Here is a 210,604-nt window from a genome sequence, read left to right as displayed (position 1 = left end):
GAGGAAGGACTCATGCGAGCCCTGCACACCATCGGACTACGCCGCACCACCTGCGACCCCGACAAAACACCCTAACCCCCCACCCCCACCCCCACCAGAACAGGGCGGTGGCGGACCAGACACAGCAGGCAATCCGCACCACACACCCGCCATGCGTAGCACCCGCACGGCAAAGAGGCCTTTCGGGTGCAAAGCCCCCGAAAGGCCCCTCACATCCTGCGAGTGACGGCTCAGGCCGCCATACGACGACGGCCGGTGCCGGCCACCAGCGCCGCGCCCATGGCCAGCGCGACACCCGCGCCCCCGAGTGCCCAGCTGGTGGCCGCGTCGGCTCCGGTGGCCGCGAGCTCACCGCCCGCCTCGGTGGTAGTACCCGTGCCGTCGGCGGTGCCGGTGTCGCTGATCGGCGTGACGGTGCCCCCGTTCGGGCCGGGCCGGTTGCCGGTGTTCGTGTCCGGGGCGGCGGCCAGGATCTTCACCAGGACCGGGCGGCTGTCGCTCCGGATGTGCGAGCCGATCTCGAGGACCGTGCCGGAGGCGCGGAACTGCGCGTAGCCGAGCGGGGTGTCGGCGGTGAACCGGATCCGCAGCTTGACGTCGAAGACCTTGCCCGCGGGGATGGCGCCGCCGGCGAGGTGGTTGACGACGTAGGCGCCGTCGCTGTAGCCGAGTTCCGCGCGCTCCCAGCCGTTCCTGCCGTAGACCTCGACCTCCAGCTGCTCTCCTTCCATCGGAACCCAGTCGGGCCGGGCGAGGCTGAAGTACAGGTGGAAGTCGTCCAGGGCCGGCTTGCCGGAGTTGTCGACGTGAACGGTGAGGTCCTGCCAGGCCCCGCCCACCGCGATGCCGTTCGACAGGCCGCCGATGGTGAGCTCGGGGCCTTCGACCACGACCGGCTGGCCGCTGTCGGGCATCGCTCCCGTGATGCCGGTGTTGTACCAGGCCGAGGGGGAGGCGCTGATCTTGCCGCCGATACGGCTCGTGCCGTGGGAGGTGAGGTCGAAGGCGACGACCGGGGTGTCCGCGGCGAAACTGACCCGCACATCAATGCCGTAGACGGCGTCGACGGCCACGGAAGCGGTCGTGCCCAGCTTGTAGACGAGCCCTGGCCCGAACTGCGGGCCGTGAACCAGCTTCGCCGACTGCCAGGACACCGACCCGTCCCCGGCCGTGACCCGCTGCTCGACCCTGACCTGCGAGGCCTTGATCTTCCCGTCCCACTGCATCACGGAAATCTCAGGCGTGTAATTCGCAACGGCAATATGACCGGTGTTGTCGACCTGCACGGTCAGCGGGGTCCAACTGCCGTCCGCCTTGAACCCGCCCTTCGGGATCCCCCGCACACTGACCTCGGGCCCCATGAGCATCCCGGTGGGCGGCTCCTCGTCCGGATCCTCGGCCGCAGCACCCGCCGCGTCCTTCACCGGCACCTGAACAGCCGGGGCCACAGGCGTTCCGGCGGCCGGCACCTGCCCGGCCGCCGGCGGCGCCACCACGGGCGCCCCGGCCTGCGGCCCGGCCACAGCACCGGCGGTGGGCTCCTCCCCTTCCGCCTTCGTCTGCGGCGTCTGCGCCGCCGGCCCGGCGGCCGGCGCCGTGTCGCCCTTCGGCGCGGCATCCGGCACGGTCACCGCCGGCTGCTGCTGCTCCCCGGCCATCGCGGGCGTGGTCAGCAAAACCGGACCGACGACAGCCGCGGCCGCGACGGCCGCGATGCGTTTGATCTTCACTTCTGAACTCCCCCTCGTTTTGAACATGATCAGATTAGAGAGGCCGGAGGGGCGGGTGTCCGAAAATCGGATCACGGGTCGGACAAGACTTCCGGACGCCCCCGCTCCGAACCACCCACCCCCGAAACCGCCGGACGGCCGTCACGTCCGCCCCCGCCGCACCACCCGGACACCAGGCACCAGCCGCACCCCGGCCGACAGCACCCGGCGGTCCCGCCACGCCCCCGACAGCCGCCGCCACCCAACGCCCAGGCGCGCACGGCACAGCCTCAGGTGGCCGCGGGGGCGGGGGCGACCGAAGCGTCTGCGCGGACGGGGACGGGGACGGGACCGCGACGGCCGGGACCGGGTAGTGCGGCCGTGCCCCGGGGAGGCGGGCCGGGACAGGAGTCCGTCCTCCAAGGTCCATTAGGGTCCATCACGGCGGCCCGGCGCCCGGGCCGCGCGGCGCGGGCCGGCAACGGCCCCGGGGACAGGGGGAACTGATGGAGTCTTTGCGGCCCGGTGACCCGCGGGAGATCGGCGGGTACCGTCTGCTGGCACGGCTCGGGTCGGGGGGCATGGGCGAGGTGTTCCTGGCCCGGACGGCGTCCGGGCGGGCGCTGGCACTGAAGACGGTGCACCGTGAGCTGAGCCTGGACGCGGACTTCGCCCACCGCTTCGACCGCGAGATACGCACCAGCGACCGGGTACGCAGCCCGTGGACGGTGTCGGTGGTCGATTTCAGCGCACCGGGCGCGTCACCACAGTGGCTGGCGACCGAATACGTGCCCGCGCCGTCCCTGGGCGACTGGCTCCGCACGCGGGGACCGCTGGAGGCTCCGGCCGTCCGGAGTCTGGGGCAGCAGCTCTCGGCGGCACTGGTCGGCGTACGGGCGGCAGGGGTGGTCCACCGTGACATCAAACCGGCGAACGTACTGCTGGGCGCCGAACGGCCCTTCCTCATCGACTTCGGCATCGCCCGCACGGTCCGCGACCCCCGGCACACCCGCACCGGCACCGTCATCGGCACCCCCGGCTTCCTGTCGCCCGAACAGGCCACAGGCGAGGTGGCCGGAGCCGAGGCCGACGTGTTCTCCCTCGCCGCGGTACTCGTGTACGCGGCGACCGGCCGCAGTCCCTTCCTCGCCGACGGAGAGGAACTCGACCTGCCGGCTCTGCTCTACCGGATCGTGCACGACGAACCCCGCCTCGATGGTGTACCCCAACCGCTGCACGCCCTGGTGACGGAGTGCCTGGCCAAGGACCCGCAACAACGCCCCCGTGCCGAGGACATAGCAGCACGGCTGGCCGACGGCGGCCCGGAACAAGGCTGGGGGCCTGCCGCACCCCAGGCCCTGACGGCCGAGACCCGACGCCGGGAAACCGAACTCCACCACCTCCTCACCCACCCCCGACCCACTACCCCCAGCACCCCCGCAACTCCCGCAACTCCGAGGGCATATGGAACTCCTGGGGCAGTCGGCACTCCCCCCGCACCCGTGCCCGTACCGCCGTCGGCGGCGCCGTTGCCGGGGGTCCCAGCGGGTGCCGCGACTTCGCCTTACTCCCCCGCACCCCCAAGGCGCGGGCCGGGGCGGGCCGTCCTGCGCTCACGGAGCACCGGCACGGCCGCGGGTGCCGCCGCCGTCACCGCCGCGGCCGTCGCACTCGCCATATGGCTCCCCGGACACCGCGACAACAGCAACGGCGACAGCGACGGCGGCCGTGGGACCGCCTCCCCCGGCACCTCCTCGCCCGCACAGCCGGCCGGCCCGGCAGGCGCGCTGTCGGCCGCGTGGACCGGCACATGGACCGGTGTCGGACCCGGAACACCAGAGGCCGACGGCGTCTCCCGGGCGCGCACCGGCGAATTCTCCGTCACCGTCACACTCAACGGCGGAACCGTCGGCGAACTCGTGGGCCGACAGGTCAGCGACCTCAAAGAGGCAACCACCGGACAGAACCTCGGATGTACCGAAGCCCTCAGACTCCAGCAGATCCGCGAAAACAGCGCGGTGTTCGAGGCCGTGACCAGTCACCCCACCGACCGCACCGCGGTCCTCGAATGCCCCCGGGGCAACCTCTACATCCTGACCATGACAGAACCGAACCACCTCACACTCGAATCGGAGGGTGCGCAGTCGGCAGGAGCCCCCACCACACTGAACCGCCGGCCGTGACCACCGCGCCCCCGCCCCGGGGCCGGGGCAGGCGGGGGGGCGCGCAGCGGAAGGGGCGAGATCATGTGGGGAGGTCCGCGCGCACGCACCACATCCTGGTCCAAGAACCCTCATAGCCATGTCGGCGCTCTCCACCACTGGAATCGGCGTCTTGCCGCCGGGGTCGGAGTGGGCATCGCGGTGGAGGGTCCGGACTCGGATGCGCTCGCGGTCGTAGCCGTATGCCTGGGCACGGTCGCGTTCGTCCGGCGGATCGCGCGGTCGCGCATCGTGCTCGACGAGAAGGTGCTTGTCTGTGGTGAATCCCGTGTTCACCCATGACATTCCCTACCGATGTGTCGCCAGAGTGGCGGCGGACAGCGGTGGGAACCTGATCATCACCACCTCGCAGGCAACCGACATCGGCGCCTTCGGGTTCGCCCGGTCGCTCATCGATCACTTCGTCGGTTCCACCGACCGGACCGTGGCCCAGATCAAGGCCGGACTTGCAAGCAGACGGAACGGCGGTCAGGTCGGCGGGCGAGCCGTACGACGCGGTGGCCATCGCCGAGCAGTGCACGCTGGACCCCGTGCGCGACCTGGGCCGACCGTACTTCCCCGGCCTCACGAAGTGCGTGCGTGCTGTTCGAACTTCCACATCAGCGCGACGAAGCTCCGGCTGTGTAGGGCTCCTCCGTCAGGCGCCCCCGTTCAGGCGCTCGGCACCTGGACCGGCCTGGCCAGCACCTGGTCCAAGACCTCGGTGAAGAACCGCGCCGGATCCGTCACCGGATCCGTGGCGCGCATCGCGACGATCCCGTCCGGACGGACGAGCAGCGCCCCTTCGCCGGAGAGCCACGGGACCGCGACGCGATGGGCGGGGAGTCCGGCGTCCGCCGCGGCGGTGAGCCAGCGGTCGCCGGCGGCGCCTGTCAGCAGGGTCCACCGGGACGCCACCAGGTCGAGTGTGGAGACCCCGTCGATCCATGCGTGGGGCACCCGTGAACCCGGCGACCCGTCCAGCACCAGGTCCACCGTGGAGGGGAGTTCCGGCTGCGGATCGACAACGGCGGCCGAGTCGTACCTCTGGCCGAGGTGCACGACCGGCGCCGCCCACACCCCGGCCGCCGCCCTGGCGGCGTCGGCCTCGGGTCCGCGTCCCCAGTGCAGCTCCGGGTCGGCGAGCCTGCGCATCGCCTGGTCCAGCGTCGCCGCGGCGACCGGTTCACGTTCGTGCGCGTAGGTGTCGAGCAACCCGGCACCGGCCTCGCCGTGGTGGACGGCGGCCAGTTTCCACGCCAGGTTGTGCGCGTCGGCGATCCCGGTGTTGAGGCCGAACGCGCCCAGGGGCGACACGGTGTGCGCGGCGTCGCCCACGAGGAACACGCGGCCGACGGCGAAGCTTTCGGCCGCTGCGCTCCGGGGCCGCCACGAGAGCACGCTGCGCACCTCGACGTCGAGGTCGGGATCGCCGACCGCCAGCCGGACGAGCGCGGCGCAGCGCTCGTGCGTGAAGTCCTCGGGGCGTTCGCCGCCGTCGACGTCGCAGGGGACGTGGAAGACCCAGTTCGTCTCGCCGTCCACGGTGGCCAGCAGGCCGGGCGCCTCCGGCGTGGTGATCGTGCAGGTGGCGAAGGACATTCCTCGCAGGTGCGGTCGGAGGTCGGCGCGGAACAGGATGTTGATCATCGACTTGCCCAGGTCGCCCGGCCCGGAGGTGCCCACCCCGAGCGCGGTCCGCACGGTGCTGTAGGTGCCGTCGGCGGCGACTACGCGTGTGCACCGCAGCGAGTAGCGGCCGTCGGGGCCCTCCAGTTCGACGTCGACCCCGTCGGCGTCCTGCGCGATGCCGACCAGGCGGGTCGACCACCGCAGGTCTGCTCCGCGGCGTGCCAGGTCTGCTGCCACGACGGCGTCGAGCCGGTCCTGGGCGCAGACGCCGCGCAGTCTGAACGGCGTCACGTCCAGTTCGCCGGCGGACGGGGCCGGCATGGGCACGGTCACGACGTCGCCCGCGCCCATCTCGACGACGGTCCGCGCCACCGCCTTGCCCACGGCGCCCCGGAGGTCGACCGCGGCGGCGTCGACGGCGGCGTCGAGGCCGAGTTCGCGCAGGACCTCGACGCTGCGCGGTCCGATGCCGGTGGCACGTGGGTGCACCGACGGTCCGGACCGGCGCTCGACGAGTACCGCGGGTACGCCGTGGTGGGCGAGCAGCGCCGCGGTGAGCAGCCCGACGCTGCCGCCTCCGACCACAAGTACCGGGACTTCTGGATACATTGTCTCCATCATGGCTACACCGTAGCCAGAAGGTAGGATGCGGGTCAACGAGGAAAGGAACCTCCCCCATGACCGAACCCGTCCCCTCGTCGGTGTGGACCCGGCCGCGCCCCGAGCCGCGTCGACGTGCGCCTGGGGTGGACCAGTACGTGGCCGCCGCACTGGCCGTCGCGGACGCGGAGGGATTGGCGGCGGTTTCGATGCGGCGGGTCGCAGGGGATCTCGGTTCCGGGACCGCCTCGCTCTACCGCTACATCACCAACCGCGACGAGCTGGTGGATTTGATGGTCGACGCGGCACAGGGCGAGGATCCGCTGCCCGAGTCCACCGAGGACTGGCGTGCCGATCTGGGGACGGTCGCGCACGCGTTGCGTGCGACGCTGCTGCGGCATCCTTGGCTGGCGGGTGAACTGGCGGGCAGGCCCGCGCTCGGCCCCAACTCGTTGCGGCGGTCCGAGTCCGCGCTGCGCGCCGCCGTCGCGCTCACGCCCGACATCACCCTGGCCTCGCAGGCGCTCGGCGCCGTGCACGCGTACGTGCTGGGTTCGGTCGCCGCGCAGCAAGCCCTGCGACGCGCGGAGCAGCGCACGGGGCTCAGCGAGGAGGAGTGGCAGCGCAGCGTCGGCCCCTACATCAGCGAGGTCCTCGCGGCGGGCGAACACCCGATGCTCGCCCGCCGCGTCCTCGAAGCCGAGGAACCCGACCCCGACGTCGAGTTCAGGTTCGGCCTGGACTGCGTGCTCGACGGGCTCGCCGCCCGGCTGGGTCGCTGAGCGGTCCGTACGCGGAGCGGTTCACGGGCTGCGGCTGAAGGACGAGGCGTACGCGGTCTCGGCCAGGATTCCGGCCGAATCGGCGGCGCGGGTCGGTGCCGTGACCGGCGGCCCCGGCACCGGCCCCGGCACCGACGCCTGCGCCGACCCGGGAACGGGACCCGGCTGCCCGTGGCCTGATCCCGACGGGGTGCTCCCGACCCCGGGACCCGGACCGGGAGCGCCCCGCCCCCGGCCTCAGCCGTCGAGCAGTCCGTCACGCGGCGCGGGCGAGCCGGCCGGCAAGTCCCGGCGCTCAGTGAGGTGCGTGAGCGGCGCCAGGTCGTCCGGAGCGGCCGACGGCGTCACTGCCCGGACGATCCGAGGGCCTGATCGGCTGTCTCGAAGCGGTGCACTGTCGGCTTCAGCTCTTCGTAGAGGTGGCCGAAGTACTCCGTCTCCGCCGTTCCTGCGATGACCGCCAGGAGGAAGGCGAGGCACCCCATGTCATGGGGCTCCCACAGGGGTCCGCGCCCCTCGTTGTAGAGCACGGTCCACTCGTCGGGATGCTGTCCGGGCCGCACCAGCCAGTACAGGAACGCCCCCGTGCCCTCCTCGAACGCCCACGGCACGACCCTCGCCCCCGCCTCCAGCAGCCCGGCCGGCTTCGCCTCGAACTCCCACAGGCCGGTCAGGACCTCGTCCCGTTCCGCCGTCTGCGCGTGGAGGTCGCAGTCGTCGTAGGCGGAGTCGGGAACGAGCAGCCAGATCGTCTCGTCGAAGAGGCCGTCGCCGTACGTCGCGACGAGCTGCTTGTAGTCGGCAGGCAGAGCCGCGCCCAGAGCGCGCTCGGCCTGCGCCCAGTCCACTGCGGGCGGCGGATCTGCGGGCGGCGGGCAGAGGCGGACGAGGGCATCGAGGGCATCGAGGGCATCGAGGGCATCGAGGGCGATCATGGAACGGACGCTACGGGAGCGGCAGCCGGTGCCTGTGGGCGGGTCGGCGGGCCAGCGGGCCCGGCGAGACTCAGGGTACTGCGTCTGTCGGGTCGTCGATGAGCGCGTAACGGTGCACAGCGAGAGGGGCGGCTTGCGCACCGCGTCTAAGTTCTCCACCGTCCGGCGGTGCCGGCAGCGGGCAGCATGACGGACCTGGCCATCCTCCAGCAGCGCCATCCTGCATGTCCGCAGCGCCGCGGACGCCGTGCGCGGGGCGGGACTTACACGATCAAGCCGATCACGGCGGTGACGAGGTTCGCGATCGGTGCGCCGGCGTCACCGACGCAGTCGGCCGTCTTCCGGAGGGAATCGCCGAAGACCTGGAGCACGTTCCGGCGCGGTGTGCCGGACAGCGCCTCGTCCTGGAAGGCGGTGAGGTCCCTGCTCCCTTGCTCGGCCTCCGCGGCGGGCAGCTTGCTCGCCGTCAGTGCGACGGCTTCCGTGAGCTGCTTCGGCAAAGCCTCGGCTTCGTGGGGCAGGTGCGAGCTGTCCAGGCTGTTAAAGCTGCTCGTCAGGACGTTGCCGCCGCCGATGACACCATGGATGTCCTCCGCCTGCGCGGGTGTGGAACTCGTTCACGGTCCCGCCTCTCCCTGCCACCACGATCCGGTTCGCGTCCGCGGTCCGGGTCCGGCGGGTGGACACGGACAGCGCGCGCCTCCACGTCAGCGTCCTGGCTTCGCTACACCGCTGCGACGACGGGCCCCTGCGCGGCCCTGGCGTGCTGCATGGCCGTCAGTCTGCGGACGAAGAGCACCGCGAGGACAGCCGCGGCAACGTCGAGGACGTCACCGACCAGCATGGTCGTGGCCGCGTCACGCACGGCGCCGGGACTCTGGGCACGGCTGTAGGACATGCCCCCGAACCACCCCAGGAGCCGGGACAGGACGAAGGCGCCCCACCAGAGGTTCACCAGGGTCAACGGGAACCGGCGGTAGCCTCCGTCGGCTCCGGAGGGGGTGCTCGACCCCCAGGTCGTGACAGCGATCCGGTAGGGCAGCCAGAGGTTCGCGAGCGGTACGAACCAGGCGCCGATCGCCCAGCCGCGCGCGAGCTTGTCCGCGCCGGGGGCGAAGCCTTCGGCGTTCGTGCGCACCCGGTGGAACCAGACGATGAAGACGATGCCCGTCACGATCACGGCGTTGCCCTGGATCGTGCCGACCAGGCCGGTCAGCCTCTCACCGCGGGCCAGATCGGCGTCGCTGACCGCGGTGGGATCCGCCAGGAGTCTTTCCATGAGCGAGCGGGTGTTCCAGTCGGCGTACACGGCCCAGACGGTGATTCCGATGACCAGCGCGAACAGCGCGGCCAGCGCGATGGCCAGGCCCACGGGCGCGCGCAGCCGTACGCCCTTCACATCGGCCGCGGCGTACGGGGACGGGGCCGGGACTGGTGCCGGCGGACCGACCGGAGCTGCGGACATGCTGAAGACCCCCACGGGTACAGGACACGAAAAGGCGCACCGGACAGGGCGGGCCAAGCAGAACCTACGTCAGCGGGTCCGTCCGCGTCACGCTCGTTTCCCCAGGTCAGGGCGAACGGCAAGGCTGGCGGCCTGCACCGGCCGCGCAGCGGCCGCCGCCGGACGCGCGCTCCCGGGTCCGAGGGGGCCGACGGCGGCCCGGACTCCCGGGACGCGATCGCCATGCGCAGGCCCGCAGACTCCTCGTCAGACGACGAGGCGGTGCCGCGCAGGCCGTCGGCGTCCCGTCGGGGTCCTCCTGCGGATGCACTCCCTGCCGGAACCGGCCGGCGCCCGTCCGACGTCACCAAGGCCGCCATCGCAGCCCTTGTCTGACGGACGCCCAGGACGCGCGGCCACGGCGCGGTCCCGTCCCCGTGCAGGGTCGGGGCCGCGCCGTGGCCGGGCAGCGCAGGCACAGCACGCAGGTGGCCGGCCAGGCCGACGGGCGACCGCGTCGACCGCGTCGACCGCCACCACGTCGTCGAGACTTCGACACCGACGGCCGGGAGCGGAAGCGGGCCTTCCTCCGCAACGGTTCCACCGGGGAGGGCGGCGACGCCGGCGGCGCCTCCTGTCCTGCCTGCCATTTGCTTGCGGCTCTGCAAGGGTGCACACTTGCGCGAATTCCGATCGGGCGCAGCGTCGCACCCTCAAGACGAACGTGCCCGGAACCGACGCCCGGGTCATCAGAAAGCCACACGGGAGCACGTGTTGAGTACACCAGGTACCGCCCGTCAGCAGCATCTTCGAAGCCTCAGCGACGGGGAACTCTGTGCCCTGTTGCGCGGGCACGTCTCGGAGTCGGACGCGGCGGTCAGCGACGTGATGGATGAGGTGTTCGCCCGTCACCATTCCTCGGTGCTCGCCTACGCCCGTACGTGCTGCCGAGACCTGTCCACCGCCCAGGACCTCGCCGCCGAGGCCTTCGCCCGTACCTACCGCGCCATCGCCTGGGGTGCCGGACCGGAGTACGCCTGGCGGCCGTACCTGTTGACCTGCGTGCGCCGTCTGGCGGCAACATGGGCGCGGGACGCCGCCCGTACGCGGCTGTCCGACGATTTCGAGGAATGGGCCGCCCAGCTCTCGGACGGCCAGGACACCGAGGACGCCGTCTTCTCGGCGGAAGAGGGATCGCTGGTCCTGCGTGCCTACCGGACGCTGCCGGAGCGCTGGCAGGCCGTGCTGTGGCACTCCGTCGTCGAACACGAGCCGGCGGCCGAGACCGCAGCACGCCTCGGGATATCGGCGGGCGGCATCGGCTCGCTGGTCTCGCGTGCCCGGGAGGGCTTGCGGGAGGCGTACTTGCGCGCTCACCTGGACCAGAGCGCGAGTGACGAGTGCAAGCACTACGGTGGGCAGATCGCCGCCAGGCTGCGCCGACCGGGCAAGCGCCTCACCCGGGACCTGGGCCGCCACCTTCAGGGGTGCGACGACTGTGCGCGCGCCGAGCGCGACCTGCGCGATGTCAACGGCCGTCTGGGCGTGCTGCTGCTGGGTGGAATCCTGCTGTGGAACCCCGCCTCCTTCCTGTCGGCCCTGGGTGGAGGCGGCGCGCAGCTCGCCTCGGCCACACTGAACGGGACGCAGCTCGCCGGAGCCAAGGCCGGCCCCGTGAAATGGGCCGCTGCGGCAGCCCTGGCGGGAACGGCGGCCACCGTGGTCGTCCTGCTGCCGGCCGACTCCGGGAGCGACAGGCCCGGGCAGGCCGCAGCTCCTGCCAGAACGTCCGCGGCCCTGGCAGGCCCGCTCCCGGAAACCGCACCGATCGTGGCCATCGGTCCGGCGGCTTTCGCCACCGCCCCCGCCACACCGCTCCCTTCCGCCTCCGCGTCCGCCTCGGCCTCTGCCTCCGCTGTGCCGCCTTCCGCGTCACCCTCGACGGATCGCACGGGCCCCGCCCTGGTCAACGTGGCTTCGGGGCTGTGCGTCGGCCTTGGCGGCGACGGTTCCGCCGGCCCGTTGCAGCTCGAGAAGTGCACCGGCAAGGCCAGCCAGGGATGGCAGCGGCTGCCGGCCCGTCAGAACACGTACCAGCTCCGCAACGCGGAGACCGGCACCTGCCTCGACGGAACCACTGGCGGCGGGAATCTCGTCGCGGTCACCCTTCGCCCCTGCCGGACCGGCGCGGACCGCGCAACGCAACTCTGGCGGTTCGAGCCGGACGCACGGCACGGCGCGTTCCGCGTCTGGTTCGTGCCGAAGGTTCCGCACACCGACTACTGCGACCATCTGCTGGGCCCGCGGAACTGGCCGAAGGCCGACCCGCCGCGTCCGGGATCGGAGATGGTGCACCTGCCCAACTACTACAACTCGGTCAACCTGCTCTTCACGCTGAGGTGATCGCCCCGGCGGACAGGGGCGGCTCGCCCGACGGGGCGGCCGTCCCGGCGGCGGCACACCGGCCGGGCTCCTCCCCTGCGGCCAAGCCCGATCCCGGCCTCGGTCCGTACCGCCGTGTCGGCGGCTTCTTCGGTGAGCAGGCCGGTGCGCAGGGCCTGAAGGCGGTCTCCGGCCACGGTGACGGCGTTTCAGGCGGAGTGTGACAGTTGGTAAGGCGCCACTAAGGATCACCACTGAGCTGCGGCCAGCTCGGTGATACTCGCATGGCGTTCTGCCAGGCGGGCGCAAGCTACTCGCGTCCGACAGACGACACTGGACCCATGAGCGAGCACCGCTTCACCCGCGACGACACCAGCGCCGGCATCGCCCCCGCCGCTGTCCGCCCACCCCACTACCGGCACAAACTCCGATACGAAAAGCCGGCGGTGGCGGCCCGGACCAGTCCCGAGGGGCACACCCTGCGCGCTCTGTCCGACCTCACGGTGGTGACCTGTGCCTGCGGCCTCACCACCCCAGCGCTCCCGAACGACGACGCGCGACTCGCCTACGAGGCACACCGCAACGAGATCCGTGACGAGCTCGCCTGACCACCGGCTCGGCAGCCGATCGCGTCGCGGACCGGTCGGCTCCGCTCCGGCCGCGTGATGCGACGGCCGACACCGCTGCGGTCCACGACCCCAAGGGCGGTCGGCCACTGAGAGCAGACTCCATGGGAAGGCGACTGCGCAAACACGCGACCGGCCGCGCCCCAGGTTGACCCGCCGGGCGGCGTGGCGTGCCCCCGGCGGCCGCTGCCCATCATCGAGGGGACCGTCATCCACCCGGTGTGGAGCACCCGTTCCGCCTGTCCAACCGCCCTCCCAGGAACAACAACGGGAAAACGCGACCCCGCCGCACCACAGGGCCACACAGACCACTTCACCCTTATGATCAACGGAACCCCGCCGCCACACAGCACAGCAACAGCCACCAGGCCCGGCGCAGACCACCCGCCAGGCCCGGGAGAGCCCCCGGAGACCACCGGCACGGCACGGCACGACCTGCCGGCTCCCGGCCCCGCACCACTGGCACCACTGGCACCACCCCTGGCACGACCCGGCACGGCACAGCACCTACCGGAACACCAGAGAGGAACCCACGTGGAAACTGCACGAACCGTAACGCTGGTCGCCGCGACCATCGCCGCCGGACTCATCAGCGGCCTCTTCTACGCCTTCACCGTCGCCGTGATGCCCGGCCTCGCCCGCAGCACCGACAGAACCACCGTGGAAACCATGCAGAACATCAACAAAGCCATCCTCAACGGGTGGTTCATACTCGCCTACCTCGGCGCACCCCTCCTGATCACGACCACCCTGATCCTCCACGCCACCGACCCTGACACCCGAGACACCATCCCCCCGCTCGCCGCCGCGCTCGTCACCTGCCTCGCCGCCATGGTCGTCACCGCCCGCATCAACATCCCGCTCAACAACGCCCTGGAGCAGGCCGGACCCCCCGAACACCACACCGACCCCGCCATCCACACCACCCGCACCGCCTACGAAACCCCCTGGAACAAGGCGAACACCTGGCGCACGATCCTCACCACCCTCACCCTCGCCCTCCTCGCCTACACCCTCACCCTCCACTGACCCCCACCGCACACAAACACCAGCAGCCTGAAGCACCGGGAAGCTGCCTGGCCTCGACCCACAGGCGCTCGAACTCCTCCGCGGATACCCCGGCCGCCTGCGGCTGGTCCTGCCAGCCGTCGAGGACAGCCTCGGCCAGGACGCCCCCCGGACGATCCTCCCGGGTGAGCCGGCCAGGCCCTGCATCACTGCGCGGCAGGCCCGCCCGGCTCACCCCAGCGTGGAATGATCGTCGGATCAGATGACGCCCTGGGCCAGCATCGCGTCCGCGACCCGCTCGAAGCCGGCGATGTTCGCACCCGTGACGTAGTCGCCCGGGGCGCCGTACCGCTCCGCGGTCTCGTGCGCGACGGCGTGGATCGAGCGCATGATGGCGGCGAGCTCGTCCTCCACCCGCTGCGCGCTCCAGGCCACCCGGCCGGCGTTCTGGCTCATCTCAAGGGCGCTGACCGCGACGCCGCCCGCGTTGGCGGCCTTGCCGGGCCCGAACGCGACCCCCGCCTCCTGCAGGATCCGTACGGCCTCGGGAGTGGTCGGCATGTTGGCGCCCTCGGAGACCGCCTTGACCCCGCCCGCGACGAGCGTACGGGCGTCCTGGGCATCCAGTTCGTTCTGCGTGGCGGAAGGGAAGGCGACGTCCGCCGGCACCTCCCAGACCCGCCCACCCGGCACGTACCGCGCCGAGGATCCGCGCCGCGCCGCGTAGTCGCTCACGCGCCCGCGCTCGACCTCCTTGACCTGCTTGAGCAGTGCGAGATCGATGCCCTTGTCGTCGACCACGTAGCCGCGGGAGTCCGAGCAGGTCAGCGGATTCGCGCCGAGCTGCTGGAGCTTCTCGATCGTGTACAGCGCGACGTTGCCGGAGCCGGAGACGACCGCTGTCAGTCCGTCCAGCGATTCGCCCCGGACCTTCAGCATCTCGGCGGCGAACAGCACACTGCCGTAGCCGGTCGCCTGCGGCCGGATCGCGGAGCCTCCCCAGCCCTGCCCCTTGCCGGTCAGGACGCCGGCCTCCCAGCGGTTGGTGATGCGCCGGTACTGGCCGAAGAGGTAGCCGATCTCGCGGCCGCCGACCCCGATGTCCCCGGCGGGCACGTCGGTGTGCTCTCCGATGTGCCGGTGCAGTTCGGTCATGAAGGACTGGCAGAACCGCATGACCTCGGCGTCCGACCGGCCGTGCGGGTCGAAGTCGCTGCCCCCCTTGCCGCCGCCGATCCCGAGGCCGGTCAGGGCGTTCTTGAAGATCTGCTCGAAGCCGAGGAACTTCACCACACCGATGTCCACCGACGGGTGGAAGCGCAAACCCCCCTTGTACGGGCCGAGCGCGCTGTTGAATTCGACGCGGTAACCGCGGTTGACATGGACCCGGCCCCGGTCGTCCTGCCACGGGACACGGAAGACGATCTGCCGCTCGGGCTCGGTGAGCCGCTCCACCAGGGCCATGGCCGGGTCGGCGTACTCGGGCCGGGCGGTGAAGACGGGGGCCAGGGTCTCAAGGACCTCCCGTACCGCCTGGTGGAACTCCGGCTGTGCGGGATTGCGGCGCTCGATCTCTGCCCGCAGTGCTTCCAGCCTGTCCTTCGAGTCCTTCACGTGTGTCCCTCCAGGGAGTGCGCGGTGCGCCGACGACGGCAGGTCCATGGTGTCCGCGGGTCCGCGCATACCGGTTGATTTCGGGTGCGGCGCGCTCCGAAGATTCGCTTTCGGAAAAGTTTTTCCGGAGCACACCCCTCTTGCGGAGGCTACCGCGCACGGTGCTGCTCTGGGGAAGGCTTCTGCCCTGCGGACAAAAACGCCTGCGTCATCGGGCCCCGGCGGACGGTCAGGCCGCGGTTGCGCAGTCGTTCCCGAGCCGTCGGGCGAATGCCCGGGCGGCGAGCACGTCGGCCACGGCTTCCGCCACGCGACGGGTGTTGCCGTGGGATACCGACGTGCATACGAGCAGAGTCTTCATCAGTGTTCCTTTCGGCTGTCGTCCCGTAGCGGAGACCGCACGCACACGCCGGATGTGACAACGCCGTCGCGCGTGGCGGTCAGGTGAAGTCGAGGGTCCGGTCGGATCACCGCGCGTGCGCCGCTCCCGGCCGGGCTGCCGGCCGTGGTGGCGTACGGCCCGTGCACGTTCGCTGCCCGATGCGCGTCACGGGGCCGCCGCGTCGAGACGCCCCGACTGCGCAAGTTATCCCATATCTGACGTTTCGTGGGGCAGGCTGGTTCCCGCCAGGAGCATCAGCACGCGGTCGGCCTCGGCCGGCCTTCGACCGGCAGGAGCAGAGCCATGGCGGAGAGCCCCGAGGTGTCCGACAGCCCCACGCAGCCACCCCCGCGCGACTGCGTCAACGAGCCGATCGCCGGGATCATGGCCGAGTTCGTCGGCGAGCGGATGGGAGACCGCGTCGCCCAGGGGCAGGATCCCCTCCTTCGCCCGGTCTTCGTCAAGTTCCACGGAGCGGCCCGCGGCGTGCTGACGGTCGCCCCGGATCTGCCGCCCGAGTTCCGCATCGGTTTCCTCCGGGCCGCGGCGGAACAGGGCGGCCTGACCGCCTGGGTGCGCATCTCCAGCGACACCCAGCCGGAGCGGCCGGACCTGCGCAGGACCGTCGGGTGCGGCATCAAGCTGTTCGGCGTGCCGGGGCCGAAGCTGCTTGCGGACGACACCCGGGCCGACACGCAGGATCTCGTACTCCAGAACCACGACGTCTTCTTCGTCGACACCGCCCGGGACATGTGCGAGTTCCAGCTGGACCAGGCGGCGTACCAGCAGCAGCATCCCCTCACCCGGCAGATCCTGGCGGACATGCGCAAGCCCGTCGAGAGCACGCTCACGTCGACGTACTGGGGCGTGCTGCCGTACTCCTTCGGGCCGGACCGGCACGTGAAGTACAAGCTCGTCCCGGCCGGCTGCGCGGACGGGGACCCCCTGGCGGCCCCGCCGGACGAGGACCCCTCCTTCCTGCGCGGGGACCTGCGACACCGGCTGTCCGCCGGCCCGGCCGTCTTCGACCTGCTGCTCCAGTTCCGGACCGACCCGGACCGCATGCCGCTGGACCGGGCCACCGTGCGCTGGGAGGAGGCCGAGAGCGCGCCCGTGAAGGTGGCGCGGCTGACCCTGCATCAGCAGGACACGACCGCACGGGGGCAGGAGCAGTACGGGGACAACCTCGCCTTCAACCCCTGGCACAGTCTCTCCGAGCACCAGCCCGTCGGCAGCATCGCCGAGGCCCGCAAGGTCGTCTACCACGCGTCGGCGGCGCGGCGGCGCGATGCCAACGGCATTCCGGCGGCGGAGCCCGGTCCCGCGCGGCCGGCGGCCGCCGAACCGCACGGCCGCGACACCCGGATCGTACGGGCCGCCGTGCACCCGGCGATCGGGGTGGCCCGCGTCGGCGACAGCGCGGAGGAGTTCTTCCTCGCCCCGGAGGCCGACGGTGCTCCCCCGCCGGCCACCGGTACGTACAAGGACGCGACGGGCGCGCTCAAGCGGCAGGCCGTCCGGTTCCGGGTGTACGGCTACAACGCCGCCGGTGAGGCGGTGGCCGAGCTGACGGCGGACAACGCCGACCTGCGGTGGACCGTGGAGGTGGCCAACAAGAAGGCCGCCTGGTACCAGTTCCAGCTGGCCCTGGACATCCCCGAGGCGGAACAGGCACCGGCGACCACGCTGCGCAACGTCACCACGGTGCCCGGCGGGGAACGCCACCGGCTGGCCATCACCCCCGGGCCCCGCTCGATCCGGGGCCGCGAACGCGCGGGGAAGCCGGAGTACGCGTTCGACTCGGGCACGTTCCTTGGGAATCCCGTCTACCTGGGCGAGCTGCGCACCGATGGCGCGGGCCGCCTGCTCTTCCTCGGCGGGCGCGGGGTGTCCGCCTCGTACCCCGCCGCCCAGGCGACACACTTCGCCAACAACGACGGCTGGCACGACGACACCTGCGACGGCCCGGTCACCGCGCAGGTCCGCATCGACGGCAGGAGCATCCCGGTCGATCCGGCCTGGGTGGTGGTCGCTCCCCCGAATTTCGCACCGGAGCTGAAGTCCGTGCGCACGATGTACGACCTGATGCGCGACACCTTCGTGGCCGCGGGCATGCTGGCGCCTCCGGTGCGGGTCTCGTTCACCCACGACGTGCTGCCGGTGCTGCGCCGGCTGTGCGATCTGCAGTGGGTCAACCGTGGCATCGCGGCCCTGTTCGGTCACGGTGGGCGTGAGCACTTCCTGGCTCCCGAGCGGCTGGCGGAGCTGGCCGGCCACGGCACCCGGCGCGACGAACTGCGCCGGCAGATCTGGGCGATGATGCGCGATCCCGACCGCGACGGGCTCTCCCCCGTACCCTGGCCGCCGATCTACGGCGACTCGATGAGCGTGCGGCCGGTCTCCGCGCGGCAGCACCTGGCTCTCTCCCCGTTGCAGTACGACATGCTGGCCCGCTGGGCCGCCGGGGACTTCGACGCCGACTACGATCCCCAGGCCACGGCGCCCACGGCGCTCGACGGCCTGCCGCTCGCGCAGCGCCCGGCGGCCCTCGACCGGGCCGCCCTGTCGTACTGCGTGGCCGACGCCTTCCACCCCGGCTGCGAGCTCACCTGGCCGATGCGTCACGCCACCTTGTACTCCGCGCCCTTCCGCGTGCGCCACCGCGACCCCGCCCGGCCCGAAACCGGTTACGGCTCCACGCTCACCCCGCAGGCGGCGCTCGCCGTCGACGGGCCGGTGTACGGCCAGGAGCCGGGCGGTCTGACCCGCTGGATGGCCGTGCCCTGGCAGACCGACACCGCCCGCTGCCGCTCCGGGTACTACCTGGGCTTCGGGCCGCGCTACGACCCGTACCTGCCCACCTTCTGGCCGGCGCGGGTGCCCAACCACGTGTTGACGGAGGAGAACTACCGGACCGCCGTCGACCCCGCCGCCGACCCCGAGGACCGTCGCAGCGCCTTCGAGGACAGGGCGGTGTGGGACAGATGGCTGCCCTCCGACCGCATCGCCCAGATGAACGCCATGGTCAAGGACTTCGGCAAGCTCGGCATCGTCGCACGGCGGGAGGGCCCTGCCGCCGACACCGGTCACGGCTCCGGAACCGGTGACGACCCCGGCTCCGCCTCGGGCGACGTGGTGAGTCTCCCCGCAACGATGCTGGTGGAGTCCGAGGTGAGCTTCCATCCCGAACAGGCTCCGCCCCCGCTGCGGAACCTGGTGTGTCTGCACGTGCCCGAGGCCGCCGATCCCGCGGTGCGGGAGGAAGCGGTGGCCGCCGCCATCGCCGCGGCCGGCCGGCCCGACGAGGAGGTGCTGGCGGGGTACTTCGAGAAGGTCGCCCGCTTCCCGGAGACGCCGTGACCGCCCGGACCGGCCCGGTTCCCCTCGCCGGGCGTTTCGAGGCCGTCGTGGCCGGCGGCGGCCCGGCCGGGGCCGTCGCCGCTCTGGTCCTGGCCCGGGCCGGCCGACGCGTCCTGCTGGTGGACGGGGGCCTGCCGGGCGCGCCCTCCGCCGCCTTCACGATCGGGGAGACCCTGCCGCCCGCGGCCCGGCCACTCCTCGACGACCTGGGGCTCTGGGCCGACTTCACCGCCGACGCGCACCTGAGCTGCCCGGGCACCTACGCGTCCTGGGGATCGGCCCGGCTGCACGGCCACAGCCATCTGCTCGACCCGCACGGCCACGGCTGGCACCTCGACCGCGACCGGTTCGACGCCTTCCTGCGCGAGGCCGCGGTGGCCGCGGGCGCGCTGATCCGGCGGGCCGTCGTGATCGGCCACCGCGGCACGGCCGGGGAGCAGCACCTGCTGGTGCGGGAGCCGGGCGGCGCCGTACGGGAGTTGTGCTCGGGCTGGGTCGTGGACGCGACCGGCCGCCGCGCCCTCATCGGCCGCCGCCTGGCCCGGCGCCGCCGGCAGGACCGGCTCGTGGCCGCGTACACGCTGCTCGGCGGGCACGGGGTGGGCGGCCACGCCGGGGACCTGGAGTTGCGTACCCTCGTCGAGGCGGTGCCCGAGGGCTGGTGGTACACCGCCAGGGTCCCCGCCGGGCGGGTGGTCGCCCATCTCACCGACGCCGACCTCGCCGCGGCCCGGCTGCGCACGGCGGACGGATTCCGGTACGCGGCGTCGCGCACCCGGCACGTACGGGAGCGCCTGAGGGGCTACGGCCCGGCCGACTCCCCCGCGCCGCGCTGGACGGCCGCCCACGGACTGCGGCTGTCCCCGCCGGCCGGCCGCGGGTGGGTCGCCGCCGGGGACGCCGCGATCGCCTTCGACCCCCTGTCCTCCCAGGGCATCCTCACGGCCCTGCACACCGGAGCCCACGCCGGCCGGGCCGTCGACCGGTCTCTGGCCGGCGACACGGGCGCCCTCGCGTCCTACGCCTCGTTCCTGGACGGCGTCGCGGACGCCTACCACCACCATCACGCCCGGTCCTACGCCGAGGAGCAGCGGTGGCCGGATCACCCGTTCTGGCGCCGCCGGAACGGGTGGCCGGACTGACCGGGCGCTGCGGCCGGTTCCGGTGGCGGCCTCGGCGCCTTCACGCTGCGTGCTGGTGAACAATGGGCAGGGCCGTCCGCGGCGGAGGTGACACCATGCGGTGTCATGGCAGACGACAGCACCAGTGCGTTTCAGGCGGGCCGGACGGGGCTCATCGTCCGGATCCCGGAGGCGGAGCCGTCCGTCCGCAGGTGGCGTGAGCGGCTCGACCCCTCAGCCCGGGCCGGGGTTCCGGCTCACGTCGCCGTGCTCTTCCCGTTCCTCGACGAGAGCCGGATGGATGAGCTCGTCCACTCCGCTCTCACGGACGTGCTGGGCGGCCATCGGGCCTTCGGCCTGCGGTTCGAGCGTTGTGGGCGGCTCCCGGAGGTGCTGCATCTCGTCCCCGAGCCGGACACACCGCTGCGGCGGCTGACCGCGGCGATCGCCGATCGTCGGCCTGAGGCTCCTCTCCAGGGTCGCCGCTGACAGGCGATCGATCCCTGCGCCCGACCGGCACGGCCACAACCGCCTACGGGCGCTCGAAGAGCTGCAACACCCCGCCGAACGAGAAGCACAGCGCACCGGTCAGCGTCGCCCAGTTGGCGATGTCGACGTTGACGAGGCTTCCGGTGGCGGGGCGGGTGAAGGCCGCCAGCGCCGAGACCATGAAGAGGATCGAACCGAACTGGTTTACCGCCACGACCCACCACCCGAGGCTGCGGGAGCGGATGCACGGCCAGGGCCGATGGCAGATCTCGGCGAACGCGAGATGCCCCGAGACGAGGAAGAGCACGCACCCGATCACGTCAGGAGTCCAGATCAGCCGGTTGACCTGCCGGACGGTGAGGCCTTCCAGGAAGGAGTCCAGCAGATTGACACCGAACACGAGTGTTCCGGTGAACAGGACGAACGTGCTCAGCCAGTCCAGCCGCATCGGCTCGTACCCCCACCACCGCCAGCCGGCCGTGACCAGGAAACCGCCGCCCTCGGCGTGCCGGGGCGCGTTCAGCACCTGTAGGACCGAGACATAGCCCCCGGTGTTGAAGAACAGACCCCCGACGAGGTACACCCACGCGCTGACGAGCGGATCGCCCGAACCGAACTGCGAGACGGCGGCGCCGGCGGCGAACAGCGCCCCTCCGACGAGGAACGCACCGGAAGCGACGACGTTGAGCCTGCGCAGACGGCGCAATGCCCCGGGATCGGCGGTCGAGACCCGGCCGGCCGTGTCCCCCGGGCCCCGGACCGACAGCGTGCCGCGCTTGCGCGCCGCCCGCGAGTCCCAGACCACGGTCTCCCCTTCGGAACGCCGCCAGGTACGCCGGGTGATGAACGGTCCTGCACCTTCGACGCTCTCCAGAGGCTGTCCCACGAGCCGAGACTAGTGCCGAGTGCGACACCCGACCGTCAGCGAAACGGACCCGCCGCCCACGACCCGCCCCGGCGGGAGGGAGCCGCGTCGCCGTGACCCGGGTGGTGGAATCCCGGGTGCCGGATGCCTGGTGAACACGCACAGTGGGTGCTCAGGGCGATGCGACCGCCCGGAACGGAAGTGCGGCGCATGGCCTCGGGCACAGCTGTGCACCTCGTACGAGTCGGACTCGGGCGGATGGATGGCGGTCCCGTACGTCGTGCCATGGAGCGCCCCGGCGCCGACGCGTGAGGATGCCCGCCATGACCCAGTCCGCCCAGTCCGCCCAGTCCTCCGAGTCCGCCGGGGCGAGCCCGGCCGACCACGTCGTCGTCCTCTTCGGCGCCACGGGAGACCTGGCCCGGCGCAAACTGCTGCCCGGCCTGTTCCATCTCGCCATGGCGGGGCTGATGCCGCGGCGCTACCGCATCGTCGGCTCGGCCCCGGCGGCCGAGGCCCTGAGCGACCAGGATTTCCGTGCCCACGCACGGCAGGCCGTGGAGGAGTTCGGACGCTCGCGCCCCGAGGGTCCCGTATGGCAGGAGTTCGAGTCCGCCCTGTCCTTCGGTTCGGCCGACCCGCAGGCCCCGGAGCCGCTGGTGGAGGCGGTACGCGCGGCCGAGCAGGCCGTCGGCGGCACTCCGCGACGGCTCTTCCACCTCGCCGTCCCGCCCGTCGCGTTCGCCTCGATGGTCGAACTCCTCGGCGCCACGGGCCTCGCCCAGGACGCCCGTGTCATCGTCGAGAAGCCCTTCGGGACCGACCTCGCGTCCGCGCGCGCACTCAACGCGACCATCCACGCCGTGTTCGACGAGTCCCGCGTGTTCCGCATCGACCACTTCCTCGGCAAGGAGGCGGTGGACAACATCCTCGCCCTCCGGTTCGCCAACGGCCTCTTCGAACCCCTCTGGAACCGCGAGCACATCAGCCATGTGCAGATCGACGTGCCCGAGAAGATCGACATCCAGGGCCGCGCGCACTTCTTCGAGGGCACCGGGACCTTCCGCGACATGATCGTCACTCATCTCTTCCAGCTGCTCGGGTTCGTCGCCATGGAGCCGCCGGTCGTCCTCGACGCGCAGTCGCTCCGGGACGAGCAGGTCAAGGTGTTCCGCAGCATGCGGCCGCTGGATCCCGCGCACGTCGTCCGCGGACAGTACACGGGCTACCGCGCCGAGTCCGGGGTCGATCCGGCCTCGGACACCGAGACCTTCGCCGCCCTGCGCGTCGAGATCGACAACTGGCGCTGGTCCGGTGTCCCGTTCATCCTGCGCTCGGGCAAGGCACTGGCCGAGGGCCGGCACGTCGTCACGCTGGGGCTGCGCGAGCCCGTCCTCGGCATGTTCCCCCTGAACGCGCGTGCGGCCGTCGACGGCCGGGGCAACGAACTCGTCATCGACTTCGCCGATCCCGGTTCCCTCACCGCCCGGTTCCTCGTCAAGGAACCCGGGCCCTGGATGCGGTTGGCGGATGCCGACATGGTCTTCGGCTACCAGAGCTCCTTCACCGCCGACAACTCCCTGGAGGGTTACGAGCACCTCCTCCTGGAGGCCATGCTCGGCGACCAGTCCTTCTTCACCCGGTCCGACGGCATCGAACGCCTGTGGGAGATCTCGGCCCCGCTGCTGGACGCGCCCCCGCCCGTGGAGCCGTACGCCCCCGGAACCTGGGGGCCCGACAGCATCGGCGCACTCGTCGCCCCGCACCGCTGGCACCTGCCCGACCGACAGCACTGATGTGCAACGGATGGACCGGTGTGCCGCCTCCGGTCTCTCCGGCAGCGTCTGTGCGTATGCGGAGCTTCTGTTGGGGAGAGTGCACCGACCAGGGATGCGGAGCGGATCCGGAACGAGGTGATCGCCGATGCGCGGGGTACCGGGCGAGGGAACGGTACTGGGGACGCCGCCGGACCTGGCGGCCGAGCCGTTGATCGAGTCGGTGACGCGCATCGCGACCACCGTGCTCCGGCCCGACGCGGAGCGCACCGCCGTCGAAGGCGTCTCCCGCGCCCGGTTGGACGAGCTGGCCCGGAGCGGCGCCCACGGAATCCTCGGGTACGAGCCGACGCGGGGCAGCGGCTGCACGAGGGATCAGGTGGTCCGCGAGGTCCACGAGATCCTTTCCGCCGTCGATCCGTCCACCTGGTTCGTCTACACCCAGCACTTCGCCCTGGTGAAGGCGCTGGCCAAGAGTGCCAACACCGGTCTGCGTGACCGCTGGCTGCCCGACCTGGTCACGGGTGCGAAGCAGGCCACGGCGGGCTTCGCGTACCTGCGCCGTCCGCGGCCGCCCGTGTCCGCGGAGCGCTGCGGGCAGGGGTGGCGGCTGCGTGGCCGTGTGCCCTGGATGACCGGCTGGGGCCTCGCGGACACGGTGATCATCGGTGCCGTCACTGCCGATGACCAGGCCCTGTTCGTGCGCGCCGACTGCCCGCCCCGGCCGGGCGCAGGCCTCGGGATGGACGCTGTCGAGTCGCCGCCGCTGTGGGCGATGGGCGCGACGCACACGACGGCCGTCGAGCTGCGGGATGTCGTCGTGCCGGCGGAGGACGTGATCTCCATCGAGCCCCGGCCGGGCTGGGTCCGAGCCTACGATCTGGAGAACGCGAACGCCAACCCGGCCGTCTTCGGACATCTGCGCGCGGCTGTCGACCTGCTGCTGGCGGCCGCGCCCCGGGCCGGAGCCACGTACGAGACCCTCGCCCGCCGGCTGGCGGAGGAGGCCGCCCGGCTGCGCACCGAGGCGTACGCCATGCGGGACGAGCTGGCCCCCGAGATGGGGGTGCCGGCCCGGACCGAGGTCCGGGCCGCGGCCCTGGACCTCGGGGTGAGGGCCGCCACCGCCTGTGTGGCGGCAACCGGCGGGCGCGCCGTGCAGTACGGGAACACGGCAGGCCGGCTGGCCCGGGAGGCCCTGTTCCATCTGATCCAGGCACAGACCCGGCAGCTGCGGGAAGCCACCGCGGACGTGACGCTCCGGGGCATCTGAGGACCGGTCAGCCGATCCACATCCGCCAGCGGGTACGGGGCGGGTCGCAGCGGCCCGAGTCGACGGCTTGCCGGTAGCCGCGGTCGACGAGTTCCTTGTGCGACCACACGCGGCCGTTCGCGTCAGGCACGCCGTGCCCGTTGCCGTCGGTGAGCTTGGAGAGCGCGTAGACGCAGTCGGGACGCACGGTTTGCGTGGCGTACCAGCCGAGCGCGGCAACGGTCAGACCGATGACCGCGCAGGCGACACGGAGGAGTTGTCGTGGACTGCCGGGGCCGGGAAGGGGCACCGGCACATCGTACGGGTGACAGCACCGCCCTGTCGTGGCGCTGGGGCGCCTGTGGTCAGAGGGGCTGGAGCCGCCTGTGCAGGAGGCAGAATTCGTTGCCCTCCGGGTCGGCGAGGACGTGCCAGTTCTCGGTACGGGTCTGGCCGACGTCGGCGGGCCTGGCGCCGAGGGCGAGGAGCCGCTCCAGCTCGGCGTCCTGGTCGCGGTCGGTGGGGTTGACGTCGATGTGCAGTCGGAGCTTCCCGGTCCGGGGGGTGCTGCCGGGGCTGAGGACGAGGGTGGGCTGCGGGCCGCCGAAGCCGGCGTCGGGCGGCCCGATCTCGATGCTTCCGTCGTCCTCCCGGCCGAGTTCGACGTAGCCGAGGACCTCGCTCCAGAAGGCGGCGAGTCGTGCGGGGTCTGCGGCGTCGATGACCAGTTCACTGATGCGGCATGCCATGCCCGTCAGTCTACGGAGAGAATCCGGGAGTCGGCCGTCGGCGGCGCGCCTGGATCCTCGCCCCGCAGCGAGAACATGACGGTGCGGGGCGGGGATCAGGACCCGCTGCTACAGGGAGGCCGGGGCCACGGGGTGGAAGTTGACGCGCTCGCGGACCACGGGGAAGCCGGCCTTGGCGAAGTTCGCGGCCATGGGGAAGTTGCCCCGGTCCGTGGCTCCGGTGACGGCCTCGGCGCCGTGCTCCACCAGGAAGTGGGTGCACTCCGCGAGGAGGTCGTAGGCGTAGCCGCGGCCGCGGTGTTCCGGAAGGACGCCGATGAAGCCGATGGTCGGTCCGGAGGGGTTGTGCGCCGGGATGTGGATGCCGGCCAGGTCGCCCTCAGGTGTACGGGCGGTCTGCCACCACTCTCGCGGGGACGGGCACCAGTGGAAGAAGTCGAGCTCTTCCTGGGCGGCCTGGTCGAGGCCGCCCTCCGCTATGGCCTTCAGCGCGTGGGCGTCGAGGGTGGCCGAGTGGATGCGGCGCAGTGCGTCGAAGAAGACCGCGTCGTCGGGTTCGGCGCCGAAGACGAGGCGGCCGGGCCGTTCGGGGAGTCCGCGTTCCGGGGTCCAGCGGTAGAGGAAGCGTTCCACCAGGAGCTCGTAGCCGGCCGCCCGGGCGGCGGCGAAGCGCGTCTCGGTGGCGGCGGCCAGGTCGGGGTGGTCCCGCCAGTCGCCGGGGAGGTTGATTTCGAGCTCGACCTGCCAGGGGGCGGAGCGCAGGAGTTCGGCTCCCGCCTCCTCCTCGCCCTCGGCGACGTCGAACCAGTTGACGTTGACGGGTTCCTTGTCATCGGTGCCGCCCCACCAGGCGCCACGGGCGACGACGGTCCCGTCGCGCAGGGCCACCCGCTTCCACTCGGGGCGGTGCGTGGTGCGCTCGTGGGCGGCACGCGCGTTCAGCGGATCGGGGTGTGCGTCGAACAGGTGGGCGTCGCTCTCGTCGAGCGCGCGGATGACCGGATCGGTCATGGATTCCTCCGGGATGTGTACTGCGTGGGGCGCTCCCGGTCTCGGATCAGACGAACCACACCGGGGTAACGGGGAGGGAGCGCTGGATGGTTGTGATCTGCACGGCACTCGCCTCCTTCCGTTCGGTTCGCACGACGTGGTCCGAGCCCGGACGATACTTGATCATCGAGAGGTCCGTCCACGCAATTGCGGAGCCCTTCGGGAAGGCGCACGTCGGGCTGCACCGGGGGGCGAGGATGTGGTGAACGGTCCCGTAGCCGACCTGAGGAGGGGCGAATTGGCCGCTGTGGTGCTCGTTCACGGGCTGTATCACCGTCCTGAGCACTTTGCCGAGGTGGCGGAGCGTTTGCGGGCTTCAGGAGCCGAGGTTGCCGTTCCCGGGCTGCACCGGGGTTCGTTGCCCGCCGATACCGCCGCGGTCCAGGCTGCCGTGGACGCGCTGGCGGAGCCTGCGGTCGTGCTCGGTCACTCCTACGGCGGTTCGGTGATCACCGGGGTGCGCGGAGCAGGACACCTGGTGTACCTGGCGGCCTTCGTGCCGGATGCCGGTGAGAGCGCGGCCGGTCTGGGTGGGGCGTCCGCGCAGCTTCAGGGGGCGATCCGCCCTGAACCCGACGGCTCGACCAGCCTGCGTCCCGACCTGGCTGCCGCCGTCCTCTACGGAGACTGTCCCGAACCGCTCGCCGCCCGGGCGGTCGCCCTGCTGCGGGCCCAAGCCCCCGGCTGCGGGCGCGGAGTTCCGGAGCGCCACAGCTGGAAGGACACGCCCTCCACCTACGTGGTCTGCGCGCAGGACCGGGCCGTCGACCCGGTCCTGCAACGGCGGATGGCTTCGCACTGCACCGACGTGCGCGAGTGGCAGACCGGCCACTCCCCGTTCGTGGGACAGCCCCGGCTCGTCGTCGAACTCCTGCAGGAACTGCTCCTATCCCCTCTCCCGCGCGGTGAGCGCGTGTGAGACCACGGGAGGCACGCGCGATCACTTCCGGAATCCGATGGCCCGTGCCGTACTGACCTGCGACTATCTCCGGATGCCTATCCTTGCCGACGATCTCGGCCACCTTTCCTACACCGTCACCGGCGAAGGTTCGCCCGTGGTGCTCGTGCACGCCGGCGTCGCCGACCACACCATGTGGGACGCGGTCGTGCCCGCCCTCGCAGAGCGGAATACAGTCATCCGGTACGACCTGCGGGGCTTCGGCGAGTCCGCACCCCCGACCGGGCCGTTCAGTGAGACCGATGACCTGTGCCGGCTCCTGGACCACCTCGGTCACGAAAGCGTCCGGCTCATCGGCGCGTCCTGGGGCGGGCGGGTTGCCGTGAACTTCGCTCTCGCCCACCCGGGCCGGGTCCGGTCGCTGACACTGCTCGCCCCGCCGTGGCCCGGCTACGGCTGGTCGGCGGACATGGTGGCCTACGACGAGGCCGAGACGGCGGCCCTGGAGGCGGGTGACCTGGATGCCGCGGTCCGCGTGAACCTGGACATGTGGCTGCGCGGGCCCGGCCGCGGCTGGGAGGACGTCGCTCCGGGGCTGGCCGAACGGCTCCGCACTCCGGTGCGGACGTCACTGGTGAACCAGGACGCGGTCGGGGAACACTCCCTGGGCGGCGCGGCGGGCGACATCGCGACGATCGCCGTTCCCACCCTGGTCGGGATCGGCCTGCTCGACGTCGCCGACTTCCAGGACATCGCGCGCCGGTACGCCGCCGAGATCCCCGGCGCCGCGCTGGTCGAGTTCCCGGCCGCGGCCCACCTGATCGCACTGGACGCGCCCACCGAACTCATCGCGGAGCTCCGGCCGTTCCTCGCCCGCTGACGCGCGTACGTACGGGGGCCGGCGGAAACCCGAGTGCCCCCGTACCCCGGGACGGTGCAGGATCCGTTTATGGACAACAAGGTCATGACACGGCTCGCCCAGGCGGTGTCGTCAGGTGCTCTGGTCCGCGTCCACCGGTCGGCGATCCGGGGCGCTGACCGGCTCGACGGTTTCGTGGTCGGTACGAGCGCGGCGTGGACGCTGATCGCCCTGTGCAGTGATGTCCGGCTCGACGGCTGGGCGGCGGTGCGTACCGCGGACGTCACCAAGGTCGGGTTCCGGGGCGGTGCGGACTGCCTGACCGTCCGGGCGCTGCGCCGGCGTGGGCGCTGGCCGGCCCGGGCGCCCGAGCCGGGGCTCGTCCTGGACGGGTTGGCGGAACTGGCCGAAGGCGCCTCCCGGGCCTTCGGGTTGGTGTCCCTGCACGTCGAGCGGGAGGCGCCGGATGCCTGCTGGATCGGCGAGGTGGCCGCGGTACGGCCGAAGTCACTGCGGCTGCGCGAGGTCGACACCGAGGCGCGGTGGCGCCCGCAGCCGTCGAAGTTCCGGTTCGACGACGTCACCCGGGTGGGCTTCGGCGGGCGCTACGAGCGGACGCTGCTGGAGTTCGCCGGGCCGCAGCGCTGACCGCGGGCTCCTTCAGGCGCCCTCAGGCTGCGCCGGCCGGGGTGTGGGTGCGGTGATCCGGCGGACGGATTCCACCACCGCCGCGCGGTGCTCGGCGAGCCGGTCGGCGGCCCAGCCGGTGCCCGCCGCGCCCGCCGCCGGGCCGCCCACCGCGGCGAACCAGGCCTGCGACAGGCCCATGACCAGCGTCAGCACGTCCGCCGCGGGCACCGCGGGATCGATCCGGCCCGCTTCCTGGGCCCGCCGAACCTCCGCGATCTTGCCGTCGTAGGACGCGGACTCCTCGTCCGTGGACCCCGGGCGCTCCAGTTGCTTCCACAGGACGAGGCGCATCAGTGCCGGCCGCTCGACGAGGTGGTCGAAGACCGCCCCCGCGTAGCCGGGCAGGTCGTCGACGTCGAACGGGACGGACTCCGATCCCGTCGCGAGGGCCCGCTGGAGCACGGCGTCGAAGAGCTGCTCCTTGTTGCCGTAGTAGACGTAGATGAGCCGCTTGTTCGCCTGCGCCGCCTCTGCGATGCGGTCGACGCGCGCACCCGCGATGCCGTACGTCGCGAACTCGGTGAAGGCCGCGTCGAGCAGGCGCGCCTTCGTCGCGTGGGAATCCCGTGCCATGGACCGCAGCCTAGCAAGTAACTATCCAGTTATTGACAAACGAGGCCTGCGCGTCGCAGACTCGAACTATCCAGTTAGTTACTTTCTTGTGAGGAGCACACCATGGAGATCCGCGCACTGGGCGGCCAGGGACTGAAGGTCGGCGCCGAGGGCCTCGGCCTGATGGGTATGAGCGCCCACTACGGCGCCACCGACGAGACCGAGTCGCTCGCCACCATCGACCGCGCCCTGGAGCTGGGCGTCACCCTCCTCGACACCGCCGAGGGCTACGGCCCCTTCCGCAACGAGCAGCTCCTCGGCAAGGCCCTGGCCGGCCGTCGCGAGGCGGCCGTCGTCGCCACCAAGACCGGGGTCGAGTTCACCGACGACGGCGCCTTCGTCGGACACAACGCGACCCCCGAGTACATCCGCCGCTCGGCCGACCGCTCCCTGCGCCACCTGGGCACCGATCACATCGACCTCTACTACCTGCACCGCGTCGACCCGAACGTGCCCGTCGAGGAGAGCGTCGGCGCCCTGGCCGGGCTGGTCGAGGCCGGCAAGGTCCGCCACATCGGCCTGTGCGAGGTCTCCCCCGCCACGATCGCCCGCGCCCACGCCGTGCACCCGCTGGCCGCCGTACAGACCGAGTACAGCCTGTTCGAGCGCGGCATCGAGCACGACGGCGTGCTCGACACCCTGCGCGAACTCGGCATCGGGCTCGTCGCCTACTCCCCGCTCGGACGCGGATTCCTCTCCGGTGCCCTCACCAGCCCGGACGACTTCGCCGCCGACGACTTCCGCCGCACCGACCCCCGGTTCCAGGGCGAGAACTTCCACCGCAACCTCGCCGTGGTGGACCAGGTGCGCCGGCTCGCCGCCGAGAAGGGCGTCACCCCCTCGCAGCTCGCCCTGGCCTGGACCCTCCATCAGGGCGCCGTCCCCATCCCGGGCACCAAGCGCCGCGGCTACCTGGAGGAGAACATCGCCGCCACCTCCGTGACGATCACCCCCGCGGAGCTGGCCGCCATCGACGCCGTGGCGCCGCACGGCGTGGCTTCCGGCGACCGCTACGCACCCGAGCTGATGGCCTCCCTGAACGGCTGATCCTGTCAGGGTGCGGAGACCGGGCCGGGGGCGGCACCACCGGGGAACGGACGGGGAAAGCGATGGCGGGGGCGGCCGGGGCGGCGGACGGGACGTCCCGGAGCGGGCGGACGCCGCGGAGGGCACAGGCGGGTTCACAGCATGACGTGCTTGACCTGGGTGTAGTCCAGGAGGCCCGCCATCGAGAGGTCGCTGCCGTAGCCCGAGTGCTTGACCCCGCCGTGGGGCATCTCGGAGACGGTGGTGCCGTGGGTGTTCACCCAGACGATGCCGGTGTGCAGGGCCCGGGTCGCGCGCATGGCGCGGTCGTGGTCCGTCGTCCACACGCTGGCGGCGAGGCCGTGGCGGACGTCGTTGGCCAGGTACAGGGCCTCCGCCTCGTCCGTGAAGGGCTGCACGGTCACGACAGGGCCGAAGATCTCCTCCTGCACGATCTCGTCGTCCTGGCGCACGCCCGCGATCACCGTGGGTTCGTGGAAGAAGCCGGGCCGTGGGAGGCGGGCCCCGCCGGTGACGATCTCGGCGCGGCGCGGCAGCCGGTCGAGCAGGGACCGTACCGACGTCAGCTGGGCCGCGTTGTTCAGCGGGCCGAAGTCGGCGTCCGGCTCGTCCGGGGCGCCCGTACGCAGGGCGGCCGCCGCGGCCGCGAAGGCCGCGAGGAACGCGTCGTGCACCCGGTGGTGGACCAGCAGCCGGGTGGGCGCGGTGCAGTCCTGGCCCGCGTTGTAGTAGGCCACCGCGGCGAGGGCGGCCGCGGTCGCCTCGACGTCCACGTCGTCGTGGACGAGCACCGGGGCGTTGCCGCCGAGCTCCAGGTGGACCCGTTTGAGGTCGGCGGCCGCGGCGGCGGCGATCTGCCGGCCGGCGCGCACGCTGCCGGTGACCGCGATGAGGGCGACGTCGGGGTGGGCGGTGAGCGCGCGGCCGGTGTCGCGGTCGCCGCAGACCACGTTGAGCACGCCCGGCGGCAGGTGCTCGGCCGCGACGCGGGCCAGCAGCGCCGACGACGAGGGGGTGGTGTCGGCGGGCTTGAGCACGGCCGTGTTGCCCGCGGCGACGGCCGGGGCGATCTTCCACACCGCCATCATCAGCGGGTAGTTCCACGGGGTGATCTGGGCGCAGACCCCGATCGGTTCGCGCCGTAGTACGGAGGTACGGCCTTCGGTGTACTCGGCGGCCGCGAGCCCCGGCAGGTTGCGCGCGGCTCCGGCGAAGAAGCGGAGGGTGTCGACGATCGCGGGCAGTTCCTCGGTCCTGAACTGCCGGGGCGGCTTGCCGGTGTCGCCGGTCTCGGCGGCCACGAAGGCCTCCGCGTGCTCCTCGATGGCGTCGGCGATGCCGAGCAGGGCGCGCTGGCGTACCGCCGGTGTGGTCGTGGACCAGTGCGCGTACGCGGCTGCGGCTGCCGCGCAGGCCGCGTCCGTGTCGGCCCTGCCCGAGCGCGGGGCGTGGCCGTGCACCCGGCCGGTGGCGGGGTCGACCAGCTCCATCGTCTCGCCGGAGGCGGCGGGCCGGCCCACGCCCTCCACATGGTTGAGCACAGGGTCAGCCACGGCGCAGCGCCTCCCTCGCGGCGTCACGTCCGGTGCGTACGGCGCCTTCCATGTAGCCGGCCACCCACTGGTCGGATCCGCAGACGTAGAAGGGTGGTTCGTGGGTGCCGTGGCGGGGGCCGACGGCCATGACGTCGCCGGGGGTCCACTGGGTGACGTACCCCTGGGTCCACGGGTCGGTGCCCCACATCCGGACGTAGGTGGCGAGCGGCCGGTACGCCTCGTCGCCGTAGAGACGGGCGATGTCGGCGAGGAGTTCACGGGTGCGCAGCGGGGCGGGTGTGCCGAGCAGGACGCCGAGCCTCTCGGGTGGTACGAGGGCGGAGAGGATGCCGTCGCTCTGCGGCCAGGTGCTGCCGAGGACCCCTTCGCATTCGGAGAGGCCGCTCCGGCCGAGTGCGCGCCAGAACGGCCGGTCGTACGCGGCGACGAACTTCGCGGCGAGGGCCTGGCGTTGGCGGTGCAGGGAGGCGAGCCGCTCGTCGGGGACGCCCGTGACGGCGACCTGGCGGAGCGGGCCGACGGGCAGGGCGCTGACGACGGCGCCGGCGGTGAGGGTCTCGCCGCCGGCCAGCCGTACCGAGCAGGGGCCGGTCGGGCGGATCGTGACGGCCTCGACGGGCGCGCCGGTGCGGATGCGGCCACCGAGGGCTGCGGCCATGCGCAGGGCCACCGTGGCGGAGCCCTCGGCGACGCGCAGGCCCTCCCATGCCTCGTAGTCGTAGGCGTCGGGGCCGGGGACGGCGGCGTGCTTGCGCAGGGCGGCGAGCAGGGACGTACGCTCGTACGAGCCGTCGGCGAGGGCGAGTTGGCCGATCTCCCAGAGGCGGACGACGGCCGGTGTCGCTCCCTGGGCGCGCAGCCAGTCGCCGACGGAGGACCGGTCGAGGGCCGTGGCGTCGGGGTGGGACCAGGGGTCGGCCGGGTCCACGGCCTGGGCGAGTGCGCAGAAGGCGGCGGTGACCTTCTGGTGGCAGGCGTCGTCGCCGGGGCCGAACCAGTGGGGCGGATCGCCGGCGGAGACCCCTTCGGGGGTGGCACGGGTGAGGGCGCCGGGCTCGGCGACATAGCTGGGGACCAGGGTGAGGCCGAGTTCCTCGGCGAGGGCCAGGTAGGCGGTGTGAGCGCGGCCGACGACCTCTCCGCCGAGCTGGACCAGCCGGCCGTCGGGGAGTTCGGTCTGTTCGACGCGTCCGCCGACCCGGTCCCGGGCCTCGACGACGAGGACGTCGGCTCCGCCGGCGGCGAGGTCGCGCGCTGCGGCGAGGCCGGCCAGGCCGGCGCCGAGCACGATGACGTCGTGGTTCATGGGGGTGTTCCTTCGGTCGGGCGGAGTCGGGGCGGAACCGGGGCGGCTTCGGCTTCGGCTTCGGCTTCAGTCCAGGACGAGGCAGTGTTCGGGCTTCCAGCCGATCTCGACGCGCTCGCCGCCGCTCCAGCGGTCCTCCCTGCGGGAGCGGACGGTGTTCTGCTCCAGCACGGACACCGTGACGCCGGGGGCCAGTTCGATCAGGTACGTGGTGGTCGGGCCGCAGTAGACGGTCTCGCGGACGACCCCGGTGGCGCGGGCCATGTCCGGCTCCAGGTCGGACAGCCAGATCTTCTCGGGGCGGATCGACAGGTTGACCCTGCTGCCTTCGAGGACGGACGCCCGCTGTCCGACGGGCAGCTCGGGGCCGTCGTCGAGGACGACCCGGCCGGAGCGGTAGGTGCCGGGGACGAGGTTGGAGGTGCCCATGAAGGAGGCGGTGAAGCTGCTGGTGGGGCGCTCGTACACGTCCTCGGGCGTTCCGCACTGCTCGACGCGGCCCTCGTTCATGACGGCGAGGCGGTCCGACATGGTCAGGGCCTCGTCCTGGTCGTGGGTGACGAAGACGAAGGTGATGCCGACCTCGCGCTGGATCTGCTTGAGCTCGACCTGCATGTGGCGGCGCAGTTTGAGGTCGAGGGCGGCCAGCGGCTCGTCGAGGAGGAGGACCTGGGGCCGGTTGACGAGGGCGCGGGCGAGGGCGACGCGTTGTTTCTGGCCGCCGGAGAGGGTGGCCGGCTTGCGGTTCGCCAGGTGGCCGAGCTGGACGAGGTCGAGCATGCCGGAGACCCGTTCGCGGATCTCGGCGCGGCCGACACCCTTGCGCTTGAGGCCGAAGGCCACGTTGTCGGCGAGCGAGAGATGGTCGAAGAGGGCGTAGCTCTGGAAGACGGTGTTGACGTTGCGCTTGTCGGGCGGCAGGCCGGTGACGTCCTGGCCGTCGAGGAGGACGCTGCCCGAGGTGGGGTCGGAGAAGCCGCCGATCATCCGCAGGAGGCTGGTCTTGCCGCAGCCGGAGGGGCCGAGGAGGGAGAAGAACTCGCCTGGGGCGATGTCGAGTTCGACGTCGCGTACGGCGTGGGTGCCGCCCGCGCCGGGGTACTGCTTGCCGACCCGGTCGAGCCGGACGGCGGGGGTCGGGTGGACGGGCGTCGGGGTCATGGGGGTCGGGTGCTCGGGTGTCGCGGGCATGGGTGTCACTGGTGTCACTTCCCGGAGAGCAGGTCGAGGCCGCCTCTGCGCCCGAACAGGCGCGGGATGGCGAGAGCGAGGACGATGAGGCCGATGGAGCCGGCCAGCATCAGGGTTCCGACGGCGTTGATGGTGGGCTGCACGCCGAATCTGATCGCCGAGTAGATGCGCACCGACAGCGGTTGCGGGTCGACACCGGTGGTGAAGTAGGCGAGGACGAAGTCGTCGAAGACGAGGGCGAAGATCAGCACCGCGGACGCGAGGATGCTGGGCAGCAGCGCGGGCAGGGTCACCAGGCGCAGTGCCTGCCCGCGGGTGGCCCCGAGGTCCATGGCCGCCTCCTCGACCTCCGGGTTGAGGGCGGCGATGCGGGAGCGGAGGATGACCGTCACGTAGGAGATGGAGAAGGTGATCTCGGCGAGCATCACGGTGGTGGTGGAGAGGGTGATGCCGAGGCCCTTGAAGAGGAGCATCGCCGCGACGCCGGTGACGATCTCCGGGGTGATCAGCGGGACGAGCATGATCAGGCCGGCGAAGGAGCCGAGGCGGCTGCGGCTGCGTACGAGGCCCAGGGCCAGGGCCACCCCGAGGACGAGCGAGCCGGCCATGGCGACCAGGGACACCCGCAGGCTCATGCCGAGCGAGTCGAGGAGTGCCTCGTCGTGGAGGAGGGCCGTGTACCAGCGGAGGCTGACGCCGTCGAGGACGGTGAGGGACTTCTGGGCGTTGAAGGAGAACAGGACGACGACGCCGACGGGGAGGTAGAGGAGCGCGAAGAAGAGGGCGGTGACGGCGATGGCGAAGCGGGGGCGGCGCTCGGCTCCACGCCGGCGGCGCTGCGGGGTGTTCATCGGGCGGCCTCCGCCTCGTCCTTGCGGGTGCGTCGCAGGTAGCCGAGCATCCCGAGGAACAGGACCGCCATCAGCAGCATGGTGAGGGCCGAGCCGAGGGGCCAGTTCTGGCCTTGGAAGAACTTGTCCTGGATCAGGTTGCCGATCATGATCTGGTCGGGGCCTCCCATGAGCTGGGCGCTGACGAAGTCGCCCATGGCGGGCAGGAAGACGAGGACGCAGCCGGCGGCCGCTCCCTGCCGGGTGGCGGGGACGGTGACGAAGAGGAAGGTCCGCAGGGGGCCGCCGTAGAGGTCGCGGCCGGCCTCGATGAGCGAGGTGTCCATGCGCTCCATCGCCGCGTACAGCGGGATGATCATGAAGACGACGAAGCCGTAGACGAGTCCGGCGATCACTCCCACTCCGGTCTGGAGGATCTTGGTGCCGTCGTCGGCGAGGCCGATCGCGCGCAGGGCCTTCAGCAGCGGTCCGTCGTCGGAGAGGACGACGGACCAGCCGTACATCCGGACCAGGTAGTTGGCGAAGAACGGGACGACGATCGCGGCGATCAGCAGGTTCTTGAACCGGCCGCCGCACAGGGCGATGGCGTAGGCGACCGGGTAGGCCACGGCCAGGCAGATGAGGCAGGTGATCAGCGCGTAGCCGAGGGAGCGCAGCAGGACGGTGCTGTAGGCGGGGTCGGCCAGTGCGGTGAGGTTGGCGAAGTTGAGTCCGAAGCGCGGGTTGCCGAGGGGGTCGGTGGTGCCGAGCGCCAGGGTGGCCACGAGGAGGAGGGAGGCGACGAGGAAGCCGGTCATCCAGAGGGTGCCGGGGAGCAGGAGCCAGGTCCACAGGCGTGGGTGCCGCCTCCGGGCGCGGGTGCCCGGTGTGGCTTCGGGCCGTGTCCGGTCCGGGGGCGGCGTTTTCGGCTCGGCCGGGTCCTGGGGCGGCCGGACCGCGGTTCCGGTGCGGTTGCTGCGTGTCGCCATGTCAGCCGGCCTTCACGTCGGTCCAGGCGGCGTCGCGGGCCCGTTCGGTCCCCGCGTCGCCGTTGCGGAAGAAGAGGTCGGCCGCCAGGTCGTCGGCGGTCACCAGGCACTGGGGGAAGGGCTCGACGAGCGCGGCGTAGGTGTCCTCGGTGCCGCGGACCGGCATCGGGTAGCCGATGTACTCGATGTTCTTCTTCACGTTCTCCGGGCGGAGCATGTAGTCGATGAAGAGCATCGCGGTGCCGGGGTGCTGCGCGTTGGCGGGTATGGCGTAGCAGTCGGAGTTGACGGGGGCGCCCTCGCGGGCGACCTCGAAGCCGAAGACGGCCGGATCCTCGGCCTGGGCGAGCATGGCGGCCATGTCGCCGCTCCACGCCTGGGTCATGTCGGCGTTGCCGTTGAGGAGGTTGTTGTAGCTGTCGCTGGAGAAGCCGCGCAGGCGGGGGCGGAGCGAGCGCAGGGTGTCGGTGACGCGGGCGAGGTCACCGTGGTCGCCGGTGGTGAGGTCGAGGCCGAGTTTGAGCGCGCCCAGGCCGAGCACCTCGTCGCGGTCGTCGAGGACGAAGACCTTGCCCTTGGCCTTGTCGTTCCACAGGTCGTCCCAGGAGCCGGTCAGGTCGCCGAGCCGGTCCCGGCGCCAGCCGATGCCCGTCTTGTACATGGTGAACGGGACGGTGTGCGCCGAGCGGGGGTCGTACCAGGGGTCGGCGAAGTAGCCGTAGCCGCCGAACACGGCCTCGGCGCCCCGCAGCCGGGAGTGGTCGATCGTACGGAGGCGGCCGCCGGCGGCGAGGCGCTCGGCCCATTTCGCGGTGGGGAAGATGATGTCGTAGCGGTTGCCGGCGTTGAGTTTGGCGGCCATGCCCTCCATGGAGTCGTAGTTCGACTGGACGACCTTGACGCCGTACTCCTTCTGGAAGCCTTCGAAGACGGTGGGGTCGACGAAGTCCGCCCAGTTGAAGTAGACGAGGTCGCCGTCGACCTTGACGTCGATGGGTGCGTCCGTGGTCGCCTTGCCGGCCGGGTCGTCCGCGGTGGCGAAGCCGCAGCCGGAGGCGGTCAGGGCGAGGGCGGCGGCGGTGCCGGCGCGGAGGAACGAGCGTCTGGTCGGGGGGAGTGCCTCGGGGGACATGGGGTCCTCTCCGTAGGGGCCGCAGGGGGACGGCGGGAACGAGCGGTACGTGGGGGCTCGGTCGTGCGGCGGGCGCGGCGCGGTGGCGGGGGCGGCGCGGTGGCGGGGGCGCTGCGTTGCGTTGCGTTGCAGTGGTGCGGTCGTGCGTTGCAGTGGTGCGGTCGTGCGTTGCGGTGGTCGGCGGGGGCGGGCCTCAGTCGTCGGCGGTGTCGAGGTCGGCCCGGACGCGGCCGGCGAACCAGCCGACCGCCGACTCGCGGCGGGAGAGCGGTCCGGGCTCGAAGCCGGGGGTGGAGAGGCCCTTCTGCACGCGGGCGACCAGCTCGGCGTCCTCGTCGTTGGTGATCCAGCCGATGTGGATGTTCAGGCGCCGGGCGAGGCTGGTGCGCAGGCCGGTACCGCGGCGGGTGTAGAACGCGCCGGGTACGGCCACGCGGTCCACCGCCGTGGGGATCGCGGTCCAGGCCAGTACGTGGTCGGGGTAGAAGTCGATGAGGGTGTTCGGGTAGATGACCGCGTACCGCCAGATCCGGCGGTCGGCCTCGCGGAGGCCCGGCATCGGTGCGGCGATGCGCTGGTAGAGGCGCTCGGCCCAGTTCGAGGAGGGCTTGTCGCGCAGCGGCGAGGCGAAGAGCGCGTAGGACTCCTCGATCTCGCAGGTGTAGCCCTGGTAGTCGAGCAGCCGCATCAGGCCGGGGTGGGCGACCGGAACGTGGTAGCCCTCCAGGTAGTTGTCGACCGCCACCTTCCAGTTGGCCTGCTGGACCTCGGCGGCGGCCAGATCGTGGATACGGGCGCGGCCGATGGGTACCAGGTCGGCTCCGGCGTAGTGGCCGACCGCCTCCGCGAGGCCCGCGCAGCTCTCGGCCAGCGGTACGGCGTCGGGATCGAGGTTGACGAAGACGAAGCCGAGGAAGGACTCGACGCGGGCCGGGAAGAGGCCGAGCTTCGGCTTGTCGAGGCAGGGGATCTGGCGGGCCTCCGGGGCGCCGACCAGGCTTCCGTCGAGGCGGTACGTCCAGCCGTGGTACGGGCAGCGGATCGCCTTGCCGTCCGGTTCGGGGGTGGTGACCAGGCGGGTTCCGCGGTGGCGGCAGACGTTGAGGTGGGCGGCGAGGCCGCCGTCCTCGGTGCGGACCACCAGGACCTCGCGGTCGGCGACCGTCGCGGCGAGCCGCGCTCCCGGGTTCGGCAGGTCGGACTCGTGGCAGACGAGCTGCCACGACTTGCCGAAGACGTGCCGGTTCTCCGCGGCGGCGGTCTCGGGGTCGGTGTAGTAGCGGGCCGGGAGGGCCGGCCCGGGGGCGGCGGCCTCAGGGGCGGGGGGCTCGGGAGCGGGGGGCTCGGGAGCGAAGGCCTCACGGGTGGCGGCGTGGCCCGGCGGCCCGGTCGGGTCGGTCCGGACGGATCGGTCGGACCGGACGGTGGCGTCGGTTCGGACGCTGCGGCCTGTCGGTGTTTCGGCAGCTCTTGAGTGCATCGGTGACTCCTCCGTGCCGGCGTGCGGCGATCGGTGTAGGCGTTCGATGGCAAGGCAGGGCGAGAGAAGGCAAGCCAGGACGAGGCATGGCGATCCAGCGGCGGACAGGCGGTCGGGGCGGGGAAGCCGGAACCAGGCTGACCGATTGGACAGCCAGATTGCTGGCTCATTTCCACCGGGTCAAGACTTGTTCACTGACCGATCGGTCAGCTAGCGTAATTCTTGCCTGACCGATCGGTCAGCAAACGTGCTTTCCTGTCGCCGCACCGGCCCTGCTCCGCACACACCCTGTTCACCGGGGCGGACGCGGCCGTGCGGCCCGCCCGTCCCGTCCGGGCCCGCACCCCCCGATCCCCTCCGATCCCCCGTCCACGGCTCCCGCCGGTCGCCGGACCGGCGGCGGTATCCCACCTCCCGGAGGCACGCATGAGCGGTCGTCGGCGTCTGGACTGGCTCGGGCTCACCCCCGAACCGGAGCGAGAACTCCCCACGGCGGTCGCCGCCCTGCGCGCCTCGTCGCACGGTGCCGCCGCCGGGCCACCACCGCATGACCTGGCCGCCACGGAGCGGCGCCGCGTGGAGCGCCTGATCCTGCGCGGCAGCCGGCACAGCTGGCTCCGCTACCTCGCCGAGGTCACCGACCTGGTGACCGCGGTGGCCACCGGGTCCCGGACGGGCGACCCCGCCGCCGCCCTGCTCGCCGGCGAGGTCGTCCTCGACCACCACCGCATGCTCATCGGCCTCCCGGGACCGGGATACGGCCGCACCGCCCAGGACCGCACCGCGCTGGAGCGCGCCGTACGGACCCTGCGCACCCACACCACGACAGGAGCCGGCCGATGACCACGATCCGCCTCCCGACGGCGCAGCCGCCGGGCACCGTCCTCGGAGCGGCGCCGCAGGTCGCGGAGAGCGCCGACGCCTACCGCGCCACCGGCGGCTACGGCGGAGCCACGGGCCCGGAGGAACTGCTCGCCCACCTCGCCGCCTCCGGGCTGCGGGGCCGCGGCGGGGCGGGATTCCCGGCCGCCGTCAAACTGCGCTCCGTACGGGGCCGCGGCGGCTCCCCCGTCGTCGTGGCCAACGGCGAAGAGGGCGAACCGGGCTCGGCCAAGGACCGCTGGCTGCTGCGGGCCCGGCCGCACCTGGTCCTCGACGGCCTCGCCCGCGCCGCCGCGGTCACCGGCGCCGTACGCGGCTTCGTATACCTCTCCGACCCGGCGGCGGGCGAGAGCGTGCGCCGGGCCCTCGCCGAACACCCGCCGCCGCTGCCCGTCGAGGTCGTCGAGACCGGCCACACCTACGTCGCCGGCGAGGAGACGGCGGTGGTCCGCCGGATCGACGGCGGCCCGGCGCTGCCCACCGCCAAGCCGCCCCGCCCCTTCGAGCGGGGGGTGGGCGGTGCGCCGACCCTGGTGTCCAATGTGGAGACGCTCGCCCGGATCGCCCTCACCGCCACCCGGCCCGGCCTGCGCCGCACCATCGCCCGCAGCACCCTGGTGACCCTGTCCGGCGGCCCCGCCGCACCGGTGCTCACCGAGGTCCCCTACGGAATCCCGCTGCGCACGCTGGCCGCGCGGTACGGGACCCCGGACGCGGCCGGAGCACTGATGGGCGGGCTGTTCGGCGGACTCGTCGACGCCCGCGCCCTGGACCTCCCCCTCGAACCCGGCGCGCTCACCGCCGCCGGCACCGCCCTGGGGTGCGGAGCCATCCGCTTCCTCGCCCCCGGCGGTTGCCCCGTGACCACCGCCGCCGACGCGGCCGCCCACCTCGCGGCCGAGAGCGCACGGCAGTGCGGGGTCTGTGTGTCCGGCACCGCCGCCGTCGGCAAGGCCCTGTCCGGCCTCGCCGGCGGGACCGCCGGCCCGGACACCGCGGACAGCCTGCTCCGCTGGTCGCAGGGCCTGACCGGGCGCGGCGCCTGCGGACTCCTCGACGCCGCGGCGGGGATCGCGGGCAGCCTGCTCCGCTCCTTCCCCGGGCTCGTCCGCTCCCATCTCGCCGCGCCGTGCGCGGTGTGCGCGGACGCGACGCCCGAGGACGGCCGCCGCCGTCTCACCGTGGCCGTGCCGGGGGTCGCCTCCCCGTTCACCGCCGCCTCCGGCACCCCTGTGCCCGCACTGAAAGGAACGCCGTGAAACTCCTGCTGGACTCCACCCGCTGCCAGGGCTACGGACTGTGCCAGGAACCCGCACCCGACCTGGTCGAACTCGACGAATGGGGCTACGCGAACATCATCGCCGTCCTCGTCCCGGCCGGCACCGAGGACGCCGCCCGCGCCTGCGTCGAAAGCTGCCCCAACTCCGCCCTCCGTGTGGAGGGATGACATGGGACGCGACCTGACCGCCCTCTTCGATCCCCGCTCGGTCGCCGTCGTCGGCGCCAGCGACGACCCCGCGAAGTACGGCCACGCGGTGGCCGCCCAGGCCCTGCGTGCCCCCGACCGGCGGCCCGTGCACCTGGTCAACCGGCGCGGCGGCACCGTGCTCGGCCGCACCGCGGCCACCTCCCTGACCGATGTCGGCGAACCCGTCGACCTGGTGGTGATCTCCGTACCCGGTGCCGGCTTCGAGGCCGCCGTCGACGAGGCCCTGGCCTGCGGGGCGAAGGCGATCGTCGCCATCACCGCGGGCTTCGCCGAGGCCGGCCCCTCGGGCCTGGCCCGGCAGCGGTCGGTCGCCGCCCGGGTACGGGCCGCCGGAGCCGTCCTCGTCGGCCCCAACTGCCTGGGCATCGCCGACAACACCACCGAGCTGTACCTCGCCTCGGACCGCTTCGCCCCCGGCGGGGTCGCCCTGCTCAGCCAGAGCGGCAACCTCGCCCTCGAACTCCAGCTCCGCGGTCAGCCGCACGGCCTGGGCTTCTCCCGCTTCGTCTCCCTCGGCAACCAGGCCGACGTCACCCTCGTCGACCTCGTCGAGGACTGCGCCCGTCACGAGGCCACCTCGGCGATCGCGGTGTACGCCGAGGACTTCGGCGACGGCCGGGCCTTCGCGGCGGCCGCCGCCGCGGCGGGCAAGCCGGTGGTGCTGCTCACGGCCGGCCGGGGCACCGCCTCCGCACGCAGCGCCCAGTCGCACACCGGCGCCCTCACCACCTCGGCCGACGTGGTGTCCGCCGCCTGCCGCGACGCGGGGGTCGAACTCGTCCGGACGCCGAGGGAGATGACCGTCGTCCTGGCCGGACTTGCCGCCCTGGGCGCGGGGCCGCGTACGAGGGGCGGGGGCCGGCGTACGGCGGTCTTCACCGACGGCGGCGGCCACGGCGCGGTCGCCGCCGACGCGGCCGAGGACGCCGGGCTCGACGTACCGGAGCTCGGCGGCCCGACGCAGGACAGGCTGCGCACCGTGCTGTGGGAGCAGTCCTCGGTCGGCAACCCCGTCGACCTGGCGGGGATGGGTGAACAGCGGCCCCTCTCGTACGCGGACACGGTCGGGGCGCTGCTCGCCGCCGACGAGGTCGACGCCGTCCTGATGACCGGGTACTTCGGTGGCTACGCCGCCGCCGAGGGCGGTCTGGGCGGCGGTCCGGCAGGTGGCTCCGTACTGGCGGAGGGTGAGGCCCGGGCCGCCAAGGAGATCGTCGCGCACCTCGCCTCCGCGCCGAAGCCGCTGGTCGTGCAGTCGATGTACCCGCAGTCGCCGAGCTGCCGGGTGCTGGCCGAGGCCGGGGTGCCGGTGTTCGCCGCCACCGAGGATGCCGCCCGCGCACTGGCGGCGATGACCGGACGTCGGGCGGCGGACGCGGACCGCCCCGGCGTGCCCGCGCTCCCGCCCGCCGCCGCACCGCCGGCGGACCTGGGCTACCACGGGGTCCGGGCGCTGCTCGACGCCGCCGGCGTGCCGTTTCCGGCGGCCCGCGAGATCACGGACGAGGCCGGACTGCTCGCCGCGGCCGCGGAGTTCGACGGCCCGTACGTGCTCAAGGCCCTGCACGTCCTGCACAAGTCCGACGCCGGCGGTGTGGCGCTGCGGCTGGCCGGCCGGGACGCGCTCCTCGCCGCGTACCGGGAGATGCACGCCCGGCTCGGCGCGCCCGCCTACTCGGTCGAGGCGATGGCCGACCTCACGGACGGCATCGAGCTGATCGTGGGCGTGAACCAGGACCCGCGGTTCGGGCCGATCGCCCTGGTCGGGCTCGGCGGCGTCCTCACCGAGTCGCTGCGCGACGTGGCCTTCGCGCTCGCGCCCGTACCGGCATGGCGGGCCGAGGCCCTGTTGCGCGGTCTGCGCAGTGCGGCGCTGCTCGACGGCGTACGCGGCCGGCCGGCCGTCGACGTGGCCGCGGCGGCGGCCGTCATCGAGCGCATCACCACCGTCGCCGCGGCGCACCCGGACGTCGCCGAGCTGGAGGTCAACCCCCTGCTGGTGCGCCCCGACGGCGCCCTCGCCCTGGACGCGCGGGCCGTCCTGCGCTGACCGCTCCACCCCCACCCCCTGTGCTCTGGAGGACTGACGACCCATGGACTTCCGCTACACACCCGAGCAGGCCGACCTCAAGGCGCGCGCCGCCGCCTACGCGCAGCTCCTGATGACCTACGAGGACCGGTCCGAGGAGGCCGGCGGCCCGCTGCCCGTCGACACGGTCCGCGAGCTGACCCGCGCCGCCGTCGACGCCGGCGTCTACGCGATCAACATGCCCGCCGAATGGGGCGGCGCGGGGCTGTCCCTGCTGGACCAGGTCATCGTCGAGGAGGAGTTCGGCAAGGTCACCAACTGTCTGTGGGACATCCCGTGGCGGCCCGCGAACGTCCTCGCCTACGGGACCGAGGCACAGCGGGAGAAGTACCTGCTGCCGGTGATCCGCGGCGAGCGGTTCGACGCGTTCGCGGTGACCGAGCCCGGTGCCGGCTCCGACCCGGGTTCGGGCACGAGTACCGCGACCCGTACCGACGGCGGCTGGCTGCTGAGCGGTGAGAAGTGGTTCGTGACCTGCGGGGACATCGCGGACTTCCTGCTGGTGCAGGCCGACGCGGGGCCTGAGCGGGCGGCGACCCTGTTCTTCGTGGACAAGCAGGCGGCCGGGGTCGAGATGACCCGGGTCCCCCGCTTCATGCACTCCGCGGTGAACGGGCATCCCGAGTTCACCTTCACCGATGTGTTCGTACCGGACGAGGACGTGCTGGGCGGTGTCGGCAACGGCTACGAGCTGACGAAGGAGTGGTTCACCGACGAGCGGCTGATGATCGCCGCCCGGACCGTCGGCGCCGCCGAGCGGGCCCTGGAGCTCGCCCGGGACTGGGCGGTCGAGCGGCGCCAGTTCGGCTCCCCCATCGCCGACTTCCAGCTGATCCAGGGGATGCTCGCCGACTGCGCCGTCGACATCGCCGTCAACCGCGCCTACACCCACCAGGTGGCCTGGGAGGCCGACCGGCCGGAGACCGACCGCAAGACACTGCACGCGAAGGCCTCGACGGCGAAGCTCGCGGCCAGCGAGGCGGCCGGGCGGGTCATCGACCGGTGTGTGCAGATCTTCGGCGGGCGCGGCTACGACCGTACCTACCCCGTCGAGCGCATGTACCGCGAACTGCGCGTCGACCGGATCTGGGAAGGCACCTCCGAGATCCAGCGCCTGATCATCGCCAACGAACTGATCAAGCGCGGCACCCGGGCCCTCGCCCTTCCCGTCACCTCTCCCGTCACCTCACCCGCCGCCCTTCCCACCTCCTGACGACCGCTCCCCCACCACGACCCAGAGGACAGACAGACATGGACTTCCGCCTCACCGCCCGTCAGGAAGAGCTCCGGAGCACGGCGCGCGCGCTCACCGACTTCATCACCAAGTACGAGCTCGACTGCGAGGAGAACAACGGTCTGCCCCCGCAGGCCCACACCGAGATCCGCGACGCCGTCCTCGACAGCGGGCTGCAGGCCGTCAACATGCCCAAGGAGTGGGGCGGCGCCGGTCTCACCATCCTGGAGCAGGTCACCGTCCAGGCGGAGCTCGGCCGGCTCACCGGGGCCCTGTGGGACATGGTGTGGCGTCCGGCCAACGCCCTGTCCTACTGCACGCCCGAGCAGCGCGAGCGCTACCTCGTCCCGGTGATCCGGGGGCAGCGCCGGGACTGCTACGCGGTGACCGAGCCCGAGGCCGGCTCCGACCCGCAGAGCCTGCGGACCACGGCGACGCGGACCGCCGGAGGCTGGGTGCTGAACGGCGAGAAGTGGTTCGTGACCGTCGGCGACCACGCCGACTTCATGATCGTGCTGGCCGCGGCCGGGGAGGAGCGGGCACCGACGCTCTTCCTCGTCGACAAGGACACGACGGGCATCGAGATGACCCGGGTGCCGCGCTGGATGCACACCTTCGTCTACGAGCACCCGGAGTTCACCTTCACCGAGGTGTTCGTTCCCGACGACGCGGTCCTCGGCGAGGTGGGCCAGGGCTACGACATCACGCGCTCGTGGTTCACCGAGGAGCGGCTGATGATCGCCGCCCGGACGATCGGGGCGGCGGAGCGGGCCCTGGAGCTCGCCCGGGACTGGGCGGTCGAGCGGCGCCAGTTCGGCTCCCCCATCGCCGACTTCCAGCTGATCCAGGGGATGCTCGCCGACAGCGCCGTCGACATCGCCGTCAACCGCGCCTACACGCACCAGGTGGCCTGGGAGGTCGACGAGGGCGTCCTCGACCGCAAGACGCTGCACGCGAAGGCGGCCATCGCCAAGCTGGCGGCGAGCGAGGCATCGGGCCGCGTCGTCGACCGGTGCCTGCAGATCTTCGGCGGGCGCGGCTACGACCGCTCGTACCCGGTCGAGCGGCTCTACCGCGAGCTGCGCGTCGACCGGATCTGGGAGGGCACCTCCGAGATCCAGCGCCTGATCATCGCGGGCGAACTGGTCAAGCGCGGTACGGGCGTTCTGCGGATGCCGTCCGCGCAGTGACGGGCGGAGCGTGACGGGCGGGGCGACCGGGCCGGTGGTCCGGGTCGCCCCGCCCCGTGGACAGCAGGAGCAGCAGAGGCACCAGAGGAGGGAGGACCGATCGATGACCGATGTCGAACGGGTCGGGATCGTGGGCTGCGGACTGATGGGATCCGGTATCGCCGAGGTCTGCGCCCGGGCCGGACGGGAGGTCGTCGTGGTGGAGACGACCCGTACGGCCGCGGCCGCCGGCCGGGAACGGATCACCCGTTCCCTCGAACGCGCCGCGGCGTCCGGCAAGCTGACGGCCGCCGAACGGGACGCCGCCGTCGGCCGGATCGCGGTGACCACCGACGTGGCGCGGCTGGCGGACCGGGACCTCGTCGTCGAGGCGGTGGCGGAGGACGAACGGGCGAAGCTGGAGGTCTTCGCGCTGCTCGACCGGGTGGTGGAGCGCCGGGACGCCGTCCTCGCGACCAACACCTCCTCCATCCCCGTCATCAGGCTGGCCGCGTCCGTCTCACGGCCGGAGCAGGTGGTCGGCCTGCACTTCTTCAACCCGGTACCGGTACTCGCGCTGGTCGAGCTGGTGCCGTCCCTGCTCACGGGCGACGAGACCGTCCGGCGGGCGCACGCGTTCGCCTCCGAGGTGCTGGGCAAGGAGGTCGTCCGGGCCCGGGACCGGGCGGGATTCGTCGTGAACGCGCTCCTCGTGCCGTACCTGCTGGCCGCCGTGCGCATGGCCGAGTACGGCGCCGCGTCGGCCGAGGACATCGACCGGGGCATGACCCTGGGCTGCGCGCACCCGCTGGGACCGCTCGCCCTGGCCGATCTGATCGGCCTGGACACGGTGCAGGCCATCGCGCGGTCGATGTACGCGGAGTACCGGGAGCCGCTGTACGCCCCGCCGCCGCTGCTGGCCCGGATGGTCGACGCGGGCCGGCTGGGCCGCAAGACGGGCAGGGGCTTCCACACCTACGGCGACCGCGGGGGCGGCGCGATGCGCGAGGATGGTGGTGTGGGGGCCACGGCAACCGGGCCCACCCGCCCGGTCCACGGGCGCCGACACGGGGAGCAGCCAACGTGACCAAGGCCGAGCGCGCACTCGAGACGCGTGAGCGAATCCTCACGGCCGCGTGCGAAGTCATCGCCGACATCGGCTTCGAGAACGTCAGCATGCGCAAGGTGGCCGAGCACGCCGGTGTGTCGAAGGCCCTGCTGCACTACCACTTCGACACGCGGGAGAAGCTCTTCGACGAGGCGATGACGCATTCCTTCGCCCAGACCGGTACGGACACCGAGGGCGTCCCCGACTCGGTGCCCTCCTCGGTCGTCCTGGCCCGCATCCTGCGGAGCATGCTGCCGACCGACGCGGAGCTGCGCCAGGACTGGAAGCTCTGGCAGGAGTTGTGGGTGCGGGCCCAGCGTGACACGGCGGCCCGGCATTTGGCCGTCGACCTGTACGACCAGCTCCACGCGTGGGTCGGCGGGGCCGTGGAACGGGGCATCCGCTCGGGGGAGTTCGCCGCCTGCGACGTCGCCGCGCTCGGCACGCTGGTACTGGCCCTGTGCGACGGCCTCGGGATCCGGCTGATGCTCGACGATCCCCGGGTGGACCTCGCGACGGCCCGGGCGACGATCTGGCGGGCCATCGCCCCCACGCTGGGCATCGCCCCGGAGTTCCCGGACGTGTGACCGGGCCGTTCGGCCCGGGCCGGGCGGTCCGGGTCAGCCCGGACCGTGCACGGTCTGGACCTGGCCGGTCCGGTCGACGGTGAGGGCGACGCGCTCCGTCCTGTTCCCCAGGGCCAGCACGATCCACACGACACCCCACAGCAGGCAGGTGAAGATGGTCAGGATCGCGTGCAGCAGGTGGTTGACGTTCCCGCCGCGCACCAGCACCGCCTGCGTCGGGGAGCGCGATTCGACGCGCCATCCGAGGGCGACGTACTGGTTGACCGTCCAGTCGAGGACCGCGGTGCGCCGCGCGTCGTCGAGGGGCTCGCCCGGGGGCGCGTAGAACAGTTCCGGGGGCGGATCCGGAGGCGGCCCCCAGCCCTTCGGTTCGTCGGACTTGGCCATATGTCCTGCCTCCCCACGCTTCGGGGCCGCCGGAGGGCGGTACCGGGGGCGGGACGGTTTCGGTACGGTCCCTCCCGCCTATCCCCAGAGTGCGCCGGACGGGCGGGGGCGGCATTCCGAGCCCGCGGACCAGGCCGCTTATCGAACGTACATTCGAGTACAGGTCTGGCCTTCCGGGCATTGTCAGTGGCTCGCCCTACAGTCGGAGCATTCCCATTCAAGGGTTGAGGCGGGCTGCCTCGCTGCACGATCCCGCCCCACCGGACCCCCTCGGGGGACAGCGACCGGTGGGGTGGCGCGCGGCCCTGCCGGGGGCTCGCAGGCGGCCTGCCCGGGGTCTCAGTCCCAGAACTCGCCGTCGTGCGGCAGGGCGGCGAAATGGTCCGGGTCGTGGGAGAGGAAGACCCGGATCCCGGACCGGGACAGGACGCGCAGGCGCCCGTAGGTCAGCATCTTCTCCTCGGTGTTCCAGTCGCTGAGCATGGGCACGTTGTGCTCCAGCCCCTGCTGGAGGTGCGCCGCGTCGCCCATGAGCGCGATCCGCCCATGGTGGTCGAGGTCGAGGATGATTCCCTGGTGGCCGGGGGTGTGGCCGGCGGTGCGCACAAGGGTGATCGTGCCGTCCCGGAACAGGTCGGTGTCACCGCTCAGTTCGAGGAAGTCGTAGTTGCGGCCTCCCGCGTAGTCCTCGAAGGCGTAGCCCCGGGCCGTCCAGCGGTCCGGCCACCAGGCGTGGCGCAGTTCGTCGTGCTGGGCCACGTGCACGGCGTGCGGGAAGTAGGTCATCCCTCCGGCGTGGTCGAGGTGCAGGTGGGAGTAGAGGACGTACCGGACGTCGGCGAGCCGGTAGCCGAGGCGCTCCAGCTGGGCGTCGACGGCGTGTGCCCGGGTGAACCCCTCGGCGCCGTACGCCGCCCGCAGGCCCGGACCCCAGTGGGCCTCGGCCGCCTCCGGGTCCGCGACGCGGTGGTTGACGCCCGTGTCGAAGAGGATCGGTCCGTGGGTGGCGTGCTCGATGACGGCGACCGTCGAGGGCACGGTGACCGTACCGCTCGCCCCGTACAGGAGGTCGCTCTTCGGCAGGGTGAAGGGTCCCGCGTCCAGTGTGGTCACGCGCAGTCTCGAGGTCACCACGGGGACCTCCCTCCCCACGTGCCGGCGGGCGGATTCCTCCTGTCCAGGCTAGCTCCGGTGCGGCGGGACCACGCGTCGGAGGGCCTCCGCGAGGTCGGGCGGCGAGTCCACGCAGATGTACACGGTCGCCGCCTCCACCGGCCCGGCCGGGCCCAGGTCGAGGCGTACGGGCGGGTCCAGGTGCACGGCCACGTTCAGTGCGCTCTCCACCGAGCAGGCCACCGCGCCCGGTTCGCCGGGTACGGGCCTCGGGCCGCGGCCGGGAACGGTGCGTACCACCGGGGAGGCGGAGCGGACCGCCGAGCGTGGCAGGGTCACGTCGCCGAGGAAGGCGGTCCGCAGGACCACCCGCTCCTCGTCCACCTCGTGCGGGTGCCGGACCAGCGCCGCCACCAGGCCCAGCCCGCCCAGCACCAGCAGGAGCTCCAGTGCCGCGTGCACCGGCCGGACCGCGGGCGGCAACATCGAGGAGAGCAGGAAGGCCACCACGATCTCCGTCGCGGCCAGGACCAGCACCACCTGCCGCGTCCCGGCCGAGTGCCGCGGCCCCGGTGCCGGCGGGCGCCGCAGCACCACCGCCGTCAGCGACCGGGCCCATATCCGTACGATCCCGGCCCGGGTCGGCCGTGGTGTCACGGCCCCCGTCGTCGGTCCCGTCGTCGGTCCCGTCACCGTCATGGCCGCCCCCTGCCCGTCGTCGCATGCTTCTTCCCCTCCCTCAGGCTCGCGCGCTTCCGGCGGGACGGACAGTGACGAATGTCAGGGGTGTGCCGGGGAGAGGCCAGAGGTGCGCGGACGGTACCGCCCGCGGGTCCCCCGAGGCTGGGGAATCGGCGAATCGGGGGCGGTGCCCGGCACCGGTCGGCAGGATGGGGCCATGGACCGTGGGGACATGAGGCCGCGCGGGTCGCGGCCGGTGGTGGTGCGGGTGCCGGTGGAACCGGTGGAAGCCGCAGTGGAAGCCGACGCGCTCGACGCCGTGGCGCGGGCGGGCGATGTGGTGGTGCGCGGCCCGCTGTTCGGGGTGGCGGCGCAGTGCGCCGGGGACGGGCCGCGGTGGCGGGTGGTGCTCGAAGTGACGGCCGGCTGCCCGCAGCAGGCGCGCGACGGGCTGAACTCGCGGCTGTGGTTCCACGCGAAGGACGAGGCGCAGGACCGGGCGGAGCGGCGCGAGCTGCTGGCGGCGGTCGCCCGGCTGGAGAGCGAGCGGGTCGACGAGCTCGTCGTGTCCGGGACCCGGTACCGGGTGGTGCGCGCCGAGGAGTACGCGGCCTCGGGCCCCGGCGGGATGGAGGCGCCGCGCCCGACGGATCCGGAGCCCCTGGTCCGCGACTGGGACCGGGCCGTCCGGGAGCCCGGGATCGATGACGCTCTGGTCGTGGATCCGGACGCGCCGGTCACCCCGACCCAGGCGTTCGAGCAGCTGGCGCTGCGCGGCCTGTGCTACACGGGCGAGCGGTTCCCCGAGGAGGTGCGCGCCGACTCGCGGCGGGCGCTGGACACCCACCCGGACGTTCTGCTGATGCCGCCGACCTTCAGCGTCGTGGAGCGGACCACGGACGGCTGGCGGCCGGTCAGCGGCCCGCACGCGACCCCGCACGCCGCCCGCAAGTCGCTGGACTTCGCGCTGACGTGGATGTGGCCGCGGATGCGCGGTCACATCCCCCACGACGCCGACCCGCGTACCGACGCCCGTACGTGGACGGCCGCGGGCGGCGGGGAGTCCGCGGACCTGCGGGCCGCGAAGCTGGCGGCGTACGCCGGGGCCGCCGACACGCTCCGGGTCGGACGTGTGGACCGGCTGGAGTTCCAGGGCGCCCTGTACCAGATCGTCCGTACCCGCCGCCTGCTGCGCTGGGGGCCCGACGGGCCGGAGGGCCCGCGGCCGTCCGACGTCAACAGCCAGGAGCCCGCGCGGATCCACCTCTCGCTCGACGAGGACGGCCGCGTCCTGCCCGACGACTGACCCCGACCCGCCCGCGGCACGCGTCCGCCCTTCCCGCGGAAGTCGGCGCCTGCCGGGCGTTTCGACGTGCGCCACCGGACCTCATGGGGAACGGTGGACCCGCCCCGCTGTGCGACCCGCTGAAGCCCCGAGGGAGACACCCGTGAACTGGACGCTCGAAGTCGTCCCCGTCCCTGTCACCGACATGGATCGCGCGAAGAGTTTCTACGCCGACCAGGTCGGCTTCGGCGTCGACCTCGACGACGAGGTCGCCCCGGGGGTGCGCATCATCCAGCTGACCCCGCCCGGTTCCCGGTGCTCCATCGCCATGCTCCAGGGGATGCCCGGGGCGCCCGGCGGACAGACCATGGCGCCCGGCACCCTGCACGGTCTTCAGCTGTGCGTCACGGACATCGAGGCGGCCCGCGAGGAGCTGGTGGCCCGGGGCGTGGACGTCTCGCCCGTCCGGAACCTCGGCGCATCGGGCTGGGAGGAGGGCAAGGGCGGCGTCTGGAACTCCTTCATGACCTTCGAGGACCCCGACGGGAACAGCTGGGTGGTCCAGGAGGCCCCCTCGGAGCTGTCCGAGCGCTGACCGGGCCGGCGCCTGCCTGGCCGCGACGGCGGGCAGATGTACCAAGCCCGCCCCCTGCGGGGAGGAATCCCGGCGCGTCCAGCCCGGCCGCTCGCACGCAGGGCCAGTACATTCCCGATTTCAGCCGGTCCGTTCTATTTCGGGGATGTGCCTTGCGTCGTATCGCTGTCGCTCTGACCCTGCTGACCGCCCTCTCCTGCGGCTCCTTCGCGGGTTCCCAGGCCGTCTCGGCCGCGAGTGCGCCGGCAGGCGGTGGCGGTGTCGGCGGCCGGGGCACCAACATCCTGGTCGTGGGCATCGACAGCCGCGCCGGGCTCTCCGCGGCCGAGAAGCGACGCCTGCACGTGGGCGGCAAGGGGTGCAACTGCACCGACGTGATGATGCTCGTCCACCTGTCCCAGAACCGGCGGCGCGCGAGCATCGTCTCCATCCCGCGCGACTCCTACGTCGAGTACGCGGGCACCACCACCCCGGCCCGCGGCAAGATCAACAGCGCGTACGCGCTCGGCGGCGGCCCGCTCACGGTGGCCACCGTCGAGAAGGTCACCGGTCTGCACATCGACCACTACCTGCAGACCGATTTCAGGGGCTTCGAGCAGACGGTGAACAACCTCGGCGGCGCCACCGTGTGCACGGACAGGCCGCTCAAGGACGAGAACTCCGGACTCGACATCGGCGCCGGCCGCCACCTCGCCGACGGGAACGGAGCACTGCGCTACGTCCGGGCCCGGCACGTCAACCTCCGGCCCGGCGACCTCGGCCGGGTCCGCCGCCAGCAGCGCGTGGTCGACGACCTGCTGGCCAGGCTCACCGCGGAGGGCGCCCTGGCCGGCCCCATCAGCACGGCGCGGACCGTGCGCACCCTGCTGAAGACCGTACGCACCGACGAAGGAACGGGCCTGGACGACCTGGTGCGCATCGGCTGGGCGCTCGGTCGCCTCCGGTCGGACCGGACGGAGTTCGCCACCGTTCCCATCCGGCTCTTCGACCACCGCGTACCCGGTTCGGGTTCCACGCTGGTGTGGGACGAGGCCCGCTCCGCCGCTCTGTGGGACGCGCTCGGCGCGGACCGCCCGATCACGGGCGACACCCGGATCCAGCCGGTCGCGGAGAACCCGGCCCCGACCGACCCGGCCCGGATCGCCGTCCGCGTGGACGACGCCGAGGTCGCCACCGCCCTGCGGGCCAACGGGTTCGTCGTCACCGACATCTCGGCGACCGCACCCGCGGTACGCCCGTCCGGGCCCCCGGTCATCCGGTACGCCACCGGCCAGGAGGACGACGCTGCGACCGTCGCGGCCGCCCTGCCCGGCTCCCGCCTGCAAGCCGACCCGGATCTCGACGCGGTCGTCGAGGTCACCGTCGGCGCACGCCCCGTCCAGGTCAGCAGCGTCACCTACGACCGCAACGTGGCCGACGGCGCCCCCGTGACCGCCGACCGCCTCCGCTGCGCCGAAGCCCCGGCGGCGGCCGGGGCCGCGCAGCCGGGGAGCGCCGTGGAGCCATCCGGGCGACGATGAGAGATGTGGACCACGCACAGTCGCAGGGTGCACCGGGTGAGTGGCCGCAGGAGCGGACCGTGGCGCGGCCGCGGAGCCGGGTCGGCGGTGGCGCACGCCGCCCCGGTGAGGCTGTCGCGGCGCGAGGCCGGGGCCGCCCCGGAGGAGCGGGTGCAGGATGCATGAGGAGATGCCGCTCGACGACCTGATCAGCAGCGCCGCCCAGGATGCCGGAGGATGGCTGGGCGCCCTGCCGGTCGCGCTCGTGGCCACCAGCAGCGACGGGATGATCGTGCGCTGGAACCACGGCGCCCAGCAGCTCCTCGGCTACGCCCCGCCCGAGGTGCTGGGGCGGCACATCTCCGATCTCCTGCATCCGGGAGCCGATCGCAGCCTGGGCCGGGCCTTGTGGGAGACGGCCGCCACCGGGCGCGGCGTCATGGGTACGGTCACCGCCTGGCACAGCAAGGGGCACCCGCTGGAGCTGGAGATCTGGGCCTGCCCGGTCCCGGACCGCCGCCACGGCGCCTCGGCCGTGCTGGTCTTCGCGGCGGACGCCCACGCGGCCCGCCGGATCCGCGGGTCCTCGGCCGTCTGGGACGGGCTGTTCGCCCGCTCGCCGGTCGGGATCGGGGTCCTGGACACGGAGCTGCGGTTCCTCCAGGTCAACCCGGCCCTCGAAGCGATGAACGGTCTCGCGGAGTCCGCCCATGTGGGGCGGCGGCTGGCCGAGTTGCTGCCCGAGGTGAACGCCGACGAGATGGAGGAGGCGATGCGCGAGGTCCTGGCCACGGGTGAGCCGGTCCTCGACCGGCGTCGTACCGGCCGGACCCCCGCCGACCCGGATCACGACCATGTGTGGTCGTGCTCGTACGTGCGCGTCGAGGATCCCGGCGGCCGGCCCATCGGCGTGATCGCCTCGCTCCTCGACATCACCCTGCAGCAGCGTGACCACACCGAGGTCGAGGCGGGCCGCCGCCGCCTCGCCCTGCTCAGCGAGGCGAGCTCCCGTATCGGCGCCAGCCTCGACCTGGAGCGGACGGCGCAGGAGCTCGCCGACCTCGCCGTCCCGCACCTCGCGAGCGCCGTCACGGTCGATGTCCTGGATTCCCTCGCCCGCGGCATCGAGCCCGGCACGGGACTGGCCGGAGGCGTCGCCCTGCGCCGTCTGGGCAAGGCGCCGCTGACCGGTTCCGCCGTCACGCAGACGCTGGCGCCCCTGGGCCGGACCCTCATCTTCCCCGCGACCGCCCCGTACACCCAGGCCCTCGCGGCCCGTCAGTCGTTCCTGATCGCCCAGCTCGACGACCGGACCGTCGCCACCGCGGCCCGGCACTCCCCCAAGCCGGCCCAACTCCTGGAGCTGGGCGTGCACTCGTTCATGATGACCCCGCTCATCGCCCGCGACATGGTCCTCGGCGTCGCCACCTTCTACCGCACCGGGCACACCGGTCCCTTCGGGTCCGACGACGTCACCCTTGCCGGTGAGCTGGCCGCCCGCGCCGCCATCAGCATCGACAACGCGCGCCTCTACCACCACGAGCACGAGACCGCGGTCGTCCTCCAGCGCAGCATGCTCCCCCAGCACGTCACCCCGCCGGCCGGCATCGAGATCGCCCACCGCTACCTGCCGGCCAGCGACGTCAACGAGGTGGGCGGTGACTGGTACGACGTCCTGCCCCTCAGCGGGGGCCGGGCCGCGCTCCTCATCGGCGACGTCATGGGCCATGGCATCGCGGCCGCCGCCGTGATGGGGCGGCTCTCCGCGACCGTCCGCGCCCTCGGACGCCTCGACATGCCTCCCACCGCCCTGCTGCACCAGCTCGAAGCCACCCTCGCCGACCTGACCGACCCGATGCTCGCGACCTTCCTCTACGTGGTCTGCGACCCCGCCACCGGCCATTGCACGGTCACGCGCGCCGGACATCCGCCCCCGGCCGTGATCCAGCCCGACGGCACCGTCTACCTCGTCAAGACCCCGCCGGGCGTCCCGCTGGGTGTCGGCGGCATCTCCTTCACCACCACCGACATCGCCCTTCCGCCCGGCAGCACCCTGGTCCTGTACACCGACGGCCTCATCGAGGCGCGCAGCCGTGACATCGACGAACGCCTGGACGAGCTCACCGGTCTGCTGGCCGCGCCCGAGCAGTCCCTCGACCACCTCTGCGACTCCCTCATCGCCCACCTGGTGCCCGCCTCCGCCGACGACGACATCGCCCTCCTCGCGGCCCGTATCGGCGTGCCCGCCCACCAACCACCACCCGTGTGAATCGGGCCATCGGCCCTCCGGTGCTGTCACCGCACACGCCTGTCCCCGTACAGTCCGTGATGCCGACGTACCCCCGGGCACCGTCCCGACAGCCGGACAGGAGAAGAGCCGTGGCCATCGACGCCAGTGGCGGGCCGCCCGCCGCGCAGCGGGCCGGGACGGGGCGACCGCTCCCCGAGGCGGACGCCGGCTGTGTGGAACGGTGGCGCACCCACCAGGGTGAACTGGTCGACCTGTTGACGCAGGTACGGGAACGGCTCGGCGGTGTCGCCTCGTTCCGTCTGGGGCCGCAGCCCACCGTCCTGGTCACCGCGCCCGAGGCCGTGCAGCACGTCCTCGCCCTGCACCCCGACCGGTACGTCAAGCGCTCCCACCGCGCCCGGCTGCTCATCGGCGACGGGGTGCTCGCCGCGACCGGCGAGGCCTGGAAGCGCCAACGGAAGCTGTTGCAGTCGCAGTTCACCGGGAAGGGGATGCGCCGCTACGAGGCGCGGATCACCGGGGCGGCCCGGACCGCGGCCGGACGGTGGGCCGACCACGCGCGCACCGGGCGGACCTTCGACCTCGGCGAGGAGATGCGCCGATTCGCCCTGGACACCATCTGGCGGGCGCTCACCGGGCACCCGCTCGACGACGTCACGGCGCACGAACTGACTTCCGTGGCCACCGTGGTGGCCGCGCTGCCGAGCCTGCCTGCCGACCAGGTGGACGCCCGGGACGCCGTCGCGGGCGACCTGGCCAGGATCGACGAGGTCGCCCGGCGTGCGGTGGCGGCGGCCCGGGACGGCGCTCCGGGACCCGACGGGCCGGGTCTGCTCCAGGTGCTGGTCGACGCCTCGGCCGAGCGCCCCGAGTACACCGACCGGCTGGTGCGGGACGAGCTCGTCACCCTGCTGGTGGCCGGTCACGAAACCACCGCGACCACGCTGACCTGGCTGTACCTGCTCCTCGACCGCCACCCCGCGGCCCGCGAGCAGGCCCTCGCGGCCGGTCGCGAGGGCTCGGCGGAGCGGCGCGAGGCCATCCAGGCCCTGGTCGGCGAGACGCTCCGGCTCTACCCCTCCGCGTGGATCCTGCCCCGGCACGCCGCCGAGGACGAGGTCCTGGCGGGCTACCGCGTCGAGGCGGGCACGGATCTGCTGGTCTGTCCCTATCTCACCCACCGGGATCCCGAACTGTGGCCGGATCCGGAGCACTTCGACCCCCGGCGCTTCACGGTTCCCGGCGGCCGTCCCACCCGGCCCGGCGCCTACCTGCCGTTCGGCATCGGCCCCCGTGCCTGCCTGGGCCAGCAGTTCGCCCTGCGGGAGTCGGTCGCCCTGCTCGAACTCCTGCTGCCCGCCCACGTCCCGGACTTCCAGTCCGTCCCCACCGGGGCGGCGTACAGCATCACCGTCCGCCCCGACGGCCCGACACCCGTCACCCTCACCGGCGGCGGGACCGAACGGCGTGTCATCCAAGATCCGCACGGCTAGGCCGGGGTGGAGCCGGGCTTCGCGGTTCACCGACTGGAGGCGTACGTCCGTACCCGCAGCGCCCCTTACCTGGACGCCTGGTACCAGCGGCTGCGGGACGGCTGCCCGGCCACGAGGGCCGGCCTCGGCATGGGCCCGGGCCTCACCGGCAAGGAGTTCCCGGACGGCATGGCCCGCCGGCACCGGAGCGATCCCGGGGCGGTGGCCGTGCTCGGCGCGATCGAGGCGGCCGCCGAGGGTGGCCTGGCCCTGCTCGGCGAGCAGCCGTGGCCGGTCCCGCAGCGCCCGGCCTGGCGACCCGACATCCGGGCCGCCGTCGCCGCCGTCGCCGCCGTCGCCGCCGGGGATGGTCACGTACGCGGGTAACGGACCACGAGGTGGTTCGAGGACATGCGCGCGGAGCACGGTGCGGACTTCACCGTCGCACACGGCATCGCGACCGGTGGCGGCGAGGGGCCTTGACGCTTCCTCATGTGCCCTCGGATGCGCGGCGGATCGCGTCCAGGGTGCGTGCGACGTCCTCGTCGGTCGTCGACCAGTTGCTCACCGAGATGCGCATGATGCGGCGGCCGTGCCAGGTGGAACCGCTGATCCAGGCCTCGCCCTCGTCGAGGAGGCGGGCCAGTACCCGGTCGGTGCGTTCGTCGCCGCCGAAGTCGGCGCAGACCTGGGTGAAGACCACGTCGTTGAGGACGGTCGCGCCGTCGATGGCGGCGATGCCGGTGGCGAAGGCCCGCGCGTGCCGGCACAGCCGGTCGACGAGGTCGTTCACGCCCTGGCGGCCGAGGGATCTGAGGGCGGCCCATACGGTGAAGGCGCGTCCGCGGCGGGAGAGTTCGGGGACCTTGTCGACGGGGTCGCCCTGTTCGTGCTGGATGAGGTAGTCGCCCCGCTGGCCCATCGCCGACCGGAGGGCGGAGGGGTCGCGGACGATGGCGAGGCCGCAGTCGTAGGGGACGTTCAGGGTCTTGTGGGCGTCCGTGGCCCAGGAATCCGCCTGTGCGCAGCCGTCGGTGAGGTGTGCGTAGGCCGGGGAGGCGGCCGCCCACAGGCCGAAGGCGCCGTCCACGTGCACCCACGCGTCGGCCTCACGGGCGGCACGGACCGCCTCCACGAAGGGGTCGAAGGCGCCGGAGTGGATGTCGCCGGCCTGGAGGACCACGAGGGTGGGGCCGGGACCGCGGCCCGCCAGGGTGCGGCGCAGGGCCTCGGGGTCGATGCGTCCTTGCTCGTCCGCGTCGACGAGCTCGGGCCGGCCGAGCCCGAGGTAGCGCAGGGCCAGGTCGATGGCCATGTGGCGGTCCCGGCCCGCGACCACGCGTACGGGCGGCCCGCCGGCGAGCCCGTCCTGGGCCACGTTCCAGCCGGTGCGCCGCAGCACCGCGTCGCGCCCGGCGCCGAGGCAGGTGAAGTTCGCCATGGTGGCGCCCGTCGCGAAGCCGACGGCGCTGTCGGGCGGGAGGCCGAGCAGGTCGAGCAGCCAGTCGCCGGCGATCTCCTCCACCGCCGAATAGGCGGGCGTGACCGCGTGCATCACGCAGTTCTGGTCCCAGGCGCTGACCAGCCAGTCCGCCGCGAGCGCGGCCGGCTCGGTGCCGCCGATCACGAACCCGTAGAAACGGCCGCTGGGGAAGGCGGTGAGCCCCGGCTCGCAGGCCGTGGCCAGCAGGTCGACGACATCGGCGGGTGTGCTCGGCGCGTCGGGCAGTTCGGGGCCGAGCGCGCCCACGATCTCGTCGACCGAGGCACGTGCGGGAACCGGGCGGTCGGACAGACTGGCCAGCCAGCGGACGGCATGACCGTGCGCCTGTCGGAGCGCCGCCTCGCGCTCGTCCATACCTCGGACTATGGGGCAGGCCCGGCCCGCCCGCAAGCGGCGGGCCGGGGGGCGGGAGGGCGCGAGGTCAGTGGATGACGCTGAAGCTGCGCCAGGGCAGGCTCACGGGGGCCGTGACGTTCGAGAGGGTGGTGGCCACGTAGATCCCGTCGGCCTTGTCGGTCTTCTGGCAGTCCGGCGTCCGGTACAGGACGATGTCGACGAGGGTGTTGTTCTCGACGTGCGTGGCCCCCTTCGGGATGCCGATCTTGTGGCAGCCGACGACCAGCGTGTTGGAGTAGCTCAGCTCGACCGGCGAGTCGTGTCCGCGGAAGGTCAGCATGCCGACGGTGCTCCGGCCCAGGCCCGAGCAGGCGCTGGCCGTCAGCAGCAGTGCTGCGACGCCCACGATGGTGCTGATACGTCGGCTGTGGGACATGGGCTCGGTCCTCGTCTGTGCGGTGGTGACGGTCCTTGTCCACAGCCTGACCCGGCAGGGCGCGACCGGCCTGCGCTGCTCGGCCGACCGGATGAACGCGGACGTGCCGGAACCGTCACCCCGGACCCGGGGACGGCCTACAGGCTCAGCGCGTCCTCCGCGTTGTTCATCCAGGCGGTCACGGAGTTCTTGTCGGGGGAGACGTACAGGCCGGGCGTCGACGCCTTCAGCGGTGTCTGCTTCAGGTCGGACTCGGTGTTCATGGTCAGCGCGATCGAGTTGACGGTCTTGCCCTTGCCGTCTTTGGCGCCGCCCATGAGCCCGGCGTAGGCCGACTGGCCCGGTTCCAGCCGGAGTGCGTCCTCGATGCCGGGGGCCGCGCCCCGCTCCGTGGCCTGGCCGTCCAGGTCGCCGAAGGTGACGATCGGGTGCCCGAGCGCCCTGCACGCCTTGGTGCCCTTGTTGGTGATCTTCAGCAGGTAGCTGCTGGTCGTGGGCTCGGCCAGGGTCGCGGTGAAGGTCACGTCGAACGTGCTGCACGGGAACACGTCGAAGTCGGGGTCGGCCCCGCCCGACTTCGGCGGCTTCGACGGGGTCGCGGTCTTCTTCGGCGCCGCGGACTTCGACGGCGTCGCGCTCGGGCCGGCGCTCGCGCTCCCGCCGGCGCTCGCGGTCGGGCTCGCGCTCGGCGTCCCGGACCCGCCCGCCGCGCCGTCCTCGGTGGGTCCACAGGCCGTCAGGGCCAGTGCGGATACGGCGGCGAGGGCGATGGCGGCCTTGCGTACGGTGCTCATGATGGTGGTCCCCCCTGGGGAATGCGCGGAACGCGCCGGGCTGGGCCGTGCTGGGAGCACCAGCGTCCCGCAGAAGCTTCACAGCTTGGTGACGGTGTGTCGTCGGATCGACCACGGTTGCGGGGGGGGCGGGTCCGGTCCGCGCAGCCCTTAGCATCGGGCTCCATGGGGATATCGGAGGAGAACGGCCGGGCCGGCGCGTGGCGGGTCACGGTGCGGGCGCGGGGGCGCAAGGCCGGTCTGCCGCCGGGCGGTCCGTCGCGTCCCGCGGGCCGGCCGCTCGCCCGGCGGCAGGATCTGCGGATCCACGGCACCGCCGGGAAGATCAGCTGCGTCGACGACTGCGGCCGCACCCGCTGGACCGCGCTCTGTTCCGGCATCCCCAACGCCGCCCACGTGTCCGGCGGCCGGGTCCTGGTCACGACGGACTCCCTCGCGTACACGCCCTGGGGCAACCTCGGCCCGGCCGTGCTGCTCGACCTGGCGGACGGCAGCCGGATCGCCGAGCTGCGCGGCGCGCGCGGCGCGGCCCTGGGCGGGGGCCGGTTCGTACTCGGCCTGGAGGGCTACGACGCCTTCGACACCTGGGCGTACGACCGCGACGGCACCCTGTACGACTCCTGGCGCAGCTACGGCCACTACGTCGTCGGGACCGGGATCCGCGTCGTCGAGACCGACCGCACCATCCCCACCGGCAGCCGGGTGGTCCGGCTGCTGCCCGGTGGCGCCGTCGAACGGGGACCGTCGCTCACCGACCCGCAGGCCCCGGAGCCGCTCGTCCTCGCGGACGGCACCCTCCTGGTGCTCGACGCCGGAGTGCTGCGCGCCGTCGGACGCCGCCTGGAGGACACGGTCCTCGCCGAGCTGCAGGCCATCGACCCCGGGGAAGCCTGGCGTCACCACGGCGCGCTCCACCGCACCGGCGACGAGATCACCGTGACCATCACCGAACAGCACCCCGACCGGCCCGGCAAGCACAGCCACCGGACCTGGACGCTCGCCCTCCACCAGGGCGGATGAGCGCGCGCGGACCCGGGTACCGCGGAGCCGGCCGGGCAGGCCGTCAGTTCGCCACGACGGTCAGGACGGCCGAGACGACGGTGACCGCGGACGCGGCCACCATCCAGTTCCGGGCCCGGCCCGACAGCACCGGGATCCCGTCGGGATCGGCCTCGGCGTCGGCGTCTGCCTCCTCCGATTGCTCTCCCGGCCCCCGCAGACGCGGACACGACCGGCAGGCCGGATCGTGGACCAGTGTGTCGAGCCAGACGACACCGTCGAGCGGCGCCCGAGCGAACAGCATCCCGTCAGTTTCCATAACCGGACAACGCCATGATCCGCATCAGGCCACTGCCGGCGGCCGGACCGAGGCCCAACCGTTGCCGACCAGCCGATCACACAATGAGGTGAACGCACCGGACGTTCGCGGTGCGTGCCGGGGTCAGCGGCCGCGGCGGTTGTCGTAGATGGTGAGGCAGAGCGCCTTCATCGCGGTCTCCGCCCGCTGGCGATCCGCACCATGGTCGATGGCTTCGAGGGCGGCGGCCGCCGACGTGCGTACCGGGTACGGCAGGCCCTCGTAGGCGGAGATGCGATAGGCCATCGTGCGGCGGGCCTCCCGTTCGGCCTCGCTCACCCCGTCGGTGGTGAGCGGAAAGACGGCGGCCTGGTAGGTCGCGATGCAGACGAGCGCGGCGTCGGCGAGCCCCTCGGCGTAGCCGTCGGCCGGGACGGCCTCGTGGCCGGGCTCGAAGAGGGCGAGGACCTGCCGGCGGGAGAAGAACGAGCCCAGCCCGGCGCCGAGTCCGGCCACGGCCGCGAAGACCACGGCCATCAGCCGGCCGGACAGGAGCAGGCCGAGGCAGCCTCCGGCGACCGCACCGCAGGTCACCAGGACGAAGGTGATCATCAGGTGGATGCGCGCGCCGGGCGGGGACTTCATGGCAGCAGTATGCACAGTGCCATTGGCGCCGGGGGAATCCGGCGGCCCGCCCCCGCGCCGGTGGTGTCAGGCACGGCGGTCGGCGGCGTCGAAGCGGGCCAGGGTCAGGGCTCCGGCGTGCAGGCATTCCTCCAGTGCGCGGTACGTGGTCCCGTCCAGGCCGCCCAGCGCCTGCGCCACCTCCTCGGTGGCGTCCCGGGCGATCTCGGTGGCCAGGTCCGCCGGCGGGGTGCGGGGGCCCAGCTTGCTCACGGCCGACGCGGCCCGGGCCGGGGTGAGCAGGCCGGTGCCGTGGGCGAGCAGCCAGCCGGGTACTCCTGCCGCGCCTTCGGCCGGCGCCTGGTAGGGGCGCGAGCCGTCGAACCGCTCGTCCTCGGCGAAGGCGGGCTGCTTGAACTTGGCCATGGGCCGGCCGGGTTCGCGGGATCCGTCGGCGGGCTTGACGACGAGGCCCTCGGCGAGGTTGTCGGGCAGCGCGGGCAGGCCCAGGAGCCCGGGCAGCCGGGTGGGGAAGACCGCCGGCAGTTCCTGGAGGCGCCCGAGCGGGCCTTCGGCGAGCAGCGGGACGCAGAGCAGCCCCGCCTCGGTGGCCGCCGCGCGCAGCGCCCGGTCCCCGGCCCAGCGCGGGCCGTCGTCGTCGGTGACGGTGGCGTCGAAGGGGAGCCAGAGGAGCTCGGGCGCGTACCAGACGCCGGTCTGGACGGGCTCGGCCCCCGGCGTGGCGGGTACGTCGGGGTGGGGGTAGCGGCCGCCGGCGAGTTCGCCGTAGACGGTGACGACCGCGGAGGCCGGGGCTCCACTGTCCTCGCGCAGGCTCTGCGCACAGCGGGTCGCGGCGACCGCCAGCGCGGGCCAGATCCGGCCGACGCCGAAGAAGTCGTCCAGCCCGCCGTCCGCGAGCAGTTCGCGCCGCTTGGCGGGGTGCGCGCCCGACGCGTCGCACACGACGGCGAAGTTGGCGCCGTGGATCTTCTCGTGGGCGACCCAGTTCCGCCCGCGGGCCTCTCCCAGCCGGGTGTTCGCGGGGATCTTCGGATAGGGGGTCCAGGGGCGCGGTTCGGGGTGCACCGGACGATGGTAGCGAGGCCGTAGCCGAAGATCCCCGGGTTTGTTTTCCGCCTGCCCGGCGGGCTCCACGGGACAGCCTTTAGGGTGACCATGAAGATCCACATCCTGATTCGGGAGGAATCCAGTCGTGTTCGCCGTGATCTACCGGTGGCGGCTCCGGCCGGGCATGGAGCAGCAGTTCACCGACGGCTGGCACCGGGTGACGGCCGCCATCCACGCGGGGTGCGGCAGCTACGGGTCCCGGCTGCACCGGGCGGACGACGGTACGTGGGTGGCGTACGCCCGCTGGCCCGACGAGGAGGCACGGGAACGCTGTTCGGGGGCCGACCCGCAGGGGGTCGCGATGATGGTGGAGGCGATCGCGGAGCGACTGCCGCAGACGCGGATGCAGATCGTCGACGACATGCTCGCGGAACCCGCCGGCGGCCCGGTCCCGGCGCCCGAACCGCACGCCGACTGAGGCGAAACCCTCTGGTCACCGGGGTGTTGGCGCTCTAGCATGACGCCTCATGCCTATGAACGAAGAGATCGTCGAACGTGCTCTGGACCGGATCGGTGCGGGCTACGTGTTCCCCGAAAAGGCCGTTGTCATCGAGGCCGCGATACGAGGCCGTCTCGCGGCGGGTGCGTACGAGGGCCTGGACGGCCCTGCGCTCTGCGAGGCGGTGACCGCCGACCTCCAGGAGGTCTGCCCGGACAAGCACCTGCGCCTGCTGTGGACGGACGAGCCGCAGTCGCTGGACCCGGTGGACGAGGACGGCGGGGAGGCCGCGTTCCTGGCCCTGCTCCGGGCGGAGAACCAGGGGATCCAGCGCGTCGAGCGGCTGGAGGGGAACATCGGGCTCATCGAGGTCCGGTGGATCGCGAGCGCCATCGAGGGCGCGAGCGCGATCGGCGCGGCCATGCAGCTGGTCGCGCAGAGCTCCGCCCTCGTGCTGGACCTTCGCGGCTGCCGCGGCGGGGCTCCGGAGGGGGCCGCGATGTGGTGCAGCTACTTCTTCCCCGACGACCAGGTGCACCTGAACGACATCTACGACCGGACCTCGGACACGACCCGCCAGTACTGGACGGTCGGGCACCTTCCCGCTCCGCGTTATCTGGACCGGCCGGTCCACGTCCTCACGAGCGAGTTCACCTTCTCCGGCGGCGAGGACGTGGCGTACACCCTCCAGGCGCAGGGGCGGGCGGTTCTGGCCGGTGCCACGACCCGGGGCGGCGCCCATCCGACGGCCCGGCACGCGGTCGCCGAGCACGTGCTCGTGACGGTGCCGACGGCGCGCACGATCAACACCGTCACGGGCGGCAACTGGGAGGGCGTCGGAGTCGTTCCCGATGTCCGGGTCCCGGCGGACCAGGCCCTTGAGACGGCACTGAAGGCCCTTCGGCCGGCCGTCTGACCCGCGAGGTCTGGGTCAGGCCCGTCAGATCGGGTCCACGTCCAGGAAGGCCACGAGGGCGGCCTCGGTGCCGCCCGCGGCGCCGGGCAGGGCCAGCTCCGCCCAGATGACCTTGCCCTCGGGCGTGTACCGGGTGCCCCAGTGCTCGCTGAGCTGCGCGACCAGGAACAGGCCGCGTCCGCCCTCGTCGGTGGTGGCGGCGTAGCGCAGGTGGGGGGCGGTACTGCTGCCGTCCCACACCTCGCAGGTCAGGTTGTGGTCGTGGAGCAGGCGTACCCGTACGGGCCCGCTGCCGTGCCGCAGGGCGTTGGTGATCAGCTCGCTGAGGATGAGTTCCGTGGCGAAGCCGAGGTCCGTCAGGCCCCACTCGTCGAGTTTTTTCGCCGCGGCGTTGCGCATGGCGCCCACCGCGCTCGGCTGGAACGGTACCTCCCACTGGGCGACCCGGTCAGGGCCGAGCGTCCGGGTCCGGGCGATGAGCAGGGCCACGTCGTCGGTGGGCCGGGGCGGCAGCAGCATGTCGAGCACGGCCCGGCAGCTCTCGTGCGGGTCCCGGTCGGGGTGGCTGAGGGCCGCACGCAGCAGTTCCAGCCCCTCGCTGATGTCCCGGGTCCGCTCCTCGATCAGCCCGTCCGTGTAGAGGACGAGCTGGCTGCCTTCCGCTAGCTCCAGCTCCGCCGTCTCGAAGGGCATGCCGCCCAGTCCCAGCGGGGGTCCGGCCGGCAGCTCCACGATCTCGGTCGTGCCGTCGGGGGCGACCACCAGGGGTGGCAGGTGGCCGGCCCGCGCCATCGTGCAGCGCTGGGACACGGGGTCGTAGACGGCGTACAGGCAGGTCGCGCCCAGTACGCCGCCGTTCACGTCGTCGCCTTCCCCGTCGTGGTCGATGCGCTGTACGAGGTCGTCCAGGCGGGCCAGGATCTCGTCGGGCGGCAGGTCGAGGGAGGAGAAGTTGTGCACGGCCGTCCGCAGGCGCCCCATGGTGGCGGCGGCGTGCAGGCCGTGCCCGACGACGTCTCCGACGACCAGCGCGACGCGGCAGCCCGCCAGCGGGATCACGTCGAACCAGTCCCCGCCGACCCCGGACTGCGCGGGCAGGTAGAAGTGCGCCACGTCCATGGCGCTCTGCTCGGGCAGGGCGCGCGGCAGCAGGCTGCGCTGGAGGGTCACGGCGAGGGCGTGTTCCCGGGTGTAGCGGCGGGCGTTGTCCATGCTGACCGCCGCGCGGGCGACGAGTTCCTCGGCCAGGGACAGCTCGTCCTCGTCGAAGGGCTCCTGCTTCTCCGACCGCCAGAAGTTGACCACGCCGAGTACGACGCCCCGGGCCATGAGCGGGGCCGCGATGAGCGAGTGGATGCCGTAGTCCACGATGGCCTCGGCGCGGGGCGGGTCCTGGGCCTTCCAGCCCGGCGCGTCGGCCAGCTGGGGCACCAGCTCGGCCCTGCCGGTGCCGTAGCCGCGCGCCTGGGGGGTGGAGGGCAGGAAGTCGATCAGCCGGCCGACGGGGTAGAGGGGGTGGTCGGAGCGGATGCCGCTGACCGCGGTGCGCCGCATGTCGGAGCCCGCGCGGGGCTCCTCGCCGTCGATGACCTGGTCCGCCAGGTCGACGGTGACGAAGTCCGCGAAACGGGGGACGGCCACGGCGGCGAGCTCCTCGGCCGTCCGCACCACGTCGAGGCTGGTACCGATGTCGCCGCCCGCGTCGTACAGCAGTTTGAGCCGTCTGCGGGCCGTCTCGGCCCGGCTGGTCAGGACCTGCATCTCGGTGGAGTCGCGGATGGTGATGGCGGCGCCTTCCGGCCGGCCTCGGGGGTGGGTGGGCCGCTGGTTGACCACCAGCAGCCGGTCCCCGCTCTCCAGGACCTCGTCGGTGGCCTCGCGGCCGGAGAGCAGCAGGTCCGCCATCCGGCGGTCCAGGCCCGGTACGTCGGCGATGTGGCGTCCGTCGGCGTCCTCCGGCAGCCCGAGCAGGCGTTTCGCCTCGTCGTTCGCCAGCAGGAGGCGGCCTTCGCCGTCGGTGATCAGGACCCCTTCGCGGACGGCGTGGAGCACCGCGTCGTGGTGCTCGTACATGCGGGTCATCTCCTGCGTGCCGAGCCCGTGGGTCTGGCGGCGCAGGCGTCTGCTGATGAGCGCGGTCCCGACGGTGGCCAGGGCGAGGCCGGTGGCGATGGCCAGGAGGATGACCGGGAGCTGGCGGTCGACGACGCCGGTGACGTTCTTGACGGTGAGGCCTGCCGAGACCAGCGCGTTGACCTTGCCGTCGGGCCCGGTGACCGGCACGATCGCCTGGATCTCCTTGCCGAGCGGGCCGTCCACGCTCTCGGTGTGGACCTGGCCCTTGAGCGAGGGCTCGATGGTGCCGACGAAGCGTTTTCCGATGCGGTCCGGCTGGGGGTGGCTGTACCGGATGCCGTTGGTGTCCATCACCACGATGAAGTCCACCCCGGCGGCCTTGCGCGTGGTCTCGGCGAGGGGCTGGAGCGTCTTGGACGGGTCGGACGTCTTGAGGGTGTCCTGGAGGCCCAGGGAGTGGGCGAAGGTCTGGGCCACGGACACCGACCGGTTGCGTGCCTCGCGTTCGGTGTCGTGCCTCGACTGGAGGACCAGGGCCAGCAGGGCCCCGGCCGCGAGCAACACCACGATCGCCACCTGGAGGACGAATACCTGTCCGGCGACGCTCTTGTTCCGGTTGCCTAGAGGTGACCGCACCGACGTGCCCGGCACGGGTGGCGAGGAATGGTCACGAACCCAGTTGTAGCACTTCCGGGCGCCCACGGCCCCCGACATGCACGGTGAGCGCCCGGATTGTCACACCTGGTCCCTCGGTGACATCAGCCGGCGTGGCGCGGGGCCGCAGCCTGGACGCCGTTCGCGGCGGCGGAGGACGGGGTCTGCGAGGGCCCCGGGGCCTCGGGGGTGGCACCCGGCGTGGCTCCCGGGGTGGCTCCCGGAGAGGCGTCCGGCTGGCCCTCCGGGGTGCAGGTGACCTCGTCGCGCGGCGTGTAGTGGGTCTTGAAGTCCTCGTGCTTGACTTCCTTGCCGCCCTGGACGAAGGTCCGGCCGACGGTGACGTCGAAGCCCTCCAGAGGCGTCTGGACCTCACAGGTCTCGCCGCTGCCGGTGCGCTTCCCGGGCGGCGTGATGTTGGTGCGCGGCCCCTTGGTCGCACGTATCTCGTCGTACTTCTTCGTCCCGAGGAGGGAGATCGTCAGCGAGGTGTCGGTGGACCGGGCCTGGATGTACAGCGGGTGGCCGGAGTCGTTGATCCAGCGCAGGTCGAGGGTGCCCCAGGCGACGGTGGCTTCCCGGCCCTCGGGGTAGCGCTCGATGTAGAAGGAGTGCGCGCCGTGCTCGACGGGCTTGACGCCCGCGAAGAACGCGGCGTTGTACATGGTGGTGGCGACCGCCGAAACACCGCCGCCGGGCGATTTCACGTACTGGCCGTCGTTGATCATGATCCCGTCGACGAAACCGTTCTCGGGGGTGCGCTCACCGACCGTGCGGTTGAAGCTCCACTCCTGCCCCGGCATGACGACGGAGCCGTTGATGAGCTCCACGGCGCGGCCGATGTTGGTGGTGCGGTACGGGGCGGCCGGGAATTCCACGGTGAAGGAGGAGACCTTCTCCTTGATGCCGAGCCGCCGGGCTTCGTCGGCGGTGAGCTCCGGCTGGACCGCGACGGTGGCGACCTCGCCACTGCGGGCCGCACCCGAGCGGGTCAGCAGCGGCAGCACGGCCCGGCCGAGCGCCTCCTGGGTGACCTGTCGTCCCGTACGGCCCTGGTCGGCGATCACCACGCGGCCGTCGGCGGCGAGGCCCGGCGCGGCGTTGCGCGGCGTGCGGGTGACGGCGTCGATCGTGGGCGCGACGGCGGGGTCCTTGAGCAGGCTCTTGGAGTCGAGGGCGGGCACGAGGCGGCCCTGTCCGTCGGCCCGCATCTTCAGGTGCTCGCCGAGGGCGGCGGGGGTTATGGACATGTGCCGGCCGGCGACGGTGAGCGTGACGGGACCGGACATCGCGGGCTCGGCGAACTGCCGCATGGCCCTTCCGGTCTCCTCTGCGCCGACGCGCGGCTCGGTGCGCGTGACCGGCAGGACGAGGGGGCCGGTGGCCGGCCGCAGGTAGGCGTCGCGGAGGGTGTCGAGGGCCTTGTCCTCGACGAGGGAGACACCGGGGAGCGGGGTGACGGCCTTCGCCGTGCCCCGCTCGAACGCGATCGCCCCGTCGCGGACGTGCTGCTCGGCGGTCGCACCGAGGCGGTCCACCGCGGCCCGGGCGGTCTGTTCGTTCATGCTGATCACGGGCGCCACGTCGTGCCTGCCCGAGGCGAAGAGGCTGCCGACGACGGCGACCGGACCGGCTCCGTTCCGGGCGGCGCGGTCGACGGTCGCGTCGGTGTCGAGGGAGAGCCCCAGCGCGGCGGGATCGGTCTTCTCCACCCGGTCGCCGATCTTCACCGTGATCGGCGCCGCGGCGGCGGGCCCGAGCTCGCGGGTCAGCGCCTGGCGCGCCTCGGCCCGGCTCATGCCGCCGAGGTCCACCCCCAGGACCCGGGTGCCCTGGTCGATGTCGCCTCCGACCGCGAGGGCGGTTCCGTAGAGGCCGCCCAGTCCGAGGACGACGGCTCCTGCCGCTGCCACCGGCAGAGCGATCCGTCGGTTGACCGTCCAGCTGCGCACGCGTCCCATATCTCTCCCGTGGCGCCGACCGGTCCCTCAGGCGGCGCGGGCCGCAATGGCAGCCATATACGACAATTACGGGAAATAATGATCCCTGCTGAGCGCTCGATTTGGGGATGAATGTAATCGTTGTCACGATTCCCGCCCGGCCGGGTCTCCTGCGGAGCGGAGGCTCTCAGACCTCCGTCACGGGTGTCCCGCCCACAGCGTCCGTGCCGTCCGGTCCGGCGACGACGAAGACGTCGGACAGCGGGGCCGTGTCGGCTCCGGCGCTGATCAGCAGGTCGTACGTGCCGGCGGGCAGCAGGCCGATGTCGACCCGCTGCCGCCGCCGCGCGACCGTGAGGTCGCGGGTGACCGCCGCCCGGCCGGTGGCCCGGTCGGTCACCGAGAGTCGCGCCGGCACTTCGGGCAGTTCGCTCTCGCTCAGCGCGCTGATGGCACCGACCTCGCACAGGACGGGTTCGTCGGCGAGGTAGAGGTCGTCACCGAGGTAGCTGAACCAGGAGGTCACGGCGGCGCGCAGGTCGTCGATGCGTACGTCGTGCAGGGACTGGAGGATGCCGCCGAGGTGGTCGAGCATCGAGTCCTGGGTCTGCAGGCTCCCGTGCTTCTGCGGGACGAAGGTGCGGGCGTCCTCGGTGCCCGAGAGGGCGGCGGAGAGCTTGGGCACGGTGCCGTCGCCCCCCTCGTCGGCGTCCCCGCGGAGCAGCAGCGTCTCGACCTTGTGGTCGGTGAGCCGGGCCGACTGCCGGGTGGGCTGGTCCATGCCGACGATGGGGTGGTAGACCACCTGGTTGGACTCCCAGGCGGATTCCTGCCGGTTCTCGGTGGCGGCCCTCTCCATCTCCTCGAAGAAGTCGGTGAGGTGGCTGCTCCACTGCGGTTGCCAGCCGGGCAGCCCGGCCTTGGCCGGGGTGGCCGCCTCGCCGTCCGGCCCGTACACGCACTTGTAGACGGGTACGAGCTGGTGCAGGCCGGTGAAGGAGCGCAGGAGCTGTGTGAGGTCCTTCTCGAACGGGCCGATCCGCTTGTGGAAGCCGTTGCAGAGGAACTCGACGGCGTTGAGCGAGCCGTAGTAGGGGGTCCCGAAGGTCACGATGGCCCGGGTGTCCTTCCAGCCGCCCAGCACCTCGACGAAGTAGCGCGAGACGAGCCCGCCCATCGAGTGCCCGATCAGGACGAGCTGGGCCGCGGAGTTGCCGCTCGCCGCACGCCAGTCCCGCAGCCAGGTGGCGCTCTGCTCGGCGAGCCTGCGGGCGGCGGCCCGGTTGTCGCGCCGCCAGTCGTACGGGAACGGGAAGTAGTTCCGGCCCTTCTGCAGGTCGAACCGTGCCAGGAGGAACTTCTCGATCGCCGTGTAGCCGTCGATCTTCCACAGTCCGGGCAGGGTGTGCAGATCGGGCACCAGACGGTCGGCGGTGACGCCGTCGCCGAGATCGTCCACGAGCCAGTCGTCCGCACCGAGCTCCAGGGACTCCAGCGAGCCGCCCAGGCTCGCCAGCGCGCCCAGCACCGCCGAGGCTGAGGGCGCCCACACGTCCTTGCCGTTCCTGGTCAGCACGCTCCCGCTGATACCGGGGAGCAGTACGACGACGTCGGCCATCGGGATCCTGGCCATGAGCGGACCTCCTAGTTGCCCCCTGGTCGGACGAACGGGTCGGCCGCGTCCCCGTAGTGCTGGTAGGCGGCCCAGGAACTCCAGCGCTGCCCGCTCGGCGTGACGTGCGGGCCGTCGGAGCCGTCGGAGCTGCCGGCGCTGCCGGCGCTGTTCGGACCGTCGGCGCTGTTCGGTCCGCCCGGGCTGCCGGGGCCCTGCTCCTGCTGTCCTGCGGCGCGCAACCCGTAGAGGCGCCTGCGCGCCGCGCGGACGGCGCCGCCCACCGTCGGGGTCGCCTCGCCGGACCCGCCTTTGAACAGGTGCGTGTAGAACTGGTCGGCGAAGGAGATTCCCTGGTCGTCGGGGATCCGCCAGGCCGCCCCGATGTAGTGCCCCACGCCCATGCGCAGGAATTCGTCGGCGAGGCTCGGCACCAGCGCGGCCTGCGGGTTCCCCCAGGGGCTGCGGCCGGCGAGGCCGGGCGCCCCGTCCGGGGCGCCGGGGCCGGCGGCGTCGCCGAGGCGGGCCGTGTAGCAGGCGTTGGCGACGACGATCAGGGGCGGGCGTTCGAGCAGGGCGAGTTCCTGGGCGGTCAGCAGGCCGTCCGCGAAGACCCAGCCCGAGCGCCGTCCCGTACCGGAGAGGTCGAAGTCGCTGTGCCCGCAGTAGTGGACGATGTGGTTGCCCCCGCACAGCAGGACCCGCAGCACGTCCAGGCGCCGGGCGGGGTCGACGCCCGGCTGGCGCAGCGCGTTGGCCGCGCCGACGAACAGGCTGACCTTGGCCCCGAGCTCCTTGAGCCGGGAGGCCACCGCGAGGGCCTCCTGGCGGGCTCCCGGCAGGTGGAATCCCTTCTCCGGGTCTCCCGGGTCTCCGATCACCAGGGCGCGCAGCGGTCCGTCCGCCAGGCCCTCGGTCATCACCCGCGAGTAGGTCGTGCGCAGTTGCCTGGACAGCTGGGTGCGGATCGCCAGGGGATCGCGCTTCTCCACGCCGGCCTGCTGGATCTCGGCCAGGAACTCCCAGGGGACGGAGGCCGTGTCGCGGTCCAGTTCCAGCAGCACCGTCGAGTCGTCGGTGAGCAGCCGCTGGAAGTCCGGCGGGACCACGAACCGGGACAGCAGGTCGGGCAGTTCGCACGCGTCCTTGACGCTCGGCTCCGTCAGCCGGTCCACGAGCTCCCGCAGCAGGTCCATGTCCACCGGTACGAGCCGCTCCGGTACGGTGGCCCGCCCGGTCAGCGCCGCCCAGCGCAGGCCTCCGACCCCCGACTGGACGGACATGCGGACGGGCACCGCGTCGTCCTGGGCCTCCGCCGGTCTGCGGACGGTCAGGGACAGCTCGGTGCGTTCCACCGAGGCCAGGTCCGCCAGCTGCTCGCGGATCTTTGCCTGGATGCCGGCGTCGAAGCCGGCCAGCACGGTGTGCAGGACGTCCTCCGGCGGGCCGGGGCCGCCGGGGGTACCGGGGGTGCCGTCACGGGTGACCGCGCCCGCCGGGCCGGCGAGTCCGGTCAGCGCCGACAGGGCGTACACCGCGGCGGAGGGCCCGAACAGCTCGCCGCCGCTCTCCTCGCGCAGCCCGGGGACGATCCGTACCTGCGGGAGCTTCGCGGCGGAGTCCGTGAGTGCGAGGTGGAGCTGCTCCGCGCGCAGCCGGTCGACCTCCATGACGAGTACGTCGGTGAGCCGGGGCGGCGGTGTGGGCGGGCCGAGCGGCGCCAGGGCGTCGGCGAATCCCCGGACGATCGCGCGGGCTGCCTGTTTGACGGTCAGATTGCCCGTGCCCGAGCCGATGAGCACGGTGGCCAGGGTCCCGACGTGACCGAGCCCGAGCGCTTCGCCGAGCAGGGAGGCGTACATCTGGACGGCGCGGCGTTCCGTCAGGGTGCCCATCGGCCCCATGCCGACGACCGCGGCGCACCGCACGGGGCCCTCCTTGCAGGGGAAGTACGTGACTTCGCCCAACTGGGCTTCGATCCAGCCGAGCTTGGTGTGCTCCGTGATGGTGCGGCGGGGGTCGACGGAGATGGCCCGGTCGAGTGCGAGTTCCGCGGCCGCGGGCACTACCGACTGGTAATGACCTGTGACGTGCAGATCGGCCGCGATCTGTGCGATGTCACCCCAGATCACGGTGATGTTGAGCGTTGGACCATCGGTGCGCGGCGGTCGGTCGGGGGCCGGAGCGGGGAACCGTGCGGGCGGGTTCGAGGCCGTCGGTACGCCCTCCAGCAGGTCGGCGATGCGAGCGGCGGCGGGGGTGCTCACCACGCTCCTCCCTTCGAGTCGCCCGAGCTTCTCGATCCGAGTGCGTCACATCTGTCTCCCCCACTGGATTATCCCACTGCTGACGGGGGCGGCCAGTGGGGCCCGGCGGAGGTCCGGAGCCGGGCCAGCAGAGCGATCGCACGGGCCAGTTCGGGACCGGGACGGGGCTGTCGCCGGCGCGTCCGCAGCAGGGCGGTGGCCTGCGCCGCCCGCTCACGGTCGGCGCCGGTGGTACTCGGCCGGGCACCGGCCGAGGCGATGCGGACGGATCGTCCCGGCAGGGGCCCCGGCCGCCGCGCCACGATCGGGCCGCCAGCGGTCCGGTCCGGTCCGGTCCGCTCCGCTCCGGCCCGCACGGTCGGCAGGCCGGCGGCCCCGGCGCAGGACACGCGCGCCTGCGGGGTACGGCCGAACAGGGGCTTCTCACCCGGTCCGAGACCGGCCGACCGACCGCCGAGCGGCGAAGGCGGGGTTCCCGGGGGCGAAAACGGGATCAACTCGGCGTTCAGGGGCCCGCATTGCCGTCTCGGGATCATCAGGGTTAGATTCCTGGAAACTTCTCCAATTCGAGCGGGGCTGACGTGTTAGAGCTGACGGGCAGCGGGGCCGAACCGCTGGAGCCGGGGGATCCGCGCCGGATCGGGTCGATCCCGCTGGCGGGCCGGCTCGGGGCCGGCGGCATGGGGCGCGTCTACCTCGGCATTCGCGAGAGCCGGTACGTCGCCGTCAAGCAACTGCTGTCCTCCGTCGTCGGGGAGGACCAGGACTTCCTGCGCCGTTTCGGGCACGAGTTGGACAACCTCGCCCGGCTGCCCGCGGACGCCACCGCGCCGCTCCTCGACAGCGACCGCACCGCCACTCCCCCGTGGTTCGCCACCGCCTACATCCCCGGGCTCACCCTGAGGGAGGCCGTCGCGCTGCACGGCGGGCCGCTGCCCGCGCGGGCGCTGTGGCTGCTGCTGCGGGAAGCCGCGGCGGGGCTGGCGGCGGTGCACGCTCTGGACATGGTGCACCGGGACCTCAAGCCGTCCAACGTCATGCTGACGCTCGACGGTCTCACCCTCATCGACTTCGGCGTGGCCCGGGCCGCCGAGCAGAGCCAGCTGACCCGGACCGGCATGGTCGTGGGTACGCCCGCCTACATGGCACCCGAACAGGCTTCGGGCCGAAGGCGGTTGAGCGGCGCCACCGATGTGTTCGCGCTGGGCTCCGTACTCGCGTACGCGGCGTGCGGTCAGCCGCCGTTCGGCGACGAGTCGGGGCACGGGGTGCTGTACCGCATCGTCCACGAGGAGCCCGACCTGGAGCCGCTGCGGGAGCTGGAGCCTGACCTCGCCGAGCTCGTCGCGGCCTGCCTCGACAAGGACCCCGAGGGACGTCCCACCGCCGCCGAACTCCTCGAACGCGCCGCCGGGCAGGACCCGTTCACCGCCCCGCTGTGGCCGGAAGCCGTCACCGAGCGCCTGACCGAGCGGGCCGCCTTCGCCGCGAACGTGCGGGAGGCCGACGTACCGACGGTCCCGCTCACCGGCGAGCAGCCGGAACCCGAGCCGGAGCCGGAGACCGAGCCGGAGAAGGCCCCGGTCCCGGTGGCGCCCGCCGCTCCCCCGGTCACGGCCCGTCCGGAACGGGCCGCGCACCGCCGCCGCACCCGCGTCCTCCTCGCCGTCGTGCCCGTCGTCGTGGTCGCGGGCGGTACGACGCTCGCCATCCAGCACCTGCCGTACGTCTCCGCGCCCCAGGCCGGGGCCGGGAACTCCCCGTCTTCCGCCCCGGTCACGGCGCCGGCCGACCCGACGGCATCCGCGGCCGCACCGGGTGCAGCGGATCCGGCGGGCGGCAGCCCGTCGGGTACGGCATCACCCGCGCAGCCGCCCGCACAGGACCCGGGACAGGCCGCGGCCGCCGGGGGCGTGGGCGGAACCGGCCCCGGCACCGGGCCCGGCACCCTCCCCGGCGGCGGGGCACAGCCCGGCTCCGGCAGCGCCGGGAACTCCGGCAACCCCGCGAACGCGGGCGGCTCCGGCAGTACGCGCCCCTCCAACGGCGGGACGTCCACCGCGCCCACGGCCCCGGCACCCCCCGCTTCCGGCACCTACCGCTTCCGCAACGGCAACAACAGCAAGTGCATCACGCAGGTCTTCGGGGCTTCGGACTACGGCGACTGCGCGGACGCGAGCGCCCGGTGGACCGTCCAGAGCGGTCCGGACGGCAGCTTCAAGCTCGTCAACCAGCAGGGCGGCGGCTGCCTGTACGCCAACATGCTCGGCCAGGCGGTCTTCGTCGGCGACTGCTCCCAGGGCACCGCCAGGCTGTGGCGTACGGGGTCGGGCGGCAGCCTCCGCAACGACTTCAGCGGGGGCTGCCTCGACCTGGGCATGAGCAGCGGGCTGGTGACCACGACGTGCGGCGGGGAGGCGTCGCAGCGCTGGACGAAACAGAGCTAGGGGTGTCTTGCCGATCAGGCAAGACACCCTAGGGCCAATTCGGTGGCGGACGGCGGGGTGCTGGGGCAGGCTGGGGCGCATGGTTTCGGTGGTGCAGAATGTGGCGATCGACTGTTCGGACGCGTATGAACTGGCCCGGTTCTGGAGTGAAGTGACCGGTAGTCCGCTGCATCCGGACGCCGAACGAGGTGACCAGGAGATCCCGGTGATGCTTCCGGAGGGCCCGCTCCTGTACTTCAACCAGGTGCCGGAACCGAAGACGGTCAAGAACCGGATCCACCTGTGCCTGCGTCCGACGACCTCACGCGAGGAGGAGGTCGAGCGGCTGTTGCATCTCGGAGCCACCCTGGTCGCCGATCGCCGGCAGCCCGACGGTACGGGCTGGGCGGTCCTCGCCGATCCTGAAGGCAATGAATTCTGCGTCCTGCGCGGCGAGTCCGATCACGCCGCGATGCCTTCCTGAGGCTCGGGCGCTCGGACCGGAGAGCGTCCGGGCCGTGTCACCGTTCGTCCGTGCCCAGCCATTCTGCGAGGGTGTCGCGCAGGCGCTCGACCCGGGCCCGGTGTGCGGCCGCGTCGTCGTCCTCGGCGGGCAACAGCCACGTGGCAGAGATCGACATCGGTCTTCCCTCGGCGGCTCTCGGTTCGCAACCGTCGCAGGCTACGTCAATCCCGGCCACCGGCCTCGTGGGCGCCGAGGGATCGGGCAGGTGGATGATCTAATCTGCGCGCTATGTGGTCTCCTCTCCTCCGCTTCCTCGCCGTTCCCGGCAGGGCGGCGGTCCTGCTGCGGTCCCTCGCAGCCTGTGTGCTCGCAGCCGCGGCCTGGGTGGACGTACGGGCCGGGACGTTCGCCGGACCGGCGTCGCAGGCCCGGCTCACGCTGTCGGCCGCCGTCGTGGGCGCCGTCCTCGTCGCCCTGCCCCTGCTCAAGGAAGCCCGGTCGTACGCCTGTGCCGGGGGCGCCGCCGCCACCGCCTCGCTGGTCTGCTCCGTGGCCCTGCTCCTGAGCCACCCCGCCGCCGGCGTCTCGTCCGCGTACGGGGCGTTCGAGCCGGTCGCCCTCCTGATGGTGCTGGCCTTCGTCGCCCGGCGCGGGCCGGCGGCCCCCGCCGCGCCGATCGCCCTGCTGCTGGCGGCGGCCGTCGTCCTGCGCCCCCTGTCCATCGGCGTGCAGGAGGGAAGCCTGACCGTCGCGTTCGGCCTCACGCTGGTCACGGCCTTGGTGGCGGGGGCGAGTGTGACCGTGCGGATCGTGGAGGCGGACCGGCGGCAGCGCGCACACCGTGTCCGGCTCGAACAGCGGATCGAGCTGGCGAGGGATCTGCACGACCACCTCGCCCACCACGTGACCGGCATCGTGGTACAGGCACAGGGAGCCCGGGCGGTCGCCGCCAGGCGGCCCGACCTGGTCCTGCCAGCCCTGCAGCGCATCGAGGAGACCGGGGCGGAGGCGCTCGCGTCCATGCGGCAGATGGTCGCCGGGCTCGGGGCCGGGGAGAGCGACGCACCGCCGGCCGCGCCGGCCGGAATGGACGACCTGCGGGCCCTGGTGCGGGGGTTCGCCCTGAACGGGGTACCGGCGTACCTCACCGAGGAGGGCCCGGTGGACAGCGTTCCGCCCGAGGTGGCCGCCACCCTGCACCGGGTGACGATGGAGTCCCTGACCAACATCCGCAAGCACGCCCGCCACTGCCGCCACGTCAGCGTCCATGTGCGCGTCCGTCCCCACGAGGCAGCCGTGCGGATATCCAACGACGGGACGGCCCGGCCGGCCTCCCGCCCGGGCTACGGGCTGAAGGTCCTGCGCGAACGCGTCACCCTGGCCGGCGGCACCTTCCGGGCCGAGGCCACCGCCGAGGGCGACTGGCAGGTGCGGGCCCGTATGCCGCTCACCCCCGAGAGGAGCTAGGGCCTGTCTTTCCGCGGCCGCCCTTCGAGCCGCCGTTCGTCGGCGGGTATCCGGGCCTCGCCGGTATCGGGGGCCGGGCCGGGGCCGGCAGGGGCGGCAGGGCCGGCTCGTACAGCCAGGCGGTGAACAGGTCGTCCAGCGGCTCGGCCGCGTAGCGGGCCACGTGGTGGGTGAGGGCCACGGTGGACACCACCCCGTGGCGGTGCACCGTGGCCCAGTCCCGCAGCATGCGGAAGAACGCGCTGTCGCCCAGCGCGCAGCGGATCGCGTGCAGGGTGAGGCCACCGCGCTGGTACAGGCGGTCGTCGAACATCAGCTTGCGGCCGGGGTCGGACAGCCGCAAGTCCCGTGGCTGCGAGGACAGCAGCCTGTGTGCGGCGGTGGCCAGCTCGTGCGCGGTGCGGCCGCCGGAGCGTTCCGACCAGAGCCATTCGGCGTACTTCGCGAATCCCTCGTTCAGCCAGATGTGCCGCCAGTCGGCGATGGTCACGCTGTTGCCGAACCACTGGTGCGCGAGCTCGTGGGCGATGAGGCGTTCCGAGCCGCGGACGCCGTCCACGTGGTTGGCGCCGAAGGTGGACAGGCCCTGTGCCTCCACGGGGACGTCCAGTTCCTCGTCGGCGACGACCACCACGTACTCGCCGAAGGGGTAGGGCCCGAAGAGTTCCTCGAACAAGCGCATCATGGCGGGCTGCCGGGCGAAATCGCGGGAGAACCGCGGCAGCAGGTGCGCCGGCACGTGGGCGCTCTGCGGTACGCCGCCGAGTCCGGGGTCGCCGAGAAGCACCGTCTGGTACATGCCGATGGACAGGCTGACCAGGTAGCTGGAGGTCGGCGCGGACTGCTCGTAGACCCAGGTGGTCGTGCTGGCCTTCGTCGTGCGCGTGAGCAGCCGGCCGCCGGCCACGACCGTGTAGGGGGAGGGCGTGTTGACCGAGATGTGGTACGAGGCCTTGTCGGCGGGCCGGTCGTTGCACGGGTACCAGGAGGGCGCGCCGACGGGCTGGCTGGCCACCAGCGCGCCGTCGGTCAGTTCCTCCCAGCCGATGCCGCCCCAAGGGCTGCGCACCGGCTTGGGGTTGCCCGCCCAGTGCACTTCCACGGTGAAGGCGGATCCGGCGGGCAGGGGCTTGGCCGGGCGGATGCGGAGTTTGCCGCCGCGGTGGGTGTAGTGCGGCGCCCGGCCGTTCACCAGGACGCGGCCTATTCTGAATTCGGCCAGGTTCAGGTGGAACTCGGTGAGCGGCGCCCGCCCGGCGATCGCGCTCAGGCGGGCCGTGCCGGCGAGCCGGTTGGGACCGGGACGGTACTCCAGAGCGAGTTCGTACCGGTGCACTCGGTAACGGGAGTCGCCGTTGGCCGGGAAGTACGGGTCCGATGGCTCTGTTCTCTGGCCGCTCACTGCCGCTTCCGCTCCCTGCGCTGTGCTCGTACGACGTGCTGGTGTGCCGGTGTACCGGGGTGCCGGTGCCGCCCTGCTGCCCGCCGCGGCGCGGACGGCCCGGTCAGGACCGCCACGCCTCGATCGGATTGCCCAGCCAGCGGGTGTCGGCGGGGACGGATTCCCCGGCCATCACGAGGGATGCGGGGCCCAGTGTGCTGCGGGCCCCCACCGTGCTCCCGGGCAGGACGATTCCGCCCGGGCCCAAGGTGGCGCCCTCACGGAGCACCACAGTATCCGTCCTCAAGATCCGGTCGTGGAAGAGGTGTGTCTGCAACACACAGCCGCGGTTCACGCTGACCCCGTCGCCCAGCACGACCAGGTCCGTCTCGGGCAGCCAGTAGCTCTCGCACCACACGCCCCGGCCGATCCGGCCGCCGAGCGCGCGCAGCCACAGGGCCAGCACCGGCGTGCCGGGCACCGATCCGGCCAGCCACGGCACGGCCAGTACCTCCACGAAGGTGTCGGCCAGCTCGTTGCGCCACACGAAGCCGCTCCACAGCGGGTGCTCCCCCGTCCGGTGCCGGCCCACCAGCAGCCATTTGGCGGTCACCGCGACCGCGCAGGCGGCCACTCCGGCGGTGAGCAGGACCGCTCCGGAGAGCAGCGCGGTGCCCCAGATCCCCGGACCGCTCCGCATGATCAGCGCGCAGAGCGCCGCTGAGGTCAGCACGGCCAGGGCGACCGAGCAGAACACCGGGACGAGCCGGCACAGTTCCACCAGGCCGCGCGCCCACAGCAGCCGAGCGGGCGGCTCGTACGTCCGGCTCTGGTCGGCGCCCGCGGTGGACCGGGGAAGCCGGACGGGCGGGAGCCCCAGGTAGGAGCTGCCCTTCTTGGCCTTCTTCGGGGTGGCGGACAGCACGCCGACCAGCCCGTCGTCCGGCACGCTGCGGCCCGGGGCGGTCATGCCGGAGTTCCCGAGGAAGGCGCGGCGGCCGATCTCGGAGTGTCCGATGCGCACCCAGCCGCCGCCGAGCTCGTAGGGGGCGGTCAGGGTGTCGTCGGCGAGGAAGGCGCCTTCGCCGACGGTGGTGAGGCTGGGCAGGGCGAGCACGGTGGACACCTCGGCGCCCCGGCCGATCTTCATGCCGAGCAGCCGCAGCCATACCGGTGTGATCAGCCCGGCGTACAGCGGGAAGAGCGTCTCGCGGGACAGGTCCATCAGCTGGGTGACCGTCCAGGCCTGCCAGCCGACCCTGCTGTGCGTGGGGTGGGTTCCGGTCCGCAGGCCGAGGCTGAGCAGGCGTACGGAGACCAGCAGCAGCGCCGCGTAGGCGAACCCGAAGACGAGTGCCCCGGGCACCACGGCGAGCAGGGCTCCGCGCAGTGCTTCGGTGAGCCCGGCGCCGGCGGGCACGAAGCGGCCGGCCAAGAGCAGGGCGGGCAGCGCGGCGAGCACGGGCAGGGCGGTGAGGCCGAAGCCGGCCGCCCCGTAGGCGGCCCGCCAGGGAAGTCCGCGCGGCGGGCGTTCCCCCGGCCAGTTGTGCTTGGCCTTGCCGAGCTTTCCGGCGGGAGCGCCTGCCCAGCGCTGGCCGGTCGGGATCTGTCCGACGACGGCGGAGCCGGGGGCCACCTCGGCGCGCTTTCCGACCCGCGCGCCGGGGAAGAGGATGCTGCGGGTGCCGACCACCGCGCCCGCGCCGACCTTGATCGCGCCGATCTCCAGGTGGTCCCCGTCCAGCCAGTGGCCGCAGAGGTCCACTTCGGACTCCACGGCGCAGCCGCGGCCGAGTTTGAGCATGCCCGTGACCGGGGGCAGGGAGTGCAGGTCCACCTCGGGGCCGATCTTGGCGCCGAGGGCCCGGCCGTAGCGTTCCAGCCAGGAACCGGTGAGGGACGTGGCGCCGGCGCATTCGGCCAGCCGCTCGGCCGTCCACAGCCGCAGGTGCACGCTTCCGCCGCGCGGGTGGCGTCCGGCCTGCACGCCGCGCAGCAGGAGGCGGGCGCCGCCGGCCGCGATCGCGAGACGGCCCGGCGGGCTGTACAGCAGCAGCGCGCCTGCGGCGACGAGCCACCAGGAGGCGGTCGGCGCCCACGGGAAGGTCCCGAAGCCGTGCAGGACGTTGCCGAGGGCCAGCAGGGCGACCGTCCAGCGCAGGCCCACCAGGGTGAACAGCGGGAGCAGCAGGAGCGACTGCGCCACCTGGGAGCGCAGCGGGACCGGTGCGACGGTACGGGCCGCTCCGTCGCCCTGGGCGGACTTCTCCAGGTGCCGGGCCAGCTTGCGCAGGGTGGGCTGCTGATAGATGTCGAGGACGGCCGCGCTCGGGTAGCGGGTGCGCAGCCGGGTGGTGAGCTGGGCGGCGGCGAGGCTGCCGCCGCCGATCGCGAAGAAGTCGTCGGCGGCGCCGGTGACGGTCACGCCGAGGGTCTCGCTCCACTGTTCGGCGAGCCAGGCCTCGGTCCCGTAGAGCTGCTCGGTGGGGCCGGAGGTCTCCAGGTCGGGCAGTGGCCAGGGCAGCGCGTCGCGGTCGACCTTGCCGGAGGTGCGGGTGGGCAGCTCGGCGACGGGCGCGAGCAGGGGGACGAGGGCGGCGGGCAGCTCGGCGCGCAGCCGGGTGACCGCTGCCGCGTGGTCCCAGCCGTCCTGGGTGACGAGGTAGCCGACGAGCAGCTGGTTGCCGCTGCGCGCGGTGCGGACGGCGGCGGCCGCGCCGGCGACGCCGGGCAGGGCCTGGAGCGCGGCGTCGACCTCGCCGAGCTCGATCCGGCGGCCGCCGAGCTTGATCTGTTCGTCGGCGCGGCCGAGGAAGACCAGGCCTTCCGGTTCGGCGCGCACGAGGTCGCCGCTGCGGTAGGCGCGCTGCCAGCCGAGGGATTCGAGCGGGGCGTACTTCTCGGCGTCCTTGTCGGGGTCGAGGTAGCGGGCGAGGCCGACGCCGCCGATCACGAGCTGGCCGCTGCCGCCCATGGGTACGGGTTCACCGGACTCGTCGACGACGGCCAGTTCCCAGCCGTTCAGCGGGAGGCCGATACGGATCGGCTCCTCGCCGGTCAGGAGGGCGGCGCAGGCGACGACGGTGGCCTCGGTGGGGCCGTAGGTGTTCCAGACCTCGCGGCCTTCGGTGACCAGGCGCTGGGTGAGCTCGGGCGGGCAGGCCTCGCCGCCGAAGATCAGCAGCCGGACCTCGTTGAGCGCGTCGGGCTCCCAGAGGGCGGCCAGGGTGGGCACGGTGGAGACCACGGTGATCTCCTGGTCGACGAGCCAGGGGCCGAGGTCCGCGCCGCTGCGCACCTGGGAGCGGGGTACGGGCACGAGGCAGGCGCCGTGGCGCCAGGCCAGCCACATCTCCTCGCAGGAGGCGTCGAAAGCGACGGACAGTCCGGCCATGACCCGGTCGCCGGGGCCGATCGGCTCCTCGGCGAGGAACAGCGCGGCCTCGGCGTCGACGAAGGCGGCGGCGCTGCGGTGGCTGACGGCGACGCCCTTGGGCTTGCCGGTGGAGCCGGAGGTGAAGATGATCCACGCGTCGTGCTCGGGGCCGGGGCGGGAGGCGGCGGCGCGGGGGCCGGGCTCTGCGGGCCGGCCGGAGTGGATGCGCTGTCCGCCGCCGAGCACCGCCCGGACCCCGGCCTCGCCGAAGACGAGGTCGGCGCGCTCGTCCGGGTCCTCGGCGTCGACGGGTACGTAGGCGGCGCCCGCGGCGAGGACGGCGAGGACGGCCACGTACAGCTCGTTGGTCCCGGACGGTACGCGGACGCCGACGCGGTCTCCGAGGCCTACTCCGGCGGCCGCGAGGGCCCGGCGCCGGCGCTCGACCTCGATGGCGAGCGCCCGGTAGGTCAGTCGGGTGGTTCCGTCGTCGAGGGCGAGCTCGTCGGGGTACGTCCGTACGGTGGCCTCGAAGACGTCGACGAGGGTGCGGGTGGGGGCGGCGGGCCCGGCGGTGAAGCGGGCGGACTTGCCGTACTCCTCCTGCGTCTCCCCGTCGTCGAGCAGAGTGAGTTCACCGCGCTCAGGTGTGACTGCCATCGGCCCTCGCGTCTCGTTCCCGGCATCATCCGGGTCGCGGGCGGAGCCCGGGTCTGCCCAGGTTGTTCCGGCCCAGCGCCAAACAACCCACCAGTCTAGTGCGGTATCAAGGATTTTCTTGTTGAAGCCTTGCGCGTGGCCGGTAAGAGACGGTATTACGACCCCCGAATGCGGGGTGCTCGCGCCTTCCGGGGGTCCGTGCCGACGGCGATCGAGGACTCGCAAACCGTCTGCGGTATGACCGATCATGTCGCGCCCGGGCGGCGCTTTCTCCACGGCGGCGCCGGGACTGCGCGGCTGAGGAGGACCGGGGCGCGGGGCGCCCGCGCCCGCGTACTAGGCCCCGTCGGCGCAGTCCGGGCACAGGCCGCGGTAGGTGACCTCCACCCCGGACACGGTGAAGCCGAAGCGCTCGTCCGCCGGGAGTCCGGCCAGGGGGTCGTCCGTCGGGTGGACGTCGCGGATGAGGCCGCAGGCGGAGCACACGAGGTGCTGGTGCGGATGGTGCGCGTTGGGGTCGTAGCGCTTCGCCCGGCCGTCGGTGGTGACCTCCACGACCTCGCCGAGGGCGACCAGCTCACCCAGGGCGTTGTAGACCGTCGCACGCGAGATCTCCGGCAACCGCCGGGCCGCACGCGCGTGCACCTCGTCCGCCGTGAGGTGCACATGGTCGCCGTCGAGGACCTCCGCGACCACGCGCCGCTGGGACGTCATCCGCCAGCCACGCCCGCGCAATCGCTCCAGCAGGTCACTCATATCGGCCCACCTATTCAGGTTCGACGGGGTGCCCCGAAGTTTATCGGCGGACATCCGGGATCCGGTCGAACGTGGACCTGATGTCCTTCTTGACTTGGATTCCGTCCATCGTAGGATCGGTTCCGTAGATAGCCAAGAGACAGGAAGACTCCAGAGCGGCAGGTGACAAGGACGTGACGGATCACCGCCGAGGAGCTGCCCGGTGCCGGCACGTGTGTACCGGCCGCCGGCGTCCCACTGCGCGCAACCGTCCGGGACGGTGACCCCTCGGCGTCAAGGCGATCGACGAGCGCCGAGCGCCGAGCCCATTCATCTTGGGGCCCTGCGCCCCGGCTGTTCCCTCGCATTCAGTCGCATTCAGTTCCTGAACACCGTGATCCGCCTGGTACGGAAGGATTCCCATGTCTGAGAACCATGATGCAATCGTCACAGATGCCAAGCCGGAGGGTGGGGACGGCTGTCCGGTAGCCCACGGGCGAGCCCCGCACCCGACCCAGGGCGGCGGAAACCGCCAGTGGTGGCCTGAACGGCTCAACCTGAAGATCCTCGCCAAGAACCCCGCCGTCGCGAACCCCCTCGGTGAGGAGTTCGACTACGCCGCGGCCTTCCGGACCCTCGATCTTCCCGCCGTCAAGCGGGACATCGCGGACGTGCTGACCACCTCCCAGGACTGGTGGCCCGCCGACTTCGGCCACTACGGGCCGTTCATGATCCGTATGGCCTGGCACAGCGCGGGCACCTACCGGATCAGCGACGGCCGCGGGGGCGCCGGGGCCGGCCAGCAGCGTTTCGCCCCCCTCAACAGCTGGCCGGACAACGGCAACCTCGACAAGGCCCGCCGTCTGCTGTGGCCGGTCAAGCAGAAGTACGGCCAGAGCCTCTCGTGGGCCGACCTCATGATCCTCACCGGCAACGTGGCCCTGGAGTCGATGGGCTTCGAGACCTTCGGCTTCGGCGGCGGCCGCCCGGACGTCTGGGAGCCCGACGAGGACGTCTACTGGGGCCCCGAGACCACCTGGCTCGACGACGAGCGCTACACCGGCGACCGCGAGCTGGAGAACCCCCTCGGCGCGGTCCAGATGGGCCTCATCTACGTCAATCCGGAGGGCCCGAACGGCAACCCCGACCCGATCGCCGCGGCGCGCGACATCCGTGAGACCTTCCGCCGGATGGCGATGAACGACGAGGAGACGGTGGCCCTGATCGCGGGCGGCCACACCTTCGGCAAGACCCACGGCGCGGGCCCGGCGGAGAGCGTCGGCGCCGACCCCGAGGCCGCCCCGATGGAGGCGCAGGGCCTGGGCTGGGCGAATTCCTTCGGCACCGGCAAGGGTGGCGACGCGATCACCAGCGGTCTGGAGGGCATCTGGACCAACACCCCGATCACCTGGGACAACACCTTCTTCGAGATCCTGTTCGGCTATGAGTGGGAGCTGTTCAAGAGCCCGGCCGGGGCGTTCCAGTGGCGGCCGAAGGACGGCGCCGGGGCGGGCACCGTGCCCGATGCCCACGACCCGTCCAAGACCCACGCCCCGACGATGCTGACGACCGACCTGTCGCTGCGGGTCGACCCGGCCTACGAGCAGATCTCGCGGCGCTTCCTCGCGAACCCCGCCGAGTTCGCCGACGCGTTCGCGCGCGCGTGGTTCAAGCTGACCCACCGCGACATGGGCCCGCTCGTCCGCTACCTCGGCCCGGAGGTCCCGACCGAGACGCTGCTGTGGCAGGACCCGCTCCCCGAGGTGACGCACGAGCTCGTCGACGCCGCCGATGTCGCCGTGCTCAAGCGGCAGGTCCTCGCCTCGGACCTGTCGGTGTCCCAGCTCGTCTCCGTCGCGTGGGCCTCGGCCTCGTCCTTCCGCGGCAGCGACAAGCGCGGCGGCGCCAACGGCGGTCGGATCCGGCTCCAGCCGCAGAGCGGGTGGGAGGTCAACGACCCGGACCAGCTGGCCGGGGTGCTGCGCACCCTGACCGGGATCCAGGAGTCCTTCAACTCCGCCCAGAGCGGCGGCAAGCGGATCTCGCTCGCGGACCTGATCGTGCTGGCCGGCGCGGCCGCCGTCGAACAGGCCGCCAAGGACGGCGGGTTCGCCGTGCAGGTGCCCTTCGCCCCGGGCCGCGCGGACGCCACGCAGGAGCAGACGGACGTGGAGTCGTTCGCCGCGATGGAGCCGGTGGCCGACGGGTTCCGCAACTACCTCGGGAAGGGCAACCGGCTGTCGGCCGAGTACCTGCTGCTCGACCGGGCGAACCTGCTGACCCTCAGCGCGCCCGAGATGACGGTCCTGGTCGGTGGTCTGCGCGTGCTCGGCGCGAACCACCAGCAGTCTCCGCACGGTGTCTTCACCACGACGCCCGGGTCCCTCACCAACGACTTCTTCGTCAACCTGCTCGACCTGGGCACCACGTGGTCGTCGACGTCCGAGGACGCGAACGCGTTCGAGGGCCGCGACTTGGCCACAGGGCGGGTCAAGTGGACCGGCACCCGCGCCGACCTCGTCTTCGGGTCGAACTCGGAGCTGCGCGCCCTCGCGGAGGTCTACGCGAGCGACGACGCGAAGGCGAAGTTCGTGAAGGACTTCGTCGCGGCGTGGCACAAGGTGATGAACCTCGACCGGTTCGACCTGGCCTGAGCCTGACGTCCGGGCCGGCCCCGCCGGCCGGCCCGGACACCCGGCACGCGGCACCCGCGGCCGGTCTACGACTCCGCGTGGACGCGGCCCACGACGAGCCGGACGGCGCTGATCGTCAGGTCGGGATCGTGCACCTGTACGTAGTGATCGCTCCCGGTGGCCAGGAGGTGCGGGGTCTGGGACCCCAGCCCCACCAGCTTCTGCTGGACCTGGGGCCAGGCCCGCTCAAGGGTGTCCAGCAGGTCCTTCGGGCCGCCCGGCGGGGCGGCGAAGGGTTCCGTCTTGCTGAGGACGGCCATGGGGACCGCGGGCAGCGGGTGCGCGGCGGTGACGGAATCGATCGAGCCGTCGATGTCCACCCTCTCGAATGCGGGTTCCGCGTCGAAGGGCGTGCCGGGCCGGTCGAGCAGCGTGCGGTACGCGGCCCACCGCGCGCCGAAGAGGGCGCGGATGTCCGTACCGAAGGCGTCGACGAAGACCAGGCCCGCCGTCTTCCCGGGATGCCGCTGGGCGTACAGCCGGGTGATCATCCCGCCGAAGGAGTGGCCGACCAGCACATAGGGGCCCGGCAGGCGCGCGGATGTCAGCAGCTTGTCGAGATCGTCGGCCATCGCGGTGAGGGAGCGGGTGCCGTCGACCGGTGTGCTGCGGGTGGTGAGCGCCGGCGGGTCGGTGTACCGGACGGTTCCGGGCCGGTCGTAGACGCAGACCCGGGTGAACTCCGCGACGCCGGGAAACACCGCCGGGGATTTCGGTACGGGCGGCCGGGTGTCGGTGAAGGTCCAGGTGTCGGAGGAGTCGTGCAGCCCGGATTCCAGCAGGACGAGGGGGCTGCCGCTGCCCTTGCAGCTGAGATGGATCTTCCGGCCGCCGCCCACCTCGACCTGGCCGGAGAAGTCGCCGGAGGACGGTACGGAGGAGGCCGCGGGCGATGGGCCGCGCAGCGCCGAGGGTCTGCCGCACCCCGCCACGGCGGCCAGTACCGCCAAGGCCACCACGGCGGGCAGGAGCGGAATTCGGTGTCGCATCGGCTCTCCGGGTCCCTCGTCGGTGCCCCTCCCCCGTCTCCCCCGATCATCCGGCACGAGGGGCCGCGCGCCCGGCATTCGCCGAACGGGGAGTCGCGGCCCCTCGCTCCCGGTCTGCCGCTGCGGCCTACGCGCCGGCGCCGGAGGCCACCAGGGCCATCTCCCGTTCCACGGCGTCGAGTTCCTCCTTCCGGTCCATGAGCACCAGCTGCTCCCGGTAGCGGTCCAGCGCCTTGATGAGCAGGAGATCCCTGGCCGGCTCCATGGCGTACACGCGGCGGGCGGCGGCGACGGCCTCGGCCCGCAGGGCCAGTGCGGTCTCGGGCAGGTGCGCGAAGTCCTGGCGGCTGTATTCGTACAACGCCTCGGCGAGCAGCGGCAGATACGCCAGCGGACTCACCTGGACGAGCACGCGGTAGGCGGCGACCTCCTGCCGGGCCGGCAGGGTCTGTGATCCCAGGAGGGCAACTCGGGCTCGGAGTACCGCGTCGTGACTGGCGTGCGCTGAGTAAGTCATGACGGTGATTCTGAAAGCCGCACAGGGGTCCGAACAAGGGCAATCCGCTGTGCCCTTGGTCCTACGAAAACGGCCTCTGACCTGTCATGATTGATACGTGTTCACCCCTGTGACCCACAGGGCGGGTCAGCAGCCGAAGAAGGACAGGCGGACCTGACGCCGGGGATTGTCGCGGTTGGTGTCCACGAGGGTGACGGACTGCCAGGTTCCGAGCTCCAGCAATCCGTCGATCACGGGCAGCGTCGCGTGGGGCGGGACGATCGCGGGCAGTACGTGGTCCCGGCCGTGGCCGGGGGAACCGTGCCGGTGCCGCCAGCGGTCATCGGCCGGCAGCAGGGAGGCCAGGGCCTTCAGGAGGTCGTCGTCGCTGCCCGCTCCCGTCTCGATGACGGCGAGTCCGGCGGTCGCATGCGGCGTGAAGATGTTGAGCAGTCCGCTCCGGCCCCGCGCCACCTCTCCGAGGAAGGACGCGCAGGCGTCGGTCAGGTCATGGACGGTCTCCCGGTCGCCGGTCGTCACGTCGATGGTGCGTGAGGCAAAGATGTCGGCCATGACTGCATCCTTGCGCCCGGCCTGCCCGCCGGCCCGCAACCTCGGCCGGTGTCGGCCGACCGGCCAGGCTTACGATGATCGCAGGGGGCGCGATCCGTCCCCGCTCACGCTCCGGGGGGATTCGTGACCGAGGTGACCGGCCGGCCCGTACGCCGTCCACCGCTCGTCCAGGACGAGGAATGACGGAGGGGGAGATCAGGGCCTTGGCGCAGGAGCTCGTCGCGCTCGACGTGGCGGCCGGGGCGCGGTGGGCGGTGGGGAGGGCGCTGGGGGCCGTACGTACGGTCGGCCGGAGTCGGCCGCTGCCGCAGGACGGCGCGGAGCGGGCGGCGCGTGCCGAGCTGTACCAGGTCGCCGCGTGGATCGCCTTCGACGCCGAACGGCACGGCGTCTCGCGGCGGCTCCATCTGCGGGCCCTGGAGCTGGCCCGGAGCGACCGGGCGGAACGACCGGACGCCGCCGTGGAGCCGCTGATCCTCGCGGTGCTGGCGATGCAGGAGGAGCACCTGGGGCGGCCCGAGAGCTCCTTGCGGATCGCCTCGTCCGTGCTGGCCCGCGAGGAGCCTCCCGGCCGGGTCGCGGCGATCTTCCACGTACGGGCGGCGCGCGCACTGGCCCGCATGGGGAACGGGCCGCGAGCCCTGCGGGCCCTCGGGACCGCCGCCGAGCTCCTCGCCGACCCGCCCACGGGCCGGGATCCGGCCTGGGCCTGGTGGTTCGACCGGCACGAACTGGACGGCCACCACGGCCTGGCGCGGGCAGCGCTCGGCGACCTGGGCGCGGCGGCTGCCCTCCTCCACGACGCGGCGCACGCCGGCGGCGACGGTGGCCCCGCCTACCGGGTGCTGTTCGCCGCGGAACTCGCCCGGGTGCAGGCCCTGGCGGGTGACTGGCGCGGGGCCGACACGGCCATGGCCGCCCTGATGGACGGGGTGCCCGCCGTCGGGTCCGTGCGCGCGCTGCGGGTCATGGGCCGGACCGCCCGGCTCGTCGAGGACGGCCGTCGCGTCCCGCGCCGTACCCGTGACACGGCCCGCCACCTCGCCCTGGCCCTGCGCGACACCAGAACCGGCGCCGGATGAACGGGTCAGTCCACACCCAGCAGTCGTCGGCGGTCGCCCGGACTCGATGCGAACTCGGCGCAGGCCGCCCGGTGGACGATGCTCCCCTTCTGCATGACGGCGACGTGCCCGGCGACGGAGAGGGCGAGCCCGAGGTTCTGTTCGACCAGGACGACCGTCATGCCCTCGGCGCTCACCTCCCGGATCACCTCCCCCACCTGGGCGACGATCGCGGGCGCCAGGCCGTCGGACGGTTCGTCGAGGAGCAGCAGGCGCGGATTGCCCAGCAGGGCCCGGGCGATCGCCAGCATCTGCTGTTCGCCTCCGGAGAGTTCGTCGCCCCGGTGCCCGAGCCGCTCCCCCAGTCGCGGCAGCAGGTCGAGGATCCGCGCCCGGGTCCACGGCCCGCGCGCGGGGCGGCGCCGTGCGGCGATCGCGAGGTGCTCCGCCACGGTCAGCGGGGCGAACACCCGGCGTCCCTGGGGTACGACGCCCACTCCGGCCCGGGCGATGACGTCGACGCGGGCCCCGGCGAGCTCCCGGCCGTCGAGGGTGACGCTGCCTTCGTAGGGCCGGACGAATCCCATGACGGTCGAGATGAGGGTGGTCTTCCCGACCCCGTTGCGCCCGAGGACGGCAATGATCCCGCCCTCCTCGGCATCGAGGTCGACGCCGCCGAGGACCACTCCCCCGGCGTAGCCGGAGCGCAGGCCGCGTACGCGGAGGAACGGCTTCACGAGGTGACCTCCGTGGTGCCCAGGTAGGCCTGCTGGACCTCGGCGGAGGCCCGCACGTGATCGGGTGTGCCGGTGGTGAGGTGTCGGCCGAGGTGCATGACGGTGACGGTGTCGGCGAGCTCGAAGACCATGTCGAGGTCGTGTTCGATGAGCAGGACGGTCACCTCTTCGGGCAGTGCGGCGATCAGCTCGGTGAGCCGCTCCGTCTCCGCCTGGGACATGCCGGCGGCGGGTTCGTCCAGGAGCAGCAGCCGGGGTTCGGTCGCCAGGGCGACGGCGACCTCCAGTTGCCGCCGTTCGCCGTGTGAGAGGGCGCCCACCACGAGGTCGTGCCGATCGGGCAGGCCCACGCGTTCCAGCAGCGTGCGCGCCCGGGCGAGATCCGCGGCCCTGGCACTCACCCTCCGCCATCCGCCGAGCCCTGTGCCGGTGCGGAGCAGTGCGGCGAGCAGGACGTTCTCCAGCACGGTCTCCCGCATGAAGAGGCTGGAGTGCTGGAAGGTCGCGGCCGTGCCCAGTCCCACCCTGCGGTGCACGGGCAGCCGGGTCACGTCCCGCCCGTCCAGGAGGATGGTTCCGGGGCCGGCCGCCAGAGTGCCGGAGATGAGGCCGAACAGGGTCGACTTTCCGGCACCGTTGGGTCCGATGATCGCGTGCCGCGCGCCGGGGCGCACGGTGAGGGACACCTCGTCGACGGCGGTGAAGGACCCGAAGTGCTTGGACACCCGGCGCAGTTCCAGTAGGTCGAGATCGCTCACGCCGTCCTCTTCCGGCTCGGCTGGTGCGGGAGCCGTACGCCGGCCAGTCCGCGGGGCAGGGTGTACACGGCGGCGACGAAGAGCAGTCCGAGCAGCAAGGGGCCGTGTCCGGCGACGGCTTCGAGGTTGCCGAGGTAGTCGCGGGTGAGCCAGATGAGCGCGGCCGCGGCGCAGGCCCCCCAAATCGAGCCCGCGCCGCCGATGACCACGGCCAGCAGCGCGAGGGCGGCGATCTCGAAGCCTGCGTCGCCTGGTGAGACGAAGCGCTGCACCGAGACCCACAGCGAACCGGCGGCGCCGGCGAGCGCCGCGGCGCCGCAGTAGACGGTGAGCGCGTAGCGCCGGGTGGGGTAGCCGATCGCCTTCATACGGGGCTCGTTGTCGCGGATTCCGCGCAGGGCGAGGGCGAAGGGGGTCGAGCCCAGGCGGGTGACGGCCGCGAGCAGGAGCAGGAAGACGGCCAGTACGTAGAAGTAGACCAGCCCGTCGAGCTCCAGCGCGGGGGTGCCGGGCAGTGGCACCACGGGCGGGACACCGGATATCCCGTCGGTGCCGCCCGTCACCGGTTTCCAGTTGACGGCGGCGCTGTAGACGATCTCGCCGATGGCCAGCGTCAGCATGAGGAACACCACGCCGCGGGCCCGGACGGCGAGCCACCCGGTCGGCACGGCCACCAGCGCGGAAGCCGCCGCGGCGATGAGGAGTTGGAGCGGTCCGACGTCGGTGAGGCTCTTGGCGGTGATCGCCGCGGCGTAGGCGCCGACACCGAAGTAGGCGGACTGGCCGAGGGTCGGCAGCCCGGTCAGCCCGGTGAGCAGGTTCACGCTCAGCGCGAGCAGGGCGAACACCAGGATCCGCGACAGGGTGGCGACGGCGTACGGGCCGAGCAGGAAGGGGGCCAGGGTGAGCCCGAGGAGTACGGCGGTGCCGATCGCCCGGGATGTCATGGGTGTGCTCATGTGCGTACCGCCGGGGCGACCAGGCCGTGCGGGCGGACCACGAGCACCGCCAGCATGGTGCCGAAGAGGAGGAAGGGCGCGTACTGCGGGAGCAGTGCCACCCCGAGCGTCTGGACCTGACCGATGAGCAGTGCCCCGGCGAGGGCGCCGCGCACGGATCCGAGGCCCCCGACGACCACGACGACGAGCGAGAGGACGAGCACGCTCTCGTCGACGCCCGGCCCGGGGCCCAGGATCGGCGCACCGAGGACGCCGCCGACCGCTGCCAGGGCGGCGCCGAGCGCGAAGACCCCGTAGAGCACCTTGCGGATGTCGACGCCCTGGGCGCGGACCATGTCCCGGTCGGCGACGGTGGCCCGGACGAGGGCTCCGAGCGAGCTGCGCTCGAAGACCAGGTGAACGAGGACGGCGAGGCAGGCCGCGACGGCGATGAACACCAGCCGGTACACCGGATAGGTGTGGCCGAGCAGGTCCACCGTCCCGCGCAGCGGTGCCGGCGGGTCCGTGGGCAGCACCTCCCCGCCGAAGGCCGCCGCGAGGAGGTCGGCGACGATGAAGGTGATGCCCAGGGTGAGCACAGCCTGGTCCAGGTGCCCGCGCCGGGCCAGCGGCCGGGTGAGCCAGGTCAGGGCCGCTCCCCCGAGGGCGCCCAGCAGCGCGCCGGCCGTGAGGGCGAGGAGCAGGCCCGGAAGGGTTCCGTCGGAGAGTGCGTAGGCGGTGTAGGCCCCGCCGAGGTAGAGGGTGCCGTGCGCCAGGTTGAGGACGTCCATCATGCCGAAGACCAGGGAGAGGCCGACCGCGATCGTGAACAGCAGCAGTCCGAAGGCGATCCCGTCGACGACGCTGACGAGGTTGCCGTCCAGCCATCCGGCCATGTCAGCCGCCCAGTCGGCCGAGGTCGCCGGCGACGGTGTTGGCGCCCAGCTTCACCTCGCGCAGGTACCAGGGCTGGATCGGCGTGCCGCCGCTGTTGAACCGCCAGGTGCCCCGCGGGCTGTCGATGTCCCCCACCGTGGAGATGGCGGCGTTGACGGTCTCCGGGGTCACGGTTCCACCGGCTGCCTCGATCGCCTTGTCGAGCACCTGCGCCGCGTCCCATGAGGCCATCGCGTAGGTGGTCGGGTCCGTGCCGTGGGCGGCCCGGTAGGCGGGTGCGAACTGCCGGTTGGCGGTGTTGTCCAGGTCGGCGCTGTAGTTGAGGGCCGTGAGGATGCCTTCGGCCGCGTCCCCCTGTCCCTTGAGCACGCCGCCCTCGGTGAGGAAGCCGGGTGCGTAGAGCGGGATCTTTCCGGCCAGTCCGAAGTCGCGGTACTGCTTCACGAAGTCGACGGCCGCGCCGCCTGCGTAGAAGCAGAAGACCGCCTTCGCCCCGGAGTTCTCGATCTGGGAGAGGTAGGGCTGGAAGTTCTTGGTGCCCGGGAACGGCGTGTACACCTCCTCCCCCGCGATCTTGCCGCCGGCGGGCAGGAAGGTGGACTTGAAGCCCTCGATCTCGTCCTTGCCGGCCTGGTAGCCCGCGGCGACGAGGAAGACCGGGCCCCCGGCCCGCTCGGCGACGTGCTTGCCGAGCGCCTTGCCCGGCTCGTCGTTGACGTACGAGGTGCGCCAGATGTATTTGGTTCCGGTCAGGGTGGTGGGCGAGGCGTTCGAGCCGACGAGCGGGATCCGGCTGCTCTCGAACAGGTCCTTGACCCCGTTGACGGTGGCCGAGCTCACCACTCCGCTGACCGCCAGGACCCGGTCCTGCTTGACGAGTTTCTCCGCCGCCGCCTTGCCCGAGTCGGCCGTCTCTCCCTCGTCCGCGATCACGATCTGCACCTCGCGGCCGCCGAGCCTGCCGCCGTGCTGCCGGAGGTAGAGCTCGAAGCCCTGCTTCATGTCGTCGCCGAGTGCCTTGTAGGTCCCGGACTGCGGGACGAGGAGCCCGATCTTCACGGGCCCGGTCTGCTTGTTGTCGTCACCCGTGCCCAGGCTCGCACCGCCGCATCCCGTGGCCAGCAAGAGGCCTGTGGTGACGGTGATCAGAACCAGGGGGCGAAACCGACCTGCCATGGAGACTCCGTACGTTGTCAACCGGTCTTCGCGGACCGGATGGTGCTCCTGAGGTGACACGTGTCTATCGCGTAATTGCGACGCTCGTCAAGACTTCTCAAGATAGACGCCGGAGAGTCGCCGGAGAGTCGCCGCACCCCTTGACCCGAGCCGCGCGCATGCCGTAACACTAGCCATCGTCAATTTTGCGCCATACCACTTCGGTGGGCGAATCCACGATCCGTCAGGGAGTGAAGCACCATGACCGACGATCCATCACGGCGCAGAATCCTCCGGAACACCGGGGTGCTGACCGGCGCCGCACTGCTCACCGGCATCCCCGGCGGACCGGCCGGCACGGCACAGGCCGCACCGCCCGCGGGCGGGTCCTCGCCCGTCGTCGAGCTGCCCGCGGGGCGGCTCCGCGGAGCCGTCGAGGGCGGGCTCACCGTGTTCAAGGGCGTGCCCTACGCGGCGCCCCCGGTCGGAGCCCTGCGGTGGCGCCCCGCCCAGCCCCATCCCGGCTGGGCGGGGACGCGTGACGCGACCGCCTTCGGGCCGAGCGCCCCGCAGCTCTACCGGGAGGGCGGCGACGCGGTGCTCGGCACTCACGGCGCTCCCCCCTTCAGCGAGGACTGCCTGACGCTCAACGTATGGACGCCCGGAGCCGACGACGCCCGGCGGCCGGTGATGGTCTGGATCCACGGCGGCGGCTTCATCTCCGGATCGGGCTCCCTGCCCAACTACTCCGGCGAGACCTTCGCCCGCGACGGCGACCTCGTCGTCGTGACCCTCAACTACCGGCTCGGCCCGCTGGGATACCTCTACTTTGGTGAGGACGGCGCAGGCGGGAACTTCTGGTTCACCGACCAGCTCGCCGCACTGCGCTGGGTACGGGACAACATCGCCGCGTTCGGCGGCGACCCGGACAACATCACCCTCGCCGGACAGTCCGGCGGAGCACTGTCGGTGGCCGCGCTCGCCGGGGCCCGGCCCGCCGGCCGCCCGCTGTTCCGGCGCGCCATCCTGCAGAGCCCGCCGCTCGGCCTGCAGATCCCCACCCGCGCGGAGTCACTGCAGCGCAGCGCCACCTACCTCGACATCCTCGGTGCCAGGAACGTGGCGGAACTGCGGGCGCTCCCCTGGCCCCAGCTGATCGGTGCCACGATCGAGATGTTCCGGAGGACCGGACGCTGGGGGTACTGGTCGACGCCGTTCCTGCCGGTGCTCGACGAGGTGACGCTGACCCGCGGCCCGGCCGATCTGCTGCTCAGCGGCCCCGGGGCGGACATCGACCTCCTCATCGGGTGGACCAGGGAAGAGGCCGCCTTCGCCTTCGCGCTGAGCGAGCCGTACGCCGCCGCCACCAAGGAACAGGTGCTCGCCAGAGCGCGGGACACCTTCGGGGCCCGGGCGGCGGAGGCCTACACCGCGTACGAGGAGGCCCGGCCGGGGGCCCGCCCGGTCGACGTGCTCATGGACCTGATCGGCGACGATCTGTTCCGCATGCCCGGCATCGACCTGGCCGAGCGGCGGGCGGCCCGCGGCCGGCCGGTCTGGGCGTACCAGTTCGACCTCCCGACGCCCGCGCACGGCGGCCAGCTGGGCGCGGCGCACTGCCTGGAGCTGCCGTTCGTGTTCGACAACTTCGACAAGTGGTCCCAGGCTCCGTTCCTGGCGGGGCTGAATCCCCGGATCCGTGACGGACTCGCCAAAGCCGTGCACGCGTCGTGGATCTCCTTCATCCGGACCGGCGATCCCAACCACCGTCCGATGCCGAACTGGCCACGCTACGAACGCGGTTCCCGGACAACGATGAGCCTGGACTCGGTCACCGGCACCGTCGACGACCTCGCCGGGTACTGGCGGCGCCTGCACCGTCCGACGGCGCGGTAGTCCGTCGCTTGCGGTCAGGCCTCGGCCAGGCCGGTGACCTCCTGCACGTGGCGCAGGCTGGGCGGGGCGAGCACCTCGTTCAGCTGCTGGAAGATCTGCCGCGCGGCCACCGCGTTCCAGTCTTCGGGGAGCAGCTCGGCGGGCAGCCCGGGGTCGAGGTAGGGCAGGCGGCGCCAGTGGGTGAGCATCGGGACGTAGTGGCGGAAGGCCTCGGCGCCGTCGATGGCGGGCCGCTCGGTCAGGCTCGCGGCGACGGGGCCGTAGGCCTCGGTGAATCCGGCGTACTGCTCCTCGATCGCCGGGAAGTCCCACCACGAGCTGACCGTGCCGGGCAGGTCGCTGAAGGCCGCGTATTCGGCGGCGAACAGGTGGACGTAGTCGCTGAGCCCGAGCCGGACGAGCATGTCGCGGGCGTCGCCGAGGAGACGGCCGGGCGCCAGCCACACGCCCGGGGCGATGTTCCCGAAGCCGAGCCAGGTCAGCCGGGTGCGCAGCTGGTAGCGGTAGGAGCGCTCGGATTCCGGTACGGAGAAGACGGCCATGGCCCAGCCGTCGCTCAGCTTCGCCGGTTCCAGGCTGCCGAAGATGCGCCGGTCGCCCTCGTCGAAGACGGGCTGCGCGCCCGGGCTGAGCCGGTAGCCGGTGGCCCCCCGGCGCTCCGGTTCGAGGACGCCCTTCTTCTTCAGCCGGGAGATCGCCGAGCGCGCCGCCGGACCGTCCACGTCCAGCTCGGACAGCAAGGTGATCAGGTCGGCGACCGAGATCCAGCCGCCGAGGCGGCGCAGGAACGCCCCGTAGACCGTGTTGATCAACGAGCTGGGCCTGAGGGGACTGTCCGCCATGATCGCCTTCCGTCGTATGCGGTGGTGATCCTATCGACCGGGGCGAACGCGGCGCCGCCCAGGTCACGGTCCCGGGCGGCGGGGTCAGAGGCGGGCGGCGTCAGAGGCGGACGGGGTCAGAGGCGGATGGGGTCAGAGGCGGGCGGCCCGCTTCAGCCGGCCCAGGTCCACGAACTTGAAGTCGGTGTCCGTACGGGCCTCCCCGTCGGGTCCCGTGGTGGCGGGGGTGTTGTGGCCGTCCTGGACGACCAACAGTCCGTTCGGGAACTTCTTGCCCAGCGGCGCGCTGGTGACGGCGGCGCCGTCGCACTCCTGCGATCCGTCCGGCGAGCCGGGCGTCGCACCGTCGCCGATGCGGAAGCCGCGGACGTACGCGTTGCCGTGCTCGCGGTCGAAGACGGCGAAGGTGTCGTCGCCCTGGCTGGACGCGAGCAGGTAGCCGCCGTGGCCGGGGTGCTCCGGGTCGCGCCAGATGGTCAGGCCTTCCACGTCGGCGGAGACGTGCCTGCCGCCGAAGCCGGGGTCCGCGCCCGCGTCGCACTCCTGCGTCCCGGGGTTCCAGGTGCCGGGCACGCCGAAGGAGCGGACCTTCTCGATGAGGCGGGCGGGCGAGCGCAGGTCGGCGTCGAGCTTCCAGATGCCGACGTCCTCCTGACCGGCGTAGAGGTCACCGGTGTCGGGATCGACGACCATGCCCTCGACCTGGGGCCGCTCGCCCGGTTCGCCGCACGGCGTCCAGCTCTTCCCGTTCGGCAGGGTGAAGGAGGCGGGCAGCGAGGTGGTGCGGACGGTGCGGTAGCCGACCTTGCCCTGGGCGTTGGGCAGCAGTTCGGCCAATGCGAGATCGGTGGCGTGGCGCCGGCTGGTGACCGCGTACGAGCGGCCGCTGCGGCGGTCGGTGTAGGCGGCCAGGCCGTAGGCGGTCCGCTGGTCGTTGACCTCGTCCTGGCCGCCGGAGAAGACCTGCGGGGCGGCGGCCTCGTCGGTGACGTCGACCAGCGGGGCGGCGGGCCGCTTCGGGTCGATCCGGTAGACGCGCAGCTGGTCGCGGCCGCGGTCGGAGACGACGGCCACGTCGTGGCGGCCGTCCGGGAAGCGGAGTCCGGTGATCAGGTCGACGTTGTTGAAGCGTCCGGGCTTGTCGCCGTCCCTCGGCGGCGCGGGCGCGGGCAGGGCCTGCACCTGGCGTCCGTCCAGGTCGTAGACGCGCAGACCGCCTTCCTTGGCGGTGGCGATGACCAGACTGGCGTCAGGGTTCTTGGCATTGCGCCAGATCGCCGGGTCGTCGGCGTTCGCGTTGCCGCCGGCCTCGTCATCGAAGAGGGAGGGCGTCTCGACGGAGGCCGCCACCCGGGGCAGCGACGGTGCGGTGCCGCCGTGGGCCGCCTCGGCGTGCGCCGGTCCGGCGATCACGCCCAGGGCCACCATGGCCGCCGCGGCCACGGCCACGGCCGGGGTCCGCCTGCTCGGGATCACGCGCATCTTGCCTCCTGTTGGGGGGTACGGGGTGGGGCCGGCCGCGTGCTGGCCGGGGTCTTCCGGCGTTCGGCGGCGGGCCGCCCCCACCGTGGGCCACGTGCGGGTGACGACCATGGAGCAGGCATGACGTGCGCATGACTGAACGGTGAAATCCGGCGGCCCCGGGGCTTTCCCAGGAGCTTTCTTAGCGGAACGTTAGATCTGCGTGGCGGACCTTGTCCCGGTACGGCGGCCGCCGCATGCTCTGGACACTCCCCCATCGCCGGGGCAGTTCTACCGCCCCCCAGTCCCCCATCAGGGAACTTCCTTCTGGAGCCGCCATGTCCCCGTCCGTCGTCATGCCCGCGCCGCCGCCCGGGGACGAGCGCAGGAAGCGCCGTCTCGCCCTGGTCGGCGGCTCGCTCGGCAATCTCGTCGAGTGGTACGACTGGTTCGTCTACGCGAGCTTCGCGATCTACTTCGCCGACTCCTTCTTCCCCGGCGAGAACCCGACCACCCAGCTGATGAACACGGCGGGGATCTTCGCCGTCGGCTTCCTGATGCGGCCCGTCGGCGGGTGGATCCTGGGCCGTGCCGCCGACCGGCACGGGCGCAAGAGCGCGCTCACCCTCACCGTCACCATGATGTCGGTGGCCGCCCTGCTGATCGCCGTCGCCCCGACCTACGGCCAGGCCGGGTACTTCGGCGCCCTGGTGCTGCTGCTCGCCCGGCTGCTCCAGGGGATGAGCATCGGCGGCGAATACGCGGCCAGCGCCACGTACCTGACGGAGGCGTCGGCCCGGAACCGGCGCGGGCTGGGCTCGTCCTTCCAGTACGTGTCCATGACCTGCGGCCAGCTGCTCGGACTGGGCATTCTGATCACCCTTCAGCACACCCTGACCACGGCCCAGTTGCAGAGCTGGGGCTGGCGGCTCCCCTTCCTCCTCGGGGCGTTGTTCGCGGTGGTCGTCTTCTGGCTGCGGCGCCGCCTGCAGGAGACCGACGCGTTCAAGGAGGAGTCGGCGGCGCCGGGCGAGGACGCCCACGACGACAGCACGCGCGGCACGCTGAAGGCCCTGTGGCAGTACCGGCGGCAGGCGGGGCTGGTCATGGCGCTCACCCTCGGCGGCACCGTGGCCTACTACACCTACACCACCTACCTCACCAAGTACCTGGTCGGCAGCGCGGGCATGGAGAAGACCACCGCCACGCTCGTCAGCTTCACCGCGCTGACCCTCTTCGCCGTGCTGCAGCCCTTCGCCGGCATGCTGTCCGACCGGATCGGCCGCCGGCCCCTGCTGATCACCTTCGCGGTGGGCTGCACCGTCGGCACGTACCCGATCATGACCGCGCTCGGATCGGCGTCCTCGTACTGGTCCGCGCTCGGGCTGTCCCTGCTGGCCCTGGTCATCATCACCGGCTACACGTCCATCAACGCGGCGGTCAAGGCCGAGCTGTTCCCGACCCGGGTGCGCGCGCTGGGCGTGGCGCTGCCGTACGCGATCGCCAACGCGCTGTTCGGCGGCACGGCGGAGTACGTGGCGCTCTGGTTCAAGAACAGTGGGCACGAGACCATGTTCTTCTGGTACGTCTCCGGATGCGCGCTGATCTCCCTCGTGACGTACGTGCTCATGCCGGACACCCGCAATGCCGCGCTGAGCCGTGCCGAGGCCGACGGCGAGACCGAGCGGGAGCGGCCTGCGCCGGCTCCCGCCGAGGCGGCACGCTGATCCGACCCCGTGGCGCGGTGCGTCGGCTCCCGTAAGCTGCTGCGCCGGGTCACGGGAATCCGGACACGGAGGCTCCGGTCATGGGGCCTCCGTCATGAGGCCTCCGTCATCGGGGCTCCGGTCACAGGTCGCGAGGGACTGTCTATGCACGCGCTTCTCGTCGAGGACGACGATCGCATGGCCCAGGCCCTTGGCACGGCCCTCGCCCAGCGCGGGCACTCCGTCCGCCGGGTGGGGCGCGCCCTGGACGCCCTGCGGCACGTCCGCGAGGCCGAGTTCGTCCTGCTGGACCTGGGCCTTCCCGACCTCGACGGGCTGGAGCTGCTGCGGCGGCTGCGTACCGTCTGCGACGCGCCGCTGATCGTGGTGACCGCGCGCTGCGAGGAGCGCGACATCGTCCAGGGGCTGCGGGCGGGGGCCGACGACTACGTGGTCAAGCCGTTCCGGATGGCCGAGCTCATGGCGCGGATCGACTCCGTACGGCGCCGGACGGACCCGCACCCGGGCCGTCCGGAGCCCGCCCCGACCGGGTCCCGGCCGGTGCGCGCCGGCGATGTCGAGGTGGACCTCGCGGGTCGCACCGTCACGGTGGCGGGCGCCGGTGTACGCCTCACCCGACGCGAGTTCGACGTGCTCGCCTTCCTGGCCGCCCGCCCGGACGAGGTGCATTCCCGCGAGGTGATCCTGGACCGGATCTGGGGTGACGCCTTCCTCGCGGCTTCCCGCTCCCTGGACGTCCATGTGGCGGGCATCCGCGCCAAGACCGGCCGCTCCGGCCTGGTGCGTACGGTCCGGGGGTTCGGCTACCAGCTCGGCTTCCCGGCCCCCGCACCCGGTCCGGACCCGGACACGGCACCGGACGCGCGGGGCGGTGAGCGGTGAGGCGCAGGCTGCTGGCGGTGCTGATGGTGCTCATGGGGGCGGCGGCGCTGCTGCTCTGCATCCCCCTGGCCGATGCCTACGCACGCGGGCGCACCGAGCACCTCCTCCTGCAACGGCGCTCGGAGGCCGTACGCTTCGCCGACCTCGCCGACCGGATGCGCACAGCCGCCGACCGGGCGGAGCTCTCGGCCGAGATCGGCCGCTACGCCCAGCTGTACGGAGCCGGGGTGGCCGTGGTCGACTCCGCGGGGGCGACGGTGGCCCGGGCCGGGACCGGACCTGCGGCGGAGGCCGCCACGGACGCGGCCACCGACGCCGCCACGGACGCCGGTTCCGCCGCGGGCGGCTCCTCCGAGGGGGCGGAAGCCCGTCGCCGTGCCCTCACCGGCCGCTCGACCGACCGGCTGCCCACCCTGCGCCCGTGGGGACCGCGCACCGTCGTGCTGGCCGAACCGGTGGGCCGGGACGAGCGGGTGAGCGGGGCCGTCCTGATGGCCGTGCCCACCGAGGCCGCGCGCCGGGACGTGACCGTCCGCTGGTCGCTCATCGCCACCGGCGCGTTCGGCGCCTTCTCGGCAGCCGCCCTGGTCGCGGCCGGGATCACACGCTGGCTGATGCGCCCGGTACTGGACCTGGACCGGGCGGTCGGGCGACTGACCGCCGGCAGCCTGCAGGCCAGGGCTGTGTCCGACACCGGTCCGCCGGAGCTGCGCCGTCTGCGCCGGCACTTCAACACCATGGCGGAGGCGATGGCCGACTCCATCGGCCGCCAGCGCGACTTCGTCGCCGATGCCTCCCACCAGCTGCGCAATCCGCTGGCCACGCTGGTGCTGCAGCTGGAGAACGTCGAGCCGCACATCGCACCCGGGCCGGGCCTGGCCGAGCACGGCCGCGCACTGGACGAGGCGGAGCGCCTGGAGGAGCTGCTCGACGGCCTCCTGGCACTGGCCCGTGTGGAGTCGGGCACCGCGGAGCTGGGCGACGAGGACGTGTCGCGGGCGGTACGGGACCGGGTGACGGCCTGGACCCCGGTCTTCCGGGCCGCGGGAGTGGAACTGGTGGCCACCGGCCTCGCGCAGGGCCTGCGGGCGCGCGCCCTGCCCGACGCGGCGGGCCGGATCCTCGACGCGCTCCTCGACAACGCCGTGAAGTTCGTCCCGCGCGGCGGCCGCGTCGAGGTGCGCGCCACGCACGCGGCCGGCGCGAGCGGCGTCGCCGTCGTACGGGTCGCGGACGACGGCGCGGGCGTGCCGGAGGAGCAGCTGCCCTTGCTGCTACGCCGCTTCGCGCGCTCCCCGGAGCACCAGAACGTGCCCGGCAGCGGCCTGGGGCTGGCCATCGCCGACGAGATCGCCCGGATCAGCGGCGGCCGGCTCGTCGTCCGCGGCAATGAGCCGCACGGCCTGGTCGTGGAGTTCCGGCTGCCGTCCTCTCCCCCTGAGTGAGGTCTCAGCCGTACACCGACCGGTAGTGGGCGACCGCGCCCGGGTGGAGCGGCACCTCGCCGGTCGAGATGGCGAAGCGGGGCTCCAGCCGGGCCCCCGCCGTCACCTCCCGCAGCAGGTCGCGCCACCGCTCGAACACCACCTGCAGCAGGTCACGCACCGCGCCCTGCGGTACGTCGGCCCGGGCCAGGAGGTAGTTGCCGACCCCGATGGTGCCCACCGGCTCCGTCAGCCCGTACACGCCTGCCGGCAGCGTGACCGCGGTGTAGACGGGGCCGTAGCGCTCCCTCAGCGCGCCGACGTGGGCGTCGAGCGGCAGGAAACGCAGCGGCCGCTCGCGCGCCAGGTCCGCCAGGGCCGGGGTGGGCACCCCTCCGGACCAGAACAGCGCGTCGACCGAGCCCTCGCGCAGGGCGCTCACCGAGGCGGCGAGGCCCAGCTGCCGCTCGTCCGCCGCCGACGGCGGTGCGGGTGCCGGTGCGGGTGCGGGTGCCGGTGCGCCGCTCAGCCCGGCCGCCCGCAGGGCGCGTTCCGCCACCACCTGTACCCCCGAGCCCGCCGCGCCCGCCGCGACCGGACGCCCGGCGAGATCCCGCACCGAGCGCACCGGCCCGTCCGCCGGGACGAGCAGGTGCGTGTAGTTCACGTAGACCCTGGCCAGGGCCGTCGCGGCGGTCGGCCGGGGGAACGGCTCCCGCCCCAGCACCGCGTCCTCGGCCACGTCCGCCATGGCCAGAGCCAGCTCGACGCTGCCGTCGTCCAGCTTCCGCAGGTTGTCCACGCTGGCCGCGGTGCTCACCGGGACGATCTCGATCCGGCGTCCGCTCGCGGCCACGGCCTGCGCGAGGGCCTGCCCGAACGCGTTGTACGGCCCGCCCTCGGGGCCCGTGGCGAGCCGTAGCCGACGTACCGGTCCGGAATCCCCCGAGCAGCCGGCCGACACCCCCGCCAGGACCCCGAGGCCGAGGCCCATCACCCGCCGTCTGGTCACTTCTGCGCTGGTCACGGCGGAAGCCTAGGCCGGATGTCAAGCCCCGGGATTTCGGGTCGTGACGTGTTCTTTTCCGTCCATTTCCCTGGGAGGGGGAATTCCTCGATCGAATGGGAGAAACTCATGCACATTGCGACGATCCTCGCCGCCGCCATCGCGGCATTCGCCGGCATCATCAACATCCGGCATCTCTCGAAAATCGGCTGCCGAGACCGATACATCCTCCCGACACTCCTCGACCACGGAACCGTTCCATTCTGGATCGAACTCTCCTACGGGTTCGCGTTGGGCGTGAGCCTGGTCGTGCTCAACAACGTGCTGCCGCTGTGGGCGAGTCTCGCCGTACTCTTGGCGGCGGTAGTGCCTCCCACGGAACTGGTACGCGGCCGCCACAACCACCGGGTCGAAACGTCACCACCTCGGCCGGTCGGAAAGACAGCAGCCCTTAAGCCCGCCCGGCCCGGTGTCGCCACGTCACGAGAAGGGGACCGATGACGGTGACGGCATTCGACACGTCCGAGCGTCGCGCGTGGGCCGCGCAGGCCGATGCCTATGCGGGCAGCTTCGGCAAGCTCTGCGCATATCCGGTGCCCCGCTTGCTCGACGCCGCCGGGATCGAGGCGGGTACGCGTGTGCTCGACGTGGGGACCGGCACGGGGACCGCCGCCGCGGCCGCGTGCGGGCGAGGGGCGAAGGTGGCGGCGGTGGACGCCGAACCGAGCATGGTCGCCGTTGCCGGCCGGAATGCGCCGACGGCCGATGTGCGCCTCGCCGCTCTGCCGGAACTGCCCTTCGCCGACGGCGAGTTCGACGCGGTGATCGGAAACTTCGTCCTGAACCACGTCGGACAACCCCGTTCAGCCCTGCGGGAGTTGCGCCGGGTGACACGGCCGGGCGGCCGGATGGCCTTTACCATCTGGGCGGTCCCTGCGGCCGCCGGACAGACCTTGCTGGGGCGAGCGGTCCAGGCGGCGGGTGTCGGCCGCCCCGCCCATCTGCCCGCGCCGGCTCCCGGCGATGATTTTTCCCGCGACGAGCAGGGCTTCGCCGCGCTGCCGGCCGGAGCCGGCCTGCGGGATGCCGGCTGCGAGACCCTGGTGTGGGAGCACCGGACGACTCCCGAGGAGTGGTGGAGCGGCCCCGCCGCCGGCATCGCGACGATCGGGCAGATCGTGCGGAGCCGGCCGCCCGAGGTCGTCGAGACCATCAAGGCGCAGTTCGAAGCGATGTGCGCGGAGTTCACCGACCGTGACGGTGTGCTCGTGCTCCCGCACGCCGCCCTGATGGCGTACGGCCGCGCGTAGAGCGGGACGGCCCGCTGCCCCACGGAGCTTACGGAGCACTTGTGTTACCGGGGGAGCGACCACAAGTGAGCGGGGCCAGAGCGGTGTTCGGGAACCGGACGGATTCCGGCGGCGCCGCTGCTGGTCTGGTCGCTCCTCGCCTTCCAGGTCTTCAGCGGCCCCGACGTCGCCGCGCCCCCGGAGGTGCTCTCCACCTTCATGCTCGGCGGCCCGCTGTCGGTGACCGCGCTCTCGGCCTGGCAGGTACGGCGCCTGCGCAGCCACCGCGGGATCACCCTGGCCTCCGCGCTGGGCCGGCGACCGCCCCACGGACACGGTCTGCCGGGCGGCCCCCGGTAGCGTCGCCCCCATGCGCTACCACCACGTCGACGTCTTCACCGACCGCCCCTACAGCGGCAACAGCCTCGCGGTGTTCCCCGACGCCGATCCGCTGACCGGCGCCCAGATGCGGACGATCACCCGGGAACTGCGGCACTTCGAGTCCGTCTTCCTCATGCGCGACGGCTCACCCGGGCGGCCGCGCACGTGGCGGGCGCGCGTCTTCGACCTCGCGGGGGAGCTGGACTTCGCCGGGCACCCCCTCATCGGCGCGGCCGCGGTGCTGCACGCCCTCCACGGCGCGGCGGACCACGAGGCCTGGACCCTGCGCCTGCCCGACCGCCCGGTGGAGGTCACCACCGAACGGCGGGGCCCCGGCCGGTACGCGAGCCTCCTCGACCAGGGCGCGGCCGCCTTCCTCGGCCGCCCCGCCCCCGAACGCCTGGCCGCCCTCTTCGCCCTCGACCCCGGAGACCTGGACCCCGGTCTGCCTCCGGAGGTGGTCTCCACGGGCCTGCGCTACCTGGTGCTCCCCGTACGCGGAGACGCGCTCGCCCGTGCCCGTGTCACGGCACCGCTCGATGCGCCACTGGCCCGCCTCGGCGCCGAGTTCGCCTACCTTCTCGACGCCTCGGCCATGGAGGGGAGGCACTGGAACAACGACGGGATCCTGGAGGACGTCGCCACCGGCAGCGGTGCGGGGTGTGCCGCCGCCTATCTGCGCAGCCACGGCCGGATCGGCGCCGGGGAGCGTTGCCTGCTGCGCCAGGGCCGCTTCACCGGGCGCCCCAGCGCGATGACCGTCAGCGCCGACGGCCACGGCCGGGACATCCGCCCCGTGTGCGTCGGCGGTGGTGTCGCCCTCGTCGGGGAGGGACGCCTGCGCGAGCTCCCGCCGCCCTGAGGTCCCCGGCGGCGGACGGCTCACCTCGCGACCGGGGGCGCGGGGACCTAGCCTGATGGTGTTGCCCGGGGCCCTCGGACGGCAGGAGACCATGCCGTGAAGCCAACCCATCTCCGGCTGCGCCGGGCCTGCGCGGCCGCCGCCGCGACAGGAGTGCTCATCGCCGCGGCCGCCGCGGGCTCCGCGTCCGGGGCGTCCGGGGCCGGGCGGTCGACTCCCGCCTCCGCGGCCGCCGCCACCCCCACCCCCACCGCCCCGACGCCTTCCCCGGATGCCGATACGGGTTTCACGCCCCTCACACCGGCCGTCGCGGCGCAACTCGACGCGGCCGTGCGCCGGGTCATGCGCGAGGCGCAGGTGCCGGGCGTGACGGTCGGGCTGTGGGCCCCCGGCAAGGGGAGCTACGTACGGTCCTTCGGTGTGGCGGACAAGGCGACCGGTGCGCCGATGGCTCCCGACCTCCACGTGCGCATCGGCAGTGAGACCAAGACGTTCACCGTCACCGCCCTCCTCCAGCTGGTCGACCAGGGGAAGGTGGGTCTGGACGACCACATCGGCGCCTACGTCACAGGAGTTCCGAACGGTGACCGCATCACCCTGCGGGAACTGGCGGGCATGCGCAGCGGACTCTTCAACTACAGCATGGACGGGGACTTCATCACGCGGCTTGAGGCCGATCCGGAGAAGTACGTCTCACCGCGGCAGTTGCTCGACTACTCCTTCAAGCACCCCGTGCAGTTCGAGCCGGGCGCGGAGTTCGACTACAGCAACACCAACCTGATCCTGCTCGGCCTGGTGGTGGAGAAGATCACCGGCCGGCCGCTCCACGAGGTCATCACCAAGGACGTCCTGGGACCGGCCGGGCTCCGCAGCACGGTCTTCCCGACGAGCCCGGCCCTGCCGGTGCCCTATGCGCACGGGTACACCGACCAGACGGCCTCGGGCAAGGTCGTGGACTCGACCCGCTGGAATCCCTCCTGGGCCTGGGCCGCCGGAGAGATGGTCTCCGACCTGCAGGACCTCCGCAGCTGGGCCCGTACCCTCGCCACCGGCACGCTGCTGAAGCCGGCGACCCAGGCCGAGCGTCTGAAGACCACCCCGATGGACATTCCGGGTGCCGGCTACGGACTGGGCATCTTCGACGTCCAGGGCTGGATCGGCCACAACGGCTCGATCCCCGGATACGAGGTCCTGCCCGTCTACCTGCCGTCGGCACAGGCGACGATGGTCATCCTCCTGAACACCGACAGCCAGTACAAGGGCCAGGAGCCCAGCACGCTCTTCGGGGAGGCGGTCACGACCATCGTCACCCCCGATCACGTGTATCCCGGCCACAAACCGGTCGCGCCCAAGACCGGCTGACGGCCGGCGCCGCCAACGACCCACGGAGACCTGATGCCGGCCGACGACCGGCGACCGGCGACCGGCGACCGGCGACCGGCGACCGGCGACCGGCGACCGGCGACCGGCGACCGGCAACGACCTGAGGACAGGAGCGGCCGTGAGCGTGGTCATCGGTACGTGGAACCTGGAGAACCTCTGCCGCCCCCTGCCCCCGGGCGGCCCGCCCTCCAACCGCTGCGCCGCCCGGGACGAGGCCACCTACCAGGCGAAGCTGGAGGGTCTCGCGGCCACGATCGCCCATCTCGCGCCCGATCTCCTCGGCGTCCAGGAAGTGGGCAGTCACGAGGCGCTGACCGATCTCGTCGACCGGCTCGACGGAGACTGGCACATCGCCCTGTCGACGCACCCCGACCGCCGCGGCATCCGGGTGGGCTTCCTCAGCCGCCGGCCGCTCACCGTGGTCGAGGACCGCACGGCCTTCCCGGACCACCTCCCGCCCGTCCGGGTCGAGGACGACGGGACCATGGTCAAGAGGATGGGCCGCGGCGGCCTGGTCGTGCGCTGGAGTCCCGTGCCCGGCCACACGGTCGGGGTGGCCGTGTGCCACCTCAAGTCGAAACTGCTGACCTTCCCCGGAAACCGTCACAGCACGGACGACGAGCAACTGCGCGCCCGCTACGCCGCGTACGCCCTGTACCGCCGGGCCGCCGAGGCCGTCACCATGCGCTTCGTGGCCGACCAGCTCCTGCAGGGCGACGGCCGCACGCACGAGGTGATCGTGATGGGCGACCTCAACGACGAGTTCAAGGCGGCCACCACGCAGATCCTGTACGGCCCGCCGGGCTCGCAGATCGGTACCGGCGGCTTCCAGGACGGCGACCTCGGCGACCCGCGGCGGCTCTGGAACCTCGCCCCGCGCATCCTCGAACAGGGCGGGTTCTCCCGCGTCTTCGAGGGCCAGAAGGAGCTCATCGATCACATCCTGGTGAGCCGGGCGCTGCTGCCCCGGCTGGAGCGGGTCTTCACCGGCCCGGAGAAGCTGCCGACGGTGGACGGCTCGCACCCGGCCGCGCCGCACGACAGCCCCTCCGACCATGCGCCGGTCCTCGCCGTACTCGACTACTGAACCGGGCTCCCTTTTCCCCGCGGTTCACCACCGGCCCGCCCGGCCGGGCGGCCCGTCCGGAAAAGCCCGTATCCCGAGCGGAGCTTGATGGCCCGTCACCGTCGACTCTCGGCCAGAACGTTCCGGGAAGAATTCCGGTCGGCCGAACGATTTCTCACCGGTGGCCGCCCCGGAAACACCCGGTAAAGACGGGGCCGACAGGCCACCACCAGGGCCGGATCGGCCACGTTCGAAAGGTGCCCGGGTCAACTGTGTTGTCCGACAGATGAGTTACCACCCAGAAGACATGGAACGTCGCTCACAGTTCGGGTAGCTTTCCATCACGTCGCCGCCACACCCGGGGCACAGGGCCCCATGGGACTAGCGGCACAAAGGACCCGACCCCTGTTGACGACAGCAACCGAAGTCTTCACAGTCCGGCCGTACACCCCGCATTGCCAGGTGATCAGCACCGAAGGCGATCATGCCGTCATAGGTATTTCCCCGGGGAACAGTTACTTCTCGGCCCAACGTGTCAATGACCTTGCCCACTGGGGCCTGCGCAACTTCGAGCAGGTCGACCTCATCTACACCGACATGCACGTGGCCGAGATGTACGAGGCTCTCGGCTACGGCGAGGACGAAGCGCGCCGGAAGGCGGTGAAGAACCTGCGCGGCGTCCGCGCCAAGGTGAACAACGCCGCCGCGGAGGCCGACCCCACCGGCACCCGCCTCCGCGCCCGCCCGATGTCCTCCCTCACCGACATCCCGGCCTACCGGGCGCTCCACAGTCACCTGACCACCCTGCTGGACACCGACCCGGAGTTCCGCAAGACCAGCAACTCGCTGGTCGACGCGTTCCTCTCGTCCAAGGTCCTGAACGGGAAGGCCGCCACCACGCGGCAGCGCGACGTGTGCCTGGAGTACGTCTGCGCCGAAATGCCGCTCTTCCTCGACACGCCGGCCATCCTCGGCGTGCCGTCCTCCCTCAATTGCTACCACCAGCTCCTGCCCATGGCGGAACTGCTCTACTCACGCGGCTCGGGCCTGCGCGCCTCGCGCAACCAGGGTCACGCCATCATCACCCCCGCCGAAGGAGCTCCCGATGTCCACTGAGACCCTGCTCGACTTCCCCTTCTCCGCGCGCGGCGACCAGCTCCCGACCGAGATCGAGGAGCTGCGCGCCGAACCGGTGAAGCGGGTCCGCACGATAGCCGGGGACGAAGCCTGGCTCGTCTCCTCCTATCCGCTGGCCAAGCAGGTTCTTGAGGATCCCCGGTTCAGCCTGAAGGACACCTCGGCCCCCGGTGTGCCCCGCCAGTACGCGCTGACGATCCCGCCCGAGGTCGTCAACAACATGGGCAACATCACCGGCGCGGGACTGCGCAAGGCCGTCCTCAGGGCGATCAACCCGAAGACCGACGGGCTCACCGACTGGATGCGCGCCCAGGCCACCAGCCTGGTCGACAGCCTCCTGAGCCACGGGGCGCCGGTCGACCTGCGCGGCCAGTTCACCAACCCGTACTCCGAGAACCTGCACTGCCGCATCCTCGGCATTCCCGAGTCCGACGCGCCGCGCCTGGCGGCCAGCCTCGACATCGCGTTCATGAACTCGGCCTGCCCGGTCACCGGCGCCAAGCTCAACTGGGACCGCGACATCGCCTACATGGTGGAGCGCCTCGACGATCCCACCACCACCGGCCTGATCGCCGAGCTCGCCGCCCTGCGCAACGACCCGGACTACGACCACCTGACGGACGAGATGCTCGCCACCGTGGGCGTCACGCTGTTCGGCGCGGGGGTCATCTCCACCATGGGCTTCCTGACCATGGCCCTCTTCTCCCTCCTCCAGAACCCCGAGATGTGGGAGCGGCTGCGCAAGGAGCCGGAGAAGATCCCGGCCGCGGTGGACGAACTCCTGCGCATCAACCTGTCGATCGCCGACGGCCTGCCCCGGCTCGCGCTGGAGGACCTCACCCTCGGCGACGTCGCGGTGAAGAAGGGCGAGCTGATGCTCGTCCTGGTCGAGGCCGCCAACACCGACGCGGACGTGTACCCCGACCCGCACGTCGCGGACATCGACCGGCCGAACGCCGGTACGCACCTCTCCTTCGGCGGCGGACAGCACTACTGCCCGGCCACCGCGCTCGGCAAGCGGCACACGGAGATCGCCATCGAGGTGCTCCTGGAGAAGATGCCCCACCTCGCTCTCGCCGTGCCGGTCGACCAGCTCGTGTGGCGTACCCGCTTCATGAAGCGCATCCCGGAGCGCCTGCCCGTGCTCTGGTGATCGCGCAGGCGCGCGGGACGACGCGCCTGCCCGGTGATGGCCCCGGCCGGGGGGAATCCGGCCGGGGCCATCGCCCTGCCTGCACCGCCCCGTGCCCGTGCCCGTGCGCGGGCGCGGGCGCGGGCGCGCGCCCGGGCTCCGTAGAGGTCGCTACGCCAGGAACGCCGCGACGGTCGCCACGAACCGGTCGGCGTCGTCGAGCCAGGGGTAGTGGCCCGCTCCCCGCAGTACGAGGAACGTGGCGCCCGGGATCAGCTCGGCGAACTCGGCCACCGATCGAGGGGGGCTGTTCAGGTCGAACTCCCCCGCGAGCAGCAGCGCGGGGCTCCTCCAGGTGGCGAGCGCTGCGCGCGTGGCCCGTGGGTCGAAGGCGCCGTCGGCCGCGAAGAGGGTGACGGCCTCCGTGTTGTCCGGGCGGGCCGCCGCCTGGTGCCGCCGGGCCGCGTCGTCCCACCGGCCGTGGAAGAAGGGGCTGATGGCATCCCAGTCGCTGCCGGTGCCCTCGGTGATCGCCTCCAGTGCCGCGAACGCCTCGGGGAACCACGGCTCGTCCTTCCGCAGCCGCGCGAGCTCCCGCCGGCTCTCCCCGGTGATGATCACGCCGACGGCGCGGGTGCCGGGGGTGATCAGGACGAGCCCGCGGACACGGTCCGGGTACCGGGCCGCGTACTGCGTGGCGAGGTTCGCCCCGGCCGAGTGGGCGAGCAGGTCGACCGCAGGGAGGCCGAGGTGCTCGCGCAGGGCCTCGATGTCCCCGACGAGGCGGTCGCAGCGGTAGGAGGAGGTGTCCTCGGGGACCGCGGACCGGCCGGTGCCGCGCAGGTCCGGGACGATCAGCCGGCGGTGCGCGGACAGACCCCCGAGGTCGCCGAGGTAGCCGGAGTCCGCGGGGCCTCCGGGGATGCAGACGACCGGGTCGCCGCTCCCCAGCATGCGGTAGGCGAGCCGGGTGCCGTCAGGTGCGGTGAATGTGGGCATGCCGCGGATCCTGACAGCCATAACCAGGTTGTACAACCAGGTTATGGCGAAGGGGGTGCCGCAGTGTATAACCGAGTTGTGGCAGACCGAGAGAGTACGCATCGGACATCCGGCACGCTGACCGAGGAACAGGCCGTGCGGATGCTCGCCGGTATGAACGAGGTCATCCGCGCGGGTGAGGAGATGCGGAGGCTGCGCGCCGAGATGATCCAGCTGTTCGCCGGCTTCGGCTGGACCCAGGACACGATCGCCCGGATCACCGACATGAGTCAGCCCGCCGTGTCCAAGCAGGTGGCGAAGTACGCGGTCGACACCGCCGCGCCACCGATGGGGTTCGCCCTCGACCAGTACGACACCCCATGGCTCGAAGGACGCCTGTGGGGGCTGGCGGAAGCGGTCGCCGAGAGCCTCGACGCCGCGCGCTGCACCCGCTGCGTCGACGCACTCGCCCGGGGCCGGAAGCGCTTCACGCCCCGGACCGTCGACGAGCTGCGGCGCCTCCTCGAAGACGACCTGACGCTCCATCGCGCGGAGCTGCCCGCGGGCTTCCGGGCCGCCTACGACGAGATCAGCCGCGGTCTCGACGTCCCGCCGAAGGCGACGGCCGGCGCGCCGGTGACGGTTTCGGCCTCGGTACGCCGCACCCTCGCCCACCAGTTGCAGCGCGACCGGCTCCAGGACGAGCGGCTCGCGGGCGGGCACTGATCCCTCCACCTGCGCCGATCGGACGATGCGCCCGGCGCGGCCGGGCGCGCGCACCACGCGCTGCGGGGGCGGCCGACTGACCCGTACCGGACAGATGCCCCCTTCGGCCTGCGGGGGCCCGACCCCCGCTGCTGAAGTGTGTGTGGTCAGCACTCCGATCCGGAGAAGGGGAAGATCCTCATGCGCAGTCGACTCCGCGGCACCCTCGCCACCGGCTTCGTCGGCACCACGGCGGCCCTCGTCGCCCTGCTCGTTCCCGGCACCGCCCACGCCGCCCCGGCGAAGCTCAGCCACGCGTCGGCCGTGAGCCAACTGAACGCGACGGGCGGCATCGGCCTGTCCTCCAGCGGTGGCTGCAGCAACCGGAACAACGCCACCTGCACCTCGCTGGAGCAGGTCAACGCCGCAACCATCAGCGACGTCCGCACCCTGCGCAACGCGAGCCACTGCGCCCTCACCATCACGGGCGGCACCGAGGTGGGACACTCCTCGGGTACCTACAGTCACTGGAACGGCTACAAGATCGACTTCAGTCCGACCAGCTGTGTCGGCAACTACGTCACCGGCAGCTTCACCCGGATCGCCGACCGCGGCGACGGCGCCGCCCGCTACCGGTCCGCCGCGGGCAACGTCTACGCCCGGGAGGGCAACCACTGGGACGTCACCTTCTGCGGCGGCAGCGCGGCCTGCACCTCCGCGGCCAGCTCCTGAGCGCACCCGGCCGCCGGACGGCGGGCCCGGGCCCGGCGCACTCCCCGGCCGGGCCCGGCGCGCATCTCGACCGGGCCGGCCGGGCCTCACCGCAGGTCCTCTCCCAGCACCTCGCGGATCACGTGCCGGGCGTTGGCCGCCATCACCGGGTTCGTCGTGCGGTAGTAGGGCAGCGCGTTCAGCGCCTGCGAGAGCGTCCGCCCCCGGCCGCGGCGCCAGGTCGCGTCGTCCACCCCGAGCCGCTCGCGGAAGACCGCCCTCGCGCCGGCCGGCAGCAGGTTCCATGCCGGGAACAGATCGCAGGCGGGATCTCCCACCCCCATGCACCCGAAGTCGATGACCGAGGTCAGCCTGCCCCCGTCCACCAGCAGGTTGCCCGGCGTCAGATCGGAGTGCAGCCACACCGGCGGCCCGTCCCACTCCGGGGCCCGCAGCGCGTCCTCCCATACCGCGGTCACGGCATCGCAGTCGACGCCCTCCTCCGGGATCCCTCGCAGTTGCCCGATCGCTGCCCGGGTCGGCGCGTCGAGCAAGGCGAGCGGTCCCCCGCGGTAGGCCTCCGGCGCCCCCGGCAGGGTGATGCCCCGCATCGCCGCCACGAAGGCGGCCAGGTCACGGGCCAGCGCCACGGGCTCGTGCAGCGCCCCGGCCTCGGGGTTCTCCCCCGCCAGCCACCGGTACACCGACCACGACCACGGATACCCCTGCGCGGGCTCCCCGGCCCCGAGGACTTCGGGGACGGCCGTGGGCAGCCGCCGTGCGAGGCGCGGCAGCCATTCCCGCTCCATCGCCACGTCCTCGGCCCCGCCCGCCAGCATCGGCAGCCGTACGACCATGCCGTCGCCGAGCCGGTACATCTCGTTGACCGTGCCGCCCGACGGCAGCCGTTCCACGGTCAGCCCGGCCCACCGGGGGAACTGACCGGCGATCAGACGGCGTACGAGGTCCTCGTCGACGGGGTGCGCGCCTGGATGCATCATCTGTGCGGTGCTCATGGAGCGCCATCCGATCGCCGACCGTCCACGGGGTCAAACCCTTTTCCCGCACACCCGCGCGCGGCCCCGTTGCCCGACCGGGGTCGTGATCGTTTGCGTGGCTGACGGGACATCCGGGGCAGTCATCGACGGACAGGGCGAGTGGTCGAGGTGCGAGTTGCGCGAAGGACCGTTCTGCAGGCGGCTTCGGCGGGCGCCCTGACGGCGCTGCTCGGCCGCGCGTCCGCGGCGGCGGCCGTCCCGGGCGGCGCCGCCGGGGACCTGGTCAGGCTGCGCTTCACCCGGGCGACCAACGGAGCGGCCACCGCCACCGCCACCGGCGACCGGGTCGTCGCCGAGGTTCAGGGCGTTCTCTGGTCGCTGCCTCCGGACGGTTCGCCCGCGACGGCGCTGACCCCGCCCGACCTCGAACCCGGCCGCCCGGTGTTCTCCCCCGACGGCCGCCAGGTGGCGATGAGCGCCTACCGCGGCGGCGGCTTCCACATCTGGGTGATGAACGCGGACGGCTCCGGCCTGCGCCCGCTCACCGACGGGCCGTTCGACCACCGCGCGCCCGCCTGGTCGCCCGACGGCCGCACCCTCGCTTTCTGTTCCGAGCGCGGCGGTGATCCGGTGGCCGGGAGTCCGTACCGGATCTGGACCGTCGCCGTGACCGGCGGCCGCCCGCGCCGGCTGACGGGTCTGCCCGGGCAGGACGGCCCCGGCCAGGACGGGGAGTGGGAGGACTTCGACCCGGTCTGGTCGCCGGACGGCTCGCGCGTCCTGTTCGTACGCGGCACGCCGACCGGCGAAACCCTGACCGCCCGGACGGTCGCCTCCGTGGCCACGGACCCCGGTGCCGGCGGCCCGGTGCGGGCCGAGCACACCGTCACCGACGGCAGGCTGCTGGCCCCCGCGCTCTCCCCGTCCGGACGCACCGCCTGGCTGTGCGCGACCCCGGGCCCCCGCAAGGCCGAGAACCTCTCCCTCTTCGCCGACGGCCGTCCGGTCCCCCTCGACGGTGATCTCGCGCCCGCTCCCCCGCGCTGGATCGGCGACGACCGGCTGCTGATCACCCTCGACGGCCGGTTCCGGGTGATCCGCCCCCACCGGGACGACGGCGGCGCCGGCCGCGAGATCCCCCTCGACGCCACCCTCGAAGTGGCCCGACCCCGCTACCGGGTCAAGGAGTACGTACTGGAGGCCGAACGGAGCCTTCCGGTCCGGGGTATCCACCTGCCGGCCCTCTCCCCCGACGGCCGCCGCGTCGCGTTCGCCGCGCTGAACGCGCTGTGGATCGCACCCGTCACCGGCGGCGCGCCCCGCAAGATCGTCCAGGCTCCCGTGACGGCGTACGTCCAGGGTCCGGTGTGGAGCCCGGACGGCCGCGCGCTGGTCTACACCGACGACCGCGACGGCCTGAACACCGTGCGCCGCCGGGAGCTCGACAGCGGCCGGGAGAGCGTCCTCGCCCCGGGCGGCCGCGTCTACGGGGTGCTGTCGCCGGACGGCACGAGGCTCGCCGCCCTCGATCTCGCCGGGCGGCTCCTCGTGCGTGACCTCGCGACCGGGACCGAGACCCCGCTGGTCGCGGCCCTCGGCGGCGGCGGTCTGCCGGGCCCGCCCAGCTGGTCGCCCGACGGCCGCCATCTCGCCCTCTGCGACCGCAACCGGCTCAGCCGGCGCTTCCGCGAGGGCTACAACCTCATCCGGATCGTCGACACCGCCACCGGCGCCGCCCGCCTGCACGCCCTCGCCCCGCACGCCTCGCTCGCGGACCGCTACGCCTCCGGCCCGGTCTGGTCCCCCGACGGCCGCTTCCTGGCCTGCGTCGGCGAGTCGGCCCTCTGGCTGCTACCCGTCGGCCCCGACGGCGCCCCGACCGGCCCGGCCCGCCGCCTGACCGACGAGCCCGCCGACCACCCTTCGTGGTCCGCCGATTCCCGCACCCTGCTCTACCAGTCCTGTGCCCGGTTGCGCCTGCTCTCCCTCGACGGAGCCGGAGCACCGGCCGCAGCGCCCCGGACCGTATCCGTCTCCCTGAACTACCGGCGCCCCGCACCCGTCGACACCGTCGTGCACGCGGGACTGCTGTGGGACGCCACCGGCTCCGCTCCCCGCGCCGACGTCGACGTCCTGATCGGCGGCGGGCGGATCACCGCCGTCGAGCCGCACCGGCCGGGCCGCCGCGCCGCCCGCACCGTGGACTGCTCCGACGGCACGGTCCTGCCCGGCCTGTGGGACGCGCACGTCCATCCGTACCCCTACACGTATGGGGCGCGCCAGGGTGCGCTGCACCTCGCGTACGGGGTCACGACCGTGGTCTCGCTCGGCGGTTCCGCCTATGAACAGGCCCGGCTGCGCGAGGACATCCGGGCCGGGCTGCTCGCCGCTCCCCGCCTGCTGGCGGGCGGGGAGCTCCTCGACGGCTCGCGGGTCGCCTACAGCATGGGGCGCGCCCATCGCACGCGCGCCGGGTTCGCCCGCTCGCTGGCCCGGGCCGCGGCGCTGGACTGGGACTTCGTCAAGACGTACGTACGAGCCCCCTACGAGCAGATGGCCGAGGCGGCCCGCTTCGCGCACGAGCGGCTCGGTGTCCTGGCCGGCTCCCACCTGTGCGCCCCCGGCATCCGGTCCGGCCAGGACCTGACCACGCACCTGGTGGCGACCGAGCGTGCCGAGTGCGGGCACGGTGCGACCCCGCGGGGGCACACGTACCAGGACACCCTGGAGGTCTACACGCACGGCGGTTTCGATCTGATCGCCACCCCTTTCACGGCCCTCCCGCTGATCGGCGCCGATCCGGCGCTCGCCGACGATCCGCGGGTGACGTCGCTGATGCCGCCGTGGGACGTGGCGGCCGTCCGGGCCGCGGCCGCCGCGCCGCCGAGCGCGGAGCAGAGCGCGGCGCTGGAGCGGGAGGTCGGCGTCTACCGCCGTGTCGTCGAAGGCGGCGGGCGCCTCGCGCTGGGCACGGACGCGCCGCTCACCCCGGTCGGTCTCCATCTCCACCTCGCGCTGCGGGCCCTGCACCGGTACGGACTGACGCCCGCGGAGGCCCTGACCACGGTGACCCTGACCCCGGCCCGGATGTTCGGCGTCGCGGACCGGCTCGGCACGGTCGAGCCCGGCCGGATCGCCGACCTCACCCTGGTCGACGGCGATCCGTTCGCCGACTTCGACGACCTGGTCCGGGTACGGGCGACCGTCCGCGGCGGAAACCTGCGTGAACGCCCCGCCCTGGAACGTGCCTTCACCCGTCCGTCCGCCGAGCCACCGGTCCCGTCCCCGGACCCGGCCGGCTGGCGCGCGGTACTGGACCAGATGCTGCGCGACGGCTGCTGCACCCCGCACGGCTAGGGCGTGTCTTTCGGATCTTGCCGGTCAAGCCCGTGTCGTCTGGCGCCAGGAGTCTCGGATACGCCCGTTGCCCTTCGAGCACGAGCCCGATGACAAGCCGCCGACCGCGCTGTTCCGGCGATCCGCCGCCGAGGTCACCGGCGTCCGTGCCGCGCCGACCGGGCCGTCCCCGAGTCGTTCCACCGGAGCGAGCTGTCCGTCGCCCCCGGATGGAAGGTCGGCGGCCGGCCCCAGTGGGGCTTGACCGACCCCGTCGCCCGCATGTGTGCCGCCTGCGGCGCCGGGATGGACCCCCTGCTGGCCATCGCCTCGAATGTGCCCGGAGTCCCCGGAGCATCCGCACACCGACCTGATCCAGTGAGCCACGGCCCTGTCGGTGGCGGCGCCTACAGTCGCCGCATGACGGTGAACGACCTGACGGCGGCGGCAGGGCCCGGCCGCGCCGCCCTCGACCATCTCCTGCGGCTGATCGCGGAATCCACGTGGGGCGGCGACCTGGTCCTGCGCGGCAGCATGGTCATGCCCGCGTGGGTCGGTGGCCGGGCCCGGCCGCCGGGTGACCTCGACTTCGTCGTGCCGCCGCCGTCGCCGGTGCCCGTCGACCGGCGGCACCCCCACCCGTACGTCCCGGCGTACGACACCGTGCAGCAGTGGCCGGAGGCCGCCGACGGTGCCGCCCGCTACGAGATCTGGGCGGACGGGGAGGCGGAGTTCGAGACGCGGGGGCTGCGCGCGAACGTCCCTCCGGAGGGCCTGGTCTGGCAACCGGAGCCGGAGCCGGCGGATTTCCCGCCGTACGAGGATCTGCTGGAACGGGTCCGCGCCTGCCCGCGGGCCGCCGCGGGCGTCCTGCTGGACGCGGACGGGGCGCGCCGGGACGGTACGTGGGCCTACGCGTACACGGACGGCGAGGACGGGCCCGGCGGAATCAGGATCCTGATCCCGTGGCGAGCGGACTCAGGCCCGGAGGGGGTGGCGCAGCTGGACTTCTCCCGCGACGAGCGGCTGCCCGAGCCCCCCGTCTGGACGGCGGTGCCGCGAGGCGACGGCGGGGTCACGGTGGTCCGCACGGCGAGCCGCCGGCTGTCGCTGGCCTGGAAGCTGCGGTGGCTGGTGGCGGACGCCGCGGCCGAGGACGGCCCGCAGTGCAAGGATCTGTACGACGCCGTGCTGCTGGCGGAGGCCTGCCGGGAGCGGCCCCTCCCGGAGCCGCCGCGCCTGGCCGGCGTACGGGTGGACGAACGGGCCTGGCAGCGCTTCTGCGCGGCCCACCCGGGTGTGCGGGGCTCGGCCGCCGACCGGCTCGCCCGACTCCGCACCGCGCTGGCCCCGGCCTCGGCGGCCCGCTAGGGGGTGTCAGGCAACGGCGCGAAGTCCCGTGCCCGGGGCGCCGGTTGCTCCTCGTCGCCGCCCGGACCTTTCGGGACGGGACGGTCCTCGTAGAGCAGCCGGCGCGCCTGCGGGGACGGGAGCGAGCCTGCCCTGTGCACTGCGGACTCGACGGGCCGGGCGTCCGGCGGACCGAGAACTCCTACGCGCACCATGATGGGCTTCATCCGCCTGGGGCCGGTGGGCCGGGGCGGCAGCGGCCGGGCGTGATCAGGGCCGGTCGTACCAGGCGAAGGCCGCGATCCGCCAGCCGTCCGCGGTGCGGACGAACTGGATGGTCTTGGTCCCGGCCCCCTCGAACGGCTTGCCGTCCAGGTGCCCGGACTTGCGGTACTCGCCGAACCGCGAGGCGATGTCGCCCGCGATCTCGGTCCGTTCGGAGGTTTCCCACTCGGAGAACTCGGCCAGGCGCCCGCCGGCGGCCAGCAACAGGCGGCGCGGCTCGATGAACTCCTCCACGCTCCAGACCGTGAACTGCGGGCCGGTCATGGTGATCACTCCGCCCGGCAGGACCAGCCGCCGGATCCGGTCCAGATCGGCTGCCTTGCCGCCTCGGTTGTCGAAGGCGCCGAAGAACTCGGCGGTCACCACGTCTATTTCGGCCTTGGACGACATGGCGCGACATTAACACCGAGGACCTGTCCAGGGCCTGCCGGTGAAGGTGATCGTGCAGCGCATCAGCCATTACCTCGGCTCAAGCCGCGAGCGCTGTCGTGATCACCAGGGGCGGTCCCGCCCGCTCCGCCGGCCACGCGCGGCCGGCCGCGAAGTCCACGTCGGCCACGGTCAGTGCCTCGTCGACAGTGGGCCGGTGCTGGACGACGTCCCGGAATCCCGCACGCTCCAGCAGGGCCGGGAGGACTCCGACGGGCCACGCGTGGTTGCGTACCTCCTGCCAGGACCCGTCCGTGCGCCGGAGCCGTACGGTCAGCTCGTCACCCGGCCCGTACACCTCGCCCGGTTCGCCGATCCGCAGCGAGGCGTACTCGGTGCCGCCGCACGCGGGATCGGTGGCCAGCAACACGAACGGGGCGCCCGTCCGCAGGAGCCGGCGGATCTCGGTGAACACGCCGAGCACCGCCTCCTCGGTCGGCAGCGACGCCAGTACGTGGTTGCACATCACCGCGTCCGCGCAGCCGTCCGGCAGGCCGGTCACGCGTCCGTCCTCGACCAGGTGGTACTCGGCCACCGCGGTCGCCGAACCGCGGGCCAGCGCCAGCATCTCCGCGGACGTGTCCACCCCCAGCACCCGCGCCCCCAGCCGCCGGGCCGCCTCGTCGGCCACCTTGCCCGGCCCGCACCCGTAGTCCACCAGGACCTCGCCGGCGCCGATGCGGCGAGCCAGGGCCCGGAAGACGAACGGGTACCCGAGCAGCCAGTCCGTGGCCGCCTCCACCGCCGCGAATGCGCGCGCCCCTTCACGTCCGGACCACGCGGTGCCGTCTTCGGCACCACCGGGCCCGGGTCCCTCCGGCCTGTCGCTCACCCTCCCACTATCGACCCACCGGGGCCGTACGGCCGTGGTACGACACGGGGCTCCTCCACGGCCTCATGGCAGCGCGGGGGAAACGATCCCGCCCTGGCTGTCGGGGGCGTGCTCGCCCCGTCGGCCGGCAAGATCCGCAAGAGACGGCCTAGAGGTCGATCCAGTAGCGCCGCTTGGGGCCGATCAGGGTTCCGCGGACGTCCTCCAGCACCCCGCCGTTGCCCTCGATCGTGCGGATGGACGCCTCGTTGTCCGGGTCGCAGGTCAGCAGGACCCGGTCCATGCCCAGGACGCGCGCCTCGTGCAGGACGGCCCCCAGGGCCCAGGTGGCCAGGCCTCGGCGACGTGCCGAGGGCCTGACGCTGTAGCCGATGTGGCCGCCCGCGTCGAGGAGGAAGCCGTTCAGGTAGTGCCGCAGGTCGATCGCACCCAGGTACGTGTCGCCCTCGGCGATCCACCAGTACGTCGCGTGGACCCGGCCGTGGTCGGCCGGCAGGGTGCGGTCCGAGTACCGGCGCAGCCGCTCCACCCAGGCCGCGAAGCCCTCCGGGGTGTCCACTTCGTCGTCGGAGCCGAGCCCGCCGCCGTCGATGTGGGCGTCCGGTCCCCCTTCGCGCTGCGCGGCGAGCCAGGAAGTGTGCAGGTGGGGGGTCGGGGTTATGAGCTCAGGCATACCTCGGACGATAACAGTCGGCCGGTCCGGGCTCATCCGGCAAGCGACCCCCTAGGCGGAGCCCGTCGGCAGGGATCGTGCGCGGGCGATGACCAGGGCGACGTCGTCGTGGTCGTCCGTGCGGCGCAGGGAGTCCAGGAGGCGGTCGCAGGTCTCCTCCAGTGGACGTCCGGTGTCGGCGAGCAGGGTCAGCAGGAGGTCCAGGCGTTCGTCGATGGGCTGGTCGCGGGTTTCGACCAGGCCGTCGGTGTAGAGGACGAGTTGGTCGCCGGGGTCCATGGCGATGGTGGTGGACTCGAAGGGGATGCCGCCCACGCCGAGCGGGGCGCCGGTGGGCAGGTCGAGGAGTCGGGGCCGGCGGCCGGAGCGGATGAGGACGGGCGGCAGGTGTCCGGCGAGGGCGACCCGGCACTGGGCGGCGTGCGGGTCGTAGACGACGTAGACGCACGTGGCGATGGTCTCCTCCAGTGCGGCGGTGGTGTGGTCCAGCTGGTGGAGCACCTGGGGCGGGTCGAGGGCGAGTTCGGCGAGGGTGCGGGTCGCCGTACGCAGCTGTCCCATGCTGGCGGCGGCGTTGATGCCGCTGCCCATGACGTCTCCGACCACGAGGACCGTGGTGTCGTCCGGTCCGGCGATGGCGTCGAACCAGTCGCCCCCGATCTCGCTGCTGGCCGCGGCGGGCCGGTAGCGGTAGGCGACTTCCAGGCCGGGTGTGGGCGGCGGGTGGTGCGGCAGGAGGTGGTGCTGGAGGGCGAGGGCGGTGTGGTGCGCGTTGCGGTACCAGCGGGCGTTGTCGATGCACACGGCGGCGCGGGCGGCGAGTTCGCCGGCCAGCACGATGTCGTCGTCGTTGAACGGCAGCGGGTTGCGGGTGCGTTTGAGGTCGAGGGCGCCGAGGACCTCGCCGCGGGCGATGAGCGGAACGGCCAGGTAGGAGCGGAGCCCGGCGCGGCTCAGGAGGTCGGCGGCGGTGCTGTCGCGGGCGATGCGCGAGATGTCCTGGGCCTGTACGTGGGCGACGAGGACCGGGTGGCCGGTCGTCACGGACTGGGTGACGAGCCGGTCCGCGGCGTAACGGGCGATGTCGCCGGGCGGGTCGGCGGCGCGGACGGCGTCGCTGGGGTAGGCGGCGGCGAGGGCGAGGGCCCGGAACACGGCGGGCTCGTGGGCGGAGGACCGCAGGGTCGGCCGGCCTTCGAGGACGGAGTCGAGGATGTCGACGGCGGCGATGTCCGCGAGCTCGGGCACGACGACGTCGGCGAGCTCGCGGGCGGTCTGGTCGAGGTCGAGGGTGGTGCCGATGCGGACGGTGGCGTCCGCGATGAGCGCGAGCCGGCGGCGGCTGCGGGCGATCTCGATGGCCGCCCGGTGACTCTGAGTGACGTCCACCACGGAGGTGGCGAGGCCCAGTACCCGGCCGGTGGCGTCCTCCAGCCGGTAGTACGACACCGACCAGGCGTGTTCGGTGCGGTCCCCGCCGTGGGTGCGGCCGGCCGTGAACTGTTCGAGCAGCGGCGTTCCGGTGGCCAGGACCTGGCGCATCGCCGACTCGGCGGCCTCCGCGTCGTCGAGGAAGGCCAGGGCCTCGCGGACGCCCCGGCCGATGTGATCTTCGGCGGGCAGCCCGTTGATCCGCTCCAGCGTCGGGTTGACGAGCACGTACCGCAGCTCGGTGTCCAGGACCGCGAGGCCGATCGGGGACTGGGCCACCAGGCGCGCGGACAGGGCGAGGTCCCGCTCCAGCTGGCGCAGCCGGGTGCGGTCGGTCGCGATGCCCAGGGCGAACATCTCGCCGTGCTCGTCGAGCAGCCGCATGTTGCGGAACTCCACCAGGCGCGTGGTGCCGTCCCGGCGCCGCACCGGGAAGGCCCCCGCCCAGTCCCCCGCGCCGCCCATGACGCGCGCGAACAGCTCCGTGACCAGGCCTACGTGCTCCTTGGCGGCCAGCAGCCGGGCGGCGGGGCGGCCGAGTGCCTCCGCCGCCGTCCAGCCGAACAGCTGCTCGGCCTGCGGGCTCCACAGCGCGACCCGTCCTTCGGAGTCGAGGACGACCGCCGCGACGTTCAGGACGTCGAGCAAACCGCTCGGCGGGGAGACCCCGGCCATGCCGGGTCTGATCCCACCGGTCCCCGACGCGTCGATCCCACCCATCGGCGACGCTCCTTCCGGCATCGTCGGCCCGGCGCCGCCCGCCGCCACCCGCCCTGGGGCGGTCCGAAGCGCACGGCTTCCTCTCATCGTGCCCCCGAACCTGTCCGGCAGCGTCCGGAGCGTCCCCGTCAGGACCGCCGCGCATGCGGCAGGCGCTTTCCAGGCACGGAACGGCGGACGTCGCAACCCTGACGTTCGCCGGGGGCCGGGCCGGCCGTTCGGCCGGGGCGCGCGGGCCCCGGCGTTCCTACGGTCGGACCCCATGGAATCGAACACCCGATACGGATGGGCCCGACGGCTGCCGCTGGCCGGCGCGACGGCCGGGGCGGGCGCCGCGGCCGTCGCCTGGGCGGCGCCCGGCGGCGCGCTGGGCACGAACGAGCCGGTACACGTCACGGAGGGCGTCTCCGCGACGGCCTACCGGTCACTCGCCCGGAGCGTGGCGGGCGACTGGCCGGCCTGGGCCGGGACGGCGCTGGAGGCGGCGAGCGAGGGCACGCTGCTGCTCCTGGCCCTGCTGCTGCTCTCGGTGGGCGTGTGCGCCCTGCGGTGCCGTGACGTGCCGGGCCTGGCCGGGGTGGCATTGGCGGCCGCCGGGACCGTGGCCGCCTACGCGCTCAGCGAGGGGCTGAAACTCCTGGTCGACGAGGAACGGCCGTGCCGGGCCGTGGCGGGGGCCCTGGCGGTCGCGCCGTGTCCCGCGCCGGGCGACTGGTCGTTCCCGAGCAATCACGCCGCCCTCGCTGCCGCGTCGGCGGTCGGCGTGACGCTCGTACGTCCCCGGCTCGCGGCCCTGGCCCTGCCGGTGGCCGCGGCCGCCGCCCTGCTGCGGGTCCTGGTCGGCGTGCACTATCCGCACGACGTCATGGCGGGCGCGGCGCTCGGGGCGAGCGCCGTGCTGACCGTACGGATCCTCCTCCTGCCCGCCGCCGGACGTGCGGCGTCAGCGCTCCTCGGGCGCCGCCCCGCCGCCGGGCGGCGCCGGGACCGCTCCGGCCTCATGGGCGACCACCGCCGCCGCGGCCCGGTTGTCGACGCCGAGGCGAGCGAGGATCGAGCTGACGTGGGCCTTCACCGTCCCTTCGGACAGGTGCAGGCGGCGCGCGATCTGCCCGTTGGACAGTCCGCCGCCGAGGAAGCCGAGTACGTCCCGTTCGCGGGCGGTCAGGGCGTCGACGCGGGCGCGGGCCGCGGAGCGGCGGCCCGCCCGGGCACCGGCGCCGTCGGCCGCGAGATGGGCGACGACCCGAGCCGCGACCTTCGGTGACAGGTAGGCGGCGCCGTCGGCGACCGCCCGCACCCCGGCCTGCAGCTCCTCCGGATCACCGGACTTGATCAGGAAGCCGGTGGCGCCCTCGCCGAGGGCGCGCAGGATGTAGTCGTCCTCGCCGAAGGTCGTCAGCATCACGACCCCCGTCGCCGGTACGGTCCTTCGTATCTCGGCGGCGGCCGCGATGCCGTCCGTACCCGGCATCCGGATGTCCAGTACGGCCACGTCCGGGCGGTGGTGCTGCACGAGCCGCACCGCCTCGTGGCCGTCGGCGGCCTCGGCGACGACGGTGATGCCGGGATCGGTGGCGAGGACGGCGCGGACGCCCGCGCGGATCATCGGCTCGTCGTCGGCGATCAGGATCCGGATCATCGGACTTCCCTCCCGGTGAAGGTGTCGGTGGAGACGAGCCGGCCGGCCCGGAAGCAGAGCCGGTGGATGTCCCCCGAGCGGTCGTCGAAGGGGTCGGCGGTCTGTACGTAGAACTCGCAGGCCGCACCGTCCGGTGCAGGGGTGGGGGCGACCGGCCGGCGGGTCGTCTGCCGTCGCGGCAGGTACGGCGCGACCTCGGCGCGAGGCTGCCCGACGCTCAGCCGGGCGTGGTCCTGTGGGGCGAGGACCGACTGCCGGGCCGTCACGGTGTCCCAGGCCCGCACCCCGAGGACGAGCACGGCCGCGGTACACAGCGGCACCAGCACGGCCGCGACGGCGGTACGGCGCAGCCGGCGGCGGGCGCTGCGGTGTTCCGGGGGCAGGACGCCGCCCTGGCGGGCCGGATCGGCGGGGGGCGGCGGGGCCGCGCCGGGCCGGTGCGGGAGCACGGCGCGGACGGCGAAGCCGTCGCCCTCGGGGCCCGCGGTGAAGGAGCCGCCGGCCAGCCGGACCCGTTCGTCCAGGCCGATGAGGCCGAGTCGGTGGGGCTCGCGGGGGACGCCCGGGACCTGGGAGGCGGTCTCCCGGCCGCGGACCGGCCCGTTCGTCACGGCGATCTCGGTCCGGCCGCCCGGATCCGCCGTGTCAGCCGTGTCAGCCATGTGCCGGACGACGACGGTGGCCCGGGAGGCGGGCGCGTGCTTGGCGACGTTCGTCAGCGCCTCCTGGACGACGCGGTACGCGGCCCGGTCGACGGCCCGCGGCAGCGCGGTGGCCGTCGGTTCCCCCTCCAGCCGCAGCCGGACGTCGAGTCCCGCCTCGGCGGCCCGGTCCACCAGGCCCCCGATCCCGGCGAGCCCGTTCACCGGACCGCTGTCCGGCCCGGGCTCCGGGTCTGAGGGTTCGCGCAGCAGGCCGATCACCTCGCCGAGCCGGTCCACGGCGGCTCCCGCCCTGGACCGGATGTCCCGCGCGGCGGTGCGGTGGGCCTCGGGAAGGCCGGGGGCCAGCTGCAGCGCTCCTGCCGACAGGGCGACGAGGCTGAGTTCGTGGCCGAGGAGGTCGTGCATGTCCTGCGCGATCCTGGTCCGTTCGCGCAGTCGGGCCTGTTCGGCGAGCAGGCGCTGTTCCCGCTCCAGCCGCGCGGCCCGCTCCCACCCGGCGCGCACCAGTTCGCGGTACTGGCGCAGGAACCGGCCCGCGAACCAGGGAAGCACCGCCGCGGCGAGCAGCGTCAGTGCGAACCGGGTCGTCCATGCGAGCCATTCGGGTACCAGGATCACCACAGGCACGGCTGCCACGAGTACCACGGCCAGGGCCACCGCCGCGCTCCGCCCCGGCCCCGGTCCGCTGCCGGCGACATACGCGCTGACCGCCGCCGGTATCCCCCACCACGGATAGGCCACGCTCGCTCCGACGGCGGCGAGCGCTGCGATGAACAGCCCTGTGGACACGACCGGTTGCGGGACCCGGGGCTCGATGATCATTGATCTCACGCACCTGACCCTACGGAACTCCCCCGGGCCGGCGGCACTGCCGAAAGTCCACCTTCGGCCTCGGTCGGATCCCCGGACCCGTCAGACCGTGCCCATGAATCCCGGGTCGATCCCGTCGAACTGCTGCCCGGTTTCCCGGGCGAAGCCCAGCAGCTGCCCCATGGGGACGGCGCGACGGCTGGTCGCCGCCAAGCCGCCGCGGCCCTCGGCGGACCACAGGGGAGGGTACAGCGACAGTCCCCGGCCGCCGTTCAGTTCCGCGACCTCCGCACGCCACCCGGGCCAGCGCAGGTCGGCGTAGAACCGGTCGAGGGCTCCGGACAGCAGCCAGGACAGCCAGGCCGCATACCCGGCCCCGAGAGCCTCCCAGCGCAGCGCGTCGGGGGCGAAGTAGACGATCTCGCCCGGCCCTCCGGGGCGGCCGCTGTCGGCGGGTCGCGCGCCGTTCAGGGCGAAGACCCCGCCCAGCGCGTCGTACGCCACGACCAGCCCGGCATCCGGGCACCAGCCGGGGTCGAACACGGAGGGGAAGGCGTTGGCCTGTGCGAGTCCGGGCAGTCCCCGGGAGCCGTCGGCGGCGGGGCTGCCGAGGACGCGCAGCCAGCCGTCGTCCAGGAGCAGGCCGCCGCAGTGCAGCACCACCGCGCCCAGGTACGACCGCGCGGTGACCTGCAGCTGGAGGAGCGACGCCCGGGCGAGGGCGGGATCGGCCGGCAGGACCTCCACCGGAACGGCTCCCGCGCCGAGTTCCCCGCTCAGTTCAAGCCAGGCGGGACCGTCGACGTCGATCAGTTCGTTCAGCGGGCGCATCCGGGCATCATCGCACCGGTCTCGGGCGTACCGGCGGGCAGGGCCGCAGGCCGGCCCGCCGGGCCGTACCGGCGCCGGGGTCCCGACCGCGTACGCTCGGCGGATGGCGAAATACTTCGACGTACACCCCGAGAATCCCCAGCGGCGCACCATCGACAGTGTGGTCGACATGATCCGCGGCGGGAAGCTCATCGCATACCCGACCGACTCCTGTTTCGCGCTGGGCTGCCAGCTGGGCAACCGCGACGGCATCAGCCGGATCCGGTCGATCCGGAATCTGGACGACCGTCACCACTTCACCCTCGTGTGCCAGAACTTCGCGCAGCTGGGCCGGTTCGTACAGATCGACAACGACGTGTTCCGTGCCATCAAGGCGGCGACCCCGGGCAGTTACACGTTCATCCTCCCCGCGACCTCGGAGGTGCCGCGCCAGCTGCTGCACCCGAAGAAGAAGACGGTCGGAGTCCGGATTCCCGACCACGTCGTCACGCAGGCCCTGCTCGCCGAGCTCGGCGAGCCGCTGCTCTCCAGCACCCTGCTGCTGCCCGACGAGCCCGAGCCGTTGACTCAGGGCTGGGAGATCAAGGAGCGCCTCGACCACGAGGTGGACGCCGTGCTGGACTCGGGTGACTGCGGTACCGAACCGACCACCGTCATCGACTTCTCCGGTGGCGAGGTCGAGATCGTGCGCCGGGGCGCGGGCGACACCGCTCGCTTCGAGTAGCCGCCGCCGGAGCCCGGAGGCCCCCCCGTTCACCGCCCGGACCCGGGGCGCACCTTCGAGTAGATGCCCAGGTACCGGTACGCGCCGGATTCGACCTGGTAGAGGTGGGCGGTACCGGCTCTGGTCAGCACGTGCGTGTTGGAGTCGAAGGACAGCGGTTTGGCCAGGCCCTCGTAGGCTGTCCGGAAGGTCCGGCGGGTCACTCCCGCCCGGTCCCGCCCCTCCTCCGCCAGGCCGGTCAGGGTCGCCGCGAGCAGCCCCACGGCGTCGTAGGCCTCGGTGGCCCAGCGGGCGGGTGCGGTCCCGTAGGCGGCGCGGTGGGCAGCGACGAACTCGGCGGCGGCGGGGACGGCCAGCGGGTCGGTGAAGAGGGAGGCGAACACCCAGCCGTCGGCGGCCGGACCTGCGGCCGTGAGGAAAGCCGGTTCCATGGCGTGCTGGAGGCCCATCCGCCGGCCCTGGAATCCTCCCTCGGTCAGGGCTCGGGCCAGCTGGGCCGCGCGCTGCGGTGAGGTGCCGGCGTAGACGACGGCCTCGGCCCCGGCCTCGGTCAGCGCGCGTACGGCGCCGGCGAAGTCGGAGCTGCCCGCAGGGATCCGGTGGACGCTGAGCGTGCCCTGTGACGGCGGTGACTGCTGCAGGTGCTGGACGACCGGGTAGACGGGCTCGCTGCCCTCGACGTCCTCCACCAGGCCCGTGCGGTGGACCGGCCGGATCCGGCTGAAGTAGTCGATCACCGGGAGGGCGAGCTGGTCGCCGGCCGGGCGAGTGGCGACCACCGTGCGCCATTCCGGCCGGGTGAGGGCGCTCTCGGGGCTGTCGGCGGATACCAGCAGCAGGGCGAGATCGGCCGCGCCGCAGGCGACGGCCAGTTCGGGCACGGGGGCGTCCCAGGTGGGGCCGGTGAGTGCGACCACCGCGGGGTCGGCGGCCAGTTCCTTGACCACCTGCGCGGCGCGCGTGGCGTCCCCGCCGTCGTCGGCGACGCGCAGGGCCAGCCGGAACGCGGCGTCCGACCGGCTGTTGTGCCGTTCCACGGCGAGTTTCATGCCGCGCTCGTGGGCCTGGCCGATCTCCTTGCCGGGCCCGGTCAGATCGGCCTGGAGGGCGAGGGTGTGGGTGGCGAGTTCACGTGCGGGCGGGGGTGTCCTGCCGCGGGCCCTGCCGCGGGTGGTGAACCAGGCGACCGGCGCGCCGATGACGGCCAGGCCCGCGCCGGCCCCGAGCAGCCGTCTGCGCGTGAGGCCCCGGACGGCCGCCTCCGGCACGTCGATCCGGGTCGGTTCCGGGACGGGCAGGTCCAGGGCCCTGGTGGAGCGTTCGGCGATGAGGCGGGGCAGCGGGGGCGGCAGCCAGTCCTCGCCGTCCGGGCCGGGGAGGCCGTCCCCGAGTACGGCGCCCAGCTCGTCCGGAGTCGGCCGGGCCGCCGGGTCCTTCGCGAGACAGGCCAGCACGGTGTCGAGCAGCTCCGGGGGCAGTCCGGAGAGTTCGGGCTCGTCGTGCACCGTACGGTAGACCACCGCGGCCGCGTGGCCGCCGCCGAAGGGACCGTGCCCGGTCGCCGCGTACGCCAGGACGCAGCCGAGGGAGAACACATCGCTCGGGGCGCCCGCCACGGCGCCGTCCGTGCGGGCCTGTTCCGGTGCCAGGTATCCCGGGGTGCCGAGGACGGCGTCCACGGCGGTCAGCGTGACCGCGCCCTCGGCCCGCGCGATCCCGAAGTCGATCAGCCGGGGCCCGTCCGGGGCGAGCAGGATGTTGCCCGGTTTGACGTCACGGTGGACCAGCCCGGCGGCGTGCACCTGGGCCAGCGCCTCGGCGAGCCGCGCGCCCAGGGTGCGTACCGCCCGGGCGGGCAGCGGACCGTACCCTCCCACGGCCTCGGCCAGGGAGGGTCCGGGGACGAAGGGGGTGGCCAGCCAGGGCTCGCGCGCCTGCGGGTCGGCGGCCACCACCGGGACCACCCAGCGCCCGGTCAGCTGCCCGGCGGCCTCCACCTCGCGCCGGAACCGGGCTCGGAAGTCCGGGTTCGCGGCGTGGTCGGCGCGGATGACCTTGACCGCGACCAGGGTGCCGGCGGCGGAGCGGGCGAGGTACACGGTGCCCATGCCGCCCGAACCGAGGCGTCCCAGCAGCCGGTTGCCGCCGATCGCGGCCGGATCGGCGGGGGTGAGGGGGCGCATCCGGGCTACCCCGCCGCGGGCTGGACGGCCGGGCCGACGTAGCGCATCCGGCCCCCCTCCACCTTGTGCATGAAGTAGATGTTGCCCTTGACCTGGCGCCGGTCGTCGAAGGTGTATTCCTTGGTCAGCCCGCGGAAGGTGCCCTGGGTGAGCGCGGTCAGCAGCCCGGCACGGGTCGGGCGCTGACCGCCCGCCGCGGTGGTGACCAGCCGGTCGATGATCAGGCGCGTGGCGTCGAACGCCTCCGCGGTCCAGATGTCGGGGGCGGATCCGTACGCCGCCCGGTGCGCGCGGGTCATCTCCGCGACTTCGGGGGCCTCCGGGCCGGTGTACGGGGTGAAGAACTGCCAGCCTTCGGCCGCCTGGCCGGCCGCGCCGAGGAACTCGGGGCCGGCGATGGTGTAGTCGGCCGCCCGGGGGCCCTGGAAACCGGCGGCGGCCAGCAGCCCGGCGACCTTGGCCCCGCCGGCCGGGGTGCCGGTGTAGAAGAAGCCGTCGATGCCGTGCGCGAGCAGGTCGGTGACCACCGGGGTCAGATCGCCGGCTCCGCGGGGGACGACGCGCCCGTAGTAGGTGGCCTCGGGTGCGAAGTAGCCGATGGTGCGGCCCATGAGCAGGGCCGCCTGCCAGGTGTCGGTGTCCCCGGCGCGGTCGCTGAGGATGCCCAGCCGCCGGACGCCCTGCTTCCCGGCGAGTTGCAGGTTGACCGCGGCGGCCTGGGCCGAGGAGATCGGGCAGCTCTGGAAGAAGCTGCGCCGGTCGGTGATGCTGAAGGTCGTCGCCAGGGCGGACACGGTCACCAGGGGGACGGAGCTCTCGCCGTAGAGTTCCAGGCAGGGGATCACGGAGTCGTTGCCGGTCGGGCCGACCACGGCGAACAGGTCGCGGTTGGCGATGAGTCCGGTGGCGGCGGCCGCCGAGCGGTCCGCCTTCCCGGCGTCGTCGGCGGTGGCGACGGTGAGCGTGAAGGGCTTGTCCTTGCGGGAGTTGAAGGCGTCGACGGCGAGGCGCACCCCGCGCTCCTGGGCCTGTCCGGCGGCCTTCTGCGGGCCGGAGAGGTCGGCGTGCACACCGATCACCCACTGCCGCGGGGCGTCCGCGGCCGGGTTCCCGGGCTTGTCCTGGTCGCGCAGCGCCAGCCAGGCGGCCAGGCCGCCGCCGGCCGCGAGGACGGCGCCGCCGGAGGCGAGGGCGAGGAACCGCCTGCGGGAGGGCGCCGGCGCGGCCGCGCCGGGTGCGGGGGCGGCGTCCGGGTCGGCGACGGTCTCGTCGATGCCGGGCAGGGCGAGCAGCGCGGCGGCGCGCGCGGCGATGGTGGCGACGACCGGGTCGGGCAGCCAGTCGGTGCCCTCCCCGGGGGTGTCCTCGGTCAGTGCCGCGTCCAGCTCGCGCGCGCCGGGGCGGATGTCGGGGTGTTTGGCGACGCAGGTGCGCAGCAGCGCGGTGAGTTCGGGGTCGGCGAGGACCTCGGGGCCGAATTCGGGCTCGTCGTGGACCGTGCGGTAGAGCACCGCGTCGGCGGTGCCGGTGCCGAAGGGCAGCCGTCCGGTGGCGGCGTACGCGAGGAGGCAGCCGAGCGAGAAGACGTCGCCGGCCGGTTCGGCGGGGCGGCCCTCGGCCTGCTCGGGCGGGAGGAAGCCGGGGGTGCCGAGTACGGCGTCGGCGGAGGTCAGGGCGGTGTGCTCGCCGCCGCGGGCGATCCCGAAGTCGATCAGGCGGGGCCGGTCCATGCCGAGGAGGACGTTCCCGGGCTTCACGTCGCGGTGTACGAGGCCCTGCTCGTGCATCACCGCGAGGGCCTGGGCCAGGGCCTTGCCGAGGATCCGTACGGCGCGCAGCGGGAGCGGGCCGTGGGCCGCGACGGCCTCGGCGAGGGAGGGTCCGGCGACGAAGGAGGTGGCGAGCCACGGTTCGGCGGCGTCCGGGTCGGCGCCGGTGACGCGGACGGCCCACGGGCTGTCCACCTCGGCGGCGATCTCGGCCTCGCGGCGGAAACGGGCCCGGAAGTCGGCCTCTTCGGCGTACTCCGCGCGGATCACCTTGACCGCGGCGAGCGCGCCGTCGTCGGTCCGGCCGAGGTAGACGACGCCCATGCCGCCGGCGCCGAGGCGTCCGAGGAGCCGGTGTCCGCCGATCCGGGACGGGTCAGAGGGATGGAGCGGCTCCATCAGCCCGCCGCCTTTCCGAGCTCCTGCTTGGCCTGGATCATCATCTGGCCGGTGCCCTTGGCCACGTAGGCGGTCAGGTCGTCGTTGGTGACGCCCTGCGCGCCCTTGGCCGCGATGGCCACGGTGACGGGTCCGAACTGGGCCTGGGACCAGGTGTAGTCGTAGGGCCCGCCGTCCTGGGCGCTGACGTACTTGCCGGTTTCGGTGAAGGCGTCCTCGGTCCAGGTGTTCATCTGTTCGCCGAGGTAGAAGGAGCCGCCCCACAGGGTCTTGAGGTCCTCGCCCTCACGCAGCTTCTGGTCCGGGCACCGCAGGACCTCTTCCATGGCGCGGGCGGTCTCCCAGCCCGATTCCTCGCGGTTGTGGTGGACGGTGACCGTGGCGTTGATCTGTACGCGGCCACGGCCGTCCTTGGCCGGGATGTGGAAGTGGCGGGTGCTCGTGGCGAGCACGTCGGCCGGCAGCCCCTCGGTCTGCCAGACGCAGCCCTCGTCGAGCACGGGCCAGCGGCCGGGATCGCTCTCGAACGGGGTGTTGCGCACGACCTCGGGCCCGAGGTCCTGCTCGGCGATGATGATCCGGCGGAGCAGGCCGCGGGCCTCGGCGACCGTCTTCGGCTGCTTGGACTCGTCGACCGGGGGCATCGGGATCGAGGCGGAACTGCTGGGCCGGGCGGCCGGGGTGCCGCTCGCGCCGGTGCTGCCCGGACCCGAACCTCCCGCTCCCGCACCGCCCGTGCCGGACGGCGTGGCCGACGTGCCCGGGGTGCCGCTCGCCGTGCCGCCCTTCGGCGTGCCGTCGGCCGTGCACCCGGCGATCAGGAACAGACCCGCCACCGCGCAGCCACACGCGCGCAGGACGGCCTTCCCTCTGCTCTGTCCTACCAGTCCCCCCACGGCACGGATCGTACCCCGCCGTGGACGCACTTAACTGGCTTACAGGAAACGCATGTTGAGGCCCATCGTCCTCTTACCGCAGACAGTCCAGGGCCCAGGCGCACTCGTGCCGGTCGGCCGCCACAAAGACAAACCGGTCCACCGGTATGTATTGCATCGCGGACGGGCATGCTGCAGGAGCGTCCATTCATGGGGAAGGAGCCGCTCGTGCTCACTCAGGTTCTCACTTGGCTCCGACGGCTCACGGGACGCTTCACCGGTACCCCCGACAGTGGGGCCGCACCGCTGAGCGCCCGGGCCCCGGTCTTCACCGCGGACTTCGGATCGACCTCCCAGTGGATCGCCGGACGGTCCTGGGCCTATCCGAACGGCGGCCCCACCAACACCGGCGACAACAAACTCGACTACCTCGTGGCCGACCCCTCCTACAGCCGCACCGGCACGTTCCGGGCCACCCGCCGCCCGGACGGCAAGTGGAACGCGGGCCTGCTGACCACCGAGGGCAGCGGCGAGGGGTTCATGGTGCGGACCGGCGACGTACTGGAGTCCCGGGTGCGGCTGCCCTCCGAGATCGGGGCCTGGCCGGCGATCTGGACCTGGCGGGACGGCGGCAACGAGATCGACGTCTTCGAGTACCACCCCGACAACCCCGACCTGCTCGAACTCTCCAACCACGTCAAGGGCGGCTCGCGTTACCACCGGGACTCCTCCATCGCCCCCGGCGGCTGGGTGGACCTCAAGGTCGAGTTCGGATCGCGCTCGGTCGTGTGGTGGGTCAACGGCACCCGGGTCTTCGCCGACCGCCGGGGCGTCGGACGCAACTGGCGGGCGTACCTCATCGTCAACCTGTCCGTGTGCGCCGGCCGCTACCACCCGGCGCCCGAGCCGGGCACCTCGCAGATGTCCTACGAGGTGGAGTACCTACGCGTCCACCGACCCTAGGGCCTGTCTTTCGGATCAGGCCGGATCAGCCCGCGGCGTCTGGTGCCGTGCATCGCAAGGCCGAGGAGGGAGTCCATGCGGAGCATCGACGACCGACGAGAACGCAGCGAGGTGCGGTGCCAGACGTCGCGGGCCCGGCATGATCCGAAAGACAGGCCCTAGTGCCGTGACCGGAAGGGTGCGCCGGGTTGCGGCGTCCGGCGCATGGGGTCTCCCCGGCCCCGCAGGGCCTGGGGGAAGCATCGCAAGGCGGAGGACCGCGGCTCGTACGGGACGTACTTGCGCGGTCCGACAACACGGCAAGGTGCCGTACCGGGCATCGCACCCCGGGTGAACCCTGCCGGTCACAGCACTGGCGAGCCGCAGGCCTGGTGACCCCACCGGCTGCCGTTCTTGGTGATCAGGTCACCGGCCGCGTAGGGCTTCCCGCAGGCACAACTGCCCGGGAACTTCGCCTTGATGGCCCGGGATCCGCCGCCGCCCCCGGTCGCGGTGCCCGCGGACGTACGCTTCCCCGGCGCGGCCGCCTTTCTGCGCGCGGGGGACGCCGCGGCCGGAGCCGGAACCGGCATCTCCGGGCTGCCGAGGGCCGTACCGGCGGCCTCCTGCCTGATCGCCGCGTCGCTGGCGGCCTGGTCGGCGATCGCGTTCAGACGGTCGCCGTCCTCACGGTGTGCCGGAACGTACTGGAAGGTGACGTCACGGTCGGCCAGCAGCCGGTCGATCGCCTCGACGAGTTCGCGGTTGGCGACCGGCTGGCCGGAGGCGGTCTTCCACCCGTTGCGCTTCCAGCCCGGCAGCCACTGGGTCACGGCCTTCATCGCGTACTGGGAGTCCATCCGCACCTCGACGGACGTCCCCGGGTCCACCGCCTCCAGCAGCCGCTGGAGGGCGGTCAGCTCCCCGATGTTGTTGGTGGCCCGCCCCAGCGGACCGGCCTCCCAGCGCTCGGGGCGGCCCTGGGAGTCGGCGATGACCCAACCCCAGCCGGCGGGCCCGGGATTGCCTTTGGCCGCTCCGTCACAGGCGGCGATGATGCGATCAGACATCCCCCGATCATGCCTCATCCCGCGGGGCTCCCCGATCGCTCAGCCCGCCAGCATGTCCTTGGCCGCCAGGCGGCAGGGCTTTGACCAGGGCCTTGAGCAGGGCCGGCTTCCCGGGTCAGGAGCCGGGTCCTTCGGCGGCGAGCAGTGCGCACTTCTCGAAGTTCATGCATCCGCAGGCCAGGCAGTCGGCGACGGCGTCCCGCAGGATCTGCGTCTGCTCGATGAACCGGTCCAGTTCGGGGAGCTTGCTCTCGGCGAGGGCACGCCACTGCCGGGTGGCGCCGCGCTCGGTGTCGCCGTCGAGCAGGCCGCGGATCTCGGCGAGGGTGAATCCGGCCCGCTGGGCCATCTTGATCAGCGCGAGCCGCCGCACGGTGCCGGCCGGGTAGATGCGCCGGCCCGCTGCCCGTTCGGCAGGCGGCAGCAGGCCGACGCTCTCGTAGTAGCGCAGCGCCGAGGGTTGCATCCCCACCTGCCGAGCGAGCTCACCGATCCCGAGCTGTCGCACCCGTCACTCCCCCTTGACTTCAAGTGCGCTTGAACCATGAGTCTGACCTGGTGACTCCCGTACAGACAACTCGTCTCCTCCCCCGCACCTATCGGCCCCTGTTCGCCCATGCCGACTTCCGACGGCTGCTGCCCGCGCTGGCAGCCTCCGATCTCGGTGACGGGATGAGCGTGGTCGCCGTGGCGTGGCTGGCCATCGAGATCGCTCCCCCGGGCCGATCCGGTCTGCTCCTGGGTGCCGCGCTCGCCGCGTACGCGCTTCCGGGGGCCGCCGGAGCGCTGCTCTTCGGGCGGTGGCTGCGCCGGCTTCCGGCCGGGCGGCTGCTGGCGGCCGACAGCCGGATCCGCGCGGTGCTCCTCGGCTGTGTGCCGCTGGCCTGGGCCGCGGGGGTGCTGCACCCGGTGCTGTACGTGGCCCTGCTCGCGGGCTCGTCCGTCCTCCATGCCTGGGGGAACGCGGGCAGGTACTCCCTGCTCGCGCAGATACTTCCGCCCGACCAGCGGCTGGCCGCCAACGCGCTGGTCAGTTCCAGCGTCTCGGCCTCCATCGTCGTCGGCCCGGCGCTCGCCGGGTTCCTGGCGGCGGTGATCAGTCCTGCCTGGCTCATCGGACTCGACGCACTGTCCTTCGCCGTGCTCGCCGCCCAGGTCGGGCGGCTGCGGGGCACGGCGGCCGGACAGGACGGGAGGGACGGGAGGGACGGGAAGGAGGCTACGGCCGCGCCGGTCGACGCCGACCGGTCGGCGGCCGGCCTGCGCCTGCTGCGCAAGCAGCCCGAGCTCCTCGGCGTCCTGGCCCTGACCTGGTTCTTCAACTTCCTCTACGGGCCGGCGGAGGTCGCGCTCCCGTTGCACGTCACCGACGACCTGCATGCCGGGGCGGGCCTGCTCGGGCTGTACTGGACGCTGTTCGGAGCGGGCGCCGTGCTGGGCGGCCTGGCCGCGGGCGCCCTGCGGCGGTTCCCGCTCTGGCCGGTCACGCTGGGGATCGTCGCGGGCTGGGGGCTGGCGCTCGTACCCTTCGGTCTCGGCGCGCCCGCGGCCGTCACCCTGGCCTGCTTCACCCTCGGCGGCCTGATCTACGGACCGTTCACGGCGCTGTCCTACACCCTCTTCCAGGAACGCACCCCGGCCGCCTCGCTGACCACGGTCCTCGCCGCCCGCAGCGCCGCCCTCCTGACCGCCGGGCCGGTGGGGACCGCGCTCGGCGGCCCGCTGATCGCGCTCCTCGGGCCCCGGCAGGTGCTGGCCGCGTCGGGGATCGCGACCGTCGCACTCGCCGTGATCGGGGCCGCGGTCCGGGTCCGGGGGCTGCGGCGCGTCAGGACCCCCGCGCCCCTGTGACGGCTGACCTGATCTCGTCCGCCAGCGTCCGGGCGGCGGTGTCGGCCGCGCCGCCCACCAGGCGGGTCCGGGTGAGGCTGAAGGACAGGCCGCGGGCGCGGTCGGCGAAGGCGATGCTGCCGCCGCTTCCGTGGTGGCCGAAGGCCGTGCGTTCGCCTGCCATCTGGGGCAGGCCGACGAAGTAGCCGAGCCCCTTGGCGTACCTGCCGAGGAGCATGAGGTCCTTGCCCTCGACCGCCACCTCCGCCGCCAGGGCCACCCGTTGCGGGGACATCAGCCGCACGCCCTGGACCTCACCGGTCAGGGCGGCGTACAGCCGGGCGGCGGCCCGCGCGGTCGTGGTGCCGCACGCGGGCAGGTCGGCCAGCAGGTAGGCGCGGCGGTTGGCGAGTTCGGCGACGGTCCACACGGTGCGGTTCGGGGCGACGTACCGGCGGAAGGGCGCGGAGGCGGGAAGGGCTTCGAGCCCGGCCGCCCAGTTGCCCTCCACCAGCGGCGCCGTACGGGCGAGCTCGCTCTCGGGCAGGCCGAAGTAGAGCTCGTCGGCCACCCCGAGCGGCTCGCTCACGTACGTGCGCAGGGCCTCGGCCGGGGTCAGGCCGGTGATGCGGCGCACGGTCTCGCCGAGGATCCAGCCGAAGGTCCAGCCGTGGTACCCGCTGGCGGAGCCCGGCTCCCACAGGGGCTCCGCCGCCGCGACGGTCGCGCACATGGTGTCCCAGTCGCAGAGCTCCTCCGGCGTGAGGGCGGAGGGGAGCTGTGGTACTCCGACGGCGTGCGTCAGGGCGTGCCGTACGGTGGCCCGCTCCTTGCCGTGCGCGCCGAACTCCGGCCAGTAGTGGGCGATGGGTGTGTCGTAGTCGATCAGTCCGCGCTCGGCGAGCACGTGCACGAGGGTCGCGGTGAAACCCTTGCCGGTGGAGAAGCTGTGAATCAGCGTGTCGGAACGGACCGGGCGCCCGGCGGGCCGGTCGATCCAGCCCGCGTGGGCGTCGACGATCGGCTCGCCGTCCAGGTAGGCCGCCACCTGGAGGCCGCTCTCCTGACCGGAGTCGACGAGCCGTTGGAGGATCCCGCCGACCCGCGCCTGCGCATCCGTGCTCAGCCTGTGATCCACCCGGGCATCATGGCACCGCGCGGAGCCGGGGAGACGGATCAGGGCCGTGCGGCGAGGCCGCACGGCCCTGATCTTTCCCCGTGGCCCGTTCAGCGAAGGGGCGGGACGGGGAAACGGTTCTCCGGAGCCCGGTGGTCAGACCGGGCCGTCGTCCGGGATTAGGCGGGGGTGATGTTCTCCGCCTGCGGGCCCTTCTGGCCCTGCGTGATGTCGAAGGTCACGGCCTGACCCTCCTGGAGCTCACGGTAGCCAGAGGCGTTGATCGCCGAGTAGTGGGCGAAGACGTCCGGGCCGCCGCCGTCCTGGGCGATGAAGCCGAAGCCCTTTTCCGAGTTGAACCACTTCACAGTTCCCGTAGCCATGTTCATGCCTTCCCGTTGACGTACGTCTTCCACACGGCGTGGAAGACGGAGGTGATCGCCCTGGTCCTACGGCACAACACAGCAAAACTGCCCACACCAAACGGCACGGGCAAGGCACTTGGAACCACGACAGCTACCCGTGAAGGTACACGCCTGCACGCACTGTCACCAGGGGGAATGATCTCGCCTTCGGGGCGAGATTCAGCCCTTTCGCCCACACTCCGGGCGCGGCCGCCCGTAAATGCGTCGAGGAGCGCCTCGTGGATGCCGTAGTGTGAGGTCTACCGACGCGGGGTGGAGCAGCTCGGTAGCTCGCTGGGCTCATAACCCAGAGGTCGCAGGTTCAAATCCTGTCCCCGCTACTGCTCGGAAGGGCCCGGATCCTCATGGATCCGGGCCCTTCTGCTGTGCCGGGCCCTTCTCCCTCGCGCGGCGCGACCCGACCGCGCGGATCCGGGGCCGGGTTGGGGGGGCGCCGGGGTCGAGGTCGGGGTCGGGCTCGGGTCGGGCTCCAGGGCCGGGCGCCGGGGCCGGGCGTCGGGGCCGGGCGTCGGGGCTGCGTCACCCGGTGGCCCGTGGCGCCGCCACTGCGCCTCGCCGTGGCCGCCGCGACGATGAGCACCCCACCCACCGTGTGACGGCACTCACACAACGATCTGTCGTCCGGTGTCGACCGGATGGGGTGCGGCGGGCGTATGCCCGGTGAGAGGGACACATGGATTCGGGAGCGATTTTTTGACCATCGAGGAGTTCGAGGAGTTCTACGCGCAAGCGGCAGGACGGCTCACAGGACAGCTCTACGTGATGCTCGGCGACCACCACGAGGCACAGGACGTGGTGCAGGAGGCCTTCGTCAGGGGGTGGGGCCGCCGGCGTCAGCTGGACCGTGACGGCCGGCCCGAGGCGTGGATCCGCACCGTCGCGTGGCGGCTCGCCGTCAGCCGCTGGCGCGGGCGGCGGCGCACCGCCGACGCCTGGCAGCGCACCGCACCCGCCGGTCACGTGGAGGGGCCGGGGCCGGAGGCGGTGGCGCTGGTCGAAGCACTGCGGCAACTGCCCCTGAAACAGCGCCGGACCATGGCGCTGCACTACGTGTGCGATCTGACCGTCGAGCAGATCGCCGCCGAGACCTCACTGTCCGCGAGCACGGTCAAGACCCACCTGTCCCGGGGCAGGACCACGCTCTCCCGCCATCTGCAGGACCCCCGCATTGAGGAGGCTCCCGATGCCTGACTCCCACGACCCGCTGCGGTCCCTGTTCCGGGAAGCGGCCTCCGCCGGACAGTCCGCGAGCACGGCCCCGCCCGTCGCCGTCATCGAGCGGCGCGGTGAACGGCACCGCCGGCGCCGGATCGTCGGTGTCGCCGCCGCCTGCTTCCTCGTCCTCGCAGGATCCGGCGCGGCCCTGTCGGCGTTCCTCCCGGGGGACCCGGGCCCGACCCTTCCCGCGACCACTCCCCCGCCCGCGGCCCCGTCCCCGACGTCGGCACCGCCCCCGCCGCCCCACTCCATGACGCCGACGCTCAACTCCATGACTCCGCCGCGCAACACGACGCCTCCGCCGCCGCTCAGCAGCACGATGCCGCCGCAGAGCACGACGACGCCGCCGCTCGATCCCACCGGGACCGTCACAGCGAGCATGTCGCCCACGCCGCCCCAGCGGCTCCGGTAGCCCCTGCCCTTCCCGCTTCTCTCCCCCTCTCCCCGCAGCACACCGCCCGCGGACACCGGCCTGAACCAGGGCCGGTGACTCCGTACGCCTTCAGACGGTCAGGAGATCCCGATATGCCCGTTTCAACCCCCCGCCGGCCGGTCGAGCTTCCCGGCTCGCCCACCACCTGGCCGCCCGTCCGCGAGCGCGTTCGCCGCCCCCGCCGCGCCCTGCCGGCGTTCCTGCGGCTCGGTCCGGGCGAGCGTGAGGTGATGTGGCTGTACCTGCTGACCCGCGTCGGCATCTGGGCCACCGCGGGTGCCGTCAGCTGGCTGTTCCCCGCCGACGGCGAGGCCCGCCGACCCGCTTCGCCGCTCTCGACCTGGCAGCAATGGGACTGGTGGCACTACCTCCACATAGCCCAGGACGGCTACTTCCCCGCCCAGGCCGGGCCCTGGACGGCGGGCTGGGACAACCGGGAGGCCTTTCTGCCCGGGTTCCCCCTCGCCCTGCGCGCCGTTCACACCGTGGTTCCCGACTGGGCCGCGGCCGGAGCGCTGATCTCGTTCCTCTCGGGGGGCGTCGCCGTCCTGGCTCTCGCCCGGATCGCCCGCCATCACCTGGCCGACCTCGAAACGGGCCGCCGCGCGGTGGTGTTCCTGCTGCTCTCGCCGTGCGCCGTGTTCCTCGCCGCGGGCTACACCGAGGCGCTCTTCCTCGCCCTGGCCCTGCCCGCCTGGCTGGCGGCGCAGCGTCAGAACTGGCCGGCGGCCGCGGTACTGGCCTGCCTCGCCTGCTCGGTCCGCATCACAGGTCTGTTCCTCGCGGCCGCCCTCGCACTCCACTTCGTCCTGACCGCCCGCGGCCGCACCGCCTGGCGCGCTGCCCCGTGGCTCCTCCTCCCGGCCCTCGCACCGGCCCTCTACAGCTGGTTCCTGCAGACCCGGACCGGGGACTGGATGGCCTGGAAGCACGCCCAGGAACGCGGCTGGTACCGGGACTTCCACGCACCGTGGGAAGCATGGTCGAACACCTGGGAAGCCGCCTTCCACCACACCCACCCCACCGGGTACGCACTGATGTGGCAGGCCGAACTCCTGGCCATGGTGGTCGGTGTCCTGCTCCTGGTCCTGCTGGTACGGGGCCGCCGCTGGCCCGAGGCCCTGTACATCGGCCTCACCCTGTGGGCCCTGGGCACCTCCTACTGGTACACGTCCGTGCCCCGCTCCACCCTCCTGTGGTGGCCGCTGTGGATCGGCCTGGCCTCCTGGAGCCTGAAGCGCCCCCGGATCCAGACCGCCTACCTCTACGTCGTGGCTCCCCTGTCCACCGCGGTCGCCATCACCTTCCTCACGGGCCGCTGGGCCGGCTAGGCCGGCTCGTTCGGATCTCGGCCGGACGCCGCCGGTCCGGCCGTCGCCGGCGTTGCGCCGACTGGCCCATCTCGCACGGTGGGCGTTCCATCGAAGGGTGGGCCTTGTCCCGAGGGGCTCTTCGCGGCAGGAGATCGCCATGACCGCAGTGGGGACCGCGCTCCCGGGCCGCGCCCGGACGGCGCTGCTGTGCGCCACCGCGCTGCTCGGCACGGTCCTGCCGGCCGGCGGCGCGTGGGCGGCGACCGGGGCGGGGTCCGCGCCGGCGTCGTGCGTGGCGTCCCCCGCGCCCTCGGGCGGCGAGGCGAAGCAGATCATGGACATCGCCAAGGCGGCGCAGAAGGAGCTGGACCTGAACGCCGTCGTACTGCGGGTCACGCGCGACGGGCAAGAGGTCGTCACGGGCGCACTCGGCGAGTCGATGACGGGTGTCCCGGCCACGGCGGACATGCACTTCCGGGCCGGTTCGGTGGCCATCGTCTACATGGGCATCGCCATGCTGCAACTGGTCGAGGACGGCAAGGCCGGCCTGGACGATCCGATCTCGCGCTGGCTCCCCGACGCGCCGCACGCCGACGAGATCACCCTGCGCATGCTCGGCGCCTCCACCTCGGGGCTGCGCGACTACGTGCCCGACCCGAAGTTCCTCGCGGCCCTGTACGCCGACCCGTTCCGCCAGTGGACCCCCGACGAGCTCGTGGGCATCTCCGCCGCCCACCCCCTGCTGTACGAGCCGGGAACGAGCTGGAGCTACTCCCACGCGAACTTCGTGCTCCTCGGGCAGGCCCTGGAGAAGATCTCCGGCATGCCGCTGGCCAAGGTGATGGAGCAGCAGATCACGGGGCCCGCCGGGCTGGGCAACACCCTCAACAGCTTCACGCCCCAGATCGAGGAGCCCGTCCTGCACTCCTTCGACGCGGAGCGCGGCAGGTACGAGGAGTCCACCTACTGGAACCCCTCCTGGACCACCGCCCCCGGCGCGGTCCTGAACACCCACATCTGCGACCTGGCCCGCTCGGCCGAGGTCGTGGGTACGGGTGAGCTGCTCTCGCCGCAGAGTTTCAAGGTGCAGCTCGACCCGGGCACGGTGGGCCTCGGCGGCAACACCCCCGGCTGTGCGCCCAAGGACTGCTTCCGCCAGCTTCCGGCCCGGCACTTCGGCTACGGCGTGATCGTCCAGAACGGCTGGATCCAGTCGAACCCGTCCTTCGCGGGCTACGCGGCCATCCAGGCGTACCTGCCGAGCGAGCACCTGGCCATCGCGGTGTCCACCACGGTCGGCCCCAAAGCCCCCGAGAACAACACGGCGCAGACCATCGCCGCCCGGATCGCGGCAGCCCTGGCCCCGGGGAACTCCCTGGCGGGATGACGGCGGCGGCCCCGCACGGACGCATCGGACCGGCCCCCGGTCAGTCGCCCGAGAAGGCGATCCTCAGGTCCGTCTCCCGACGGCATCGCAGGCCCCAGGTCAGCAGCGTGGCCATGATCTCGCGTTCCGCGCCGTGCAGGCGGGCGAGGTCCGAGGCCTCCAGCTCCCGCACCATCCGGGCCACGGCTTCACCGCGGAGCACGGTGTCCCCGTACAGGTCCACGCCGGCAAGGGTGGACAGCCCGGAGCGCCCGAGCCGCTCGATCGCCGCCCAAAGCGCGTCATCGACGATGATCCGCTCCAGCATCCCTGCCGCCGGACGCGGCCCGGGCTTCCGGCGCGTCCGGGCCGTGGACACCCCACGCCGAAGTTCGATGACGAGCGTCACGGAGCAGCCCCTTCCCCGATGCGCAGGTGTGACGAGACCGTCTCGTCCCAGCACAGGCGCAGTTGTTCCCGCAGGTCCGGAACGGATCCTGCCGCGCAGGACATGACGAGCACGAGCCTGCTGAGGTCAAGGCCGTCGGACCGCCGCGGCCCGGCCCATCGCCGGCCTGCCTGCAGAAGGGTCCTGAAGAGCAGTCGCCGTGCGGCGGCATCCTCCCGCAGCGCCTCGTCCGCGGCCTCGACGACGAGTACGCAGCGGTCCGCGGGCGGCAGCCGGTCCGGATCGCGCAGGCAGTCGAGGAGGGCGTGCCAGTTCCACCCGAAGTGGTCCGGCAGCTTCAGCTTGTCGTAGAACTGCAGGAAGACCGCGTCCGTGTCCCGCATCTGACGGCCGTCGAGGCGTACTGCGTACGTGCTGCCGGTCGTGGGGAGCAACAGATCGACAGGCAGGGCGCCTTGCTCCGGAACGACGTGCACCCAGGGCACGGTGCGCACACCGCCACCTCCCCCTCCGACGGTTCGGACCTCCACCACCGTCAGAGCAGGGACGGCCGCGACCCGCAGTCTAGTGCTGTGGCCGGGAGGGTTTGCCGGGTCGCGGCGTCCGGTGCATGGGGTCTCCCCAGGCCCGCAGGGCCTGGGGGAAGCGTCGCAAGGCGGAGGGCCGCGGCTTCCCGGTGAACCCTGCCGGTCACAGCACTAGATCCGAAAGCGAAACGGTTGTGCGGCATGATCTGGATCATGACGCATCCCTCCTTGCCGACCACCGAGTCGGCCGTCGCGGCGATTCGGGCCATCGCGGCCGAGTACCGGCTGGCCATGTCCGTCACCGACGACATCGGCGCCGACCAGACGTCGCGGCGGACCTCGGCGCCCCTGTTCGCCGTCGTCGACCCCGACGGATCGCTGCCCCACGAGGCCTTCGTGGAACTGGGCGGCAGCCCGGCCGTCAGCGTGCGGATCTTCCCCGAGGACGACGCGAAGATCACCGTCGACGGGGTGGAGTTCGACGACGTCCCCCGGGACTCCGTCCCCGCGTTCCTGAGGTCCGTCTACGGCGGACTGGCCTTCGTGAAGGGACGGTTCTTCCCGCCGGGCTACTGGCTGTCCGTCCCCCTGCCCGGCGACGAGACGTACCGGGAGAGCGTCGGGGGCCCCTCGCTCACGCCCTGGCTCTCCGGACGCGTCCGCGCCTGAGGCCGTACCTTCCGTCGCGGGTGGGCGGTCAAGGGCACGCTCGACGCCCTCCCGCCGATCCGCAGGAGCGGTGATGTCCACGGGGAGACGGCCGAGGGCTCCGGGCGCGGCGATGTGCACCGTCAGCACCGGATCACCGGCGGAACCCGCGCCCACGGCCTGGCCACGGCACGGTGCCGCGCCGCCGGCGAGCCGTACGGTGCCTGCGGCGGCGCCCGGGACCGGCACGGTCAACACCTGCGCCCTGTGAGCCCGCCGGACCGCCGCCGGTCCTGCGCCGAACGGGCCCCCGCCCGGTCACCGGGCGCGCATACTCGGAGCATGGCCGACACCACCACCGTCGAGGTCGACACCGATGTGCACGACCGCCTCGCCGTACTCGCCGCGGACCGCGGACTGAGCCTGCGCGCGTACCTCGCCGAACTCGCCACCGCCCAGGAGAACGAGGCCGCGCTCACCCGGGCCGCGCTCGCCTTCGAGCGGGCGCTGGAGCGGCCCGGGTTCCGCGAGGGCTTCGCGCGCGACTTCGGCCGCCTGTCGTCGCGCGACTGAAGCGGCGGGCGCCCGTGGGGCCGCCGACGGGCCGGGTCCGCGAAACGTACCTATGCTCGGAGAAGGGGCTGCCCCGAGCCCTGGAGGACGGCTGTCATGACCGAGGCGAGCGATGCGGCCCAGGCGGACCGCACTCTGAAGGCCCGGCACCGCGCGATGTGGGCGCTGGGCGACTACCAGTCGGTGGCCTCCCACGTCATTCCGGAGCTGGGGGCCGTACTCGTGAAGGAGTGCGGCGTCCAGCGCGGCGACCGGGTGCTCGACGTCGCGGCGGGCTCGGGCAACGCCGCCATACCGGCCGCCCTGGCCGGGGCCGACGTGGTGGCGTCCGATCTCACCCCCGAGCTGCTGGAGATCGGCCGGCACCTGGCCTCCGTACGCGGGGCCACCCTGGAGTGGCGGGAGGCGGACGCCGAGCACCTGCCCTTCGCCGACGGCGAGTTCGATGTCGTGATGTCCTGCGTCGGCATCATGTTCGCCCCGCACCACCGGCCCGCCGCCGAGGAGATGCTGCGCGTCTGCCGGGCCGGCGGCACGGTCGGGCTGGTCAACTGGACCCCGCAGGGCTTCGTGGGCCGGATGTTCGCCACGATGAAGCCGTACGCTCCCCCGCCCCCGCCCGGGGCCCAGCCGCCCCCGCTGTGGGGGGACGAGGAACACGTGCACGAGCTGCTCGGCGACGCGGTCACCGACGTGGACGCGCGCCGCCGGACGGTTCGCGTGGACCGCTTCACGGGTCCCACGGACTTCCGGGAGTTCTTCAAGGCCTGCTACGGGCCCACCGTGGCCGTCTACCGCGCCGTCGCCGACGAGCCGGACCGGGTCGCCGAGCTGGACGCGGCGCTGGACGCCCTCGCCGCCGAGCACACGGTGGACGGGGTCATGGAGTGGGAGTACCTGCTGCTGACGGCCCACCGCCGGAGCTGACCCCTGCCCGGCCCCGCACCACACCGCACCACACCGCGCCGCCCCGCGCCGCCCCGCGCCCGGTCCGCGACGCCCCGCCGGTCAGTCGAGGGCCGGATGCACCTCGGGGTGGGCGTCCCACCACTCCTTGTGGAAGGGGTTGTTGTCCACATTGGCCAGGTAGGCGCGGGCCGCCGCCCGGTAGAGCAGTTCCGCCTGCCCGGCCGAGAGCGCGGCGCGGCTCCACGCGAGGCGGATGCGGCCGATGATGGGGGTGCCGACGAGCGGGCGCATCACCGTGCCCTCGCCGGACGGGGCCGTCGGCTGGCTGAGCGCGACCGCGCGTCCCGCGGCGATCAGGTCGTGCTGCATCTTGCGGTCGGTGATCCGGTAGCGCAGTGAGGGGCTGAATCCGGCCTTCGCGCAGGCGGTGACGAGTGCCTCGGGGCCGCCGTCGTCGTCCTCCACCAGGGTCATCCACGACTCCCCGGCCAGGTCGGCCAGTTCGATGCGGTCCAGACCCGCGAGGGGGTGCCCGGCGGACAGCCGGATGCAGAACGGCTCCTTCGGGATCAGCGTCCTGGCCAGGGTTCCCTCCGGCAGCGGCACCTCGTGGCCGTTGACCTCCCCGTACACGATGGCGTCGTAGCGTCCGGCGCCGAGCATCCGCGCCAGCACGGTGACCGAATCCTCCAGGTCCACGGCTATCTCCCGGCCTGACATGGACAGGTCAGTCTGGGCGAGGAGGCTGTCGAGCAGGACGAGCATGATGCAGCCCAGCCGCAGCGGGCCGCCGGTCGACATGGCGCGCGCCTGGGCTCCCAGGGCGTCCATCTCGCTGAGTACGCGACGCGCCTTGGCCAGCACGAACTGGCCCAGTGCCGTGGGTTCCACCCCGCTGCGGCCCCGTACGAAGAGCTCGCCCCCGGTGACCCGTTCGATGCGGCGCAACTGGGCGGAAAGTGCGGGCTGGGACACTCCGAGCCGCCGCGCCGCGCCCCCCAGGCTGCCCGCCTCCGCTATCCGGCAGACGGCTTGCAGATGCCTCAACTCCAGCTGCATCCGGGCAGCGTACGAGCCGGGCCGCCACGGCACCATAACGCGGACCTTATGCCCCCCGAGATGTCCCAATCTCGTCATGTTCACGCTCATACTCGGCCGCGAACGGCACTCATCCCCGACCCCCCACGATCGGAGTGGACGTTGCATCCCAGCAGATGGACGGCGGCCGTGGCAGCGATGGCGCTGACCGCGAGCCTTGCCGGCGCTCTGGCCGGGACGGCATCGGCTGCGCAGCAGGCGCAGCCCTCCCCGTCCCAGAAGGACACACCGGCCGCACGTGCGGTCGCGGCCGCCGACCAGGCCGTCGACAGCGGCCTGGACTCCCTGGTCAACTCCTCCCAGGAACAGTACGAACGGCGTCTCGTCACCCCCTGGGTGAAGGACCTCTACTCCGTCTCGTACGAGCGCAGTTACCGCGGCCTGCCGGTCGTCGGCGGCGACGCGGTCGTGCTCGCGGACGGCACCGGCAAGGTGCGCGCCCTCCAGTCCGCCTCCTCCGTGCGCATCGACGTCTCCACCCGGGCGTCGGTCTCCGCGAAGGACGCCGAGTCCGCCTCGCGGGCGAAGCTGGCCTCGGTCGACAAGGTCGAGAGCAGCCGGCTCGTGGTCCGCCTCAAGGACGACAGGCCGGTGCTGGCCTGGGAGACCGTGCTGAGCGGCCGTACGAAGACCGCGCCCAGCAGGCTCCACGTGTTCGTGGACGCACGGACCGGCGCCTTCGTCGACAGCTACGACGAGGTGGTCGCGGGCACCGGCAACAGCAAGTGGAACGGGCCGGGCCCGGTCACCATCGACACCACCAACTCGGGCTCCACGTACACGCTGCGCGACCCGAACCGGACCGGCCTGAGCTGTGCGGACTACAGCACCGGCACGGTCTTCACGAAGTCCTCCGACTCCTGGGGCACGGGCAACCCCACGAGCAAGGAGACCGGCTGCGTCGACCTGATGTTCGCGGCGCAGAAGCAGTGGGACATGCTCTCCCAGTGGCTGGGCCGCAACGGCGTCAGCGGCAACGGGCGCAGCTTCCCCGCCAAGGTGGGCCTGAGCGACCTCAACGCCTACTGGGACGGCAGCTCGGTCACCATCGGGCGCAACAGCGCCAACGAGTGGATCGCGGGCATCGACGTGGTGGCCCACGAGTACGGGCACGCCATCGACTCCAACACCCCGGGCGGCACCAGCGGCCAGGAGTCCGGGCTCGGCGAGGCCACCGGTGACATCTTCGGCGCGCTGACCGAGGCCTTCGCCAACGAGCCGGCCCCGTACGACACTCCGGACTACACGGTCGGCGAGGTCATCAACCTCCAGGGCCGGGGCCCGATCCGGAACATGTACAACCCGCCGGCCGTCAACAACGACCCGGCCTGCTACAGCTCCGCGATACCCGGCACCGAGGTGCACGCGGCGGCCGGTCCCCTGAACCACTGGTTCTACCTGCTGGCCGAGGGCACCAGCCCCGGCGGCGGCAAGCCCAGCAGCAGCACCTGCAACGGCTCCACCCTGACGGGTGTGGGCGTGCAGAACGCCGGCAAGATCTTCTACGGCGGCATGCTGCTCAAGACCAGCAGCATGTCCTACAAGAAGTACCGTACGGCGACGCTGAGTTCCGCCAAGTCGCTCGACACCACCTGTGACCTCTTCAACAAGACCAAGGGGGCCTGGGACGCGATCAGCGTGCCCGCCCAGAGCGCCGACCCGACCTGTACCCCGAGCGGCCAGAACAACGACTTCTCCATGTCGCTGAGCCCCTCCTCGGGCACCGTCCAGCAGGGCGGTTCCGTCACCACCACGGTCGGCACCGCGGTCACCACGGGCAACGCCCAGTCGGTGACGCTGACCGCCTCCGGCCTCCCGGCCGGCGTGAGCGCCTCCTTCAACCCGGCCACCGTGCAGTCCGGCCAGTCCTCGGTGCTCACCCTGACCGCGACGGCCAACGCGGCTCCCGGTGCGTCCACGGTCGTCGTCAAGGGCCAGGGCGCAGCGCTCTCCCACACGGTCGACTACTCGCTGAACGTGGGCGGGACCCAGCCCGGCAACGACCCGCCGGACATCGACGTCGCCAACGTGCAGGCGCACCTGACCCAGTTCAACACCATCGCGAGCCAGAACGGCGGCCACCGCCGTGCGGGCAGCGCCGGCTACACCCAGTCGCTGGCGTACGTGAAGGGCAAGCTGCAGGCGGCCGGTTACACCGTCACCGAGCAGAACTGCACCTCCTGCACCTACCCGTCGAACAACCTGATCGCCGACTGGCCCGGCGGCCCCGCCGACCAGACCGTCATGTTCGGCGCGCACCTCGACAGCGTCTCGGCCGGCCCCGGCATCAACGACAACGGCTCGGGCTCCGCGACCCTGCTGGAGAACGCCCTCGTCCTCGCCCAGAAGAACCCGACGATGACCAAGCACGTGCGCTTCGCCTGGTGGACCGACGAGGAGCAGGGCCTCAACGGCTCCGAGTTCTACGTCAACCAGCTGAGCAGCGCCCAGCGCAGCGCCATCAAGGGCTACTACAACTTCGACATGGTCGGCTCCACCAACGGCGGCTACTTCATCAACAACGTCAACTCCACCACCGCCGCCCCGCTGAAGGCGTACTGGACCTCGCTGAACCTGGCGCCCGAGGAGAACACCGAGGGCCAGGGCCGCAGCGACGACTACTCCTTCCAGCAGGCCGGTATCCCCACCTCCGGCTACGCGGCCGGCGCCAGCGCCCGCAAGACCTCGGCGCAGGCCACGAAGTGGGGCGGCACGGCCAACGCCGCCTACGACCCCTGCTACCACAGCTCCTGCGACACCACGAACAACATCAACGCCACGGTGCTGAACCGCAGCGCCGACGGTGTCGCCTACGCCGTCTGGAAGCAGGCGGTCGGCGGTGAGACCCCCGCGCAGGACTTCTCCATCGGCGTCAGCCCGTCCGCGGGCAGCGCGGCCCCCGGCGGTTCGGCTTCCGCCACGGTCAACACCGCCACCGTGAGCGGCGCCGCCCAGACCGTCGCGCTCTCCGTCTCCGGCGCGCCGGCCGGTGTCACCGCGACGCTCAGCCCGACGTCCGTCCAGTCCGGCAGCTCCTCGGCGCTGTCCGTCCAGGTCGGCGCGAGCACCGCGCCCGGCACCTACACCCTGACGATCACCGGCTCCGGCACCGTCAGCCACACCACCACCTACACGCTCACCGTCACCGGTGGCGGTACCTGCACACCGCGCCAGCTCGTGGCCAACGGCGGCTTCGAGAGCGGCTCCAGCCCGTGGACCGCGACCGCCGGTGTCATCACCAACCAGTCCGGCCAGACCCCGCACGGCGGCAGCTACAAGGCATGGCTGAACGGGTACGGGTCCACCCACACGGACAGCGCCGCCCAGACGCTGACCATCCCGTCGGGCTGCTCCACGTACCGGCTCGGCTTCTTCCTCCACATCGACACGGACGAGGACGAGAACGTCGTCTACGACCGGTTCACCGTCTCGGTGGCCGGCCAGACCCTGGAGACCCTCTCCAACCTGAACGCGAACTCCGGCTACGTGGAGAAGTCCTACAACCTCTCGCAGTTCGCCGGCCAGACCGTCACCCTGAAGTTCAACGGCACGGAGGACCAGTCCCTGCAGACCTCCTTCGTGGTGGACGACGTCACCCTCCAGGTGAGCTGACGCCCACCTGAGCTCCCGACCGGAACGAGCCCGGCCCGGCCCCGCACCACGGGGCCGGGCCGGGCCCGTGGTGCGGACTAGCGCGCCCGCCTGCCCCGCGTAGCCCCTGCCGCGGCCACGGACCAGCCCGCCACCCAGAGCCCGCCGACCACCAGCGCCGCGACGGCCGTCGCCATGCGGGGAGGCGGGTCCCCCAGGCCCGGGGCCAGACCGGCCGCCCGGGCGCCGAAGCCGATGACCCCGGCCCCGACCATCACGACGCCCAGCCAGGAGACGCCGACCGCGGACCGTCGCAGCCAGTGGGCGGCCGGCGGGCGGACCAGCAGCAGGGACACGACCGCCATGAGCAGGCCGAGGCCGGCATTGCCCAGCTGGGCGGCCGTGACGTCGGCGACCTGGGCGTAGGCCTCGGGCGGGGCGGGGAAGCCCGGCATGCCCAGCTCGCCGTCCCGCGCGAGGTCCACCTTGCTCACGGTGTAGGCGAGCGCTCCGGCACAGGCGGTGAGTGCGGCGACCAGTTGCTTTCTCGGTGTTCGGGTCATGGCCTCATCCTGCTGGCCGGGACGCCGCCGCCACCTCCTCCCCGCGTACCGTCCGCCTCCCCCGCCCGGGGGAGGCGGGGCACCCCCTAGGGCATCAGCTGGTACTCGGGGAAGTTGCCCGGCAGCCGTTCGCCGTCCCGGCCGTCGGTGACGGCGTGCACGAGCAGTTCACCGCCGACGAACGCACCGCGCCAGGAGCCGCCGAACCCCCCGAAGAGCTCCTCGCGGTCGCCGCGCGAGCGGGGCTTGCCGTGGCCGAGCTTGAAGGCCCGGATCTGTGGGGCGAGCCGGGCGAAGGTGGCCGGATCGTCGGTGGACAGGGTCGCGACGAGGGCGCCGCCCGAGGCGTTCATCGCGGCGAGCAGCTCCGCCTCGGTGTCGACGAGGACGATGGTGTCGACGGGCCCGAAGGGTTCGGCGTGGTAGAGCGGGGAGGAGGCCGGCGGGCTGAGCAGCGTGAGCGGGGCCATGTACGCGGAGGTGTCCTGGCCCTCCAGGAAGCGGGCCGGCTCCAGCGTGCCGCGGTAGAGCGGTACGGCGCCCCGCTCGATCGCCTCGGCGGCGTGGTCGGTGAGCTCCTTGGCCTTGGCGGCGTTGATGAGGGGGCCGAAGTCCAGCTCGGGCAGGGGGTCTTCGGGGTGCGCGACGGCGAGCGGGTGGCCGGTCCGGATGGCGGAGACGGCCGGCAGGTAGGCGGCGAGGAAGGCGTCGAAGGCGGTGCGCTGGACGACGAAGCGCGGGTAGGCGGTGCAGCGCTGCTTGCCGTAGTCGAAGAGTTTGGGGATGACCGCCGTCAGGGCGGACCAGTCGGTGTGCTCCCAGATGCCCCAGGTGTTGAGGCCCTCCTGCTCCAGGATGTGGCGCTTGCCGAGGTCGGTGACGGCGGTGGCGATCCGTGCTCCGGTGTCGCGGCCGCCGACGAAGGAGACGCACCCGATCTCCGGGGAGCGTACGAGGGCTCCGGACAGTTCGGCTCCGCTGCCGCTGACCAGGGTGACCGGGATGCCCTCGCGGCGGATCAGCGCGCCGGCGAGGGTGAGGCAGGCGAGCCCTCCGTCGGTGGGGGTCTTCGCGATGACCGCGTTGCCCGCGAGGGCCTGTACGAGCATGGCGTGGACCAGTACGGACATGGGGTAGTTCCAGCTCGCGATGTTGGAGACGGGCCCGGCGAGCGGGGACCGGCCCTCGGCCATGGTCTCGATGTGCTCCACGTACCAGCGGACGCCGTCGACGGCCCGGTCCACATCGGCCTGGGCGAGGTGCCAGGGCTTGCCGATCTCCCAGACGAGCAGGAGCGAGAGCAGTTCCCGGTGCTCGGTGAGGGCGTCGAGGGCGGCGGTGACCCGGGCCCGGCGTTCGGGCAGCGGGACGTGCCGCCAGGCGCGGTGCTCGTCGAGGCAGGCCCGTACGGCCGCACCGGCGGTCTCGGGGTCGAGCCGCGGCGGGCCCGCGACGGGGCTGCCGTCGACCGGGCTGGTGGCGGGCAGGCTGCGGCCGTCGGGCTGCCAGGAGCCGCCCCAGAGGTTGAGGACGCGTTCGTCACGGAAGGCCTCGGGGGCGGCGGCCAGGGACCGCCGCCACGCGTCGGACCAGGCGGTACCGGGCTTGAGGGCGAGGGTGGGTGCCATCTGTGGTTCTCCGCTCAGAGGGTGGGCGGGGCAGGGAGGTGGCTCGCGTACGGCGGCCCTTCGCACGGGGGCGGCCGCACTTCGAGGCTACGGGGGCAGCGCCGCCACCGTGCGCAGCGTGGGGGCGAAATGGCCGGTGCCGGCTCGGAGCGGCGAGTCGCCCGGACCTCCTCGCGAGGTCCGGATCCCGCGCCTGGGCGGACACTCCTTCAGCGCTTGCCGCGGCCCCGCTCGGGGGCGACCATGGCGACCAGCCCGTAGTCCAGCTCCGCACCGTCGACCAGCAGGGCCTCGACCGTGCGCGTGCTCGGGTCGATGTCGGCCTCCACGCCCTGCCCGCGGTAGCGGGGGTAGCCCGAGGCGCCCGTCTCACCGGTCGCCTCGACCGTGGCGGACCGCAAGGCCCGGTCCGCGGGGGACTCGCCGCGCAGGTTCTCGATGTGCTCGGGCACCAGCAGGATCTCAAAGCTCTGCGGCTCTGTGCTCATGGACCGAAGCTACCGGATGAGGTGCCCCGGAGCGGGTGTGCACACGCCCCGCCTCGTAGGCTCTGCGGGACCCCCCACGCGGATGAAGAGGAACGACATGAGCGGCGACACCCCGAGCAGGATCCTCCTCGTGGCGAAGGAGACCACCCTCCGGGGCCTGCTGGAGCGCCTCCTCGTGGCCCGGGGGTTCACCGTGGTCGACGGGGGTACCGGGGTGGACACCGTCTCCCTGCTGGGCAGCGCCGGCCCGATCGGCCTGGTGATCTGTGAGCGCACCGGGCCGGGCCTGGACGAGGTGGCGCTGTTCGAGGAGATCCGCCGGCACCCCGATCACGGGCGGGTGCCGATCCTCGCGCTGCCGCCCGCGGATCCGGAGTGCACGGTGCGCGCGCTGGAGGCCGGTGTGAGCGACTGTCTCGCGAAGCCGTTCCATCCGGCGGAGTTCGTGGCCCGCGTCGAGCGGCTGGCCCGGCCGGCAGCGGCCTGATTCCGCTCTTCGGCCCCCGGCCGGTCGTCCGGATCCGGCCGGTCCGGGCCGGGCGGCGCGATTGGCCGGACATCGCCCTGGTCCGGGCCGCCCGGGGTTCCTACGATTCGGGCACCCGGTCTTCACCGATCGGGAATTGTCAGGGACATGCCCAGATTCCCCTTCCTGGGCCTGCCCCCGTTCCACCCTGCACACCGGTCTGTGACGACCCGGCCCCGCTCTGGCCGGCCGCACCCCCCACCCACCGGCACCCAGGCATGCCCGCCTGCGCGCCGCCCGGTACCGAAAGCAGTGGATCGGAGAAACATGTCCGGTGGATTCCTCGTGAGCGGCGCGATCGGCGCCCTGCTCACCGCCACCCTGCCCACGCACGCCACCCCCTCCACGATCGTGAACCCGCCGCCCGACCGCATCGTGATCGAAGTCGCCACGGTCAACGGATCCGGGTGTCCCAAGGACACCGCGCAGGTCGCCGTGTCCCAGGACAACACCGCCTTCACGGTGACCTACAGCGAGTACCTGGCCCAGGTCGGAGGCGGCGCCCCGCCCACCGCGGCGCGCAAGAACTGCCAGCTCAGCCTGATCGTGCACGTGCCCCACGGCTTCACCTACGCGATCGCCAGTGCCGACTACCGCGGCTACGCCTCGCTCGCGCCGGGCGCCAAGGCCACCGAGAAGGCCTCGTACTACTTCCAGGGCTCACCGGACACCGCGGCGCGCACCCACAACTTCAGCGGGCCGCAGGAGGACAACTGGCAGGCCACCGACGTGACCGACTGGGCCCAACTGGTCTGGGCGCCGTGCGGGGTGCAGCGGAACTTCAACATCAACACCGAGCTCCGCGTGACCAGAGGCACCTCGTCCCCCTCGTCGACCAGCTACATGACGATGGACTCCACCGACGGCAGCATCAACACCATCTATCACCTGGCCTGGAAGGAGTGCCCCGGCAAGTGATCCACCCCGCTCCCGGCCGTCTCCCGCTGCGCGTGCGCGCGCAGCGGGGGGCGGTACCCGCGTTCGCGGACCAGCCGCGCGGTGAGCTCGGTGAAGGCGCGGGCCGCGGCGCTCTCGTACGCGCTCTCCCTGCGCAGCAGGGTGACCGTTCGGGCCGGCAGGGCGGGGTCGAGCGGTACGGGGCGCAGGTAAGGGTGGTCGTGGGTGACGGCGTCGGGCAGGACGGTGGCCAGCGTGGTGCGCCGGACGATCTCGGTGAGGGCCTGCACGGAGTTCGCCTCGACCGCGATGTGCGGCCGTACGCCGTGGGCCGCGAGGTAGGCGTCGACGTGCTCGCGGGTGGCGAAGTCCCCGCTGAGCAGGGCCAGTCGGCGCGTCGCGAGGTCGCTCACGGGCAGCGGTCCGGGATCCTCGCCGACGGCGGTGACCAGGCCCAGGGTCTCCGTGAACAGCGGGGTCGCCGCGATCCCGGGCAGGTGCGGCCCCTCGAAGGCGAGTCCGAGCTCGTGCTCGTCGGCGAGCAGCCCGGCTTCGATCCGGTCCTGGGGCATTTCCCGGATCTCCAGGGTGATGCCGGGGTGCGCGCTGTGGAGCCCGGCGACGAGCGGGCCGACGAGGTACGCGGTGAAGGTGGGGGTCAGCGCGAGGCGCAGGTGGCCGCGGGAGAGGTCGGCCAGGTCCAGGACGGCGCGCTCGGCCGCGGCCAGGTCACGTAGGGCGCCGCGCGCGTAGTGGACGTACGTCGCGCCGGCGTCGGTGAGCCGCACGGCGCGCCCGGTCCGGTCCAACAGCTGGACGCCGACGGTGCGTTCGAGCTGCTTCACCTGCTGGGACAGGGTGGGCTGGGAGATCCGCAGCTCTTCGGCGGCGCGGGTGAAGCTGCCGTGTTCGGCGACGGCGATCAAGTAGCGCAGGTGACGCAGTTCCAGAGCCATGGACTCGACTATAGATGGCATCGATGACAGACATGGATATTGCGTCTTGGACACAATAGATGCAGGTCATGCATGGTGGAACACGTCAAGCCCCGTACGGGGCGCATCCCCGGAGGGAGTGACCATGCAGACCTTGCGGACCATGCCCGGACCGCACGACCTCGCGGACGGCGTCGCGCGTTTCCAGCGCGAGGTGTTTCCGGCCAAGGCGGACCTCTTCGCCCACCTGGCCGAGGTGCACCGGCCGACGACCCTGTTCATCGGCTGTTCGGACGCCCGCGTCGTGCCGGAGCTGATCACCCAGAGCGAGCCCGGCGAGTTGTTCGTCGTCCGTACCGCCGGAAATCTCGTCCCCGCCCACGCACCGGGCGCGGACGGGGTGGCGGCCAGTATCGAGTACGCCGTCGCGGTCCTCGGGGTCACCGGCATCGTCGTGTGCGGGCACTCCGCCTGCGGGGCGATGACCGCCCTGGCCGAGGGCGCCGACCTGAGCGCCGCCGCCTCCGTCGCGGGGTGGCTGCGGCATGCGGACGCCTCGCTGGCCCGTACGGCGGGCGCCGCCGGCCCCGACCGGCTGTCCGCCCTGGTCCGCGAGAACGTACGCGCCCAGCTCGCGAACCTGGCCACCCACCCCTCGGTCGCCCGCGCACGGGCCGCGGGGACCCTGACGCTGCACGGCTGGGTCTACGACATCCGCTCCGGCGGTGTCACGGACGTCGGCGCCGCAGCGGCCGGCTGACCCCGCGCCCCCTCTTTCACCCCGCTCCCACCCCACTCCCCCTCTTCTCCCCTCTTCTCCGAAGGACACCTTGATGCAGCACGCCCAGTTCGACCCCACCGCCCGCCAGGCGCTGGCCGTCACCGCCGTCGACGCCAAGACCCGCAAGGACCTGTCCTGGCAGCAGCTCGCGGACGCGGCCGGCCTGTCGGTCGCCTTCGTCACCGCCGCCCTGCTGGGCCAGCACGCCCTGCCCGAGGCCGCCGCGAAGGCGGTCGGCGGACTGCTGGACCTGGACGAGGACGCGGTGCGGCTCCTGCAGACGATCCCGACCCGTGGTTCCCTCCCCGGAGGCATCCCGACCGATCCGACGATCTACCGCTTCCACGAGATGCTGCAGGTCTACGGGACCACGCTGAAGGCGCTGGTCCACGAGCAGTTCGGGGACGGCATCATCAGCGCGATCAACTTCAAGCTGGACGTCAGGAAGGTCGCCGACCCCGAGGGTGGTGAGCGCGCCGTCATCACCCTGGACGGCAAGTACCTCCCGACCCGCCCCTTCTGACGATCATTCAGGCACGCTCGCCCGCGCCGCGCTGCTGACCGAGCTGCCAGAAGAGCCGGTTGTCCAGGCACTCGGCCAGGTAAGGGACACCCGCGGTGTAACCCGAACCGCGGGACCCGCCGAGCATGCGCGCGGCGAGGCTCCGGTGGGTGGACTTCCAGTGCTGGTGCCGCTCCTCCAGGGCGCCGAGCGCGCTGCGGAAGCGGTTCCACTCGGCCTCGCCGAGACGGGCCGTGCGGCGCAGGTCGAGGTAGGCCCGGACCACCGTGTCGTGGGCTTCGCCCTCGGCCTCGGCCCGTACGGAGGGGACGTTGGTGAAGGCTTCCGACCCCAGCCGCGGGGCGGTCGGGAGGCCGCACAGGATCTCGAAGCGCTTGTACTGTTCGGACTGGATGGCACTGGCGCCCTGGGTGAACTGCCGGAACGCGGAGAAGTGTCCGGGCCGCATCGTGGCCACCATCCGGAACAGCGCCGAGGCCCGGTCGAAGAGACCGGCCGCGCGGTCCACATGGTCGGCCGCCGTGTCCAGCCGGCCGGCGCGCAGCGCCCCGATCGCCGCCCGGACGTCCGCCGCGATCGCCGTGAAGATCATTTCGTGGGCCTGGAGGGCCCGGATGAAGAAGTACTCGTCGTGCAGCACGTACACGGGCTGGACCGTCACGTCGAACCAGTGGCCGGCCCCTGTGGCCGTGGGCCGGGGAAGGAGCTCGGCGACGTCCGCCCAGCGGGACCACGGCGCGTGGGCCGCCCGGGAGGTCAGGTCAGCGGCGTCCGGGACGTCGAGGTCGTGTGCCACGAATCGCAGTGCGTGGCGCAGCCGCTTGCGCAGGGTCACCGGGTCCGGCGGATCCCGGTCCACGGAGTCCCGCGACTCCCGCGACTGCCGCGGTTCCCGCGCCGGGGCCTCCGACTGGATCTCGAAGCGTATGACGTCGGATATGAGCAGCGTGGCCATGCGGTTCGGGTCCGGCGCGTCATCCGTGTCGCCCAGGAGGAGCTCCAGCAGCGGCAGGGAGAGGTAGGTCCGGTTCCAGTAGCGCCCTTCGTGCTTGTCGAGCATGCAGTCGAGGAACGCCTGGAGATGGGGCGGGCCGTGCACGGCGTGGCGGTTGCGGATCTCGCTGAGCCTCAGCAGGAGGGGCTGCGGCAGGAAATGCTTCCCGGTCCGCCGGACCTCTTGTGTGACGGTACGCGCCAGGTGGATTCCGTCCGGCTCTCCGTCCTCCCCTTTCGCGTGGCCGATGGCCGCCCAGCGGTCCTCCTCTGCGCATTCCGGATTCATCGCCACTCGCCTCCTGGACCTGGTGGGCCTCACGCCGTCCGGGTGAAGCAGGAGATTCCAGTGGGCATGATCGGAACGCTGCCCGTCATGTCTCGAACATTCGTGTCTTGACAAGGGCGGAAGGGCACGCGCAGAGCCTCCGGCCCGGTCGGGCAGGAGGCTCTGTGACGTACGGTTCGGTGCCCACCCTGGCGGCCGGTCGGCCGCCGCGCGCCGGTGGAGGAGGCGGATCCGGGGAACCGTGGATCCGGGTGGAACAAGCCGGGGCCCCGTGGGCACTCGCGCAGGCGTCGGAGGCCCCGGCTCGCACAAGGGGACTGCGTCAGCTGCCGGCCGAGACGTTGCCCGACAGGACCGGGATGTTGTCCAGGATGTGGGAGAGCGGCTCGTCGCCCTTGGCCTGGGTGGAGTTCTCGGTGCACTGCTGGTTCTGCGGGTTCGACAGGACGTTGATGTCCTGGACACCGACGTTGGCGAGGACGGCGAGCAGGGACTGGGCGTTGACCTTGACGGGCAGGCCGATGCAGGGCTTGTTCAGGGTTCCCTGGATCACGCCGAGCTGCGGGCTCAGGTCGCCGCGGGTCTCCTGGTTGCCGTAGATCTGCTGGGCGTTGTTGCCGTTGACGGTGTTGATCCCGTTGTCGTTGCCGATGGCCATGGCCGGGGCGGCCACGGCCGCGCCCGCGCCGACGATCGACGCGGTGACGGCGGCGGTGGCCATGAACTTCTTGATCATCAGTGGTCCTTCTGTCGCACGAGTGCACGGTGATAAGCACCTTGATCAACGGCCGCGGGTGGGCGCAGGTTGCGACACTTCACCCGAACAGCCCCTACCGCGTCTCGCGCCCCCGGACGGCCACGCTCAGCTCGACGACGTAGTGCTCCTCCACCCATCCGTCTTGGAACCGGTCCATGAGGAGGGCCCGTTCGTCCTCCAGGAAGGCATCCGTGCCGGGCTCGCCGACGAGGAACAGGGAGTGGGTGGACAGCTTGGCCAGATGCGTGTCGACCGGGACGCGGCGCGACCACGCGAGCCGGCGGTCGGTGAAGCGCAGCCCCTCCTGGGAGAGGGCGCGCTCGTTGATGTACCAGCCCGGGCCGAACCGCTCCTCGATCCGGTTCTGCTGATCGGCGATCCAGCCGACCCCGGTGTCCGGGTCGTTCTGCCACACCGCCAGGGCCCCGCCGGGGCGCAGCACGCGCAGGGCCTCGGGGACGGCGTGCGCCGGGTCCGTCCAGTGCCAGGACTGCGCGTACGTCAGCAGGTCCAGGCAGCCGCAGGCCAGCGGCAGCCGGTTGCCGTCCGCGCGGACCAGCGGGGTGCCGGGGTTGCGGCGCCGGAACTCCTGCGCCATGCCCTCGCCCGGCTCCACCCCGACCACCAGGGCCCCGCGGGCCTCCAGGAGGGCGGTGGCGATCCCCGTTCCCGCTCCGACGTCGGCGACCCGCGCTCCGGCCAGCGGAAAGCCGGCCATCTCGGCCAGCGTGTCGAAGAGCGCGGGCGGGTACGCGGGGCGATGGGCGGCGTAGCGTGCGGCCGCGGAGCTGAAGGAACGAGCACGGGATTCGTTCGTCATGGCGTCCATGATGCCGGTGTCCCGGAGCGGCGCGGAGAGGCAGTCCCCCATGGTGGCCGCGCGGTATGTCACGTCGCTGGTAGGGGCGTTGGAGCGGTACGGCGGACGGCCCGCGCTCGGCGCCGGCCCGGTCGTCCTCGGATTCCAGGAGGTGCTCGACGGAGCCTGCCGGCTGGCCCGAGTGCTCTCCGGGGCGGGGATCGGGCGCGGCTCGGGACTGGCCTGCGTCACGGGTTCGAACCGGCCGGAGGTGCTGCTGGTACGGATCGCGGCGCACCTGCTGGGCGCCCGGCTGACCCAGGTGCTCGCCGGACCCGCCCTGTACGGGCTCGACTTCGTGCTGCGGGACTGCCGGCCGGACCTGGTCGTGCACGATGTGCCGGTGCCCGCGACCGCGGCGCCCCGGCTCGGACTGGCCGAGCTGCTGCGCCGGGCCGGCCGGACGGAGCCCGGAGCGGTGCCGGTACGGGCGCGGGAGGAGGACGTGGCGCGGGTGACGTACACGGGCGGGACCACGGGGCGGCCCAAGGGGGTGGCCTTCACCTTCGGGGCGATGGCCGCGCGGAACGCCGTACGGCCGGCGGCCTGGGCGGATTCGGTGTACCTGTCGGTGACCTCGCTGGCGCAGCGGTCGGGCGGGCGGTGCCTGGAGCAGTGGCGGGCCGGGGGCCGGGTGGAGATCCTCGAACCGTTCGCGCCCGCGGAGTTCGCGGCGGCGTGCCTCCGCCTGGGGCCCGTGGCCACGTACCTGACGACCTCGATGGTGTACCGGCTGCTGGACGACCCGGCGACCGCCCACGGTGTACCGGGGCTGGCGGCGGTCTCCTACGGCGATTCGCCCGTCCACCCCGAGCGGCTGCGCGAGGCGGTGACCCGCTGGGGCGGCCGGTGGCGGCAGGGCTACGGCACCAACGAGGCGGCGGTGATCTGCCGGCTCTCCCCCGCCGATCACGATGCGGCGGTGGGCGGGCGGCCGGAGCTGCTGGCGTCGGTGGGGCGGCCCGTCGCGGGGGTGGCGGTGGAGGTGCGCGACGGGCGGGGCACGGCGGTGGCGGCCGGCCGCACGGGCGAGGTGTGGATGCGGTCGGGGGCGATGATGAGCGGGTACTGGGGCCGGCCCGGGCTGTCGGCCGGGGTACTGCGGGACGGATGGCTGCGGACGGGGGACCTCGGGCACTTCGGGGCGGACGGCTACCTGTACCTGGACGACCGGATCCACGACGTGGTGATGGTCCACGGGGACAACGTGTACTGCGTGCCCGTGGAGGCCGCGCTCGCCCGGCATCCCGCGGTCGCGCAGGCCGCGGTGGTGGGGCGGCACAGCGACGTCACCGGCGAGGAGGTGTGCGCCTTCCTGGTGCCGGCGGCGGGGTACGAGCCGGGCGCCGGGCTCGCCGCCGAGGCCTGTGACCTGGTGGAGAAGGAGCTGGCCCCGGCCCACCGGCCCACCGCGGTGTTCTGGGAACGGGCGCTCCCGCTGACGGCGCGGGGCAAGCCGGACAAGCGCCGGCTGCGGGAACGGGCGGCGGGGGCAGGCGGGCGTAGGGGCGGTGGGGCGGGCGGGGCTGGCGGGGCGGTCTGGGACCGGTCGGGTGGTCAGGGACGGGTGGCGGCGTAGGTCCAGAACTCCCGCATCACCTCGGGCGAGGCGGGGCCGGCCAGCTCCCGCTGGGTGAGGAGCAGGGTGAGCGTCCCGGTCGCGGGGACGATGTGGGCGGCGGTGCCGGTGCCGCCGATCCAGCCGTACCGGCCCGGTACGTTCCACGGGTCGAGGCGGGCCACGTCGACCGATCCGCCGAAACCCCAGCCCTGGCCCTCCAGGAACACGGCGCCCGCCGCGCGCTGGGGCGCGGTGAGGTGATCGGTGGTCATCTGCCGTACCGAGTCCGCCGAGAGCAGCCGCCGGCCACCCCCGTACGCGCCGCCCGCGAGCAGCATCCGGCCGAAGGCGTACAGGTCGTCGACGGTGGAGACGAGGCCGCCCGCCCCGGACGGGAAGGCGGGGAGGGTGCTCCACTCGCCGTCGGGCGCGTCCACGAGCTCCAGGGCTCCGCCGTCGGGGGCGGCCCGGTAGTAGCCGGTGAACCGGTGGAGCTGCCCCCGCGGTACGGCGAACGCGGTGTCCCGCATGCCGAGCGGCGCGAAGACGCGCTCGGCGAGCACGTCCTGGAACGGCTGTCCGGTCGCTCGGGCGATCAGCACCCCCAGGATGTCGGAGCACGTGTTGTAGAGCCATGCCTCGCCGGGCTGGTGCAGGAGCGGAATCCGTCCCAGGGCCGCCATCCACACGTCCGGCTCCGCCACCTCCTGCGGCCTGGGCGGCCCCTGTTTCAGTCCGTCGAACAGCGGGGCGACGGCGGGCAGCGAGAAGTCGGCGGGGAAGCCGTACCCGGCGCGGAAGGTGAGGAGGTCGGCGACGGTGATCGGACGGTCGGCGGGCACCACGTCGTCGAGCGGTGCGGACGGGGTACGGACCACCGTCGGCGCCGCGAGTTCCGGCAGCCAGCGGGCCACGGGGACCTCAAGGGCCAGCAGTCCGTCCTCGACCAGCATCATGGTGGCCGCGGCGGTCACGGGCTTGGTGACGGAGGCGATCCGGAAGAGGGAGTCCCGGGCCATGGGTGCGGTGCCGGCCGTGTCGAGGGAGCCGACGGCCGCGGCCTCGACGTCATCGCCGTGTGCCACCAGGGCCACCGCGCCGGGCAGTGATCCGTCGCCGACGTGGGTCTCCAGGAGACTGCGCAGGTCGCTCATGGTCCACCTTCTCGTACGTGCGGATGCTCGTAGGGAAGACTGCCGCCGGGCGCCGGATTCATCGGTCCGACACGACCGGGCACGGTCGGGACCGCTATGCGGCCGGGACCACCGACGCGCGTATCGCCGAGGCCCACTCGCCCAGCAGGGCGGCGTGGCGGATCCGCTCCGCGTCGGAGAGGCGGCCCTCGGCGCGTGCGAAGAGGCAGCGGATGTCGGCGTTGATCTCGGCGAGGGAACGGTCGGGGGCGGGGTGATCGTCAAAGGTCGGGCTCACGTGATCAAGAGTAGGCGGCGCCTCTGACAACGGTGGACCATGTCCGTCATGCGGACGCCCGGAGCGGGGTTCCGCCCGCTCATTCCGCGAGCCGGGCGGCCCGGAACCGGAGGTAGCGGCGCTCCGGCACGCTGAGCGTGAGACCGGCGGCCTTCGCGTAGGCGGCCCGTGCCGCCGCCCGCTCGCCCGCCATCTCCAACAGGTGGGCCCGTACGCCTTCCAGGCGGTGGTGGCCGGCCAGGCGCTCGTCCCCGTCCAGCTCCGCGAGCAGGGCCAGGGCCCGCCGCGGCCCGTGCACCATGGCCACCGCGACCGCGTGGCCCAGCCGCTCCACGGGGCCGGGGACCAGGCGGATCAGCAGCTCGTACAGGGCGAGGATCTCCGCCCAGTCGGTGTCCTCGTCGCCCGCCGCCTCGTCGTGCACGGCCGCGATGGCGGCACGCAGCTGGTACGGCCCCAGCGGCGCGTGGGTGAGGGCGTCGCTGACCAGGGCGACCCCTTCGGCGATGGCGGCGTGGTCCCAGCGCGTGCGGTCCTGCTCGGCGAGGGGGATCAGGTCGCCGTCGGGCGTGGTGCGGGCGGTACGGCGGGCGTCCGTGAGCAGCATCAGGGCCAGCAGGCCGGCCACCTCGCCGTCGGCGGGGAGCTGCGCGTGGACGGCGCGGGTGAGGCGGATCGCCTCGGCGGCGAGGTCGGCGCGCTGCAGATCGCTGCCCGAGGTGGCGGTGTAGCCCTCGTTGAAGATCAGGTAGAGCACGTGGAGCACGTCGGCGAGCCGGGCGGCACGGCCTTCGGCCGCTTCCGGGCCGGTCCCGTCGGCGCCACGGGTCCCGTCAGCGCGATCGGTGCCGGCGGTGCCGTCGGGCCTGATGCCGAACGGGGCCTCGGAGGCCTTGATGCGCCGTTTCGCCCGGCTGATCCGCTGGGCCATCGTGGCCTCGGGCACCAGGAGGGCGCGGGCGATCTCCGCGGTGGTCAGGCCGCCGACAGCCCGCAGGGTGAGGGCGATCCGGCCGGCGGGGGGCAGTTCGGCCCGGCAGCAGAGGAAGAGCAGGGCGAGCGTGTCGTCCTCGGAGGGGGCCCGACCCTCCCCCGGCGGCGGAGCCACGAACTCGTCGCGCGGGGTCAGCGCGGCGGCCGTCTCCTCGCGGCGCCTGCGCGCGTCCTCGCTGCGCAGCTGGTCGGTGAGCCGGCGGGAAGCGACACGGATCAGCCAGCCGCGCGGGTTGGCCGGACGGCCCTGCTCGGGCCACTGCCGGGCGGCGGCGAGCAGGGCCTCCTGCACGGCGTCCTCGGCCGCGTCGAAGTGCCCGTAGCGGCGGACGAGCGCTCCGAGGACCTGCGGCGCCAGCCGGCGCAGCAGGTCCTCGCTCGCGGGTGCGGGCTCGGGTTCGGGGCCGGTCAGCACATCTCGGTCCCCGAGCGGCTGTCGACGGGGTGGACGACGACCGGGTAGCTGGGTGCGCCTTCCGGCACCGGGCAGGCGTAGGCGCGGGCGGCGATCTCGGCGGCGCGGTCGAAGTCCGCGACGTCGACGATCCAGTACCCGGCGAGCACCTCCTTGGCCTCCCCGTACGGCCCGTCGGAGATCACGGGGGTGCCGTCGGCGGCCGCGGTGACCAGGCGGGCGTGGCGGGGGTCGGCCAGGCCCTGCCCGTCGACCCATTCACCCGACTCGGCGAGGTCGTCGTTGAGGGCGCCCATGTAGTCGAACATCGCCTTGAGGTCGGCTTCGGACCATCCGGGGCCGTCGCTGTTCGCGGCGCCGCCCATGGCGTCGTAGTCGGCCTGCTTCCCGAGAACCATCAGCATGTACTTCATGGGGTGCCACTCCTTCAGTGCTGCGTGCGCGGCGGCTCCGGGACCGGGATCGGGAGCCTTTCACAGGGGACGTCGGAGCCGTCCCTCCCATTTCGACACGTCGGCCGCGGCCGCGCGCGACGGCCGCGGCCCAGGGCGGTCCCGTACGGCCCAGTAGGCTCGTCGTATGAAGATCATCGACCTTGAGCCCGGCGATCCGCGACTCACCGCCGACCTGCTTCCCGTGCTGCTCGAACTGCGCCCCCACCTCACCGAGGAAGTGTTCCTCAGGATCCTCACGGAGGGGCACGGCCAGGGGCTGCGCTTCTCCGCCGCCTACGACGCGGACGGCCGGTGCGTGGGCGCGGCCGGCTGGCGGATCGTCGTCAACACCTCGGCGGTCCGCTCGCTCTACGTCGACGACCTGGTCACCGCCGCCACCGCCCGTTCCACCGGCGTGGGCCACGAGCTGCTCGCGCACCTGGAGCAGCACGCCGTGGCCGCCGGCTGCACCGCCCTCACGCTGGAATCCGGCACCCAGCGGACCGACGCGCACCGCTTCTACTTCCGCGAGCGGATGGCCGTCACCGCCTTCGGCTTCGAGAAGCCGCTGGGCTGACGCGCTCGCCCGCGGGGAAGTCGTGGACGCCGGGCGGGTGTGGGTGTGGTGCCCGCCCGTCCCGCGGCCGTCCTGGCACCATGGCGGCATGGAACGTGTGCTTGGAATCGGCGGGTACTTCATGCGGGCGGCCGACCCGGCGGCCCTCGGTGCGTGGTACCGCGACTGCCTGGGCCTGGACGCCGACGAGCACGGTCTGTGGCAGCAGGGCGCCGGCCCGACGGTGTTCGCGCCGTTCGAGTCCGAGACCGACTACTTCGGCTCCCGAACCCAGCAGACCATGCTCAACTTCCGGGTCCGCGACCTGGACGCGATGCTCGCGCAACTGCGCGCCAAGGGCGCGGACGTGGACGAGGAGACGCAGGACATGGAAGGCGTCGGCCGCTTCGGCTGGGTCACGGATCCTGCGGGCAACCGGGTCGAACTGTGGCAGCCCGCCTGACCGTCCCCCTGGACTTCCCGGCCTCCCCCGGAACCGATGCTCCGGTATCCGAGGGTCTCGCCGATGCCGGGGGGGATCCGGCCCGAGGCCGCCGTACGGCCCTTCGGCCCGGCCTCGGGGTCACCGTCCTGGAGGCCACGCTCCCCGTCTGGCCGGCCCCGGGGGAACCGTGACCGAACCGTCGCCGCCTCGAAGCGTGATCGACCTCGTCGGCAGGGGCGCCGCCTTGCTAGCTTCCTGGCGAAGCCGACCCCTGGAGGACCGATCCCATGCCAGTTTCCCGAGGCCCCCGCGGCGCACTGGGCGCGGCGGCCGTGGCCGCCGTGCTGCTGGCGGGCACCACCGGGTGCGGGGACAAGAACGGCACGGCGCCGGCCGCGGCCTCGGTTTCGACCTCCGCCGAGGTGTCGGCGTCGGTGTCCGCCCCGGTGTCGGCTTCCGCCTCGCCGTCGATCCCCGCCTCCTCGCCGCCCGGGCCCTCCGCGTCGGCAACCCCGACCGCGGCCGTGACCAGGCCCGTGACGCCTCCCCCGGCTCCGACCCGGCTCACGGTCGCGGTCGACACCCGGGGCGGTCGGCTCGCCCTCGTACGGGGCGGCGCCCCGCAGGAGTTCACCGTCACCCTGCGCAACGGCAACTCCGCCGAGTACCGGCATGTGGTGGTCGCCTTCCAGATGGAGATGCTGGTCGGCGAAGGCGGTGCCGGGGCGGGCAGCGGGCCGGGGTTCCTGCTGGAGCGATTCGACCCGGCCTCGGGCAGCTGGCGGCCCGCCGACTTCCGTATCGCCAACGACGCCAAGCCGCCGGCCCTGTTCTCGGGTGGCGGCCCGCTCGTCCGCGACGCCGTCCGCACCGAGCGCTACCGGCTGCGCGCCACGGCGGGCGGACCCACGGGCAGCAGCCCGGTGGTGGTGTCCTTCATCGACACGGACGCCGACGGTGAGGTCGCGGCCCATGTGGTGCTCGGGCACAGCACCCGCTGAGCGCCGTGGCCAGTGCTGTGGCCGGGAAGGTTTGGCGGGGGGGCTCGTACGGGACGTACTTGCGCGGTCCGACAACCTGGGGTCCCCCCGGACGGAGTCTGGGGGATGAGGTGCCGTACCGGGCGTCGCAACCCGGTGAACCTTGCCGGTCACAGCACTAGCGCGGGATCGACCAGGTGAACTTGCCGCCACTGACCCAGTGGACCACTTCGAGGTCGTCGAGGTCGTGGATCGTGATCCCGGCCTCCGCGGCGATCAGGAGCACGTCGGTCATCGACGTCGCCCTGCCGACGAACTCGCCGTCGACCTCCACGATGCGGAAGGGCGGGTTTCCGGGTTGCACCCCCCGTACGGTGATCCGCGCCGGGGAGATGTGTGGTGTCGAGCCTTCGGTCATGCGGAGACGGTCGCATGCCGTGACCGGTGACGGGCTCGGCGACACGCGAGGGGCCGATCGGCTTCCTCCGCGACAGCGTGCGCTTCCACGGCGCAGCTGTGCGGGACGGGCCTCAGACCGTCTCCCGGCCCGCTTCCCCGAGGGCGGACGCCGCGGTTCGCCAGGCGGCCGTGACCGCTTGACGGGCCCGGTCCGTGGCCTCCGGCACCCGGTCGGGCAGGTGCAGCGGCGAGCCGATGTGGACGTGGAAGCAGGGCCTGCGCAGCGGGGCGGTGACGACGCCGGCGAGCTGCTTGGCGCCGCTGCCCGAGCAGAGGCGGCGGGCACCCGCCTGGCCGATGGGCACGACCGGGGCGCCCGTCGCGGCGGCGAGCCGGGCCAGGCCGCTACGGAAGGGGCCGGGGGCCGTCTCCCCCGCGTCGCGGCGTCCGGGCAGCCCGCCTTCGCCGTAGAGCAGCACGCTGCGGCCCGAGGCAAGGGCGACGGCCGCCGCGTCGAGGGAATCGGCCGCTCGGGCGGTGCCGCGGTGGACGGCGATATGGCCCTCGCGGCGGAGCGCGGAGCCGAGCAGCGGGACCCGCCAGAGGCCACTGGTGGCCAGGATGACCGGCTCGATCCCGTGCCGGCGCAGCGCGGCGACCACGACGGCCGGGTCGGCGAGGGAGGTGTGGTTGGCGACGAGGATGGCGCCGGGAGCAGGGCGGTCCCCGGGGTCGGCGGTGACGGTCAGCCGCCCGAAGGCGGGTACGAGGGCGGCGGCGATTCGGCTGAGCATGGACGACCCCGTTCGGATGGTGAGGTGGTGGTGCGGTGCGATGTGTCCCATGGTCGGCCGGTGGGGCGGGCGGGGGCATGAGTAGGCGTACTCAGCGAATATGACCGAACGGTCACAAGATCCAGCGGAGGGAACGGGCGGAGATCCGGGGACATCTGGCAGTGCGGCGAGGTCCCGCGGGGCCTCGCCGGTCGTATCGGCATGATGTGAGCAGCAAGGCGGGGCTGGGATGAAGGCGGTAACGGTGGCGGGCGGTTCCTCTGACGACCCGGAGATCGAGGCAGAGACCACCGTCCTGGAGGGGGAGCCCAAGACGACGGCCGAGAGCGAGGGCCGGGCGGAGCCGGAGGCCGACGCCGTGGCCGAGGCGGACGCGGAACCCGAGGGCGAAGCCGTCCCTCAGGCCGAGCCGAAGGACGGGCTCGACGCCGAGCCCGAAGCCGACTCCGCATCCCCGGGCGAGGCCGGGTCCTCCGAGGCGGAGGCCGCAGCCGAGGCCGACCGTGCGGGCGAAGCGGACGCCGACCTCCCGGGCGAAGCCCGCACCGAGACGGACGCCGACCCCGAGGGCGAAGACGAGCCCAAGCCCGGTCCCGAGGCGGAGGCCGATCCCGGGGCCGATTCCGAATCCGAGCGCGCGGGCGAGGCTGACGCCGGACTCCCCGGCGAAGCCCGCACCGAGACGGAGGCCGAAGCCGAGGCAGAAGCCGACCACAAGGCCGGGTCCGAGGCCGGGTCCTCCACGGCGGAGGCCGCAGCCGAGTCCGAGCGCGCGGGCGAGGCTGACGCCGGACTCCCCGGCGAAGCCCGCACCGAGACGGACGCCGACCCCGAGGCGGAAGCCGACCACAAGGCCGGGTCCGAGGCCGGGTCCTCCACGGCGGAGGCCGCAGCCGAGTCCGAGCACGCAGGCGAAGCCGACACCGAACTCCCCGGCGAAGCCCGCACCGAGACGGACGCCGACCCCGAGGCGGAAGCCGACCACAAGGCCGGGTCCGAGGCCGGGTCCTCCGAGGCGGAGGCGGAGCCGAAGCGCCCGGGCGAAGCCGACGCCGAACTCCCGGGCGCGGCCCGCACCGAGACGGACGCCGAGGCCGAGACCGAACCTGACGTCACGGACCGCTCCGAGGCGGAGGCGCAAACGGAAGCGGAGGCCGACTCCGACGACCGGTCCGAGGCGGACACCGACGGCGACGACGGAGACGGCGAACCCGTCGTCCAGGACGGGGCCGACGAGCGGCGGCCCGATGACGAAGCCGGGTCGAAGGCGCCCGAGGCCGGGACCGGGGGCGAAGACGCGTCCGACGAGACCATGCTCATCGCCCTGCCCAAGCAGAAGCCCGCCGAGCCGGACGCCCCGCGGAAGGCTCCCGCCTGGGCTCGGGAGACGGAGCCGGACCCCGAGCGGACGAGCCAGTTCGTCGCGCTGAAGGACGTGGACCTGCCCGCGCCCGTCGCGCCGCGGGCTCAGCCGCAGCCCACCGAAGCCAAGGTCGCCGCGCCGGCCCCGGCCGCGCCGCTGCCTCCGCTCGATCTGCTGGCCGAGCTCACCAACACCCCTGCCCCGGCGGAGACCCCGCGCCGGACCGCGCTGCGCCGCGTCAAGATATGGACGCCGATCCTGCTCCTCCTCGCGGGGGCCGGCGTCGGGGCCCAGCTGCTGCGCCCCCTGCCCACCCCGCAGCTCGTCGCCGCCGAGGCCGACCGCACCATCGACGGTCAGTTCTCCGTCCCCTGGCCCGCCAAGGGCCAGGGCGCCGTTCGCATCTCCGGCTCCGGCGACGTCGGCACCTTCGGTGAGCAGAAGCCCGTCCCGACGGCCAGCGTCGCCAAGGTGATGACGGCCTACGTGATCCTCAAGGGCCACCCGCTGGGCAAGAACGACCCGGGTCCGGACATCACGGTCGACGCGAAGACCGTGGCGGACGGCAACTCGGAGAACGAGTCCCGCATCTCGGGCCTGACCGCCGGGCAGAAGTTCAGCCAGCAGGACATGCTCAAGATGCTCATGATCCCCTCGGGCAACAACGTCGCCCGCCTGCTGGCCCGCTGGGACGCCGGCGCCGACTCCGAAGCCGCGTTCGTCGTGAAGATGAACGCCGCCGCCAAGGAGCTCGGGATGAACGACACCACGTACACGGACCCCAGCGGTCTGGACGCGGGCACCGTCAGCACGGCCACCGATCAGCTGAAGCTCGCCGAAGCCGTCATGAAGGACGAGGTGTTCCGCTCGATCGTCGCGCTGCCGAACGCCACCATCAAGGGGCTGCCCCAGCGGCTCGAGAACAACAACATCCTGCTCACCGCCCAGGGTCTCAGCATCCGGGGCATCAAGACCGGTTCCAGCACGCCCGCCGGCGGGACACTGATGTGGGCGGCGTACAAGTCGATCGGTGACGAGACGCCGTTGATCCTCGGCACGTTGATGGACCAGCGGGTGGACGGGCCGGACCTGAACGCCGAGAGCAGCCTGAAGCTGGTGCTGGCGAACAGCAAGAAGATCATCGAGGCGGTACGAACGGCGCTCGCGTCGGTCCCGGTGGTCCGCAAGGGCGACGTCGTGGGCCATGTGGACGACGGGCTCGGCGGCCGTACCCCGCTGGTGGCGACCAAGGACCTGAACGTGATCGGCGTCCCGGGCCAGCAGCTGAAGCTGTCCCTCGCGATCGGTGCCGGTGCCGGTGCGGGTGCCGGACCGCTGCCGCACACCGCGAAGGCCGGTTCCGAGGTGGCCGTGCTGACGGTGGGCAGCGGGGAGGGAGCCCGGAGCGTGCCGGTGGCGGTCAAGGGGGCCCTGGCCGAGCCCTCGTTCGGGACCCGGCTGACCCGCGGCCGCTGAATCGCGGACACGTGAGGGGAGGCCGTGGCCTGCGGGCCACGGCCTCCCCGTTTTTCAGGCGCCCGGCGGGATCCTGGACGGGCGGCCCGTACCGCGCGTCAGGGAGTACCCGAGGATGCCCGCGAGGGCGGCCAGCACGCCGCCCGCGGCGGTCCAGATCCAGCGGTCCGTCCACCAGCCGCCCGACCAGCCGTCTTCCGGCTCGCGCAGGGTCGCGGTCACGGTGCCCGCGACCAGCGGGGTGGAGAGGGCGCCGTCCACCGCCTGGACGCCGCCGGTCTCCTTCACCTCGGCCTCGACGGCCGCGCGCACCGGCAGGCCCTTGTCCTCGTCCGGCTGGTCGACGACCGTCAGGCGTACGTAGTAGCTGCCCGGCAGCGGATCGTTGGCCCACGGCTCGGCGCCGGCGCGTACGGTGCGCAGGGTGCAGGACAGTTCGACCGTGGCGGCTTCCTTCGCCGCGGCCGCGGTCTGCGTGCCGTAGGTGCAGGCCTGCCGGCGGCGCAGTCCGTCGTACACGTCGAGCTGCCAGGTCGTGGCGCCGTGCCGGGACGCCGCATCGGGCAGGGTGACGGCGGCCTTCACCGTGGCGCGCTGCTGCGCGTCGATCGGCACGACCCAGTAGAGGTAGTCGCCGCTGGACGCGCCGGCCGTGGCCTTCTGGCCCGGGCGGAACGCCGCTGCGGTGCGGAAGCTGGTGCCGGCCTCGGTCGGGGCGGATTCGGCCTTGCCACCGCCCGGGCTCGCGCTGGCGCTGGCGCTCGGCGAGGGCGTGTCCGCGACGGCCGTACCCACGGCCGTACCCGCCACCGTGAGGGCGGCGGCCGCGGCCAGCAGGGACGCGGTCAGTGTGCCTACTCTACGCATCAGTTGGTCCTCCAGACGGAGATGCGCCAGCGGGAGATCCATCCCCACACCAGACCGGCCAGCAGCCCGGCGAGCGCCAGCACGGCCAGCAGCCACCAGCCCCGGCCGAGGCCGAACGCGGCGACGTCGGAGGCCTCGTCGGGTCCGTCCACCAGGTCGATGGTCAGCTCGACGGGCATGCCCGGGGTCGTCTTGACGGAGGCGGGAGCGGAGAAGGAGTTGCTGACCTGGAGGCAGACGGTCTCCGGCACGGGCTTGGCGTCCGAGTCCTGGCCGTCGATCTCGGCCTTCGGGTAGCGCAGGCCGGTCGAGAGGACGTCGGTACGCCCGTCACCCGCCTCCGAGCCGCGCACGATCTCGCGCCCGTGGACGGTGGTGGCGCGCAGCAGGACGCCGTAGTCGTTGTTGACGGCGCGGTCGGCGCCGATGCTGACCGAGGCGCGCAGTTCCTGCCCCGGAAGGACGTCGACCCGGTACCAGCGGTGTTCGCCGAAGGTCTCGCGGTCGCTGTAGAGGCCGGCCTTCAGCTGCGGGGCGCCCTCGCACTGCTTCGCGCCCTCGGTCGCCACCGGGTTGACGATCGGGTCAGCGGCCCGGTCGACGAGTTGTTTCACTCTGCTGGAGAGGTCCGCCTTGTGCTGCACCGAGGTGTAGGTGCCGCCGGTGGCCTCGGCGATGCAGGTCAGCTGGGCCCGGGTCTTGGCGTCCGGTACCAGGCCGAGGGTGTCGATGACCAGGTGGATGCCCTTGGCGGCGATGTCGCGCGCCACTTCGCACGGGTCGAGCGGGGCGCAGGTGTCCTCGCCGTCCGTGATGAGCACGATCCGCTTGGAGCCGTTGCCGCCCTCCAGGTCCTGGGCCGCGCCGAGCAGGGCCGGTCCGATCGGCGTCCAGCCGGTGGGGGCGAGGGTCGCCACCGCGGTCTTCGCCTCGGTCCGGTCGAGGGGGCCGACCGCGTAGAGCTGCTTGGTGTCCTTGCAGCCGAGGGCCCGGTCGTCCCCCGGGTAGTTGGCCCCCAGGGTCCGTATGCCGAGGCGCACCTCGGCCGGGACCGCGTCGATGACCTCGTTGAAGGCCTGCTTGGCCGCGGCCATGCGGGTCTGTCCGTCGATGTCGTTGGCCCGCATGGAGCCGCTCACGTCGAGGACGAGGTCGACCTTGGGGGGTTCCTTCGCCGTCGGTTCGTCGGCGGCGGTGGCGCTCGCCGGGAAGAGCCCGACGGCCAGGGCGGCGAGCAGGCCGCACGCCCCGACCGCAAGCCGTTTTCTTGTGATCATCGCCGGATCGTATTGAGGATCGTCCGGCAATCCAAAACGGGCTCCCGGCCGGGGCTTTCGGGGTGTCCGTGCGGTGTACGCGGCCCTGCGCGGCCCTGTGCGGCCGTCCGCGGGGTGGCGGGCGGGGCGGACCGGCGGATATCCGGATGCAGGGGACGCGGTGCCCGATCTAGGCTCCGGGGATGAGTGCTACCCGTACCTTCCGTATCACCGTCCGCGGCTCGTTCGACGGTCTGACCGACGAGCAGACGGCCGAGCTGCTCGCCGCCGCGCCCGAGCACGACATGCTGCGCGCGGAGTTCACCGCCGAGGGGCATCTCACGTACGACCTCGCGGCTCGCCCCTTCTTCACCTTCCGCTTCGTGGACACGGGTGAGGCCGAGGAGGACATCCTCGACGCGACGGCCCGGGCGGAACTGGCGGCGGAGAGCTGGCTGGACGAGCGCGGGTACGGCTTCAAGCAGCTGAGGTCCCAGGCCCAGGACATGTCGCTGGCCCCGCTGGGCAAGCGGCAGCGCCGCGAGGCCGCCCGGGCCTGACGGATCAGTTCGGCGGGGGCGCGGCGAAGACGGCCGCGAGGTGGGCGGCCAGCGGACGCGGGTCGGGCGGGGAGAGCGGGAGCCGGGCGCCGAGGTATCCGTCCGGGCGGATCACGAAGGCCGTGGGCTCCTCGGCCGCGTAGAGCCGGGCGAACTCGCCCCGGGTGTCGGCGTAGACCGGCAGGGTCGTGCCGTCGGCCTCGACGATGGCATGCGCGTCGGCGCCGGCGGCGGCCTCCGCCGCGAGCACCAGGCAGACCTCCATCCGGCCGCCCGAGGATTCCCGGGCCGTCCGGACGAGTGCGTCGAGGCCCGAGCCGGTCGCGGACCCGGGCCCGAACGCGGCTCCGTAGAGCAGCAGTACGTGGTCCCGCTCGCGCAGGACGTCGTACAGGCGCAGCGGGTAGGCGGTGCCGGGCCCGGTGAGGCCCGCGCAGTCGGGTGCCCGGTCGCCGGGCCGGGGGCCCCGGCCCTCGCCGGCCGGGTCCACGGTCGGGCTTCCCCGGTAGCCGACGAGGAGTTGGGCCTCGCGCATCATCACCGTGGCCGGGTCGTCGGGGTCGTTCTCCATTCCCTCGACGGCGTGCCGTACGGTGCGGCCGACGACTTCCTCGCCGACGGGCCGGCGCTCGGCGTCGTAGCCGGCGAGCAGGCCGGGGTGGGCCGCGCCCGCGCAGGCCAGGGCGAGCTTCCAGGCCAGGTTCCAGGCGTCCTGGATGCCGGTGTTCATGCCCTGGGCGCCGGTCGGCGGGTGGATGTGGGCCGCGTCCCCGGCGACGAAGACCCGGCCGTCGCCGTAGTGGTCCACGATCCGGTGGCTGATGCGGAACACCGAGGTCCAGCGGATGTCGAAGGCGGTGGTCGGCTGCGGTGAGAGCCGGTCCAGGACGGCCTGGATGTCGGCCAGTGCGGGGCCCCGGACGTTCTGCAGGCCATGCGTGATGCCGTCGGATGCGGCCGCGTCCTGCCGTGCGGTGGAGAGTTCGGGCGGCACCATCATCGACATCCGGTACCGGCCCCGGCCGGGCAGCGGGATGCAGACGAGCACGTCGTCGACCGCCCGGTCGTCGTTGAGGTGCATGGCGCGCAGGTTGTACCCGGGCGGCAGGTCCCAGTCGACGCGTACGTCGGCGAGCATGTACTCCTCGGCGAAGGCCCCGCCTTCGAAAGTGAGGCCGAGCCCTTTGCGGACGATGCTGTGCGCGCCGTCGCAGCCCACCAGGTACCGGGTGCGCAGCTCTTCCTCCGCCCCGGACGGGGTGTGCAGCCGGCAGGTCACCCCGTCGGCGTCCTGGGTGAACGACACGAGTTCGGTGCCTCGTTCGACGCTCGTTCCGAAGCGGCCCAGGAACTCGTCCAGGATGCGCTCGGTCTCGTACTGCGGCAGCGCCGCGAATCCGTAGGGCACCTCGGGCGGGACGGAGAGCTCGGTGCGGGCCTTCTCGACGCCGTTGACGTAGAGGAACTGCCCCCGCATCGGGACGGCCGCCTCCAGTGCGGCGCGGACCACCCCCATGCGGTCCCACACCTCCAGCGTGCGCGGCTGGATGCCCACGGCTTTCGCGAACGGCAGCCCGGCCGGCAGCCGGTCGACGATCCGGCAGGTGACACGCCGTCTGCGGAGCTCTGCGGCGGCGGTCAGCCCGACCGGGCCGGCGCCGACGACCAGGACGTCCGTTGCGTAGGTGTGCGCCACTGACGCCTCCTGGCGTGCGGCCCCCGGGGAAGTGAATGCCCTTCCATGGTGGCCGCCCGCCAGGTGTCCGGCATCTTTACTCGATCACGAGGTCCACGTCGATGTTGCCGCGGGTGGCGCGGGAGTACGGGCAGACCTCGTGGGCCTGCTTGACCAGCAGGGCGCCCGTCTCGCCGGCCAGGGAGTCCGGGAGCTCGACGCGCAGGGTGGCGCGCAGGCCGAAGCCGGCGCCCTCCTTGATGATGGAGACCTCCGCGGTGACCGAGGCCTCGCTGGTGTCCACCTTGGCCTGGCGGCCGACCAGGCCGAGCGCGCTGGCGAAGCAGGCGGCGTAGCCGGCGGCGAAGAGCTGCTCGGGGTTGGTGCCCTGCCCGTTGCCGCCCAGCGCCGGGGGCATGGCCAGGGCGAGGTCGATCTGGCCGTCGGAGCTGACGGCGCGGCCCTCGCGGCCGTTGGCGGTGGCGACAGCGGTGTAGAGCGCGTCCATGAGAGGTCCTCTCGCAGAAATGAACCGTGGCGGCGGCCGGTGGTCGGCCGCGCTCCACTACTAGAGCACACAATTCAGTTGTGCACAATTCAATGCCTCGCAAGTCTGTCCCGGGTACACTGGGCGTCATGACCGAGCAGCCCACCGCGACCCATGCCGACCAGGACTTCCTGCGCCTCGACGGCCAGATCTGCTTCGCGCTGAACGCGGCGAGCCGCGCCTTCGGCGGCCTCTACCGCGTCGTCCTCAAGGACCTGGGGCTCACCTACCCCCAGTACCTGGTGATGCTGGTGCTGTGGGAGCACGGCGAGATGCCGGTCAAGGAGATCGGGCAGCACCTGCGGCTTGACTCCGGAACGCTGTCCCCGCTGCTCAAGCGGCTGGAGGCGGCCGGACTGGTCCGCCGCGAGCGCAGCACCGAGGACGAGCGGTCCGTGCACGCCCACCTGACCGAGGAGGGCGCCGCGCTGCGCGTCCGCGCGGTGGAGGTGCCCCGGCGGATCGCGGCCGCGACCGGTTTCGAGCTCACCGAGGTCCTCGACCTCCAGGCCCGGCTGAACCGCCTCACCGCCGCCCTCGACGCCGCCGTGCCCCGGGAGGCCGGAGAGGCGTAGCGGCCTCCCGCACCGGACACTGGGTCCGGAAGGCGGGTGGCGGGGCGGTGGGGGCAGCGGGCAGGAGGTACGCGATGGACCCGGTTGCGGCGCTGGACCGGATCGCCTTCCTGCTGGAGCGTGCGCAGGCCCCCACCTACCGGGTACGCGCCTTCCGGTCCGCGGCGGCCGCGGTGACGCGGATGGGCGAGAGCGAGGCGGCCGAGCGGGTCGCCGCCGGTTCCCTGGAGGCCGTGAAGGGCATCGGCCCCAAAACGGCCCAGGTCGTACGGGAGGCACTCGGCGGCGCCGTCCCGGCCTATCTGCAGGCGCTGGAGGACGAGATCGCCGCGCTCCCCGAAGGGCCGCCGGCCACGCCCGCCGCCACCGCGATGCGGGCGGCCCTCCGCGGGGACTGCCATGTGCACTCCGACTGGTCCGACGGCGGCAGTCCGATCGAGGCGATGGGGCGGGCGGCGGCCGCGCTGGGCCATGAGTGGGCCGTGCTGACCGACCACTCGCCACGCCTGACGGTGGCGCGGGGGCTCTCCCCCGAGCGGCTGCGCGAGCAGCTGCGGGTGGTGGCCGAGCTCAACGCCACCTGGGCACCTTTCCGGCTGCTCACCGGAATCGAGTGCGACATCCTCGACGACGGGGCCCTGGACCAGGAGCCGGAGCTGCTGGAACGGCTCGACCTGGTCGTCGGCTCGGTGCATTCGAAGCTGCGGATGGACTCGCCGGCGATGACCCGGCGGCTGCTGGCGGCCGTGCGCAACCCGCTGATGGACGTCCTGGGCCACTGCACGGGACGACTGGTCACCGGCCGGACCCGGCCGGAGTCGCGGTTCGACGCGGAGGCGGTCTTCGCGGCCTGCGCGCAGAGCGGCACCGCCGTGGAGATCAACAGCCGGCCCGAGCGGCTGGACCCGCCCCGGCGGCTGCTGCGCCTCGCCGTGGCGGCCGGCACCTTCTTCGCGATCGACACGGACGCGCACGCCCCGGGCCAGCTGGACTGGCAGATCGTCGGCTGCGAGAGGGCCGTGGAGTGCACGGTTCCGGCCGGGCGCGTCATCAACACCTGGCCGGCGGACGCGCTCCTGGCCTGGACCCGCACCCGACGCGCCCCATGAGGTCCGCACGCCGGATTCCGCCAGGGCGACGCCGGACGGCGGCCCCGGCAACGACGCCTGTGTCCACCCGGGCACCGGACCCGGCTGCCCGTGACCACCGGCACCGGCCGGTGTCCTCACACGAGCAGCGCTCCGATCCTCTCGGGCGCGAAGAAGTCCGCGGGCGAGGTGACGCCCGCCGCCACCCTGGCGAAGCCGTCCATGGCCGGGCCGCTGCGCGACACGGCGCCGAGCACCCGGAGCATCTCCGGTGGCGGCGGATCCAGGGTGGCGAGCTCGGTGGTGAACTCGTACATCGGCAGGACCTGCCCGTCCCGGCTCTCCTGGTACTCCTTCATGGCCGCGTCGAAGGTCCGGCCGCCGGTGAACGTCCGGTCGAGGGCCCGCACGCACAGTTCCGCGTCGCGGAAGGCGTCCTGGATGCCCTGGGCCGTGATGAAATCCTTGAGGTACCCCGCGTCGCCGACGAGCGCCCAGCCCGGACCGTACGGCCGGCGCAGGAAGTTCGGAACCGCCGTACCGACGAGGCGGTCCACGCGGCGGGCCGACGCGACCCGCTCGGCGAAAGACGGAACCAGAGCCAGGGTGGCCAGGTAACCGGCCTCGACGTCCGCCCGGTTGGCCCGGAAATCGCGCATCGGCACCCCGCAGATCACCACGGTCAGGCCGTCGTTGGTGGGCCAGGCGGCGAAGGCACGGTCCGGCCGGACGTAGGTCTCGAAGCGGCCGTCCATCGGCAGGCCCGTCCAGTACGCGTAGTAACTGCACTGGAGTTTCGGCTTCTCCTCATAGGCGGCCGCACCGACGGAGCGCGCCACCAGGGAGTGGGCCCCGTCCGCGCCGACGACGACGCGGGCGTACTCCGTGACGCGCTTCCCGCCCGCCCCGTGGCCCCTGATCCCCGTGACCGCATCGCCCTCGACGACGAGTTCCTCGACGGTGAATCCCTCCCGCACCTCGACGCCCGCCCGGTCGGCGGCGTCGACGAGGATCTTGTCCAGGACCGTACGACGCGGCGCGTACGCGGCGGCGAACCCACAGCCCGCCGGCGACCCTTCGATCGTGAAGGGCCCGAAGTCGAACGAGTAGGTGGCGATCGGCGGGCAGCCGCTCGCGATGACCTGGGGCAACAGCCCCCAGCGGTCCAGGGCGGCGAGGCCCGGCGGGTGGACGAGGTGGGTGGAGACCGTATCGCTCGGGAATGAGGCCCGGTCGGCCAGGAGCACCCGGTAGCCCTTACGGGCGAGCAGCATCGCCGTGGGTGCGCCGGCGCACCGTGCGCCGACGACCACGGCGTCGTAGATCTGGTTCGACATGACGTCACCCACCGTCGGTCGGTCCCGGAGGGTGCGCGAGCACCGCATCGGGTTCGTACGGTCCACACGCTAGGCGGCGGACCGGGTCGTCCGCGTCGGCAGAACCTCCCCTCCCGGGTGTGGGCCATTGTGCCCACGAGCAGGTGCGGGAGATGGTCAGACCAGGCCGTGCCGGTGTGCGTACGCCGTCGCCGCCGAGCGCGAGGACACCCCGAGCTTGGTGAAGATGTTGCTGATGTGCCGGGCGACCGTCTTCTCGCTCAGGAACAGGTCGTCCGCGACGGCCCGGTTCGACTTCCCCACCGCGACGTGCCGCAGTACCTCCCGCTCCCGGACCGTGAGCAGGCCGGCCGCCCTGTTCGCGGCCTTGAGCACGAGCTCCTCGGCGCGGAGCAGGTCCGGTACGGCCCCCAGCTCGCGGAAGACGGCCGTGGCGGCCTCGATCTCCAGCCGTGCGGTGATGTCGTCGCCGCTCTCCCGGCAGGACAGCCCGATGAGCAGGCGGGTCCGCGCGGCCTCGTACGGTGCGTCCAGGTCCCGGAACGTCGCCACCGCGTGGCCGAGCACGGCCCGGGCGCCACGCGCGTCGCCGGACGCCAGGAGGACGGCACCCCGTGCCTGTCCGCCGATGGCGCTCAGCAGCGGGGAGGCGACGGTCTCGGCCGTCACGGCCAGCTCCTCCGCCGCGGCGCGGGCCTCCTCCGGCTCGCCCGCCGCCAGCATGACCTCCACGTACGCCGGGAGGATCCGGCAGCGCGCGCCCCCGTCGGCGGACGCGTCGAGCGCGGTGCGGATCGAGCGGGCGGCCGCTCCCGTGTCCCCGGCCGCGAGCAGGGACAGCGCGAGTCCCGGCTGTGCACTGTGCCCGAGCCTGCTGGCCTCGCGGTACGCCTCCTGCGCGCGTGCGGTTTCGCCGCGCAGCCGGTGGAGCTCGCCGAGCTGGTAGTACGCGGCGTCGGCGGAGCCGGCCGTCGGCGTCGACCGCAGCCACCGGCAGGCACGGTCCGCCTCGTCCAGGGCGTCGTCCCAGTCCCCGTGCAGCCGCATGACCTCGACGCGGTGGGCCAGACAGATGCCCCGGTAGGGCACCAGTTCCTGCTGCGCGGCGCACCAGCGGGACAGCTCGGCCGTCCATTCCCGGGCCCGGCGCAGATCGAAGGCGTCGTGGCAGGCCGCGATCACCGCGCAGTACGCCAGTCCGGACACGATCGGGGACACCTCGCCCGCCGTCACCCCGACCATGGCCTCGTCGAGGAGGCGGATGCCCTCCTGGGCGCGGCCGAGCCTGATCAGGGTCTCTCCGATGCAGACCAGGGCGAAGTTCGTGAGGTCGGGGTCCGCGAACCGCCTCGCGAGGGCCAGGGCTCGTTCGGAGACGGCCAGGGTGTGCTCCGTGTCCCCGGCGAAGTAGCCGCGTAGCGCCTCCAGTGCCAGCAGGTAGCCCTCCTCGACGGTGTCCGGGTGCCCGTCGTCGAGCAGCCGCCGGGCCCGCGCGGTCCAGCCGGCACAGCGGGACCACTCCCCGCTCAGCACCAGGTCGAGCCCGAGCCAGAACACGCAGTGGACGGCGCGCGGGACGTCACCGCGGGTCAGCCACGCATGGTGAGCGCGCGTCCACAGGTCGTCGCTCTCGGTGTTCCGGCCGGTCAGGTGCGCGGCGAGGGCGAGCCGCTCCAGATCCTCGGGATCGAGCGGGTGCTGCCGGTCGGCCTCCGAGAGGATCGCGAACACCTCACCCCACGCGTGCCGCGACCACGCCGCTTCGGCGGACCGCTGCGCTGCGGCTGGCTCCATGGCCCCATTCTCTCCGAGGTCCCGCCGGAAGGACGGTGGCTCACGGGCGGAGTTCGACGACCAGCAGGATGACGTCGGCTCCGGCCACCGCCATCGTGGCCAGGAACGGGAGCCTTCCGGCGGGCCTGCGGGCCGCGAGGAGCAGCGCCGTCGCGGTCGCGGCGAGCAGCGTCCAGCCGTACGCCGTCACCCGCCCCGGTGGTCCGACGACCAGGGTGGCGGTCGAGCCGAGGACGAGCAGCCCGGCGAGGGCGGCAGAGAACCGCAGGCCCAGCCGCTGCGGCAGCCCCGTCACTCCGGTGGCGAGGTCGTCCTCGATGTCGGGCAGCACGTTGGCGAAGTGCGCGCCCGCGCCGAGGAGGGCCGCGGCGGCCGTGAGCCAGGGGGGCGGCCAGGGGGCGCCGGGCAGGCCCAGGGTGACGAAGGCGGGCAGCAGGCCGAAGGCCAGGGCGTACGGGAGCCAGGAGGCGGCCGTGCTCTTCAGCCGGAGGTTGTAGGCCCAGGCGGCCGCCACGCCGACGAGGTGTGCGGTGCCGGCGAGCGGTCCGCAGGCCAGGGACAGCGGGACGCAGAGCAGCAGCGAGACGGCCGCCGCCCGGGTCACGGCCGCGGCCGTGACCCGGCCGGCGACGAGCGGTTTGTCCTGTCGGCCCGTGGCCAGGTCGCGCCGCAGGTCGGCCCGGTCGTTGCACCAGCCCACCGACAGCTGTCCGGCGGCCACCGCGCCCACGGTGACGGCCGCCCGCGCCGGGCCCTGCCCCGCGGCGGCCGTCAGGGCGGCGGCGAAGAGGGTCACGGCGGCCGCGGGCAGCGGGTGGCACGCGGCGGCCAGGCCGCGTACGACGCCGGGGCCGGGGCCGCGCGCTGCGGTCCCGGTGACTGCGGTGTTCTCGCGGGTCTTCGTGGTTCGCGCGGGCACGGCGACACGCTACGCGGCGCCGCGCCCGGTTCGCCTGATTCATAACGATGTGTCAGTTATTTTCTATGGTGAACGAATGACACGTGTTCTGGCAGTGCGCAGCGTGTTCCCGCCTCATCGCCACCCCCAGTCCGAGATCACGGAAGCGCTCGCCCGCTTCCTTCCACCGGGCTCCGACACCGCCCTGCTGCGCCGCGTCCACGGCTCGGTGCGCGTGGACGGCCGACATCTCGCGCTGCCGCTGGAGCGGTACGGTCCGGGGAACGACTTCGGCGCGACGAACGCCCTCTTCATCGAGACGGCTCTGGAGCTCGGCACCCAGGCCCTCGAACTCGCCCTCTCCGACGCCGGCCTGGCGGCCCAGGAGGTCGATCTGGTCATGTCGACCACGGTGACCGGGCTCGCGACGCCCTCGCTGGAGGCCCGTCTCGCCACCCGCGCGGGCCTGCGTCCCGACGTACGGCGGGTACCGCTCTTCGGCCTCGGCTGCGCGGCCGGCGCCGCCGGAGTGGGCCATGTCCACGACCATCTGACGGGCCGCAGCGGCCACGCGGCCCTGCTGCTGTCCACCGAGCTCTGTTCGCTCACCCTGCAGTCCACCGACGCCTCGATGGCGAACCTGGTGGCCGGAGCCCTGTTCGGCGACGGCGCGGGCGCCCTGGTGGCGGTGGGCCGCGACCACCCCCTGCACGCCACCGGCGCCGGACCCGAGGTGGTGGCCGCCCGCAGCCGCCTGTACCCGAACACCGAGCACCTCCTCGGCTGGGACATCGGCCACTGGGGGATGCGCATGGTGCTGGGCCGCGAACTCCCGGACCTGGTCAGGCTGCACGTGGCCGAGGAGGTCGAGTCCTTCCTGGCCGCGCACGACCTCAAGCCCGCGGACGTCGACGCGTGGATCTGCCATCCCGGCGGCCCGAAGATCCTCGACACGCTCTCGGACGCCCTCGCGCTGCCGGAATCGGCCTTCGCGGCGAGCCGGCGCTCGCTCGCGGCCGTGGGCAACCTCTCCTCCGCCTCGGTCCTGCACATCCTGGACGGCGTCCAGAGCGCGGGACCGCCCCCGCCCGGATCGGTCGGGCTGATGCTCGCCTTCGGTCCGGGCTTCGCCTCCGAACTCGTCCTCCTGCGCTGGTGAGCCCGATGATCTCGATCCCCGCCATGACCGCCCCCACCTCCCTGACCCCGTACCTGCTGCTGATCGGGCTCGTCGCCGCCGAGCGGCTCGCCGAGCTGATCACGGCCCGCCGCCACACCGCGTGGAGCCTGGCCCGCGGCGGCCGCGAGTACGGCCGCGGCCACTACCCGGCCATGGTCGCCCTGCACACCGCGCTGCTCGTGGGCTGCGTGGTGGAACCCTGGGTGACCGGACGGCCGTTCGTCCCCCTGCTCGGCTGGTCGGCCCTCGCCTGTGCCGTGGCCGCCCAGGGCCTTCGCTGGTGGTGCATCGCCACCCTCGGGAAGCGCTGGAACACCCGGGTGCTGGTCGTTCCCGGGCTGCCACTGGTGGAAGCGGGACCGTACCGGCTGCTGCGCCACCCCAACTACGTGGCCGTGGTCGCGGAGGGGGTCGCGCTGCCGCTGGTGCACGGCGCGTGGATGACGGCGCTCGGCTTCACCGTGCTCAACCTGGTGCTGCTGCGCGTACGGATCGGCTGCGAGGACGCCGCCCTGACCGACGGCGGCCGGCTGCGGGCGCCCGCCTCCGTCCACTCGGCCGGCGCCGCCTCGTGATCGACCTGCTGATCGCGGGCGGCGGCCCGGCCGGACTGGCCACCGCCATCCACGGCGCGCTCGCCGGCATGGAGGTCGTGGTCGTGGAGCCGAGGCCCACCCCCATCGACAAGGCCTGCGGGGAGGGCCTGATGCCGGGCGGCGTTCGCCGCCTCCGGGAGCTGGGCGTCACCGTGGCCGGGCAGCCGTTCCGCGGCATCCGCTACGTGGACGGCGTGAGCGGCCGCCGCGCCGAAGGGCTCTTCCGGTCCGGCCCGGGGCTCGGCGCGCGGCGCACGGAACTGCAGGCCGCCCTGGCCGAGCGCGCCGCGCAGCTCGGCGTACGGGTGCTCCCCGGGCGCGTCGACCAGGTGCGCCAGGACGTCCACCAGGTCGGCGCGGCCGGGCTCACCGCCCGCTACCTGGTGGCCGCGGACGGCCTGCACTCCCCCGTCCGGCGCGGACTCGGCCTGTCGGCGCCGCCCGCGCCCCGCCGCCCGGCACGCTACGGGCTGCGGCGCCACTACGCCGTCGAACCGTGGAGCGACCTCGTCGAGGTGCACTGGTCGGCGCGGTGCGAGGCGTACGTCACCCCGCTGGCGCCCGACCGGATCGGCGTGGCCGTCCTGACGTCCGATCAGGCCCCGTTCGACGTACAGCTGGCCCGCTTCCCGGTGCTGTCGGCGCGCCTGGCCGCGGCGGCGGGAACGCCGGTGCGCGGGGCCGGGCCGCTGCGCCAGGGGGCCCGCGTACGGGTGGCGGGGCGCGTGCTGTTCGTGGGGGACGCGGCCGGGTACGTGGACGCGCTGACCGGTGAGGGACTCACCCTGGCCGTGACGGCGGCGGGCGAGCTGGTGCGGTGCGTCCGGGCGGGTCGTCCGCAGGCCTACGAGCAGGCCTGGCGGGACCTGTCGCGCAGCTACCGCACGCTCACCGCGTCCCTGCTGTGGGCCCGTCACCAGCCGCGGCTCGCCCCACGGATCGTCCCGCTGGCCGCCCGGCTCCCCCGCGTGTTCACCCGGGCGGTGAACCTGCTCGCGTGACCGCGCCGACCGCGAACGGCGGCGAACGGCGGCGACCGGCAGCGGAGGACCGCGCCCGACCGCGAACGGAGCGGCACCCCGCGCACGGGGCGCGGGGTGCCGCTGCGGTGGAGCCTGCGGCGGGTCAGGCCGAGGGCTCCCGGCGGTTCCTGAGGGCCAGGCCGGCGAGGACCGCACCGAACGCCGCGCACAGCACGACGGTGACACCGGCCCAGGCCAGGGTGCCGCCCACCGCGCCCGCCAGCGGGTCGTACCGCAGCGATCCGCCCAGCACGTGCAGGGCGACCACGCCGAGAGCGGTGGCCGCGCCCGCCCGCCACACGGCCGTGGTGTCGCGGAGCGCCACCAGCGCGCCGCTCACCAGGCAGAGCACGGTGACGAGGAGGGGCAGGTAGTCGACGGGGGCCGCGTACTGCAGGGCCGTCAGGTCGTTCGGCAGGTGCAGGGCTCCGCTGACCAGCAGGGCGATCGCCACGGGCCAGCGCAGGACGCGCCGCAGCGCCCGCGCGCGGGACGCGGCGGGCGGGTCCACGGGAGCGGTGCGCCGGGGCGGCTCCTGGTACGGGGCGTCGGACAGCTCCGGGTAGCGCGGCTGCGGCTCGTACGGCTCCTCGTACCTCTCCTCAAAGGGCTCCGCGCACGGCTCGGCGGAGGGCTCCGCTTGCGGGCCGGACGGGGCGGCGTACGGGTCGGCCGGACCTGCGGGCCCGGCGCGGCCCCGGCGCTCCGCCTCGGCCGCGTCCTCCTTGCCGAGGATGGTCACCAGCAGGGCGACGTCCTCGATGGACCGTCCGACGGCGGCGGCGCGCAGCGTGAGATCCGCCTCGGCCACCTCGTGCGGCGACTCGCCCAGGAGGGCGACCATCCGTCGTACGTCCTGCACCGGTCGGGTCACGGCGGCCGTGCGCAGCGCGTCGTGTCCGGCGTCGGGCAGCGGGCCGCCCTCCTTGAGGAGGCTCACGAGTGCGGTGACCTCCTCGACCGGACGGCAGGTGGCCGCCGTCTCCAGCAGGGTCCGCATGGGCGGCGTGCTCGGCTCGTCCGGTGCGATGGGGTCGGGGGTCCCGTGGCGGTCTTCGTACTGTTTCGCCGCGAGGGTGATGGGGTCATTCATGGAAAGCTCCGTTCGCCGACGCGCGGGTCTACGCAATCGCGCGCCGGTCATCGTGCGTCATGGGAAGCGCACGCTTTGTTACATTGAGTGTCACTTCCGCTCACTGCGCCATTCGGGGCGGGCAAACGGGGGTCTCCACCCGGGGCCCGAAGGGGAAAGGGCGTCGGCCGTGACCGACTTTCGCCAGTTCCGTCGCCGGTGGGCCCTGCTGCTGCCCGTCGTGTTGCTCCTGCTGGGCGCCGCGCCCGGTCCGGACCGGCCCGTCGTGGACACCGACCGGGGTCCGGTGCGGGGCCTCGGGCACGGCGCGTACGACACTTTCGAGGGGATCCCCTTCGCCGCTCCCCCGACCGGTCCGCTGCGCTGGCGGCTGCCGGAGCCGGCGCCGCGCTGGGAGGGCGTACGCGATGCCGGGGCGCCCGGTTCGCGCTGTGTGCAGCTGCCCGCGAGTTGGCCCGGCGGGCCGAGCGGCTCGGAGGACTGCCTGTACCTCAACGTCACCGCTCCGGCGGGCCGGGCCACCGCCGGGAGGGGGAGCGGGAGCGGGGGCGGTCGGGGGCGGCCCGTCATGGTCTGGTTCCACGGCGGCGGCTTCTTCAGCGGCGCGGGCGACGCGTACCGGCCCGACCGGCTGGCCACGCAGGGCGGCGTCGTGGTCGTGACCGTGAACTACCGGCTCGGCGTCTTCGGCCTGTTCGGCCATCCGGAGCTCGGCGGGGCGCCCGGTTTCGCCCTCGCGGACCAGCGGGCGGCGCTGCGCTGGGTGCGGGCGAACGCGGCGCGCTTCGGCGCGGACGCGGACAACGTCACCGTCTTCGGCGAATCGGCGGGGGCCCTCAGCGTCTGCGCGCACCTCACCTCCCCGGCTTCGGCGGGCCTGTTCCACCGGGCGATCGTGCAGAGCGGATCGTGCTCGACCACGGCGCCGCCGTGGTCCCTGCTGCCCGGCCTCGGCACGTACGAGCCCTTCGTGCCGGAGCGGCGCACGGTCGCGGACGGCGCCCTGGCGGCGGCCCGGCTCGGCTGCGACCGGCCCGGCGCGGTGCTGGACTGCCTGCGCGGACTGGACACCGACGTGCTGGCGACCGCCGACCTGATGCAGCGCTTCTCGCTGGTCTCCTACGGAAACAGCGTGCTGCCGACGGAGCCCCGGCGGGCGCTGGAGGCCGGCCGGTTCCACCGGGTGCCGGTCCTCCAGGGCAGCACCCAGGACGAGATGCGCCTCTTCCTCGCGCAGACCCTGGCGGCGTATCCGATCCCCGACGAGGCCGCCTACCGGGCCCGGCTGGAGCTGTCCTTCGACGCGCCGACCGCCCGTGCGGTGGAGGCCGGCTATCCGGTGTCCGCCTTCGCGACCCCGGCGGTGGCGTGGGCCACCGTACTGACCGATGCGTCGTTCGCCTGCCCGACGCTGCGGGACGGCACGGCGCTGGGCCGGCACGTGCCGGTGTACGCGTACCGGTTCGGCGACCGGGGCGCGCCGAATTTCACGGGGCAGCCGGAGCCGGCGGACCTGCCGTACGGCGCGGCCCACGGCTTCGAACTGCCCTATCTGTTCACGATCGCGCCGCTGACCGGACCGCAGCGGCAGCTCGCGGACCGGATGACCGGCTACTGGACCGGATTCGCCCGCACGGGCGTTCCTGCGGCGCCGGGAGCACCTCGGTGGCCGCGCGACCGGACTTCGGCCTCGGTGCTGTCGCTGGCGCCGGGGGCGGGCGGGATCCGTACGGTGGACGCCCGGGCGGAGCACCACTGCGCGCTCTGGGACGCGCGGTGGCCCGGGGTCACCAGGGCTCGGTGACGTTCAGCCGCGGCCCCGTCGAGGTCTGGAGCGTCGCCGTGCCCGTGTCCCCGTAGACCTCGTGCCGCCAGGCGGCGAACACCTTGGCGATCGCGCGTGCGGCATCGCCCCGCCCCTTGCCCACTTCCTTGGTGGTGAAGGTGATCCTCGCCTCGCCGACCGTGCGTACCTTGCGGACGCGGACCTCCTTGATCACCTCGGAGTCCGCGCACCCGTCGTCGGCCTGGTGCTTCACGTAGTAGGCGGTGAAGTCGCGGGTCATGTCGAACCAGTCCGCCGGGCCGCAGGGGCCACCACCGTTGGCCATCTGACCGTCGGTCGGCGGGCCCACGTAGGCACCGGTCTCCTGATCGGTGGGCGGACCGGCATACCCGCCGGTCTCCTCGTCCGTGGGCGGACCCGCGTACCCGCCCGTCTCCTCATCCGTCGGCGGACCCGCGTACCCGCCCGTCTCCTCATCCGTCGGCGGACCCGCGTACCCGCCCGTCTCCTCGTCCGTCGGCACGTCGAGATCGCACTCCGCCGTTGCGAGCGTGGGTACGCCCGCGGGTGGCGCGGCCTGTCCCGCCCGTGTGGTCCCGCACGCCGCCAGGGCGGCGCACAGGAGCCCCGCCACCACCAGCCGACCGGTCACGGACACCGCTGTCTTCGTCATGTCCATCCCCCCTTCGGCCAGCAAGAGGCGATCGCGGCGGTCCGGGTTCCACCTCGCGGTCGCGAGCCGCCCGGCACCGGCCCACCGCACGCCGTCTCGGGACGTCCCAGGAGCCTCCGGGCCTGTGCCTGTTCCCCGCCCGGTAGCGGCCGAGGCCGGCCGGGCTCGGGTCCGGGACCGTACGGTCGTGCCCGGGCCCGGGCCGGGGACGCGCGCGCAGCCGGCGCTCTCAGCCGAGCACGACGCGGTCCCCCACCCGGGCCGTTCCCGGTGTGACGATCCTGGCGAGCGCGTCGAGCCGGTTGTCGTGCGCCCTGGCGATCGTCCTCAGGATCAGCGGCGAGTGCGGCAGGTCCTGCTGGGCCTGGTTGGTCATCACGCACCGCTCGCTGGAGCGCAGGAACGCGATACGGAGGGTGTCCCCCACGGTGGCCTCGCGCCCGATCCACTCGTCCTCGACGAAGGGCGGGGTGCCGGGCGGGGTACGCACGAGGATGTTCGGGCGGAACCGGCGCTCGTCGACCGGAACGCCCGGCACCGCGTGGCGGATCCAGTCGAGGGTGGCCGTCGTGAGGATGCTGAGCGGCAGTTGGTCGAAGTGCGAGACCTCCCCCTCGCGGGCGAGCTCCACATCGTCGCGGCCGAGGTGGGTGCGCAGGTACGCCGTGGGGTCGGCCACCACCTTCCCGTGCGGGTCGAGCAGTTCAGGGGGACCGGGCTCCGGGGTGTTGCGCGGGTAGCGGGAGCTCAGCCGGAGCAGGCCGTCCATCCGCCTGAAGCGCCGGGTGTTCTTGCCCGAGCCGAACCTGCCTTCCGCGTCGCGTACGGCGAACAGCCGGTCGCCCACCAGGCCCCGCTCGTCGACGTCCACGCTGTGCAGGCGTTCGCCGCCGGTCGACTTGATCGGGTACCGCCACAGCCGCTCGATCACGCCCACGTTCCCCGCCACCGCCGCCGCCCCGACGCCCCACCCATCAAGATCATTCTCCATGTACAGGAGGACTACCCTGGCCCCATGACCGGTTCCACCAGCCCCGTGCTGCTGTACCTCGATGTCGACGGGCCGCTCATCCCCTTCGGGGCCGGCCCGTACCCGTCCGGCGCGGACGACGAGGCCCATCCCCTGCTCTCCCGGGTCGATCCGACGCTCGGGCCCCGGCTGGCGGCGCTGCCCTGCGAACCGGTGTGGGCCACGACCTGGATGGCGGACGCCAACGCCTGCGTCGCGCCCCGGCTCGGCCTGCCGGAACTGCCCGTGGTGCTCTGGCCGGAGCCCTCCGAGGAGGACGGGCGGGGCGGGGTCCACTGGAAGACACCCGCGCTCGTCGGCCACGCCGCCGGGCGGCCCTTCATCTGGGTCGACGACGAGATCACCGGCGCCGACCGGGCCTGGGTGGCCGCCCGCCACCCCGGCCGGGCGCTCCTGCACCGGGTCGATCCGGGGCGGGGCCTGACCGAGGCCGACCTCGGCGTGCTGCGGGCCTGGTTGGGCTCGGAGTAGCCGCTGGAGCTCCCCCCGCGCCTCGCCGCGCCGCGCCAGGAGATCACCGCCTGGGTCGCCGAGGTCCGGGCCGCTACCATCGACGGCGCCCTCGCCACGGCGCTGGCCGGTCCCGACGGAACCGCCCCGGACCCGGACACCTTCCGCGAGGTCACGTCGGCGCTGGACCTTCTGGCCCGCGTGCTGACCCCCGCCGTCACCGCCCGCTGACCGGGACGGCCCCCGGGGTCGCCGCCCAGGACGCGGCGATCAGGCAGCGTTCCGCCGCCGCCAGGTGGGTGGCCGCGGCCAGCCAGGCCCAGGCGTAGCCGTCGGGCGAGGGGTCGGCCAGCCGGCCGAAGACATCGCGGGGACGGCGGTCGGCCTCGGCGGCCAGCGCGGCGGCCAGGTCCGCCGCCCCGGTGAGCCCGGCCCGGCGCAGCGGGCCGTACGAGGCGGCGGCCAGGGATGCCGTGCCGCGGGCCGCCTCGGCGACGGCGCGGCGGCCACCGGCGACCCCGGTCTCCAGGAGACGGCGCACCCGCCACAGCGGGGAGTCGGCCAGCGGGTCCGGGCCCTCGGCCGCCGGCAGCGGTACGGGGGCGGCGGCTCCCTGCGGGAAGTGCGCACCCTGGAGGCGGTCGTAGCCGAGGTCGGCCCGGCCCAGCCATTCCTCGGGCAGCCGCAGCGTGTACTCCGCGCCCGGCACCGGGCCCACGGCCAGGGGGCGCAGCGTGGCGGTGCGGTCCAGGTCGGGGCGGCCCAGGACGCGCAGCAGCAGCCCGGGGTACGAGGCGATGCGGCGCAGGTTCTCCGTGTGCGCCAGCTCCGGGTGCGGATGCGCGGGCAGCAGCCGCAGCAGGGGCGCGTCCGGGCGCGTCTCGCGCACGAGGAGGTGTTCGCCGGCCGCGCCGACGACGGTGACGTCGCAGCCGAGCAGCGCGGACTCGGCCGCGTCCGGGACGGCGAGCAGCTCGGCGACGGCCTCGGCGGCCGGCCGGGCGAAGAGCGGCGCGGCGGGCTGTTCGGTCCAGGCGATGCCGGGCAGCGGGGTCGCCCTGACCCCGCGTCCGGCACCGAGCCGGCCTTCCGGGGAGACGGTCGCGCCGACGATACGCAGGCCACCGCGGGCGAGGCCGGCATGGTCGAGGGCGGCGCCGCCGAGGGCCACGGAGGCCGACCCGGCGCCCCGGGCGCGGGCCAGGCCGCCGGGCCGGACGTCGGAGACCGAGTAGGGGGTGCCGTCCGGGGCCAGCAGGTGGGTGACCACACCGCCGTATCCGGTGGCGGAGAGGACGGGTTCCCGGCACAGGCCGTGCACCTGGAGGCTGCCGCCGGGCGCGTAGGCGCGGCGGGCGGTACCCGTCAGCGCGGGGTCTGCCGCGCCGGAGGCCAGCATCCCGGCGGTGTGGAGGAGCTCGCGGAAGGCCCCGGTGAGGTCGCCGAGCCGCTGGCCGGCCCGGCGTTCACGGGCGGCGCGCAGGCCGCGTACGACCCGTAGGGCGGCCGCTTCGGCGCGCGGCAGCCCGGCGAGGCGGGCGGTGTGGGCGGCGCGCAGCAGCTCGGCCTGGACCACCGCTCCCCCGGCGGTGACCCCGGCGGCGAGGGCTTCGGCGGCCACGTGCCAGAGGGCGCCGGCGGCGCGCAGTTGGGCCGCGGTGAGTTCCGGAGCGGGTGCGGTGGTCCCGACGGGCCGGACCGGTTCCGCGGGCCCGGTGGGATCGGCGGGCTCTGCGGTCCCGGCGGAAGCGGCCGCCGACCCGGCGGGAGCGGCTGACTCGGCGGGAGCGGCCGACGTGGTCGGCTCCGGCGGGATGTCCGCGAGCGGGGCCGCGCCCAGGGCGGCGGCCCGGTGCAGGCAGCGGGGTGCCAGCAGGCAGCTGCACGTGGCCTGTTCCGCCGTGGTGATCGTGCCCGCCGGACCGGGACTCAGGGTGACCAGGGCGTCCTCGCCGAAGCGGAGGGTGACGGTTCCGTCGGCCGCGAGGACGGCGCCCGCCGCGCAGCCCTCGGTGGCGGCGTCCAGCTTCTTGCGCAGGCGGGGGGTGAGGTGCTCGACGGCTTCGGCGAGCACCTCGGGGGCGACGGGCGGCAGTTCGGTGCTCAACGGGACTCTCCACGGAGGCGGTCGCCCACCCAGCGGGCGAGGGCGAGGGGACTGAGGGCGGCCACGGGCATACCGGCCGCCACGAGTTGCCGGGCGACCGGGACCGAGTACCGGGGTGTCCCCTCGTCGTCGAGCGCGGCGCAGCCCAGCAGGTGGGCGCCGGAGGCGGCCAGCGCGCGGACCTCGCCGAGGAGCCCGCCGATCGGCGCGCCCTCCTCGAAGTCGCTGACCACGACCACCAGGGTGCGGCTCGGGACGGTGATCAGGGAGCGGGCGTGCGCGAGACCGGCGGCGATGTGCGTGCCGCCGCCGACCCGGACCTCCAGCAGCAGGGAGAGCGGGTCCTCGACCCGGTCGGTGAGGTCCACGACCTGGGTGGAGAACGCGAGGAAGTGGGTGGACAGGGTCGGTACGCCGCCCAGCACGGCCGCGGTCAGGGCCGACCAGATGACGGAGGCCTCCATGGAGCCGGAGACGTCGACGACCAGGATCAGCCGCCAGTCGGCCTCGCGGCTCGCCCGCGTGCTGAAGACGGGCCGCTCCGGGACCACGACCACGCTGCCGTCGGCCCTGCGCCGGGTGTGCGCGAGGTTGGCGCGCAGGGTGCGGGCCAGGTCGAGCTTGCCGCCGGGCCGCCGGGTGGGGCGCGGCGTGGCGAGGCCGGAGAGGGCCGGGCGCAGCCGGGTGGCGAGCTCCTTGGCGAGTTCGTCGACGAGCCGCCTGACCAGGGGGCGCAGCCGGGCGAGTTGAGCCTCCGGCAGCCCGCCGGCGAGGGACAGTACGGAGCTCAGCAGTTCCACCGAGGGCCGTACGGCCGCCGGATCGAGCTGGGTGAGGACGTCGGTGCGGCCCGCTTCGGCCGCTCCCGCCAGCACCTCCTCCCGTACGTCGGCGCCGAACAGTGCCTCCAGCTCCTGCGACCACTCCCGGGCGGTGGGGAAGGAGGCCTCCTGGCCACCGCCCTGGCCGCGCCCCTGGCCGAGGTCGAGGTCGGAGGCGCCTTCGCCGCGCCCCGCTCCGTACAGCTCGTCCAGCGCGTGGGCGTAGCGGCGGGCGCCGGCGGGGAGCCGGTCCCGCTCGCGGCCGAGCAGCAGCCGCCAGCGGTCGGCGGGGGCGAGCCGCGGGCCGTCGGCCCGGGGGGACGGCGCGGGCGGGGCCTCAAGCGCCTCGGCGGCCGGAACCGGCGTCGGCTCTTGTGTCCCGGGCAGCGGGAGGGCCTTGAGGGCGGCGAGTCCGGCCGCGTCGGCCGCGGCCCAGAGGGCGAGCAGGGCGGGTGACGCGTCGAGCGCGAGGTCGATCCGGTCGCCGAGCCGCTCGGTGACGGTGTCGAGCAGCCGGTCCCGGGCGGCCGGTGACAGGACGTCGAAGCCACCGCGCAGTGCCGGGAGGCGGTCGAGGAAGTCCTGGTCGGCGAGATGCTCGACGCGGTCGAGGAGCGGGGTGAGGGCGGCGGGCGAGGACTGCAGGAGGGGCCCGGCGGCGGTGAGCAGTCCGCCGAGCCGCCGGGTCAGGGCGCGCCGGCTGTCGGCGGTGCCCGCGCCGTCGATCCATCCGGCGGCGCGGCCGCCGAGCTCGGCGGCCGCGTCGAGGTCGAGCAGGACCCGTACGGCCAGGGCCGCGCCCTGCATCATCGGCGACGCGGTGGCGGCCAGGTCGGCGAGGGCGTCGTCCGTGCGCAGGCCCAGGTGGTGGGCGGCGGCCCGGTCGGCGAGAGCCACGAGGGCGGCCGCGTCGGCGGGGTCCTCGCTCCCGGCGAGGCCGGGCAGACAGCGCACGGCCGCTTCGAGGAGGTCCCCGGCGAGGTCCGCGGCTGCGGCCCGGGCCGCAGCGGAGGTGCCGGGCAGATGACCGCGGTGGAGGGCCTCCAGCAGGTCGAGGGCGTCGAGGAGTTCGGGCAGGGTGGCGGTCTGCGGCAGGGCGGTGGCCGCCTCGTGGAGGCGTACGTCGACCAGCTCGGGCAGGTCGCACCGCGCGGCGGCGGCCAGCCCGGCGAGGATCTGCGCCGGGGTCGGCCCGCCGTCGGCGGCGGCGCGGCGGGCGGTGTCCCGCAGCGTGCCCGCGGCCGCCTGGGCGGCGGTGACTCCGCGCACCCCGGCGAGATCCAGCCGGGCCGGGACGGAAGGCGTCCAGGACAGCCGCCACTTGGTGCCGAGGGCGGTGCCGTCGCCGGTGGCGGCGACGGTCAGGGGCTCCCCGTAGGAGGCGCCGCACACGAGGAGCCGCTGCAGCAGGACCTCGCGGCGGCCGTCGAGGGCGGAGCGGAGCGGGTCGAGGCGGATCTCGCGGGGCGCCGGGTCCTCGGGGGACGGCAGCCGCAGCGCGGCGAGTTCGGCTTCGACCGAGGGGCCGAGGCCGGAGCGGGGGGCGTGCGGGGTGATCCTGCCGCGGGCGGTGCCGACGAGCACGGCCTCCAGGGCGCGGGCCAGCGCCCGGCCGCGGCCGAGCGGTTCGCCCTGGCCGAGGACGGTGGTGACGGCTTCGAGGAGCTCGCCGCGGCCGGGCGCGGGCAGCGCGCGCAGGGTGGCGAGGTCGCAGGCGAGCCGCAGGGTCTCGGCGGCCTCGCCGGTGCCGGCGGTGTGCCCGGCGCGGCGCAGCTCCCGGCAGAGCCCGGTGACGGCGACGGAGGCGGCCTCGCGGACCCGGTCGGGATCCCCGCCGGCTTCGAGGACGGCCTGCTGCCAGCGGGGGTCCCGGATTCCGGCGGGGTACCCGGAACGGGAGTCGAGCAGGTCGAAGGAGTACGGCACGAAGGAGGTGACGGCCGGTGCCGTGTCCGCGCCCGGCGCCCCGGAAGCGGTGGTCCTGCCGTGCCGGGGCCCCGGCACGACCGGGTTCGGCCCGAGGGCCGTGACGGCGTCGGAGCGGGAACCGGATCCGGATCCGGAACCGGCGCCGGCGCGATGGGCGGAGCCTGAGCCGGCGCTGGACCCGAAGTCGGAGCCGTGGCCGGATCCCGAACCGGTGCCGGTGCCGGTGCCAGTGCCGGAGGCGGAGGCCGTGCCGGAGGCGGAAGCCGTGCCGGAGGCGGAGCCCGTGCCGGAGGCGGAGCCCGTGCCGGAGCCGGAGCCCGTGCCGGAGCCGGAGCCCGTGCCGGAGGCGGAGGCCGTGCCGGTGCCGGAGGCGGTGCCGGAGGCGGTGCCGGAGGCGGTGCCGGAGGCGGTGCCGGAGCCGGAAGCGGAACCGTGGGCGGAGCCGGGCCCATGGCCGGAGTTCACGTCGGAAGCCTGACCGGAGCCGCAGCCGGGGTCGGAGCCGACCGCGTCGCCCGAGCCGGAACCGGTGTCGGAGCCGCCACCGGGGCCGGAGGCGGAGCGGGAGTCGGCGCCGAGGCCGGAATCGGCGGTGGAGCCGGAGCCGGAGTCGACGCCAGAGCCGTGTTCGGCCGGCGAGCCGTCGGCGGCCGTGCCCGGGAGGACCGGGGCGTGGAACGCCCCGATCACCGCTGCCACGCGGTGGCCCGCGGCGACCTGGCCCGCGATCACGCTGCGCATGTGCGCCTCGCGGGCCAGGTCCGTCGCCGGGACGGCGCCCGTGTCCGCGCGCAGCGCCCAGCCGACGCCGAGCGCCGCACGGCGTACGGCCTCCGGGGAGCACCCCGGTGCGAGGACCTCGACGGCCCGGTCCCACAGGTCGTCACCGTCGCGGCCCGTACCGGCTGCGGTCAGAGCGTCCGCGAAGGACCCACTGGCAGGGTCCGTGCCCCGGTCCAGGGCCGTGGCCGGGCGCGGACCCTGCCCGGATCCCTGGTCCGGGAGCGCGTTCCGGACCCCGGCCGGGTCCGTGGCCCGGGGCGAACCGGGGCCCGGGCCCGAGTCCGGAGCCGTGGCGGAGACCGGGGCCTGGGCGTGGGCCGAGCCCTGCCCGGAGCCCTGGCCCGGGATCGGGTCCGTGCCCGCGGCCGGCGCCGCGACGGAGTCCGGGGCCAGAATCCGGTCCGGCGCCCCGGCGGGGTCCGGCCGGGTCCAGCCGCGGTCCGCCAGCGGGAGGTCGCAGCAGATGACGGCCGCGCCGACCGCACGGGCCCAGCGGATCGCGGCCAGTTCCGGGGAGAAGTCCGCGAACGGGTAGAACGCCAGGCGGCCGTCCTCCCCCGTGCCCGCGAGGGCGACCGGGGCGACGGTCTCGGGGTCGGCGAGGTGCTCCAGCCAGGACTGGAAGTCCGCCGGGAGCTCGACGCAGACCACGTCGGCGCCCGAGGCGTCCAGCAGGGCCGGTACCACCGCGGCCAGCGCGGGGCTGTGGTGGCGCACCCCGATGAGGTACGGCTCACGGGCCGCGGCGAGGGCCTCGACCGCGGCCCGCGGGTCGGTGTGCGTCAACGCAGGCTCCCGCGCAGGTCCCAGAGGCGGCGCCACATCGGCGAACCGTCCTCGGCGCGGCGACGGACCGGGCCGTCCCAGTACCCCAGCAGGCGTCCGTGGTCGGCCGGGTCGTCCTTGCGTACGACGCCCAGCAGGTGCCCCGGCAGCAGGTCCAGCACGTCCCCGCCCGGCAGGTACGCGGCGGCGACCCCGAGCGAGGCCGCCACCTGGACGGCTTCGGCGGTGGACATGACCGTGCCGGGGCGTTCCACGTCCCAGCCCTCGGCGGAGCGGCCGGAGCGCAGGTCGCGGAAGACGGTGACGAGTGCGTCGAGCACGGCGTCGTCGACGCCGAAGGCGGCGCCGGCCCGCTGGACGGCGGCCACCGCCTGGCGGCGGATCAAGGTGGCCTCCGCGTCCGCGTCGGCGATCGGGGCGACGGTCTCGAAGTTGAAGCGGCGCTTGAGGGCGGCGGACATCTCCGAGACGCCGCGGTCGCGCAGGTTGGCGGTGGCGATGACGGTGAAGCCGGGCGCCGCGGAGACCACCGCGTCCTCGGTGGCCGTCAGTTCGGGCACGCTGAGCCGCCGGTCGGACAGGATCGACACCAGCGCGTCCTGCACCTCGGGCAGGCAGCGGGTGATCTCCTCGACGCGGACGACGCGCCCGGTGCGCATGGCGGAGAGCACCGGGGAGTCGACCAGGGCCTGCGACGTGGGGCCCTGGGCGAGCAGCAGCGCGTAGTTCCAGCCGTAGCGGAAGGCGTCCTCGGTGGTGCCGGCCGTGCCCTGGACGGTGAGGGCGCTGGTGCCGCTGACGGCGGCCGCCAGCAGCTCGGACAGCATCGACTTGGCGGTGCCGGGCTCGCCGGTGAGGAGCAGGCCGCGCTCACCGGCCAGGGTGACGACGCAGCGCTCCACGAGGGCGCGTTCGCCGACGAACTTGGGGGCGATGGCCAGCTTGGCGGGGAGTCCGGCGCGGCGCCCCGGCAGGGTCAGCGCGGCCCCGTCGCTGCCGCAGACGAAGGTGACGACGGCGCGCGGGGTCAGGGCCCAGCCGGGCGGGCGGGGGCCGGGGTCCTGGGCGGCGAGGAAGGCGAGCTCGGCGGCGTGGCGCTCCTCGGCGGGCAGCACCTGCCGGGCGGCGGGGGCGGTTTCTTCGGTGACGGTCATCGGGTCCTCTGGAAGGTGTGGCGGGAGGGCGGTGCGGGGGCGCGGCGCACCTGCGGGCAGGCGCGCCGCGCCGTACGGGGGTCCCGGGCGGCCCGGGACGGCCGGTTCAGCGGCGGCGGGCGCGGGTGCGCTTCACCTTGAGCTCCTCGAAGCGCGGCAGGTCGCCCTCCTGGACCCGCTGCCAGGCACGGCGGTAGAGCTCGGCAGCCGGTTCGGCCGGGACCAGCACGCCCAGCGGGGGCCGGCCACCGGCGCTCAGGCCGTACATCGCGAGCTTCCACTGCTCCACCGGCAGTGTCGGGGAGGGCAGGTCGGCCCAGCCGCCCGGCAGGAACAGCGAGCGCCCGGCCCGGCTGCGGCCGGCCGTCACCACCAGGTCGGTGGCGCCCAGTTCGGCGCGGGCCGCCTTGAGCCGGGCCGGCTTCCAGCCGGTCCACCGCGCGGTGTTGCGGTCGGTGGGGTCGGGCATCGCGAGCAGCATGAGGTAGAGGGTGGCCGCGTCGGCGCCCAGGCCGTGCCGGGCGCTCGCCTCCTCCACCAGCTCCGGAACGGAGCGGCCGGGGTCCTGCGGCCACCAGGTGCCGTCCGCGGCCACGGCGCCGGCCGCCGGGGCGCCCGGGTCGGCGAGCAGCGCGGCGAACCGCGGGTCGTGGACGGCACGCAGCGCGGCCTCGGCGGCGGAGGGCCGCTGGTCGTCACCGCGCAGCACCGGCAGGTACGGGTCGGAGCCGGTGGAGTCGAGCAGTGCCGGGCGCAGTGCGGGCTTGGGCTGGTCGTCATGGGTGGCCATGACGACGGCTCCGTACCGCTCGTAGCCCTCGCCGGTCTCGGTCGGCGTTCCGGCCGCCGAGCGGAAGGCGGGCAGGCTGGTGTAGTGCCCGATCTCCAGGAGCAGTTCGGGCGCGGCGAGCCGCTGCCGTACGGCGGTCAGGACGGGCGGCAGGACCGCTCGTACGGCATCACCCGCGGGCAGCCGGTGGGCCAGCCAGGAGGCCATGGCCAGGGTTCCGGTGAGGACGGACCCGGTGAAGGGATCGGTGGCCGGCTCGGCGGGCTCCACGTGGTCGCCCTTCACCGTCCAGGCGACGTCGACGGAGAGCTCGCGCGAGGCGGCCGGGTCGAGCAGCGCGGCCAGGGCGCGGTGCGCGGGCCAGGTGCCGCCCACGGCGCGCGCGGCTTCGGTGGCCAGCCAGTCGGGGACGGGGGTACGGCGGCCCACGCGCCGGTTCCAGAGCTCCGCGGCGGCGGCGACGTCGGGTCCCTCGCTCCACAGCTGCGCCGGATCGGCGGGGAGCAGGGCCCCGACGACGGCACGCCGCAGCTCGGTGTCGAGGGTCTTGAGCTCGTCGCGGGCGTGCGCGGCGTCGGTGGCCTTGACCCCGAGGGCGGTGCGCAGTTCGGGGGTCAGGAAGCTGCGTTCGGAGCTGTCGACGCCCGGGAGTCCGGCGACCACCAGGCGGGCGAGGGCGCCGGAGACTCCGGTGAGCCGGGAGAACTCCTCCGCGGCTTCGGGGCGGAAGGGCGCGGGCCCGTGCTCGGCGGCCGCGCCGAGGAACGCGGTCAGCCAGCCGGCGCCGCGTTCGCGGTCGCCGAGCGGGGCGGCGCCGCGCACGGTGTAGGGGCCGGGGACGGTGAACCGGCCCGTGGGGTCGTACAGCAAGGCGCCGAACTCGTGGCCTTCGGGCACGGATTCGGTGTGCTCGGTCAGCGCGAGGACGGCTCCGCCGCCCAGCGGCAGCAGGCTGCGGTGGTAGACGTTGCGTTCGCCGTCCGGGGTGAGCAGGTGCTGCCGGTCGAGGCGGAGCAGGACGCGGCGCCAGCGGTCCGCGGAGCCTTCGGCCGAGGCCAGGCCGAGGGCGTCGACCGTGCCGAGCAGGGTGAGCAGCCCTTCGCGCTGCTCGTCGGTGGGCGCGACGGTGACGGCGCGGTAGGCGACGGCCGCGGGCTGGTCCAGCAGCGGGGTCCACGTGAAGCACCAGTGCGGCAGCGCGGGTGTGTCGAAGTGCAGCAGGCCGGGCGCGGGGGTCGCGTCGGTCCGGGTGCGGGCGGCGGCGAGTTCGGTCAGCGTGTAGTGGGCGGCGTCGTTCTCGCCGCCCCAGCGGTAGTAGGAGTCGATGAGACCGCTGAGCCCGTCGGCGATCAGCCGGTCGCCGGGGCCCTGCTCGCGTTCCTCCACGGGGGTGTTGTCGGGGTGGAGCCGGGCGGCTATCTCGTCCAGGGCCTTCTGCTGGGTGAGGGTGAAGCGGAGGACTTCGACGATGCCGCCGATGATCTTGGGGGCGGTGATCCGCGGCAGGGCCGCGCCGACCAGGTCGGGCAGGTCGGCGGCCTTGTCGGCGGCGGCGGCCGCCTTGAGCAGTGCGGCCACGGTCTCCCGGTCGGCGGCGCGCAGGACGGCCGAGCCCTCGGTGTCGCGGGGGCGCAGGGCGTACCAGTGCGACAGCGGCGGAAGGTCCACGCTGCCCGTGCCGAAGGCGGAGCGCCGGCGGTGGCCGTCGCGCGACGTGGCGGTGACCACACCGTCCGGGTCGGTGATGCTCAGCTCCTGCCAGTGCTGGGACAGGGACCGGGGCCGGTTGTCGCCGGGGAAGGTGAGGGCGGCGACGGGCACCTCGCGGCCCTCGGGCACGGCGACGGTGCGGCCGCCGGTGTCGGTGCCCTGCCAGCCGTTGCCGGGGAGGCGTACGGTGCGCCAGCCGAGCAGGCCGTCGGCGGGCTCACCGAGAACCGAACCGTCCACGGTGGGCGCGGGCCGCAGCCAGGTGTAGTGCCCGGTGCGCAGGGCCGCGTCCCCGTCGGCACGCAGCGCGTCGGTGAAGAACGCGGGCAGCGAGTACCGTCCGTGGGTCCCGCCGGCGGGGTCGTACTCGACCCAGCCGTGGCCGGTCTCCTCGTCGCGGCGCTGCCACACCCAGTACGAGGTGCCGTCGGACAGCAGGGGCCGCTCGTCCGGCAGCTTCGTGTCGCCGCGGTGCAGGACGCCGCCGCCGGTGGCGCGCCCGCCGCCGGGGAGCGGCAGGGAGAGGTGGTCGCTGCGCAGCGACCAGTGGCTGCGGTCGGTGTCCAGGGTGAGGACGGTGCCGGGCGAGTGGTGCCAGTAGCCCTCGGTCCCGTTGCTGCTCCAGGAGGACCAGAAGACGAGCAGTTCACCGTCGACGTAGTGGAAGCCGTGGTTGTACGAGGTCCCGGTCGGCACGCGCAGGTCGTGCGTGAGGACGGTGGAGTCGGCGTCGATGACCCGGACCTGGGTCTGGTTGGCGACGATCAGGTACGGCCAGGCCTCCACCACGGTGAGGGCCTCCCGGCCCTGGCCGGGGCTCAGTTCGGCGAGGGCCTCCTCCCAGGAGGGCCAGGCCAGTTCCTCGAAGAGGCCGCCGCGCAGGGTCCGGGCGAGGGTTTCGGCGAGGTCCGCGGCCGCGGCGGCGGCCACTTCCTCGGGGGCGAGTTCCAGGGCTTCGGTGGGCAGCCACCCCAGCCGCGCGATGGCCTCGGGCACTCCGGGCAGGCCGGCGGCGGTGGAGGCGAGAGCGATGTCGCGCATCCACTCGGCCAGCAGCGGGCGGCCTCCGGGCGAGGCGGCGAGGGACCGGACGACATCGGCGTGGCCGGCGCCGAAGGCGTCCAGGGCGCGCCGGAAGGCGGGGTGGAAGCGCTGGTCGGCGGCGAGGGCGAGCAGGTCGCGGCGCTGGTCGCCGTCGGCCCACTCGGACAGGTTCAGGTGGTCGTGCCGGTGCCGGCGGTGCTCGCTCTCGGCCTCGGGGTCGGCGACCGGGACGTCCAGGGCGAGCAGCAGGTCGAGGAGGTCGGCGTCCTCGACGCCGATCCGCAGGCCCGCTTCCCGTTCGGGCCGGGCGAGTTCGGTGCGCAGCTGCTCGGCACCCCGTTCGACGAGGTCGAGGAGGAGCGGGAGCGTGGGGCGGCTGCCCCAGCCGGAGTGGCGGGCGGCGTGGAAGCGCTCCAGCCAGCCGGCCGTGCCGTCGGCGCAGCACTGCTCGGCGGGCAGGTCCCCGTCGACGAGGCCGGCGGTGGCGCCGGACTCCTCCAGGATCTCCAGCCACAGGGTGGTGAACTCGCCGCCGTCGCCGCTGGGCGGGGTCAGTCCGAGGAGCGTGCCGCGGACGGCGGGCACGCGGCGGGCGAGCGCCACGAGGGCGCCGCGGTGTGCCTTCCACCAGCCGAGCGCGGCGCGCAGGGTGGCGGGCAGGGGCAGCAGTTCGGCGAGGTAGTCCTGCTCGGGTTCGGTGCCGGTCAGGCCCGCGGCGCGGGCGAGGCGGCGCAGTTCGGCGGCGGCCTGGGCGGAGGGCGCCAGCCCGCCGGCGGTGCGGCGTACGCACAGGCGGCGGAAGCGCTCGTAGGCCTCGGCGGGGGTGACGCGGCCGGCCAGGGCCTTTCCGTAGCCGGTGAGCACCTTCACCGGCAGGGCGCCGACGAGGGCGAATTCGAGGAATACGGCGTCGAGGCGGTCCTCGTCGATGCCCAGCCCGTGCTGGGCCTCGGCGTCACGGGCCCGCCCGAACAGCTGGGCGGCGTAGGTGGTGTTCTCGACGGCGAGGAAGAGCCGCGCGGCCTGCTCGTGGAAGAGGGGCAGGAAGTGCGGGACGGACGCGGCGAGGCGGCCGGCCAGTTCGAGGCAGGCGTCGAGGGCGGCCTTGGGCTTGGTCTTGGCCTGCCGGGCGATCCGGTCCAGTTCGGGGACGACGGCGAGGGCGTGGTGGCCGTCCTCGGGGTGGTGCACGAGGACCCATTCGGGGAAGCCGAGCGCCTGGCGCCGGCTCAGGCCGACGACGGGCGGCTCGCCCTCGTCCCGTACGAGTCCCAGGAAGCCTGCGGCGAGGTCCTCGGCCGCGCCCAGTTCGCCGGGGGCGAGCCGGACGACGACGCGGTCGTCGCCGAGGCCGGGGTGGCGGTAGGCGCGCGCGGTCAGTTCCACGACGTCGCTACCGGCGCCGGTGGTGTCCCGCGGCAGTACGGCACCGGCCTTGAGCAGCAGTTCGGCGTTGTTCATCTCGGTGTCTTCCTGGTGGGTGCTCACGCGTCCCCGCCCTCCTCGATCTTGCGCCCGGCGTAGAGCGCCGCGGCCATCCGCATGCCTTCGGACCAGGCCACCGGTCCGACCTCCGTCAGGCGCACCGCCCGGCCGTCCTCGTCGTGCCAGCTCAGCGCGCCGGTGGTCATCTCGTCCTCGTAGTAGGGTTCGCCGATCCACACGGCGGCCTCCGTCCCGGTGCCCGAGTCCCGGACCTTGCAGGTGGCGTAGCCGCCGGAGACCCGGTAGCCGAGGCTCGTGGCGCGGGCCGCGAGGCTGAAGCGGGTGGGGAAGACCCCGCCCGCGTAGTCGCGGACCTCGGTGGCGGTGGCGGCGATCTCGGCGGGCTTGCGCCAGGTGGCCCGGTGGATCTGCTCGACCCGCTGCACGATGCCCAGCTCGGCCGCGAAGTCCCGTACGTCGTCCAGGTCGGGCAGCAGCACCGGGTGCGGCAGGGTCACCGTGCGCGGGGAGAGCCGGACGGTCTCGCCGTCGAGGTTGACCACCTTCAGCTCACCCGAGGCGGTGGCGTCCCGCAGGAAGCCCACCTCGTCCGGGTCGTCGCCGACGACGGCCACATCGCGCAGGGCGCTCTGCCAGGCCTCGTCCGGCCAGACCCGGGCGAGCAGTTCGGTCGGCACGGGCAGCGAGGAGACCATCCAGCTGTCGACCTGGGCGGCGCAGACCGCCTCGTGCCGGTCGAGCCATTCGGCCAGCCTGCGCAGCCGGTCCACCTCGGGATGGTCCTTCAGGGCCTTGGGCAGTGTCTTCAACTGCCGTCCCGCCGTCCGCCCGGCGGCGGACCTCGCCGCCACCCGTCCCTCCACCAGGGCGATCTCGTACCCCTCGCCCGCCGCCAGCCATGCCATCAGACCGTGCCCCTCCGCCTGTCCTGTCCGGTTCCGCGCAGCCCTGACAGGGGGGAGCCGACCCCCCTGAGCTGCGGTATGTCCGGAGACTAGCGAGAGCCACTGACAACGCCCGCCGGAGGGCCCTTGGTAGGTTGATTGTCCGGTTCTGGGTAGTGTCTCCGGGACAGCGTGCGGAGCGGTACCGGCTCGGGGTGGGGTTATGGGACGTCAGATACGTGTGCCGGGTGCGGTGCTGGCGCTGCTGCTGGCCGCCGCCACCGGGTGCTCCGACCCGGCCGCGCCGGGCGCCGGGGATCCCAAGGCGTCGGCGCCCGCGGGTTCGCCGTCCACCGCGGCGCCGAAGTCCCCGAAGTCGCCGGACTCACCGGGGGGCGACGCCAAACCGGCCGGTGGGGACGTACTGCCCGGTATGGTCACCACCGCTGTGGCGCGGACCCAGTTGGCGGCGCTCAAGGTGGCGCCGGTGGGCACGATGGCGGGCTACAGCAGGGACAAGTTCACGCACTGGGCGCAGCAGGGCAACAAGTGCGACACGCGTGAGGTGGTCCTGAAGCGCGACGGAACCGAGGTCAACCAGGACGCCGAGTGCAAGGCCGTGTCCGGCAACTGGAAGAGCCTCTACGACGGGGTGGTCGTCACGGACGCGGGAAAGATGGACATCGACCACATGGTGCCGCTCGCCGAGGGCTGGCGCTCCGGCGCGGCCGGCTGGGACTCCGCGCGGCGCAAGGCCTTCGCCAACGATCTGACCCATCCTCAGCTGCTCGCCGTGACGGCGGCCTCGAACCGTTCCAAGGGCGACCAGAGCCCCGACCTGTGGCAGCCGCCGGACAAGGCGAGCTGGTGCCCGTACGGGCGGGCCTGGACCACCGTGAAATCCACGTACGGACTGACCGTGACCGAACCGGAGAAGAACATGCTCACCACGATGCTGGACACCTGCGCCTCATGACGCGGCCGCACCGGTGGCAGGACGAGGTGCTCGCCGGGCCGGGCGGCGCCATGACCGACGAGGTCGGCGTGATCACCGGTCCCCTCACGCTGCGCACCACGGCGTCGGCCGGGGACCCGGTCCGGTTCGAGGTCCAGTACAAGGACGCCGACGAGTGGTACACGCTCACCGGGAGCCCTCGGACCCGCCGAGGCGCCCCGGCCGCCCTGCACGCCGCGGCCCTCGCGGCGATCCGCGCGGGCGGCGGGGCGCAGGCTCCCGGCTGAGATGCCTGCTCGGAGGACGGCTCCGAGGACAGCTTCGAGGACAGCTCCGTGGACGGGTCGGAGGACGGCTCTGAGGACGGCTCAGAGAGCCGCTCAGAGGACGGCGATGCCCAGGGGCCGGGCGCCCGCCGCGAGTCGGCGGGTGGCTCCGGTGTCGAGGTCGACGACCGTGATGCCGTTCCAGTAGCCGTCCCGGGTGTAGCCGCCCGTGACGTAGGCGGTCCGGCCGTCGCGGGAGACGGCCACGTCCTCGTGCGGGCCCTGGAGCGGGTACACCCGCTCGGCGCCGTCCGGGGAACGGACCGTCAGCGAGGGGCCCCTGCCGTCGCCCGGCCGCACCGCGCCCGTGCCGACCACCAGGAGCCGGCCGTCGGGCATGACGGCCGCGCCGTGCTGGTGGGTGTCGGCGGTCATCGGCTCGATCCGGGTCTGCCCGGTCCGCGGGTCGACCACGGCGAGCCGCTCGCCCTCGAAGGGGAGCAGCAGTTTTCCGTCGGAGGGCCGTACGACGGCGTAGTGCGGCTTGAGCCAGGAGGCGAGTCCGCCCTCGGTTCCGTAGGGGGCGACCTCGATCCGGCGGGGCCGGAGTTCTCCGGCCGAGACGGCGGTGACGTCGAAGGAGTCGTGGCCGGTGACGTAGACCTCGGCGCCGTCCGGTGACACGTCGACGTCGAAGGGCCGCCGGCCCACCGGTACGACGGCGGTGACCTCGCTCTTCGCCGTGTCGAGGACCTCCAGGACCCCGCCGGTGCCGGGGACGTTGACCCCGGCGTAGGCGTGCGCGCCGTCGGGCGAGAGCGCGATGCCCATGCCGCCGCCGCGGTACTCGCCGTCGGTGGCCGGGCCGGTCGCGGTGCGGTACGGGATCAGGGCCAGCCGTACGCGGGTGCGCGTGTCGACGACGGCCACGCCCTCGGCGGTGGCGACCCACGCCCGGCCGTCGGTGCCCACGGCCAGTCCGTACGGGGCCCTGCCCACGGTGACCGAGGCGACCGCGCCGCGTTCCGGATCCACGAAGGTCACGGTGTCGGCCTCGAAGTCGGCGGTCAGCAGGAGCCCCTGCGGGGTGGGGGCGGTGGCGGGCAGCGGGGAGGCGGCGGAGGGCGCCGGGGCCGGCGGCGCGGGCGCCGTGTTCTGGGCGCAGGCTCCGAGCAGCAGGGTCGCGGCCATCGCCGCGAGGGCGCCACGGGTACGGGTACGGGTGCCGGTGCGGTTACGCGGACGCGTACGGCGGTTCATCGGCCGGTCCCGGCTTCCGCCGCGCCGGCCGCCGCCTTCAGGGTCCGCGCCATGCCGTCGAAGCCCCGGCGGACGGCGTGCTCGTACGGGGTCACCCCCTCGTGGTCGGGCAGCAGCGGATCCGCGCCCGCCCCGAGCAGGACCGCGACGATCTCCTCGTGGCGCGGGCCGCCGTCGCCGAGGATCACCGCCTCCAGGAGGGCGGTCCAGCCGAGCCGGTTGACGTGGTCGACGTCGGTGTCCGTCGCGTCGAGCACGGCGCGCACGTACGCGGTGTGCCCGCGCTCGGCGGCCGGGATGAGGGAGATCCCGCCGAACCGGTTGCGCTGCTTCAGGTCGGGTCCGGCGGGCAGCAGCAGGCGCATCATGCGTACGCTGCCGGTGACGCCGGTGACCAGCCAGGGGCTGTCCTCCCGGGAGTCCGGGGCGTTCGGGTCGGCTCCGGCGGCGACCAGCAGTTCGGCCACGGCCACGTGGCCGCCGAGCGCGGCGAGCAGCAGTGGCGTGCGCAGCTCCTCGTCGCGGGCCTCCACGGCGGCGCCCGCGGCGAGCGCCGCGCCCACCGCCGCCGCGTCGCCGCGGCGGGCCCCGTCGAGGAGGAGTCGGTCGTGCGCGTTCATGGTGTCCCTCTCGGCTCCGGGCGGGGAGGGCCGGTTACGTCCTCCCGCTCCCCCGGTCCATGCTCTCCGCGCCGGAGCCCCCGGCGGGTCCGACCGGCGGACGGAGCGTGCGGGCGGTCCGGAGGATCCCGGGGTCGGCCGATCGGATGATGCGGCCGTGCGGGGATCGTGGGACGGCCCTCAGGCCTCTCAGGCCCCTCAGGCCTCGTACTCGGTGAGGTCGATGCCGTGGACCCGTACGGAGGTCCCGTAGCGGGGGTCGGTGGTGTCGCGTTCCATCACCATGCCCAGTTTGCGGATCACGTTCTCGGAATCGGTGTTGCTCATCCGGTTGATCGCGACGACCCGGTCCAGGCCGCGGTCCTGGAGTGCGAACTCCAAGGTGGCGTGGGCGGCCTCGGAGGCATAGCCCTGGCCCCAGTACTGGCGGCCGAGCCGCCAGCTGATCTGCACGTCCGCCCGGGCGTCCGGCAGGTTCTCGAGGACCGAGAGGCCGACGGCACCGATCAGCTCGCCGGAGCCGAGGAGCTCGACGGCGAAGAGCCCGAAGCCCTCCTCGTCCCACTCCTCCTCCCAGCGCTCGATCTCCCCGGCCGTCTCGTCCAGATCGAGGGTCTCGCCCTCGCCGATCCAGCGCATGACCTCCGGGTCGGCGTTGATCTCCGAAAGGGGGACGAGGTCGTCGTCGGTCCAGCGGCGGAGGATGAGTCGGGGGGTAAGGATCTCGGTCATGCCCACATCCTGCCGAAATTCCGCCGACCAGCGGTAATCGGCCGTTGCGGCAGTGTTGCGGGTTCATGGACATCACCGTGGGAAGGTTCCCGCCGCCCGCCCCGGGCCCCTACGGTCCGTGGGAACCGCGACCAAGGAGTGCTCCTGCCATGCCCCTCGACCTGTCGGACGAGAGCCGGTACGACCGCACGCGCCTGCGGCAGTGGGTGCACGGCCGTGCCCGCTCCGCCGGAGTGGACCGCCGTGATCTGCTGAAGCTGCTCGCGGTGGGGGCCGCCGCCGGATCGCTGGGTGTGGCCGCGGGAAGCGGCACGGCCTCGGCCGCTCCGGGCCTGCCCGTCGCCGATCCGGTGCCGCGCACCGTCAAGCCGCTGCCGCCCGAGCTGTTCACCCTGCGCGGTACGAACGCGGAGACGAACTTCGCGGCGCTGCGCGGCACGGGCCCGCTCACCCCGATCGACCGGTTCTTCGTGCGCAATCACACCTCCACCCCGCGGGTCGATGCGGCCGCATGGCGGCTGAAGGTGTGGGGCGAGGGGCTGGCGGGCGGCCCGCTGGAGCTGTCGTACGAGCGGCTGCGGGCCCTGCGGCCGGTGGAGCGGACGCTGTTCATCGAGTGCGCGGGCAACGGCCGGAGCTTCTACACCACCCAGCAGGGCCAGCCGGTCACCGGTACCGCCTGGACCCTGGGCGCGATCGGTGTCGCGCGCTGGCGCGGAGCGCGGCTGTCGGACGTACTGCGCCTGGCGGGCGTGACCCGGGGCGCCGTGGACGTCCTGCCGCGCGGGCTGGACGACGAGGTGGTGGCGAACGGGGTGAACCTGGGCCGGGTACGGCGTCCGCTGCCGGTCTCCAAGGCGCTGGACGACGTACTGCTGGCCTACGAGATGAACGGGCAGCCGCTGCCGCCCGACCACGGCGGGCCGGTCCGTCTCGTGGTTCCGGACTGGGTCGGGATCTCGTCGATCAAGTGGGTCGGGGACATCGAGGTGAGCGGGGAGCCCCTGTACTCGCCCTGGAACACGGACATGTACCGGCTGTTCGGGCCCGAGCACCCGGCGCAGGGCAGTGCCCCGCTGACCCGGCAGACCCTCAAGAGCGCCTTCGAACTGGAGCTGGGGGCCACTGTTCCCGTGCACCGGACCCGGCTGCTGACCGGCCGTTCCTGGTCTGCGGCGGCGCCGGTCACCCGGATCGACGTCAGCACGGACGGCGGCGTCCGCTGGCGGCGGGCCCGGCTGCACGACACCCCGCGCCGGGGTGGCTGGGTGCGCTGGTCGGTGCCGTGGACCCCGCGGGCCACGGGCGCGACCTCGCTGCTGGCGCGGGCGACCGACGCGACCGGGCGGACGCAGCCCGACCGGTCGGTCCACAACACGCAGGGTTACCTCTTCGACGCGGTGGTCCGCCACCCGGTGACGGTGGTCTGACCGGGCCCCTCGCCCACCGGGTCAGGGGGTGTGGAAGCGGACCTCCGGCGCATCGGGGGACGGGCCGTCGAGCACGCGCTGCGGGCGGCCTCCCAGGTGCTGGTCGAAGAAGGCGGCGACGTAGCGGCGGGTCAGTTCCACGGAGCGGGCGCCGGGCAGCGGGGCCTCCTCGTCGGGCAGGCCCAGCTGCTCGCCGATCGCCGGGAAGTCGGTGAAGGTGAAGTGGCCGGAGTCGGCGAAGGTGATCCAGCGCTTCCAGCCGTCGAGCAGCGGCCAGTCGCGGTCCCAGCTGGCGTTGCCGCCGGGGCCGCGCTCCTGCGCGCCGAGCAGCATGAAGGGGCGCCCGCCGAGTCCGGCCCCGGGGACCGGTGTGGAGAATCCGCCGTCCATGTTGATCCCGGCCCGGATCCTGCCGTCGGCCGCCATTGCGGCGGCGGTCGAGGCGCCGCCGATGGAGTGGCCGGCCATCGCGATGCGGCCCTTGTCGATGAGTCCGGCGTGGCGCCAGGCGGGGCTGCGTCCTGTGAGACGGTCCAGGAGGAAGGACACGTCACGGGCCCGGGTGTCGCTGACGGTCCGGTACCCGGCCTCGTCCTTGACCTTCTCGCAGGCCAGGCACGTGAGCACGCGCCCGCCGGGGAAGGCGGTCCCCACGCTCTCGTACGCGTGGTCCACCGCGGCGACGACGTAGCCCCGGGAGGCCAGGTCCTCGGCGAGCGCGGTGAGCGTGGACCGGTGGACGGTGAAGCCCGGGGAGAGCACGATCAGCGGGTACCGGCCGGCGGCCGGGCGGGCGCCCGTCCTGCCGTGGGTCCGGGTGCCGGTCAGGGTGTCGACCGGGATCACCTGGTCCAGCCCGCGGTCGACGAGCAGCAGGCGGGCCTCCTCGGGGGTGAGGTAGCGGGTGGTCCGGCCGCTGTCCTGCCGCGCCGGGTAGCGCAGGGTGACCATCAGCTCGCGCGGACCGGAACCGGCCCAGGGGTCGGTGCGGCTGCGGTCCACCAGGTGCAGGTCCTCCCGGCCGACCGCGAAACGGCCGGTGGGGCGAGGGAGTTCCACCGTGGTGCGGCGGTCGTCGGTCCCCACCGGGCCGGCACTGACGGAGGTGTCCGCGGCGACCGAGCTGCCGGCGGTGGCGAGCGGGAGGGGCAGGAGGATCGCGGCCAGGGTCAGGGCGGCGGCGGTTCTGCGGTTCTTCATGAACGTCACGCTATGCGGGCGGTTCTGGCGGATCGTCAGCCTGTGAGGCGGATCTGCCGTCAGCCCCCGGAGGGAGGTCAGGGCGCCGGGTCACTCCTGAGTCGTAGCCACGCTGATGGCGTCGAGTTTGCCCCGCAGGTACGTGTGGGAGTCGACGGGGTCGTGCACCACCCGGCCGACGGGGGCGGGCAGGGACTCCACCCGGGTGTGCGGATCGCATTCGTAGAAGTAGACGAGGGAGATCAGCTCCTCGGCGGGTGTGTCGGCGGGCGGCGGCAGTACGCGGTGGCGGCCCGCGCGCCAGCGGTCGCCCGTCCAGCGGGCCATCAGGTCGCCGATGTTGACGGTGAGCGCCGCGGGGTCGAAGGGCGCGTCCTGCCAGCCGTCGGCGTCGGTGTGGATCTGGAGCCCGCCCGCGCCGAGCTGCCGGTCGAGGACCGTGACCGTACCGAAGTCGGTGTGCGCCCCGATGCGGAACTGGCCGGGCAGGGGCGGGCCGACGATCTCGGTGCCCGGGTACCAGTTGAGGTTGAACCCCCAGGTGGGGTGTGAGGTGTGGCGGGTGAAGTGGTCCTCGGCCAGGCCCAGCGCGACGGCGAGGAGTTCCAGCAGTTCGTCGGAGAGCGTCCGCATCAGGCGCAGGTACTCCGTCACCAGCGGCCTCAGCTGCGGCACTTCGGCGGGCCAGGCGTTGGGAGCGAACCATTCGGCGTCCACGGAGGGGATCCCGGTGGGGTCCTCGGCCGCGAAGGACCACGATTCCTTGAGGTCGGGCGGCGAGGCCGTGCCCTCGGCGTAGCTGTTGGCCTCCGCCCCGGGGCCGAGCCAGCCCCGGCCGCCGACGGTGACGGCGTACGGCTCCATCGCGCGCGCGGGCAGCCGGAAGAACTCACCCGCCGCCTCCCGGATCCGCGCGGGCAGCGAGGGGTCCACGCCGTGCCCGGTCACCAGCAGGAAGCCGGCCGCGCGCAGGGCCTCGTCGACGCGGGCGGCCGTACGGGCGCGCGCCTCGGGTCCGCCGGACCGCCACGGCCCGAGATCGATCACGGGAATCTGGGATCCGGCCATGGGAGACCTGCCTTCCGGGGCTGCGGGCGCGTCCGGGACCGAGGCTATCGCCGCGTGCCACCGGACGGGATCGCCACGGAGCGTGATTCTTGGACACCTTCTGTACGCATTCGCCGCCGTGGAGCGCGAAGATCGTCATGAAAAGCACCAGAATAGGAGGGGCAGCGGTGGCTCACCAGAGACGGAGCGAACGGTGGAGATTTCGACGAAGGAAGTCTTCGGGGCCCCGTGCTGGGTGAGCCTGATGACGCGCGACCTCGGTACGGCCCAGCATTTCTACGGTGCGGTCGTGGGCTGGAGGTTCCGCCCGACCCGTCTCGGCGAGGCGTTCTCGGTGGCCTTCCAGGGCCGGGTCCCGGTCGCGGGCATCGGGGCGCTGGCCGCTGACCTGGGGGTCGCGGCGGCCTGGACCCCGTACTTCGCCGTCGACGACGCCGACGTGGCGGTGGACCGGATCCGGGAGCGGACGGGCACGATCGCGGTCGGCCCGGTCTCCTTCGAGTCCGGCGGCCGCGCCGCGCTCGTCGCCGACCCGGACGGCGCCGTCTTCGGGATCTGGGAGGGCAACGTGGAGGCGGGCTGGCGGGTGGGCAGGGGCCCGTCACCCGCCTGGCTGGAACTGCGCACCAGGAACGCGCTGGACGCGGCGATGTTCTACGGCGCGGTGCTGGAGTGGGCGACCGGCCGGGCGGGCTGCTGCGAGGTCTCGTACGAGGAGGACCAGGTCGTGCTGCGGCAGGACGGCGAACCCGTCGCCCGCCTGAACAGCGGTCCCGTGGAGATCGCCTCCTACTCCCCGCACACCCGGCCCCGCTGGCACGTCCACTTCCGGGTGCCGAAGCTCCGTCCGGCGGTGGAGGCCGCCGTCTCGCTGGGCGGGCGGGCCGTCTCGGACGTCACCTCGAACGCCGCGGAGCGGTGGGTGACGCTCCGCGACCCGGACGGGGCCCTGTTCACCCTCACCACCGCCCTCGGGTCGGACACGGACTGACCGCCCCGTCCGTCGCAGGCATGGGGGGCGGCTCACACTCGGTGACCCTTCGAGATGCGAGGGCACGGCAGGACTGGTTCGCTGAATCCGCCCGCTCTCCCCACAGATCCAAGGAGCGATCATGAGCGTTTCAGGTGAGTCCCGCGGCCGGTCCCAGCAGATGCGCGCCAAGGCCAAGGAGCTGAACGACGCGGCCGAGCGGTCCACCGACCCGGAAGAGCGCCGCCGGCTGAAGGAGAAGGCCCGCCGCCTCCAGGAGCAGAGCGAGCAGGAGGGCCGTATGGACGACCGGGGCATGGACCCCATGTAGCCCGTACGCCTCCCCCGCGCACCCCACCGGCCGGTGTCCGCCGCGATCCCCGTCGCCGCGGCCACCGGCCGGTGCCGGTGCCGGCTCGGACGCGGGGATCGTGGATCCAAGGGCCGACGACGCGCTGTGGGCGGTGCGCGCGCTGGGCCGGGGAGGACGACCGCACCCCTGTGATCGGAGCCGGTGGAAGGTAAATGCGTCGACAGCGTCCCTCGGTACCCGGCAAAGTGGCCGCCCGTGACGAGCAGTGAGCTGTGGACC

183 protein-coding genes, 1 tRNA gene and 1 pseudogene are annotated in these 210,604 nt (G+C 73.3%); 87 read left to right on the top strand and 98 right to left on the bottom strand.

Translation table 11 applies throughout. From position 1 onward, the window contains the following. Positions 1-230: 230 nt before the first annotated feature. On the bottom strand, positions 231-1,730 hold the full coding sequence (locus tag ACFY0D_RS23805) for a hypothetical protein (RefSeq protein ID WP_390800074.1): 1,500 nt from the start codon (positions 1,728-1,730) through the stop codon (positions 231-233). Between the two features lie 485 nt (positions 1,731-2,215). Between ACFY0D_RS23805 and ACFY0D_RS23800 the strand changes: the two genes are divergently transcribed. After that, positions 2,216-3,892 (top strand): serine/threonine-protein kinase, encoded by a 1,677-nt coding sequence (locus ACFY0D_RS23800; protein WP_390800073.1) that lies wholly within the window; start codon positions 2,216-2,218, stop codon positions 3,890-3,892. A gap of 690 nt (positions 3,893-4,582) precedes the next feature. On the opposite strand, the gene ACFY0D_RS23795 is transcribed toward ACFY0D_RS23800, so the two are convergent. Beyond that, on the bottom strand, positions 4,583-6,163 hold the full coding sequence (locus ACFY0D_RS23795) for an FAD-dependent monooxygenase (protein ID WP_390800072.1): 1,581 nt from the start codon (positions 6,161-6,163) through the stop codon (positions 4,583-4,585). A 56-nt stretch (positions 6,164-6,219) separates the two neighbouring features. Here ACFY0D_RS23795 and ACFY0D_RS23790 point away from each other — a divergent pair, with 56 nt between their 5' ends. Then, positions 6,220-6,924, top strand: coding sequence for a TetR/AcrR family transcriptional regulator C-terminal domain-containing protein (locus tag ACFY0D_RS23790; protein WP_390800071.1), 705 nt, complete (start codon positions 6,220-6,222; stop codon positions 6,922-6,924). A gap of 344 nt (positions 6,925-7,268) precedes the next feature. Here the strand turns inward: ACFY0D_RS23790 and ACFY0D_RS23785 are convergent, their stop codons facing one another. The 3 genes from ACFY0D_RS23785 to ACFY0D_RS23775 all read right to left on the bottom strand — a co-directional run bounded on the left by ACFY0D_RS23785 (position 7,269) and on the right by ACFY0D_RS23775 (position 9,324). Beyond that, on the bottom strand, positions 7,269-7,859 hold the full coding sequence (locus ACFY0D_RS23785) for a hypothetical protein (protein WP_390800070.1): 591 nt from the start codon (positions 7,857-7,859) through the stop codon (positions 7,269-7,271). Between the two features lie 263 nt (positions 7,860-8,122). After that, entirely contained in the window at positions 8,123-8,359 is a 237-nt protein-coding gene (locus ACFY0D_RS23780) for a hypothetical protein (RefSeq protein WP_390800069.1), read from the bottom strand. A 224-nt stretch (positions 8,360-8,583) separates the two neighbouring features. Further along, complete coding sequence (locus ACFY0D_RS23775) at positions 8,584-9,324, bottom strand: DUF4328 domain-containing protein (RefSeq protein ID WP_390800068.1); 741 nt, start codon at positions 9,322-9,324, stop codon at positions 8,584-8,586. A gap of 822 nt (positions 9,325-10,146) precedes the next feature. Between ACFY0D_RS23775 and ACFY0D_RS23770 the strand changes: the two genes are divergently transcribed. The 3 genes from ACFY0D_RS23770 (at position 10,147) to ACFY0D_RS23760 (ending at position 13,340) form a co-directional block, all read left to right on the top strand. Beyond that, positions 10,147-11,706, top strand: coding sequence for a sigma-70 family RNA polymerase sigma factor (locus tag ACFY0D_RS23770; RefSeq protein WP_390800067.1), 1,560 nt, complete (start codon positions 10,147-10,149; stop codon positions 11,704-11,706). Positions 11,707-12,026: 320 nt separating this feature from the next. Then, complete coding sequence (locus tag ACFY0D_RS23765) at positions 12,027-12,293, top strand: hypothetical protein (protein ID WP_390800066.1); 267 nt, start codon at positions 12,027-12,029, stop codon at positions 12,291-12,293. Between the two features lie 552 nt (positions 12,294-12,845). After that, positions 12,846-13,340, top strand: coding sequence for a DUF1772 domain-containing protein (locus ACFY0D_RS23760; protein WP_390800065.1), 495 nt, complete (start codon positions 12,846-12,848; stop codon positions 13,338-13,340). A gap of 237 nt (positions 13,341-13,577) precedes the next feature. Here ACFY0D_RS23760 and gdhA read toward each other — a convergent pair whose 3' ends face one another. After that, positions 13,578-14,981: an NADP-specific glutamate dehydrogenase gene (gdhA, locus tag ACFY0D_RS23755; protein WP_390800087.1), complete on the bottom strand. Its 1,404-nt coding sequence runs from the start codon at positions 14,979-14,981 to the stop codon at positions 13,578-13,580. A 181-nt stretch (positions 14,982-15,162) separates the two neighbouring features. Next, complete coding sequence (locus ACFY0D_RS23750; protein WP_390800064.1) at positions 15,163-15,294, bottom strand: hypothetical protein; 132 nt, start codon at positions 15,292-15,294, stop codon at positions 15,163-15,165. Between the two features lie 324 nt (positions 15,295-15,618). On the opposite strand from ACFY0D_RS23750, the gene ACFY0D_RS23745 reads away from it, so the two are divergent. The 3 genes from ACFY0D_RS23745 to ACFY0D_RS23735 all read left to right on the top strand — a co-directional run bounded on the left by ACFY0D_RS23745 (position 15,619) and on the right by ACFY0D_RS23735 (position 20,285). Continuing rightward, a complete protein-coding gene (locus ACFY0D_RS23745; protein ID WP_390800063.1) occupies positions 15,619-18,675 on the top strand; it encodes a LodA/GoxA family CTQ-dependent oxidase in 3,057 nt (1,018 codons plus the stop codon). Then, entirely contained in the window at positions 18,672-19,817 is a 1,146-nt protein-coding gene (locus ACFY0D_RS23740; RefSeq protein WP_390800062.1) for a tryptophan 7-halogenase, read from the top strand. Before ACFY0D_RS23745 ends, ACFY0D_RS23740 begins: the two co-directional genes overlap by 4 nt. A 105-nt stretch (positions 19,818-19,922) precedes the next feature. Further along, the gene (locus ACFY0D_RS23735; protein WP_390800061.1) at positions 19,923-20,285 is read left to right on the top strand and encodes a 2'-5' RNA ligase family protein; all 363 of its coding nucleotides are present in this window, start codon (positions 19,923-19,925) and stop codon (positions 20,283-20,285) included. 43 nt (positions 20,286-20,328) lie between these two features. Here ACFY0D_RS23735 and ACFY0D_RS23730 read toward each other — a convergent pair whose 3' ends face one another. Next, positions 20,329-21,171: a hypothetical protein gene (locus tag ACFY0D_RS23730; protein ID WP_390800060.1), complete on the bottom strand. Its 843-nt coding sequence runs from the start codon at positions 21,169-21,171 to the stop codon at positions 20,329-20,331. A gap of 302 nt (positions 21,172-21,473) precedes the next feature. On the opposite strand from ACFY0D_RS23730, the gene zwf reads away from it, so the two are divergent. After that, positions 21,474-22,946 (top strand): glucose-6-phosphate dehydrogenase, encoded by a 1,473-nt coding sequence (zwf, locus tag ACFY0D_RS23725; protein WP_390800059.1) that lies wholly within the window; start codon positions 21,474-21,476, stop codon positions 22,944-22,946. Between the two features lie 127 nt (positions 22,947-23,073). After that, the gene (locus ACFY0D_RS23720) at positions 23,074-24,198 is read left to right on the top strand and encodes an acyl-CoA dehydrogenase family protein (protein WP_390800058.1); all 1,125 of its coding nucleotides are present in this window, start codon (positions 23,074-23,076) and stop codon (positions 24,196-24,198) included. A gap of 7 nt (positions 24,199-24,205) precedes the next feature. On the opposite strand, the gene ACFY0D_RS23715 is transcribed toward ACFY0D_RS23720, so the two are convergent. The 3 genes from ACFY0D_RS23715 to ACFY0D_RS23705 form a co-directional block, all read right to left on the bottom strand. Continuing rightward, entirely contained in the window at positions 24,206-24,487 is a 282-nt protein-coding gene (locus ACFY0D_RS23715; protein ID WP_390800057.1) for a hypothetical protein, read from the bottom strand. 55 nt (positions 24,488-24,542) lie between these two features. Beyond that, a complete protein-coding gene (locus ACFY0D_RS23710) occupies positions 24,543-24,926 on the bottom strand; it encodes a VOC family protein (protein ID WP_390800056.1) in 384 nt (127 codons plus the stop codon). Between the two features lie 108 nt (positions 24,927-25,034). Continuing rightward, positions 25,035-25,937, bottom strand: a complete 903-nt coding sequence (locus ACFY0D_RS23705; RefSeq protein WP_390800055.1) for a GNAT family N-acetyltransferase — start codon at positions 25,935-25,937, stop codon at positions 25,035-25,037. A gap of 277 nt (positions 25,938-26,214) precedes the next feature. On the opposite strand from ACFY0D_RS23705, the gene ACFY0D_RS23700 reads away from it, so the two are divergent. The 3 genes from ACFY0D_RS23700 (at position 26,215) to ACFY0D_RS23690 (ending at position 28,381) form a co-directional block, all read left to right on the top strand. Next, positions 26,215-26,895 carry an alpha/beta hydrolase gene (locus tag ACFY0D_RS23700; RefSeq protein ID WP_390800054.1) on the top strand — a complete coding sequence of 227 codons (681 nt, stop codon included), beginning with the start codon at positions 26,215-26,217 and terminating at the stop codon, positions 26,893-26,895. A 73-nt stretch (positions 26,896-26,968) separates the two neighbouring features. Next, positions 26,969-27,754 (top strand): alpha/beta fold hydrolase, encoded by a 786-nt coding sequence (locus ACFY0D_RS23695; protein WP_390800053.1) that lies wholly within the window; start codon positions 26,969-26,971, stop codon positions 27,752-27,754. Between the two features lie 69 nt (positions 27,755-27,823). After that, the gene (locus ACFY0D_RS23690; RefSeq protein ID WP_390800052.1) at positions 27,824-28,381 is read left to right on the top strand and encodes a hypothetical protein; all 558 of its coding nucleotides are present in this window, start codon (positions 27,824-27,826) and stop codon (positions 28,379-28,381) included. A 12-nt stretch (positions 28,382-28,393) separates the two neighbouring features. Here ACFY0D_RS23690 and ACFY0D_RS23685 read toward each other — a convergent pair whose 3' ends face one another. Continuing rightward, positions 28,394-28,996: a TetR family transcriptional regulator gene (locus ACFY0D_RS23685; RefSeq protein WP_390800051.1), complete on the bottom strand. Its 603-nt coding sequence runs from the start codon at positions 28,994-28,996 to the stop codon at positions 28,394-28,396. A 102-nt stretch (positions 28,997-29,098) separates the two neighbouring features. On the opposite strand from ACFY0D_RS23685, the gene ACFY0D_RS23680 reads away from it, so the two are divergent. Beyond that, the gene (locus ACFY0D_RS23680) at positions 29,099-30,082 is read left to right on the top strand and encodes an aldo/keto reductase (RefSeq protein WP_390800050.1); all 984 of its coding nucleotides are present in this window, start codon (positions 29,099-29,101) and stop codon (positions 30,080-30,082) included. Between the two features lie 134 nt (positions 30,083-30,216). Here the strand turns inward: ACFY0D_RS23680 and ACFY0D_RS23675 are convergent, their stop codons facing one another. The 7 genes from ACFY0D_RS23675 to ACFY0D_RS23645 all read right to left on the bottom strand — a co-directional run bounded on the left by ACFY0D_RS23675 (position 30,217) and on the right by ACFY0D_RS23645 (position 38,566). Next, positions 30,217-31,635, bottom strand: a complete 1,419-nt coding sequence (locus ACFY0D_RS23675; RefSeq protein ID WP_390800049.1) for an aminobutyraldehyde dehydrogenase — start codon at positions 31,633-31,635, stop codon at positions 30,217-30,219. After that, entirely contained in the window at positions 31,628-32,944 is a 1,317-nt protein-coding gene (locus ACFY0D_RS23670) for a flavin monoamine oxidase family protein (RefSeq protein WP_390800048.1), read from the bottom strand. The genes ACFY0D_RS23675 and ACFY0D_RS23670 overlap by 8 nt, the downstream gene beginning before the upstream one ends. Positions 32,945-33,010: 66 nt before the next feature. Further along, positions 33,011-34,105: an ABC transporter ATP-binding protein gene (locus ACFY0D_RS23665; protein ID WP_390800086.1), complete on the bottom strand. Its 1,095-nt coding sequence runs from the start codon at positions 34,103-34,105 to the stop codon at positions 33,011-33,013. A gap of 44 nt (positions 34,106-34,149) precedes the next feature. Next, positions 34,150-34,986, bottom strand: coding sequence for an ABC transporter permease (locus tag ACFY0D_RS23660; protein WP_390800047.1), 837 nt, complete (start codon positions 34,984-34,986; stop codon positions 34,150-34,152). After that, complete coding sequence (locus ACFY0D_RS23655; RefSeq protein ID WP_390800046.1) at positions 34,983-35,954, bottom strand: ABC transporter permease; 972 nt, start codon at positions 35,952-35,954, stop codon at positions 34,983-34,985. The genes ACFY0D_RS23660 and ACFY0D_RS23655 overlap by 4 nt, the downstream gene beginning before the upstream one ends. Before the next feature lies 1 nt (position 35,955). Continuing rightward, on the bottom strand, positions 35,956-37,086 hold the full coding sequence (locus tag ACFY0D_RS23650) for a spermidine/putrescine ABC transporter substrate-binding protein (protein ID WP_390800045.1): 1,131 nt from the start codon (positions 37,084-37,086) through the stop codon (positions 35,956-35,958). 193 nt (positions 37,087-37,279) lie between these two features. After that, positions 37,280-38,566: an aromatic ring-hydroxylating dioxygenase subunit alpha gene (locus tag ACFY0D_RS23645; protein WP_390800044.1), complete on the bottom strand. Its 1,287-nt coding sequence runs from the start codon at positions 38,564-38,566 to the stop codon at positions 37,280-37,282. Between the two features lie 426 nt (positions 38,567-38,992). Between ACFY0D_RS23645 and ACFY0D_RS23640 the strand changes: the two genes are divergently transcribed. The 8 genes from ACFY0D_RS23640 (at position 38,993) to ACFY0D_RS23605 (ending at position 47,124) form a co-directional block, all read left to right on the top strand. Continuing rightward, the gene (locus ACFY0D_RS23640; RefSeq protein ID WP_390800043.1) at positions 38,993-39,409 is read left to right on the top strand and encodes a hypothetical protein; all 417 of its coding nucleotides are present in this window, start codon (positions 38,993-38,995) and stop codon (positions 39,407-39,409) included. Next, a complete protein-coding gene (locus ACFY0D_RS23635; RefSeq protein WP_390800042.1) occupies positions 39,406-40,707 on the top strand; it encodes an NADH-ubiquinone oxidoreductase-F iron-sulfur binding region domain-containing protein in 1,302 nt (433 codons plus the stop codon). Before ACFY0D_RS23640 ends, ACFY0D_RS23635 begins: the two co-directional genes overlap by 4 nt. Next, entirely contained in the window at positions 40,704-40,895 is a 192-nt protein-coding gene (locus tag ACFY0D_RS23630) for a ferredoxin (RefSeq protein WP_390800041.1), read from the top strand. Before ACFY0D_RS23635 ends, ACFY0D_RS23630 begins: the two co-directional genes overlap by 4 nt. A 1-nt stretch (position 40,896) precedes the next feature. Next, complete coding sequence (locus ACFY0D_RS23625; RefSeq protein ID WP_390800040.1) at positions 40,897-42,987, top strand: acetate--CoA ligase family protein; 2,091 nt, start codon at positions 40,897-40,899, stop codon at positions 42,985-42,987. A 43-nt stretch (positions 42,988-43,030) separates the two neighbouring features. Then, positions 43,031-44,239, top strand: coding sequence for an acyl-CoA dehydrogenase family protein (locus ACFY0D_RS23620; RefSeq protein WP_390800039.1), 1,209 nt, complete (start codon positions 43,031-43,033; stop codon positions 44,237-44,239). A gap of 38 nt (positions 44,240-44,277) precedes the next feature. Further along, positions 44,278-45,450 (top strand): acyl-CoA dehydrogenase family protein, encoded by a 1,173-nt coding sequence (locus ACFY0D_RS23615; protein WP_390800038.1) that lies wholly within the window; start codon positions 44,278-44,280, stop codon positions 45,448-45,450. Positions 45,451-45,553: 103 nt separating this feature from the next. Next, complete coding sequence (locus ACFY0D_RS23610; RefSeq protein ID WP_390800037.1) at positions 45,554-46,516, top strand: 3-hydroxybutyryl-CoA dehydrogenase; 963 nt, start codon at positions 45,554-45,556, stop codon at positions 46,514-46,516. After that, a complete protein-coding gene (locus tag ACFY0D_RS23605; protein WP_390800036.1) occupies positions 46,513-47,124 on the top strand; it encodes a TetR/AcrR family transcriptional regulator in 612 nt (203 codons plus the stop codon). Before ACFY0D_RS23610 ends, ACFY0D_RS23605 begins: the two co-directional genes overlap by 4 nt. Positions 47,125-47,157: 33 nt before the next feature. Here the strand turns inward: ACFY0D_RS23605 and ACFY0D_RS23600 are convergent, their stop codons facing one another. From ACFY0D_RS23600 to ACFY0D_RS23590, 3 genes are all read right to left on the bottom strand, one after another. Continuing rightward, complete coding sequence (locus tag ACFY0D_RS23600; protein ID WP_390800035.1) at positions 47,158-47,511, bottom strand: hypothetical protein; 354 nt, start codon at positions 47,509-47,511, stop codon at positions 47,158-47,160. A 339-nt stretch (positions 47,512-47,850) separates the two neighbouring features. Continuing rightward, entirely contained in the window at positions 47,851-48,645 is a 795-nt protein-coding gene (locus ACFY0D_RS23595) for an N-acyl homoserine lactonase family protein (RefSeq protein WP_390800034.1), read from the bottom strand. A gap of 48 nt (positions 48,646-48,693) precedes the next feature. Further along, entirely contained in the window at positions 48,694-49,281 is a 588-nt protein-coding gene (locus ACFY0D_RS23590) for a hypothetical protein (protein WP_390800033.1), read from the bottom strand. A gap of 256 nt (positions 49,282-49,537) precedes the next feature. Here ACFY0D_RS23590 and ACFY0D_RS23585 point away from each other — a divergent pair, with 256 nt between their 5' ends. From ACFY0D_RS23585 to ACFY0D_RS23560, 6 genes are all read left to right on the top strand, one after another. Then, positions 49,538-50,611 (top strand): DUF5954 family protein, encoded by a 1,074-nt coding sequence (locus ACFY0D_RS23585; RefSeq protein ID WP_390800032.1) that lies wholly within the window; start codon positions 49,538-49,540, stop codon positions 50,609-50,611. Between the two features lie 142 nt (positions 50,612-50,753). Next, entirely contained in the window at positions 50,754-51,185 is a 432-nt protein-coding gene (locus tag ACFY0D_RS23580) for a VOC family protein (RefSeq protein ID WP_301363708.1), read from the top strand. Between the two features lie 152 nt (positions 51,186-51,337). Beyond that, complete coding sequence (locus ACFY0D_RS23575; protein ID WP_390800031.1) at positions 51,338-52,705, top strand: LCP family protein; 1,368 nt, start codon at positions 51,338-51,340, stop codon at positions 52,703-52,705. A 157-nt stretch (positions 52,706-52,862) separates the two neighbouring features. Further along, positions 52,863-54,953: a SpoIIE family protein phosphatase gene (locus ACFY0D_RS23570; protein ID WP_390800030.1), complete on the top strand. Its 2,091-nt coding sequence runs from the start codon at positions 52,863-52,865 to the stop codon at positions 54,951-54,953. Positions 54,954-55,069: 116 nt separating this feature from the next. After that, the gene (locus ACFY0D_RS23565) at positions 55,070-56,428 is read left to right on the top strand and encodes a cytochrome P450 (RefSeq protein WP_390800085.1); all 1,359 of its coding nucleotides are present in this window, start codon (positions 55,070-55,072) and stop codon (positions 56,426-56,428) included. A 6-nt stretch (positions 56,429-56,434) separates the two neighbouring features. Then, positions 56,435-56,794 carry a hypothetical protein gene (locus tag ACFY0D_RS23560; RefSeq protein ID WP_390800029.1) on the top strand — a complete coding sequence of 120 codons (360 nt, stop codon included), beginning with the start codon at positions 56,435-56,437 and terminating at the stop codon, positions 56,792-56,794. Between the two features lie 103 nt (positions 56,795-56,897). Here the strand turns inward: ACFY0D_RS23560 and ACFY0D_RS23555 are convergent, their stop codons facing one another. The 3 genes from ACFY0D_RS23555 to ACFY0D_RS23545 all read right to left on the bottom strand — a co-directional run bounded on the left by ACFY0D_RS23555 (position 56,898) and on the right by ACFY0D_RS23545 (position 59,477). Further along, the gene (locus tag ACFY0D_RS23555) at positions 56,898-58,265 is read right to left on the bottom strand and encodes a pyridoxal phosphate-dependent decarboxylase family protein (protein ID WP_390800028.1); all 1,368 of its coding nucleotides are present in this window, start codon (positions 58,263-58,265) and stop codon (positions 56,898-56,900) included. A 67-nt stretch (positions 58,266-58,332) separates the two neighbouring features. Further along, a complete protein-coding gene (locus ACFY0D_RS23550; RefSeq protein ID WP_202197609.1) occupies positions 58,333-58,683 on the bottom strand; it encodes a hypothetical protein in 351 nt (116 codons plus the stop codon). A gap of 137 nt (positions 58,684-58,820) precedes the next feature. Continuing rightward, on the bottom strand, positions 58,821-59,477 hold the full coding sequence (locus ACFY0D_RS23545; protein WP_390800027.1) for a DUF4232 domain-containing protein: 657 nt from the start codon (positions 59,475-59,477) through the stop codon (positions 58,821-58,823). A gap of 165 nt (positions 59,478-59,642) precedes the next feature. Here ACFY0D_RS23545 and ACFY0D_RS23540 point away from each other — a divergent pair, with 165 nt between their 5' ends. Beyond that, complete coding sequence (locus tag ACFY0D_RS23540; protein ID WP_390800026.1) at positions 59,643-60,497, top strand: hypothetical protein; 855 nt, start codon at positions 59,643-59,645, stop codon at positions 60,495-60,497. 43 nt (positions 60,498-60,540) lie between these two features. On the opposite strand, the gene ACFY0D_RS23535 is transcribed toward ACFY0D_RS23540, so the two are convergent. From ACFY0D_RS23535 to ACFY0D_RS23525, 3 genes are all read right to left on the bottom strand, one after another. Beyond that, positions 60,541-60,780 (bottom strand): hypothetical protein, encoded by a 240-nt coding sequence (locus tag ACFY0D_RS23535; RefSeq protein WP_390800025.1) that lies wholly within the window; start codon positions 60,778-60,780, stop codon positions 60,541-60,543. Positions 60,781-60,918: 138 nt separating this feature from the next. Further along, a complete protein-coding gene (locus ACFY0D_RS23530) occupies positions 60,919-61,419 on the bottom strand; it encodes a hypothetical protein (protein ID WP_390800024.1) in 501 nt (166 codons plus the stop codon). 66 nt (positions 61,420-61,485) lie between these two features. Next, positions 61,486-62,487, bottom strand: coding sequence for an RNA ligase family protein (locus tag ACFY0D_RS23525; RefSeq protein ID WP_390800023.1), 1,002 nt, complete (start codon positions 62,485-62,487; stop codon positions 61,486-61,488). Between the two features lie 127 nt (positions 62,488-62,614). Here ACFY0D_RS23525 and ACFY0D_RS23520 point away from each other — a divergent pair, with 127 nt between their 5' ends. Next, the gene (locus ACFY0D_RS23520) at positions 62,615-62,947 is read left to right on the top strand and encodes a putative quinol monooxygenase (RefSeq protein WP_390800022.1); all 333 of its coding nucleotides are present in this window, start codon (positions 62,615-62,617) and stop codon (positions 62,945-62,947) included. 49 nt (positions 62,948-62,996) lie between these two features. Continuing rightward, the gene (locus tag ACFY0D_RS23515) at positions 62,997-63,884 is read left to right on the top strand and encodes a S41 family peptidase (RefSeq protein WP_390800021.1); all 888 of its coding nucleotides are present in this window, start codon (positions 62,997-62,999) and stop codon (positions 63,882-63,884) included. 24 nt (positions 63,885-63,908) lie between these two features. On the opposite strand, the gene ACFY0D_RS23510 is transcribed toward ACFY0D_RS23515, so the two are convergent. The 4 genes from ACFY0D_RS23510 to ACFY0D_RS23495 form a co-directional block, all read right to left on the bottom strand. After that, complete coding sequence (locus ACFY0D_RS23510) at positions 63,909-66,536, bottom strand: SpoIIE family protein phosphatase (RefSeq protein ID WP_390800084.1); 2,628 nt, start codon at positions 66,534-66,536, stop codon at positions 63,909-63,911. Between the two features lie 182 nt (positions 66,537-66,718). After that, on the bottom strand, positions 66,719-68,527 hold the full coding sequence (locus ACFY0D_RS23505; protein WP_390800020.1) for a VanW family protein: 1,809 nt from the start codon (positions 68,525-68,527) through the stop codon (positions 66,719-66,721). Positions 68,528-68,741: 214 nt separating this feature from the next. After that, on the bottom strand, positions 68,742-70,187 hold the full coding sequence (locus ACFY0D_RS23500; protein WP_390800019.1) for a hypothetical protein: 1,446 nt from the start codon (positions 70,185-70,187) through the stop codon (positions 68,742-68,744). Positions 70,188-70,198: 11 nt separating this feature from the next. Beyond that, positions 70,199-72,433, bottom strand: a complete 2,235-nt coding sequence (locus ACFY0D_RS23495; RefSeq protein ID WP_390800018.1) for a CHAT domain-containing protein — start codon at positions 72,431-72,433, stop codon at positions 70,199-70,201. A 581-nt stretch (positions 72,434-73,014) separates the two neighbouring features. Between ACFY0D_RS23495 and ACFY0D_RS23490 the strand changes: the two genes are divergently transcribed. From ACFY0D_RS23490 to ACFY0D_RS23480, 3 genes are all read left to right on the top strand, one after another. Next, complete coding sequence (locus tag ACFY0D_RS23490; RefSeq protein WP_390800017.1) at positions 73,015-74,880, top strand: protein kinase; 1,866 nt, start codon at positions 73,015-73,017, stop codon at positions 74,878-74,880. Between the two features lie 79 nt (positions 74,881-74,959). Continuing rightward, entirely contained in the window at positions 74,960-75,343 is a 384-nt protein-coding gene (locus tag ACFY0D_RS23485; RefSeq protein ID WP_390800016.1) for a VOC family protein, read from the top strand. Positions 75,344-75,613: 270 nt separating this feature from the next. Beyond that, positions 75,614-76,792, top strand: a complete 1,179-nt coding sequence (locus ACFY0D_RS23480; protein ID WP_390800015.1) for a sensor histidine kinase — start codon at positions 75,614-75,616, stop codon at positions 76,790-76,792. Here the strand turns inward: ACFY0D_RS23480 and ACFY0D_RS23475 are convergent. The 3 genes from ACFY0D_RS23475 to ACFY0D_RS23465 all read right to left on the bottom strand — a co-directional run bounded on the left by ACFY0D_RS23475 (position 76,773) and on the right by ACFY0D_RS23465 (position 82,965). After that, the gene (locus ACFY0D_RS23475; protein WP_390800014.1) at positions 76,773-78,194 is read right to left on the bottom strand and encodes a M1 family metallopeptidase; all 1,422 of its coding nucleotides are present in this window, start codon (positions 78,192-78,194) and stop codon (positions 76,773-76,775) included. The two genes, ACFY0D_RS23480 and ACFY0D_RS23475, sit on opposite strands and share 20 nt — an antisense overlap. A gap of 103 nt (positions 78,195-78,297) precedes the next feature. After that, positions 78,298-82,209 (bottom strand): Pls/PosA family non-ribosomal peptide synthetase, encoded by a 3,912-nt coding sequence (locus tag ACFY0D_RS23470; protein WP_390800013.1) that lies wholly within the window; start codon positions 82,207-82,209, stop codon positions 78,298-78,300. A gap of 336 nt (positions 82,210-82,545) precedes the next feature. Beyond that, positions 82,546-82,965 (bottom strand): Fur family transcriptional regulator, encoded by a 420-nt coding sequence (locus ACFY0D_RS23465; RefSeq protein ID WP_390800012.1) that lies wholly within the window; start codon positions 82,963-82,965, stop codon positions 82,546-82,548. A 401-nt stretch (positions 82,966-83,366) separates the two neighbouring features. Between ACFY0D_RS23465 and katG the strand changes: the two genes are divergently transcribed. Next, positions 83,367-85,598 carry a catalase/peroxidase HPI gene (katG, locus tag ACFY0D_RS23460; protein ID WP_390800011.1) on the top strand — a complete coding sequence of 744 codons (2,232 nt, stop codon included), beginning with the start codon at positions 83,367-83,369 and terminating at the stop codon, positions 85,596-85,598. A 65-nt stretch (positions 85,599-85,663) separates the two neighbouring features. On the opposite strand, the gene ACFY0D_RS23455 is transcribed toward katG, so the two are convergent. The 3 genes from ACFY0D_RS23455 to ACFY0D_RS23445 form a co-directional block, all read right to left on the bottom strand. Continuing rightward, a complete protein-coding gene (locus ACFY0D_RS23455; protein ID WP_390800010.1) occupies positions 85,664-86,626 on the bottom strand; it encodes an alpha/beta fold hydrolase in 963 nt (320 codons plus the stop codon). A gap of 127 nt (positions 86,627-86,753) precedes the next feature. Then, positions 86,754-87,143, bottom strand: coding sequence for a hypothetical protein (locus ACFY0D_RS23450; RefSeq protein ID WP_390800009.1), 390 nt, complete (start codon positions 87,141-87,143; stop codon positions 86,754-86,756). A 126-nt stretch (positions 87,144-87,269) separates the two neighbouring features. Continuing rightward, a complete protein-coding gene (locus tag ACFY0D_RS23445; RefSeq protein ID WP_301363732.1) occupies positions 87,270-87,695 on the bottom strand; it encodes a secondary thiamine-phosphate synthase enzyme YjbQ in 426 nt (141 codons plus the stop codon). Positions 87,696-87,874: 179 nt separating this feature from the next. On the opposite strand from ACFY0D_RS23445, the gene ACFY0D_RS23440 reads away from it, so the two are divergent. Beyond that, positions 87,875-88,777 (top strand): hypothetical protein, encoded by a 903-nt coding sequence (locus ACFY0D_RS23440; RefSeq protein ID WP_390800008.1) that lies wholly within the window; start codon positions 87,875-87,877, stop codon positions 88,775-88,777. A gap of 5 nt (positions 88,778-88,782) precedes the next feature. Here the strand turns inward: ACFY0D_RS23440 and ACFY0D_RS23435 are convergent, their stop codons facing one another. From ACFY0D_RS23435 to ACFY0D_RS23415, 5 genes are read right to left on the bottom strand one after another with little or no spacing between them, the layout of a single operon-like run. Beyond that, positions 88,783-89,493 (bottom strand): ABC transporter ATP-binding protein, encoded by a 711-nt coding sequence (locus tag ACFY0D_RS23435; RefSeq protein WP_390800007.1) that lies wholly within the window; start codon positions 89,491-89,493, stop codon positions 88,783-88,785. Beyond that, complete coding sequence (locus tag ACFY0D_RS23430; protein ID WP_390800006.1) at positions 89,490-90,251, bottom strand: ABC transporter ATP-binding protein; 762 nt, start codon at positions 90,249-90,251, stop codon at positions 89,490-89,492. Before ACFY0D_RS23430 ends, ACFY0D_RS23435 begins: the two co-directional genes overlap by 4 nt. Beyond that, positions 90,248-91,198 (bottom strand): branched-chain amino acid ABC transporter permease, encoded by a 951-nt coding sequence (locus tag ACFY0D_RS23425; RefSeq protein ID WP_390800005.1) that lies wholly within the window; start codon positions 91,196-91,198, stop codon positions 90,248-90,250. The genes ACFY0D_RS23430 and ACFY0D_RS23425 overlap by 4 nt, the downstream gene beginning before the upstream one ends. A gap of 8 nt (positions 91,199-91,206) precedes the next feature. After that, positions 91,207-92,085 (bottom strand): branched-chain amino acid ABC transporter permease, encoded by an 879-nt coding sequence (locus ACFY0D_RS23420; protein ID WP_390800004.1) that lies wholly within the window; start codon positions 92,083-92,085, stop codon positions 91,207-91,209. 1 nt (position 92,086) lies between these two features. Further along, a complete protein-coding gene (locus tag ACFY0D_RS23415) occupies positions 92,087-93,262 on the bottom strand; it encodes an ABC transporter substrate-binding protein (protein ID WP_390800003.1) in 1,176 nt (391 codons plus the stop codon). Positions 93,263-93,502: 240 nt separating this feature from the next. On the opposite strand from ACFY0D_RS23415, the gene ACFY0D_RS23410 reads away from it, so the two are divergent. After that, positions 93,503-95,137, top strand: coding sequence for a carboxylesterase/lipase family protein (locus ACFY0D_RS23410; RefSeq protein ID WP_390800002.1), 1,635 nt, complete (start codon positions 93,503-93,505; stop codon positions 95,135-95,137). A gap of 14 nt (positions 95,138-95,151) precedes the next feature. Here ACFY0D_RS23410 and ACFY0D_RS23405 read toward each other — a convergent pair whose 3' ends face one another. Together ACFY0D_RS23405 and ACFY0D_RS23400 are read right to left on the bottom strand one after the other, a co-directional pair. Further along, complete coding sequence (locus tag ACFY0D_RS23405; protein WP_390800001.1) at positions 95,152-95,979, bottom strand: PaaX family transcriptional regulator C-terminal domain-containing protein; 828 nt, start codon at positions 95,977-95,979, stop codon at positions 95,152-95,154. Positions 95,980-96,111: 132 nt separating this feature from the next. Next, complete coding sequence (locus ACFY0D_RS23400) at positions 96,112-97,461, bottom strand: phytase (RefSeq protein WP_390800000.1); 1,350 nt, start codon at positions 97,459-97,461, stop codon at positions 96,112-96,114. 335 nt (positions 97,462-97,796) lie between these two features. Between ACFY0D_RS23400 and ACFY0D_RS23395 the strand changes: the two genes are divergently transcribed. From ACFY0D_RS23395 to ACFY0D_RS23385, 3 genes are all read left to right on the top strand, one after another. Beyond that, positions 97,797-99,167 carry an MFS transporter gene (locus ACFY0D_RS23395; protein ID WP_390800083.1) on the top strand — a complete coding sequence of 457 codons (1,371 nt, stop codon included), beginning with the start codon at positions 97,797-97,799 and terminating at the stop codon, positions 99,165-99,167. A gap of 144 nt (positions 99,168-99,311) precedes the next feature. Continuing rightward, complete coding sequence (locus tag ACFY0D_RS23390) at positions 99,312-100,049, top strand: response regulator transcription factor (RefSeq protein ID WP_390799999.1); 738 nt, start codon at positions 99,312-99,314, stop codon at positions 100,047-100,049. After that, on the top strand, positions 100,046-101,494 hold the full coding sequence (locus tag ACFY0D_RS23385) for an ATP-binding protein (RefSeq protein ID WP_390799998.1): 1,449 nt from the start codon (positions 100,046-100,048) through the stop codon (positions 101,492-101,494). The genes ACFY0D_RS23390 and ACFY0D_RS23385 overlap by 4 nt, the downstream gene beginning before the upstream one ends. 4 nt (positions 101,495-101,498) lie before the next feature. On the opposite strand, the gene ACFY0D_RS23380 is transcribed toward ACFY0D_RS23385, so the two are convergent. Beyond that, positions 101,499-102,500 (bottom strand): TAXI family TRAP transporter solute-binding subunit, encoded by a 1,002-nt coding sequence (locus tag ACFY0D_RS23380; protein WP_390799997.1) that lies wholly within the window; start codon positions 102,498-102,500, stop codon positions 101,499-101,501. A gap of 48 nt (positions 102,501-102,548) precedes the next feature. On the opposite strand from ACFY0D_RS23380, the gene ACFY0D_RS23375 reads away from it, so the two are divergent. The 8 genes from ACFY0D_RS23375 (at position 102,549) to ACFY0D_RS23340 (ending at position 109,750) form a co-directional block, all read left to right on the top strand. Beyond that, complete coding sequence (locus tag ACFY0D_RS23375) at positions 102,549-102,980, top strand: hypothetical protein (protein WP_390799996.1); 432 nt, start codon at positions 102,549-102,551, stop codon at positions 102,978-102,980. Positions 102,981-102,982: 2 nt separating this feature from the next. After that, complete coding sequence (locus ACFY0D_RS23370) at positions 102,983-103,789, top strand: class I SAM-dependent methyltransferase (RefSeq protein ID WP_390800082.1); 807 nt, start codon at positions 102,983-102,985, stop codon at positions 103,787-103,789. Between the two features lie 183 nt (positions 103,790-103,972). Next, positions 103,973-104,128: a hypothetical protein gene (locus tag ACFY0D_RS23365; protein WP_390799995.1), complete on the top strand. Its 156-nt coding sequence runs from the start codon at positions 103,973-103,975 to the stop codon at positions 104,126-104,128. Between the two features lie 10 nt (positions 104,129-104,138). Beyond that, positions 104,139-105,011: a PhzF family phenazine biosynthesis protein gene (locus ACFY0D_RS23360; protein ID WP_390799994.1), complete on the top strand. Its 873-nt coding sequence runs from the start codon at positions 104,139-104,141 to the stop codon at positions 105,009-105,011. Between the two features lie 96 nt (positions 105,012-105,107). Beyond that, positions 105,108-106,373 carry a serine hydrolase domain-containing protein gene (locus ACFY0D_RS23355; protein ID WP_390799993.1) on the top strand — a complete coding sequence of 422 codons (1,266 nt, stop codon included), beginning with the start codon at positions 105,108-105,110 and terminating at the stop codon, positions 106,371-106,373. Positions 106,374-106,518: 145 nt separating this feature from the next. Beyond that, complete coding sequence (locus tag ACFY0D_RS23350; RefSeq protein ID WP_390800081.1) at positions 106,519-107,481, top strand: endonuclease/exonuclease/phosphatase family protein; 963 nt, start codon at positions 106,519-106,521, stop codon at positions 107,479-107,481. Positions 107,482-107,835: 354 nt separating this feature from the next. Then, on the top strand, positions 107,836-108,576 hold the full coding sequence (locus ACFY0D_RS23345; protein ID WP_301363748.1) for a tRNA-dependent cyclodipeptide synthase: 741 nt from the start codon (positions 107,836-107,838) through the stop codon (positions 108,574-108,576). Next, on the top strand, positions 108,566-109,750 hold the full coding sequence (locus ACFY0D_RS23340; protein ID WP_390799992.1) for a cytochrome P450: 1,185 nt from the start codon (positions 108,566-108,568) through the stop codon (positions 109,748-109,750). Before ACFY0D_RS23345 ends, ACFY0D_RS23340 begins: the two co-directional genes overlap by 11 nt. A gap of 150 nt (positions 109,751-109,900) precedes the next feature. On the opposite strand, the gene ACFY0D_RS23335 is transcribed toward ACFY0D_RS23340, so the two are convergent. Then, positions 109,901-110,728, bottom strand: a complete 828-nt coding sequence (locus ACFY0D_RS23335; RefSeq protein ID WP_390799991.1) for an alpha/beta fold hydrolase — start codon at positions 110,726-110,728, stop codon at positions 109,901-109,903. Positions 110,729-110,806: 78 nt separating this feature from the next. On the opposite strand from ACFY0D_RS23335, the gene ACFY0D_RS23330 reads away from it, so the two are divergent. After that, positions 110,807-111,433 carry a sigma-70 family RNA polymerase sigma factor gene (locus ACFY0D_RS23330; protein WP_390799990.1) on the top strand — a complete coding sequence of 209 codons (627 nt, stop codon included), beginning with the start codon at positions 110,807-110,809 and terminating at the stop codon, positions 111,431-111,433. A gap of 174 nt (positions 111,434-111,607) precedes the next feature. Further along, entirely contained in the window at positions 111,608-112,144 is a 537-nt protein-coding gene (locus ACFY0D_RS23325; protein WP_390800080.1) for a hypothetical protein, read from the top strand. A gap of 86 nt (positions 112,145-112,230) precedes the next feature. On the opposite strand, the gene ACFY0D_RS23320 is transcribed toward ACFY0D_RS23325, so the two are convergent. Beyond that, the gene (locus tag ACFY0D_RS23320; RefSeq protein ID WP_390799989.1) at positions 112,231-113,139 is read right to left on the bottom strand and encodes an aminoglycoside phosphotransferase family protein; all 909 of its coding nucleotides are present in this window, start codon (positions 113,137-113,139) and stop codon (positions 112,231-112,233) included. Between the two features lie 150 nt (positions 113,140-113,289). Here ACFY0D_RS23320 and ACFY0D_RS23315 point away from each other — a divergent pair, with 150 nt between their 5' ends. Further along, positions 113,290-116,478: an amidohydrolase family protein gene (locus ACFY0D_RS23315; RefSeq protein WP_390799988.1), complete on the top strand. Its 3,189-nt coding sequence runs from the start codon at positions 113,290-113,292 to the stop codon at positions 116,476-116,478. Between the two features lie 399 nt (positions 116,479-116,877). Then, positions 116,878-117,828 carry a nucleotidyl transferase AbiEii/AbiGii toxin family protein gene (locus ACFY0D_RS23310; RefSeq protein WP_390799987.1) on the top strand — a complete coding sequence of 317 codons (951 nt, stop codon included), beginning with the start codon at positions 116,878-116,880 and terminating at the stop codon, positions 117,826-117,828. A 249-nt stretch (positions 117,829-118,077) separates the two neighbouring features. Here ACFY0D_RS23310 and ACFY0D_RS23305 read toward each other — a convergent pair whose 3' ends face one another. From ACFY0D_RS23305 to ACFY0D_RS23290, 4 genes are all read right to left on the bottom strand, one after another. Then, positions 118,078-118,482: a DUF4440 domain-containing protein gene (locus ACFY0D_RS23305; protein ID WP_390799986.1), complete on the bottom strand. Its 405-nt coding sequence runs from the start codon at positions 118,480-118,482 to the stop codon at positions 118,078-118,080. A gap of 79 nt (positions 118,483-118,561) precedes the next feature. Beyond that, positions 118,562-119,353, bottom strand: a complete 792-nt coding sequence (locus ACFY0D_RS23300) for a class I SAM-dependent methyltransferase (RefSeq protein WP_390799985.1) — start codon at positions 119,351-119,353, stop codon at positions 118,562-118,564. A gap of 148 nt (positions 119,354-119,501) precedes the next feature. Further along, entirely contained in the window at positions 119,502-120,026 is a 525-nt protein-coding gene (locus ACFY0D_RS23295; RefSeq protein ID WP_390799984.1) for a GNAT family N-acetyltransferase, read from the bottom strand. Positions 120,027-120,077: 51 nt separating this feature from the next. Next, positions 120,078-122,177 carry a SpoIIE family protein phosphatase gene (locus ACFY0D_RS23290; RefSeq protein ID WP_390799983.1) on the bottom strand — a complete coding sequence of 700 codons (2,100 nt, stop codon included), beginning with the start codon at positions 122,175-122,177 and terminating at the stop codon, positions 120,078-120,080. On the opposite strand from ACFY0D_RS23290, the pseudogene ACFY0D_RS23285 reads away from it, so the two are divergent. Then, positions 122,131-123,072: pseudogene (locus tag ACFY0D_RS23285) on the top strand (phosphatase PAP2 family protein); the annotation flags it as partial. The gene ACFY0D_RS23290 and the pseudogene ACFY0D_RS23285 sit on opposite strands and share 47 nt — an antisense overlap. A 48-nt stretch (positions 123,073-123,120) precedes the next feature. On the opposite strand, the gene ACFY0D_RS23280 reads toward ACFY0D_RS23285, so the two are convergent. The 3 genes from ACFY0D_RS23280 to ACFY0D_RS23270 all read right to left on the bottom strand — a co-directional run bounded on the left by ACFY0D_RS23280 (position 123,121) and on the right by ACFY0D_RS23270 (position 126,125). After that, positions 123,121-123,819, bottom strand: a complete 699-nt coding sequence (locus ACFY0D_RS23280) for a response regulator (RefSeq protein ID WP_390799982.1) — start codon at positions 123,817-123,819, stop codon at positions 123,121-123,123. Next, complete coding sequence (locus ACFY0D_RS23275; protein WP_390800079.1) at positions 123,816-125,306, bottom strand: sensor histidine kinase; 1,491 nt, start codon at positions 125,304-125,306, stop codon at positions 123,816-123,818. The genes ACFY0D_RS23280 and ACFY0D_RS23275 overlap by 4 nt, the downstream gene beginning before the upstream one ends. Before the next feature lie 90 nt (positions 125,307-125,396). Then, positions 125,397-126,125, bottom strand: a complete 729-nt coding sequence (locus ACFY0D_RS23270; protein ID WP_390799981.1) for a DUF2625 domain-containing protein — start codon at positions 126,123-126,125, stop codon at positions 125,397-125,399. Positions 126,126-126,228: 103 nt separating this feature from the next. Between ACFY0D_RS23270 and ACFY0D_RS23265 the strand changes: the two genes are divergently transcribed. After that, a complete protein-coding gene (locus ACFY0D_RS23265; protein ID WP_390799980.1) occupies positions 126,229-126,849 on the top strand; it encodes an L-threonylcarbamoyladenylate synthase in 621 nt (206 codons plus the stop codon). 29 nt (positions 126,850-126,878) lie between these two features. Here the strand turns inward: ACFY0D_RS23265 and ACFY0D_RS23260 are convergent, their stop codons facing one another. Genes ACFY0D_RS23260 through ACFY0D_RS23250 form a run of 3 tightly spaced genes read right to left on the bottom strand, consistent with a single transcriptional unit; the run spans position 126,879 to position 132,096 of the window. Further along, positions 126,879-129,032 carry a bifunctional serine/threonine-protein kinase/ABC transporter substrate-binding protein gene (locus tag ACFY0D_RS23260; protein WP_390799979.1) on the bottom strand — a complete coding sequence of 718 codons (2,154 nt, stop codon included), beginning with the start codon at positions 129,030-129,032 and terminating at the stop codon, positions 126,879-126,881. A 5-nt stretch (positions 129,033-129,037) separates the two neighbouring features. Then, positions 129,038-131,200, bottom strand: coding sequence for a bifunctional serine/threonine-protein kinase/ABC transporter substrate-binding protein (locus ACFY0D_RS23255; protein ID WP_390799978.1), 2,163 nt, complete (start codon positions 131,198-131,200; stop codon positions 129,038-129,040). Next, the gene (locus tag ACFY0D_RS23250) at positions 131,200-132,096 is read right to left on the bottom strand and encodes a hypothetical protein (protein ID WP_390799977.1); all 897 of its coding nucleotides are present in this window, start codon (positions 132,094-132,096) and stop codon (positions 131,200-131,202) included. The genes ACFY0D_RS23255 and ACFY0D_RS23250 overlap by 1 nt, the downstream gene beginning before the upstream one ends. Positions 132,097-132,381: 285 nt before the next feature. Here ACFY0D_RS23250 and ACFY0D_RS23245 point away from each other — a divergent pair, with 285 nt between their 5' ends. Next, a complete protein-coding gene (locus tag ACFY0D_RS23245) occupies positions 132,382-133,038 on the top strand; it encodes a beta-glucanase (protein WP_390800078.1) in 657 nt (218 codons plus the stop codon). 344 nt (positions 133,039-133,382) lie between these two features. On the opposite strand, the gene ACFY0D_RS23240 is transcribed toward ACFY0D_RS23245, so the two are convergent. After that, positions 133,383-134,087, bottom strand: a complete 705-nt coding sequence (locus ACFY0D_RS23240; RefSeq protein ID WP_390799976.1) for a ribonuclease H — start codon at positions 134,085-134,087, stop codon at positions 133,383-133,385. Between the two features lie 115 nt (positions 134,088-134,202). Next, positions 134,203-134,595, bottom strand: a complete 393-nt coding sequence (locus ACFY0D_RS23235; protein WP_390799975.1) for a MerR family transcriptional regulator — start codon at positions 134,593-134,595, stop codon at positions 134,203-134,205. Positions 134,596-134,645: 50 nt separating this feature from the next. Between ACFY0D_RS23235 and ACFY0D_RS23230 the strand changes: the two genes are divergently transcribed. Next, a complete protein-coding gene (locus tag ACFY0D_RS23230) occupies positions 134,646-135,938 on the top strand; it encodes an MFS transporter (protein WP_390799974.1) in 1,293 nt (430 codons plus the stop codon). On the opposite strand, the gene ACFY0D_RS23225 is transcribed toward ACFY0D_RS23230, so the two are convergent. Together ACFY0D_RS23225 and ACFY0D_RS23220 are read right to left on the bottom strand one after the other, a co-directional pair. Further along, complete coding sequence (locus tag ACFY0D_RS23225) at positions 135,916-137,055, bottom strand: serine hydrolase domain-containing protein (protein WP_390799973.1); 1,140 nt, start codon at positions 137,053-137,055, stop codon at positions 135,916-135,918. The genes ACFY0D_RS23230 and ACFY0D_RS23225 overlap by 23 nt on opposite strands. A gap of 158 nt (positions 137,056-137,213) precedes the next feature. Next, a complete protein-coding gene (locus ACFY0D_RS23220) occupies positions 137,214-137,417 on the bottom strand; it encodes a cold-shock protein (protein WP_030384970.1) in 204 nt (67 codons plus the stop codon). A 288-nt stretch (positions 137,418-137,705) separates the two neighbouring features. Here ACFY0D_RS23220 and ACFY0D_RS23215 point away from each other — a divergent pair. From ACFY0D_RS23215 to ACFY0D_RS23195, 5 genes are all read left to right on the top strand, one after another. Further along, a tRNA-Met gene (locus ACFY0D_RS23215) sits at positions 137,706-137,779 on the top strand. A 373-nt stretch (positions 137,780-138,152) separates the two neighbouring features. After that, positions 138,153-138,650: a SigE family RNA polymerase sigma factor gene (locus ACFY0D_RS23210; protein WP_351157301.1), complete on the top strand. Its 498-nt coding sequence runs from the start codon at positions 138,153-138,155 to the stop codon at positions 138,648-138,650. Next, positions 138,643-139,089 (top strand): hypothetical protein, encoded by a 447-nt coding sequence (locus tag ACFY0D_RS23205; protein WP_390799972.1) that lies wholly within the window; start codon positions 138,643-138,645, stop codon positions 139,087-139,089. Before ACFY0D_RS23210 ends, ACFY0D_RS23205 begins: the two co-directional genes overlap by 8 nt. 113 nt (positions 139,090-139,202) lie before the next feature. After that, positions 139,203-140,441 carry a mannosyltransferase family protein gene (locus ACFY0D_RS23200; protein ID WP_390799971.1) on the top strand — a complete coding sequence of 413 codons (1,239 nt, stop codon included), beginning with the start codon at positions 139,203-139,205 and terminating at the stop codon, positions 140,439-140,441. 139 nt (positions 140,442-140,580) lie between these two features. Continuing rightward, the gene (locus ACFY0D_RS23195; RefSeq protein ID WP_390799970.1) at positions 140,581-141,810 is read left to right on the top strand and encodes a serine hydrolase domain-containing protein; all 1,230 of its coding nucleotides are present in this window, start codon (positions 140,581-140,583) and stop codon (positions 141,808-141,810) included. Positions 141,811-141,850: 40 nt separating this feature from the next. Here the strand turns inward: ACFY0D_RS23195 and ACFY0D_RS23190 are convergent, their stop codons facing one another. Together ACFY0D_RS23190 and ACFY0D_RS23185 are read right to left on the bottom strand one after the other, a co-directional pair. Beyond that, entirely contained in the window at positions 141,851-142,198 is a 348-nt protein-coding gene (locus tag ACFY0D_RS23190) for a hypothetical protein (RefSeq protein WP_390799969.1), read from the bottom strand. Next, positions 142,195-142,692, bottom strand: coding sequence for a barstar family protein (locus tag ACFY0D_RS23185; RefSeq protein ID WP_390799968.1), 498 nt, complete (start codon positions 142,690-142,692; stop codon positions 142,195-142,197). The genes ACFY0D_RS23190 and ACFY0D_RS23185 overlap by 4 nt, the downstream gene beginning before the upstream one ends. Positions 142,693-142,938: 246 nt before the next feature. On the opposite strand from ACFY0D_RS23185, the gene ACFY0D_RS23180 reads away from it, so the two are divergent. The 3 genes from ACFY0D_RS23180 to ACFY0D_RS23170 all read left to right on the top strand — a co-directional run bounded on the left by ACFY0D_RS23180 (position 142,939) and on the right by ACFY0D_RS23170 (position 144,873). Beyond that, positions 142,939-143,394 carry a hypothetical protein gene (locus ACFY0D_RS23180; RefSeq protein ID WP_390799967.1) on the top strand — a complete coding sequence of 152 codons (456 nt, stop codon included), beginning with the start codon at positions 142,939-142,941 and terminating at the stop codon, positions 143,392-143,394. A 321-nt stretch (positions 143,395-143,715) separates the two neighbouring features. Continuing rightward, entirely contained in the window at positions 143,716-143,946 is a 231-nt protein-coding gene (locus tag ACFY0D_RS23175) for an antitoxin MazE7 (protein WP_390799966.1), read from the top strand. A 96-nt stretch (positions 143,947-144,042) separates the two neighbouring features. Then, a complete protein-coding gene (locus ACFY0D_RS23170; protein WP_390799965.1) occupies positions 144,043-144,873 on the top strand; it encodes a class I SAM-dependent methyltransferase in 831 nt (276 codons plus the stop codon). Between the two features lie 81 nt (positions 144,874-144,954). On the opposite strand, the gene ACFY0D_RS23165 is transcribed toward ACFY0D_RS23170, so the two are convergent. Continuing rightward, positions 144,955-145,914, bottom strand: coding sequence for a LysR family transcriptional regulator (locus ACFY0D_RS23165; protein WP_390799964.1), 960 nt, complete (start codon positions 145,912-145,914; stop codon positions 144,955-144,957). Positions 145,915-146,091: 177 nt separating this feature from the next. Here ACFY0D_RS23165 and ACFY0D_RS23160 point away from each other — a divergent pair, with 177 nt between their 5' ends. After that, positions 146,092-149,565: a M28 family peptidase gene (locus ACFY0D_RS23160; RefSeq protein WP_390800077.1), complete on the top strand. Its 3,474-nt coding sequence runs from the start codon at positions 146,092-146,094 to the stop codon at positions 149,563-149,565. 77 nt (positions 149,566-149,642) lie between these two features. On the opposite strand, the gene ACFY0D_RS23155 is transcribed toward ACFY0D_RS23160, so the two are convergent. The 3 genes from ACFY0D_RS23155 to ACFY0D_RS23145 form a co-directional block, all read right to left on the bottom strand. After that, positions 149,643-150,107, bottom strand: a complete 465-nt coding sequence (locus ACFY0D_RS23155; protein ID WP_390799963.1) for a hypothetical protein — start codon at positions 150,105-150,107, stop codon at positions 149,643-149,645. Positions 150,108-150,193: 86 nt separating this feature from the next. After that, entirely contained in the window at positions 150,194-151,735 is a 1,542-nt protein-coding gene (locus ACFY0D_RS23150) for an aldehyde dehydrogenase family protein (protein WP_390799962.1), read from the bottom strand. 209 nt (positions 151,736-151,944) lie between these two features. Then, positions 151,945-152,223 carry a hypothetical protein gene (locus ACFY0D_RS23145; protein ID WP_390799961.1) on the bottom strand — a complete coding sequence of 93 codons (279 nt, stop codon included), beginning with the start codon at positions 152,221-152,223 and terminating at the stop codon, positions 151,945-151,947. A gap of 97 nt (positions 152,224-152,320) precedes the next feature. Between ACFY0D_RS23145 and ACFY0D_RS23140 the strand changes: the two genes are divergently transcribed. Together ACFY0D_RS23140 and ACFY0D_RS23135 are read left to right on the top strand one after the other, a co-directional pair. Next, positions 152,321-152,710, top strand: coding sequence for a PleD family two-component system response regulator (locus ACFY0D_RS23140; protein ID WP_390799960.1), 390 nt, complete (start codon positions 152,321-152,323; stop codon positions 152,708-152,710). Between the two features lie 306 nt (positions 152,711-153,016). Then, a complete protein-coding gene (locus tag ACFY0D_RS23135) occupies positions 153,017-153,667 on the top strand; it encodes a DUF4360 domain-containing protein (protein ID WP_390799959.1) in 651 nt (216 codons plus the stop codon). Here the strand turns inward: ACFY0D_RS23135 and cynR are convergent. Continuing rightward, complete coding sequence (gene cynR, locus ACFY0D_RS23130) at positions 153,634-154,602, bottom strand: transcriptional regulator CynR (RefSeq protein WP_390799958.1); 969 nt, start codon at positions 154,600-154,602, stop codon at positions 153,634-153,636. The genes ACFY0D_RS23135 and cynR overlap by 34 nt on opposite strands. Positions 154,603-154,726: 124 nt before the next feature. Here cynR and ACFY0D_RS23125 point away from each other — a divergent pair, with 124 nt between their 5' ends. Together ACFY0D_RS23125 and cynS are read left to right on the top strand one after the other, a co-directional pair. Continuing rightward, a complete protein-coding gene (locus ACFY0D_RS23125; RefSeq protein WP_390799957.1) occupies positions 154,727-155,341 on the top strand; it encodes a carbonic anhydrase in 615 nt (204 codons plus the stop codon). Positions 155,342-155,414: 73 nt separating this feature from the next. Continuing rightward, positions 155,415-155,885, top strand: a complete 471-nt coding sequence (gene cynS / locus ACFY0D_RS23120) for a cyanase (protein WP_390799956.1) — start codon at positions 155,415-155,417, stop codon at positions 155,883-155,885. 7 nt (positions 155,886-155,892) lie between these two features. Here cynS and ACFY0D_RS23115 read toward each other — a convergent pair whose 3' ends face one another. From ACFY0D_RS23115 to ACFY0D_RS23105, 3 genes are all read right to left on the bottom strand, one after another. Beyond that, the gene (locus tag ACFY0D_RS23115) at positions 155,893-157,167 is read right to left on the bottom strand and encodes a tryptophan 2,3-dioxygenase family protein (RefSeq protein ID WP_390799955.1); all 1,275 of its coding nucleotides are present in this window, start codon (positions 157,165-157,167) and stop codon (positions 155,893-155,895) included. Positions 157,168-157,489: 322 nt separating this feature from the next. After that, entirely contained in the window at positions 157,490-157,903 is a 414-nt protein-coding gene (locus ACFY0D_RS23110) for a rodlin (protein WP_390799954.1), read from the bottom strand. Between the two features lie 94 nt (positions 157,904-157,997). Then, entirely contained in the window at positions 157,998-158,744 is a 747-nt protein-coding gene (locus tag ACFY0D_RS23105; protein WP_390799953.1) for a class I SAM-dependent methyltransferase, read from the bottom strand. On the opposite strand from ACFY0D_RS23105, the gene ACFY0D_RS23100 reads away from it, so the two are divergent. Beyond that, positions 158,743-160,362 carry an AMP-binding protein gene (locus ACFY0D_RS23100; RefSeq protein WP_390799952.1) on the top strand — a complete coding sequence of 540 codons (1,620 nt, stop codon included), beginning with the start codon at positions 158,743-158,745 and terminating at the stop codon, positions 160,360-160,362. The genes ACFY0D_RS23105 and ACFY0D_RS23100 overlap by 2 nt on opposite strands. On the opposite strand, the gene ACFY0D_RS23095 is transcribed toward ACFY0D_RS23100, so the two are convergent. The 4 genes from ACFY0D_RS23095 to ACFY0D_RS23080 form a co-directional block, all read right to left on the bottom strand. Next, the gene (locus ACFY0D_RS23095) at positions 160,341-161,498 is read right to left on the bottom strand and encodes a serine hydrolase domain-containing protein (RefSeq protein WP_390799951.1); all 1,158 of its coding nucleotides are present in this window, start codon (positions 161,496-161,498) and stop codon (positions 160,341-160,343) included. The genes ACFY0D_RS23100 and ACFY0D_RS23095 overlap by 22 nt on opposite strands. A gap of 94 nt (positions 161,499-161,592) precedes the next feature. Next, a complete protein-coding gene (locus tag ACFY0D_RS23090) occupies positions 161,593-161,775 on the bottom strand; it encodes a hypothetical protein (RefSeq protein WP_390799950.1) in 183 nt (60 codons plus the stop codon). Between the two features lie 79 nt (positions 161,776-161,854). Then, positions 161,855-163,183 (bottom strand): RNA polymerase sigma factor, encoded by a 1,329-nt coding sequence (locus tag ACFY0D_RS23085; RefSeq protein ID WP_390799949.1) that lies wholly within the window; start codon positions 163,181-163,183, stop codon positions 161,855-161,857. Continuing rightward, positions 163,177-163,596 carry a YciI family protein gene (locus ACFY0D_RS23080; RefSeq protein ID WP_390799948.1) on the bottom strand — a complete coding sequence of 140 codons (420 nt, stop codon included), beginning with the start codon at positions 163,594-163,596 and terminating at the stop codon, positions 163,177-163,179. The genes ACFY0D_RS23085 and ACFY0D_RS23080 overlap by 7 nt, the downstream gene beginning before the upstream one ends. A gap of 166 nt (positions 163,597-163,762) precedes the next feature. Between ACFY0D_RS23080 and ACFY0D_RS23075 the strand changes: the two genes are divergently transcribed. The 3 genes from ACFY0D_RS23075 to ACFY0D_RS23065 all read left to right on the top strand — a co-directional run bounded on the left by ACFY0D_RS23075 (position 163,763) and on the right by ACFY0D_RS23065 (position 165,619). Then, a complete protein-coding gene (locus ACFY0D_RS23075; RefSeq protein ID WP_390799947.1) occupies positions 163,763-164,194 on the top strand; it encodes a GNAT family N-acetyltransferase in 432 nt (143 codons plus the stop codon). 88 nt (positions 164,195-164,282) lie between these two features. Further along, positions 164,283-164,636 (top strand): VOC family protein, encoded by a 354-nt coding sequence (locus ACFY0D_RS23070; protein ID WP_390799946.1) that lies wholly within the window; start codon positions 164,283-164,285, stop codon positions 164,634-164,636. A 269-nt stretch (positions 164,637-164,905) separates the two neighbouring features. Continuing rightward, positions 164,906-165,619, top strand: coding sequence for a hypothetical protein (locus ACFY0D_RS23065; protein ID WP_390799945.1), 714 nt, complete (start codon positions 164,906-164,908; stop codon positions 165,617-165,619). A gap of 157 nt (positions 165,620-165,776) precedes the next feature. Here ACFY0D_RS23065 and ACFY0D_RS23060 read toward each other — a convergent pair whose 3' ends face one another. Together ACFY0D_RS23060 and ACFY0D_RS23055 are read right to left on the bottom strand one after the other, a co-directional pair. After that, entirely contained in the window at positions 165,777-166,016 is a 240-nt protein-coding gene (locus tag ACFY0D_RS23060) for a hypothetical protein (protein ID WP_390799944.1), read from the bottom strand. 112 nt (positions 166,017-166,128) lie between these two features. Further along, positions 166,129-166,791 carry a lysophospholipid acyltransferase family protein gene (locus ACFY0D_RS23055; protein WP_390799943.1) on the bottom strand — a complete coding sequence of 221 codons (663 nt, stop codon included), beginning with the start codon at positions 166,789-166,791 and terminating at the stop codon, positions 166,129-166,131. Between the two features lie 229 nt (positions 166,792-167,020). On the opposite strand from ACFY0D_RS23055, the gene ACFY0D_RS23050 reads away from it, so the two are divergent. Continuing rightward, complete coding sequence (locus ACFY0D_RS23050; protein WP_390799942.1) at positions 167,021-169,630, top strand: serine hydrolase; 2,610 nt, start codon at positions 167,021-167,023, stop codon at positions 169,628-169,630. Positions 169,631-169,684: 54 nt separating this feature from the next. Here ACFY0D_RS23050 and ACFY0D_RS23045 read toward each other — a convergent pair whose 3' ends face one another. Beyond that, positions 169,685-170,497 carry a hypothetical protein gene (locus ACFY0D_RS23045; protein ID WP_390799941.1) on the bottom strand — a complete coding sequence of 271 codons (813 nt, stop codon included), beginning with the start codon at positions 170,495-170,497 and terminating at the stop codon, positions 169,685-169,687. Further along, positions 170,497-171,774 (bottom strand): VWA domain-containing protein, encoded by a 1,278-nt coding sequence (locus tag ACFY0D_RS23040; protein WP_390799940.1) that lies wholly within the window; start codon positions 171,772-171,774, stop codon positions 170,497-170,499. The genes ACFY0D_RS23045 and ACFY0D_RS23040 overlap by 1 nt, the downstream gene beginning before the upstream one ends. 182 nt (positions 171,775-171,956) lie before the next feature. Between ACFY0D_RS23040 and ACFY0D_RS23035 the strand changes: the two genes are divergently transcribed. Further along, a complete protein-coding gene (locus ACFY0D_RS23035) occupies positions 171,957-172,313 on the top strand; it encodes a DUF6204 family protein (RefSeq protein ID WP_390799939.1) in 357 nt (118 codons plus the stop codon). A gap of 4 nt (positions 172,314-172,317) precedes the next feature. Here ACFY0D_RS23035 and ACFY0D_RS23030 read toward each other — a convergent pair whose 3' ends face one another. Together ACFY0D_RS23030 and ACFY0D_RS23025 are read right to left on the bottom strand one after the other, a co-directional pair. Continuing rightward, entirely contained in the window at positions 172,318-174,009 is a 1,692-nt protein-coding gene (locus ACFY0D_RS23030) for an FAD-dependent monooxygenase (protein ID WP_390799938.1), read from the bottom strand. Between the two features lie 76 nt (positions 174,010-174,085). Beyond that, positions 174,086-174,496 (bottom strand): organic hydroperoxide resistance protein, encoded by a 411-nt coding sequence (locus ACFY0D_RS23025; protein WP_351157374.1) that lies wholly within the window; start codon positions 174,494-174,496, stop codon positions 174,086-174,088. 128 nt (positions 174,497-174,624) lie between these two features. Here ACFY0D_RS23025 and ACFY0D_RS23020 point away from each other — a divergent pair, with 128 nt between their 5' ends. Beyond that, the gene (locus tag ACFY0D_RS23020) at positions 174,625-175,110 is read left to right on the top strand and encodes a MarR family winged helix-turn-helix transcriptional regulator (RefSeq protein ID WP_030771000.1); all 486 of its coding nucleotides are present in this window, start codon (positions 174,625-174,627) and stop codon (positions 175,108-175,110) included. A gap of 74 nt (positions 175,111-175,184) precedes the next feature. Further along, a complete protein-coding gene (locus ACFY0D_RS23015) occupies positions 175,185-176,219 on the top strand; it encodes a PHP domain-containing protein (protein ID WP_390799937.1) in 1,035 nt (344 codons plus the stop codon). 116 nt (positions 176,220-176,335) lie between these two features. Here ACFY0D_RS23015 and ACFY0D_RS23010 read toward each other — a convergent pair whose 3' ends face one another. The 3 genes from ACFY0D_RS23010 to ACFY0D_RS23000 all read right to left on the bottom strand — a co-directional run bounded on the left by ACFY0D_RS23010 (position 176,336) and on the right by ACFY0D_RS23000 (position 180,248). Then, positions 176,336-177,535, bottom strand: coding sequence for an NAD(P)/FAD-dependent oxidoreductase (locus tag ACFY0D_RS23010; protein ID WP_390799936.1), 1,200 nt, complete (start codon positions 177,533-177,535; stop codon positions 176,336-176,338). 156 nt (positions 177,536-177,691) lie between these two features. Continuing rightward, on the bottom strand, positions 177,692-179,329 hold the full coding sequence (locus ACFY0D_RS23005) for a LuxR C-terminal-related transcriptional regulator (protein ID WP_390799935.1): 1,638 nt from the start codon (positions 179,327-179,329) through the stop codon (positions 177,692-177,694). Between the two features lie 40 nt (positions 179,330-179,369). Next, positions 179,370-180,248: a UbiA family prenyltransferase gene (locus ACFY0D_RS23000; protein WP_390799934.1), complete on the bottom strand. Its 879-nt coding sequence runs from the start codon at positions 180,246-180,248 to the stop codon at positions 179,370-179,372. 76 nt (positions 180,249-180,324) lie between these two features. Here ACFY0D_RS23000 and ACFY0D_RS22995 point away from each other — a divergent pair, with 76 nt between their 5' ends. Genes ACFY0D_RS22995 through ACFY0D_RS22985 form a run of 3 tightly spaced genes read left to right on the top strand, consistent with a single transcriptional unit; the run spans position 180,325 to position 183,004 of the window. Next, the gene (locus tag ACFY0D_RS22995) at positions 180,325-181,386 is read left to right on the top strand and encodes a type III polyketide synthase (protein WP_390799933.1); all 1,062 of its coding nucleotides are present in this window, start codon (positions 180,325-180,327) and stop codon (positions 181,384-181,386) included. A 5-nt stretch (positions 181,387-181,391) separates the two neighbouring features. Further along, complete coding sequence (locus ACFY0D_RS22990) at positions 181,392-181,982, top strand: isoprenylcysteine carboxyl methyltransferase family protein (protein WP_390799932.1); 591 nt, start codon at positions 181,392-181,394, stop codon at positions 181,980-181,982. After that, positions 181,979-183,004, top strand: a complete 1,026-nt coding sequence (locus ACFY0D_RS22985) for an NAD(P)/FAD-dependent oxidoreductase (RefSeq protein WP_390799931.1) — start codon at positions 181,979-181,981, stop codon at positions 183,002-183,004. Before ACFY0D_RS22990 ends, ACFY0D_RS22985 begins: the two co-directional genes overlap by 4 nt. A gap of 124 nt (positions 183,005-183,128) precedes the next feature. On the opposite strand, the gene ACFY0D_RS22980 is transcribed toward ACFY0D_RS22985, so the two are convergent. After that, positions 183,129-184,118: a hypothetical protein gene (locus tag ACFY0D_RS22980; protein ID WP_390799930.1), complete on the bottom strand. Its 990-nt coding sequence runs from the start codon at positions 184,116-184,118 to the stop codon at positions 183,129-183,131. Between the two features lie 169 nt (positions 184,119-184,287). On the opposite strand from ACFY0D_RS22980, the gene ACFY0D_RS22975 reads away from it, so the two are divergent. Continuing rightward, entirely contained in the window at positions 184,288-185,922 is a 1,635-nt protein-coding gene (locus ACFY0D_RS22975; protein ID WP_390799929.1) for a carboxylesterase/lipase family protein, read from the top strand. On the opposite strand, the gene ACFY0D_RS22970 is transcribed toward ACFY0D_RS22975, so the two are convergent. Both ACFY0D_RS22970 and ACFY0D_RS22965 read right to left on the bottom strand, forming a co-directional pair. After that, on the bottom strand, positions 185,906-186,577 hold the full coding sequence (locus tag ACFY0D_RS22970; RefSeq protein WP_390799928.1) for a hypothetical protein: 672 nt from the start codon (positions 186,575-186,577) through the stop codon (positions 185,906-185,908). The genes ACFY0D_RS22975 and ACFY0D_RS22970 overlap by 17 nt on opposite strands. Positions 186,578-186,806: 229 nt before the next feature. Then, positions 186,807-187,568, bottom strand: a complete 762-nt coding sequence (locus ACFY0D_RS22965) for an MOSC domain-containing protein (RefSeq protein ID WP_390799927.1) — start codon at positions 187,566-187,568, stop codon at positions 186,807-186,809. A gap of 24 nt (positions 187,569-187,592) precedes the next feature. On the opposite strand from ACFY0D_RS22965, the gene ACFY0D_RS22960 reads away from it, so the two are divergent. Beyond that, complete coding sequence (locus ACFY0D_RS22960; RefSeq protein ID WP_390799926.1) at positions 187,593-188,078, top strand: hypothetical protein; 486 nt, start codon at positions 187,593-187,595, stop codon at positions 188,076-188,078. Between the two features lie 196 nt (positions 188,079-188,274). Here the strand turns inward: ACFY0D_RS22960 and ACFY0D_RS22955 are convergent, their stop codons facing one another. The 5 genes from ACFY0D_RS22955 to ACFY0D_RS22935 all read right to left on the bottom strand — a co-directional run bounded on the left by ACFY0D_RS22955 (position 188,275) and on the right by ACFY0D_RS22935 (position 201,532). Then, positions 188,275-190,164 (bottom strand): hypothetical protein, encoded by a 1,890-nt coding sequence (locus tag ACFY0D_RS22955; protein ID WP_390799925.1) that lies wholly within the window; start codon positions 190,162-190,164, stop codon positions 188,275-188,277. Continuing rightward, the gene (locus tag ACFY0D_RS22950) at positions 190,161-194,483 is read right to left on the bottom strand and encodes a DUF5682 family protein (RefSeq protein WP_390799924.1); all 4,323 of its coding nucleotides are present in this window, start codon (positions 194,481-194,483) and stop codon (positions 190,161-190,163) included. The genes ACFY0D_RS22955 and ACFY0D_RS22950 overlap by 4 nt, the downstream gene beginning before the upstream one ends. Then, the gene (locus tag ACFY0D_RS22945; RefSeq protein WP_390799923.1) at positions 194,480-195,637 is read right to left on the bottom strand and encodes an AAA family ATPase; all 1,158 of its coding nucleotides are present in this window, start codon (positions 195,635-195,637) and stop codon (positions 194,480-194,482) included. The genes ACFY0D_RS22950 and ACFY0D_RS22945 overlap by 4 nt, the downstream gene beginning before the upstream one ends. A gap of 106 nt (positions 195,638-195,743) precedes the next feature. Beyond that, positions 195,744-200,642 (bottom strand): DNA-binding protein, encoded by a 4,899-nt coding sequence (locus ACFY0D_RS22940; RefSeq protein WP_390800076.1) that lies wholly within the window; start codon positions 200,640-200,642, stop codon positions 195,744-195,746. 23 nt (positions 200,643-200,665) lie between these two features. Beyond that, positions 200,666-201,532 carry a DUF4132 domain-containing protein gene (locus tag ACFY0D_RS22935; RefSeq protein WP_390799922.1) on the bottom strand — a complete coding sequence of 289 codons (867 nt, stop codon included), beginning with the start codon at positions 201,530-201,532 and terminating at the stop codon, positions 200,666-200,668. A gap of 202 nt (positions 201,533-201,734) precedes the next feature. Here ACFY0D_RS22935 and ACFY0D_RS22930 point away from each other — a divergent pair, with 202 nt between their 5' ends. Together ACFY0D_RS22930 and ACFY0D_RS22925 are read left to right on the top strand one after the other, a co-directional pair. After that, positions 201,735-202,487, top strand: coding sequence for an HNH endonuclease family protein (locus tag ACFY0D_RS22930; protein WP_390799921.1), 753 nt, complete (start codon positions 201,735-201,737; stop codon positions 202,485-202,487). Then, complete coding sequence (locus ACFY0D_RS22925; protein WP_390799920.1) at positions 202,484-202,753, top strand: hypothetical protein; 270 nt, start codon at positions 202,484-202,486, stop codon at positions 202,751-202,753. Before ACFY0D_RS22930 ends, ACFY0D_RS22925 begins: the two co-directional genes overlap by 4 nt. A gap of 93 nt (positions 202,754-202,846) precedes the next feature. Here the strand turns inward: ACFY0D_RS22925 and ACFY0D_RS22920 are convergent, their stop codons facing one another. From ACFY0D_RS22920 to ACFY0D_RS22910, 3 genes are all read right to left on the bottom strand, one after another. Then, positions 202,847-203,992 (bottom strand): hypothetical protein, encoded by a 1,146-nt coding sequence (locus ACFY0D_RS22920; protein WP_390799919.1) that lies wholly within the window; start codon positions 203,990-203,992, stop codon positions 202,847-202,849. After that, a complete protein-coding gene (locus ACFY0D_RS22915; RefSeq protein ID WP_390799918.1) occupies positions 203,989-204,612 on the bottom strand; it encodes an ankyrin repeat domain-containing protein in 624 nt (207 codons plus the stop codon). The genes ACFY0D_RS22920 and ACFY0D_RS22915 overlap by 4 nt, the downstream gene beginning before the upstream one ends. Before the next feature lie 198 nt (positions 204,613-204,810). Beyond that, positions 204,811-205,344 carry a GNAT family N-acetyltransferase gene (locus ACFY0D_RS22910; RefSeq protein ID WP_390799917.1) on the bottom strand — a complete coding sequence of 178 codons (534 nt, stop codon included), beginning with the start codon at positions 205,342-205,344 and terminating at the stop codon, positions 204,811-204,813. Positions 205,345-205,493: 149 nt separating this feature from the next. Between ACFY0D_RS22910 and ACFY0D_RS22905 the strand changes: the two genes are divergently transcribed. Then, the gene (locus tag ACFY0D_RS22905; protein WP_390799916.1) at positions 205,494-206,774 is read left to right on the top strand and encodes a sulfite oxidase; all 1,281 of its coding nucleotides are present in this window, start codon (positions 205,494-205,496) and stop codon (positions 206,772-206,774) included. A 21-nt stretch (positions 206,775-206,795) separates the two neighbouring features. On the opposite strand, the gene ACFY0D_RS22900 is transcribed toward ACFY0D_RS22905, so the two are convergent. Together ACFY0D_RS22900 and ACFY0D_RS22895 are read right to left on the bottom strand one after the other, a co-directional pair. After that, positions 206,796-207,974, bottom strand: coding sequence for an alpha/beta hydrolase family protein (locus ACFY0D_RS22900; protein ID WP_390799915.1), 1,179 nt, complete (start codon positions 207,972-207,974; stop codon positions 206,796-206,798). A gap of 90 nt (positions 207,975-208,064) precedes the next feature. After that, positions 208,065-209,042 carry an isopenicillin N synthase family dioxygenase gene (locus ACFY0D_RS22895; RefSeq protein ID WP_390799914.1) on the bottom strand — a complete coding sequence of 326 codons (978 nt, stop codon included), beginning with the start codon at positions 209,040-209,042 and terminating at the stop codon, positions 208,065-208,067. Positions 209,043-209,286: 244 nt separating this feature from the next. Between ACFY0D_RS22895 and ACFY0D_RS22890 the strand changes: the two genes are divergently transcribed. Both ACFY0D_RS22890 and ACFY0D_RS22885 read left to right on the top strand, forming a co-directional pair. Then, positions 209,287-210,033 (top strand): VOC family protein, encoded by a 747-nt coding sequence (locus tag ACFY0D_RS22890; protein WP_390800075.1) that lies wholly within the window; start codon positions 209,287-209,289, stop codon positions 210,031-210,033. A gap of 121 nt (positions 210,034-210,154) precedes the next feature. After that, positions 210,155-210,343: a DUF6381 family protein gene (locus ACFY0D_RS22885; RefSeq protein ID WP_030718106.1), complete on the top strand. Its 189-nt coding sequence runs from the start codon at positions 210,155-210,157 to the stop codon at positions 210,341-210,343. Positions 210,344-210,604: the final 261 nt, after the last annotated feature.

It is taken from the genome of Streptomyces sp. NPDC001502 (genome assembly GCF_042894785.1).
In the GTDB taxonomy this organism is placed as follows: Bacteria; Actinomycetota; Actinomycetes; order Streptomycetales; family Streptomycetaceae; genus Streptomyces; species Streptomyces kutzneri.
Note: the sequence above shows the minus strand (reverse complement) of the source record. Positions and strands in the feature narration are given on the sequence as shown.

Bases quoted from the DNA above. Each gene is read 5' to 3' on its own strand.
- ACFY0D_RS23645 (WP_390800044.1), bottom strand. From the start codon at position 38,566: ATGCACTCAAGAGCTGCCGAAACACCGACAGGCCGCAGCGTCCGAACC.
- ACFY0D_RS23310 (WP_390799987.1), top strand. From the start codon at position 116,878: ATGACGGTGAACGACCTGACGGCGGCGGCAGGGCCCGGCCGCGCCGCC.
- ACFY0D_RS23205 (WP_390799972.1), top strand. From the start codon at position 138,643: ATGCCTGACTCCCACGACCCGCTGCGGTCCCTGTTCCGGGAAGCGGCC.
- ACFY0D_RS23800 (WP_390800073.1), top strand. From the start codon at position 2,216: ATGGAGTCTTTGCGGCCCGGTGACCCGCGGGAGATCGGCGGGTACCGT.
- ACFY0D_RS23200 (WP_390799971.1), top strand. From the start codon at position 139,203: ATGCCCGTTTCAACCCCCCGCCGGCCGGTCGAGCTTCCCGGCTCGCCC.
- ACFY0D_RS22995 (WP_390799933.1), top strand. From the start codon at position 180,325: ATGACACGTGTTCTGGCAGTGCGCAGCGTGTTCCCGCCTCATCGCCAC.
- ACFY0D_RS23400 (WP_390800000.1), bottom strand. From the start codon at position 97,461: ATGCGCGTGATCCCGAGCAGGCGGACCCCGGCCGTGGCCGTGGCCGCG.
- ACFY0D_RS23270 (WP_390799981.1), bottom strand. From the start codon at position 126,125: ATGCGCCCGCTGAACGAACTGATCGACGTCGACGGTCCCGCCTGGCTT.
- ACFY0D_RS23060 (WP_390799944.1), bottom strand. From the start codon at position 166,016: ATGACCGAAGGCTCGACACCACACATCTCCCCGGCGCGGATCACCGTA.
- ACFY0D_RS23005 (WP_390799935.1), bottom strand. From the start codon at position 179,329: ATGGAGCCAGCCGCAGCGCAGCGGTCCGCCGAAGCGGCGTGGTCGCGG.
- ACFY0D_RS23690 (WP_390800052.1), top strand. From the start codon at position 27,824: ATGGACAACAAGGTCATGACACGGCTCGCCCAGGCGGTGTCGTCAGGT.
- ACFY0D_RS23410 (WP_390800002.1), top strand. From the start codon at position 93,503: ATGACCGACGATCCATCACGGCGCAGAATCCTCCGGAACACCGGGGTG.
- ACFY0D_RS23070 (WP_390799946.1), top strand. From the start codon at position 164,283: ATGGAACGTGTGCTTGGAATCGGCGGGTACTTCATGCGGGCGGCCGAC.
- ACFY0D_RS22930 (WP_390799921.1), top strand. From the start codon at position 201,735: ATGGGACGTCAGATACGTGTGCCGGGTGCGGTGCTGGCGCTGCTGCTG.
- ACFY0D_RS23045 (WP_390799941.1), bottom strand. From the start codon at position 170,497: ATGCGTAGAGTAGGCACACTGACCGCGTCCCTGCTGGCCGCGGCCGCC.
- ACFY0D_RS23660 (WP_390800047.1), bottom strand. From the start codon at position 34,986: ATGAACACCCCGCAGCGCCGCCGGCGTGGAGCCGAGCGCCGCCCCCGC.
- ACFY0D_RS23290 (WP_390799983.1), bottom strand. From the start codon at position 122,177: ATGGGTGGGATCGACGCGTCGGGGACCGGTGGGATCAGACCCGGCATG.
- ACFY0D_RS23195 (WP_390799970.1), top strand. From the start codon at position 140,581: ATGACCGCAGTGGGGACCGCGCTCCCGGGCCGCGCCCGGACGGCGCTG.
- ACFY0D_RS23095 (WP_390799951.1), bottom strand. From the start codon at position 161,498: ATGAGCGACCTGCGCAGTCTCCTGGAGACCCACGTCGGCGACGGATCA.
- ACFY0D_RS23735 (WP_390800061.1), top strand. From the start codon at position 19,923: ATGGCAGACGACAGCACCAGTGCGTTTCAGGCGGGCCGGACGGGGCTC.
- ACFY0D_RS23705 (WP_390800055.1), bottom strand. From the start codon at position 25,937: ATGACCGATCCGGTCATCCGCGCGCTCGACGAGAGCGACGCCCACCTG.
- cynR (WP_390799958.1), bottom strand. From the start codon at position 154,602: ATGGCTCTGGAACTGCGTCACCTGCGCTACTTGATCGCCGTCGCCGAA.
- ACFY0D_RS22980 (WP_390799930.1), bottom strand. From the start codon at position 184,118: ATGAATGACCCCATCACCCTCGCGGCGAAACAGTACGAAGACCGCCAC.
- ACFY0D_RS22990 (WP_390799932.1), top strand. From the start codon at position 181,392: ATGATCTCGATCCCCGCCATGACCGCCCCCACCTCCCTGACCCCGTAC.
- ACFY0D_RS23220 (WP_030384970.1), bottom strand. From the start codon at position 137,417: ATGGCTACGGGAACTGTGAAGTGGTTCAACTCGGAAAAGGGCTTCGGC.
- ACFY0D_RS23720 (WP_390800058.1), top strand. From the start codon at position 23,074: ATGCGCGGGGTACCGGGCGAGGGAACGGTACTGGGGACGCCGCCGGAC.
- ACFY0D_RS23140 (WP_390799960.1), top strand. From the start codon at position 152,321: ATGAGCGGCGACACCCCGAGCAGGATCCTCCTCGTGGCGAAGGAGACC.
- ACFY0D_RS23065 (WP_390799945.1), top strand. From the start codon at position 164,906: ATGCCAGTTTCCCGAGGCCCCCGCGGCGCACTGGGCGCGGCGGCCGTG.
- ACFY0D_RS23745 (WP_390800063.1), top strand. From the start codon at position 15,619: ATGGCGGAGAGCCCCGAGGTGTCCGACAGCCCCACGCAGCCACCCCCG.
- katG (WP_390800011.1), top strand. From the start codon at position 83,367: ATGTCTGAGAACCATGATGCAATCGTCACAGATGCCAAGCCGGAGGGT.
- ACFY0D_RS23775 (WP_390800068.1), bottom strand. From the start codon at position 9,324: ATGTCCGCAGCTCCGGTCGGTCCGCCGGCACCAGTCCCGGCCCCGTCC.
- ACFY0D_RS22945 (WP_390799923.1), bottom strand. From the start codon at position 195,637: ATGACCGTCACCGAAGAAACCGCCCCCGCCGCCCGGCAGGTGCTGCCC.
- ACFY0D_RS23155 (WP_390799963.1), bottom strand. From the start codon at position 150,107: ATGACCCGAACACCGAGAAAGCAACTGGTCGCCGCACTCACCGCCTGT.
- ACFY0D_RS23655 (WP_390800046.1), bottom strand. From the start codon at position 35,954: ATGGCGACACGCAGCAACCGCACCGGAACCGCGGTCCGGCCGCCCCAG.
- ACFY0D_RS23485 (WP_390800016.1), top strand. From the start codon at position 74,960: ATGGTTTCGGTGGTGCAGAATGTGGCGATCGACTGTTCGGACGCGTAT.
- ACFY0D_RS23685 (WP_390800051.1), bottom strand. From the start codon at position 28,996: ATGGCACGGGATTCCCACGCGACGAAGGCGCGCCTGCTCGACGCGGCC.
- cynS (WP_390799956.1), top strand. From the start codon at position 155,415: ATGCAGCACGCCCAGTTCGACCCCACCGCCCGCCAGGCGCTGGCCGTC.
- ACFY0D_RS23280 (WP_390799982.1), bottom strand. From the start codon at position 123,819: ATGATCCGGATCCTGATCGCCGACGACGAGCCGATGATCCGCGCGGGC.
- ACFY0D_RS23075 (WP_390799947.1), top strand. From the start codon at position 163,763: ATGAAGATCATCGACCTTGAGCCCGGCGATCCGCGACTCACCGCCGAC.
- ACFY0D_RS23050 (WP_390799942.1), top strand. From the start codon at position 167,021: ATGAAGGCGGTAACGGTGGCGGGCGGTTCCTCTGACGACCCGGAGATC.
- ACFY0D_RS22895 (WP_390799914.1), bottom strand. From the start codon at position 209,042: ATGGCCGGATCCCAGATTCCCGTGATCGATCTCGGGCCGTGGCGGTCC.
- ACFY0D_RS23465 (WP_390800012.1), bottom strand. From the start codon at position 82,965: ATGAGTGACCTGCTGGAGCGATTGCGCGGGCGTGGCTGGCGGATGACG.
- ACFY0D_RS23640 (WP_390800043.1), top strand. From the start codon at position 38,993: ATGAGCGGTCGTCGGCGTCTGGACTGGCTCGGGCTCACCCCCGAACCG.
- ACFY0D_RS23600 (WP_390800035.1), bottom strand. From the start codon at position 47,511: ATGGCCAAGTCCGACGAACCGAAGGGCTGGGGGCCGCCTCCGGATCCG.
- ACFY0D_RS22960 (WP_390799926.1), top strand. From the start codon at position 187,593: ATGACCGGTTCCACCAGCCCCGTGCTGCTGTACCTCGATGTCGACGGG.
- ACFY0D_RS23035 (WP_390799939.1), top strand. From the start codon at position 171,957: ATGAGTGCTACCCGTACCTTCCGTATCACCGTCCGCGGCTCGTTCGAC.
- ACFY0D_RS23625 (WP_390800040.1), top strand. From the start codon at position 40,897: ATGGGACGCGACCTGACCGCCCTCTTCGATCCCCGCTCGGTCGCCGTC.
- ACFY0D_RS23100 (WP_390799952.1), top strand. From the start codon at position 158,743: ATGGCGTCCATGATGCCGGTGTCCCGGAGCGGCGCGGAGAGGCAGTCC.
- ACFY0D_RS23440 (WP_390800008.1), top strand. From the start codon at position 87,875: ATGACGGAGGGGGAGATCAGGGCCTTGGCGCAGGAGCTCGTCGCGCTC.
- ACFY0D_RS23615 (WP_390800038.1), top strand. From the start codon at position 44,278: ATGGACTTCCGCCTCACCGCCCGTCAGGAAGAGCTCCGGAGCACGGCG.
- ACFY0D_RS23650 (WP_390800045.1), bottom strand. From the start codon at position 37,086: ATGTCCCCCGAGGCACTCCCCCCGACCAGACGCTCGTTCCTCCGCGCC.
- ACFY0D_RS23165 (WP_390799964.1), bottom strand. From the start codon at position 145,914: ATGCAGCTGGAGTTGAGGCATCTGCAAGCCGTCTGCCGGATAGCGGAG.
- ACFY0D_RS22915 (WP_390799918.1), bottom strand. From the start codon at position 204,612: ATGAACGCGCACGACCGACTCCTCCTCGACGGGGCCCGCCGCGGCGAC.
- ACFY0D_RS23470 (WP_390800013.1), bottom strand. From the start codon at position 82,209: ATGGCAGTCACACCTGAGCGCGGTGAACTCACTCTGCTCGACGACGGG.
- ACFY0D_RS23680 (WP_390800050.1), top strand. From the start codon at position 29,099: ATGGAGATCCGCGCACTGGGCGGCCAGGGACTGAAGGTCGGCGCCGAG.
- ACFY0D_RS23320 (WP_390799989.1), bottom strand. From the start codon at position 113,139: ATGAGCACCGCACAGATGATGCATCCAGGCGCGCACCCCGTCGACGAG.
- ACFY0D_RS23480 (WP_390800015.1), top strand. From the start codon at position 75,614: ATGTGGTCTCCTCTCCTCCGCTTCCTCGCCGTTCCCGGCAGGGCGGCG.
- ACFY0D_RS22925 (WP_390799920.1), top strand. From the start codon at position 202,484: ATGACGCGGCCGCACCGGTGGCAGGACGAGGTGCTCGCCGGGCCGGGC.
- ACFY0D_RS22970 (WP_390799928.1), bottom strand. From the start codon at position 186,577: ATGACGAAGACAGCGGTGTCCGTGACCGGTCGGCTGGTGGTGGCGGGG.
- ACFY0D_RS23540 (WP_390800026.1), top strand. From the start codon at position 59,643: ATGGGGATATCGGAGGAGAACGGCCGGGCCGGCGCGTGGCGGGTCACG.
- ACFY0D_RS23455 (WP_390800010.1), bottom strand. From the start codon at position 86,626: ATGCGACACCGAATTCCGCTCCTGCCCGCCGTGGTGGCCTTGGCGGTA.
- ACFY0D_RS23585 (WP_390800032.1), top strand. From the start codon at position 49,538: ATGAGGCCGCGCGGGTCGCGGCCGGTGGTGGTGCGGGTGCCGGTGGAA.
- ACFY0D_RS23360 (WP_390799994.1), top strand. From the start codon at position 104,139: ATGCGCTACCACCACGTCGACGTCTTCACCGACCGCCCCTACAGCGGC.
- ACFY0D_RS23785 (WP_390800070.1), bottom strand. From the start codon at position 7,859: ATGATCGCCCTCGATGCCCTCGATGCCCTCGATGCCCTCGATGCCCTC.
- ACFY0D_RS23180 (WP_390799967.1), top strand. From the start codon at position 142,939: ATGACGCATCCCTCCTTGCCGACCACCGAGTCGGCCGTCGCGGCGATT.
- ACFY0D_RS23335 (WP_390799991.1), bottom strand. From the start codon at position 110,728: ATGCCCACATTCACCGCACCTGACGGCACCCGGCTCGCCTACCGCATG.
- ACFY0D_RS22900 (WP_390799915.1), bottom strand. From the start codon at position 207,974: ATGAAGAACCGCAGAACCGCCGCCGCCCTGACCCTGGCCGCGATCCTC.
- ACFY0D_RS23405 (WP_390800001.1), bottom strand. From the start codon at position 95,979: ATGGCGGACAGTCCCCTCAGGCCCAGCTCGTTGATCAACACGGTCTAC.
- ACFY0D_RS23295 (WP_390799984.1), bottom strand. From the start codon at position 120,026: ATGCCTGAGCTCATAACCCCGACCCCCCACCTGCACACTTCCTGGCTC.
- ACFY0D_RS23620 (WP_390800039.1), top strand. From the start codon at position 43,031: ATGGACTTCCGCTACACACCCGAGCAGGCCGACCTCAAGGCGCGCGCC.
- ACFY0D_RS23710 (WP_390800056.1), bottom strand. From the start codon at position 24,926: ATGGCATGCCGCATCAGTGAACTGGTCATCGACGCCGCAGACCCCGCA.
- ACFY0D_RS23305 (WP_390799986.1), bottom strand. From the start codon at position 118,482: ATGTCGTCCAAGGCCGAAATAGACGTGGTGACCGCCGAGTTCTTCGGC.
- ACFY0D_RS23555 (WP_390800028.1), bottom strand. From the start codon at position 58,265: ATGGACGAGCGCGAGGCGGCGCTCCGACAGGCGCACGGTCATGCCGTC.
- ACFY0D_RS23260 (WP_390799979.1), bottom strand. From the start codon at position 129,032: ATGCGCCCCCTCACCCCCGCCGATCCGGCCGCGATCGGCGGCAACCGG.
- ACFY0D_RS23450 (WP_390800009.1), bottom strand. From the start codon at position 87,143: ATGACTTACTCAGCGCACGCCAGTCACGACGCGGTACTCCGAGCCCGA.
- ACFY0D_RS23170 (WP_390799965.1), top strand. From the start codon at position 144,043: ATGACCGAGGCGAGCGATGCGGCCCAGGCGGACCGCACTCTGAAGGCC.
- ACFY0D_RS23125 (WP_390799957.1), top strand. From the start codon at position 154,727: ATGCAGACCTTGCGGACCATGCCCGGACCGCACGACCTCGCGGACGGC.
- ACFY0D_RS23160 (WP_390800077.1), top strand. From the start codon at position 146,092: ATGGCGCTGACCGCGAGCCTTGCCGGCGCTCTGGCCGGGACGGCATCG.
- ACFY0D_RS23015 (WP_390799937.1), top strand. From the start codon at position 175,185: ATGGACCCGGTTGCGGCGCTGGACCGGATCGCCTTCCTGCTGGAGCGT.
- ACFY0D_RS23150 (WP_390799962.1), bottom strand. From the start codon at position 151,735: ATGGCACCCACCCTCGCCCTCAAGCCCGGTACCGCCTGGTCCGACGCG.
- ACFY0D_RS23175 (WP_390799966.1), top strand. From the start codon at position 143,716: ATGGCCGACACCACCACCGTCGAGGTCGACACCGATGTGCACGACCGC.
- ACFY0D_RS23570 (WP_390800030.1), top strand. From the start codon at position 52,863: ATGCATGAGGAGATGCCGCTCGACGACCTGATCAGCAGCGCCGCCCAG.
- ACFY0D_RS23135 (WP_390799959.1), top strand. From the start codon at position 153,017: ATGTCCGGTGGATTCCTCGTGAGCGGCGCGATCGGCGCCCTGCTCACC.
- ACFY0D_RS23610 (WP_390800037.1), top strand. From the start codon at position 45,554: ATGACCGATGTCGAACGGGTCGGGATCGTGGGCTGCGGACTGATGGGA.
- ACFY0D_RS23665 (WP_390800086.1), bottom strand. From the start codon at position 34,105: ATGACCCCGACGCCCGTCCACCCGACCCCCGCCGTCCGGCTCGACCGG.
- ACFY0D_RS23550 (WP_202197609.1), bottom strand. From the start codon at position 58,683: ATGTCCCACAGCCGACGTATCAGCACCATCGTGGGCGTCGCAGCACTG.
- ACFY0D_RS23695 (WP_390800053.1), top strand. From the start codon at position 26,969: ATGCCTATCCTTGCCGACGATCTCGGCCACCTTTCCTACACCGTCACC.
- ACFY0D_RS23535 (WP_390800025.1), bottom strand. From the start codon at position 60,780: ATGCTGTTCGCTCGGGCGCCGCTCGACGGTGTCGTCTGGCTCGACACA.
- ACFY0D_RS22885 (WP_030718106.1), top strand. From the start codon at position 210,155: ATGAGCGTTTCAGGTGAGTCCCGCGGCCGGTCCCAGCAGATGCGCGCC.
- ACFY0D_RS23515 (WP_390800021.1), top strand. From the start codon at position 62,997: ATGCCTATGAACGAAGAGATCGTCGAACGTGCTCTGGACCGGATCGGT.
- ACFY0D_RS23670 (WP_390800048.1), bottom strand. From the start codon at position 32,944: ATGAACCACGACGTCATCGTGCTCGGCGCCGGCCTGGCCGGCCTCGCC.
- ACFY0D_RS23040 (WP_390799940.1), bottom strand. From the start codon at position 171,774: ATGATCACAAGAAAACGGCTTGCGGTCGGGGCGTGCGGCCTGCTCGCC.
- ACFY0D_RS23025 (WP_351157374.1), bottom strand. From the start codon at position 174,496: ATGGACGCGCTCTACACCGCTGTCGCCACCGCCAACGGCCGCGAGGGC.
- ACFY0D_RS23275 (WP_390800079.1), bottom strand. From the start codon at position 125,306: ATGATCATCGAGCCCCGGGTCCCGCAACCGGTCGTGTCCACAGGGCTG.
- ACFY0D_RS23530 (WP_390800024.1), bottom strand. From the start codon at position 61,419: ATGAAGTCCCCGCCCGGCGCGCGCATCCACCTGATGATCACCTTCGTC.
- ACFY0D_RS23500 (WP_390800019.1), bottom strand. From the start codon at position 70,187: ATGGCCAGGATCCCGATGGCCGACGTCGTCGTACTGCTCCCCGGTATC.
- ACFY0D_RS22910 (WP_390799917.1), bottom strand. From the start codon at position 205,344: ATGACCGAGATCCTTACCCCCCGACTCATCCTCCGCCGCTGGACCGAC.
- ACFY0D_RS23545 (WP_390800027.1), bottom strand. From the start codon at position 59,477: ATGAGCACCGTACGCAAGGCCGCCATCGCCCTCGCCGCCGTATCCGCA.
- ACFY0D_RS23795 (WP_390800072.1), bottom strand. From the start codon at position 6,163: ATGATGGAGACAATGTATCCAGAAGTCCCGGTACTTGTGGTCGGAGGC.
- ACFY0D_RS23080 (WP_390799948.1), bottom strand. From the start codon at position 163,596: ATGAAGTACATGCTGATGGTTCTCGGGAAGCAGGCCGACTACGACGCC.
- ACFY0D_RS23105 (WP_390799953.1), bottom strand. From the start codon at position 158,744: ATGACGAACGAATCCCGTGCTCGTTCCTTCAGCTCCGCGGCCGCACGC.
- ACFY0D_RS23420 (WP_390800004.1), bottom strand. From the start codon at position 92,085: ATGGCCGGATGGCTGGACGGCAACCTCGTCAGCGTCGTCGACGGGATC.
- ACFY0D_RS23110 (WP_390799954.1), bottom strand. From the start codon at position 157,903: ATGATCAAGAAGTTCATGGCCACCGCCGCCGTCACCGCGTCGATCGTC.
- ACFY0D_RS23055 (WP_390799943.1), bottom strand. From the start codon at position 166,791: ATGCTCAGCCGAATCGCCGCCGCCCTCGTACCCGCCTTCGGGCGGCTG.
- ACFY0D_RS22940 (WP_390800076.1), bottom strand. From the start codon at position 200,642: ATGAACAACGCCGAACTGCTGCTCAAGGCCGGTGCCGTACTGCCGCGG.
- ACFY0D_RS23010 (WP_390799936.1), bottom strand. From the start codon at position 177,535: ATGTCGAACCAGATCTACGACGCCGTGGTCGTCGGCGCACGGTGCGCC.
- ACFY0D_RS22935 (WP_390799922.1), bottom strand. From the start codon at position 201,532: ATGGCATGGCTGGCGGCGGGCGAGGGGTACGAGATCGCCCTGGTGGAG.
- ACFY0D_RS22965 (WP_390799927.1), bottom strand. From the start codon at position 187,568: ATGGAGAATGATCTTGATGGGTGGGGCGTCGGGGCGGCGGCGGTGGCG.
- ACFY0D_RS23790 (WP_390800071.1), top strand. From the start codon at position 6,220: ATGACCGAACCCGTCCCCTCGTCGGTGTGGACCCGGCCGCGCCCCGAG.
- ACFY0D_RS23395 (WP_390800083.1), top strand. From the start codon at position 97,797: ATGCCCGCGCCGCCGCCCGGGGACGAGCGCAGGAAGCGCCGTCTCGCC.
- ACFY0D_RS22905 (WP_390799916.1), top strand. From the start codon at position 205,494: ATGCCCCTCGACCTGTCGGACGAGAGCCGGTACGACCGCACGCGCCTG.
- ACFY0D_RS23240 (WP_390799976.1), bottom strand. From the start codon at position 134,087: ATGTCTGATCGCATCATCGCCGCCTGTGACGGAGCGGCCAAAGGCAAT.
- ACFY0D_RS23145 (WP_390799961.1), bottom strand. From the start codon at position 152,223: ATGAGCACAGAGCCGCAGAGCTTTGAGATCCTGCTGGTGCCCGAGCAC.
- ACFY0D_RS23445 (WP_301363732.1), bottom strand. From the start codon at position 87,695: ATGGCCGACATCTTTGCCTCACGCACCATCGACGTGACGACCGGCGAC.
- ACFY0D_RS23340 (WP_390799992.1), top strand. From the start codon at position 108,566: ATGTCCACTGAGACCCTGCTCGACTTCCCCTTCTCCGCGCGCGGCGAC.
- ACFY0D_RS23635 (WP_390800042.1), top strand. From the start codon at position 39,406: ATGACCACGATCCGCCTCCCGACGGCGCAGCCGCCGGGCACCGTCCTC.
- ACFY0D_RS23115 (WP_390799955.1), bottom strand. From the start codon at position 157,167: ATGAATCCGGAATGCGCAGAGGAGGACCGCTGGGCGGCCATCGGCCAC.
- ACFY0D_RS23345 (WP_301363748.1), top strand. From the start codon at position 107,836: ATGGGACTAGCGGCACAAAGGACCCGACCCCTGTTGACGACAGCAACC.
- ACFY0D_RS23765 (WP_390800066.1), top strand. From the start codon at position 12,027: ATGAGCGAGCACCGCTTCACCCGCGACGACACCAGCGCCGGCATCGCC.
- ACFY0D_RS22890 (WP_390800075.1), top strand. From the start codon at position 209,287: ATGACGCGCGACCTCGGTACGGCCCAGCATTTCTACGGTGCGGTCGTG.
- zwf (WP_390800059.1), top strand. From the start codon at position 21,474: ATGACCCAGTCCGCCCAGTCCGCCCAGTCCTCCGAGTCCGCCGGGGCG.
- ACFY0D_RS23020 (WP_030771000.1), top strand. From the start codon at position 174,625: ATGACCGAGCAGCCCACCGCGACCCATGCCGACCAGGACTTCCTGCGC.
- ACFY0D_RS23265 (WP_390799980.1), top strand. From the start codon at position 126,229: ATGGCGAAATACTTCGACGTACACCCCGAGAATCCCCAGCGGCGCACC.
- ACFY0D_RS23425 (WP_390800005.1), bottom strand. From the start codon at position 91,198: ATGACATCCCGGGCGATCGGCACCGCCGTACTCCTCGGGCTCACCCTG.
- ACFY0D_RS23415 (WP_390800003.1), bottom strand. From the start codon at position 93,262: ATGGCAGGTCGGTTTCGCCCCCTGGTTCTGATCACCGTCACCACAGGC.
- ACFY0D_RS23390 (WP_390799999.1), top strand. From the start codon at position 99,312: ATGCACGCGCTTCTCGTCGAGGACGACGATCGCATGGCCCAGGCCCTT.
- ACFY0D_RS23255 (WP_390799978.1), bottom strand. From the start codon at position 131,200: ATGGAGCCGCTCCATCCCTCTGACCCGTCCCGGATCGGCGGACACCGG.
- gdhA (WP_390800087.1), bottom strand. From the start codon at position 14,981: ATGGACCTGCCGTCGTCGGCGCACCGCGCACTCCCTGGAGGGACACAC.
- ACFY0D_RS22920 (WP_390799919.1), bottom strand. From the start codon at position 203,992: ATGAACCGCCGTACGCGTCCGCGTAACCGCACCGGCACCCGTACCCGT.
- ACFY0D_RS23750 (WP_390800064.1), bottom strand. From the start codon at position 15,294: ATGAAGACTCTGCTCGTATGCACGTCGGTATCCCACGGCAACACCCGT.